This window comes from Pseudomonas beijingensis (assembly GCF_030687295.1).
GTDB classification, from domain to species: domain Bacteria; phylum Pseudomonadota; class Gammaproteobacteria; order Pseudomonadales; family Pseudomonadaceae; genus Aquipseudomonas; species Aquipseudomonas beijingensis.
This window is the reverse complement of the sequence record NZ_CP117425.1, coordinates 2100414-2331099: the sequence shown is the minus strand read 5'-3', so window position 1 is coordinate 2331099 and position 230686 is coordinate 2100414. Positions and strand designations below refer to the sequence as shown.

At 60.9% G+C, this 230686-nt stretch carries 211 protein-coding genes, 1 tRNA gene and 8 pseudogenes (2 of these 220 only partly in view); 61 read left to right on the top strand and 159 right to left on the bottom strand.

What is annotated here, in order from left to right:
• From PSH84_RS10520 to PSH84_RS10410, 23 genes are all read right to left on the bottom strand, one after another.
• Positions 1-68 carry the start of a phage tail protein gene (locus PSH84_RS10520; RefSeq protein ID WP_305482833.1) on the bottom strand. The gene continues 316 nt to the left of window position 1, outside the view, so 68 of the gene's 384 nt are visible here — the first part of the coding sequence; the start codon lies at positions 66-68; the stop codon falls past the left edge of the window.
• Complete coding sequence (locus PSH84_RS10515) at positions 68-493, bottom strand: glycine zipper domain-containing protein (RefSeq protein WP_305482832.1); 426 nt, start codon at positions 491-493, stop codon at positions 68-70. Before PSH84_RS10515 ends, PSH84_RS10520 begins: the two co-directional genes overlap by 1 nt.
• Positions 494-897: 404 nt before the next feature.
• Positions 898-2241: a phage tail tape measure protein gene (locus tag PSH84_RS10510; protein ID WP_305482831.1), complete on the bottom strand. Its 1344-nt coding sequence runs from the start codon at positions 2239-2241 to the stop codon at positions 898-900.
• A 128-nt stretch (positions 2242-2369) separates the two neighbouring features.
• On the bottom strand, positions 2370-2945 hold the full coding sequence (locus PSH84_RS10505; protein ID WP_305482830.1) for a phage tail assembly protein: 576 nt from the start codon (positions 2943-2945) through the stop codon (positions 2370-2372).
• A 137-nt stretch (positions 2946-3082) separates the two neighbouring features.
• The gene (locus PSH84_RS10500) at positions 3083-3589 is read right to left on the bottom strand and encodes a phage major tail tube protein (protein ID WP_305482828.1); all 507 of its coding nucleotides are present in this window, start codon (positions 3587-3589) and stop codon (positions 3083-3085) included.
• Positions 3589-4755, bottom strand: a complete 1167-nt coding sequence (locus tag PSH84_RS10495; RefSeq protein ID WP_305482826.1) for a phage tail sheath protein — start codon at positions 4753-4755, stop codon at positions 3589-3591. The genes PSH84_RS10500 and PSH84_RS10495 overlap by 1 nt, the downstream gene beginning before the upstream one ends.
• A gap of 2 nt (positions 4756-4757) precedes the next feature.
• The gene (locus tag PSH84_RS10490) at positions 4758-4985 is read right to left on the bottom strand and encodes a hypothetical protein (protein ID WP_122565427.1); all 228 of its coding nucleotides are present in this window, start codon (positions 4983-4985) and stop codon (positions 4758-4760) included.
• A gap of 86 nt (positions 4986-5071) precedes the next feature.
• The gene (locus PSH84_RS10485) at positions 5072-5329 is read right to left on the bottom strand and encodes a tail fiber assembly protein (RefSeq protein ID WP_122565428.1); all 258 of its coding nucleotides are present in this window, start codon (positions 5327-5329) and stop codon (positions 5072-5074) included.
• Between the two features lie 9 nt (positions 5330-5338).
• Entirely contained in the window at positions 5339-5959 is a 621-nt protein-coding gene (locus tag PSH84_RS10480) for a hypothetical protein (RefSeq protein WP_122565429.1), read from the bottom strand.
• A gap of 24 nt (positions 5960-5983) precedes the next feature.
• The gene (locus tag PSH84_RS10475) at positions 5984-6514 is read right to left on the bottom strand and encodes a hypothetical protein (RefSeq protein WP_122565430.1); all 531 of its coding nucleotides are present in this window, start codon (positions 6512-6514) and stop codon (positions 5984-5986) included.
• Entirely contained in the window at positions 6511-7155 is a 645-nt protein-coding gene (locus tag PSH84_RS10470) for a phage tail protein I (RefSeq protein WP_305469955.1), read from the bottom strand. The genes PSH84_RS10475 and PSH84_RS10470 overlap by 4 nt, the downstream gene beginning before the upstream one ends.
• Positions 7152-8147 (bottom strand): baseplate J/gp47 family protein, encoded by a 996-nt coding sequence (locus PSH84_RS10465; RefSeq protein WP_305482824.1) that lies wholly within the window; start codon positions 8145-8147, stop codon positions 7152-7154. Before PSH84_RS10465 ends, PSH84_RS10470 begins: the two co-directional genes overlap by 4 nt.
• Positions 8144-8476: a phage baseplate protein gene (locus PSH84_RS10460; protein ID WP_014336817.1), complete on the bottom strand. Its 333-nt coding sequence runs from the start codon at positions 8474-8476 to the stop codon at positions 8144-8146. The genes PSH84_RS10465 and PSH84_RS10460 overlap by 4 nt, the downstream gene beginning before the upstream one ends.
• An 11-nt stretch (positions 8477-8487) precedes the next feature.
• Positions 8488-9099: a phage baseplate assembly protein V gene (locus PSH84_RS10455; protein ID WP_122565434.1), complete on the bottom strand. Its 612-nt coding sequence runs from the start codon at positions 9097-9099 to the stop codon at positions 8488-8490.
• Positions 9100-9102: 3 nt separating this feature from the next.
• A complete protein-coding gene (locus tag PSH84_RS10450) occupies positions 9103-9615 on the bottom strand; it encodes a hypothetical protein (protein WP_305469952.1) in 513 nt (170 codons plus the stop codon).
• A gap of 36 nt (positions 9616-9651) precedes the next feature.
• Entirely contained in the window at positions 9652-10002 is a 351-nt protein-coding gene (locus tag PSH84_RS10445) for a phage holin family protein (RefSeq protein ID WP_305469950.1), read from the bottom strand.
• Between the two features lie 210 nt (positions 10003-10212).
• On the bottom strand, positions 10213-11043 hold the full coding sequence (locus tag PSH84_RS10440; RefSeq protein WP_122565438.1) for a putidacin L1 family lectin-like bacteriocin: 831 nt from the start codon (positions 11041-11043) through the stop codon (positions 10213-10215).
• Positions 11044-11047: 4 nt separating this feature from the next.
• Positions 11048-11236 carry a Com family DNA-binding transcriptional regulator gene (locus tag PSH84_RS10435; protein ID WP_122565439.1) on the bottom strand — a complete coding sequence of 63 codons (189 nt, stop codon included), beginning with the start codon at positions 11234-11236 and terminating at the stop codon, positions 11048-11050.
• 125 nt (positions 11237-11361) lie between these two features.
• Positions 11362-11790 (bottom strand): hypothetical protein, encoded by a 429-nt coding sequence (locus tag PSH84_RS10430; protein WP_305469949.1) that lies wholly within the window; start codon positions 11788-11790, stop codon positions 11362-11364.
• A 29-nt stretch (positions 11791-11819) separates the two neighbouring features.
• A complete protein-coding gene (locus PSH84_RS10425; protein ID WP_122565441.1) occupies positions 11820-12464 on the bottom strand; it encodes a hypothetical protein in 645 nt (214 codons plus the stop codon).
• Positions 12465-12484: 20 nt separating this feature from the next.
• On the bottom strand, positions 12485-12667 hold the full coding sequence (locus PSH84_RS10420; protein ID WP_305469948.1) for a Com family DNA-binding transcriptional regulator: 183 nt from the start codon (positions 12665-12667) through the stop codon (positions 12485-12487).
• Between the two features lie 171 nt (positions 12668-12838).
• Positions 12839-13258 (bottom strand): tail fiber assembly protein, encoded by a 420-nt coding sequence (locus tag PSH84_RS10415; protein WP_122565442.1) that lies wholly within the window; start codon positions 13256-13258, stop codon positions 12839-12841.
• Positions 13259-13770: 512 nt separating this feature from the next.
• The gene (locus tag PSH84_RS10410) at positions 13771-14505 is read right to left on the bottom strand and encodes a LexA family transcriptional regulator (RefSeq protein ID WP_305471158.1); all 735 of its coding nucleotides are present in this window, start codon (positions 14503-14505) and stop codon (positions 13771-13773) included.
• A gap of 617 nt (positions 14506-15122) precedes the next feature.
• Between PSH84_RS10410 and PSH84_RS10405 the strand changes: the two genes are divergently transcribed.
• The 4 genes from PSH84_RS10405 to fdxA all read left to right on the top strand — a co-directional run bounded on the left by PSH84_RS10405 (position 15123) and on the right by fdxA (position 20546).
• Positions 15123-15476 carry a DUF6124 family protein gene (locus PSH84_RS10405; protein WP_305482822.1) on the top strand — a complete coding sequence of 118 codons (354 nt, stop codon included), beginning with the start codon at positions 15123-15125 and terminating at the stop codon, positions 15474-15476.
• A gap of 529 nt (positions 15477-16005) precedes the next feature.
• On the top strand, positions 16006-17028 hold the full coding sequence (locus PSH84_RS10400) for an IS110 family RNA-guided transposase (protein WP_305470327.1): 1023 nt from the start codon (positions 16006-16008) through the stop codon (positions 17026-17028).
• A 483-nt stretch (positions 17029-17511) separates the two neighbouring features.
• Positions 17512-20079: a DNA mismatch repair protein MutS gene (mutS, locus tag PSH84_RS10395; protein ID WP_175459538.1), complete on the top strand. Its 2568-nt coding sequence runs from the start codon at positions 17512-17514 to the stop codon at positions 20077-20079.
• A gap of 143 nt (positions 20080-20222) precedes the next feature.
• Positions 20223-20546 carry a ferredoxin FdxA gene (gene fdxA, locus PSH84_RS10390; protein WP_122565445.1) on the top strand — a complete coding sequence of 108 codons (324 nt, stop codon included), beginning with the start codon at positions 20223-20225 and terminating at the stop codon, positions 20544-20546.
• A gap of 1645 nt (positions 20547-22191) precedes the next feature.
• Here the strand turns inward: fdxA and rpoS are convergent.
• The 8 genes from rpoS to PSH84_RS10350 all read right to left on the bottom strand — a co-directional run bounded on the left by rpoS (position 22192) and on the right by PSH84_RS10350 (position 29314).
• Positions 22192-23199, bottom strand: a complete 1008-nt coding sequence (gene rpoS / locus PSH84_RS10385) for an RNA polymerase sigma factor RpoS (RefSeq protein ID WP_003198289.1) — start codon at positions 23197-23199, stop codon at positions 22192-22194.
• A gap of 106 nt (positions 23200-23305) precedes the next feature.
• Positions 23306-24151, bottom strand: a complete 846-nt coding sequence (locus tag PSH84_RS10380; protein WP_122565448.1) for a peptidoglycan DD-metalloendopeptidase family protein — start codon at positions 24149-24151, stop codon at positions 23306-23308.
• Positions 24152-24362: 211 nt separating this feature from the next.
• Positions 24363-24998 carry a protein-L-isoaspartate(D-aspartate) O-methyltransferase gene (locus PSH84_RS10375; RefSeq protein ID WP_170862085.1) on the bottom strand — a complete coding sequence of 212 codons (636 nt, stop codon included), beginning with the start codon at positions 24996-24998 and terminating at the stop codon, positions 24363-24365.
• Between the two features lie 41 nt (positions 24999-25039).
• Entirely contained in the window at positions 25040-25789 is a 750-nt protein-coding gene (gene surE / locus PSH84_RS10370) for a 5'/3'-nucleotidase SurE (protein ID WP_122565449.1), read from the bottom strand.
• Positions 25777-26835, bottom strand: coding sequence for a tRNA pseudouridine(13) synthase TruD (gene truD / locus PSH84_RS10365; RefSeq protein WP_305482819.1), 1059 nt, complete (start codon positions 26833-26835; stop codon positions 25777-25779). Before truD ends, surE begins: the two co-directional genes overlap by 13 nt.
• Positions 26828-27304: a 2-C-methyl-D-erythritol 2,4-cyclodiphosphate synthase gene (gene ispF, locus PSH84_RS10360; RefSeq protein ID WP_305469942.1), complete on the bottom strand. Its 477-nt coding sequence runs from the start codon at positions 27302-27304 to the stop codon at positions 26828-26830. The genes truD and ispF overlap by 8 nt, the downstream gene beginning before the upstream one ends.
• Positions 27305-27347: 43 nt before the next feature.
• Entirely contained in the window at positions 27348-28193 is an 846-nt protein-coding gene (fghA, locus tag PSH84_RS10355; protein ID WP_122565453.1) for an S-formylglutathione hydrolase, read from the bottom strand.
• Between the two features lie 8 nt (positions 28194-28201).
• Entirely contained in the window at positions 28202-29314 is a 1113-nt protein-coding gene (locus tag PSH84_RS10350) for an S-(hydroxymethyl)glutathione dehydrogenase/class III alcohol dehydrogenase (protein WP_060738985.1), read from the bottom strand.
• Positions 29315-29422: 108 nt separating this feature from the next.
• On the opposite strand from PSH84_RS10350, the gene PSH84_RS10345 reads away from it, so the two are divergent.
• Positions 29423-30319 (top strand): LysR substrate-binding domain-containing protein, encoded by an 897-nt coding sequence (locus PSH84_RS10345; protein ID WP_122565454.1) that lies wholly within the window; start codon positions 29423-29425, stop codon positions 30317-30319.
• Between the two features lie 166 nt (positions 30320-30485).
• On the opposite strand, the gene ispD is transcribed toward PSH84_RS10345, so the two are convergent.
• The 23 genes and pseudogenes from ispD to rpsB form a co-directional block, all read right to left on the bottom strand.
• The gene (ispD, locus tag PSH84_RS10340; protein ID WP_305482817.1) at positions 30486-31193 is read right to left on the bottom strand and encodes a 2-C-methyl-D-erythritol 4-phosphate cytidylyltransferase; all 708 of its coding nucleotides are present in this window, start codon (positions 31191-31193) and stop codon (positions 30486-30488) included.
• Positions 31190-31468 (bottom strand): cell division protein FtsB, encoded by a 279-nt coding sequence (gene ftsB, locus PSH84_RS10335; RefSeq protein WP_003184873.1) that lies wholly within the window; start codon positions 31466-31468, stop codon positions 31190-31192. The genes ispD and ftsB overlap by 4 nt, the downstream gene beginning before the upstream one ends.
• Positions 31469-31639: 171 nt before the next feature.
• The gene (eno, locus tag PSH84_RS10330) at positions 31640-32929 is read right to left on the bottom strand and encodes a phosphopyruvate hydratase (RefSeq protein WP_013692387.1); all 1290 of its coding nucleotides are present in this window, start codon (positions 32927-32929) and stop codon (positions 31640-31642) included.
• A gap of 246 nt (positions 32930-33175) precedes the next feature.
• Positions 33176-34021: a 3-deoxy-8-phosphooctulonate synthase gene (gene kdsA / locus PSH84_RS10325; protein ID WP_122565457.1), complete on the bottom strand. Its 846-nt coding sequence runs from the start codon at positions 34019-34021 to the stop codon at positions 33176-33178.
• A gap of 4 nt (positions 34022-34025) precedes the next feature.
• A complete protein-coding gene (gene pyrG, locus PSH84_RS10320; RefSeq protein ID WP_122565459.1) occupies positions 34026-35657 on the bottom strand; it encodes a CTP synthase in 1632 nt (543 codons plus the stop codon).
• A 274-nt stretch (positions 35658-35931) separates the two neighbouring features.
• Positions 35932-37257: a tRNA lysidine(34) synthetase TilS gene (gene tilS / locus PSH84_RS10315; RefSeq protein WP_305482816.1), complete on the bottom strand. Its 1326-nt coding sequence runs from the start codon at positions 37255-37257 to the stop codon at positions 35932-35934.
• A 149-nt stretch (positions 37258-37406) separates the two neighbouring features.
• Complete coding sequence (locus PSH84_RS10310; RefSeq protein WP_092330636.1) at positions 37407-38354, bottom strand: acetyl-CoA carboxylase carboxyltransferase subunit alpha; 948 nt, start codon at positions 38352-38354, stop codon at positions 37407-37409.
• A gap of 149 nt (positions 38355-38503) precedes the next feature.
• Positions 38504-42026 (bottom strand): annotated as a pseudogene (dnaE, locus tag PSH84_RS10305) (DNA polymerase III subunit alpha).
• Between the two features lie 239 nt (positions 42027-42265).
• The gene (gene rnhB / locus PSH84_RS10300) at positions 42266-42925 is read right to left on the bottom strand and encodes a ribonuclease HII (protein WP_305469935.1); all 660 of its coding nucleotides are present in this window, start codon (positions 42923-42925) and stop codon (positions 42266-42268) included.
• Complete coding sequence (gene lpxB, locus PSH84_RS10295) at positions 42922-44052, bottom strand: lipid-A-disaccharide synthase (RefSeq protein WP_305482814.1); 1131 nt, start codon at positions 44050-44052, stop codon at positions 42922-42924. Before lpxB ends, rnhB begins: the two co-directional genes overlap by 4 nt.
• A gap of 2 nt (positions 44053-44054) precedes the next feature.
• Positions 44055-44831, bottom strand: coding sequence for an acyl-ACP--UDP-N-acetylglucosamine O-acyltransferase (lpxA, locus tag PSH84_RS10290; protein ID WP_122565466.1), 777 nt, complete (start codon positions 44829-44831; stop codon positions 44055-44057).
• The gene (gene fabZ, locus PSH84_RS10285) at positions 44828-45268 is read right to left on the bottom strand and encodes a 3-hydroxyacyl-ACP dehydratase FabZ (protein ID WP_003184897.1); all 441 of its coding nucleotides are present in this window, start codon (positions 45266-45268) and stop codon (positions 44828-44830) included. The genes lpxA and fabZ overlap by 4 nt, the downstream gene beginning before the upstream one ends.
• A 105-nt stretch (positions 45269-45373) precedes the next feature.
• On the bottom strand, positions 45374-46429 hold the full coding sequence (lpxD, locus tag PSH84_RS10280; RefSeq protein WP_305469933.1) for a UDP-3-O-(3-hydroxymyristoyl)glucosamine N-acyltransferase: 1056 nt from the start codon (positions 46427-46429) through the stop codon (positions 45374-45376).
• 3 nt (positions 46430-46432) lie between these two features.
• A complete protein-coding gene (locus PSH84_RS10275) occupies positions 46433-46936 on the bottom strand; it encodes an OmpH/Skp family outer membrane protein (RefSeq protein WP_003184901.1) in 504 nt (167 codons plus the stop codon).
• A gap of 45 nt (positions 46937-46981) precedes the next feature.
• Positions 46982-49369 carry an outer membrane protein assembly factor BamA gene (gene bamA / locus PSH84_RS10270; RefSeq protein ID WP_122565468.1) on the bottom strand — a complete coding sequence of 796 codons (2388 nt, stop codon included), beginning with the start codon at positions 49367-49369 and terminating at the stop codon, positions 46982-46984.
• Between the two features lie 74 nt (positions 49370-49443).
• Positions 49444-50796, bottom strand: coding sequence for an RIP metalloprotease RseP (gene rseP, locus PSH84_RS10265; RefSeq protein ID WP_122565469.1), 1353 nt, complete (start codon positions 50794-50796; stop codon positions 49444-49446).
• A gap of 52 nt (positions 50797-50848) precedes the next feature.
• Positions 50849-52039 carry a 1-deoxy-D-xylulose-5-phosphate reductoisomerase gene (ispC, locus tag PSH84_RS10260; protein WP_122565470.1) on the bottom strand — a complete coding sequence of 397 codons (1191 nt, stop codon included), beginning with the start codon at positions 52037-52039 and terminating at the stop codon, positions 50849-50851.
• Positions 52036-52842, bottom strand: a complete 807-nt coding sequence (locus tag PSH84_RS10255; RefSeq protein ID WP_305482810.1) for a phosphatidate cytidylyltransferase — start codon at positions 52840-52842, stop codon at positions 52036-52038. The genes ispC and PSH84_RS10255 overlap by 4 nt, the downstream gene beginning before the upstream one ends.
• Complete coding sequence (gene uppS / locus PSH84_RS10250; RefSeq protein WP_122565472.1) at positions 52842-53597, bottom strand: polyprenyl diphosphate synthase; 756 nt, start codon at positions 53595-53597, stop codon at positions 52842-52844. Before uppS ends, PSH84_RS10255 begins: the two co-directional genes overlap by 1 nt.
• A 13-nt stretch (positions 53598-53610) precedes the next feature.
• Positions 53611-54168 (bottom strand): ribosome recycling factor, encoded by a 558-nt coding sequence (gene frr / locus PSH84_RS10245; protein ID WP_003198238.1) that lies wholly within the window; start codon positions 54166-54168, stop codon positions 53611-53613.
• Positions 54165-54908, bottom strand: coding sequence for a UMP kinase (gene pyrH, locus PSH84_RS10240; RefSeq protein WP_003184915.1), 744 nt, complete (start codon positions 54906-54908; stop codon positions 54165-54167). The genes frr and pyrH overlap by 4 nt, the downstream gene beginning before the upstream one ends.
• A gap of 213 nt (positions 54909-55121) precedes the next feature.
• A complete protein-coding gene (tsf, locus tag PSH84_RS10235; protein WP_018603730.1) occupies positions 55122-55985 on the bottom strand; it encodes a translation elongation factor Ts in 864 nt (287 codons plus the stop codon).
• Between the two features lie 195 nt (positions 55986-56180).
• The gene (gene rpsB / locus PSH84_RS10230; RefSeq protein WP_003198231.1) at positions 56181-56918 is read right to left on the bottom strand and encodes a 30S ribosomal protein S2; all 738 of its coding nucleotides are present in this window, start codon (positions 56916-56918) and stop codon (positions 56181-56183) included.
• A 433-nt stretch (positions 56919-57351) separates the two neighbouring features.
• Between rpsB and map the strand changes: the two genes are divergently transcribed.
• The 5 genes from map to PSH84_RS10205 all read left to right on the top strand — a co-directional run bounded on the left by map (position 57352) and on the right by PSH84_RS10205 (position 63043).
• Positions 57352-58134, top strand: a complete 783-nt coding sequence (map, locus tag PSH84_RS10225) for a type I methionyl aminopeptidase (protein WP_053118843.1) — start codon at positions 57352-57354, stop codon at positions 58132-58134.
• A gap of 53 nt (positions 58135-58187) precedes the next feature.
• Positions 58188-60890 (top strand): [protein-PII] uridylyltransferase, encoded by a 2703-nt coding sequence (locus PSH84_RS10220; protein WP_305469926.1) that lies wholly within the window; start codon positions 58188-58190, stop codon positions 60888-60890.
• A gap of 131 nt (positions 60891-61021) precedes the next feature.
• Entirely contained in the window at positions 61022-62221 is a 1200-nt protein-coding gene (dapC, locus tag PSH84_RS10215) for a succinyldiaminopimelate transaminase (RefSeq protein ID WP_305469924.1), read from the top strand.
• Positions 62222-62388: 167 nt separating this feature from the next.
• Positions 62389-62730, top strand: a complete 342-nt coding sequence (locus PSH84_RS10210; protein ID WP_305469922.1) for a type II toxin-antitoxin system RelE/ParE family toxin — start codon at positions 62389-62391, stop codon at positions 62728-62730.
• A gap of 10 nt (positions 62731-62740) precedes the next feature.
• Positions 62741-63043, top strand: coding sequence for a Fis family transcriptional regulator (locus tag PSH84_RS10205; protein ID WP_305469920.1), 303 nt, complete (start codon positions 62741-62743; stop codon positions 63041-63043).
• A 179-nt stretch (positions 63044-63222) separates the two neighbouring features.
• Here PSH84_RS10205 and PSH84_RS10200 read toward each other — a convergent pair whose 3' ends face one another.
• From PSH84_RS10200 to PSH84_RS10190, 3 genes and pseudogenes are all read right to left on the bottom strand, one after another.
• Complete coding sequence (locus PSH84_RS10200; protein WP_092442270.1) at positions 63223-63585, bottom strand: DUF6124 family protein; 363 nt, start codon at positions 63583-63585, stop codon at positions 63223-63225.
• A gap of 822 nt (positions 63586-64407) precedes the next feature.
• Positions 64408-66057: pseudogene (locus PSH84_RS10195) on the bottom strand (Na+/H+ antiporter).
• 183 nt (positions 66058-66240) lie between these two features.
• Positions 66241-67596, bottom strand: coding sequence for a type III effector protein RopAA (locus PSH84_RS10190; RefSeq protein ID WP_305482808.1), 1356 nt, complete (start codon positions 67594-67596; stop codon positions 66241-66243).
• A 175-nt stretch (positions 67597-67771) separates the two neighbouring features.
• Here PSH84_RS10190 and PSH84_RS10185 point away from each other — a divergent pair, with 175 nt between their 5' ends.
• The 4 genes from PSH84_RS10185 to PSH84_RS10170 all read left to right on the top strand — a co-directional run bounded on the left by PSH84_RS10185 (position 67772) and on the right by PSH84_RS10170 (position 70985).
• The gene (locus PSH84_RS10185; RefSeq protein ID WP_122565478.1) at positions 67772-68134 is read left to right on the top strand and encodes an ArsC family reductase; all 363 of its coding nucleotides are present in this window, start codon (positions 67772-67774) and stop codon (positions 68132-68134) included.
• A gap of 32 nt (positions 68135-68166) precedes the next feature.
• A complete protein-coding gene (gene dapD, locus PSH84_RS10180) occupies positions 68167-69201 on the top strand; it encodes a 2,3,4,5-tetrahydropyridine-2,6-dicarboxylate N-succinyltransferase (RefSeq protein WP_305469914.1) in 1035 nt (344 codons plus the stop codon).
• 177 nt (positions 69202-69378) lie between these two features.
• Positions 69379-70584, top strand: a complete 1206-nt coding sequence (locus tag PSH84_RS10175; RefSeq protein ID WP_305482806.1) for an aminotransferase class V-fold PLP-dependent enzyme — start codon at positions 69379-69381, stop codon at positions 70582-70584.
• Positions 70581-70985 carry a SufE family protein gene (locus PSH84_RS10170; protein ID WP_305482804.1) on the top strand — a complete coding sequence of 135 codons (405 nt, stop codon included), beginning with the start codon at positions 70581-70583 and terminating at the stop codon, positions 70983-70985. Before PSH84_RS10175 ends, PSH84_RS10170 begins: the two co-directional genes overlap by 4 nt.
• Before the next feature lie 116 nt (positions 70986-71101).
• On the opposite strand, the gene tcdA is transcribed toward PSH84_RS10170, so the two are convergent.
• The gene (gene tcdA / locus PSH84_RS10165; protein ID WP_305482803.1) at positions 71102-71914 is read right to left on the bottom strand and encodes a tRNA cyclic N6-threonylcarbamoyladenosine(37) synthase TcdA; all 813 of its coding nucleotides are present in this window, start codon (positions 71912-71914) and stop codon (positions 71102-71104) included.
• 400 nt (positions 71915-72314) lie between these two features.
• Here tcdA and dapE point away from each other — a divergent pair.
• The 3 genes and pseudogenes from dapE to PSH84_RS10150 all read left to right on the top strand — a co-directional run bounded on the left by dapE (position 72315) and on the right by PSH84_RS10150 (position 74741).
• Positions 72315-73467 (top strand): annotated as a pseudogene (gene dapE, locus PSH84_RS10160) (succinyl-diaminopimelate desuccinylase).
• Positions 73467-74278 (top strand): annotated as a pseudogene (locus PSH84_RS10155) (putative RNA methyltransferase). Before dapE ends, PSH84_RS10155 begins: the two co-directional pseudogenes overlap by 1 nt.
• An 85-nt stretch (positions 74279-74363) precedes the next feature.
• The gene (locus PSH84_RS10150) at positions 74364-74741 is read left to right on the top strand and encodes a hypothetical protein (RefSeq protein WP_053182357.1); all 378 of its coding nucleotides are present in this window, start codon (positions 74364-74366) and stop codon (positions 74739-74741) included.
• A 161-nt stretch (positions 74742-74902) separates the two neighbouring features.
• Here PSH84_RS10150 and PSH84_RS10145 read toward each other — a convergent pair whose 3' ends face one another.
• Positions 74903-75112, bottom strand: coding sequence for a cold shock domain-containing protein (locus PSH84_RS10145; RefSeq protein WP_003198198.1), 210 nt, complete (start codon positions 75110-75112; stop codon positions 74903-74905).
• A 225-nt stretch (positions 75113-75337) separates the two neighbouring features.
• Between PSH84_RS10145 and plsB the strand changes: the two genes are divergently transcribed.
• From plsB to PSH84_RS10125, 4 genes are all read left to right on the top strand, one after another.
• Positions 75338-77836 carry a glycerol-3-phosphate 1-O-acyltransferase PlsB gene (plsB, locus tag PSH84_RS10140; protein WP_305469906.1) on the top strand — a complete coding sequence of 833 codons (2499 nt, stop codon included), beginning with the start codon at positions 75338-75340 and terminating at the stop codon, positions 77834-77836.
• Between the two features lie 187 nt (positions 77837-78023).
• Complete coding sequence (locus PSH84_RS10135; RefSeq protein ID WP_305482801.1) at positions 78024-78329, top strand: hypothetical protein; 306 nt, start codon at positions 78024-78026, stop codon at positions 78327-78329.
• Between the two features lie 161 nt (positions 78330-78490).
• Positions 78491-78886 (top strand): YbaY family lipoprotein, encoded by a 396-nt coding sequence (locus tag PSH84_RS10130; protein WP_122568725.1) that lies wholly within the window; start codon positions 78491-78493, stop codon positions 78884-78886.
• 32 nt (positions 78887-78918) lie between these two features.
• Positions 78919-79608: a DUF4197 domain-containing protein gene (locus tag PSH84_RS10125; protein WP_122568726.1), complete on the top strand. Its 690-nt coding sequence runs from the start codon at positions 78919-78921 to the stop codon at positions 79606-79608.
• Positions 79609-79774: 166 nt separating this feature from the next.
• On the opposite strand, the gene PSH84_RS10120 is transcribed toward PSH84_RS10125, so the two are convergent.
• Positions 79775-82840 carry an efflux RND transporter permease subunit gene (locus PSH84_RS10120; RefSeq protein ID WP_305482800.1) on the bottom strand — a complete coding sequence of 1022 codons (3066 nt, stop codon included), beginning with the start codon at positions 82838-82840 and terminating at the stop codon, positions 79775-79777.
• A 6-nt stretch (positions 82841-82846) separates the two neighbouring features.
• Positions 82847-83947, bottom strand: a complete 1101-nt coding sequence (locus PSH84_RS10115; protein WP_305482798.1) for an efflux RND transporter periplasmic adaptor subunit — start codon at positions 83945-83947, stop codon at positions 82847-82849.
• Between the two features lie 94 nt (positions 83948-84041).
• Here PSH84_RS10115 and PSH84_RS10110 point away from each other — a divergent pair, with 94 nt between their 5' ends.
• Positions 84042-84677, top strand: a complete 636-nt coding sequence (locus PSH84_RS10110; RefSeq protein WP_305482796.1) for a TetR/AcrR family transcriptional regulator — start codon at positions 84042-84044, stop codon at positions 84675-84677.
• A gap of 159 nt (positions 84678-84836) precedes the next feature.
• Here PSH84_RS10110 and PSH84_RS10105 read toward each other — a convergent pair whose 3' ends face one another.
• Positions 84837-85619, bottom strand: coding sequence for a class I SAM-dependent methyltransferase (locus PSH84_RS10105; protein WP_122568730.1), 783 nt, complete (start codon positions 85617-85619; stop codon positions 84837-84839).
• A 91-nt stretch (positions 85620-85710) separates the two neighbouring features.
• Here PSH84_RS10105 and PSH84_RS10100 point away from each other — a divergent pair, with 91 nt between their 5' ends.
• Positions 85711-86331, top strand: a complete 621-nt coding sequence (locus PSH84_RS10100) for an energy transducer TonB (protein ID WP_305469897.1) — start codon at positions 85711-85713, stop codon at positions 86329-86331.
• 7 nt (positions 86332-86338) lie between these two features.
• On the opposite strand, the gene PSH84_RS10095 is transcribed toward PSH84_RS10100, so the two are convergent.
• From PSH84_RS10095 to ppc, 7 genes are all read right to left on the bottom strand, one after another.
• Entirely contained in the window at positions 86339-87037 is a 699-nt protein-coding gene (locus PSH84_RS10095) for an extensin-like domain-containing protein (protein WP_122568732.1), read from the bottom strand.
• 16 nt (positions 87038-87053) lie between these two features.
• Positions 87054-87875 carry an isocitrate lyase/PEP mutase family protein gene (locus PSH84_RS10090; RefSeq protein WP_305469895.1) on the bottom strand — a complete coding sequence of 274 codons (822 nt, stop codon included), beginning with the start codon at positions 87873-87875 and terminating at the stop codon, positions 87054-87056.
• A 33-nt stretch (positions 87876-87908) separates the two neighbouring features.
• Positions 87909-88769, bottom strand: a complete 861-nt coding sequence (locus PSH84_RS10085) for a DUF72 domain-containing protein (protein WP_305469894.1) — start codon at positions 88767-88769, stop codon at positions 87909-87911.
• Positions 88769-89077: a hypothetical protein gene (locus PSH84_RS10080; protein ID WP_122568735.1), complete on the bottom strand. Its 309-nt coding sequence runs from the start codon at positions 89075-89077 to the stop codon at positions 88769-88771. The genes PSH84_RS10085 and PSH84_RS10080 overlap by 1 nt, the downstream gene beginning before the upstream one ends.
• Positions 89078-89441: 364 nt before the next feature.
• A complete protein-coding gene (gene tsaB / locus PSH84_RS10075; RefSeq protein ID WP_122568737.1) occupies positions 89442-90119 on the bottom strand; it encodes a tRNA (adenosine(37)-N6)-threonylcarbamoyltransferase complex dimerization subunit type 1 TsaB in 678 nt (225 codons plus the stop codon).
• A gap of 95 nt (positions 90120-90214) precedes the next feature.
• Positions 90215-90862 (bottom strand): adenylate kinase, encoded by a 648-nt coding sequence (adk, locus tag PSH84_RS10070; RefSeq protein ID WP_122568738.1) that lies wholly within the window; start codon positions 90860-90862, stop codon positions 90215-90217.
• A 291-nt stretch (positions 90863-91153) separates the two neighbouring features.
• The gene (gene ppc, locus PSH84_RS10065) at positions 91154-93784 is read right to left on the bottom strand and encodes a phosphoenolpyruvate carboxylase (protein WP_305482794.1); all 2631 of its coding nucleotides are present in this window, start codon (positions 93782-93784) and stop codon (positions 91154-91156) included.
• Between the two features lie 180 nt (positions 93785-93964).
• Between ppc and PSH84_RS10060 the strand changes: the two genes are divergently transcribed.
• Complete coding sequence (locus tag PSH84_RS10060) at positions 93965-94309, top strand: pilin assembly protein (protein WP_122568740.1); 345 nt, start codon at positions 93965-93967, stop codon at positions 94307-94309.
• A gap of 7 nt (positions 94310-94316) precedes the next feature.
• Here the strand turns inward: PSH84_RS10060 and PSH84_RS10055 are convergent, their stop codons facing one another.
• Positions 94317-94478, bottom strand: a complete 162-nt coding sequence (locus PSH84_RS10055; protein WP_305482792.1) for a hypothetical protein — start codon at positions 94476-94478, stop codon at positions 94317-94319.
• A 116-nt stretch (positions 94479-94594) separates the two neighbouring features.
• On the opposite strand from PSH84_RS10055, the gene PSH84_RS10050 reads away from it, so the two are divergent.
• Together PSH84_RS10050 and lptF are read left to right on the top strand one after the other, a co-directional pair.
• Positions 94595-95008: a DUF4398 domain-containing protein gene (locus PSH84_RS10050; protein WP_122568741.1), complete on the top strand. Its 414-nt coding sequence runs from the start codon at positions 94595-94597 to the stop codon at positions 95006-95008.
• Positions 95009-95059: 51 nt separating this feature from the next.
• Positions 95060-95848, top strand: a complete 789-nt coding sequence (gene lptF, locus PSH84_RS10045; protein ID WP_122568900.1) for a lipotoxin F family OmpA-related lipoprotein LptF — start codon at positions 95060-95062, stop codon at positions 95846-95848.
• A 203-nt stretch (positions 95849-96051) separates the two neighbouring features.
• On the opposite strand, the gene PSH84_RS10040 is transcribed toward lptF, so the two are convergent.
• The 15 genes and pseudogenes from PSH84_RS10040 to PSH84_RS09970 form a co-directional block, all read right to left on the bottom strand.
• Positions 96052-96381, bottom strand: a complete 330-nt coding sequence (locus PSH84_RS10040) for a PA3694 family proteiin (protein ID WP_122568742.1) — start codon at positions 96379-96381, stop codon at positions 96052-96054.
• A complete protein-coding gene (locus PSH84_RS10035) occupies positions 96378-97283 on the bottom strand; it encodes an alpha/beta hydrolase (RefSeq protein WP_122568743.1) in 906 nt (301 codons plus the stop codon). Before PSH84_RS10035 ends, PSH84_RS10040 begins: the two co-directional genes overlap by 4 nt.
• Positions 97284-97431: 148 nt before the next feature.
• A complete protein-coding gene (locus PSH84_RS10030; RefSeq protein ID WP_122568744.1) occupies positions 97432-98709 on the bottom strand; it encodes a flavohemoglobin expression-modulating QEGLA motif protein in 1278 nt (425 codons plus the stop codon).
• Positions 98710-98745: 36 nt separating this feature from the next.
• Entirely contained in the window at positions 98746-99300 is a 555-nt protein-coding gene (locus PSH84_RS10025; protein ID WP_305482790.1) for a hypothetical protein, read from the bottom strand.
• 162 nt (positions 99301-99462) lie between these two features.
• On the bottom strand, positions 99463-100179 hold the full coding sequence (locus tag PSH84_RS10020) for a TetR/AcrR family transcriptional regulator (protein WP_122568746.1): 717 nt from the start codon (positions 100177-100179) through the stop codon (positions 99463-99465).
• Positions 100180-100280: 101 nt separating this feature from the next.
• On the bottom strand, positions 100281-101783 hold the full coding sequence (gene lysS, locus PSH84_RS10015) for a lysine--tRNA ligase (RefSeq protein WP_122568747.1): 1503 nt from the start codon (positions 101781-101783) through the stop codon (positions 100281-100283).
• A gap of 108 nt (positions 101784-101891) precedes the next feature.
• Positions 101892-102987, bottom strand: a protein-coding gene (gene prfB, locus PSH84_RS10010) for a peptide chain release factor 2 (RefSeq protein ID WP_095963568.1) whose coding sequence is annotated in 2 segments (ribosomal slippage) — positions 101892-102914 and positions 102916-102987 — 1095 coding nt in all. Because the reading frame shifts where the segments join, the coding sequence is not laid out codon by codon here.
• Between the two features lie 289 nt (positions 102988-103276).
• The gene (locus tag PSH84_RS10005) at positions 103277-104278 is read right to left on the bottom strand and encodes a response regulator (RefSeq protein ID WP_122568748.1); all 1002 of its coding nucleotides are present in this window, start codon (positions 104276-104278) and stop codon (positions 103277-103279) included.
• A 45-nt stretch (positions 104279-104323) separates the two neighbouring features.
• Positions 104324-105334, bottom strand: a complete 1011-nt coding sequence (locus PSH84_RS10000; protein WP_122568749.1) for a chemotaxis response regulator protein-glutamate methylesterase — start codon at positions 105332-105334, stop codon at positions 104324-104326.
• Positions 105331-107595 (bottom strand): hybrid sensor histidine kinase/response regulator, encoded by a 2265-nt coding sequence (locus PSH84_RS09995; RefSeq protein ID WP_305482788.1) that lies wholly within the window; start codon positions 107593-107595, stop codon positions 105331-105333. Before PSH84_RS09995 ends, PSH84_RS10000 begins: the two co-directional genes overlap by 4 nt.
• On the bottom strand, positions 107592-108263 hold the full coding sequence (locus tag PSH84_RS09990) for a chemotaxis protein CheW (protein WP_122568751.1): 672 nt from the start codon (positions 108261-108263) through the stop codon (positions 107592-107594). Before PSH84_RS09990 ends, PSH84_RS09995 begins: the two co-directional genes overlap by 4 nt.
• Positions 108260-109522, bottom strand: coding sequence for a CheR family methyltransferase (locus tag PSH84_RS09985; RefSeq protein WP_305469882.1), 1263 nt, complete (start codon positions 109520-109522; stop codon positions 108260-108262). Before PSH84_RS09985 ends, PSH84_RS09990 begins: the two co-directional genes overlap by 4 nt.
• A complete protein-coding gene (locus PSH84_RS09980) occupies positions 109519-110055 on the bottom strand; it encodes a chemotaxis protein CheW (protein WP_122568753.1) in 537 nt (178 codons plus the stop codon). Before PSH84_RS09980 ends, PSH84_RS09985 begins: the two co-directional genes overlap by 4 nt.
• Positions 110055-111681 (bottom strand): annotated as a pseudogene (locus PSH84_RS09975) (methyl-accepting chemotaxis protein). The gene PSH84_RS09980 and the pseudogene PSH84_RS09975 overlap by 1 nt, the downstream one beginning before the upstream one ends.
• A gap of 370 nt (positions 111682-112051) precedes the next feature.
• On the bottom strand, positions 112052-112762 hold the full coding sequence (locus PSH84_RS09970; protein ID WP_305482786.1) for a tellurite resistance TerB family protein: 711 nt from the start codon (positions 112760-112762) through the stop codon (positions 112052-112054).
• 181 nt (positions 112763-112943) lie between these two features.
• On the opposite strand from PSH84_RS09970, the gene PSH84_RS09965 reads away from it, so the two are divergent.
• The 9 genes and pseudogenes from PSH84_RS09965 to PSH84_RS09925 all read left to right on the top strand — a co-directional run bounded on the left by PSH84_RS09965 (position 112944) and on the right by PSH84_RS09925 (position 122032).
• Positions 112944-113858 carry a LysR family transcriptional regulator gene (locus PSH84_RS09965; RefSeq protein ID WP_122568757.1) on the top strand — a complete coding sequence of 305 codons (915 nt, stop codon included), beginning with the start codon at positions 112944-112946 and terminating at the stop codon, positions 113856-113858.
• Positions 113859-114072: 214 nt separating this feature from the next.
• A complete protein-coding gene (locus PSH84_RS09960) occupies positions 114073-115530 on the top strand; it encodes a gamma-aminobutyraldehyde dehydrogenase (protein ID WP_305469879.1) in 1458 nt (485 codons plus the stop codon).
• A gap of 90 nt (positions 115531-115620) precedes the next feature.
• Complete coding sequence (gene ydcS, locus PSH84_RS09955) at positions 115621-116772, top strand: putative ABC transporter substrate-binding protein YdcS (RefSeq protein WP_305482784.1); 1152 nt, start codon at positions 115621-115623, stop codon at positions 116770-116772.
• Positions 116773-116980: 208 nt separating this feature from the next.
• Entirely contained in the window at positions 116981-118018 is a 1038-nt protein-coding gene (locus PSH84_RS09950; RefSeq protein WP_122568760.1) for an ABC transporter ATP-binding protein, read from the top strand.
• Between the two features lies 1 nt (position 118019).
• Positions 118020-118967 (top strand): ABC transporter permease, encoded by a 948-nt coding sequence (locus tag PSH84_RS09945; protein ID WP_305482782.1) that lies wholly within the window; start codon positions 118020-118022, stop codon positions 118965-118967.
• Positions 118957-119777 (top strand): annotated as a pseudogene (locus tag PSH84_RS09940) (ABC transporter permease). Before PSH84_RS09945 ends, PSH84_RS09940 begins: the two are co-directional and overlap by 11 nt.
• 158 nt (positions 119778-119935) lie before the next feature.
• Positions 119936-121360: a gamma-aminobutyraldehyde dehydrogenase gene (locus PSH84_RS09935; protein WP_305482780.1), complete on the top strand. Its 1425-nt coding sequence runs from the start codon at positions 119936-119938 to the stop codon at positions 121358-121360.
• Between the two features lie 146 nt (positions 121361-121506).
• Positions 121507-121770, top strand: a complete 264-nt coding sequence (locus PSH84_RS09930) for a CopG family ribbon-helix-helix protein (RefSeq protein WP_122568763.1) — start codon at positions 121507-121509, stop codon at positions 121768-121770.
• Positions 121733-122032 (top strand): type II toxin-antitoxin system RelE/ParE family toxin, encoded by a 300-nt coding sequence (locus tag PSH84_RS09925; protein WP_305469872.1) that lies wholly within the window; start codon positions 121733-121735, stop codon positions 122030-122032. The genes PSH84_RS09930 and PSH84_RS09925 overlap by 38 nt, the downstream gene beginning before the upstream one ends.
• Positions 122033-122076: 44 nt before the next feature.
• On the opposite strand, the gene PSH84_RS09920 is transcribed toward PSH84_RS09925, so the two are convergent.
• Positions 122077-122262 carry a hypothetical protein gene (locus PSH84_RS09920; protein ID WP_003198116.1) on the bottom strand — a complete coding sequence of 62 codons (186 nt, stop codon included), beginning with the start codon at positions 122260-122262 and terminating at the stop codon, positions 122077-122079.
• Positions 122263-122622: 360 nt separating this feature from the next.
• Here PSH84_RS09920 and PSH84_RS09915 point away from each other — a divergent pair, with 360 nt between their 5' ends.
• Positions 122623-124251 (top strand): glucan biosynthesis protein D, encoded by a 1629-nt coding sequence (locus PSH84_RS09915; RefSeq protein ID WP_305482778.1) that lies wholly within the window; start codon positions 122623-122625, stop codon positions 124249-124251.
• A 188-nt stretch (positions 124252-124439) separates the two neighbouring features.
• On the opposite strand, the gene PSH84_RS09910 is transcribed toward PSH84_RS09915, so the two are convergent.
• The 3 genes from PSH84_RS09910 to PSH84_RS09900 all read right to left on the bottom strand — a co-directional run bounded on the left by PSH84_RS09910 (position 124440) and on the right by PSH84_RS09900 (position 128367).
• Positions 124440-125546, bottom strand: coding sequence for an NADH:flavin oxidoreductase/NADH oxidase (locus PSH84_RS09910; RefSeq protein ID WP_305469869.1), 1107 nt, complete (start codon positions 125544-125546; stop codon positions 124440-124442).
• Positions 125547-125939: 393 nt separating this feature from the next.
• On the bottom strand, positions 125940-127652 hold the full coding sequence (recJ, locus tag PSH84_RS09905) for a single-stranded-DNA-specific exonuclease RecJ (protein WP_305482776.1): 1713 nt from the start codon (positions 127650-127652) through the stop codon (positions 125940-125942).
• 172 nt (positions 127653-127824) lie between these two features.
• A complete protein-coding gene (locus tag PSH84_RS09900; RefSeq protein ID WP_122568769.1) occupies positions 127825-128367 on the bottom strand; it encodes a YaeQ family protein in 543 nt (180 codons plus the stop codon).
• A gap of 147 nt (positions 128368-128514) precedes the next feature.
• Here PSH84_RS09900 and PSH84_RS09895 point away from each other — a divergent pair, with 147 nt between their 5' ends.
• Positions 128515-129714 carry a CaiB/BaiF CoA transferase family protein gene (locus tag PSH84_RS09895; protein WP_305482774.1) on the top strand — a complete coding sequence of 400 codons (1200 nt, stop codon included), beginning with the start codon at positions 128515-128517 and terminating at the stop codon, positions 129712-129714.
• A 518-nt stretch (positions 129715-130232) separates the two neighbouring features.
• Here the strand turns inward: PSH84_RS09895 and PSH84_RS09890 are convergent.
• From PSH84_RS09890 to ffh, 12 genes are all read right to left on the bottom strand, one after another.
• Positions 130233-130418, bottom strand: a complete 186-nt coding sequence (locus tag PSH84_RS09890; protein WP_305483210.1) for a nucleoid-structuring protein H-NS — start codon at positions 130416-130418, stop codon at positions 130233-130235.
• Between the two features lie 371 nt (positions 130419-130789).
• The gene (locus PSH84_RS09885) at positions 130790-131077 is read right to left on the bottom strand and encodes a DUF3509 domain-containing protein (protein WP_122568772.1); all 288 of its coding nucleotides are present in this window, start codon (positions 131075-131077) and stop codon (positions 130790-130792) included.
• 162 nt (positions 131078-131239) lie between these two features.
• Entirely contained in the window at positions 131240-132628 is a 1389-nt protein-coding gene (locus PSH84_RS09880) for a transporter substrate-binding domain-containing protein (RefSeq protein ID WP_122568773.1), read from the bottom strand.
• 120 nt (positions 132629-132748) lie between these two features.
• Positions 132749-134158 carry a threonine synthase gene (gene thrC / locus PSH84_RS09875; RefSeq protein WP_305469865.1) on the bottom strand — a complete coding sequence of 470 codons (1410 nt, stop codon included), beginning with the start codon at positions 134156-134158 and terminating at the stop codon, positions 132749-132751.
• Between the two features lie 104 nt (positions 134159-134262).
• Positions 134263-135567 carry a homoserine dehydrogenase gene (locus tag PSH84_RS09870; protein ID WP_122568774.1) on the bottom strand — a complete coding sequence of 435 codons (1305 nt, stop codon included), beginning with the start codon at positions 135565-135567 and terminating at the stop codon, positions 134263-134265.
• 133 nt (positions 135568-135700) lie between these two features.
• The gene (locus tag PSH84_RS09865; protein WP_305482772.1) at positions 135701-136432 is read right to left on the bottom strand and encodes a DsbC family protein; all 732 of its coding nucleotides are present in this window, start codon (positions 136430-136432) and stop codon (positions 135701-135703) included.
• Between the two features lie 262 nt (positions 136433-136694).
• Positions 136695-137591 carry a site-specific tyrosine recombinase XerD gene (gene xerD, locus PSH84_RS09860; protein WP_305482770.1) on the bottom strand — a complete coding sequence of 299 codons (897 nt, stop codon included), beginning with the start codon at positions 137589-137591 and terminating at the stop codon, positions 136695-136697.
• A 132-nt stretch (positions 137592-137723) separates the two neighbouring features.
• On the bottom strand, positions 137724-138074 hold the full coding sequence (gene rplS / locus PSH84_RS09855) for a 50S ribosomal protein L19 (RefSeq protein WP_003175895.1): 351 nt from the start codon (positions 138072-138074) through the stop codon (positions 137724-137726).
• 45 nt (positions 138075-138119) lie between these two features.
• Complete coding sequence (trmD, locus tag PSH84_RS09850; RefSeq protein ID WP_305482768.1) at positions 138120-138893, bottom strand: tRNA (guanosine(37)-N1)-methyltransferase TrmD; 774 nt, start codon at positions 138891-138893, stop codon at positions 138120-138122.
• Positions 138875-139411, bottom strand: a complete 537-nt coding sequence (gene rimM / locus PSH84_RS09845) for a ribosome maturation factor RimM (protein ID WP_058544503.1) — start codon at positions 139409-139411, stop codon at positions 138875-138877. Before rimM ends, trmD begins: the two co-directional genes overlap by 19 nt.
• Positions 139412-139416: 5 nt before the next feature.
• Positions 139417-139668 carry a 30S ribosomal protein S16 gene (rpsP, locus tag PSH84_RS09840; protein ID WP_003198088.1) on the bottom strand — a complete coding sequence of 84 codons (252 nt, stop codon included), beginning with the start codon at positions 139666-139668 and terminating at the stop codon, positions 139417-139419.
• 251 nt (positions 139669-139919) lie between these two features.
• Entirely contained in the window at positions 139920-141296 is a 1377-nt protein-coding gene (gene ffh, locus PSH84_RS09835) for a signal recognition particle protein (RefSeq protein ID WP_122568777.1), read from the bottom strand.
• A gap of 196 nt (positions 141297-141492) precedes the next feature.
• Between ffh and PSH84_RS09830 the strand changes: the two genes are divergently transcribed.
• The 8 genes from PSH84_RS09830 (at position 141493) to cmoB (ending at position 150993) form a co-directional block, all read left to right on the top strand.
• Positions 141493-142305 carry a cytochrome C assembly family protein gene (locus PSH84_RS09830; protein ID WP_060739059.1) on the top strand — a complete coding sequence of 271 codons (813 nt, stop codon included), beginning with the start codon at positions 141493-141495 and terminating at the stop codon, positions 142303-142305.
• A 12-nt stretch (positions 142306-142317) separates the two neighbouring features.
• Entirely contained in the window at positions 142318-143559 is a 1242-nt protein-coding gene (locus PSH84_RS09825) for an HlyC/CorC family transporter (protein ID WP_305469861.1), read from the top strand.
• 418 nt (positions 143560-143977) lie between these two features.
• Entirely contained in the window at positions 143978-145291 is a 1314-nt protein-coding gene (locus tag PSH84_RS09820) for an MFS transporter (protein WP_305482767.1), read from the top strand.
• 152 nt (positions 145292-145443) lie between these two features.
• Positions 145444-147858: an endopeptidase La gene (gene lon / locus PSH84_RS09815; protein WP_305482765.1), complete on the top strand. Its 2415-nt coding sequence runs from the start codon at positions 145444-145446 to the stop codon at positions 147856-147858.
• 207 nt (positions 147859-148065) lie between these two features.
• Positions 148066-148458 (top strand): protease inhibitor I42 family protein, encoded by a 393-nt coding sequence (locus PSH84_RS09810; protein WP_305482763.1) that lies wholly within the window; start codon positions 148066-148068, stop codon positions 148456-148458.
• A gap of 2 nt (positions 148459-148460) precedes the next feature.
• Positions 148461-149096, top strand: coding sequence for a lysoplasmalogenase (locus tag PSH84_RS09805; RefSeq protein WP_305482761.1), 636 nt, complete (start codon positions 148461-148463; stop codon positions 149094-149096).
• 200 nt (positions 149097-149296) lie between these two features.
• Positions 149297-150040, top strand: coding sequence for a carboxy-S-adenosyl-L-methionine synthase CmoA (gene cmoA / locus PSH84_RS09800; RefSeq protein WP_122568783.1), 744 nt, complete (start codon positions 149297-149299; stop codon positions 150038-150040).
• Entirely contained in the window at positions 150037-150993 is a 957-nt protein-coding gene (gene cmoB / locus PSH84_RS09795; RefSeq protein WP_305482759.1) for a tRNA 5-methoxyuridine(34)/uridine 5-oxyacetic acid(34) synthase CmoB, read from the top strand. The genes cmoA and cmoB overlap by 4 nt, the downstream gene beginning before the upstream one ends.
• Positions 150994-151390: 397 nt before the next feature.
• Here the strand turns inward: cmoB and tadA are convergent, their stop codons facing one another.
• From tadA to treP, 8 genes are all read right to left on the bottom strand, one after another.
• Positions 151391-151888 (bottom strand): tRNA adenosine(34) deaminase TadA, encoded by a 498-nt coding sequence (gene tadA / locus PSH84_RS09790; RefSeq protein ID WP_122568785.1) that lies wholly within the window; start codon positions 151886-151888, stop codon positions 151391-151393.
• Positions 151888-153264 (bottom strand): multicopper oxidase family protein, encoded by a 1377-nt coding sequence (locus PSH84_RS09785; RefSeq protein ID WP_072408147.1) that lies wholly within the window; start codon positions 153262-153264, stop codon positions 151888-151890. Before PSH84_RS09785 ends, tadA begins: the two co-directional genes overlap by 1 nt.
• Before the next feature lie 152 nt (positions 153265-153416).
• Positions 153417-153824 (bottom strand): DUF6632 domain-containing protein, encoded by a 408-nt coding sequence (locus PSH84_RS09780; protein WP_305482756.1) that lies wholly within the window; start codon positions 153822-153824, stop codon positions 153417-153419.
• 138 nt (positions 153825-153962) lie between these two features.
• Positions 153963-154250: a PTS sugar transporter subunit IIB gene (locus tag PSH84_RS09775; RefSeq protein WP_122568787.1), complete on the bottom strand. Its 288-nt coding sequence runs from the start codon at positions 154248-154250 to the stop codon at positions 153963-153965.
• 2 nt (positions 154251-154252) lie between these two features.
• Positions 154253-156787 (bottom strand): phosphoenolpyruvate--protein phosphotransferase, encoded by a 2535-nt coding sequence (ptsP, locus tag PSH84_RS09770; RefSeq protein WP_305482755.1) that lies wholly within the window; start codon positions 156785-156787, stop codon positions 154253-154255.
• A gap of 71 nt (positions 156788-156858) precedes the next feature.
• Positions 156859-158082 (bottom strand): maltoporin, encoded by a 1224-nt coding sequence (locus tag PSH84_RS09765; RefSeq protein ID WP_122568789.1) that lies wholly within the window; start codon positions 158080-158082, stop codon positions 156859-156861.
• A gap of 142 nt (positions 158083-158224) precedes the next feature.
• Positions 158225-159871 (bottom strand): alpha,alpha-phosphotrehalase, encoded by a 1647-nt coding sequence (gene treC, locus PSH84_RS09760; protein WP_305482753.1) that lies wholly within the window; start codon positions 159869-159871, stop codon positions 158225-158227.
• Between the two features lie 71 nt (positions 159872-159942).
• Complete coding sequence (gene treP, locus PSH84_RS09755) at positions 159943-161385, bottom strand: PTS system trehalose-specific EIIBC component (protein ID WP_122568791.1); 1443 nt, start codon at positions 161383-161385, stop codon at positions 159943-159945.
• A gap of 245 nt (positions 161386-161630) precedes the next feature.
• Here treP and treR point away from each other — a divergent pair.
• Positions 161631-162340, top strand: a pseudogene (treR, locus tag PSH84_RS09750) (trehalose operon repressor).
• 287 nt (positions 162341-162627) lie between these two features.
• Positions 162628-164700, top strand: a complete 2073-nt coding sequence (locus PSH84_RS09745) for a TerD family protein (protein WP_305469845.1) — start codon at positions 162628-162630, stop codon at positions 164698-164700.
• Between the two features lie 549 nt (positions 164701-165249).
• On the opposite strand, the pseudogene PSH84_RS09740 reads toward PSH84_RS09745, so the two are convergent.
• From PSH84_RS09740 to PSH84_RS09710, 6 genes and pseudogenes are all read right to left on the bottom strand, one after another.
• Positions 165250-165436, bottom strand: a pseudogene (locus PSH84_RS09740) (DNA-binding protein); the annotation flags it as partial.
• Between the two features lie 212 nt (positions 165437-165648).
• Positions 165649-166047, bottom strand: a complete 399-nt coding sequence (locus PSH84_RS09735) for a type II toxin-antitoxin system death-on-curing family toxin (protein WP_305469843.1) — start codon at positions 166045-166047, stop codon at positions 165649-165651.
• A 414-nt stretch (positions 166048-166461) separates the two neighbouring features.
• Positions 166462-168039 carry a glutamine-hydrolyzing GMP synthase gene (guaA, locus tag PSH84_RS09725; protein WP_210642979.1) on the bottom strand — a complete coding sequence of 526 codons (1578 nt, stop codon included), beginning with the start codon at positions 168037-168039 and terminating at the stop codon, positions 166462-166464.
• Positions 168040-168118: 79 nt separating this feature from the next.
• On the bottom strand, positions 168119-169588 hold the full coding sequence (gene guaB, locus PSH84_RS09720) for an IMP dehydrogenase (protein ID WP_122568796.1): 1470 nt from the start codon (positions 169586-169588) through the stop codon (positions 168119-168121).
• 244 nt (positions 169589-169832) lie between these two features.
• Positions 169833-170381, bottom strand: a complete 549-nt coding sequence (locus PSH84_RS09715) for a sugar ABC transporter ATPase (protein WP_122568902.1) — start codon at positions 170379-170381, stop codon at positions 169833-169835.
• A 70-nt stretch (positions 170382-170451) separates the two neighbouring features.
• Complete coding sequence (locus PSH84_RS09710) at positions 170452-171219, bottom strand: sulfite exporter TauE/SafE family protein (RefSeq protein ID WP_305469838.1); 768 nt, start codon at positions 171217-171219, stop codon at positions 170452-170454.
• Positions 171220-171440: 221 nt separating this feature from the next.
• On the opposite strand from PSH84_RS09710, the gene xseA reads away from it, so the two are divergent.
• From xseA to leuA, 3 genes are all read left to right on the top strand, one after another.
• Positions 171441-172820 (top strand): exodeoxyribonuclease VII large subunit, encoded by a 1380-nt coding sequence (gene xseA / locus PSH84_RS09705; protein WP_305482750.1) that lies wholly within the window; start codon positions 171441-171443, stop codon positions 172818-172820.
• Positions 172821-172823: 3 nt separating this feature from the next.
• Positions 172824-173645 (top strand): peptidoglycan DD-metalloendopeptidase family protein, encoded by an 822-nt coding sequence (locus PSH84_RS09700; protein WP_305482748.1) that lies wholly within the window; start codon positions 172824-172826, stop codon positions 173643-173645.
• 452 nt (positions 173646-174097) lie between these two features.
• Positions 174098-175777, top strand: a complete 1680-nt coding sequence (leuA, locus tag PSH84_RS09695) for a 2-isopropylmalate synthase (RefSeq protein WP_053118643.1) — start codon at positions 174098-174100, stop codon at positions 175775-175777.
• 207 nt (positions 175778-175984) lie between these two features.
• On the opposite strand, the gene PSH84_RS09690 is transcribed toward leuA, so the two are convergent.
• From PSH84_RS09690 to trmJ, 22 genes are all read right to left on the bottom strand, one after another.
• On the bottom strand, positions 175985-176404 hold the full coding sequence (locus tag PSH84_RS09690) for a hypothetical protein (protein WP_122568801.1): 420 nt from the start codon (positions 176402-176404) through the stop codon (positions 175985-175987).
• A 63-nt stretch (positions 176405-176467) separates the two neighbouring features.
• Positions 176468-177262, bottom strand: a complete 795-nt coding sequence (locus PSH84_RS09685; protein ID WP_122568802.1) for an amidohydrolase — start codon at positions 177260-177262, stop codon at positions 176468-176470.
• Positions 177250-178398, bottom strand: a complete 1149-nt coding sequence (locus PSH84_RS09680) for a pyridoxal phosphate-dependent aminotransferase (protein ID WP_305482746.1) — start codon at positions 178396-178398, stop codon at positions 177250-177252. The genes PSH84_RS09685 and PSH84_RS09680 overlap by 13 nt, the downstream gene beginning before the upstream one ends.
• Before the next feature lie 181 nt (positions 178399-178579).
• Entirely contained in the window at positions 178580-180052 is a 1473-nt protein-coding gene (gene der, locus PSH84_RS09675) for a ribosome biogenesis GTPase Der (RefSeq protein WP_058542534.1), read from the bottom strand.
• Positions 180053-180252: 200 nt separating this feature from the next.
• The gene (gene bamB / locus PSH84_RS09670; protein ID WP_305482743.1) at positions 180253-181404 is read right to left on the bottom strand and encodes an outer membrane protein assembly factor BamB; all 1152 of its coding nucleotides are present in this window, start codon (positions 181402-181404) and stop codon (positions 180253-180255) included.
• Positions 181397-182038, bottom strand: coding sequence for a YfgM family protein (locus PSH84_RS09665; protein WP_003198017.1), 642 nt, complete (start codon positions 182036-182038; stop codon positions 181397-181399). The genes bamB and PSH84_RS09665 overlap by 8 nt, the downstream gene beginning before the upstream one ends.
• A gap of 40 nt (positions 182039-182078) precedes the next feature.
• A complete protein-coding gene (gene hisS, locus PSH84_RS09660) occupies positions 182079-183368 on the bottom strand; it encodes a histidine--tRNA ligase (protein WP_122568806.1) in 1290 nt (429 codons plus the stop codon).
• Positions 183369-183390: 22 nt separating this feature from the next.
• Positions 183391-184500 (bottom strand): flavodoxin-dependent (E)-4-hydroxy-3-methylbut-2-enyl-diphosphate synthase, encoded by a 1110-nt coding sequence (gene ispG, locus PSH84_RS09655; RefSeq protein WP_003185136.1) that lies wholly within the window; start codon positions 184498-184500, stop codon positions 183391-183393.
• 3 nt (positions 184501-184503) lie between these two features.
• The gene (locus PSH84_RS09650; RefSeq protein ID WP_122568807.1) at positions 184504-185538 is read right to left on the bottom strand and encodes a RodZ domain-containing protein; all 1035 of its coding nucleotides are present in this window, start codon (positions 185536-185538) and stop codon (positions 184504-184506) included.
• Complete coding sequence (gene pilW, locus PSH84_RS09645; protein WP_053118628.1) at positions 185538-186296, bottom strand: type IV pilus biogenesis/stability protein PilW; 759 nt, start codon at positions 186294-186296, stop codon at positions 185538-185540. Before pilW ends, PSH84_RS09650 begins: the two co-directional genes overlap by 1 nt.
• 12 nt (positions 186297-186308) lie before the next feature.
• Positions 186309-187457, bottom strand: coding sequence for a dual-specificity RNA methyltransferase RlmN (gene rlmN / locus PSH84_RS09640; RefSeq protein WP_122568808.1), 1149 nt, complete (start codon positions 187455-187457; stop codon positions 186309-186311).
• 28 nt (positions 187458-187485) lie between these two features.
• Positions 187486-187911 carry a nucleoside-diphosphate kinase gene (gene ndk, locus PSH84_RS09635; protein WP_042727994.1) on the bottom strand — a complete coding sequence of 142 codons (426 nt, stop codon included), beginning with the start codon at positions 187909-187911 and terminating at the stop codon, positions 187486-187488.
• Between the two features lie 88 nt (positions 187912-187999).
• Complete coding sequence (iscX, locus tag PSH84_RS09630; RefSeq protein ID WP_109753617.1) at positions 188000-188200, bottom strand: Fe-S cluster assembly protein IscX; 201 nt, start codon at positions 188198-188200, stop codon at positions 188000-188002.
• Positions 188201-188213: 13 nt separating this feature from the next.
• Positions 188214-188555 carry an ISC system 2Fe-2S type ferredoxin gene (fdx, locus tag PSH84_RS09625; RefSeq protein WP_018611575.1) on the bottom strand — a complete coding sequence of 114 codons (342 nt, stop codon included), beginning with the start codon at positions 188553-188555 and terminating at the stop codon, positions 188214-188216.
• Between the two features lie 3 nt (positions 188556-188558).
• Positions 188559-190421 (bottom strand): Fe-S protein assembly chaperone HscA, encoded by a 1863-nt coding sequence (gene hscA / locus PSH84_RS09620; RefSeq protein WP_305469827.1) that lies wholly within the window; start codon positions 190419-190421, stop codon positions 188559-188561.
• A gap of 50 nt (positions 190422-190471) precedes the next feature.
• Positions 190472-190993: a co-chaperone HscB gene (gene hscB, locus PSH84_RS09615; protein WP_122568810.1), complete on the bottom strand. Its 522-nt coding sequence runs from the start codon at positions 190991-190993 to the stop codon at positions 190472-190474.
• An 8-nt stretch (positions 190994-191001) separates the two neighbouring features.
• A complete protein-coding gene (iscA, locus tag PSH84_RS09610) occupies positions 191002-191325 on the bottom strand; it encodes an iron-sulfur cluster assembly protein IscA (RefSeq protein WP_122568811.1) in 324 nt (107 codons plus the stop codon).
• A 25-nt stretch (positions 191326-191350) separates the two neighbouring features.
• Positions 191351-191737, bottom strand: coding sequence for a Fe-S cluster assembly scaffold IscU (gene iscU / locus PSH84_RS09605; protein WP_003185157.1), 387 nt, complete (start codon positions 191735-191737; stop codon positions 191351-191353).
• Positions 191738-191780: 43 nt separating this feature from the next.
• Positions 191781-192995: an IscS subfamily cysteine desulfurase gene (locus PSH84_RS09600; protein WP_305469825.1), complete on the bottom strand. Its 1215-nt coding sequence runs from the start codon at positions 192993-192995 to the stop codon at positions 191781-191783.
• A 50-nt stretch (positions 192996-193045) separates the two neighbouring features.
• On the bottom strand, positions 193046-193537 hold the full coding sequence (iscR, locus tag PSH84_RS09595) for a Fe-S cluster assembly transcriptional regulator IscR (protein ID WP_122568813.1): 492 nt from the start codon (positions 193535-193537) through the stop codon (positions 193046-193048).
• A gap of 268 nt (positions 193538-193805) precedes the next feature.
• Positions 193806-194582: a serine O-acetyltransferase gene (cysE, locus tag PSH84_RS09590; protein ID WP_122568814.1), complete on the bottom strand. Its 777-nt coding sequence runs from the start codon at positions 194580-194582 to the stop codon at positions 193806-193808.
• A gap of 1 nt (position 194583) precedes the next feature.
• Positions 194584-195354, bottom strand: a complete 771-nt coding sequence (trmJ, locus tag PSH84_RS09585) for a tRNA (cytosine(32)/uridine(32)-2'-O)-methyltransferase TrmJ (RefSeq protein WP_305482741.1) — start codon at positions 195352-195354, stop codon at positions 194584-194586.
• Between the two features lie 144 nt (positions 195355-195498).
• Between trmJ and suhB the strand changes: the two genes are divergently transcribed.
• Positions 195499-196317 carry a type III secretion system regulator SuhB gene (gene suhB / locus PSH84_RS09580; protein ID WP_003185165.1) on the top strand — a complete coding sequence of 273 codons (819 nt, stop codon included), beginning with the start codon at positions 195499-195501 and terminating at the stop codon, positions 196315-196317.
• Between the two features lie 497 nt (positions 196318-196814).
• Here the strand turns inward: suhB and PSH84_RS09575 are convergent, their stop codons facing one another.
• The 6 genes from PSH84_RS09575 to queA form a co-directional block, all read right to left on the bottom strand.
• Positions 196815-197363, bottom strand: coding sequence for a glycine zipper 2TM domain-containing protein (locus tag PSH84_RS09575; protein ID WP_014336691.1), 549 nt, complete (start codon positions 197361-197363; stop codon positions 196815-196817).
• Positions 197364-197480: 117 nt separating this feature from the next.
• The gene (secF, locus tag PSH84_RS09570; RefSeq protein WP_122568816.1) at positions 197481-198395 is read right to left on the bottom strand and encodes a protein translocase subunit SecF; all 915 of its coding nucleotides are present in this window, start codon (positions 198393-198395) and stop codon (positions 197481-197483) included.
• A gap of 9 nt (positions 198396-198404) precedes the next feature.
• Positions 198405-200273 (bottom strand): protein translocase subunit SecD, encoded by a 1869-nt coding sequence (gene secD / locus PSH84_RS09565; RefSeq protein ID WP_305469820.1) that lies wholly within the window; start codon positions 200271-200273, stop codon positions 198405-198407.
• A 63-nt stretch (positions 200274-200336) separates the two neighbouring features.
• A complete protein-coding gene (gene yajC / locus PSH84_RS09560) occupies positions 200337-200675 on the bottom strand; it encodes a preprotein translocase subunit YajC (protein ID WP_007916913.1) in 339 nt (112 codons plus the stop codon).
• A 43-nt stretch (positions 200676-200718) separates the two neighbouring features.
• The gene (gene tgt / locus PSH84_RS09555) at positions 200719-201834 is read right to left on the bottom strand and encodes a tRNA guanosine(34) transglycosylase Tgt (protein WP_161951757.1); all 1116 of its coding nucleotides are present in this window, start codon (positions 201832-201834) and stop codon (positions 200719-200721) included.
• A 14-nt stretch (positions 201835-201848) separates the two neighbouring features.
• Entirely contained in the window at positions 201849-202898 is a 1050-nt protein-coding gene (gene queA, locus PSH84_RS09550) for a tRNA preQ1(34) S-adenosylmethionine ribosyltransferase-isomerase QueA (RefSeq protein WP_305482739.1), read from the bottom strand.
• Between the two features lie 108 nt (positions 202899-203006).
• Here queA and PSH84_RS09545 point away from each other — a divergent pair.
• Both PSH84_RS09545 and PSH84_RS09540 read left to right on the top strand, forming a co-directional pair.
• A tRNA-Leu gene (locus tag PSH84_RS09545) sits at positions 203007-203091 on the top strand.
• A gap of 354 nt (positions 203092-203445) precedes the next feature.
• Positions 203446-203775 (top strand): hypothetical protein, encoded by a 330-nt coding sequence (locus tag PSH84_RS09540; RefSeq protein WP_305482737.1) that lies wholly within the window; start codon positions 203446-203448, stop codon positions 203773-203775.
• 168 nt (positions 203776-203943) lie between these two features.
• On the opposite strand, the gene PSH84_RS09535 is transcribed toward PSH84_RS09540, so the two are convergent.
• From PSH84_RS09535 to PSH84_RS09520, 4 genes are all read right to left on the bottom strand, one after another.
• Positions 203944-204705 carry a hypothetical protein gene (locus tag PSH84_RS09535; protein WP_305482735.1) on the bottom strand — a complete coding sequence of 254 codons (762 nt, stop codon included), beginning with the start codon at positions 204703-204705 and terminating at the stop codon, positions 203944-203946.
• A gap of 477 nt (positions 204706-205182) precedes the next feature.
• Positions 205183-206217: a UvrD-helicase domain-containing protein gene (locus tag PSH84_RS09530; protein WP_305482733.1), complete on the bottom strand. Its 1035-nt coding sequence runs from the start codon at positions 206215-206217 to the stop codon at positions 205183-205185.
• On the bottom strand, positions 206202-207761 hold the full coding sequence (locus tag PSH84_RS09525; RefSeq protein WP_305482732.1) for an ATP-dependent nuclease: 1560 nt from the start codon (positions 207759-207761) through the stop codon (positions 206202-206204). The genes PSH84_RS09530 and PSH84_RS09525 overlap by 16 nt, the downstream gene beginning before the upstream one ends.
• Before the next feature lie 243 nt (positions 207762-208004).
• Positions 208005-208364 carry a DUF6124 family protein gene (locus PSH84_RS09520; RefSeq protein ID WP_305482730.1) on the bottom strand — a complete coding sequence of 120 codons (360 nt, stop codon included), beginning with the start codon at positions 208362-208364 and terminating at the stop codon, positions 208005-208007.
• Between the two features lie 492 nt (positions 208365-208856).
• Between PSH84_RS09520 and PSH84_RS09515 the strand changes: the two genes are divergently transcribed.
• Together PSH84_RS09515 and PSH84_RS09510 are read left to right on the top strand one after the other, a co-directional pair.
• Positions 208857-210050 (top strand): colicin E3/pyocin S6 family cytotoxin, encoded by a 1194-nt coding sequence (locus PSH84_RS09515; protein ID WP_305482729.1) that lies wholly within the window; start codon positions 208857-208859, stop codon positions 210048-210050.
• Positions 210047-210277, top strand: a complete 231-nt coding sequence (locus PSH84_RS09510; RefSeq protein ID WP_116831504.1) for a DUF7683 domain-containing protein — start codon at positions 210047-210049, stop codon at positions 210275-210277. Before PSH84_RS09515 ends, PSH84_RS09510 begins: the two co-directional genes overlap by 4 nt.
• A 70-nt stretch (positions 210278-210347) precedes the next feature.
• On the opposite strand, the gene PSH84_RS09505 is transcribed toward PSH84_RS09510, so the two are convergent.
• The 4 genes from PSH84_RS09505 to PSH84_RS09490 all read right to left on the bottom strand — a co-directional run bounded on the left by PSH84_RS09505 (position 210348) and on the right by PSH84_RS09490 (position 213077).
• Entirely contained in the window at positions 210348-210701 is a 354-nt protein-coding gene (locus PSH84_RS09505; protein WP_305482728.1) for a DUF6124 family protein, read from the bottom strand.
• Positions 210702-211082: 381 nt separating this feature from the next.
• Positions 211083-211688, bottom strand: a complete 606-nt coding sequence (locus PSH84_RS09500; RefSeq protein ID WP_256454313.1) for a hypothetical protein — start codon at positions 211686-211688, stop codon at positions 211083-211085.
• 115 nt (positions 211689-211803) lie between these two features.
• A complete protein-coding gene (locus PSH84_RS09495; protein WP_305482724.1) occupies positions 211804-212289 on the bottom strand; it encodes a DUF3592 domain-containing protein in 486 nt (161 codons plus the stop codon).
• A gap of 221 nt (positions 212290-212510) precedes the next feature.
• Entirely contained in the window at positions 212511-213077 is a 567-nt protein-coding gene (locus tag PSH84_RS09490) for a helix-turn-helix domain-containing protein (RefSeq protein WP_305469805.1), read from the bottom strand.
• Positions 213078-213227: 150 nt separating this feature from the next.
• On the opposite strand from PSH84_RS09490, the gene PSH84_RS09485 reads away from it, so the two are divergent.
• The 4 genes from PSH84_RS09485 (at position 213228) to PSH84_RS09470 (ending at position 215539) form a co-directional block, all read left to right on the top strand.
• The gene (locus PSH84_RS09485; RefSeq protein WP_122568828.1) at positions 213228-214010 is read left to right on the top strand and encodes an aldolase; all 783 of its coding nucleotides are present in this window, start codon (positions 213228-213230) and stop codon (positions 214008-214010) included.
• Positions 214011-214029: 19 nt separating this feature from the next.
• The gene (locus tag PSH84_RS09480) at positions 214030-214917 is read left to right on the top strand and encodes a dihydrodipicolinate synthase family protein (RefSeq protein WP_122568829.1); all 888 of its coding nucleotides are present in this window, start codon (positions 214030-214032) and stop codon (positions 214915-214917) included.
• A gap of 78 nt (positions 214918-214995) precedes the next feature.
• A complete protein-coding gene (locus PSH84_RS09475) occupies positions 214996-215256 on the top strand; it encodes a DUF2024 family protein (protein WP_305469803.1) in 261 nt (86 codons plus the stop codon).
• Between the two features lies 1 nt (position 215257).
• On the top strand, positions 215258-215539 hold the full coding sequence (locus tag PSH84_RS09470; protein ID WP_305482723.1) for a Rho-binding antiterminator: 282 nt from the start codon (positions 215258-215260) through the stop codon (positions 215537-215539).
• A 235-nt stretch (positions 215540-215774) separates the two neighbouring features.
• Here the strand turns inward: PSH84_RS09470 and PSH84_RS09465 are convergent, their stop codons facing one another.
• Positions 215775-216455, bottom strand: a complete 681-nt coding sequence (locus PSH84_RS09465; RefSeq protein WP_305482721.1) for a hypothetical protein — start codon at positions 216453-216455, stop codon at positions 215775-215777.
• Between the two features lie 185 nt (positions 216456-216640).
• Between PSH84_RS09465 and PSH84_RS09460 the strand changes: the two genes are divergently transcribed.
• Both PSH84_RS09460 and PSH84_RS09455 read left to right on the top strand, forming a co-directional pair.
• Positions 216641-217138: a hypothetical protein gene (locus tag PSH84_RS09460; protein ID WP_305482719.1), complete on the top strand. Its 498-nt coding sequence runs from the start codon at positions 216641-216643 to the stop codon at positions 217136-217138.
• 329 nt (positions 217139-217467) lie between these two features.
• Positions 217468-218427: a sensor domain-containing diguanylate cyclase gene (locus PSH84_RS09455; protein WP_305482717.1), complete on the top strand. Its 960-nt coding sequence runs from the start codon at positions 217468-217470 to the stop codon at positions 218425-218427.
• On the opposite strand, the gene PSH84_RS09450 is transcribed toward PSH84_RS09455, so the two are convergent.
• The 7 genes from PSH84_RS09450 to PSH84_RS09420 all read right to left on the bottom strand — a co-directional run.
• On the bottom strand, positions 218411-219307 hold the full coding sequence (locus tag PSH84_RS09450) for a TonB-dependent receptor (protein ID WP_305482715.1): 897 nt from the start codon (positions 219305-219307) through the stop codon (positions 218411-218413). The two genes, PSH84_RS09455 and PSH84_RS09450, sit on opposite strands and share 17 nt — an antisense overlap.
• A complete protein-coding gene (locus tag PSH84_RS09445) occupies positions 219234-219659 on the bottom strand; it encodes a TonB-dependent receptor (protein WP_305482713.1) in 426 nt (141 codons plus the stop codon). The genes PSH84_RS09450 and PSH84_RS09445 overlap by 74 nt, the downstream gene beginning before the upstream one ends.
• Before the next feature lie 234 nt (positions 219660-219893).
• A complete protein-coding gene (locus PSH84_RS09440) occupies positions 219894-220766 on the bottom strand; it encodes a TonB-dependent receptor (protein ID WP_305482711.1) in 873 nt (290 codons plus the stop codon).
• Between the two features lies 1 nt (position 220767).
• A complete protein-coding gene (locus PSH84_RS09435; RefSeq protein ID WP_305482709.1) occupies positions 220768-223044 on the bottom strand; it encodes a hybrid sensor histidine kinase/response regulator in 2277 nt (758 codons plus the stop codon).
• A gap of 110 nt (positions 223045-223154) precedes the next feature.
• Positions 223155-223991 (bottom strand): response regulator transcription factor, encoded by an 837-nt coding sequence (locus PSH84_RS09430; RefSeq protein WP_305482707.1) that lies wholly within the window; start codon positions 223989-223991, stop codon positions 223155-223157.
• A 376-nt stretch (positions 223992-224367) separates the two neighbouring features.
• Positions 224368-226032: a ShlB/FhaC/HecB family hemolysin secretion/activation protein gene (locus tag PSH84_RS09425; protein ID WP_205929661.1), complete on the bottom strand. Its 1665-nt coding sequence runs from the start codon at positions 226030-226032 to the stop codon at positions 224368-224370.
• Positions 226033-226129: 97 nt separating this feature from the next.
• On the bottom strand, positions 226130-230686 hold the 3' portion of the coding sequence (locus PSH84_RS09420; protein ID WP_305482705.1) for a two-partner secretion domain-containing protein. It continues 3078 nt past the right edge of the window; 4557 of the gene's 7635 nt are visible here — the last part of the coding sequence; the start codon falls outside the window, past its right edge; its stop codon occupies positions 226130-226132.

The following is a 230686-nucleotide window of genomic DNA, read 5'->3' as shown; positions in this document are numbered from 1 at the left end:
AGTTGGTGGTACGCAAAATTTCTCGACAGGCCAAAGATGAAGCTGCCGAGGGCCATTTGTTGACGCATCACGTACCTCCGTCGGTCAGGGCCGCATCACTGCGCATGGCCAGTGAGTTGGGCATGGTCGTTAAGCCGAATTGGCCCGAGAGCTGCTGCACCACCAGGTTGGCCAACTGACTCGCGCTGGCCTGGTCCTGGCCGTTGATGTAGATGTTTGCGGTCATGGTGTTTTGCTGTGTGGTTGCCTGGGTGCTGGCCAGGTCTTTGCTGACCTGGTCTGGAGCGGCGAGTCTGTCAGCGGGGGCAACGAGTTTTTCACCCAGAGACGCGCCGGCATCGCTCCCCAACCAGCCGCCCAGCAGTCCGCCAATCACACCACCAATGGCAGTGCCGAGCACCGGAACGACACTCCCCAAAGCGGCACCGGCCGCAGACCCCGCAGCAGCACCTGCCCAGCCACCACCGGCGGCTCCCAGGCCTGCGCCCATCATTCGCTTGTCGCCGGTCAGCACACCCTCGGCCACATCAGCGACGGCGCCGACGACTTTTAATGGGCCCGGGCGCCCTGCGAGTCATCGAGCGTAACGAGGCGGTTGGCCCGAGCGACAAACGCCCTGCGCCCCCCTGTGAGCCTCGTGTACTGACGCGTATTTTCGGCCTGGATTCGGGACGCTGGTTGGCATTGCTTGTATCCAGCTTGTTCACACGAGAATTTCTGAAATCTTCGGTGATCACCTCACCCAATCGGCCGGGAAGGCGCGGAGCGGCCCTCCCCAACACCCGCTTGGCCACCTGACTGGATATCTCATCCCCTACCGCTTTGAGCAGCGCCCCCACCAGCGGTTTGATCGCTGCGCCAATCAATATGATGGCCGCGGCGGCTTTAGGTGAGGATTCAGCCAAACTCACTCATGCAATCGGCCAGCGAACCCAGCCACTGGAACGAGGTATCCGCCGAAGGCATCAAGGCATTGCCCGTGGCCACCGACAAACGCTCGCTGCGGGCGTTGAGGATGTTCAGCTGGCCTTGCTGGGTTTTCGACAGCGCCAACGCGTCCTGCCGCACCGAGCCGTCGTTGCCCAATTGTGAAGTGGCGTACTGGCCTGGGTCTTTCACCTGCAAGAAGGCGGCGTTCACATCGGGCAGTTTCTGCGCCATGCGCAACACCGCCTCATCGCCGTTGCCGAATAACGTGGCGGCAAGGGCCGAGCGCTTGTCGGCCGGTTGCGCATTCAAGGCCGCCAGCACCGTCATCACCGTGCCAGGCGCCGTGTCCTTGTCACGCAAGCCGCCCGCCACCGCCGTGGGCGCCAGGCCCAGCTGTTTCCAGGCCGTTTGTTCGGTGACGGAGGCCTGGTCCCCCTTACTAAGGGCCGTCGTGAAGCTATCCAGTGCCAAGCCGGCTTCAGCTTGCTTGGCCCCGGTATTGAGCAATGCCGCCGTCAACGCGGCGGCTTGCGCAGGGGCCAGGCCTGCCGTCGTCGCCGCCGCACCGTCACTCTGCAAGACCGCACCGATCTCAGCCGCTTTCGCACCATTGGGTAATTTGCCCAACTGGTTGGCGGCATCCGCCAAGTCAAAGGCTTGGGCGCCGCTGAGCTTCATGGAGATGCGCCATTCGGCCAGCATTTCGGCGGCCTTCATGGCCGGCATCTCGAACGCCGCCGCGGTGACGCCAGCATCCGAGGCGAAATTCGACAGGACTAGCTGTCGCTCCGAGGCATCGTGCACATCGCTACCGATGCCTTTCCTGGCCGCCAGGCTTTGCATCTTCACCACTTCAACCGCCGTGGTGCCCCCGGCCGCCACCAGCGGAGCGGCGGCGATCTGCTGGGTTGCCTCAGCCACCTGTTGAATCTGGCGCGGCCCAAATTGGGTGGCCTTTTTCAGATCGGCCATGGCCGAATCCATCGCTATCGCGGGTTTGAGCAGCGCCGGTGGTTCGATACCACCGCCCGACTTAGCCTTGGGCTTATTGGCCGACTCACCCTTGGCGTCGGCGCCCATCGTTTGGGAGAACAATCGTTGCGCCGACAGCTTCACGGTCAGCGACTCGATCGCCGTGGTCAGCAGTCCGAGCTTGAGCCCGAGTGTTTCCAGCGCCAGATCGAGGCTCGCCAGTTGATCCCTGGCGAACGCACCTTGCGCCGACACGCCACTGGTGAGGCTGGTATCACCGAACGCCAACCCACGCTCATCGAAGGCTGTGTATTTGAGCGAATATCTATCGTCTGCCATCCCGCTCTACTCCTGTTTCACGCCAAGGCGAGTGATCGCGATGTCGTAGCGGCGCAAGGCCTTGCCGGCGTCCCACTCCAGGATTTCCGCCTCACTTACCGAGTAAATGAGCGGCACCACATCGAGGATCACTTCGATGTCGCGCTCCGAAAGAAGTCCGCCGGTTTGTTTAAAAAATCGTCGATGCGTACCTGCAACTGGGTCCAGTCGGGCACGGTCAGCCGATCGAGATCGGGGATCATCAGGCCGGTGCAATGGGCGGTGATGAACTCGGCGCGTTCCTTGGCCGTCTTCAGTTTTTTCATCGCCTTGGTGGCGCGCAGCACCGGCATTTCCAGGGTCAGCGAAGTCATGCTGCGGCCCGCGACGTCGAGCGGTTGCAGCAGCGGCACCTGGTCGGGATCGGCCGCTGCGCCGTCCACCGATTCCAGAAAGTGCGACGCCGGGCGGGTGGACATTTCATGCACGTATTGCGCAATGCTCACGTAATCCGGGCGCTTGAGTTGGTCGAGTTCCTTGACCGACAGGCCGGTGGCCAGTTTGGCCAGTTCGAAGAACTGGTCGTCTTCGTCATCGCCAGCGCGGGCCAGGGCGTCTTTCTGCGCAGCGTAGTACAGCGGCTTGAGTGAGAGTTGCTCGATCTGCGAGCCGTCGTCACCGGTGATCGGCGACAACAGCTCATGGGTAGGAGGCATCCAGGACATGAATCAATTCCTTGGTAAATCGGGGGACAACCTGTGGGAGCGAGCTTGCTCGCGATAGCGGTCTGACATTCACTATTGATGTCGACTGATACTCCGCCATCGCGAGCAAGCTCGCTCCCACAGGGGCTGGCAGTGACTTAGGGCAACAACACCGCACGACGCGCATCACCGAGGATGTCGACGCCGTTGAGCACGAACTTCTGGGTGCGCACGTCGATGTCGATCACCGGAACGCCGTTTTCCAGGCGGTTGTAGGTGCGGCAGGACAGATCAAGAATGGTCTTGGGCTTCTCGCCCATTTTCAGCGTGGTCTCCTCGAGGAATTTCAACTTGCCGCCCACCGTGTGGTAGGTGAACCAGGTGTTGCCGTCCTGATCCTGGCCGGCTTCACGCACGTTCAGCAGAATGTCGTCGCCCACCGTCACGCCCAATGCCAGCATGACTTCCGGACCAAGACCTTGCAGCGTCAGCTTGGCTGTCAGCACTTTGCCGCCCTTGGCCATTTCCTCGCCAATGAAACGGCCGCCACGCATCTCTTCCATCTCGAATTCGATCTTCGGCGGGGTGAAATCTTCCACGGTCGCCGACAACGGCAGGCCTTGCAGAGTGGCCGCGATGGCCTGTCTTACGCGGTTGGTAAACATTAGAGAACGTCCTCCAGGAACTGCTCGATGATTTCATCGCGGGCATTGAGTTGATAAATCATGTGTTCGTTCGGCGCGTAGCGGCCGTAGTCGATGACCACGTACCAGGTGCCGTTCTTGTACTTCTCGACGCTGTTCAATTCCGGGTGCAGGTACACGCTGCCGCCGGGAATGGTTTCGTCGGCCACCAGGGTTTGCAGCCAGTCGTTGATGCGCTTGACCTCCTGGTCCATGAACGATTTGGTCAGGTTCTTGGCCATGGCTTTCTGGCCGGCCTTCACCAGCTTGCGGCTGATGGCATCTTCCAGGCCGACGTAGCTGATGAACTTGCCGGTGACGGAGCGGTTACCCAACAACGAGAAGCCGCCGAGGATGGTCCGGGCGTAGTAGCTGACGCCGTAGCGGTTGAGCAGATCGCCTTCGGTGGAGGTGTCGAGGATGTTGTATTCGACCGTGCGCGAGACGTCTTCGGCGAAGGTCACCTGGTTGCCCGGACTCTCCCATTGCTTGACCTTGGCCAGCGCGGCGATAGCCAGGCTCGACGGCGCGAGGAAGACGTTTTTCTTCGCCGCCTTGGAGTACACCGCCGGCATGTTGTGCACCACCAGGCAACGGTCGAAACCGAGGTCCGCACCGCCCAGTTCCTGGCTGTAAGTCACTTGATCGGCGACCGAGGCGTCCTTGCCATCGAGCACCACACGCGCCTTGATGCGCTTGCCGAACGAGGCGAACTCGCTGGCCACCGCCTTGGTGCCGGTGAAGCCCGGCGCGCCGATGATGGTCAGGTCCTCGGCCACCCCACTCAACGCCGCCAAGCCCAACTTACGACCGGTCTGCGCTTCGATACCGCCGATCACATTGTTCTGGGTGTCGGCCGGGGTCGCGCCCTCTTCGACGATGACGACGTAGACCGGCACCTTGACCACTTTGAGGATCTGGTAGACCGCCTGGAACAGCGTACCCGCCTCGGCACCGGTCGGGTCCAACTGGGCCTGGGTGGTGAAGCTGTTGATACGGAACGGGGTGTTTTTCGGGATCAGCGGGTTGGCATTCGGCGCGGTGCCGACCAGCCCGATGACGTTGTCACCCAGGCCACCCATGGCCTCGGGAGATTCAGTGGCATTGACGGTAATGCCGTTGTGCTCGAAGTTCAAAACCTCAGCCATGGTTATTCAGCCTTTTTGGTGGTGGCCTTTTTGGCCGGTTGGGTTGGGATGGCTTGCGTGTCGACAGCCTGTTTGTGCGCCTCCAGGACGCTGGTCAGCTCGAGGCGACCGGCGCTGCGCAAGGCATTAGCCTCGACATCCAGCAGTTCGAGCTTCTGGCCGATGCTCGACCAGTGGCCGCCGCCGGCAGGAAATGGCAGCAGCACGGTGTATTGCTTACGAATGGGCATCTACGGGTTCTCCAGACGCGAAAAACACAAAAGCCCCGTCACGGGGCTTATTGCGGGCGAAAAAAAACCGCTCTCGCGGTCGTGGTCTACTTGATGAAATCTGGCAGTACAGGCCAGAGCAGCCTGGACGGCTCCGCATCCGTTTCGGGGATATCTCGCAAGGCCTGGCGATAAGCCTTGATCTCGGCAAGCTGAGTTTCTGTTGCTGGGAAGTCCGGTAGTTGGGTGAAATCCGTGTCTCGCAGAAGTTGGTTGCGACGCGTGCGGATGGCGGCCCATTCGATTTCACGCGACGGTACGGCAAGTGGAATTTCGGGTGTGTCATTGTTGGACAGATCAGACATGTTCATTCCTTAGCTGAAAACAACGGTTTCGGCCAGCGACAACTTGGTGGTCAAATCCCCAAGATTGAATAGCCGACCATTGCCCACGCGCATGGTGTCGATACGCACGGTGGTGTAATAAACGTTGGGAATCAGAATTCGCATGACGACATTACCGTTTGTGTCGGCATAGACAGCAGGGGCCATATTCCCAAAGGTCGAAACGCTTTGCAGGACCCGAGTGGGCTGATAGGAATACCCCACCAGCGTTTCGTCGATTATTTTGGCTGTGCCGTAGCTGTAGCCCTTGATGTTGAACCAGAACATCTCCGAATTGACATTGATGTTAAGCGGCACTTTGAAATGCATGTACACATTTGAACTGGCACCCAGGTTGGTGGAAACAAAATCCCCCTGTGCTGTTGCGCCATAGACGCCGCCAGTTCCGTATACGTGTCCCTGCAGGATATTGCGACGAATCGTGCCAAGGGCGCTTGGATCCCCTTCCACATCCTTCTGGCTTCGCCACTCATTGAACTGTGTCAAAGCCGTGGCCATGGTTGTGTTGATACTGCCGATTTTTCCATTGACCACCGTGGTCAAATTATTGGCCGCCGATACCAGCGACGCGATAGTGGTTTCCAGACTCACATTCAGGTTCCTTGTGCTATTTGATTATTTGGCTTCGAGCGCTATCACTCGAAACATCAGGCCCACGTGCCGCGCCATGTTGTCGATATTGGCGGTAGCCAACGTGGCGATTTCTTCACTCAATAGAATGTTCAGGTTGTCGGACCCGACCACCACCGTGACGCTTTGCGCCGGCAACGGTGAAATATCCAGCGTGAACTTTTGCAAGACTCGTGCTGCAGCCGCTTTGTAGGTCAGCAGCTTTCCAGCCACCGAATACACCGCCAGCAGCGTGCCGGTGGAAAGATAGAAACCGAACTCGCCAATCTCATATTCATCCGGCCCCTCAAACAAAGCGGCCATTCTCAGCTGCCCTGGGTCCAGGTCTTCGTAATCCACGATTGGCACACGCTGTCGCTCATTGCGAAGCGCCGTTTCCGATCCATTGGGATCGTAGCGGGCGGTGCCGGCACCGATGTGAGTGATCTCACCTTTCAAGCCTTGGTTCTTTGCCTGCAACACTTCGGCCAGGCCGGCGGAAGTGAAGCGAACCAAGCGCGTAATGTCTTCTGTCATGACTGCGCCCTGAGGTCGTAATCGTTAATGGTGTAGCGTTGGGAAATCCCAATGCCGATAAGCCGCGCACCGAGATCGAGTAGCGGCAGTGCCCCGCACAAAAACAGCTCACCGTCAGTCAGCGGCCCGTGCAAAACTGCCGCCGCTGCCAGGCCACCGCGGGTTTGATGCACGAGGGTGATGGTGGCCTGGTCGCGCTCGCTCTTGGCTGCATTGATCCGCTGAATCAAGCGATTGTGATCGCCACTGGACCAGTCCTGGCCAATGATCGCCTGTACATCAAAGGTGTAAGGGTGGGCACGAGGTTGCTGCTCGTACCAAGCGGTGACGTGAGGCGTGAACCCCAGTGATTCAACGGCGTGGTTCAAGGCTTGACGGGTGCCCGCCTGGCGCTGGATCTGCCAGGACAATGAAACGGTCAGGCGTTTTTCCAGTTCACTGGCTCCCGCATTCCACTCACTGACGCCCCGATCCGCCGCCAGATAAGGCAAGAATGCGGACGGCGTCTCACTCGGGTTCATCAATTCGGGGAACGGCGGCTGAACGCGATCGAGCAGCTTGGTGAAACCCAGATCCAGTGCCCTTTCCAGGGGTGAACTGTTGGCCGGCAGCAGACTCGGCAACACAGCGAAATCACTCATAGCGTGAGCACCTCCACGTCTACCGTCGTGCAATAGGGCGCTTCGAAAGCGCTGGTCACGATGGGCTCCAGCGGCTCGAGAATCTCAAGTTGCACCGCTCCGGCCGAATGGAGGGTGTAATCGATCCAACTAGGATCCACCCGGCCTTCCAACCGATGACATGTATTGGCATAGCCTTGCAATTGCTGCTGTGCCGCTGCGCGGGTCAGTCCTGAATCAGGACCACTGTTGATCCTGGCGATGACCCGAATCTTGTAGGGTTTTATCTGCGCGCCCTGCACCGTCACCAGATCGGTTTCCGGCCGGACATCGGGACGGGCGAAATGTCGACGAACACCTTCGAGCAACTGTGCAGAGGGCCTGCCATCGCCTTCACGAGACAGCACCGTCACCATCACCTCGCCAGGCGCGGTACGGCGGGCATTGCCGTCCTTGATTTGAGCGGCAAAACCGTCAGGGTCAAAGGTGTAGGTCACTGTCACGACACCGGATGCGGTGCTATCCACCTTCACCACCGGCCGTTCCCCCAATGTAAAAATCTCCCGCCGATACTGCATGCGCGAGCCGGCCGCCGGAGCATGGGGCGCCAGGTAATAACGCAACCGGGCATCATCATCGCTCTCATAGACCGGGGGAATGGGCGGGAAGGCCGCCGGGTCGCCCGGGTCGAGCAACTGACGCTCAAGGCCCATGTCCGCGAGGCGAGCGTCGAGGTTGGTGCCCGTGGCCCACCACGCCAACATCTGCTTGATGCGGGCGTTGTATTTGCGTTCGTGGGTTTGCAGCCGGACACAGAATGCCTCGAGGGCCAGGGTCAGCAGTTCGCTTTCGTTTTCGAGGCTGTCCAGCAACTTGGTGGCGCTACCGGGAGAGCGTGCGGCGACGTATTCGACCACGAAGGTCTTGAACTCTGCGAGCAAGTCCTCGAAGGCTTCGACGGTGACGATGGTCGGTTCGGCCAGTTGGTTCTGGCCGGGTATCAACATGCTCATGTCACCACCTCGAAAGTCTGTTTGCGGTTCTTCCAGGTGCCAGCGAAACGCAGCAACAATCCGGCGCCGTGCCGACTGGCGACAATGACCTGCGGCTCGAAATCATCGATGCCGTTGTCCGGGTTGTAGAACGCTTGGGCCGCGTGGCTCTGGGCAAGGATCAGCAGGTCGTCGCCGAGGTTCTGCCCCAGCAACTGCGTGAGGGCGCAGCCATACAACGGGCGCTTCTGGCGAGTGCCCAACGGCGTGGTCAATGCACGGGTGGCGCGCTGCACGAACTGCAGCCAGTCGTCGACCGTGGCGCCGGTATTTCGATCGATTCCAATCATGAGGAAATCTCTTATGCGGTACTGATGACGCGTCCCTGGTGATCCACCACCGGGCCGCTCAGGTGCACACCGGAGGCGTCGAGCCGAATGCCGACGGCGCCGACTTTCAATTCGATGGCCTCGGGTGTCATCGCCAACTGCGACGGGCCGATGCTCAGTTGGAGGGCTTCACGGGAACCGCTGAACGCCGCCGGGCCGTTTTGCCAGTGCAGGACATGGCTGGCGTGGTCGTAGCCGTTTTCCGTACCGTCCTGATAGAGGCGACGCGTCAGCGAGGCCTGGGTCGAGACGGGCGGGAACTGGCCGCCGTTGAGGCCGAACAACGCCACCGCCTGCCCGCCGCTCTCGCCGCCGCCGTGGTTCAGCAACAGGCACTGCTCGCCCACGGACGGAATCCGCGACTCGCTCTGGGCGCCGGCGCTCGGGTTGAAAAAACGGATCGCTGGGGTCAGCAGTCCGCCATGGCTGACTTTGCAGGTGTTGCTGGCCGCGTCGACTTCCTGGCAAACGCCGATGCGGCAGAAACTCTCCGCCCGCCGATGCATGTCTTCCAGCTCGGTTTCCATCTGCGCCAGACGCTCGATGATCGGCCCCAGATGCATCCGTAACAGCGCATCAAACATGGCTCACCCCTCGAGTGCGGTGTATTGGTCCGGGTCGTCGATGTTCGACACTTCCCAGGTGCGGGCAAACTTCGGGATACCCAGTGGGTCCTCCAGCAGTGTCGGGCCGAGGTACAGGGTTTGGTTGAAGGAAAGGGTCCAGGCGGTGTATTGCCGTGCCGGGTTGATGAACGTGGACGGCAGGCCGTCGAGCTCCGTGGGCAGGTCGCATTGATCGCCCGACAGACCCCAGCGATTGTCCACAACCAGGTGTTTCAGCTCAGCGGCCAAGTCGCAGGCATCCCAGCCCGGAACAGCCATGACCACTTGCAGGGAAACCGTCAGGACATGGGCGATACGCCCGTCGTTGGCACGGTGGCCGGGCCCATCACGCTCAAGGGCAATCAGCACCCAGGGTTGATCGTCGGTGCCATCGAAGTCCTGGGGGCTGCCGATTTTCAAAGTGGGGTAAGTGGTGCGCAGCGTCTGGGCAATGGCGAAGAACAGCTGCGACGGTTTTTCGATAAGGACGGGCATTGATCGCCTCCTTGTGTAGGGATCAGCGATGTGGGTTCACGGCTGGTCGGGAGGAACGTCCGGCGGAGGGGCTTCGCAAACGCCGATCCGCTTGGCGACCCAGCGCTCGTAAAGACCGATCGCCACATCGGCACCGGCCATGGCAGTCAGGCAACCCAGGGCGCAAGCGCTCCAGATCGACATGCCGAGGGCGTACAAAAGCATGGTTGCCGATACGCCGCAGACCACGCAGGCACCGGAGCGCAAGGCCAGGCGCCGCAATAACGACCAGCCACGGGCGCCCTCCTTGTCGGCGCGCCACATCTCGCCGGACACCCCGCCCACCAGGGCGAGCACGATGACCAGCCAGATCGGCATGTCCAGCAACGCTTGTTGCTCGTTTGTCATGTCAGGCTTCCTGGGGGGATTGATAATTGTGTAGGAACCAAGATGTTTCCCTGGCATCTCTCCGTCAGAATTTTCCGACGGTTGCGCCAAGTCATTTGAGATATGAAAAAGCCCCGCATCATGGCGGGGCTCCGATTGGTATCGAGTAGGTATCCCGGGGAAGACCCCGTTCGTACCCGCTTGGGCATCACTCCAAACGCGCTTTAGCTATCAAATCTTCCACGTCCAGATATCGAACGTCCTGAAAGAATTTGGATCGAACAAGCGGATCGGGCGGTAGGTTGGTTGGAAGCCGAACCGCGCCCAAACAGGCGTATCCTTGATTACGGCCAGGCCGCCATTTGGTTGTAAACGAAGTACCGCGCCCGGATGTCCATCCGTGCCGGAGTTCCAGAGGGGTTTGTCGTTCGCGGCGTAGACCACGAAATTCCCATCAGCTTGGAATACAGCCTTCACGGCTCCCTTGTTTTGGGTGTAACTGGACCATCGCACACTCCAGTTCGGACCGTAGTTCACTACGTTACCGTCCCCTTGGAATATCAAGGCACCATCACCAGAAAAATACGGAATCCCGGGTGCCAACTCGACGGGGCTTGAGAAAATTACCGACGCATTAGCACCTGGCATCAGCGGAATAGACGGCGTGCCATTCCAGATTGCTACCGAGTCGATCAGGACGATATTCCCGTCATCCTGGAGCACCATATGAGTTCGGTTCCACTGATCGTCACTGGTGAAGGTGCTGTTATCGGTCAGCCAGGTGCGCTTACGGATAGGATCATCCAGGAATGCGCCATATTGAACGTAAAGCTGCGGCGGCACCTGGTAACGCAGTGGGACCGTTGAGCTGTAGGGCTGTTTCTCGTTGGCCACCCACACTACCGTGCCATTATCCTGCAATACTAAATTCCCATCGGCCTGAAGCAGCAGCTTAAAGCGGCCGTTCGGCGAGAGAAGGAACTGTCCTGCAGTCATTGTTTGGTAGGCGGGAAGAACGGAAGTGCCGCTACCTTGAAAGGGGATACGTGTACGTCCAGCCATATGATTACCTATAAGTCAAATGAGCTATCGCGGAGAATTCCGCATCCATGCCGCTCAAAGGCGATAACTCGAGGCTCGCGGCCTTCACATGATTCAACGTCCCGCATCGGGCACATTTGATCTGGAGTTCGGTGTTCTCGCCCATGCGGGCCAGAAGTCTCTTGCAGTGACCGCATCTGAAATCCTTCAGCATTGAAAGCCCTCCCATTGGCGGCGGTTTGAAGTGCCTTGCACAGGCATTCCAAAAAGCCCGGTTGCCCAGGCTTTTCAGTAATACGCCTGATCTTTCGACATGCCTTTAATGGAACAGGGTTGGCGTCACTTCGGAGCAGCGCAGGTCGCGCCTTTGTAAGTCATGGTGTAGGTGTAGTGCCTGTCCCACGACAGCGGCAGCGTACTGGGTGCTGCCCATTCCGCGTAGTTACCCGACATCGAGCCAGCAACCACCAATTTACCCATGGCAATGGTCGCGAGATTGTTGGCACTCCCTGCCCCTGGCATTGGCACACTCCCATTCCATTGGAGATCATCGCCGTCCTGGAACCATGCGCCCTTCCAGCCAGCCTGCGAGCTTGAGTACCAGGTATTGTCCGCTTTGAAGCAGATCGTTTGGTTGGCATAAAAACCACCGCCCGGAACGTGGTAGTAAGCGAATTGCCAGGAGCCGACAGGTGAGGTTTCGGCAATGGCTTGGATGGCCTGGGTAGCCAGAACGGCTGCGATCAACATGCTGAACAATTTTTTCATTGGTTTACTTCCTTTAGCTAAATAGGTTCTTAGCGAGTAATCAGCATGTCCACACTGGTCGCGTCGCAAGAGTTGTTAGCCTTTCTGTCGATGACCAGATAAAGCAAAGACGTCGGCGTGACTGCGACGCTGTTCAACATGAAGGTAGTGCTGCCGCCGTTTACCAGGCTCCCGGACTGGAGCACGGTGTCGCCCAGGTTCAGCGACCAGCCAACACCATCCCCGCAGGCGTTATGCAGGTCATTGACCCGCCCCAGCACGTTGATATTGCCGGTGACAGGACTGGCCCAGCGGAAGATGCTCTGGCTGTTGGTGCCCGGATGCGTGGCCACGTCACCCTGCTTGAACACGAAACTGGTGCCTGAGCCGGTGAAGGTGAAGCTTTCATTTGGAATAGAGATCCAAGCAGCCGTCGCATCGTCACGCCAGCAGGTGGTTGGCTTGCCATTACATACCCCAGCCTGAAACGACGGAAAGAGCGTGTAGTTGGCCGAGCCGTTCACCCCCGATTTGTTTTGCATGAACGACCAGGGCGAACCGGCCGGTGCGGCTTCGGTCATCAGGTACATGTCCCGGGCCAGGTTCCACGACATCGCCGTATCAGCCCAACCGTTCAGGGATACGAAGGACGACAGAAAGGCAGTCGCCAGCAGGATTTTTTTGAGCAATTTCATTTTTCTTACCTCGATGAATGTCATTGAGTACGGGGTGCAGGGTCTATTCCGCACGCTGTTCGCTCGCTGGCGTTCACTCGAGGCTCAACGGCCTTCACATGATTCAACGTTCCGCATCGGGAACACTTGATCTGGAGTTCGGTGTTCTCGCCCATGCGGGCCAGAAGTCTTTTGCAGTGACCGCATCTGAAATCCTTCAGCATCGAAAGCCCTCCCATTGGCGGCGCGCCCCCCACCAGAGCGAGCACCATGACCAGTCAGATCGGCATGTCCAGCAACGCTTGTTGCTCGTTTGTCACGTCCGCTTCCTGGGAGCTTTGGAAGGCCGTGAAAAAAGCCCAGCACTGCACCGGGCTTTTCAAAAAGACACTCCGCTAGGGCAACTCTGGCCAAACAATGCTCAGAGGAAAAGCGGGTTGTTTGTTGACCTGAGTGAAGGCGACGCAATACTCCTTGAAGGCAATCAAGTAAGCCTGCTCGGCAGCGGTAGCGACGCCCAGATCGACTTTGAATTGCAATCCCGAAGACGCCACGCGGGTCATGACGCTGTCGAGCCGCCTGGCTTTTTCATTACGCATCTGCTCTGCGAGTGCAGTCTGTGGCCACGGGAAACCGGAGTTAAACGACCAGATCCCATCAGTGTTGACTGCGTTGTAGTCATAATCGACTTCGGTGCTGGAACTGCCGGTAACGTCAATCCAAAGTTGGTCTGCCGGGAATTCCTCAGAGATCGGGTTGACGGTTTCGTAGATGTTGTCGACTTTACCGTCCACAACGCGTGCGTATTTTTTCATGCTTATATCCTTATTGATTGCCGGTACTCCGGCACTCTTCGATCTGCCTGCTTCAGGTAGGCATTCCAAAAAGCCCGGCAACGAACCGGGCTTTTCAGTAATGCGTTCCTTCGTTTTCCTTGACCAATGGCCAGAAGAAAGTTGATCTTTCGGCGCGACTGGCGCGGTACGGATCCATTCAAATTGTTCCTCCGGCCGCGGTCCCTGCCCGCCGGATAACTGCTTCTGGTGCTTTACGCTGCACACCCGGGTCAGTTGCCAACCCTCTGAACCGTTAAGGCCGGTTCATCGCTGCCTGTTGATGGAACTAAAGAGCTTTGTTGCCAGCCGCTTTGTCGAGCGGCTTGGACACAGAATATGCATGTATGCATATACAGTCAATGCGTTAATGCATTTATTTATGCGCAACGAATGCACGAATGCATGAACCCCTCGTAAACAAAGGGGCTATGGGTTTTCAGGAGGCGAAAAAAAACCCGCACGGCGGCGGGTTTTATCTGACAGCGCAGGGGTTAGCGGGCGTACATGCCCCACCAGAAGACGTGGCCGAGGATGACGATTTGCTCGTCCTGCATTTCCTGGAACGTGTAGTCCTCGTCCGGATGTTCATCGCGGTTGAAGCTGCGCAGGCGGATGCCGGTGGGCAGGCGATAAAGCTGCTTCACCCGCAGTTGGCCGTTGTGGTTGATGGCGTAGAGATCACCGTCGACGATGTCGCCGATACCGCACTTGCCTGCGTTGACCCCGACCGTGGCGCCGTCTCGCAGCACCGGCAACATGCTGTTGCCGCGAACGGTCACGCATTTGGCCTGGTCGAACTGCACGCCGTTATGGCGCAGGCTGCGCTTGCCAAAGCGCAGGCTGGAGCGCTCGCTTTCCTCGATGACGAATCTTCCTGATCCAGCAGCCAATTCAACCTCGCGCAGAAAAGGGACCGACACTTCGTCTTCTTCGACGGGTGTTTCGTCGTCCCACAGGCTTATGTCCTTGAGTTCGGAATGCGGCTCGTCGCGGCGGGCATTGCCAGCGGGCCCAACGTCCGCGCGCCCGCGCAACTGGTCGGTGCTCACGGCGAAGTATTCGGCGATCTTCGAGATGTGTTTATCCGAAGGATCGACAATCTTGCCGCTGAGGATCCGCGAGAGGGTGGACTGAGGCACGCCGGTACGCCGGTGAAGCTCCGTGGGGGAGATCCCGTGCTGATCGAGCAATGCTCTTAATACGGTAGAAACGTTGCGTTTTTGCATAACGCGCATGATGCTTGTTCTTTTTGCGGAAGACAAATGCTGTTTTGCATAAATATGCAATACGCCTCACTTAAGCCTCATTTGATTCACTGTGGTGAGGGGATTTATCCCCGCTGGGGCGCGAAGCGGTCCTAAATTCCACCCCAAGGTGCACTAGCCACTTAGGGGCTGCTACGCAGCCCAACGGGGATAAATCCCCTCGCCACAGGAGCTTGACTCCATATCTGATGCCCCTGCTGATCACATGGGGAATTCGCCCTACACGTCCCTAGGAAAAGGCTCCAAGTCCGTCCTTCAAATGTGCGACGCAAGGCTACGTTTTCTTGCGCCTCTGCCTACAACTACGCCAGAATCCGCCGGCTTGTCCGCCTTGGGGCCCATCGGTACTTTTGATCCTGTCACTGCCCATCAGTGATCGGGTTTAGTCGCTCGGTATTCCAAGGTGCTCATTGCTCCATTCAGTCAGGTACTTCTATTCCTGCACTTGATGGTAGTTGTGCGCAGGGCGCCCTCGGGCGCGCCGGTTTCTTGGATCCCCGGTCGACTAACCTGCGTACAGCTGCCACCCCTCGTTTAGTCGCGAGTGAGTGGTGGCTCAACTTCAAGGATCCAATAGAATGCCGAAGAACACGCAAAATCCCCCAGACGATCACGTCTCCCGCAGCCAATCGGCCAACGCAAAAAAACTCGACGACGCGGCCACCCGCGCCCTGGACTATTACCTCAAGCCGAAAACCGACAAGGAAACCTCTGACAAACCCGACACCCTTTTCATCATCGCCCCTAACATCGACGCCGAATGCCTGCTCGCCAACCTCAGCGAAACCCTGGCCTCGGCCAACGCCATGGTCAGCGACCTGGCATTCGACCTGAAGGGCTCGCGACGGAATATCGCGCTGGGGGTCCAGCAGATGATCGAGCTGAGCCAGTTGCTGGCGAATCGGGCGTTGGATGTGGTTGAGGTGAGGTAGGCACTCATGATGCAAGCCGAGACCTAAGAGAAGCCCGACTACCCCATGTGGGAACGAGCTTGCTCGCGATAGCGGTAGTCCAGTTACAACCAAGTTGTACTGGCTGCCGTCATCGCGAGCAAGCTCGCTCCCACAATTGGATCGGGGTACAACCCGAGAGACAGGCCGGCTGTCAGGGCCGCTTTCGCGAGCAAGCCCGCTCCCACAGGGGGAACGCGGTCCCACCAGGAACCAGGTCGGCTATCAGGCCGCCTCGGGGTGGACGTTGATCTCGGCGCCCCGTTAACCACGCTGGCTGAACGAAGGTATTGCGCAGTGGGCAACCCGGCATGGATGCCGGGTTAGCCGCGCTGGGCCATGGATGGCCCTTCGCGGCGGCCCACGGAGCAATGCCTTCGTTCAGGCATGCCGAGCCTAGGCGAGGCACCGAGTGGTGGGGCAAAAAGCGTTAATGAGATGGTCAGCCCGTGTGGGAGTCCCGGTAAATCTAAACTGACCGGGGCTCTCACTTACCTGAAGGAGACCTCTCATGGAACCCTTGAAGCTAATCGGCCTGGATATCGGGAAACACACCTTCCATCTCGTAGGGCACGACGCCAAAGGCAAGGAAGTCCTACGCAAAAAATTCAATCGTAAGCGGCTACTTGAGTTCGCTGCAAAGCTCGAACCCTGCACCATAGTGATGGAGTCATGCGGCGGTTCACACTGGCTCGCAAGGAAGCTCAGATCCTTCGGCCATCAAGTGAAATTGATTGCCCCGCAGCATGTGAAACCCTACGTCAGAGGCAATAAAAACGACTACATCGACGCTGAGGCCATCTGCGAAGCTGCCTCCCGTCCCAGGACACACTACGTTGCCATCAAGACTGTTGAGCAACAGCTTCTATCGACGCAACATCGTCTTCGCGAAGCCTTAATCGTCCAGAGGACTCAAACAATCAATCGCATTCACGGGTTCTTGCTTGAGTTCGGAATTGAGTTACCTGCGACAAAAGCTGCGATGAATCAGATTCATCAAATTTTGGACGACCCGGCCGCAGACTTGCCGCAACAGTTGAAGGACTTCATTGAGCATTTGGCAGAAGAGACCAAACGGCTCACCGACGAAATCAAGGCGGTTGATCGTACGATTAAAGAGCAGGTGGGTGCTGATGACGCGGGAACCCGGCTGATGAGCATCCCCGGCATCGGCCCAATCATCGCTAGTGCGCTGCTGGCCGACATCGGGGACGCTTCCAATTTTCGCTCAGCGCGAGACTTCGCCGCTTCATTGGGCCTGGTGCCGAGGCAGTATTCAACGGGTGATCAAACAGTCCTTTTGAACATCAGTAAGCGAGGTGATAAATACCTTCGAAAGCTGATGGTTCAAGGCTCTCGGGCGGTCCTGGTGCGCATCGACAAGCGCAATGATGCTCTGGGAAGTTGGTGCAGGGACTTGCTGACACGAAAACATCCAAACAAGGTCGCCTGCGCCCTAGCCAATAAGTTGGCAAGAATCGTGTGGGCCGTTTTAGTTCACGGAGGAAGCTACAACACCCAGTCCAGGGCTTGACCGAAACCCACACTACCGGCTTTTGCGACGACAGCGATGATGACGATAAACAGCTCAAATCCTGCCTGAGAACCTGGTAAGCAAAACAGCTTTCGAAGCTGAAGCGTTTTTCAAGGACAGGCAGGAGCGACTACTCATCAAGGGCCAGGCGGCAAATTGCCGACTAGGAGCCCGGATACATTAGTGCAAGCATGCTTTACCGCTCATCGCCCGTGGTTGCAGGAGATGGGCTGACCATACATTTGCTTACTTTTGCGCTTCTCAAAAGTGAGCCGCCGTAAGGGCGGAACCGCCAGCAGCCGTTACCGTAGCAACGGATATGCACTCAATCCCATATACACCAAAGTCCCAAAAACCACTCACATATGAGTAGCACCAGACCGCCCATGTTAACCTTGCGCCCATCGCGGAAAAGCCGGGCCAATGCCCCTCCTTTTGCCCCACACCTTTCAACGAGCTTCCCTGACACCCATGAATACAGCCGTGAACGACCTGTCCTCCCACACGCCGATGATGCAGCAATACTGGCGCCTGAAGAACCAGCACCCCGATCAGCTGATGTTCTACCGCATGGGCGACTTCTACGAGATCTTCTACGAGGACGCGAAGAAAGCCGCCAAGCTATTGGACATCACCCTGACGGCACGTGGGCAATCGGCAGGCATGGCGATTCCGATGTGTGGGATTCCTTACCACGCAGCGGAAGGTTACCTGGCGAAGCTGGTCAAGCTCGGCGAATCCGTGGTGATCTGCGAGCAAGTCGGCGACCCGGCCACCAGCAAAGGGCCGGTGGAACGCCAAGTCGTACGAATCATCACCCCGGGCACCGTCAGTGACGAGGCCTTGCTGGATGAACGCCGGGACAACCTGATCGCCGCCGTGCTGGGCGATGAACGCCTGTTCGGCCTGGCCGTGCTGGACATCACCAGCGGCAATTTCTCGGTGCTGGAAATCAAGGGCTGGGAAAACCTGCTGGCGGAGCTGGAGCGGGTCAATCCGGTGGAACTGCTGATCCCGGATGACTGGCCCAAAGACCTGCCGGCAGAAAAACGCCGTGGTGTGCGTCGCCGGGCGCCGTGGGATTTTGAGCGCGACTCGGCGCTGAAAAGTCTCTGTCAGCAGTTTTCCACCCAAGATCTCAAGGGTTTCGGCTGCGAGAACCTGACCCTGGCCATCGGCGCGGCCGGTTGCCTGCTGGCCTACGCCAAGGAAACCCAGCGCACCGCCCTGCCCCACTTGCGTAGCCTGCGTCACGAACGCCTGGATGACACGGTGGTGCTGGACGGCGCGAGCCGCCGCAACCTGGAGCTGGACACCAACCTGGCCGGCGGGCGCGACAACACTTTGCAATCGGTGGTCGATCGCTGCCAGACCGCCATGGGCAGCCGCCTGCTGACCCGCTGGTTGAATCGGCCGCTGCGGGACCTGACCGTGCTGCTGGCGCGCCAGTCCTCCATTACCTGCCTGCTGGATCGTTATCGCTTCGAGCAGTTACAACCACAGCTCAAGGAAATCGGTGACATCGAGCGGATCCTCGCCCGTATCGGCCTGCGCAACGCCCGTCCCCGTGATCTGGCCCGCCTGCGCGATGCCCTCGGTGCGTTGCCCGAACTGCAGGTGGCGATGACCGACCTGGAAGCGCCGCACCTGCAACAACTGGCGCGCACCACCAGCACCTACCCGGAGCTGGCCGCGCTGCTGGAGAAAGCCATTATCGATAACCCGCCAGCGGTAATCCGTGACGGTGGCGTGCTGAAAACCGGCTACGACGCCGAACTCGACGAGCTGCAAGCGCTGAGCGAGAACGCCGGCCAGTTCCTGATCGACCTCGAAGCCCGGGAAAAAGCCCGCACCGGCCTGGCCAACCTAAAGGTCGGCTACAACCGCATCCACGGCTACTTCATCGAACTGCCGAGCAAGCAGGCCGAGCAAGCCCCGGCCGATTATGTTCGCCGCCAGACCCTCAAGGGCGCCGAGCGCTTCATCACCCCGGAACTCAAGGCGTTCGAAGACAAGGCACTGTCGGCCAAGAGCCGCGCCCTGGCTCGGGAAAAGATGCTCTATGAAGCACTGCTCGAGGATCTGATCAGCCAACTGCCGCCCTTGCAGGACACCGCCGGCGCCCTGGCGGAACTGGACGTGCTGAGCAACCTCGCCGAACGCGCGCTGAACCTGGACCTGAACTGCCCGCGCTTCGTCAGCGAGCCGTGCATGCGCATCAGCCAGGGTCGTCACCCGGTGGTCGAGCAAGTGCTGACCACGCCGTTCGTGGCCAACGACCTGAGCCTGGACGACAACACCCGCATGCTGGTGATCACCGGTCCGAACATGGGCGGTAAATCCACCTACATGCGCCAGACCGCACTGATCGTGCTGCTGGCCCACATCGGCAGTTTCGTGCCGGCGGCCAGTTGCGAATTGTCCCTGGTGGACCGGATTTTCACCCGAATTGGCTCCAGCGATGACCTGGCCGGTGGGCGTTCGACGTTCATGGTGGAAATGAGCGAAACCGCGAACATCCTGCACAACGCCACCGAACGCAGCCTGGTGCTGATGGACGAAGTCGGACGCGGCACCAGTACGTTCGACGGCTTGTCCCTGGCCTGGGCTGCGGCCGAACGCCTCGCGCACTTGCGGGCCTACACGTTGTTCGCCACTCACTATTTCGAGCTGACGGTACTGCCGGAAAGCCAGCCACTGGTGGCCAACGTTCACCTCAATGCCACCGAGCACAATGAACGCATCGTATTCCTGCACCACGTGCTGCCCGGCCCGGCCAGCCAGAGCTACGGCCTGGCAGTGGCGCAACTGGCCGGCGTGCCGAGCGAAGTGATCAGCCGCGCCCGTGAGCACCTGAGCCGCTTGGAAACCACCAGCCTGCCTCACGAAGCTCCGCGCCCAACCAAAGGCAAACCGGCCGCGCCTCAGCAAAGCGACCTGTTCGCCAGCCTGCCCCATCCGGTGCTCGATGAACTGGCCAAGCTCGATCTGGACGACCTGACCCCACGCCGGGCGCTGGATTTACTCTATACATTGAAGACACGGATCTAACGCACAGGCTTTCAAGCTGTTAGAATCTCGCGCGGTTTGGGATGCTGCGGACTATTTAGCCTGGTTCGCAGACTACCGCTCCCGAACCTGGCGACCCCACCGTGAAAGGGCTTCGCTGCCGCCGCCTGAGGAGAGAATTAGAAATGACCTTCGTCGTCACCGACAACTGCATCAAGTGCAAGTACACCGACTGCGTAGAAGTGTGTCCGGTGGACTGCTTTTACGAAGGGCCGAATTTCCTGGTCATTCACCCGGACGAGTGCATCGACTGCGCCCTGTGTGAACCGGAATGCCCGGCGAATGCCATCTTTTCGGAAGACGAAGTGCCGGCCGGCATGGAGAACTTCATCGAGCTGAACGCTGAACTGGCGGAGATCTGGCCGAACATCACCGAGAAGAAAGACGCTCTGCCGGACGCCGAAGAGTGGGATGGCAAGACTGGCAAGATCGCAGACCTCGAACGCTGATCGTTGCCATGTTCGTCGAAAGGGCCCCTTGCGGGCCTTTTTGCTGCCTGGAACAAAATCGCAGGCAAAAAAAAGGGGCGGTTTGACCCGCCCACATTTTTTCCCTAATCCCTTTAATCCTATTCATCGTCCTGATGAATCGCGTCCTGCGATGTCCTTCCTTCCCATCGTCCTTGACGGGTGTGTCTGTCCGTCGACACAGGACTGATATTAGTATTTTCCCGGGCGAGTGCAACGCGGCTGATACAAGTGGCTTGCTCTGTCACACGATGTTCATCAAGAAATTTCCCTTATAAATCAGTTGAATACAAAAAGATCACGGTATTTATAGCTGTCTGTCCCGGCGGTGAGAAACCGATCGCTTACGTAAGACTAGGCAAAGGCTTACAAGCTGAAGCTACAAATAGATCGGGCTAGGGAAATGACCCTTCGGAAGCGCAAAGGCTTTAAACCAGTCGTGATGTTCTATCGTTTACGGGTGGGGATTTCAGGGGGGTGTGTATATCCGTTTCTTCGGTAACGGCGGCTATTGGTTCCGCCCTTACGGCGGGTCACTTTCGAAAAGCGCGAAAGTAACCAAAGCGCTTCTGCCCCACCACTCGGCACCTCGCCTAGGCTCGGTGTGCCCTCACTCCGGCATTGCTCCGTGGGCCCGCCGCGAAGGGCCATCCATGGCCCAGCGCGGCTATCCCGGCATCCATGCCGGGATGCCCACTCCACAATGCCTGCGTTCGGCCAGCGTGGTTAACGGGGCGCTGAGATCAACGTCCACCCCACTACGAGGCGGCCTGATAGCCGACCTGGCTCTTGATGGGGACCGCATTTCTCCTGTGGGAGCGAGCCTGCTCGCGATGAGGCCGGCAAGCCCAGCATCCATGTGACTGGACCACCACCATCGCGAGCAAGCTCGCTCCCACATTCAATCTCCAGTGGACACAAAATTTATATATATCCAACACACAACCACTGTGGGAGCGAGCTTGCTCGCGATGAGGTCGGCAAGCCCCAGCATCCATGTGACTGAACCACCGCCATCGCGAATAAGCCCGCTCCCAAATTCAATCTCCAGCGGACACAAGATTTATACCCAACACACAACCACTGTGGGAGCGAGCTTGCTCGCGATGAGGCCGGCACATCCAACATCACCGCAAACTGACCCACCGCCATCGCGAGCAAGCTCGCTCCCACACTCATTCCACAGGGAAAACGCGGCCCCATCAGGAACCAGGTCGGCTATCAGGCCGCCTCGCGGCGGACGTTGATCTCGGCGCCCCGTTAACCACGATGGCTGAACGGAGGTGTTGTGGAGTGGGTAACCCGGCATGGATGCCGGGTTAGCCGCGCTGGGCCATGGATGGCCCTTCGCGGCGGCCCACGGAGCAAGGCCTTCGTTCAGGCATGCCGAGCCTAAGCGAGGCACCGAGTGGTGGGGCAAAGCGCTTTTGGTTACTTTTGGCGCTCTTCCAAAAGTGACCCGCCGTAAGGGCGGAACCAATAGCCGCCGTTACCGAAGAAACGGATATACACCCAAACCCAAGCCAAAAAAAAAACGGCGCCTCCCTCTTTAGCAAGGGAAGCGCCGTTTTTCCAAGTAGACAGCATCACAGCCAGTCAGGGCGTTTTATGCTGCTCTTGCCTTGGGTTATTGAAACAACGACTCACTCGACAAGCCGTTCTTCTCCAGGATCTCTCGCAAACGCTTGAGACCTTCAACCTGGATCTGCCGGACCCGCTCACGAGTCAAACCAATCTCCAGCCCGACGTCTTCAAGCGTGCTGCTTTCGTGCCCCCGCAAGCCGAAGCGGCGAATCACCACTTCCCGTTGCTTATCGGTCAGCTCCGAGAGCCACTGGTCGATGCTCTGTGACAGGTCATCGTCCTGCAACAGCTCGCACGGATCGGTAGGTCGATCATCCGTAAGGGTGTCCAACAAGGTTTTATCCGAGTCCGGCCCCAGGGAAACGTCCACCGAGGACACCCGCTCATTGAGCCCAAGCATGCGCTTGACCTCACCCACCGGTTTTTCCAGCAGGTTGGCGATTTCTTCGGGTGAAGGTTCATGATCAAGTTTCTGGGTCAACTCACGGGCGGCCCGCAGGTAGACGTTCAGCTCCTTGACCACATGAATCGGCAACCGGATCGTCCGGGTCTGGTTCATGATCGCCCGTTCGATGGTCTGGCGGATCCACCAGGTGGCGTAGGTCGAGAAACGGAAGCCGCGCTCGGGGTCGAATTTCTCGACGGCGCGAATCAGGCCCAGGTTGCCCTCTTCGATCAGGTCCAGCAGCGAAAGCCCGCGATTGACGTAGCGTCGGGCGATTTTCACCACCAGGCGCAGGTTACTTTCAATCATGCGTTTTCGACCGGCCGGGTCACCACTTTGCGACAGCCGCGCAAAATGAACTTCTTCCTCGGGGGAGAGCAGTGGCGAGAAACCGATTTCGTTGAGGTACAGCTGAGTGGCGTCCAGCGCCCGGGTGTAATCAATGTACTTATGTTGTTTAAGCGAAGCGGAGTGTTTGGATTTGGCACGAACGGAAGGTGGAGTCGCCCCTTCATCATTCGACATCGAATCCATAGCGATGCCGGTCTCCATAAGGAGAACCTCATCGTCGATGTCAAACTCCGGCACTTCTTTACTGAGAGCCATTGTTATAGTCCTTTGGTGAGTTCGACCTCAAGCTCAAGCGACGCCTTTATCCTTGGCAACGCTGGAGCCTGTTCCCTCTACGTGACGGAACAGGCTGACAATCAAATCAACGACGTGGCAGGAATTGCAGCGGATCGACTGGTTTACCTTGTCGGCGAATCTCAAAATGCAGTTTCACCCGGTCTGTTCCCGTTGATCCCATTTCGGCAATTGTCTGTCCGACCTTGACCTGCTGCCCCTCCCGAACCAACAGCCTGCGGTTGTGACCGTAGGCACTGACGTAGGTATCGCTGTGTTTGATGATGACGAGTTCGCCGTAGCCCCTCAAACCACTCCCGGCGTACACAACCGTGCCATCAGACGCAGCTAAAACAGGCTGTCCCAAATCCCCGGCGATATCAATTCCTTTATTCAAACTACCGTTTGAAGAGAATTTTCCAATGAGAACGCCATTAGAAGGCCATCCCCAGCCTGTCGGGGCGGGGCCCGCAGGCGGCATCGGCGCAGGGGCTGGTTTGCTCGCGACGGACGGTATTACCGCCGTCCCAGCCCCCGCCGGCCGGCGAATGACCGTGGTTTTGCTCGACGAAGAAGGCGTCGAACCCGACTGTGTCACCACCGCAGTAGGCGTTGAACCGCTACGGCCATCGAAGCGAATCGTCTGACCGGGGTGAATCGTATAAGGCGCAGGAATGTTGTTGCGCGCCGCGAGGGCCTTGTAGTCCCAGCCGTAGCGAAAAGCGATGGAAAACAGCGTATCGCCGCGACGGACTACATATTGGCCGGTCGTTACTGTAGGACGTTGAGGTGCTGCACTGTTGCGATCGACCACCCGGACATTGCTAGACGGCGTACTGGAACAACCGACCAGCAAAATGCTCAAGACAAGGCCAGTCACCAGGCGCTGAAAGCTCGTGATACCCATACGCTGCGCAATGACTGTGAGACTCACCCGCCGCTCCCTTTGTGGTGGCTGAAAAATTGGAGGCTGCCTGTCCAGGCAGCGTTCATACAAATATAGCTGGCGACAACTGCGCCTCTATTAATGAAGCGCAACGCGTCGCCGCACACGTTTGCTCGACGCCATTGGGCTCTGTTCAGCGAATCGGTGCCGCTGTAAGACACAGACGTGGCCACGGAATTCAGCGTCCGTTTATAAATGCTCAGGCCAACGGTCCATTGAGCAACGGCACAAACCGCACCGCTCCCAGGACGTGTCGCGAAAACCCGTGCTCTTCGCGCACGATCAACATCAGTTGCTGGACCTCACCGGCGCCCACCGGGATGACCAGCCGTCCACCAGGGGCGAGCTGATCCAGCAGGGCTTGAGGTACATCGGTGGCCACCGCGGTGACGATAATGCCGTTGTACGGTGCCAAGGCCGGCCAACCTTCCCAGCCATCGCCCCAACGAAACACCACGTTGCGCAGGTTCAGTTCCACCAGGCGTTCCTTGGCGCGATCCTGCAGGACCTTGATCCGCTCGACGGAAAACACCCGCTCGACCAGCTGAGACAACACCGCCGTCTGGTAACCCGAACCGGTGCCGATCTCCATCACCTTGTCCAACGGCCCCGCCTCCAGCAGCAACTCGCTCATGCGAGCCACCATGTACGGCTGGGAAATGGTCTGGTTGTGGCCGATCGGCAACGCCGTGTCTTCATAGGCGCGATGGGCCAGGGCTTCATCGACGAACAAATGGCGCGGCGTGCGGCGAATCACCTCCAACACCTGGGCGTTGGACAGGCCTTCTTCGTAGAGACGCTGGATCAGTCGTTCACGGGTGCGTTGGGAAGTCATGCCGATTCCACGGCGCAGCATATCGTCTTGCTCACGAGCCATCAGCGCAGCCCCTCCAGCCAGCCATCGAGACTTCGAAAGGCGTCGTTGAAGGTACGGTCCAGCTGCAACGGCGTGATCGAGACATAGCCTTGCATCACCGCATGGAAATCAGTGCCTGGCCCGCCATCCTCGGCATCACCGGCGGCGGCGATCCAATAACCGGCCTTGCCGCGCGGGTCGACGACATGCATCGGTTTGGCGGCGCGGGCACGATGGCCCAGGCGTGTGAGCTGGATGCCACGGATGTGATCGAGCGGCAGGTTGGGGATATTCACGTTCAGCACCGTGCGGGGCGGCAGGTCCAGCGCGCCATGGGCTTCGACCAGTTTACGGGCGAAGTAGGCGGCGGTCGGCAAGTTATCGACCTGCCGTGAAACGAACGAAAAGGCAAACGACGGTTTTTCCAGGAAGCGACCTTCCAAGGCAGCGGCGACCGTGCCGGAATACAGCACGTCATCTCCCAGGTTGGCGCCCAGGTTGATGCCCGACACCACCATGTCCGGCTCACGTTCCAGCAAGCCGTTGAGGCCCAGATGCACGCAATCGGTCGGAGTGCCGTTGAGGCTGATGAAACCGTTATCCAGATAGCAGGGATGCAAAGGACGGTCGAGCGTCAGCGAGCTGCTGGCGCCGCTCTTGTCCTGGTCCGGAGCGATGACTACGCACTCGGCAAAATCCGCCAGCGCAGCATAAAGCGCGGCAAGACCGGGTGCAGTCACCCCGTCGTCGTTAGAAATCAGAATACGCATGGGCTGTCCGTCTGCCCCACCGGCACCAGATCGACGAGTTCGCGCACCAAGACAGTGGCGAAACATCCGGCCGGCAGGACGAATTCCAGTTGCAGAATGTCAGGCGAGGGATAATGCCACGACAGCCCGCCAATGGGCAGTCGCAGGATGCGACGTTCGTGACTCATTCCCGCGTTTATCAACCAGTCCCGCAAATCGGCCTCGCCCGCGGCAACGGCTTGTTCCAGTTCAAACGTCGCGCCGGCGGCAGGCGAAGGCCCCTCACCCCACTGCGGCCCGGTCGGGTGCAGGTCGAGAATGGTCAGGCGCGGATCGCTGCACTCAGCCTCACCGGCGGGGAAGAAACTGCGGCTGTCGGTGAAGGCGAGCAAGTCGCCCACCTGGGCGTGCTGCCAGGTCCCGTCGGCGACCCGCGCCGCCAGCACCCGGTTGAATAGAAAGCTGCGGGCGGTGGATAACAGCCGCGAGCGCACATTGCGCTGTTCCGGCAAAGCCTTGCGCCCCGCCCAGGCACGGGCATCGACGACATTGCCGCCGTCATGGCCGAAGCGCTGGGCGCCAAAATAGTTGGGGATACCCTGGCGGACAATCTGTTGCAGACGCGCATCGATCGCCGCCGTGTCGCCCTTGAATTGGGTCAGGCGCAAGGTGAAGCCGTTGGCCGAGTGCGCGCCGCGTTGCAGTTTGCGTTTATGTCGCCCGGTCTTGAGGATCTTCAGCGTGTCGTTCTCTGCCGCCGACAAGTCCGGATCGGCCTTGCCTGGCAATTGGACGCTAAACCATTGGCGGGTCAGGGCTTGACGGTCCTTGAGCCCGGCGTAGCTGACGGTGCGCAACGGCACGCCGGCGGCCTTGGCGATTCGTCGGGCAGCCTCTTCGGTGTTCAAGCCACGTTTTTCGACCCAGATCCACAAATGTTCGCCATCGCCGGTCAACGGGATGTCGAGCACTTCATCGACCTGGAAATCTTCAGCGGTGGCCTTGAGTACCGCACTGCCCAAGGGTTCACCGTAGGCGCGCGGCCCTAACAGTTCCAATTCAGTCATGGCGCAGCAACAAGGCAACGGAGTGGACGGCAATGCCTTCTTCGCGACCGACGAAACCCAGCTTTTCGGTGGTAGTGGCCTTCACGTTCACTTGGTCCAACTCAACTTGAAGATCCTCGGCGATCAGCTGGCGCATCGCTTCGATGTGCGGGGCCATTTTGGGGGCCTGGGCAACGATGGTGTTGTCGACGTTGCCGACTTTCCAGCCCTTGGCGTGGATCAGTGCGACCACATGGCGCAGCAGCACGCGGCTGTCGGCCCCCTTGAATTGCGGGTCGGTGTCGGGGAAGTGCTTGCCGATATCACCCAGGGCCGCCGCGCCGAGCAGTGCATCGCTCAAGGCGTGCAGCAGGACATCACCGTCAGAATGCGCGAGCAGCCCGAAGCCGTGTGCGATCCGCACGCCGCCCAGAGTAATGAAGTCGCCTTCAGCGAAACGGTGAACATCGTAGCCGTGGCCAATACGCATAAAAAAACGCCCCGATTTTTGTCAGGGCGTGATTCTACCTGCATTAGACGTTTAGAGCGCGTGCATGATGCTGCAAGTGGTCGTCAATGAAGCTGGCGATGAAGAAGTAGCTGTGGTCGTAACCCGGTTGCAGACGCAGCTCCAACGGATGGCCGGCGGACTTGGCCGCCTGTTGCAAGGCTTCGGGCTTGAGTTGGTTGGCCAGGAAATCATCGCGATCGCCTTGGTCCACCAGCAATGGCAGCTTCTCCTGCGCCTCGGCAATCAATGCACAGGCATCCCATTCCCGCCATTTCGAGCGGTCTTCCCCCAGGTAACGGGAGAACGCCTTCTGGCCCCATGGGCAATCCATTGGATTGTTGATCGGCGAAAAGGCCGACACTGAACGGTAACGCCCCGGGTTGCGCAAGGCGCAGACCAGCGCACCGTGGCCGCCCATGGAGTGACCACTGATACCGCGTTTGTCCGAAGCCGGGAAATGCGCTTCGACCAGCGCCGGCAATTCCTGCACCACGTAGTCATGCATCCGATAATGCCGCGCCCACGGATCCTGCGTGGCGTTCAGATAAAAGCCCGCCCCCAGGCCGAAGTCCCAGGCATTGTCCGGATCGCCCGGCACGTCGGCGCCACGGGGGCTGGTGTCCGGCGCAACGATGATCAGGCCCAGCTCGGCGGCCATGCGCTGGGCGCCGGCCTTTTGCATGAAGTTCTCGTCGGTGCAGGTCAGCCCGGACAACCAATACAGCACCGGCAACTTGCCGCCCTGCTCGGCTTGCGGTGGCAGGTACACGGCAAACACCATGTCACAACCCAGCACTTCGGAACGGTGCCGGTAACGCTTGTGCCAGCCGCCGAAGCTTTTCTGGCAGGAGATGTTTTCCAGACTCATGACCGACCTCAGAAATGGATAACGGTGCGGATGCTCTTGCCTTCATGCATCAGGTCGAACGCCTTGTTGATATCTTCCAGGCCCATGGTGTGGGTGATGAAGGTATCCAGCGGGATTTCGCCCTTCTCGGCCATTTCCACGTAGCTTGGCAATTCGCTGCGGCCGCGCACGCCACCAAAGGCCGAACCGCGCCAGACGCGCCCGGTCACCAACTGGAATGGACGGGTGGCGATTTCCTGACCGGCGCCAGCCACGCCGATGATCACCGACTCGCCCCAACCTTTGTGGCAGCACTCCAGGGCGGCACGCATCAACTGGACATTGCCGATGCACTCGAAGGAAAAGTCCACGCCGCCGTCAGTCATGTCCACGATGACTTCCTGGATCGGACGGTCGAAGTCTTTCGGGTTGACGCAATCGGTGGCGCCCAGTTGCTTGGCGATTTCGAACTTGGCCGGGTTGATATCGATGGCGATGATCCGCGCGGCCTTGGCCTTCACGGCGCCGATCACGGCCGACAGGCCGATACCGCCCAGGCCGAAGATCGCCACGGTGTCACCCGGCTTGACCTTGGCGGTGTTGAGCACCGCGCCGATGCCGGTGGTGACGCCACAACCCAGCAGGCAGACTTTTTCCAGCGGCGCTTCTTTTGGGATCTTGGCGACGGAGATTTCCGGCAGCACGGTGTACTCAGAGAACGTCGACGTCCCCATATAGTGGAAAATCGTCTCGCCCTTGTAGGAAAAGCGCGAAGTGCCGTCCGGCATCAGGCCTTTGCCCTGGGTGGCGCGAATCGCCTGGCAGAGGTTGGTCTTGCCCGACTTACAGAATTTGCACTGGCCGCACTCCGGCGTGTACAGCGGGATTACATGGTCACCCACCGCCACCGAAGTCACGCCTTCGCCGATGGCTTCGACAATGGCGCCGCCTTCATGGCCCAGGATCGACGGGAAGATCCCTTCCGGGTCGGCACCCGACAGGGTGTAGGCATCGGTGTGGCAGACACCGGAAGCCACCACGCGCAACAGCACTTCGCCCGCCTTGGGCATGGCGACGTCGACTTCAACGATTTCCAGGGGTTTCTTGGCCTCGAAGGCAACGGCAGCGCGCGACTTGATCATTCCGGGTTCTCCAGCAAATAAAGACAAGACCGGGAGTGTAATCCTCCGCCAGACAATGAATAATCCAGCCAAAAGCAAAACATTATTGCTGTATAGGGATAATCCTTCATGTCTGATAACCGCTGGGAAGGCATCGACGAATTTGTAGCCGTGGCCGAGTGCAGCCAATTCACCGCCGCTGCCGAACGGCTCGGGGTTTCGTCTTCCCATATCAGTCGACAAATCGTACGGCTCGAAGAGCGTCTACAGACACGCCTGCTTTACCGCAGTACTCGCCGGGTCACACTGACCGAAGCCGGACAAACCTTTTTGCAGCATTGCCAGCGTTTGCAGGACGGACGCGAGGAAGCACTGCGGGCCGTCGGCGACCTGACCAGCGAGCCCAAGGGCATGCTGCGCATGACCTGCGCCGTGGCCTATGGCGAGCGGTTTATCGTGCCGCTGGTGACGCGGTTCATGGGGCTTTACCCGCAGTTGCGGGTCGACATCGAGCTGAGCAATCGCCCGCTGGACCTGGTGCATGAGAGCCTGGACTTGGCGATTCGCCTGGGTCGCTTGCAGGACTCTCGCCTGGTCGCCACGCGCCTGGCACCGCGGCGCATGTACTTGTGCGCCTCGCCCTCTTACCTGGAACACTACGGCCGGCCCCACAGCGTGTCGGAACTGAGCCGCCACAATTGCCTGATCGGCAGCTCCGATATTTGGCAACTGGAGCAGAACGGGCGGGAATTTTCCCAGCGAGTACAGGGAAACTGGCGTTGCAACAGTGGGCAAGCGGTGCTCGATGCGGCGCTGCAAGGGGTGGGGTTGTGTCAGTTGCCGGATTATTACGTGCTGGAGCATTTGCACAGTGGGGCGTTGATCTCGCTGCTGGAAGCCCATCAGCCGCCAAATACGGCGGTGTGGGCGTTGTATCCACAGCAGCGGCATCTGTCGCCGAAAGTGCGCAAGTTGGTGGAGTACTTGAAGGAAGGGTTGGCTGAGCGGCCGGAATATCGGGGGTGACTGGGCTTCTTTGTTGCCTGGGCCGGCGTCATCGCGAGCAAGCTCGCTCCCACAGTGGAGCGGTGTGAACACAGGTCCATCATTCGACGAAAACCCTGTGGGAGCGAGCTTGCTCGCGATAGCGCCAGCCCAGACGACGGTGATCTAACGAGAAAACAGATCCAGCTTAATGCCGATTCACCCACCGCTGGCGCAACCACTCCAGATCTTCCGGCCGAGTGACCTTGATGTTATCCGAACGCCCTTCGATCAAGCGCGGTGCCTGCCCGGCCCATTCCATGGCGGACGCTTCGTCGGTAATCACCGCATCCGCCACCAGGCTGTCGGCCAGGGCCCGGTGCAGAGCACCGAGGCGGAACATCTGCGGTGTATAGGCTTGCCAAATCACGCTGCGATCGACGGTTTCCAGCACGCGACCCTGCTTGTCGGCGCGCTTGAGGGTGTCGCGCGCCGGGACGGCCAGCAGGCCGCCGATCGGGTCGTTCGCCAACTCGCTGAGCAGTGTGTCCAGGTCGGCCCGGGCCAGGTTGGGCCGGGCCGCATCGTGCACCAGCACCCAATCGTGATCGTCGGCGCCCTGCCCGTGCAGATGCAGCAAGGCATTGAGCACTGAATCAGAACGTTGCTCGCCACCGTCGACGCGCTGGATGCGCGTGTCGCTGGCGCAGGCCAGGGTCGGCCAGTAAGGATCATCGTGTGCAAGACTGACCACCACACCCTTGACGGTGGGATGGTCGAGGAAACAGCCGAGGCTGTGTTCAAGAATTGTGCGCCCGCCCAGTTGCAGGTATTGCTTGGGACGGTCGGCGGCCATCCGGGCGCCAACGCCCGCGGCAGGAATCACGGCCCAGAAGGCCGGCAAACGCATACTCATTGGGCCAACTGGTAGAGGGTTTCGCCCTCCTTGACCATGCCCAGTTCATGTCGAGCCCGCTCTTCAACGGTCTCCATGCCTTTTTTCAACTCGGTCACTTCGGCGTCCATCACCCGATTACGCTCCAGCAGCGCCTCGTTTTCGGCGTGTTGGTCGGCAATTTGCTGAGTCAGGTCGGCCACTTGTGCCAGGCTGCCATTACCCACCCACAGGCGGTACTGCAGGCCGGCCAGCAACAGGAGCAAGACAAGAAACAACCAATTGGGACTGCGCATCGAATATCAGGTATCCAGTGAAAAAAGACCGCCATGCCAAACTTTGAAGCGTCTGATAGCACGAAGCCTGGAGAACCCAGGCTTGTGCTTGATAAGGCATCAGATTAGAGGCAAAACCGCCACCATGGCGACTTTTGCGACCCAACCCGCTGTCTTTTTACCATTTACCGCTTAACCGCGAAACTCGGCGCGACCGTTGTACTTGGCCTTGCCATTCAACTGCTCTTCGATACGCAGCAGTTGGTTGTACTTGGAAACGCGGTCGGAACGGCACAGCGAACCGGTCTTGATCTGGCCTGCCGCAGTGCCCACGGCCAGGTCGGCAATGGTCGAGTCTTCGGTTTCACCGGAGCGGTGGGAGATCACGGCAGTATAGCCGGCAGCCTTGGCCATCTGGATGGCTTCCAGGGTTTCGGTCAGGGTGCCGATCTGGTTGAACTTGATCAGGATCGAGTTGGCGATCTTCTTGTCGATGCCTTCTTTCAGGATCTTGGTGTTGGTCACGAACAGGTCGTCACCCACCAGCTGGGTTTTCTCGCCGATCTTGTCGGTGAGGATTTTCCAGCCCGCCCAGTCGGACTCGTCCAGGCCGTCTTCGATGGAGATGATCGGATAGCGTTCGGTCAGGCCCTTGAGGTAGTCGGCGAAACCTTCGGCGGTGAACACCTGGCCTTCGCCGGACAGGTTGTACTTGCCGTCTTCGTAGAATTCACTGGCGGCGCAGTCCAGGGCCAGGGTCACGTCGGTGCCCAGCTTGTAGCCAGCGTTGGCCACGGCTTCGGAGATCACTTTCAGCGCGTCTTCGTTGGACGCCAGGTTCGGTGCGAAACCGCCTTCGTCGCCAACCGCGGTGCTCAGGCCACGGGCCTTCAGCACAGCCTTGAGGTGATGGAAAATCTCGGTGCCCATGCGCAGGCCTTCGGAGAAGGTCTTGGCGCCAACCGGCTGCACCATGAATTCCTGGATGTCGACGTTGTTATCGGCATGCTCGCCGCCGTTGATGATGTTCATCATCGGCACCGGCATCGAGTAGACACCCGGGGTACCGTTGAGGTTGGCGATGTGCGCGTACAGCGGCAGGTCCTGGTCCTGGGCAGCGGCCTTGGCAGCGGCCAGGGACACGGCGAGGATTGCGTTGGCACCCAGGGTGGCTTTGTTTTCGGTACCGTCGAGCTTGATCATCGCGTGATCGAGGGCTTTCTGGTCGGCAGGATCCTTGCCCAGCAACAGTTCGCGGATCGGACCGTTGATGTTGGCGACGGCTTTGAGCACGCCCTTGCCCAGGTAACGGCTCTTGTCGCCATCACGCAGCTCCAGCGCTTCGCGCGAGCCAGTGGAAGCACCGGACGGCGCGCAGGCGCTGCCGATGATACCGTTGTCGAGAAGCACGTCCGCTTCAACAGTGGGGTTGCCACGGGAGTCGAGAACTTCACGACCTTTGATGTCGACGATTTTTGCCATTGTTGTAAACACTCCAAAGTTGACTAGAACGTTGCAGAAAACTTGCTCGCGCTCAGCTGCAATGCAGCCAAGCGCCTGGATGGGAGCGCTTCGCACTCCAGCGGGAGCAAGCTCCCTCGCCACAAAGAGCAAGGCTTGCCGACGATGAGCCCTGAAGGGCGTCATCGCAGGCCATGCTCCCACAAGAGCAGTGCGGCCAGCGGGCCAGAGCGATAATCGAGCGGTACTTTACCGGAGAAAACCGCGTTACGCGGTTTCTATCGTCGGAAAACCCTTGACCAGCTCATCCAGCGACTTGAGCTGAGACAGGAAAGGTTCCAGCTTGTTCAAGCGCAAGGCGCAAGGACCGTCGCACTTGGCGTTGTCCGGATCGGGGTGGGCCTCGAGGAACAGGCCGGCCAAGGACTGGCTCATGCCCGCCTTGGCCAGATCTGTGACCTGGGCGCGGCGACCGCCGGCGGAGTCGGAGCGACCACCGGGCATCTGCAAAGCGTGGGTCACGTCGAAGAACACCGGGTATTCGAACTGCTTCATGATGCCGAAGCCGAGCATGTCCACCACCAGGTTGTTGTAGCCGAAGCTCGAACCGCGCTCGCAGAGGATCAACTGGTCGTTGCCGGCCTCTTCGCACTTGCTCAGGATGTGTTTCATTTCCTGGGGCGCGAGGAACTGGGCCTTCTTGATGTTGATCACCGCGCCGGTCTTGGCCATCGCGACCACCAGGTCGGTCTGGCGCGACAGGAAGGCCGGCAACTGGATGATGTCGCAGACCTCGGCGACGACCGCGGCCTGGGCAGGCTCGTGGACGTCGGTGATGATCGGCACGCCAAAGGCTTGCTTGATGTCCTGGAAGATCCGCATGCCTTCTTCCAGGCCCGGGCCACGGTAGGAAGTCACAGAGGAACGGTTGGCCTTGTCGAAGCTGGCCTTGAACACGTAAGGGATACCCAGTTTCTGGGTGACCTTCACATACTCCTCGCAAACCTGCATCGCCATGTCGCGGCTTTCCAGCACGTTCATGCCGCCAAACAGCACCATGGGTTTGTCGTTGGCAATCTCGATGTCGCCGACGCGGATGATCTTCTGGGCCATCGTCTTATGCCTTTTTCTGGTGTTGAGCCAAAGCGGCCTTCACAAAACCGCTGAACAACGGATGACCGTCCCGTGGCGTCGAGGTGAACTCGGGGTGGAACTGGCAGGCGACGAACCATGGATGATCCGGGGACTCGACCACTTCCACCAGCGCGCCGTCACCGGAACGACCGGAGATTTTCAGGCCGGCCTCGATCAGTTGCGGCAGCAGGTTGTTGTTCACTTCGTAGCGATGACGGTGACGCTCGACGATCACATCCTTGGCGTAGCAATCGTGTACCTTGGAGCCGGCTTCGAGCAGGCATTCCTGGGCGCCGAGACGCATGGTTCCGCCCAGGTCAGAGCTTTCGGTGCGCACTTCCACGGCGCCGGTGGCATCTTCCCACTCGGTGATCAAGCCCACGACCGGGTGACCGCTGGCGCGATCGAATTCGGTGGAGTTGGCGTCTTTCCAGCCCAGCACGTTACGGGCGAACTCGATGACCGCCACTTGCATGCCCAGGCAGATCCCCAGGTAAGGCACCTTGTTTTCGCGAGCGTATTGCACAGCGGTGATCTTGCCTTCCACGCCCCGCAGGCCGAAGCCGCCCGGCACGAGGATCGCATCGGCGCCTTCGAGCAGGCCGGTGCCCTGGTTCTCGATGTCTTCGGAATCGATGTAGCGCAGGTTGACCTTGGTGCGGTTGCTGATACCGGCGTGACTCATCGCCTCGATCAGCGACTTGTAGGCGTCCAGCAGTTCCATGTACTTACCGACCATGGCGATGGTGACTTCGTGTTCCGGATTGAGCTTGGCATCGACCACCGCTTCCCATTCGGACAGGTCGGCGCCGGCGCACTGCAGGCCGAAGCGCTCGACGACGAAATCGTCCAGGCCCTGGGAGTGCAGGATGCCCGGGATCTTGTAGATGGTGTCGGCGTCTTCCAGGCCGATGACCGCACGCTCTTCAACGTTGGTGAACTGGGCGATCTTGCGACGCGACGAGATGTCGATCGGATGATCGGAGCGGCAGATCAGCACGTCCGGCTGCAGGCCGATGGAACGCAGTTCCTTGACCGAGTGCTGGGTTGGCTTGGTCTTGGTTTCGCCGGCGGTGGCGATATACGGCACCAGCGTCAGGTGCATCAGCATCGCGCGCTTGGCGCCGATTTCGAAACGCAACTGGCGGATGGCTTCCAGGAACGGCTGGGACTCGATATCGCCCACGGTACCGCCGATTTCGACCATCGCCACGTCGGCATCGCCGGCACCCTTGATGATGCGGCGCTTGATTTCGTCGGTGATGTGCGGGATGACCTGTATGGTCGCGCCCAGGTAGTCACCACGACGCTCCTTGCGCAGCACGTGCTCGTAGACACGGCCGGTGGTGAAGTTGTTGTTCTGGGTCATGGTCGTGCGGATGAACCGCTCGTAGTGGCCCAGGTCCAGGTCGGTCTCGGCGCCGTCGTGGGTGACGAACACTTCACCGTGCTGGAACGGGCTCATGGTGCCCGGGTCGACGTTGATGTACGGGTCCAGCTTGAGCATGGTGACCTTAAGTCCCCGCGCCTCCAGGATGGCCGCCAATGAAGCCGAGGCAATGCCTTTCCCCAATGAAGAAACAACACCGCCCGTGACGAATATGTAGCGCGTCATGAAAAACCCTAGAAGTCTGCGTTAAAGCGGTCCGAGCCGCCGGGGAAAGCGAAGGAAGGCCGAAGCCCCCGATCACCTGCATTAATCACAGTGCACCTTTCAAAAAAACCGCCGCGTTGGGACAGACCGGAAGTGAAATCACCGGTACGTTGCTCGCTACACATTTTTTGGAATCGCCCAGCAAAGACTGCTTGGTAATCGGCAACTCCTGCAATTCAGGCGAATCCACAGAAGTTGTATCAAGAAGGGAGCGTAGTCTACCGGAAAGCCCCTTTCAGCTCAAACCCAGATCTTGGCTTCCTGGCGTCCAGATCAATTGCCAACTGCCATCAGCCTGTGCATCGAGCCCGGCCAGGTTAGCCACCGCCAGCAATTGCTCGCCTTGATAGAGCAGCGGCAATCGGCCGCGAACGAACGCCGGCACGGCCTTTTCATTGAGCAAGCGTTTGAGATCACGATGACCACGACCCGCTAACGCCAGCACCTCGCCGCCTTGACGATAGCGCACGCTGAGCGGCCCCGCAGGCGGCGTGCCGTTGAGCACCACCCGACCATTGTCCGGCAAGCGCAGCGCCAGCGCCGGATCCGCCCAGTCGACGGCGCCTGACGGCGAACATAGCCAGTGGTCGGATAACCACCAGACCCGCCCGGCGGCCCGGTGCAGCTCACCGCCGGCCAGGCGCCAGATTGGCCGGGCATCGTCGGCGGCATCGCGCAACGAGTCCCAGCCCGCCCAGTGATCGCTGTCGGGCAGCAGGGTCATCGGTGCCAGCCAGTAGCTCAACGCGTTGCGCTGACGGGCCGGCGACAACGCCCGCAACGGCGCCAGCGCCAGGGATTGCAGCCCAAGCCAGTCGAATGCACCTGGGGACGCGGCCTGGGCCAAGTCGATCCGCGCCAAATCGTCCAGCAAACCTTGGGCTTCGCCCATGTGTCCAGCGCTGCGAGCCAGTGTCGCCGAGGCTTGCGGCCAGTGTTCGGTCAGCGCCGGAAAAATCCGCTGGCGCAGGTAGTTGCGTGCGTATCGGTGATCGTCGTTGGACGGGTCGTCGATCCAGCTCAATCCCTGTTGTGTCGCATAGGCCTCCAGCTCGGCACGGGACACATCGAGCAAGGGCCGCAGCAGATGCCCCCGGCCCAAAGGCCGTTGCCGTGGCATCGCTGCCAGCCCCCTTACCCCTGCCCCCCGCAGCAGGCGAAACAGCAAGGTTTCGGCCTGGTCATCACGATGTTGGGCGGTGAGCAGCACTTCGTTGTCATGGATGGCCGCCACGAAGGCGCCATAACGCGCCTCCCGGGCGGCACGCTCGACGCTGGCGCCGGGCTGGACTTGCACGCTCACCACTTCAAGCGGCACCCCAAGGGCCTTGCAGAACGAGCGGCAATGGTCCGGCCATGCCTCGGCCACAGCCTGCAGGCCATGATGGACGTGGATAGCGCTTAACGGTGGCAGGGTTTGGGTTTTTGCGAGGGACACGAGCAGGTGCAACAGGACGGTGGAATCGAGGCCGCCGGAGAAGGCGATGCGCCAGGTGGCGGCGTTGCGCCAAGGGGATAACTGTGTGAGGAGCCGGGTTGGCAGATCGATGCTTGTGTTCATGGGTATCAGCCTTGGCACAAATCAAATGTGGGAGCGGGCTTGCTCGCGAAGGCGGTGAATCAGTCAACACATGGGTTGAATGTTAAACCGCTTTCGCGAGCAAGCCCGCTCCCACACTGGCCCCCACAACTGCTGGAAGCTTGGTCAGATCAGAGACCGTAGCTCATCAACCGCTCATAGCGACGAGCCAGCAGCGCGTCGTTGTCGAACTTCTTGAGCATCGACAGCTGGGAACTCAGCTCGGCACGGATCAGTGCCGCCGCGGCAGCCGGGTCGCGGTGGGCGCCGCCCACGGGCTCGTTGATCACTTTGTCGACAATGCCCAGGCCTTTGAGACGCTCGGCGGTAATGCCCATGGCCTCGGCGGCATCCGGGGCCTTCTCGGCGGTTTTCCACAGGATCGAGGCGCAGCCTTCCGGCGAGATCACCGCATAGGTGGAATATTGCAGCATGTTCAACTGGTCGCAGACACCAATGGCCAACGCACCGCCGGAACCGCCTTCGCCAATCACGGTGGCGATGATCGGGGTTTTCAGGCGTGCCATGACGCGCAGGTTCCAGGCAATCGCTTCGCTCTGGTTACGCTCTTCGGCGTCGATGCCCGGGTAGGCGCCCGGGGTGTCGATGAAGGTCAGGATCGGCATCTTGAAGCGCTCGGCCATTTCCATCAGGCGGCACGCCTTGCGGTAGCCTTCCGGACGCGGCATGCCAAAGTTGCGGCGCACCTTCTCGCGCACTTCGCGGCCTTTCTGGTGACCGATCACCATCACCGGCTGCTCGTCCAGGCGGGCAACCCCGCCAACGATCGCGGCGTCGTCGGAGAAGTGACGGTCGCCGTGCAGCTCATCGAATTCGGTAAAGATGTGCTCGATATAGTCCAGGGTGTAGGGACGACGCGGGTGCCGCGCCAGGCGGGCGATCTGCCAGCTGGTCAGCTTGCCGAAGATGTCTTCGGTCAGCGTGCGACTTTTGTCCTGCAGACGAGAGATTTCATCGCCGATATTCAGCGAATTGTCATTACCGACCAAGCGCAACTCTTCGATCTTGGCTTGCAGGTCGGCGATCGGCTGTTCGAAATCTAGAAAATTCGGGTTCATAGGCGTCCGTCTTGGGTCGACGTCCAAGAGAGCTTGGGCCGGCCGGTTGTCTATTCGCGCCTACCTTAAGGGAGAGGCGCGTTCAGGTCGAGATTAAAAATTCGGGTCGAGATCAGGGGTATTCCGGTTTCAACAGTGGCCCCTGGCCGTCAACGGTATTGGAGGAAGACGTTGTCTTTGCCGAACTGGTCACGCAAGGCTTGAATCAACGCATCCGCCGGATCGATCCGCCAGCCTTCGCCGAACTGCAGCACGGCCTTGGCATCGGGGCGTACGTACTCCATGGTGATCGGGCAGGCACCGCGATGGCGCTTGAACAATTCGCCCAACCAGCGTAGCTGATCGCCCTTGAGGTCCTGGGTCTGCAACTTCAGGCGCAGGCTCTCGGCCAGGTTGGTACGGGCATCTTCCATGCTCATCACCCGCTTGACCCGCAGCCGCAGGCCACCGGAGAAGTCGTCGTTGCTGACCTCGCCTTCCACCACCACCATCGCATCGGTCTGCAACAGCGATTGCGCCGAGTGGAACGCATCGGCGAACAATGACGCCTCGATACGCCCGGAGCGGTCGTCGAGGGTGATGAAGCCCATCTTGTCGCCCTTTTTGTTCTTCATCACCCGCAGGGCGATGATCATGCCGGCGACGGTCTGGGTGTCGCGCGCCGGCTTGAGGTCAATGATGCGCTGGCGGGCGAAGCGGCGGATCTCGCCTTCGTATTCGTCGATCGGGTGACCGGTGAGGTACAGGCCCAGGGTGTCTTTCTCACCCTTGAGGCGCTCCTTGAGGGTCAGCTCCTTGGCCTTGCGATGGTTGCCGTAGACATCGGCGTCTTCTTCGACGAACAACCCGCCAAACAGGTCGGCGTGACCACTGTCATGGGTACGGGCGGTCTGTTCGGCGGCCTTGATCGCTTCTTCCATCGCCGCCAGCAACACCGCGCGATTGCGGTCGATATTGGCCTGGTAGGCCTTGGGCTCATCCTGGAAGTAAGGCCCGAGCCGATCCAGGGCGCCACTGCGGATCAAACCATCGAGGGTGCGCTTGTTGATGCGCTTGAGGTCGACCCGGGCGCAGAAATCGAACAGGTCCTTGAACGGCCCGTCCTGGCGCGCTTCGGTGATGGCTTCCACCGGCCCCTCGCCCACGCCCTTGATCGCGCCCAGGCCATAGATGATGCGGCCCTCGTCGTTCACCGTGAACTTGAACTCCGAAGCGTTCACGTCCGGTGCGTCGAGGCGCAGCTTCATGGTCCGCACTTCTTCGATCAAGGTCACGACCTTGTCGGTGTTGTGCATATCCGCCGACAGTACCGCGGCCATGAATGGCGCCGGGTAATGCGCCTTCAGCCACGCGGTCTGGTACGACACCAGGCCATAGGCAGCGGAGTGGGATTTGTTGAAGCCGTAGCCGGCGAACTTTTCCACCAGGTCGAAAATGTTACCGGCCAGGTCAGGGTCGATGCCGTTGGTCGCGCAACCCTCAATGAAACCGCCGCGCTGCTTGGCCATTTCCTCGGGTTTTTTCTTACCCATGGCCCGACGCAGCATGTCCGCGCCGCCAAGGGTATAACCGGCCATGACCTGGGCAATCTGCATCACCTGTTCCTGGTACAGGATGATGCCGTAGGTCGGTGCCAGCACCGGCTTCAAGCCTTCGTACTGATAATCCGAATGCGGGTATGCCAGCTCGGCGCGGCCGTGCTTACGGTTGATGAAGTCATCCACCATGCCCGATTGCAACGGCCCCGGACGGAACAGGGGCCACCAGTGCGATGAGGTCTTCCAGGCAGTCGGGCTTGAGCTTCTTGATCAGCTCCTTCATGCCCCGGGATTCAAGCTGGAACACCGCCGTGGTTTCGGCTTTTTGCAGCAGGCTGTAGGTCGGCTTGTCATCCAGCGGGATGAAGGCAATGTCCAGCGGTTCTTCGCCGACCTTGGCCCGGTCGCGGTTGATGGTTTTCAGCGCCCAGTCGATGATCGTCAGGGTCCGCAGGCCGAGGAAGTCGAACTTCACCAGGCCCGCCGCCTCGACGTCATCCTTGTCGAACTGGGTGACCAGGCCGTCGCCTTCTTCATCGCAATAGATCGGCGAGAAGTCGGTCAACTTGGTCGGCGCGATCACCACGCCCCCGGCGTGCTTGCCGACGTTACGCACCACGCCTTCGAGCTTGCGAGCCATCTCCCAGATTTCCGCAGCTTCCTCGTCGACCTTGATGAAGTCCCGCAGGATTTCTTCCTGCTCGTAGGCCTTCTCCAGGGTCATGCCGACTTCGAACGGAATCATCTTCGACAGGCGATCCGCCAGACCGTAGGACTTGCCCTGCACCCGCGCCACGTCGCGCACCACAGCCTTGGCGGCCATGGAACCGAAGGTGATGATCTGGCTCACCGCGTTGCGGCCGTATTTCTCGGCCACGTAGTCGATGACCCGGTCGCGGCCATCCATGCAGAAGTCGACGTCGAAGTCGGGCATGGAAACCCGTTCCGGGTTGAGGAAACGTTCGAACAGCAGGTCATATTCCAACGGGTCGAGGTCGGTGATCTTCTGCACGTAGGCCACCAGCGACCCGGCACCCGATCCACGGCCTGGGCCCACCGGCACGCCGTTGTTCTTGGCCCACTGGATGAAGTCCATCACGATCAGGAAGTAACCGGGGAATCCCATCTGGATGATGATATCCAGTTCGAAATTCAACCGGTCGACATAGACCTGGCGCTTGGCTTCGTAATCTTCGGTGGTGTCCTTGGGCAGCAAAACGCGGAGGCGTTCCTCAAGGCCGTCGAAGGAAACCTTGCGGAAGTACTCGTCGATGGTCATGCCATCGGGAATCGGGAAGTTGGGCAGGAAGTGCTTGCCCAGCTTCACTTCGATGTTGCAGCGCTTGGCGATCTCGACGGTGTTTTCCAGCGCCTCAGGCAGGTCGCTGAACAACTCGGCCATTTCCTCGGCGCTCTTGAGGTATTGCTGGTTGCTGTAGTTTTTCGACCGCCGCGGATCGTCGAGGGCCCGGCCCTCACCGATGCAAACCCGTGTTTCGTGGGCTTCAAAGTCTTCCTGCTTGATAAAGCGCACGTCGTTGGTCGCCACCAGCGGCGCGCCAATCTTGTCGGCCAGGGCCACGGCGGCGTGCAAGTGTTCTTCGTCGTTGGGACGGTTGGTGCGCTGCACTTCGATGTAGAAGCGCTCCGGGAACACCGCCATCCAGTCACGGGCCAGGGTCTCGGCTTCATCGGGGTTGCCGCTGAGCAGGGCCAGGCCGATCTCACCTTCCTTGGCCGCCGACAGCATGATCAGCCCTTCGCTGGCCTCGGCCACCCACTCGCGCTCGATGATGATCGAGCCGTTGCGCTGGCCATCGATGAAGCCGCGGGAGATCAGCTCGGTGAGGTTGCGATAACCCTGGGCGTTCATCACCAGCAGGCTGATACGGCTCAGCGGTGCGTCGGGGTCCTTGTTCGACAGCCACAGGTCGGCGCCGCAGATCGGCTTGATCCCGGCGCCCATGGCGGCCTTGTAGAACTTGACCAGCGAACACATGTTGTTCTGGTCGGTGACCGCCACGGCAGGCATGTTCATGCCCACCAGGGTCTTGACCAGGGGCTTGATCCGCACCAGACCGTCGACCAGGGAGTATTCAGTGTGCAGGCGTAGATGAACGAATGAAGCCGGCATAGTGATCCTGCGTTAAGTCATGAAAACAACAAGGCCCGGATTGTACCGGGCCTTGGGTAAAACATCAGCCATGAGCATCTTGCCAGGCAAACATACGCACTACTTTTGTGGCGAGGGGATTTATCCCCGCTGGGCTGCGAAGCGGCCCTTGGATCTTAAGAGCTCGTTGTGTCAGGCAGACTTTTCGGGCCGCTTCGCGCCCCAGCGGGGATAAATCCCCTCGCCACAAACAGCCTGCATCAAGAAACCGTAATCTGACTACTCACCATCAAGCCATCACGCGCTTCATAAGCCAGCCGCACCGGGGCGAACGAACGCCTGTGGATCGGCGTTGGCCCAAGGCGCGCCAGGGCTTCGAGGTGCACGGGGGTCGGGTAGCCCTTGTGGCTGCCGATGCCGTAGCCCGGGTAGATCAACTCGAAGGCGCTCATTTCCCGGTCACGGCTGACCTTCGCCAGGATCGAGGCCGCCGCGATGGCCGGCACCTTGCCGTCGCCCTGGATGACCGCTTCGGCGCGCATCGACAGTTTCGGGCAGCGATTGCCATCGATCATCGCCAGCTTCGGCGTGATGTGCAGGCCCTGCACCGCACGCTGCATGGCGAGCATGGTGGCGTGCAGGATATTGAGTTCATCGATCTCTTCGACTTCGGCCCGAGCGATGCACCAGCTCAGGGCTTTCTCGCAGATTTCGTCGTAGAGCTTTTCGCGACGGGCTTCAGTGAGCTTCTTCGAATCATTGAGGCCCAGGATCGGCCGGTTCGGGTCGAGAATCACCGCCGCCGTCACCACCGCGCCGCACAACGGGCCGCGCCCCACTTCATCGACACCGGCCACCAGGTCTTCCACTTCAGCGACCAGGTTGAAGTCCAGGCCCATCTGTAGCTTTACGTTGCTCATGGTTTTGCGCCAATCAGGGTCAGCACCGCGTCAGCCGCCTGGTTGGAGGCATCGCGACGCAGCGTACGGTGGATTTCGTCAAAGCCCCGGGTCTGCTCCTCGCCGCCGTCGATCAAGGGCGACAGCGTGTTGGCCAGCGCCTCGGCGGTGGCGTCGTCCTGCAGCAACTCTGGGACCAACAGGCGCTGGGCCAGCAGGTTCGGCAAGGACACGTAGGGGCTCTTGACCATGCGCTTGAGAATCCAGAACGTCAGCGGCGCCAGGCGATAGGCGACCACCATCGGGCGTTTGTACAACAACGCCTCAAGGGTAGCAGTGCCGGAAGCAATCAACACGGCATCACAGGCCGCCAACGCGTCATGGGAACGGCCATCGAGCAACGTCACCGGCAAATCGCGACCAACCAGCAGGGCTTCCAACTGGATACGGCGCTGCGGGCTGGCACAGGGCAGGACAAAACGTACACCGGGGCGTAGCGCTCGCAGGCGCTGCGCGGCGTCAAAAAACAGACCGCCCAGGCGACTCACTTCGCCGCCCCGGCTACCGGGCATCAAGGCCACCAGCGGCCCATCGGGCAAGCCCAGCGCCTGGCGAGCCGCCTCGCGGTCGGCTTCCAGGGGAATGGTATCGGCCAGGGTGTGCCCGACAAACCGCACCGGCACGCCCTTCTCTTCGTAGAACCTGGCCTCGAACGGCAGCAGCGTCAACATCAGGTCGCAGCCTTCGCGGATCTTCAGCACCCGCTTCTGCCGCCAGGCCCAGACCGACGGGCTGACGTAGTGCACGGTCTTGATCCCGGCCTGACGCAACTTGAGTTCGATATTGAGGGTGAAATCCGGCGCATCGATGCCGATGAACACATCCGGTTTTTCTTCGATCAGGGTCTGGATCAGCTTCTTGCGCCGGGCCAGCAGCTCGCGCAGGCGACCGAGCACCTCCACCAGGCCCATCACCGACAGGCGCTCCATCGGAAAGTAGGAGGTCAGGCCTTCGGCCTGCATCAACGGCCCACCGACCCCGATGAATTCCACCGCGGGGTGCTGCGCCTTGAGCGCTCGCATCAGGCCCGCGCCCAGAATGTCACCGGAAGCCTCTCCCGCCACCAGTGCAACGCGCACGTTAGCCATGGTCAGCGAGTGATGCCGCGGGTCGAAGACTGGATGGAATCGCGGAAGATCGCGACTTCCGGGTGTTGCGCCGACGCTTCGGCCAATTCGGCGAGCGCCTGCTCGACCGTCAGGCCCTGGCGGTATACCACCTTGTAGGCGCGACGCAGGGCCGTAATCGCCTCTTCGCTGAAACCACGACGGCGCATGCCTTCGAAGTTCATGCTGCGGGCTTCGGCCGGGTTGCCGAACACCGTGACATAGGCCGGGACGTCCTTGCCGATGGCGGTGCCCATGCCGGAGAAGCTATGGGCGCCGATATGGCAATACTGGTGCACCAGGGTGAACCCGGACAGGATCGCCCAATCGTCCACGTGCACATGGCCGGCCAACGCGGTGTTGTTGACCAGGATGCAATGGTTGCCAATCACACTGTCATGGCCGATGTGTGCGTAAGCCATGATCAGGTTGTGGTCGCCCAGGGTCGTTTCGGAACGATCCTGGACGGTGCCACGGTGAATCGTCACGCCTTCGCGGATCACGTTGTGATCGCCAATGACCAGACGGGTTTCTTCACCTTTGTACTTGAGATCGGGCGTGTCCTCGCCTACCGAAGAAAACTGGTAGATGCGATTGTGCCGCCCAATCCGGGTCGGCCCCTTGAGAATTACGTGGGGACCGATCACCGTACCCTCGCCGATTTCCACACCTGCGCCGACAATCGACCACGGGCCGACCTCGACATCGGCGGCCAGGACGGCCGCCGGATCGATGATTGCGCGAGGGTCAATCAAACTCATAGTTTGCGTTCCGCACAGATGATTTCAGCGGAGCAGACTGGCTTGCCGTCGACCGAAGCCTGGCATTCGAACTTCCAGATCTGGCGCTTGCAACTGATGAACTTGGCTTCGAGGATCAACTGGTCGCCCGGGGTGACCGGCTGGCGGAAGCGCAGTTTGTCGGAACCGACGAAGTAATAGAGCGTGCCGTCGGCAGGCTTTACGTCGAGCATTTTGAAACCAAGGATCCCGGCAGCCTGGGCCATCGCCTCAATGATCAATACGCCCGGCATGATTGGATGCGCGGGGAAGTGACCATTGAAGAACGGCTCATTGATGCTGACATTCTTATAGGCACGAATGCGCTTGCCTTCAACGTCCAGGTCCACCACCCGATCCACCAGCAGGAACGGGTAACGGTGAGGCAGGTATTCGCGAATCTCGTTGATGTCCATCATTTCGGGGGGAAGCCTATGTAAAGATTGGGAGCGCACGAGTGACGCGCACTCCGCTAGCAAATCAAGATGCCCTAACGGCTGTGCACACTTGATATGGAAATGGTATCAGCCATCTGATGAAGCATTACCGCCAGGGGTCACGTCCCCTACACGCTTTTCCACTTGCTTGAGGCGCCGCGCGATGTCGTCGAGCTGGCGGATACGCGCCGCGCTCTTGCGCCATTCGGCTGCCGGCTGCATGGCTGTGCCGGAAGAATAGGCACCCGGCTCGGTAATCGAGTGGGTCACCATGGTCATCCCGGTCAGGAATACGTTGTCACAGATATCGATATGCCCCACCAGCCCCACACCACCGGCGAGCATGCAGTGCTTGCCGATCTTGGTGCTGCCGGAGATGCCCACGCAGGCGGCCATCGCAGTGTGGTCACCGACCTGGACGTTGTGGGCGATCTGGATCTGGTTGTCGAGCTTGACGCCATTGCCGATGACCGTATCGGCCAGGGCACCACGGTCGATCGCGGTGTTGACGCCAATCTCCACGTCATCGCCAATGGTGACACCGCCAATCTGGGCGATTTTCTGCCAGATGCCTTTTTCGTTGGCAAAACCGAACCCTTCGCCGCCCAGCACCGCGCCGGACTGGATCACCACCCGCTTGCCGATGCGTACATCGTGATACAGGGTGACGCGAGGCGCCAACCAGCCGCCTTCACCGATCTCGCTGCGCGCGCCAATGACGCAATGGGCGCCCAACGTGACGCCGGCACCGATTCGGGCCGCGCCTTCGATGACCACGAACGGGCCAATGCTGGCGGTAGGGTCAACCACGGCATCCGCCGCGATCACTGCGCTGGGATGAATACCAGCGACCGATTTCGGCTTGGGATCGAACAGATGGGAAATGCGGGCATACGCCAGGTACGGATCGGGCACGATCAGGGCATCGCCGGCAAACCCATCGGCATCAGCGGCCTTGAGCAACAGCGCGGCGGCCCGGCTGTCGGCCAGGTACTTGCGGTATTGAGGGTTTGCCAGAAAGCTCAACTGAGCTGGGCCAGCCTCTTGCAAAGTGGCTAGCCCAGTAATTGCCTTCTCCGGGTCGCCACGCAGGGTGGCGCCAAGGAACTCGGCCAACTGGCCGAGCTTGATAGTCGCTGTCATGGATTACTTCAGCTGATTCATGCGCTCGATCACTTGGCGCGTGATGTCGTACTGAGGCTTGACATCGATCACTGCGCCACGCTCGAACACCAGGTCAAAACCACCTTTCTTGATGACTTCTTCCACGGCGCTGTCGAGCTTCGGCTTGAGTTGCTTGAGCATTTCACGGTCGGCAACGGCTTTTGCTTCGTTCAACTCCTTGGACTGGAACTGGAAGTCACGGGCCTTTTGCTTGAATTCAAGCTCCAGACGCTCGCGCTCGCCCTGGGCCATCTTGTCGCCACCGGCGACCAGTCGATCCTGGATGCCCTTGGCGCTGCTTTCCAGGCCCTTGAGCTTGGTCAGTTGCGGGCCGAATTTCTTCTCCGCATCCACGGCGTATTTCTTCGCCGCGTCGGATTCCAGCAGGGCCATCTGATAATTCAGCACGGCAATCTTCATGTCGGCAAAAGCCGGACCTGCGACCAGTACGGTCGCCAGGAGAACCAATTGAGTCAACTTACGCACGATGTACTCCTACAAAATCCATTGTCGTTATCTTGGGTCAGACGCTTAGAACGTCTGGCCGAGGGAGAATTGGAACACTTGGGTTTCAGCGTCATCCGGTTTCTTGATCGGCATCGCCAACGCGAAGCTCAAAGGACCCAGCGCGGTGACCCAGGTCACGCCCACACCCACGGAACTGGCCAGGTTGCTCAGACTGATGTCGTTACATTCGGCTTTGGACGAAGAGCCGTTGGTATTCTTGGCGTTATCGCAACTGGAGTCGAATACGTTACCCACGTCCCAGAATACCGAAGTACGCAGGGAGCGTTGATCCTTGACGAACGGCATTGGAAACAACACCTCGACACCACCTTGTATCAGGACATTACCACCGAATGGCAGTGGATCCTGGTCCGGGTCCGCCAATGTGCCTTTGTTACCCGTGACAGATTCACCACGGCTTGGCGTACTGCGCGGGCCCAAGGTACTGTCCTTGAAACCACGCACCGAGTTGAAACCACCGGCGTAGTAGTTCTCGTAGAACGGCAGGCCATCGGTCGAGCCGTAGCCATCACCAAAGCCCAGTTCGGTATGCAGGCGCATGGTGTAGTTGTCAGTCAGCGGCTGGAACAGCTGGCCGCGGTAGTCGAGCTTGAAGAACGAGAGGTCACTGCCAGGGGTAGTCGTTTCCAATACCAGGCTCTGGGAATGGCCACGAGTTGCCAACACACCCTTGTTCAAGGTCGACTCGGACCAACCGGCAGAGGCCTTGAAGTTCAGGTACTTATCGCCTTCCTTCTCGACGAAATCGAAGATCTCATCAACGGTATAGCGGCCAGTGCTGATTTCGTCCTGCTGGGCGGTGAGACCGAATGTGAGTCGCGAAGTCTCGCTGATTGGATAACCCACGTTGACGCCAGCACCCAAGCTGTCTACTGCATAGCTGGAGACATCGGAATCGAGCTCGTCATAGTCGGTGGTGCGGTAGAAGGCGTTGTAGCCCAGGCTCACACCGTCCGCGGTCCAGTAGGGGTCCACGAAGCCGAAGTTGTAGCGTGTCTGGTATTCGCTGCGGGTCAAGCCGATGCTGACCTTGTTACCGGTACCCAGGAAGTTGTTCTGGGTGATCGAACCACCGAGGATCAGGCCGGCGCTCTGGGCGAAACCGACGCTGGCGGTGATCGAGCCGGAAGCCTGCTCTTCGACGCTGTAGTTCACATCGACCTGGTCATCGACGCCCGGCACGGCCGGTGTCTCGACGTTGACTTCCTTGAAGAAGCCCAGGCGCTCCAGGCGGGTCTTGGACTGGTCGATCAGGTAGGTCGACGCCCAGCCACCTTCCATCTGACGCATTTCACGGCGCAGCACTTCGTCCTCGGACTTGGTGTTGCCACGGAAGTTGATGCGGTTGACGTAGGCACGCTTGCCCGGGTCCACGGCGAAAGTGATGTCGACGGTGTGGTCTTCATCATGCGGCTGCGGCACGCCGTTGACGTTGGCGAAGGTGTAACCCTCGTTACCCAGGCGACGGGTGATCAGCTCGGACGTGGTGGTCATCAGCTTGCGCGAGAACACCTGGCCCTTCTGTACCAGCAGCAGCGACTTGACCTGGTCCTCAGGGACCTTCAGGTCACCGCTGAGCTTGACGTCACGAACGGTGTACTTCTCGCCTTCGTTGACGTTCACAGTAATGTAGACGTGCTTCTTGTCCGGGGTGATGGACACCTGGGTCGAAGCGATGTCCATGTTGATGTAGCCACGGTCCAGGTAGTAGGAACGCAGGCGCTCCAAGTCACCGGAAAGTTTTTCACGGGCGTACTTGTCGTCGTTCTTGAAGAACGACAGCCAGTTGGTGGTCTTGAGTTCGAACAGGTCGATCAGGTCTTCGTCAGGGAAAACCGTGTTGCCCACCACGTTGATGTGCTGGATGGCCGCCACGGTACCTTCGTTGATGTTGACCTTCAGGCCGACGCGGTTGCGCGGCTGCGGCACCACTTCGGTGTCGACGGTGGCCGAGTAGCGGCCCTGGGCAACGTACTGGCGCTGCAGCTCGTTACGCACACCTTCGAGAGTGGCGCGCTGGAAGATCTCGCCTTCGGCCAGGCCGGATTGCTTGAGGCCCTTCATCAGGTCTTCAGTGGAGATCGCCTTGTTGCCTTCGATCTCGATACTGGCGACCGACGGGCGCTCGACTACCGTGATGACCAGGACATTGCCGTCACGGCCCAGCTGGATATCTTGAAAGAAGCCGGTCTTGAACAGCGCACGCGTGGATTCCACCAGGCGCCGATCATCCGCCTGCTCGCCGACGTTCAACGGCAAGGCACCAAAGACGCTACCCGCGGAGACCCGCTGGAGGCCATTGACGCGAATATCAGAGATAGTGAAGGACTCGGCGTGAACTTCGGCGATCATCAATACGGTGAGAACCGCAGTTAGCAGCAGACGTTTCATGAAGTCCTTTCTTATTCCAACTGGCAATAAACAAACTGCCGCAGAATGCGGCAGATTCGCAATTCAGCGAAGCGTTACAGACGACCCAGATCGTTGACGAGGGCAAGCAACATGACCCCGACCACCAAGCTGATACCGATCTGTATCCCCCAACCTTGCACCCGATCCGACAAGGGACGACCACGCGCCCACTCGATCAGATAAAACAGCAGATGCCCCCCATCCAGTACCGGAATGGGCAGCAAATTCAGAACCCCCAGGCTAATGCTCAGATAAGCAAGGAAATTCAGGAAATCAGCGACGCCCGACTGGGCAGAAGCGCCCGCCACTTTAGCAATGGTTATCGGTCCACTCAAGTTTTTTACCGAGAGCTCACCGAACAACATTTTCTTGAGCGAGTCCAGCGTCAGGATGCTCATGGTCCAGGTACGACGCGCACCCTCGCCAATCGCCGCCACAGGGCCGAAACTGACCTCGCGGATCATTTCCGGTGGCCAGTCGATCGCCTTGACGCCCGCCCCCAGGTAACCGGTCGGCGCCTTGCTCTCGCCACGAGCGGCCAGGGTCACCGGGACGTCGATTGGAGCACCGTCGCGCTCGACGCGCAGCACAATTTTGGTATCAGGACGCACACGAACCGAATCGACCACCTGCTGCCAGTCGCTGACCGGCTGGCCGTCGAGTGCCAGCAACCGATCGCCGGTCTTCAGGCCGGCAGCCTGGGCCGGGCCTTTCGGGTCGAGTTCGGCGAGTATCGGCGGCAAGGCCGGACGCCATGGCTTGATCCCCAGGGAACGGATCGGATCCGGCTCGTCGGCGCCCTTGAGCCAGTTGTCCAGGATCAGTTCGCGAGGCGAATCCACCGTGGAACCCTGCTCGCGCACCATCAATTGCAACGAACCGCTCTCACCCAGGCGACGCACCAGTTGCAGGTTGACCGCCGCCCAGCCCGATGTCGGCTCCCCATCGATGGCAACGATTTCCTGCCCGGCACCCAGCCCGGCACGGGCGGCGACGCTACCGGCCTCTACCCCACCGATGACCGGACGCACCTGCTCGCTACCCAGCATGGCCAGGCCCCAGAAAAACACCATGGCCAGCAGGAAGTTGGCAATCGGCCCCGCCGCGACGATGGCGATACGCTGACGGACGGTCTTGCGATTGAAGGATTGATCGAGCTGATCGGCCGGCACTTCGCCTTCGCGCTCGTCGAGCATCTTGACGTAGCCGCCCAATGGGATGGCCGCCACGACGAACTCCGTGCCTTTCTTGTCGTGCCAACGCAGCAGAGGCATGCCAAAGCCCACGGAAAAACGCAGGACCTTGACGCCACAGCGACGCGCAACCCAGAAATGACCGAATTCGTGAAAAGTGACCAACACCCCCAAGGCAACCAGGGTGCCGACAATCATATAGAGCGCGCTCATCTGTTTTCTCCGCAATCCTGTCCAGGGCAACCCTGGCTAACGTATCGCAGCTTCAACGCCCGTGGCGCTGCAGCCATTGGCCCGCCAACTCACGGGCCCTGGCATCCGCCGTAAATACTGTATCGAGGTCATCGACCGAAACCACGGCCTCGAGATTCAAGACTTCCTCGATGATACTCGCGATCTCGAGGTAACGGACACGTCCATCGAGAAACGCAGCAACTGCCACTTCATTGGCAGCATTAAGCATGGCCGGTGCGCTGTTGCCCGCCTCGGCCGCCTGGCGCGCCAGGCGCAGGCAGGGGAAGCGCTGTTCATCGGGCGCCTGGAAATCCAAACGAGCGATGGCGAACAGGTCCAGTGGTGCAACGCCCGAGTCGATACGCTCCGGCCAGGCCAGGGCATTGGCGATCGGGGTGCGCATGTCCGGGTTGCCCAACTGAGCCAGCACCGAACCGTCGACGTAGTCCACCAGGGAGTGAATCACGCTCTGGGGGTGAATCACCACCTCGACCTGCGACGGCTTGGCATCGAACAGCCAGCAGGCCTCGATCAGTTCCAGGCCCTTGTTCATCATGCTGGCCGAATCCACGGAAATCTTGCGCCCCATGGACCAGTTCGGATGTGCACAGGCCTGTTCGGGTGAAACATGCACCAATTCTTCCAACGGCGTCTGCCGGAACGGGCCACCGGAGGCTGTCAGCAAAATCCGTCGAACGCCTACCGCGCCGAGACCACGGGAAAAATCCTGCGGCATGCATTGAAAAATCGCATTGTGCTCGCTGTCGATGGGCAGCAACACCGAGCCGCTCTTGCGTACCGCCTGCATAAATAACGCGCCGGACATCACCAGCGCCTCTTTATTGGCCAGCAGGATCTTCTTGCCGGCCTCCACCGCCGCGAGGGTCGGACGCAGGCCCGCTGCACCGACAATCGCCGCCATCACGGCGTCGACTTCAGGGTCGGCAGCCACTTGGCAGAGCCCCTCCTCCCCCACCAGCACACGGGTTTGCAGGCCGGCAGCGCGCAGATCATCCTGCAACGCCCGCGCCACGCCTGCCTCGGGCACCACGGCAAACCGCGGCGTGTGGCGTTTGCACAACGCCAGCAACTCACTCAAGCGCGTGAAGCCACTGAGGGCGAACACCTGGTAGCGCTCCGGATGCCGGCCAATGACGTCAAGCGTACTCAGGCCAATCGAACCGGTCGCGCCAAGGACAGTGATCTGCTGGGGGCGACTCACGGTGCCGCCATCCACAACAGCACGGCAAAGATCGGGATCGCGGCAGTCAGGCTGTCGATGCGATCCAGCACGCCACCGTGACCGGGCAACAGGTTACTGCTGTCCTTGATCCCGGATTGACGCTTGAACATGCTTTCGGTCAGGTCGCCGACGACGGACACGAATACGATCAAGGCGGCGCCCAAAAGCCCCATGAACAGCTGCGCGACCGTCCAGTCGCGCACGAAACCGACCACGGTGGTGATCACCAGGCTCAGGGCCAAACCGCCATAGACCCCTTCCCAACTCTTGCCAGGGCTGACTTTCGGCGCGAGCTTGCGCTTGCCGAAGGCCTTACCGGAAAAATAGGCGCCGACGTCGGCCCCCCAGACCAGCACCATCACAGCCATGATCTGCCAGTTACCCAGTGGGCCTTGCTTGATCCAGATCAGCCCCTGCCAGGCCGGCAGCAGGATCAACAGGCCGATGACCAGCTTGGTCGCCGTGTTGGCCCAGTGATGCGTAGTCTGCGGATAGGTCAGGACCAGGAAGGTCGCCGTCGCCCACCACAGCACCGCGGCACCGAGCACCCAAGGCGCGAGGCCAGGCACCACGTACATGATGAACAGCATGGCCGCCACGGCCGCTGCGTAGGCCACGCGCGCCGACTGCGCAGGAAAACCCGCCAACCGCGCCCACTCCCACGCCCCCAGAGTCACGACCAGTCCGATGAACAGCGCGAAACTGGCGCCTTTGAGCAGGAAGAAACCACCCAGGGCGATGGGCAACAGGATCAAAGCAGTGATGATTCGTTGTTTAAGCATTAAACCCGGGCTCCAGCTTCGATCTGCTCGCTCGTTTTACCGAAGCGACGCTGACGGGAAGCGAAATCGGCCAGTGCGGTGCGCATGGCTTCGTGTTTGAAGTCCGGCCAGAACAGGTCGGAGAAGTACAGCTCGGCATACGCCAACTGCCAGAGCAGGAAGTTGCTGATGCGATGCTCGCCACCGGTACGGATGCACAGGTCCGGCACCGGCAGGTCGCCGGTCGCCAGGCAGGTCTGCAACAGCTCAGGAGTGATGTCTTCCGGGCGCAAGTGCCCGGCCTGGACTTCCCGCGCCAGGCGCTGGGCGGCCTGGGCAATGTCCCACTGGCCACCGTAGTTGGCGGCGATTTGCAGGACGAACCGATTGGCACCCGCCGTCGCGGCCTCGGCTTCGCGCATCGCAGCCTGCAATTCAGGATGGAAGCGCGAGCGATCGCCGATGATGCGCAAGCTGATCTTGTTGTCATTGAGGCGCTTGGCCTCACGACGCAGAGCCTTGAGGAACAGGTCCATCAAGGCGCTGACTTCATCGGCCGGGCGCTGCCAGTTCTCGCTAGAGAAGGCGAACAGAGTCAGCACCTCGACCCCCGCCTCGGCGCACACCTCAATGACCGCACGAACCGCATCGACCCCCGCCTTGTGCCCGGCGACGCCAGGCATAAAGCGCTTCTTGGCCCAACGGTTGTTGCCATCCATGATGATCGCCACATGGCGCGGCACCGCAAACGGCACGGCCTGCTTGGTCTTTTCCATGAAAACGAGACCCTTATACGGCCATCAGGTCTTTTTCTTTCTGCGCCAAATCCGCATCGATCTTAGCCACATACTTCTTGGTCAGGTCGTCGATCTCGCCAGTGGCGCGACGCTCTTCGTCTTCGCTGATTTCCTTTTCCTTGACCAGGTCCTTGAGCTGGCTGTTGGCATCACGGCGGATGTTGCGCACGGCAACACGAGCGTCTTCAGCCACATCACGCGCCTGCTTGGTGAAGCCCTTACGGGTTTCCTCAGTCAGGGCCGGCATGGAGATCAGCAGCAGCTCACCCAGGTTGGTCGGGTTCAGGTTCAGGCCGGCACTGCCGATAGCCTTGTCGACCGCGCCCAACATGTTGCGCTCGAAGGCCACGACCTGCAGGGTACGCGCGTCCTTGACGGTGATGTTGGCCACTTGCTTGATCGGGGTATCGGAACCGTAGTACGGCACCATCACGCCCTCGAGGATGCTCGGGTGCGCCTGGCCGGTGCGGATGCGACCGAAGTTGTGTGCCAGGGACTCCAGGGATTTCTGCATGCGCTGTTCAGCGTCTTTCTTGATTTCGTTGATCATTGTTGAGCTTCCTCGATCAGTGTTCCTTCGGCGCCGCCATGGACGATATTCAGCAGGGCGCCAGGCTTGTTCATGTTAAAGACGCGCAGCGGCATCTTGTGGTCGCGGCACAGGCAGATAGCCGTCAGGTCCATGACACCCAGCTTGCGATCCAGCACTTCATCGTAGGTCAGATGATCGAACTTCTCGGCATGCGGGTCCTTGAACGGGTCAGCGGTATAGACGCCATCGACCTTGGTTGCCTTGAGCACGACATCGGCATCGATCTCGATCGCTCGCAGGCAGGCAGCCGAATCCGTGGTGAAGAACGGATTACCGGTACCGGCGGCAAAAATCACCACTTCCTTGGCGTTGAGGTGGCGCATGGCTTTGCGGCGGTCGTAGTGATCGGTCACGCCAACCATGGAAATGGCCGACATCACGATGGCCGAGATATTGGCACGCTCCAGCGCGTCGCGCATAGCCAGGGCGTTCATCACAGTGGCCAGCATGCCCATGTGGTCGCCTGTGACCCGATCCATGCCGGCCGCGCTCAGCGCCGCACCGCGGAACAGGTTGCCGCCGCCGATGACCAGGCCGACCTGAACGCCGATCCCGACCAGTTGGCCAACTTCCAGGGCCATGCGATCCAGCACTTTCGGATCGATCCCGAACTCTTCCGAGCCCATCAGGGCCTCGCCGCTAAGCTTGAGTAGAATGCGTTTATAGCGAGCCTGATAACCACTGCCCTGCTGAGCCATTGCGAATCTCTCCTGCGGCGTATTTTCAAAAATTCTTTGCGGACTGTTTGCAGCCTGCGTTCACTCTAGCTTGACGCTGACACAGCGTCATCGGAACACGGGCTTTGTAAGCCAGTTCCGACAGGAAACCAATAAAAATCGGCATCCCCATCTGAAAAGAGGCTGCGCGCATAAGCGGGCAGCCTCTTCAGGGCGACAGTTATGAAAACTGTCTTATTGCTTGCTGGCAGCCAGCTGAGCAGCCACTTCTTCAGCGAAGTTGTCTACTGGCTTCTCGATGCCTTCGCCCACTTTGAAGTAAGTGAAGGAAACGATTTCAGCGCCGCCCTTCTTGGCCAGTTCGCCGACCTTGATTTCAGGGTTCTTGACGAACGCCTGCTCAACCAGGCTGGCTTCAGCCAGGAACTTGGTGATACGACCGGCAACCATTTTTTCAACGATTTCGGCAGGCTTGCCTTTGATCTTGTCTTCGTTGAGCTGCATGAACACGGCTTTTTCGCGCTCGATGGCATCAGCGGAAACTTCCGACGGCAGCAGGAACTCAGGGTTGCTGGCTGCGACGTGCATCGCGATGTCCTTGGCCAGCTCGACGCTGCCGCCTTTGAGAGCTACAACGACGCCGATCTTGTTGCCGTGCAGGTAAGAACCGACAACATCGCCTTCGACGCGAACCAGACGACGGATGTTGACGTTTTCGCCTACTTTGGCAACCAGGGCTTCACGAGCCGATTCCTGAGCGGCGATCAGCGGAGCTGCGTCGGTCAGTTTGTCGGCGAATGCTTTTTCGACGCTGGCGGCAACGAATGCCTTGAAGTCGTCTTGCAGGGCCAGGAAGTCGGTCTGCGAGTTGACTTCGATGATAACGGCAGCTTTACCGTCATCCTTGATGCCGATCGCGCCTTCAGCGGCAATGTTGCCGGCTTTCTTGGCAGCCTTGATGGCGCCCGAAGCACGCATGTCATCAATGGCTTTCTCGATGTCGCCGCCAGCCTTGGTCAAGGCTTTCTTGCAGTCCATCATGCCTTCGCCGGTACGCTCGCGCAGTTCTTTGACCAACGCTGCAGTAATCTCTGCCATTTCAAAATCCTCTTGGATAGGTTTTCAACCATTCCACCCGATCGAACGGGCGATCAATTCTTCCTGGAAAACCACTGCTTATAGGCCGCGGCAGGTTACAAACAGGTCACTGCGCCGGCGGCAAATGGTTTTCGAGGTGGCAAAAAGGGGGCCAAGCCCCCTTTTTGCTTACTGAGTCAACGCCAGGGGCGTCGATTACTCAGCGGCTGCTGCCGGAGCTTCTTCAGCGAAGACTTCGGTGCCGCCGTTAACATTGTTGCGACCACGGATCACAGCGTCAGCCATCGAACCCATGTACAGCTGGATGGCGCGGATGGCGTCATCGTTACCTGGGATGATGTAGTCAACGCCTTCCGGGCTGCTGTTGGTATCGACAACGCCGATGACCGGGATACCCAGCTTGTTGGCTTCGGTGATCGCGATGCGCTCGTGGTCAACGTCGATCACGAACAGTGCGTCAGGCAGACCGCCCATGTCCTTGATACCGCCCAGGGAGCGGTCCAGCTTCTCAAGATCGCGAGTGCGCATCAGCGCTTCTTTCTTGGTCAGCTTGGCGAAAGTACCGTCTTCGGACTGAACTTCAAGGTCACGCAGACGCTTGATGGAAGCGCGAATGGTCTTGAAGTTGGTCAGCATGCCGCCCAACCAGCGGTGATCGACGTACGGCGAACCGCAACGTGCTGCTTCTTCAGCAACGATCTTGCCAGCGGAACGCTTGGTGCCGACGAACAGAATCTTGTTTTTGCCCTGGGCCAGGCGCTCTACGAAGGTCAGTGCCTCGTTGAACATTGGCAGGGTTTTTTCAAGGTTGATGATGTGGATCTTGTTACGCGCGCCGAAAATGTACTTGCCCATTTTCGGGTTCCAGTAACGGGTCTGGTGACCGAAGTGCACACCGGCCTTCAGCATATCGCGCATGTTGACTTGGGACATGATAGTTCCTTGATAAGTCGGGTTTGGCCTCCACGTATCCCAATGACCAACCAGCGGCTTATATAAGCCGAGGCACCCAGGTCATCGTGTCGACACGTGTGTGGATTTAAGCTTACGGGGTCATCCCCGGAAAGCGGCGCATTTTATACCACAGCAAGGGCGAAAACGGAACACGGATTCTGAAATCCCCTGTAGTGGGTGGATGGTGGGAGCAAGGCTTGCCCGCGACGAAGGCGATGCGGCCCTTCAGAAATCGAGTCGCCTGGGTCGCGAGCAAGCCTTGCTCCCACTCGCGCCCCACGCCACAGAGTTCCAGGCTGGAGGGTTCTTTGTACTGATCGTCTGTTAGAATCGCCTCTTTCAGGGCCGTTCGGAGCATCCTCCGCCGCCTATTTCGCTTTGAACAGCGCCGTCGAGCGCAGAGAGAGCCTGTATGACCGTTACCCTCAAGACCCCCGAGGACATCGCTAAAATGCGTGTCGCCGGCAAACTCGCCGCCGAAGTGCTCGAGATGATCGCCGACTACGTCAAGCCCGGCGTGACCACCGAAGAGCTGGATCGCATCTGCCACGACTACATCGTCAATGAGCAGAAGGCCATCCCGGCCCCACTCAACTACAAAGGCTTCCCGAAGTCGATCTGCACCTCGATCAACCACGTGGTCTGCCACGGCATCCCCAACGAAAAACCGTTGAAGGATGGCGACACCCTGAACATCGACGTCACCGTCATCAAGGACGGCTATCACGGCGACACCAGCCGCATGTTCCACGTCGGCAACGTGCCGGAGTGGGCCCAGCGCCTGTCCAAGGTCACCCAGGAATGCATGTACATGGCCATCGAGCTGGTGAAACCGGGCTGCCGCCTGGGGGACATCGGCGAAGTGATCCAGAAGCACGCGCAGAAGAACGGCTTCTCGGTGGTGCGCGAGTTCTGTGGCCACGGCATCGGCAAGGTGTTCCACGAAGAACCGCAGATCCTGCACTACGGCCGTGCCGGCACCGGCATGGAACTGCAAGCGGGCATGACCTTCACCATCGAGCCGATGATCAACCAGGGCCGCGCCGACACCAAGGTGCTGGGCGACGGCTGGACCGCCATCACCAAGGACCGCAAGCTGTCGGCCCAGTGGGAACACACCCTGCTGGTCACTGAGACCGGCTACGAAATCTTCACCCTGCGCAGCGATGACACCATCGCGCGTGTTTCCGCCTGATCCGAACCCAGCCTATAGATCCGATAGATATAGATAGAAAGGAAAGCCATTCAATGCCGCAGGTGGATCCCGAACTCTTCGACCGCGGCCAGTTCCAGGCTGAACTGGCCCTGAAGGCAAGCCCCATCTCGGCGTTCAAGAAGGCGATCCGCCAGGCCCACGAAGTGCTCGACCAGCGCTTTCGCAGCGGCCGGGATATCCGTCGGTTGATCGAGGACCGCGCCTGGTTCGTCGATAACATCCTGCAAAAGGCCTGGGAGCAGTTCGATTGGAGTGAAGACGCCGACATCGCCCTCGTGGCGGTGGGCGGCTATGGGCGCGGTGAGCTGCACCCCTACTCCGACATCGACCTGCTGATCTTGCTGGACAGCGCCGATCACGAGGTTTTCCGCGACTCCATCGAGCGCTTCCTGACGCTGCTGTGGGACATCGGCCTGGAAGTCGGTCAGAGCGTGCGCTCGGTGCAGGAATGCGCCGACGAGGCCCGCGCCGACCTGACGGTGATCACCAACCTGATGGAAAGCCGCACCATTGCCGGCCCCGAGCACCTGCGCCAGCGCATGCTCGATGTCACCAGCACGGCGCACATGTGGCCGAGCAAGGACTTTTTCCTGGCCAAGCACGCCGAGCAGAAGGCCCGTCACCACAAGTACAACGACACCGAGTACAACCTGGAGCCCAACGTCAAGGGTTCGCCCGGCGGGCTGCGGGACATCCAGACGATCCTGTGGGTCGCCCGCCGCCAGTACGGCACGCTGAACCTGCGTGCCCTGGCCGGTGAAGGTTTCCTGGTGGAAAGCGAAAACGCCTTGCTGGCCTCGTCCCAGGAATTCCTGTGGAAGGTCCGCTACGCCCTGCACATGCTGGCCGGGCGCTCCGAGGACCGCCTGTTGTTCGATCACCAGCGCTCCATCGCCGGCCTGTTGGGTTTCGAGGGGCAGGATGCCAAGCAGTCCATCGAAAACTTCATGCAACAGTACTACCGCGTGGTGATGAGCATCGCCCAGCTCAGCGAACTGATCATCCAGCACTTCGAGGAAGTCATCCTCGCCCCCGAAGACGAAGAACCACCGCTGCCGATCAACTCGCGCTTCCAACTGCACGACGGCTACATCGAAGCGCGCAACGCCAACGTTTTCCGCCGCACGCCCTTCGCCATGTTGGAAATTTTCGTGCTCATGGCCCAACAACCGGAAATCAAGGGCGTACGCGCCGATACCATCCGCCTGCTGCGGGAAAACCGTCACCTGATCGATGAAGATTTCCGTCACGATATCCGCAACACCAGCCTCTTCATCGAGTTGTTCAAGTGCAAGATCGGCGTGCACCGCAACCTGCGCCGGATGAACCGCTACGGGATCCTCGGACGCTACTTGCCGGAGTTCGGCTTCATCGTCGGACAGATGCAGCACGACCTGTTCCACATCTATACGGTCGATGCCCACACCCTGAACCTGATCAAGCACCTGCGTAAGCTGCAGTACACTCAGGTGTCGGAAAAATTCCCGCTGGCCAGCAAGCTCATGGGCAAGCTGCCCAAGCCTGAGCTGATCTACATGGCCGGGCTGTACCACGACATCGGCAAGGGCCGCCAGGGCGATCACTCCGAGATCGGCGCAGTGGATGCCGAGGCGTTCTGCCAGCGCCATCAACTGCCCGTGTGGGACAGCCGGCTGATCGTCTGGCTGGTGCAGAACCACTTGGTGATGTCCACCACCGCACAGCGCAAGGACTTGTCCGATCCGCAGGTGATCCACGACTTCGCCCAGATCGTCGGCGATGAAACGCGCCTGGATTACCTCTACGTGCTAACCGTGGCCGACATCAACGCGACTAACCCGAGCCTGTGGAACTCCTGGCGCGCCAGCCTGTTGCGCCAGCTCTACACCGAGACCAAGCGCGCCTTGCGCCGTGGCCTGGAAAACCCGGTGGACCGCGAAGAGCAGATCCGCCGCACCCAAAGCGCCGCCCTGGACATCCTGGTGCGCGGCGGCACCGATCCGGACGATGTCGAGCAGCTCTGGTCGCAATTGGGCGATGACTATTTCCTGCGCCACACCGCCGGCGACGTGGCCTGGCACAGCGACGCGATCCTGCAGCAACCGGCCGATGGCGGGCCGCTGGTGCTGATCAAGGAAACCACCCAGCGCGAGTTCGAGGGCGGCACGCAGATCTTCATCTACGCCCCGGACCAGCACGACTTCTTCGCCGTGACCGTGGCGGCGATGGACCAGCTCAACCTCAACATCCATGACGCCCGGGTCATTACCTCCAGCAGCCAGTTCACCCTCGACACCTACATCGTGCTCGACACCGACGGCGACTCGATTGGCGACAACCCGGCGCGGGTCAAGCAGATTCGCGATGGTTTGACCGAAGCCCTGCGCAACCCGGCGGACTACCCGACCATCATCCAGCGCCGGGTGCCGCGCCAGCTCAAGCACTTCGCCTTCGCGCCCCAGGTGACGATCCACAACGACGCCCAGCGCCAGGTCACCGTGCTGGAACTCAGCGCCCCGGACCGCCCGGGCCTGCTGGCGCGGGTCGGGCATATCTTCCTGGAGTTCGACCTGTCGCTGCAAAACGCCAAGATCGCCACCCTCGGCGAGCGGGTAGAAGACGTATTTTTCATCACCGACGCTCACAACCAGCCGCTGTCCGATCCGCAACTGTGCAGCCGCCTGCAGGAAGCCATCGTCCGGCACCTGAGCGTTAACCAGGAAGCTGATGCCAACCTGACGCGTATCAATATCTGAATCAACGCCCCCTGTGGGAGCGAGCTTGCTCGCGATAGCGACGGAACATCCGGCATCGATTCTGCTGACCCACCGCTATCGCGAGCAAGCTCGCTCCCACAAGGACCGCGCCCACATTGACGAGGCCCCCGATGAACAACGCCCTGAACCAGTTGCAGCCCTACCCGTTCGAAAAGCTCCGCGCCTTGCTCGGCAGCGTCACGCCCAACCCCGACAAACGCCCGATCGCGCTGTCCATCGGCGAACCCAAGCATCGCTCACCCAGCTTCGTGGCTGAGGCCCTGGCCAGCAATCTGGAAAAAATGGCCGTGTACCCGACCACCCTCGGTATCCCGGAATTGCGTGAAGCCATCGCCGGCTGGTGCGAACGCCGCTTCAGCGTGCCGAACGGGTGGCTGGACCCGGCGCGCCATGTGTTGCCGGTCAACGGCACCCGTGAAGCCTTGTTCGCCTTCACCCAGACCGTGGTCAACCGGGGCGACGACGCCCTGGTGGTCAGCCCGAACCCGTTCTATCAGATCTACGAAGGCGCGGCGTTCCTGGCCGGGGCCAAGCCGCACTACCTGCCGTGCCTGGACGAAAACGGCTTCAACCCGGATTTCGATGCGGTATCGCCAGACATCTGGAAACGCTGCCAGATCTTGTTCCTGTGCTCTCCGGGCAACCCGACCGGTGCGCTGATCCCGGTGGATGTGCTGAAGAAACTCATCGCCCTGGCTGACGAATATGACTTTGTCATCGCCGCGGATGAGTGCTACAGCGAACTCTACTTCGACGAACAAACCCCGCCGCCGGGGCTGCTCAGCGCCTGCGTCGAACTCGGTCGCAAGGACTTCAAGCGTTGCGTGGTGTTCCACAGCCTGTCCAAACGCTCCAACCTGCCAGGCCTGCGCTCCGGTTTCGTGGCCGGCGACGCGGACATCCTCAAGGGTTTCCTGCTGTACCGCACCTACCACGGCTGCGCGATGCCCGTGCAGACCCAACTGGCGAGCATCGCCGCGTGGAACGACGAAGTACACGTACGGGCCAACCGCGCGCTGTATCGGGAGAAGTTCGACGCGGTACTGGAAATCCTCAGCCCGGTACTGGACGTGCAACGCCCCGACGGCAGCTTCTACCTGTGGCCGAACGTAGCGGGCGACGATGCGGCGTTCTGCCGTGACCTGTTCGAACAGGAACACGTGACCGTCGTGCCGGGCTCGTACCTGTCCCGCGATGTGGATGGCGTCAACCCAGGCGCCGGCCGCGTGCGCATGGCCTTGGTCGCGCCATTGGCTGAATGTGTGGAAGCGGCGGAGCGGATCCGCGCGTTCATCCAACGTCGGGGTTAATCCCGCATCAGGACTTGAGTAGACCGCTGTTGTGGCGAGGGAGCATGCTCCCGCTGGGCTGCGCAGCGGGCCCCAACAGCAGCCCCCATACCGACCAACTGAGCCCCTGTACGAATTCCCAGTAACGCCCGGGTTGCACAATGCACCTATTTCGGTACACTCCATTCATGGTTGATATCACCCCCATACTGAACGTACGTTTCTTCCGCACAGACGCCGGGAATGAACCCGTTCGCGAATGGCTGACTGACCTGCCTCGCGAGCATAGACGGATGATCGGAACTGACATCAAGACCGTTCAGATTGGGTGGCCGATAGGTATGCCGGTGGTTCGCAAACTGGACACTGGACTATGGGAGGTCAGGATTGACCTTGGAGATACCATCGCCCGCGTTCTCTTCACCGTAGTGGGCTCTGACATGGTTCTACTCCACGCTTTCATAAAGAAAAGTCAAAAAACGCCAACCACCGACATGGCAACCGCCAAGCAGCGCAAAGCAAGACTATGAGGCACAGCAAATGAACAAGCACATCGGATCTGATTTTGACGACTTCCTCGCCGAGCAAGGTATCGCCGAAGAAGTTTCCGCAGCTGCGCTCAAACGCGTTATTGCCTGGCAGATTGCCGAAGCAATGAAGCTTCAGAAAGTGACCAAAAAAGCCTTGGCACAGCGGATGCACACCAGTCGCACTGCAGTTGATCGTGCGCTGGATCAGGACGATGCGGGAATGACGCTGGCAACGCTTGCCAGCGCAGCTCGTGCGTTGGGCCAGAGGGTGGAAGTACGGTTGGTGCCTGAGCAGGAAGAGGCTCACGCCTAAGCGCTGTTGTGGCGAGGGAGCTTGCTCCCGCTGGGCTGCTTAGCAGCCCCAAGCAGTCAACTCAATCTGCCTGATGTATTCCGTTGGATCGTTCCCACGCTCTGCGTGGGAACGATCCATATCGATACCGGATCCTGTGGGAGCAAAGCTTGCTCGCGATGAGGCCGGCATTTATTGCATCAAGTCCGAAGCTCTACCCGATCCAGGCACTTGTTCGCCAACAACATCCCCAACTCAATCATCTGGGCCACTCCCAATGCGACATGCCGTCGCGAGCCATCCTGATCGAAGGCAAGGTCGTTGAGCATTGCATTGGCAGACGCCAGGGTTTCGCTGAGGTTGGCCAGCAATACTTCCGTGTCGATACCGTCAGCCACAGTGAATAGCTGTACTGAGGGTTTGGGTTCTGACTTGCTGTCGTCATCAGGCTTGAGATATTGATCCAACACACGGTCGGCTGCCTCTTGCAGCTTTTCGGGTGCATAGTCGCCGTAGGGAAAAGTGGAGGCTGGTTTTGGTGGGTTTGGAGTTTCTTTGATCATTTGGATGCTCCTTGGGTGTTGGAGCCGCCACAAAGCCTTCTCACGGACTAGAGAGTGGCAGCCGTACGCGGGGTGAGAATCCGGGTCAAACACCCACTAAATACCCGGCCATGTCGAAACATGCCCGCGCACAGCCGCCATAACATGATGTATGGACGAAACGCGCCTGCACTTTATATGGCGGGCGCTTATGCGCATAGTGGGTATTCGGATTCTCACGTCCGGTCGCTGAATTGGCAGCGACACCCAGAGGCTAGAGCCCTCGCTTCCGACGGACAACCTTAAAAACCTGTCGGAAACTTCGGTGCGTCTGACAGACCACAATCGCTTGCTCAGACAAGACAAAGAAATAAAACGCGCCCCCTAAAGCAAGCCATTGATTTTACGGGTTTAACACTTCAACAAATCTCATGCAGCCCTGTTTCAAGAACCAAGCTGGCTTGAATTTGCTAATACCAGTAGCCATGATCGCCCCCGTCACCAGCGAAAGCTGGCAGGAGTCTGGGTCCCTCTCAGGATTGACCCAGCCACGCAGACGGGGCGGAGCAAGCTCAACTGCGTGTCGATTGAAGCCGCCTTCGGGTGGCTTTACTTGCTATGAGAACAAGGCACACCGGGCTTTGTTGCGTCTGAAATGCCGAAGATCCGCAAAGTGGTGGTGATCTATCCTGTGGCGAGGGGATTTATCCCCGCGGGGCTGCGAAGCAGCCCTCAAAGCTAACAACGCGCTGTGTCAGACAGCTTGAATTGACTGCGTTGGGACTGCTGCGCAGTCCAACGGGGATAAATCCCCTCGCCACAATTGGCTTTGCGCCATGAGTGCTATTTACCCAACCCCAAATTCGCCTCCGCCAGATCCAACTCCCCCAGCACCTCTCGCAGCACATCATCCCCAATCTGGTGATGACGGCTAAGGCGATACAACTCCAGCCGCTGCGCCCGATAGGCCTTCAAGCGCAGCCGGCGTTCCAGCAGGTCCATTTCGAACGCCAGCGCCTGGGCTTCGGCGGAGTCGTTGAACACCTCCAACTGATGGCGATATTCAGACATCAAGCGCGCCTTGACCTCGGTCGCCAGCGCGGCCTGAGCCGCATCGGGTGTACTGGGCAGCTCGGCCGGTTCCTCCACTTCCAACGCATGGATCGCCGCTTCAGCGGTTTTGCGCCAGGCCTCGCGCACTTCGTTGCGACGTTTGTCGTCAGGGCTCCTCTCGATACCCCGCAGCAGCAATGGTAAAGCGATGCAAGCCGCGATCAGCGACAACAGAATCACCCCGGCGGCAATGAAGATCAGCAAATCGCGCTCGGGAAACGCCTCGCCCGCCCCCAGCAGCAACGGCACCGACAGCACGCGCCCGCCAGCGTCACCGCCCCGCGCACGCCGCCGAAGGTCAGCAACCAGCAGGAGCGCGCAGTCGGCACGAACGTCAGTTCGTTCTCGCCACGCCAGCGACGTAACAGCCCGGACAGCCGCCAGATGCTTTGTACCCAGACAAACCGCAGCACCAGCAACACCAGGAAAATCGCCACCACCTCCAGGCAACGGTAGAACAGTGTCGGCCACAGGGTGGTTTCGTGACTGGTCGCCGCCTTGATGATGTCCGGCAATTGCAGCCCCAGCAGCAGGAAGATCAAGCCGTTGAAAGCGAACTCCAGCAGCGACCCAGACGCTGCGATTGAGCAGCCGCGTACCGGTCTGGCGCGGCAACAGGTCGAGCCAGCTCTGCATCATCCCCGCCGCCACCGCCGAGAGAATGCCCGAGGCGCCTAATCGTTCAGCCAGCACATAGGCGGCAAACGGTAGCAGCAACATGAACACCACGTGGGTGGCCGGATCGTCCCAGCCTCGGGCAATCATCCAGGCCCGCAAGCGGCCCACCAGCCAACTCAGGGCCACGCCCACCAGCAGGCCGCCGACCGCCACCAGGACGAAGGCCAGGCTCGCGCCCGCCAGGGAAAACACCCCGGTGATCGCCGCCACCAGGGCGAACTTGAACGTCACCAGGCCCGACGCGTCGTTCATCAACGCCTCGCCCTGGAGCATGTGCATCAAAGGTGCGGGCAGACGGTCACGGGCAATCGCCGACACCGCCACCGCGTCGGTCGGCGACAGCACCGCGGCCAGGGCAAAGGCCACCGGCAACGGGATACTCGGCAGCAGCCAATGAATGAAATAACCGGCGCCCACCACCGTGAATAACACCAGCCCCACCGCCAGCGTCAGGATCGGCCCACGCAGACGCCATAACTCGCGCTTGGGCATGCGCCAGCCGTCGGAGAACAGCAGCGGTGGCAAGAAGAGAAACAGGAACAGCTCAGGATCGAGGGCCACGTGCAGGCCCAGGGACGGCCAGGCCAGCAAGGCACCGGCGCCGATCTGCACCAGGGGCAACGGCAGCGGGATCAACCGTCCGATCAGGCGCGACACGCCCACCAACATCAACAGGATCAGGACGGTATAGGCGCTTTGCATAACGGACTTCCAATGACAGCCATACACATCTGCGGCAACAGCTGGCCGGTGAAGTACCATATTAACTGCCAAGGTGAACCACCGCCTTTGCACATTGGTCGCACCTCAGCAGCGTCAATGCGCAGTCGCCCCTTGGCCCCTCCCAACCTCCACGCGGCAGGAGCGACCGGCGACTATCCGAAGCTAAACAGCTCGCTCAGCAGCATTGAGGGTCGAACGACCCGAGACAACATCGACGCCGTCTCCCTCATTGTCGCTATCTTCCCCGATCTGTTCGGCCGTCGACACTTCGACCAAGGGCAACATTCCCTGCAGCTCATCCGGATGAGCGGGACCGGCGGATAGCCTGTCCAACGCGGCGGAGGCCTTGTCCGCCAACGGCTGGGTCATCACTCCCGTTGTCACCCAGGCGGCGAGCACCGGGGCCATCGTGGCCGTAACCGTCGCCTTGCCAGCCGCCGCAACACCCGCAGGCGAAATCCCGGCGCTCCTGGCTGCGTTGACAGCGGCGGTCTGGGCCATGCCGATCGCAGTAATACCGCCGGCCAACGCTCCGAGACTACTGACCAAGCCTGTCGGCGTAACCAAGGCTTGCAGCGATTTGCTGCCATCGCGCATCACGTCCAGCGGCAGGCTGCCGACCCGCTTCGCAATGCCCAACGCAGCACTCCCTACGCCATAATTCTTGAGGTCCTTGTAACGCTGATGCCAGTCTTGACGCCCCAACAGGTATTCCGGGCCAATCCGGTGTTTCGATTTATCGATGGAATGTTGCAGGTCATAGGCGGCCATGCCTGAAAGCGGAGAACCGACGGCAGCTATCACCGAATCCACCTTGCTGCCCGTTTGCGCATCGACGGTCTTCGTCACGACGGGTTGGATGACCGTGCGCAACACGTTTCGCGCGGAGAAGGTCTGGAAAGTCAGGCTGCCTTCGATAGCCTGGGTCGTCAGGCTCGGCTTCACCGCCTGGGCGGCTTCCTGCATGACCGGCTCCAGATCGGCATTTTCGGCCGCCAGCCACTGGGTGTCGCTGGTGGCGCGCTTGATCAGGCCATTGCCAACCGTGTCGGCGGCGCTGCTGACTAGGCCGGCAATCGCCGACAGCGCCAACGGCGCGGTAATCGAGCCATTGCCGGTCACCGCCGGGGCGAAGTCCAGCGCAATGGACGCCGCGCCGAAGGGAACCGAACGAACGAATCCAACAGTGTCATGGGACGCGCGATCCAGCCGCGAGCCTTTGGTCAGCACGGCGTCGACGCTTTCCGCGGTTTCCCCGTCATTGGCCAAGGTACGCGAACGATCGTCGATCAGTGCTTCGAAGGCCTGGCGATTGGCACCGTTTATATGCGGCTCGAATACCCGGGTGAGCTGGGCCTTGATTGCACCAGTCCGATTTGCCAGGTCCTGTTCAGCCGTGACAGGGCCGATCGGGACGGATGCAGCGGTCCCGGTGGTCGATGTTGTTGAATGGGCCGGAAGTGTTTCTTCAGCTTGATGCGTCAGTGGATGGGGCGGTGTCAGAGAGATGGAATCCATGGGCGGGTCTCCTGTGCGTAAAATCTTGGGTTTACTTGCGCTGTGTGGTCACTTCTTTCCTGTCGGTTCCGCCTCGTCCGATCCGTCGCGACAGTCAAGGCACTGAAAGGAACGACGTGGCATAATCGTCCGCTGATTTTCAGGACGATACCGGGAACGTTTTGGGGGAGCATTCATGCCCAAGGAAAACAAGCACTTACAGCTTTTCGGCATCAAAGCCTGTGACACGATGAAAAAGGCGCGCACCTGGCTCGATGATCACGCGGTGCGCTATGACTTTCACGATTACAAAACTGCCGGCATCGACCGTGAGCACCTGACCCAATGGTGCAACGAGCATGGCTGGCAGGTGGTGTTGAACCGTGCCGGTACGACCTTTCGCAAACTCGACGACGAACGCAAAGCCGATCTCGACCAGACGAAAGCCATCGAACTGATGCTCGCCCAACCCTCGATGATCAAGCGCCCGGTGCTTGACCTCGGTGACCGAACCCTGATTGGCTTCAAGCCAGATATTTATGCGGCAGAGATCAAGTAAGCCTGCCCAGTCCATTTTGTAGAGGTAATTTCATGTCCACTACCCTGTTCAGCCTGGCCTTCGGCGTCGGCACCCAAAACCGTGAAGGCGCCTGGCTGGAGGTGTTCTACGCACAGCCGCTGCTCAAGCCGTCGGCTGAGATCGTTGCCGCTATCGCGCCGATCCTTGGCTACAGCGAAGGCAACCAGGCCATCACCTTCACCACCGCCCAGGCCTCGCAACTGGCCGAAGCCCTCAAGGGCGTCGATGCCGCGCAAGCCGCTCTACTGACCCGCCTGGCTGAAAGTCACAAGCCGCTGGTCGCCACCCTGCTGGCCGAAGACGCCCAACTGAGCTCCACCCCTGAGGCCTACCTCAAGCTGCACCTGCTGTCCCATCGCCTGGTCAAGCCCCACGGCCTGAACCTGGCCGGCATTTTCCCACTGCTGCCGAACGTGGCCTGGACCAGCCAGGGCGCGATCGACCTGAGCGAACTGGCCGAGCACCAGCTCGAAGCCCGCCTGCGTGGCGAGTTGCTGGAAGTGTTCTCCGTGGACAAGTTCCCGAAAATGACCGACTACGTGGTTCCGGCCGGTGTGCGTATCGCCGATGCCGCGCGGGTCCGCCTGGGCGCCTACGTGGGCGAAGGCACCACCGTGATGCACGAAGGTTTCGTCAACTTCAACGCCGGCACCGAAGGCCCGGGCATGATCGAAGGCCGAGTCTCGGCGGGCGTATTCGTCGGCAAGGGTTCGGACCTGGGCGGCGGTTGCTCGACCATGGGCACCCTGTCGGGCGGCGGCAACATCGTGATCAAGGTTGGCGAAGGCTGCCTGATCGGCGCCAACGCCGGCATCGGTATCCCGCTGGGCGACCGCAACACCGTGGAGTCGGGCCTGTATGTGACCGCCGGCACCAAAGTGAAGCTGCTGGACGAAAACAACCAACTGGTCAAAGTGGTCAAGGCCCGCGACCTGGCCGGCCAGCCTGACCTGTTGTTCCGCCGCAACTCCGAGACCGGCGCGGTGGAATGCAAGACGCACAAGTCGGCCATCGAGCTGAACGAAGCGCTGCACGCTCACAACTAAGCTTCACACCACCACCTGTGGGAGCGGGCTTTTTTGTGGGAGCCGAGCTTGCTCGCGATGGCAGCGACACGGTTTTACTGCAAGACCGCGTCATCGTTCATCGCGAGCAAGCTCGGCTCCCACAAAAAAAAGCCCGCCCTCACGGGGGCCGGCGTCATTCCAGCAGGGCCCGAAAGCATGTTGATCCAATCCCCCTGGCGTGCCGATTTCCCGGCCATCGCCGCCCTGCAACGGCAAGGCCAGACCTATCTGGACAGCGCCGCCACCACGCAAAAGCCCCAAGCCCTGCTGGACGCCCTGACGCACTACTACGCCAACGGCGCGGCCAACGTGCACCGTGCGCAACATTTGCCGGGCGCCCATGCCACCCAGGCGTTCGAGGACAGCCGTCTCAAGGTCTCGCAATGGCTCAATGCCGGAAACTGCGGGCAAATCGTCTTCACCCACGGCGCCACTTCGGCGCTGAACCTGCTGGCCTATGGGCTGGAACATCTATTCAACCCGGGCGATGAGATCGTCATCAGCGCCCTGGAACACCACGCCAACCTGCTGCCGTGGCAGCAACTGGCCGAGCGCCGTTCGTTGACCCTGGTGGTGTTGCCACTGGATGCCGACGGCGTGATCGATGCAGGCGCCGCCGCCGAGCTGATCGGCCCGCGTACGCGCTTGCTGGCAGTGAGCCAGTTATCCAATGTGCTGGGGGCCTGGCAGCCCGTGCCGGCGCTGCTGGCCCTGGCCAAGGCCCAAAGCGCGCTAACGGTAATCGACGGTGCCCAAGGCGTGGTCCACGGCCGCCACGACGTGGAGGCGCTGGGCTGCGACTTTTACGTGTTTTCCAGCCACAAACTCTACGGCCCCGACGGGCTGGGTGTGCTGTTTGGCCGTACCGAAGCCCTCGGCCACCTGCGCCATTGGCAGTTCGGCGGCGAAATGGTGCAACAGGCCGATTACCACAGCGCCACCTTCCGGCCAGCGCCGTTGGGCTTCGAAGCCGGCACGCCGCCGATTGCCAGCGTGATCGGGTTGGGCGCAACTCTGGATTACCTGTCCGACCTCGACCCGCAGGCGGTCATCGACCATGAGGCGGCGTTGCATGACTACCTGTTCCATGGCCTGTTGGCCCGCAACGGCGTGCGCCTGGTGGGCAACCCGCGCCTGGCCCTGGTCAGCTTCGTGGTCGAAGGCATCCACAACGCCGACCTGGCGCACCTGCTGACCGAGCAAGGCATCGCCGTGCGCGCCGGGCATCACTGCGCGATGCCGTTGTTCAAGCACTTGAAGCTGTCCGGGGCGATTCGGGTGTCGCTGGCGCTGTACAACGACTCTGCCGACCTCGAACGGTTCTTCGAGGCCTTGGACCAGGCCTTGGAGATGCTCCGATGAACCTGCCTGCCGATGCCGTCGCCGCGCTGCAGATTTTCCAGGACGCCTCCGGCTGGGAACAACGCGCCCGATTGCTGATGCAATGGGGCGAACGCCTGCCGCCCCTGAGCGACGAGGACAAGTGCGAAGCCAACCTCGTCCACGGCTGTGAAAGCCAGGTGTGGTTGGTGGGTCGCTTGCATGACGGGCACTGGAAGTTTTCCGCCAGCAGCGATGCGCGGTTGATCCGTGGGTTGGTGGCGTTGCTGCTGGCGCGGGTCAACGGATTGTCCGCTGACGAGTTGCAGCAGGTGGATTTGCCGGATTGGTTCAATCAGTTGGGATTGTCGCGGCAGCTGTCACCGTCGCGTAGCAATGGCTTGAATGCGGTGTTGCAGCGGATGTTTGAGTTGACTGAATAATCGCCATCGCGAGCAAGCTCGCTCCCACAGAGGATTTGTGTCGTACACAAAATTTGTGTTCCATGAGATCCAATGTGGGAGCGAGCTTGCTCGCGATGAGGCCATCTGCCCCACCCTCAAACCTGAGGCTTGGCCCTATCCGCCGGCCGCCGCACACCCGCCACGATCTTATCCACAGCCTTGGTCGCCGCGACCATGCCGAACGTCGCCGTGACCATCATCACCGCGCCGAACCCACCGGCGCAGTCGAGCTTGACGCCGTCGCCGACAAAACTCTTCTGCAGGCAAATGCTGCCGTCCGGCTTCGGATAGCGCAGCTGTTCGCTGGAGAACACGCAAGGCACGCTGTAGTGACGGGTCACGGTGCGGGAGAAGCCGTAGTCCCGGCGCAGAGTGGAGCGCACCTTAGAGGCCAGCGGATCGTTGAACGTACGGTTGAGGTCGCAGACCTGGATCAGCGTCGGGTCGATCTGCCCGCCCGCACCGCCGGTGGTGATGATCTGGATCTTGCGGCGCTTGCACCAGGCGATCAGCGCAGCCTTGGCGTTGACGCTGTCGATGCAGTCGATCACGCAGTCGATGTTCGGCGTGATGTACTCGGCCATGGTGTCGCGGGTGACGAAGTCGGCCACCGCGTGCACGGTGCAGTCGGGGTTGATCCCCCGCAGCCGCTCGGCCATCACCTCGACCTTGGGCTTGCCGACGGTGCTGTCCAGGGCGTGCAACTGACGGTTGGCGTTGCTGACGCAGACATCATCCAGGTCGAACAGCGAAATCTCGCCCACGCCGCAACGGGCAATGGCTTCCGCCGCCCAGGAACCGACACCGCCGACGCCGACAATCGCCACATGGGCCGCCCGCAGGCGCTCCAGGCCTTCGATGCCATACAAACGGGCGATGCCGGCAAACCGTGGATCTTCTGTACTCATGACCATTACCCCAAAAACCGGCGCGCATTATAGGGCTTTGCCGCGGCAATTCGAGCCGATCGCGAAATGAATCCGACCAATTTCCCCTTGTGGGAGCGAGCTTGCTCGCGATGGCGTCAGCCCAGTCAATAGAGTATCGACTGATCCACCGCCATCGCGAGCAAGCGCGCTCCCACAGGATTTGTGTTCCAACTGACCAGCACCAGGGCCCATGGTGGTCGTTTTGCTATAAGATAACCGCCATTTTGTAAGCCTCGACCGAATACAATTCAACGGTCGCACTCAGGACCTGTGGGAGCGGGCTTGCTCGCGAAGGCGTCATCACTGACGCTAAAAGCTTCGCGAGCAAGCCCGCGCCCACATGGACTGTGATCTCCTTTCCAGCTTTCCGGAGTTTTCCATGACGGCCCACGCCGACCTCTCGCCGACCCTGCAACTCGCCTGCGACCTGATCCGCCGTCCGTCGGTGACGCCGGTGGATGCCGATTGCCAGAAATTGATGATGCAGCGCCTGGGCAACGCGGGCTTTACGCTCGAGCCGATGCGCATCGAGGATGTGGATAACTTCTGGGCCAGCCATGGCAAGCAGGACGGCCCGGTGCTGTGCTTCGCCGGGCACACCGACGTGGTGCCGACCGGCCCGGTGCAGGCCTGGCAGCTCGACCCGTTCGATGCGGTCATTGATGAGCAAGGCATGCTCTGTGGCCGTGGCGCAGCAGACATGAAAGGCAGCCTGGCGGCAATGGTGGTGGCGGCCGAACGGTTCGTCGCCGATTACCCGGACCACAAAGGTTCGCTGACCTTCCTGATCACCAGCGATGAAGAAGGCCCGGCCCACCACGGCACCAAAGCCGTGGTCGAACGCCTCAAGGCCCGCCAGGAGCGACTGGACTGGTGCATCGTCGGCGAACCGTCGAGCACCACCTTGGTGGGCGATGTGGTCAAGAACGGCCGTCGTGGTTCCCTCGGCGCCAAACTGACCGTGCGCGGCAAGCAAGGCCACGTGGCTTATCCACACCTGGCGAAGAACCCGATCCACCTTGCCGCGCCCGCCTTGGCTGAATTGGCCGCCGAGCATTGGGACCACGGCAACGACTTCTTCCCGCCGACCAGCTTCCAGATCTCCAACCTCAATTCCGGCACCGGCGCCACCAACGTGATCCCGGGGTGACTTGGAGGCGGTGTTCAATTTCCGCTTCTCCACCGAGTCCACTGTCGAAGGCCTGCAACAGCGCGTCGCCGACATCCTCGACAAGCATCAACTGGACTGGCACATCGACTGGGCCTTGTCCGGCCTGCCGTTCCTCACCGAGCCGGGTGCACTGCTCGATGCGGTGTCGTCGAGCATCCGGGACGTCACCGGGCGCGAGACCCAGGCGTCCACCAGCGGCGGCACCTCCGATGGTCGCTTCATCGCCACCATGGGCACGCAAGTCGTGGAACTGGGGCCGGTCAACGCGACCATCCACCAGGTCAACGAGCGCGTGCTGGCGGCCGATCTCGACGTGCTGACCGAGATCTACTACAAGACGCTGATCAAGTTGCTCGCCTGATGCTTGCCTGCCCGATCTGCAGTGAACCGCTGAACGCGGTGGACAACGGCGTGGTGTGTGCCCGGCCGGCCATCGCTTCGACCGCGCGCGCCAGGGTTACCTGAACCTGCTGCCGGTGCAGCACAAGAACAGCCGCGACCCCGGCGACAACCAGGCCATGGTCGAGGCCCGCCGCGATTTTCTCAACGCCGGGCACTACGCCCCGGTCGCCCGGCGCCTGGCGGAACTGGCCGCCGAACGCGCGCCTGGGCGCTGGCTGGACATCGGCTGTGGCGAGGGCTACTACACCGCGCAGATCGCTGAGGCGTTGCCCCATGCCGATGGCTACGCCTTGGACATTTCCCGCGAGGCGGTCAAGCGCGCCTGCAAACGCAACCCGCAGTTGACCTGGTTGATCGCCAGCATGGCGCGGGTGCCGTTGGCGGACGGTTGCTGCCAGTTCCTGGCCAGCGTGTTCAGCCCGCTGGACTGGCAGGAGGCCAAGCGCCTGCTCAGCCCCGGCGGCGGCCTGATGAAAGTCGGCCCCACCGCCGGCCACCTGATGGAGTTGCGCGAGCGCCTGTATGACGAAGTGCGCGAATACACCGACGACAAGCACCTGGCCCTGGTGCCGTCGGGCATGGTGCTGGATCACAGCGAAACCCTCGAATTCAAGCTGACCCTCGACAACGGCCAGGACCGCGCCAACCTGCTGGCCATGACGCCCCACGGCTGGCGCGCCAGCGCCGAACGCCGCGCCAGCGTGATCGAGCAGGCCGAGCCGTTCGAGGTCACGGTGTCGATGCGCTACGATTATTTCGTTCTTCAATAACCTTTTTTGATTCCGGGCCCCGGGCAACCGTTCGGGGCCAGTTAAATCCGCGAATGGATTTTTCAAGACCGCAGCGAGGACATCCATGCGCCAACCCGATATCGAGATTTACCTCAAAGACGCCGACGTCGACCACAAGGCCATCGCCGCCTGGCTCGGCCAAGCCCTGGGCCCGTGCAGCGACTGGGTACAGAAAGGCCAGACCTACAAGTGCAAGGCCGGCAGCATCCCGGTGACCTGGCTGCCAAAAGCCGTGGGCAAATGGAACAGCCTGTACCTGGAAAGCGACCAGACCCCGTGGGAAGACGACATCGCCTGCGCCCGCGCCGCCTTCGCCGCACTGAACGTCGAAGTGCGCTGCGCGCCTGGGTCGTGGGTGGAGGAAGAAGGGGAAGAATCGGCGGATCGCTGGATTCGCATCAGCGCCGATGGGGAAGAGGAGATTACCTGGAAGACAGCGTGACACCCGTCTCAGGTCCAGACTAGATCCAAATGTGGGGGCACTGTGGGAGCAAAGCTTGCTCGCGATGGCTGAAGTACATTCAACATTGATGCAAGCTGACCTATCACTATCGCGAGCAAGCTTTGCTCCCACAGGGATCTATCTGGGCTTCAGGCGTGGGGTTACAACCCCACCACATCCTCAGCCTGCAAGCCCTTCTGCCCTTCCACCACCGCGTACTCGACCTGCTGGCCTTCGGTCAGTGAACGGTGGCCTTCGCCACGGATGGCGCGGTAATGCACGAACACATCCGCCCCACCTTCACGCTGGATGAAGCCGTAGCCTTTGGCGTCGTTGAACCACTTCACACTGCCGGTTTCCCGTGCTGCCATGATGCTCACTCCCATTTTTATTTTTAAGTCGGCTTTTCGAGGGAAAGCCGTACGAACGTTAGCTGCCGTCCAGCCGTCCATAAGGGAGGCCGTGGCAGTCACTGGCCGAGTATATGACAGACACAAAAACTCTCAACTGACTTTACTTCGCCGCTTTTTTGCCGATTTTCGACGAATCCGGCACACTAGCGGCCGCTTGATCTTATCCACTCATGCAGAAGCCGTATGACCCGCTCCCCGTTCCGCCGTCTTGTGTTTGGCACCCTGCGCCGACTGTTGTACCTCTGGGTTCGCTCCGAGACCATCAACCAGTCGTCCTTTACCCTCAACCTCGACCGCAGTCGTCCGGTGTTCTACGTCCTGCAAGATCCTTCGCTCACCGACCTGGCGGTGCTCGATACCGAATGCACCAAGGCCGGCCTGCCCCGTCCGGTATTGCCGGTGTCCGTGGGCAACCTGCTGGAGCCGGCGGCGTTTTTCTACCTGACGCCGGCGCCGGACTGGATCGGGCGACAGGACAAGCGCGGCGCGCCGCCCACCCTGACGCGACTGGTCGACGCCCTGACCCACAATGCCGCCGAAGACGCCCAGATCATCCCGGTCAGCGTGTTCTGGGGGCAGTCGCCCGACAGCGAATCCAGCCCCTGGAAGCTGTTGTTCGCCGACAGCTGGGCCGTCACCGGGCGCTTGCGTCGCCTGTTGAGCATCATGATTCTGGGGCGCAAGACTCGCGTGCAATTCTCCGCACCAATCCACCTGCGCGAACTGATCGAACACGACAAGGGCCACGAACGCACCGTGCGCATGGCCCAGCGAATCCTGCGGGTGCACTTCCGCAATCTGAAAGCGGCGGTCATCGGCCCGGACATTTCCCACCGACGCAACCTGGTCAAGGGCTTGTTGAACCAGCCGCTGGTCAAGCAAGCGATTGCCGAGGAAGCCGAGCGGGAAAAGATCTCCCCGGAAAAAGCCAAGGCCCAGGCCCTGCGCTACGGCAACGAGATCGCCTCGGACTACACCTACACCGCGATCCGTTTCCTGGAAGTGGTGCTGAGCTGGTTCTGGAACAAAATCTACGACGGCATCAAGGTCAACCACATCGAAGGCGTGCAGAACGTCGCCCAGGGCCACGAAGTCATCTACGTGCCGTGCCACCGCAGCCACATCGACTACCTGCTGCTGTCGTACCTGCTGTTTCGCAACGGCCTGACGCCACCGCACATCGCCGCCGGCATCAACCTCAACATGCCGGTGATTGGCGGCCTGTTGCGCCGCGGTGGGGCGTTTTTCATGCGCCGCACCTTCAAGGGCAACCCGCTCTACACCGCCGTGTTCAATGAATACCTGCACACACTGTTCACCAAAGGCTTTCCGGTGGAGTACTTCGTCGAGGGCGGTCGCTCGCGCACCGGACGCATGCTGCAACCCAAGACCGGCATGCTCGCCATCACCTTGCGCAGTTTCCTGCGTTCCTCGCGCATGCCCATCGTCTTCGTGCCGGTGTACATCGGTTATGAGCGGGTGCTGGAAGGCCGCACCTACCTGGGCGAGCTGCGCGGGGCCAGCAAGAAGAAAGAATCGATCTTCGACATTTTCAAGGTCATCGGCGCCCTCAAGCAGCGCTTCGGCCAGGTGGCGGTGAACTTCGGCGAGCCGATCAAACTGGCGGAATTCCTCGACAGCGAACAGCCCGGTTGGCGCCAACAGGAATTGGGCCCGCAATTCAAACCGGCCTGGCTCAACGCGACCACCCATCGCCTCGGCGAGCGCGTGGCCCGGCACCTGAACGAAGCCGCGGCCATCAACCCGGTCAACCTCGTCGCCCTGGCGCTGCTGTCCACCAGCCGCCTGGCCCTGGACGACCGCGCCATGGCGCGGGTGCTGGACCTGTACCTGGCGTTGCTGCGCAAAGTCCCGTACTCGCCCCACACCACCCTGCCCGAAGGCGATGGCCAAGCGCTGATCGAACACGTGAAGGGCATGGACCTGCTGTCGGAACAGAGCGATGCCTTGGGCAAGATTCTGTACCTGGACGAGCAGAACGCGGTGCTGATGACCTACTACCGCAACAACGTACTGCACATCTTCGCCCTGCCGGCGTTGCTGGCGAGCTTCTTCCAGAGCAGCTCGCGCATGAGCCGCGAACAGATCCTGCGCTACACCCACGCGTTGTACCCGTACCTGCAATCGGAGTTGTTCATTCGCTGGTCGCTGGAAGAACTGGACGGCGTGGTCGACCAGTGGCTCGAAGCATTCGTCGAACAAGGCCTGCTGCGTTTCGAAAACGACCTGTACCTGCGGCCGGCGCCGAGTTCGCGGCACTTCGTGCTGCTGACCCTGCTGTCGAAGAGCATTGCCCAGACCTTGCAGCGCTTCTACATGACCGTCTCGCTGCTGCTCAACAGCGGTCAGAACACCATCAGCGCCGAAGAACTGGAAGACCTCTGCACCGTCATGGCCCAGCGCCTGTCGATCCTGCATGGCCTGAATGCGCCGGAATTCTTCGATAAGAGCCTGTTCCGCCACTTCATCCAGACGATGCTGGACCTGGATGTGCTGCGCCGCGACGAGGCCGGAAAACTCAGCTACCACGAGCTCCTGGGCGAACTGGCCGAAGGCGCGGCCAAGCGGGTGCTGCCGGCGGAAATTCGCCTGTCGATTCGCCAGGTGGCGTTGCATCGCAGTGAAGATGCGGCGGAGGTCGCCGTCAGCCCGGACATTTGACCTTGGCCGATCACTCACCGTGAACAGGGAACGGTTCCGGTGGGTGGATGGGTGAATCGCCAGGCGTACTCCGACGCTGCGCAGAGGCTAAGGCGACGTCAAACGAAGAAAAGACCTACAGAGAACTTTGGAGCAGGCCTCTAGGATGGGCCCACGTCAATGTCGACGTATTGAAAAGGAATTCAACATGAACATCATCACCCTCACCCTGCAACTGCCCGAAGGCTATGAACTTCCGGAAGCCGGCCGTGCCGAAATCAGTGTTCGAAATGCCGACGGTATGCAGATCAGCAGCAGCGGCGGCCAGGGCTCCAACATGGCGCCAAGGGGGCCACTCCAGCAGCCTTGGCAGTATCGCTTCCAGATCAGTGCCGAGACGGCGTCCGTAGGCGAGAAACTCTCGGTAAAGGCGCAAATGTACCGAGGCGATACCGCTCTTTTCCTTGATACCGAAACAGACTTTCACCTGGGATGGCGGCGATCAACACGTTGACATCCCCCTGAGCCTGGCGCCAGCATCGCTGGCTGAAACTGTTCAAGCCCCCGCGTTCGATTCCTGAGCCGCGACGTTACGCCGCGATGCTTGAACACAAACCCGCTAAATGCTCATTGACGCCCGCGTGTGGCTGGCGTCAATGAGCCAGGTACTTTCCCATGAAAAAACTCGCTCTGCTTGCATCCATGGCCTTACTGGCCGCTTGCCAATCGGCAACCCCACCCTCCGCGTCCCTCGACGGCGAAGTCTTCTACCTGCAACGCATCGCCCTGCCGCCCAACGCCACCTTGAGCGTGAGCCTGCAGGACGTTTCCATGGCCGACGCCCCTGCGGTAGTGCTCGATGAGCAGAGCGGCCCGGTCAAAGGCCAGGTCCCGCTGCCGTTCCACCTCAGTTATGATCCCGCCCAGGTCAAGCCCGGCCATCGTTATGCCGTGAGCGCCCGCATCGAAGTGGACGGCCAGTTGATGTTCATCACCACTGAACAGCACGCCGTGCAACTCGATGGCAAGGATCCGCAGCCGTTGAAGATCCGCGTCAACGCCGCACGCTGATTCTGTTTTCCACTTTTTTCAAGGACGCCATCATGCTCCGCTCTACCCTCCGTTTCACCGGCCTGTGCGCGGGCCTGTTGATCTGCGCCAATGCCATGGCCCTGTCCCTGGGCGACCTGTCGCAACAAGATGCCACCGGTGGCCTCAAGGACGCCTTGACCCAAGGTGCGCAGGTGGCGGTCAAGCAACTGGGTACACCCGGCGGCTTCAGCAACAACCCGGAGGTGAAGATCGAGCTGCCAGGCAAGCTGGGCAAAGTCGCCAGCAAGATGAAGGCCTTCGGCATGGGTGAGCAGGTCGATCAGCTGGAAACCAGCATGAACCAGGCTGCTGAAGCCGCCGTGGTCCAGGCCCAGCCGATTCTGGTCAATGCCGTGAAGAACATGAGCGTGAGCGATGCCAAGGGCATCCTCAGCGGCGGCAACGACTCGGCCACTCAATACCTGAACAAGAGCAGCCGCGAGCAGATCCGCGCCAAGTTTCTGCCCATCGTCAAGCAAGCCACCGACAAGGTCGGCCTGGCCCAGAAATACAATGCCTTCGCCGGCCAGGCCGCGACGTTCGGCGTGCTGGACGCCAAGAGCGCCAACATCGAAAACTACGTGACCGAGCAGGCGCTGGACGGGTTGTTCGAGATGATCGGCAAGCAGGAAGCCACCATTCGCCAGAACCCGGCGGCTGCGGCGACCAGTTTGGCGAAGAAGGTTTTCGGCACCCTCTGAGTTAAGGATCGTTCCCACGCTCCGCGTGGGAACGATCCTCATAAAAACTGTGGGAGCGAGCTTGCTCGCGATGGCTGTATCAGCTTCAACATCTTTGTTGACTGTTACACCGCTATCGCGAGCAAGCTCGCTCCCACATTGGATCGGTGATGGTCGCTGGATCGACTCAGGTTTTCTTGACCCTGAACCACGCCGCATACAACGCCGGCAGGAACAACAGCGTCAACGCCGTGGCCACGATCAAGCCGCCCATGATCGCCACAGCCATAGGGCCAAAGAACAAGCTGCGCGACAGCGGGATCATCGCCAGCACCGCGGCCAATGCGGTGAGCACAATCGGGCGGAAGCGCCGAACCGTGGCTTCGATGATCGCCTGCCAAGGCGCCAGCCCGGCCTTGATGTCCTGTTCGATCTGGTCCACCAGGATCACCGAGTTGCGCATGATCATCCCCGACAGCGCGATGGTACCGAGCATGGCGACAAAACCGAACGGCTGACGGAACACGAGCAGGAACAGCGTGACGCCGATCAACCCCAGGGGCGCGGTGAGGAACACCATGGCCGTGCGGGAGAAACTGCGCAGTTGCAGCATCAGCAACGTCAGCACCACCACGATGAACAACGGCACGCCGGCATTCACCGATTTCTGGCCGCGGGCCGAATCCTCCACCGTACCGCCCACTTCCAGCAGGTAACCGTCCGGCAGTTCGGCACGAATCGGCTCCAGGGTCGGGAAAATCTGCTGCACCAGGGTCGCCGGCTGTTCCTTGCCGTAGATATCGGCCCGTACGGTCACGCTCGGCAGACGGTTGCGGTGCCAGATCACGCCCTCTTCGAAGCCGTACTCCAAGGTCGCGATCTGCGACAGGGCCACGCTCTTGCCGTTGTCGGTCGGCACCGCCAGGCTCGGCAGCAACGACAGCTCGGTGCGCTCATGCACCGTACCGCGCAGCAGGATTTCGATCAGTTCGTTGTCCTCCCGGTACTGGCTGACGCTGGAGCCGGTGAGAGAGCTGCGCAGGAAACTCGCCAGGTGGGTGGTGCTGACGCCCAGGGCCCGGGCGCGGTCCTGGTCGACGTTCAGGTACACCACCTTGCTCGGCTCTTCCCAGTCCAGGTGAACATTGACCACGTAGGGGTTTTCGCGAACTTTCGTCGCCACTTTCCGCGCCAGGGCCCGGACTTCTTCGATGTGCTCACCCGTGACGCGGAACTGCACCGGGTAGCCGACCGGCGGGCCGTTTTCCAGGCGAGTGACCCTCGAGCGCAAGGTCGGGAATTGTTCGTTCAGGGTCGCGATCAACCAACTGCGCAAAGGCTCACGGTCTTCGATGGTCTTGGCCAGCACCACGAACTGGGCGAAGCTGGAGGCCGGCAGTTGTTGGTCCAGCGGCAGGTAGAAGCGCGGTGAACCGGTGCCGACGTAGGCCACATAGTTGTCGATGCCGGCATGGTCCTTGAGCAGCGCTTCCAGGCGCTTGACCTGCTCGGCGGTGTTGCTCAGGGATGCGCCTTCCTGCAGTTTCAGGTCGACCATCAGCTCCAGCCGCCCCGATGCCGGGAAGAACTGCTGCGGCACGAACCGGAACAACACCACAGAGCCGACGAACAACAGCACGGTCAGCAGGATGACGGTTTTGCGCCGACGCACGCACCACTCCACCATCCGCCGGACACGCTGGTAAAACGGCGTGCCGTAAGGGTCGGTCTGGCCGTCAGTCGTGCCATGTTTGGCCGCGTGAATTTTCGCCAGGTCCGGCAGGAGCTTTTCCCCCAGATACGGCACGAACACCACGGCGGCCACCCAGGAGGCGACCAGCGCCAGGGTCACGACCTGGAAAATCGAGCGGGTGTATTCGCCGGTGCCCGATTGCGCGGTGGCGATTGGCAGGAAGCCCGCCGCCGTAATCAACGTACCGGTGAGCATCGGGAATGCGGTGCTGGTCCAGGCGAAACTGGCGGCCTTGATCCGGTCATAGCCCTGCTCCATCTTGATCGCCATCATCTCCACCGCGATGATCGCGTCGTCCACCAGCAGCCCCAGGGCCAATACCAGCGCGCCGAGGGAAATCTTGTGCAGGCCGATCCCCAGGTAATACATGGCGGCGAACGTCATCGCCAGCACCAACGGGATCGCCAGGGCCACCACCATCCCGGTGCGTAGCCCCAGGGAGAAGAAGCTCACCAGCAATACGATCGTCAGCGCTTCCACCAGCACCTGGACAAACTCACCGACCCCGGTCTTCACCGCCGCCGGCTGGTCCGACACCTTGTGCAATTGCATGCCGGCCGGCAGGGTGTTCTGGATACGAGCAAAGTCGACCTCAAGGGCCTTGCCCAGAACCAGGATATCCCCGCCTTGCTTCATCGCCACGGCCAGACCGATGGCATCCTCGCCCATGAAGCGCATACGTGGCGCCGGCGGGTCGTTGAAACCACGGCGCACGTCCGCCAGGTCGCTGATACGGAACGTACGATCACCGACCCGGATCGGGAAACTGCGGATCTCTTCCACGGTCTGGAAATTCCCCGAAACCCGTAGCTGCAATCGCTCGCTGCCGGTTTCGAAGAAGCCTGCGGTGGAGACCGTGTTTTGCTCTTCAAGGGCCTGCTGGACAGCCGCCAAGGGCAGGCCAAGGGTCGCCAGCTTCACGTTTGACAGTTCGATCCAGATTTTCTCGTCCTGCAAACCGATCAGTTCGACCTTGCCCACGTCCTTGACCCGCTGCAGCTGGATCTGGATGCGATCGGCGTAGTCCTTGAGCACGGCGTAGTCGAACCCTTCGCCGGTCAGCGCGTAGATATTGCCGAAGGTGGTCCCGAATTCATCGTTGAAGAACGGGCCCTGTACATCCGGCGGCAAGGTGTGGCGGATATCGCCGATCTTCTTGCGCAGTTGGTACCACAGCTCGGGAATCTGTGCCGAATGCATGGAGTCGCGCGCCGCGAAAGTCACTTGGGATTCCCCCGGGCGGGAGAACGAAACGATCTTTTCGTAATCGCCGGTTTCCATCAGCTTCTTTTCGATACGCTCGGTGACTTGGCGCGACACTTCCTCGGCCGTCGCCCCCGGCCACACTGTTCGAATGACCATGGCCTTGAAGGTGAATGGCGGGTCTTCGCTCTGGCCAAGCTTGGTGTAGGAAAGCGCACCGACGATGGCCAGCAATAGCATCAGGAACAGTACGATCTGGCGGTTACGCAGCGCCCATTCGGAAAGATTGAAACCCATCGCGGATTACTCCTTGGCCGTCAGATTGACCACACGGTTGGAGCGATCCACCGGCCGTACCTGCTGGCCGTCGAGGAGGACATGCACGCCGGCCGCCACCACCCAGTCATCGGGGTTGAGGCCTTCGAGCACCGGCACGGTTTTTTCGCCGAAGGCGCCGACTCGCACCGGGACTTTTTTCACGGTGTTGTTGGCGTTGACCACCCAGACATAGGTGGCGCCATTTTCAGCCGTCAGGGCCGACAAGGGCACCGACAGCGGTACCGTGTCGGCAGTCTGGATAAACACCCGCGCGCTTTGGCCCAGCTCCGCCGGAACGCTGCCGGCCGTGAAGGCCACGCGAGCAGCAAAGGTACGGGACTTGGGGTCGGCAGCGGGCGACAGTTCGCGGATACGCCCGCTGAAACGCTGGTCGGGCTGGCTCCACAGTTCGACCGAGACCGGCTGGCCGATCTTGAACCGGCCAAAACCTTGCTCCGGCAGGCTGATCAGTACTTCACGCTCGCCGTCGGTGGCCAGGGTGAAGACGGTTTGCCCAGCCGAGACTACCTGCCCGACTTCCACCGAACGCCGGGCCACCACGCCATCCTGGGGCGCACGCAGCACCGAATAGCTGGCCTGGTTGTTGGCGACATCGAACTCGGCCTTGATCTGCTTGAGCCGTGCGGTGCCGGAGCGATAAAGGTTTTCGGCGTTGTCGTACTGGGAGCGGCTGACCATCTGCCGCTCCATCAAGGTTTTGTAGCGGTCACGTTCGGCACGAACCAGGTTCAGGTTGGCCTCGGCGGCGGCGACCTGGGCACGGGTCGCTTCCAGTTGCAGGCGCACATCTTCGGGATCGAGCTCGGCCAGCGGCTGATTGGCCTTGACCCGCTGGCCCTCTTCCACCAACCGTCGGCTCACTTTGCCGCCAATGCGAAAGGCCAGGTCGGGCTCGAAACGGGCCCGCACTTCGCCAGGATAACTGTCCATCGCCTGGGCCGAAGGCTCGGGCTTGACCACCATGGCGGGGCGCACGGCGACGGCCGCCGGCTCGTCATGACCGCACGCAGACAATAAAAAAGCCAGGGCGACTGGCATGGCGAGGGGCAGGGCATAGCGGAACATGGCGAGTGACCTTTCGCTAATGGTGCTTGGAATAATTATACTGGCGAGTATGTTATTAATAGCAAACTCACCAGTCCAGTATTAAAGCGAAGAAATGTCGAACAATCCTTCATCCACCAGCGGCCCTGGTCGCCCTAAGGACCTGGCCAAGCGCCAGGCCATTCTGGACGCGGCGAAACGTCTGTTCCTGAGCATGGGGTATGCCAATACCAGCATGGACGCCGTCGCCACCGAGGCGGGGGTTTCGAAGCTGACGGTCTACAGCCATTTCAACGACAAGGAGACGCTGTTTTCCGCTGCCGTGATGGCCAAATGTGAAGAACAGGTACCGTCGCTATTTTACGAATGGCCCGACGGCGCTCCGATCGAGCAGGTGCTGCTGAACATTGCCCGTGGGTTCAACCAACTGATCAACAGCGATGAATCGTTGAACCTGCATCGGCTGATCATGGCCTTGGGCAGCCAAGACCCGAAGCTGTCGACGATTTTCTACGAAGCTGGTCCGCTGCGGATGCTCTCAGGTATGGAGCGGCTGCTGACCAAGGTCAACCAGAACGGCGCCCTGAGCATCGACAAACCGCGCAATGCCGCCGAGCACTTTTTCTGCCTGATCAAGGGCGCGGCGAATTTCCGGTTGTTGACTGGCTGCGGCGCGGCCCCGGAACCCGAAGCCGCCGAGGCTCATGTGCAGGAAGTGGTGGGGTTGTTCATGCGGGCTTATCGGCCTTAGGCCAGCCACAGTTTTTTCTGACTGAGGTGGGCCTGTGGGAGCAAAGCTTGCTCGCGATGGCGGCGCTGCGATCTCTCAGAACACCGCGTCATCGTTCGTCGCGAGCAAGCTTTGCTCCCACAGATCATTCTTCTCCGACAAAACACCTTTTCCCACAGATCAGGGCTTGAGCGCTTTCTTCGGGTAGATGTCGTAGCGACTGGATTTGCCATCGAGCCCATGGCTCGGCTTCGGCCCTTCGATGCACGGTGCCTTGCGCGGACGCTTGACCACCACCCGATGCGTCGCCAGGGCCAGGGCTGCGGCGAGCAGTGCCGGAGCGTCCGGGTCATCGCCCACCAGGGGCCGGAACAGACGCATCTCCTTCTTCACCAGGGCGGTTTTCTCACGATGAGGGAACATCGGGTCGAGGTAGATCACCTGGGGCGGTTCGCCTTCCCAGTTGCGCATCACCTCGATGGAGTTGCCCTTGAGCAAACGCATGCGCGCCACGATCGGCGCCACCTCGAAGTCCTCTGCCCCACGGGCCAGGCCATCTTCCAGCAAGGCGCCAATCAGCGGCTGGCGCTCGATCAGGCTCATGTCGCAGCCCAGGCTGGCCAGCACAAAGGCATCCTTGCCCAACCCGGCCGTGGCATCCAGCACCCGCGGACGCACGCCTTGGGCAACGCCGACTGCCTTGGCGATCATCTGGCCACTGCCGCCGCCGTACAAGCGCCGATGAGCCGCGCCACCTTCGACGAAGTCCACGCGCACCGGCCCTGGCGCATCCGGGCCCAACTGCTGCAATTGCAACCCCTGCTCGCCGACCTGCAAGGCAAACTCGCCCTCGTCCACTTGCAAAGGCAGGCCAAGCCGCTCGGCCCAGTGCTCGGCCTGCGGTTGGAAGGCCGGGGCCAGGGCCTCGACATGGATACGGCAGGCCGCAGGTTGCTCACTCATGGAAACATGCTCAAAAAATTAAGGATCGGCAAAAACGGCCGATAACAACGGTGAACGGCATTTTGCCAGAGCTGAGCGTCGACCGAGAAAAATGTCAGACATTCAATCCACATCGATAGGCGTTATCTCCCCTTACGGCGATTACAGCCTGCGTAACACCCAAGCGCTGAGCGGCGTCAGTCACCTGTGGCAGGATTTTTTTGCCCGGGCCCTGGCCGATCAACTGGGTGATAACGCACCGGCGCCTGGCAGCTACCAGCCAGTGCCGCTCGATGAGGCCGTTGAACCGACCCTCGGCGCCGAGCTGCTGGCGCACATCGTCAGCCAGCGCACCTGCGAAGTAACCGAAACACCGGTCAAGCCGCCTGAGCCGCTGTTCCTGCCCATCGCCGAATTCGAACTCGACCTGCTGGACAAGCCCTTCCCGCCGTTCCCAGCGGAAGAGATTGCCGCCCAGCAAAAGCAGCAGACCTTCGAGAGCAACTGGGTTCGCCCACTCGTCCTCACCGCCGGCCAACCGCTGCCGGAACCCGGCCCAGCACCGCAACCGCGCCCATTGCACCTGCCAATCGCCGAGTTCGAACTCGACCTGCTGGACAAACCGTTTCCACCGTTCCCGGAAGAGGAATTGGTGGCACAGCAGAAACAACTGGACTTCGATACCCGCTGGGCACGTCCAATCGTGCTGCAGAACCTGCGCATCGCCGCCTGATACCAAATCAACGACAGATCCACCATGGCCCCACATCCAGATGAAAATGGTTGCGGTGTGCCTCGTTGTAATCCGGACTCAAGACCACACTGAACATATCGCAGGCGCCATCCCGGGCCTGGCGCAGAAAGCGCGCATTGGCATTGTCCTTGGGCCAGTCCCTCAGGACGCTGATCGTGCGCCCATCGGCCAGGCGGAACCCGGCGATGTCCAGCGCGCTGGCGGTGGCGTGCTGACTGCGCGCACCGCTCTCACGCCCGTACATGTTGCGGCAGGCGAAACTGCCAAGGTGATCGACCCGCGTCACTTTCTGCCCGTAGACCGCCATTGCCGCCGGCTGCAAACCATGGCGCTCGAACAGCGCGAACGCCACTGCCAGGGGGCAACTGGCGAGGAAACTGCTACTCAACGCCACCTCACCGCCCTGCACCCTCAACACGTTGGTCAACGGGCACGTCGTATTGGCGCCGCTGTCGGCCTGGCGAGCGGTACGCAGCCCCGAAGTGGCGAGGGCCTGATCGCACAGCTGCGGGTCGTTGCGCAGGGCCATGAGCTTGAAGCGGGTCAGCAGGTTGGGCGCAAGATTGACGTCCAACGGCGCCCATGGATTCCATTGGGGCGGCAGCGCCACCCAGCCGCGCCACACGCCCAGTACGGCAACGCCAATGAGCACTGCCACGACCGCAAGAACTTTCAAAAACCGCACGATGTTGCCTCGGGCATCAACCCTTGAATAATTGGTTGGCCTGCTTGAACGGCATCGAGCGGCGCGTGAAGGTGAACGTGCCCTGCTCCTGGATTTCCTCGGCGGCGCGGAAGAACTCGCCATACGCGGCCAGGGCCAGCGCCGATCCGACGCTGATGCGCTTGACGCCCAACTCGCTCAACTGCGCGACGGTCAGGTCCAGCGCCCCGGACATCAGCACGTTCACCGGTTTCGGCGCCACGGCCTGCACCACGGCGAGCACTTGCTCGGCGCTGCTCAGCCCCGGGGCGTACAACACGTCGGCGCCGGCATCCGCGAAGGCCTTCAGGCGGCGAAGGGTGTCGTCCAAGTCCGGATTGCCGTGCAGGAAGTTTTCCGCCCGGGCCGTCAGCAGGAAAGGATACGGCAAGCTGCGCACGGCCTCGGCGGCAGCCTTGACCCGCGCCACGGCGTGGTCGAAGCAATAGATCGGGCTGTCTTCGCGCCCCGTGGCATCCTCGATCGAGCCTCCCACCGCACCGGCCTCCGCTGCACGGAGCAAATTGCGCGCGCAGTCCTCGGGGGCATCGGCAAAACCGTTCTCCAGATCGACCGCCACTGGCAAGTCAGTGGCCGCCACAATCGCCCGTACGTTAGCCAGGGTGTCATCCAGGCCCAGGGCGCCATCGGGTCGGCCTAAGGAAAAGGCGTGCCCGGCGCTGGTGGTCGCCAAGGCTTCAAAACCAAGGCTGGCGAGCATCTTGGCCGAACCGGCATCCCACGGGTTGGGAATGACAAAAGCCCCTTCGCGTTCGTGCAAGGCTTTGAACGCCTGGGCTCGACGGATTTGCGCTTCCATGTTGTTCGCTCCTGAGCAGAGAGGGAGTGGGCCTCAGAGCAAACCCAGTTGCTCGGCGGCGGGCTCTCTATATAGCGCAGGCAGGGCCGGCAAGCCAGGCAATCGACTCATCAAACGCTCGTGAAAGCGTTGCGCGAGCCTGGCCGCCAGCCGGTTGTCGGCGGTGTGCAGGAAGATATACGGCGTGCGCCCTTCTTCGATCCACGCGGCGACTTTCTCCACCCACGGTGTCAGGAACGGCTCGTTGGCTTCCAGCACCGGATGGCCGATGAAGCGCACTTGCGGACATTGGGTGAATGCCGCAGGCCGAGGCGGCACACGGGGCTTTTTCGATTGGGCGTGAAGCACGGCAGGATCAGGGGAGGTACAACTGAACAAGGCCCGGGGGTCGAGGCAGATGCGTTCGACGCCGCGATCGAGCAACAGCCGATTGAGGCGTCGCTCGGCGTCGCCCTTGGCAAAGAACTCATCGTGACGCACCTCCACGGCCAGGGGGCGCTGCAAGGCGTCGATGAACCCTGCCAGTTCCGCTAACCGATTCGGGGTGAAGGCCTTGGACAGTTGCAGCCAGTACGGCGCGACGCGCTCGCCCAAGGGGCTGAGCAGTTGCAGGAAGGTTTCGGTGGCCGTCAAGCGTTCACGCAAGTCGCCATTGTGGCTGATGTCACCGGGGAACTTGGCGGTGAAGCGAAAGTGTTCGGGCATGATTTCGGCCCAGCGCTGGACCGTGGCCGCAGACGGGCTGGCATAGAACGTCGTATTGCCTTCCACGGCATTGAACACTTGGGAATAGAGGTTGAGAAAGTCGGTGCTTTTGGCGTCTTGAGGATAGAGGTAATCGCGCCAGGCGTTTTCGCTCCAGGACGGACAGCCCAGGTAGTAAGGCAAGACCATCAGATGTAGAGATCGAGTCCCAGCACTTCCATATCCCAATCGACGAAACCGGCGGTGCTCAGGTAGCTCGCCAGGGCCGTGGCGACACTGCGACTCATCGCGCGGTGATAAAGCATGTCTTGCTGACGGGCGGGGAGATTGCTCAGGCGTTGCGCGGAGGCTTTGGCGGCGCGGGCAGCCAGTTGCTCTTCAGACGGAAATTCCAGTTCGCCATCGATGTCATCGAAGTTTTCCGGCTCGGTGGCTTTACCCGCACGAGGCCGACGCTTGATGGGGTAGGACTGGGATGAAACGCCGTCTATACGCATAACAGAATGCTCGGTATCAATGATGGCAATTTAGCGGCACTTTTGCAGCCGCGCAAATGCGCAAGTGATAACTAGAGCACATAAAGTCGAAAAGGTTTAAAAACGGGCTGAAAAAGTGACGACTGGCAATATTGGGTGTGACTTTTTGAGATGCGAATGACTTTTGCGAGGGAGGCAAACTATGCTGAGCGACAGACTTGGAAGCTTGGGGAAATGCCTTTGTGGCGAGGGGATTTATCCCCGCTGGGCGCGCAGCGCCCCCCGACATTGTTGTGTCAGCCACTGATCTGGCGAGTGCTGCGCACTCGAGCGGGGATAAATCCCCTCGCCACAATTGTGCTCACTTGAGAATGGGGTGAGGTTTTTACCGCTCGGATTTCGGCGTTGCGACCTTGTCCCGCAGGTACACCGGCTGCGCATCGTCCGCCGGGATGGCTTCGCCGCGTTCCCAGGCGAAGCGGGCCAGGGCCAGCAGGTCTTCGGCATGAGGCAGCATTGAGGCGTCCTGGCCGATGAGGCTGACACCGATGCGCTCGCCGTAACCCCAACCGGTACCAGCGCCGAACCAGTCACCGTCGGCCCCGCTTGGCAACGCCGCGGCCTCGGGTGGCAATACCGCCTCGGCACCCACCAGGCGCATCTCGCCGTCAGTTTCGCGATAGCAGCCCCAGTACACCTCGTCCATGCGCGCATCGATGGCTGCGGCGACCTGGCGGGCGCCCTGTTCGCGCAAGGCGCGCTGGGCCAGCACCGCCAGGTTCGACACCGGCAACACCGGCCGCTCCAAGGCAAATGCCAACCCCTGCACCACGCCGATGGCGATGCGCACCCCCGTAAACGCCCCCGGCCCGCGCCCGAAGGCAATCGCGTCCACCGCCTGCAAGGTCGTCCCGGCGTCGCTGAGCAGTTGCTGGATCATCGGCAACAGTTTCTGCGCATGCAGGCGTGGGATCACCTCGTAATGGCTCGTGACCTTGCCGTCGTGCAGCAAGGCGACGGAGCAAGCTTCAGTCGCGGTGTCCAGGGCCAGCAAGGTGCTCATCGATGTGTCCGTAAATCAGGTGGGGAAAAAAGTGCGCCAGTATAAACAACTACGGCCCGCAAGCGGGCCGTAGTTGATGCATCTGATCAGACTTTTCAGCTCAGCGCTTCAAGCACCTTGCCGGTGATCGCATCGACCGAGCCGACGCCCGGGATGTGGCTGTACGTCGGCTTGCCGTGGGCAGCGGACAGATTCTGGTAGAACGCCACCAGCGGCTTGGTCTGGGAATGGTAGACCGACAGGCGATGACGCACGGTTTCTTCGGTGTCGTCCTTGCGCTGCACCAGGTCTTCACCGGTGACATCGTCCTTGCCGGCAATTTTTGGCGGATTGTAGACGGTGTGGTAAACCCGACCGGACGGTTCGTGGACGCGACGACCAGCAATGCGCTGGACGATCTCTTCGTCGTCGACCGCGATTTCAACCACATGATCGAGCTCCACACCAGCCGTCACCAGGGCTTCAGCCTGGGGAATGGTGCGCGGGAAGCCATCGAACAGGAAGCCATTGGCGCAATCGGGTTGAGCGATGCGATCCTTGACCAGGGCGATGATCAGGTCATCCGACACCAGGCCACCGGCATCCATGATGCTCTTGGCTTGAACGCCCAGTGGCGTGCCCGCCTTGACCGCGGCACGCAGCATGTCGCCAGTGGAGATTTGCGGGATACCGAATTTTTCGGTGATGAACTTTGCCTGAGTACCTTTACCGGCCCCGGGAGCTCCCAGCAGAATGACGCGCATCGATGTGCTCCTCAATTTTTTTATGTAAAACGCTCGGATTCGCCTCGTGGGGCCAATCTTCGAAAAACTGGATCGTGACCGCCCAAACGGCCAAAGGCTGATCAAGATACACAGCAGGCCCGACCCACACAAGCCGCCGAAAGTCGGAGGAACCCGCGCCCGATGCGACCTTCGGAGGGGGTGGCGAGCGTCGCAACCGAACAACAAACTGTCGCCTGCTCGACCTGCCCCCTCCCCCAGCGGACAACGCCCGGGAACGCCGGGCGAGCCGTTTCGCTGCGTCGCCTGATGTTAGCCGGTATTGCGCAAACCGGCGGCAATCCCCGCCACAGACACCAGCAACGCCTGTTCCACGGGGCTGCCCTGGGCCACATCCTGCTGCCGCGAGCGCGCCAACAGTTCGGCCTGCAACAGGTGCAACGGGTCGAGGTAGGTGTTGCGCAGGCGAATGAATTCCAGCGTGGCTGGGCTATGTGCCAGTAGCTGCGACTGGCCGGTCAAGCCAAGGACCACCGAGCACGCCTGCGACAATAGGTCGCGTAAATGCGCACCCAAAGGCAACAGCTCAGGTTCCACCAAACGCTCGTCGTAAGAGCGCGCGATATCGGCGTCAGCCTTGGCCAGCACCATCTCCAGCATATCGATGCGGGTCCGGAAGAACGGCCATTGCTCGCGCATCTGCCCCAGCAACTCCCCTTCGCCGCGCTCCAGGGCCTTGCTCAGTGCGGTTTCCCAGCCGAGCCAGGCCGGCAGCATCAGGCGGGTCTGGGTCCAGCCGAAGATCCACGGGATGGCCCGCAGGCTTTCGATGCCCCCGGCGCGACGCTTGGCCGGACGGCTGCCCAGGGGTAGGCGCCCGAGTTCCTGCTCAGGGGTGGACTGGCGGAAGTACTCGACGAATTGCGGGTTTTCCCGCACCACGGCACGGTAGGCACTGACGCCGTCGGCCGCCAGTTCGTCCATCAAGTCCCGCCACTGCGGCGTGGGTGGCGGCGGTGGCAGCAACGTCGCTTCAAGCACCGCGGCGAGGTACAGATTTAGGTTCTGTTCGGCGATGTCCGGCAGGCCGAATTTGAAACGAATCATTTCACCTTGCTCGGTGGTGCGGAAACGCCCGGCCACCGAACCCGGTGGCTGGGACAGGATCGCCGCGTGCGCCGGACCGCCACCACGGCCCACGGTGCCACCACGACCGTGGAACAGCAGCAGTTCGACTTGCTGCTCGCGGCAAATGTCCACTAACCGCTCCTGGGCCCGATACTGCGCCCAGGCCGCCGCCGTGGTGCCGGCATCCTTGGCCGAATCGGAATAGCCGATCATCACTTCCTGCGGGCCTTGCAGCCGCGAACGATAGCCCGGCAGCAGCAACAACCGCTCGATCACCGGCCCGGCGTTGTCCAGGTCGGCCAGGGTCTCGAACAGCGGCACTACCCGCATCGGCCGCAACACGCCAGCGTCCTTCAACAACAGCTGCACGGCGAGGACATCGGAAGCCGCGCCGGCCATGGAGATCACGTAGGAACCCAAGGACGCCGCCGGCGCCGCCGCCACTTCCCGGCATGTCGCCAACACTTCCGCCGTGTCGGCCGAGGGCTTGAAATGGGCCGGCAGCAGCGGACGTCGGTTGTTCAGTTCCTCGAGCAGGAAGCTGATGCGCTGCTCCTCGTTCCAATCCTCATAGCGCCCCAGGCCCAGGTAATCGGTTATTTCCGTCATGGCGGCGCTATGGCGCGTCGAGTCCTGGCGCACATCGAGGCGCACCAGGAACAAGCCAAAGGTCACCGCCCGACGTAGGCAATCGATTAACGGCCCGTCGGCAATCACGCCCATGCCGCACTCGTGCAACGAGTGATAGCACAGCTCCAGGGGGTCCAGCAGTTCGCGGTTGTGCTGCAACACCTCGGCGCTGGGTGGCGTGGCAGCACTCAAGGAGGCGTGCGCCCAGTTGCGGGTGGCGCGCAGGCGTTCACGCAGTTGCTTGAGCACGGCGCGATACGGTTCGGCGCTGTCGCCGGCCTGGGCACGCAAGGCCTCGCTGGCGTTTTGCATGGACAGCTCGGCCGCCAGTTGGTCGACGTCACGCAGGTACAGGTCCGCCGCCATCCACCGCGCCAGCAACAGCACCTCGCGGGTCACGGCGGCGGTGACATTCGGGTTGCCGTCACGGTCGCCGCCCATCCACGAGGCAAAGCGGATCGGCGCAGCTTCCAGGGGCAGGCGCAAGCCGGTGGCGGCATGCAGGGCCTGGTCGGCCTTGCGGAGGTAATTGGGAATGGCCTGCCACAGCGAATGCTCGATCACCGCGAAACCCCATTTGGCCTCGTCCACCGGGGTCGGCCGGGTGCGGCGGATTTCTTCGGTGTGCCAGGCTTCGGCGATCAAGCGCTGCAGGCGTTCGTGAATCTGCGCGCGCTCGGCGCTGGTCAGGTCGCGGTGATCCTGGGCCGCCAGTTGCGCGGCGATGGCGTCGTATTTCTGGATCAGCGTACGGCGGGCCACTTCCGTGGGGTGGGCGGTGAGGACCAGCTCGATCTCCAGCCGTCCCAACTGCCGGGCCAGGGCCTCGGCGCCATGGCCCTCGGCCCGCAACCGGGCGAGCAGTTCGGGCAGCACCCGTGCCTCGAAGGGCGCCGGTTGCGACTCTTCCCGGCGGTGGATCAGTTGGTACTGCTCGGCGATATTGGCGAGGTTGAGAAACTGGTTGAACGCACGCGCCACCGGCAGCAATTCGTCCTCGCTCAGTTGGTTGAGGCTGGCGCTGAGTTCGGCATCCACGGAACCGCGTCGGTCAGCCTTGGCCCCCTTGCGGATCTGCTCGATCTTGTCGAGAAACGTGTCCCCGTACTGTTCGCGGATGGTATTGCCCAGCAGTTCGCCGAGCAGGTGGACATCCTCGCGCAAGCGGGCATCGATATCGGTCATCAGCATTTCTCCAGCAAAAAAGTCCGGACAGCTCTTGGCTTAGAGAGTGCCGATGCCCGCCGCTTATGACAAGCGACGAAGGGACTTTAAACCTTGTCCAACAAAGCTAGTCTCATGAGTAAGCCACACAACGGCTTGTCACTCACCGCGCCTGCCACGAGCAGGCTGATTGAGGTCATCATGAAAATTCGTGAGCTTGCCCAGCATTGGGAAGAAAACGCCAAGGGCCGCCTGACCCAGACCGGCTACACGGTCCATCTGGACGTGGAAGCCGCAGCCCGCCTGGCAGCGATCTGCGACATGTACCCCAAGCGCCAGCCCGAGGAGCTGCTGGGCGAGCTGATCGGGGCGGCGCTGGAGGAGCTGGAAGCCAGCTTTCCCTACATCAAGGGTTCGCAAGTCGTCGCCACCGATGAAGAAGGTGACCCGCTGTACGAAGACGTGGGCCCGACCCCGAGATTTCTCGCGTTGTCCCGTCGGCATCTGCATGAACTTTCCTCGCAGAACGACAAATCCAAACACTGATTTCCTTTCATTCCAGCTTGCGGTTTTCCGGCGCGGGGTCTTTTACACCCGCGCCGAGATACCGCTGCGCGCCTTGAAAGTTCAGCTTTTCTGTCATTGACCGATCAGTCAGTAATTCTTTTGGCGAATGGCCATCTTCGCTGAACTTTTGAAAAACGGCTCGGGTCACACCGAGTAACCATACTGGAACGGTTGTTTAAATAAACGCGCCTTGGCGCCAACGCCAAACCAGACGTCACGGTTTCGGTCCCAGCATGGATTTGTCGTTTTTTCAGGAGTTTTCCAATGGAGTTGAAGCCTATGAATACCTGCACTGCCAAACCCTCATCCACTGGCCTGCGCGGCTTGAAGTTGGCTGCCCTGGCGCTCGGTAGCAGCTTCATTCTCGCCGGTTGCGCCGGTAATCCACCGTCGGAGCAGTACGCGGTGACCCAATCGGCGGTCAACAGCGCCGTCAGCGCCGGCGGTACCGAATTCGCTGCTGTGGAAATGAAGTCGGCCCAGGACAAGCTCAAGCAAGCCGAAATCGCCATGCATGACAAGAAGTACGACGAAGCCAAGCGACTGGCCGAACAGGCCGAGTGGGACGCCCGCGTCGCCGAGCGCAAGGCCCAGGCCGCCAAGGCTGAACAAGCACTCAAGGATTCTCAGAAAGGGGTTCAGGAACTGCGTCAGGAAGGCATGAACAAGGTTCAGTAAAGCGTTCACGCCACGACGTACTTCTCATTGATAAAAGGACGACAGACTATGATGCACAAACACTTGATGATGCCCGCCCTGCTCGCTGCCTGCGTAGCCCTGGCCGCTTGCTCCCATGACCCGAACGCGAACCTGGAACAGGCTCGCACCAACTACAACGGCCTGCAGGCCGACCCGGCGGCGACTAAAGTGGCGGCCCTGGAAACCAAAGACGCGGCGGACTTCCTGGCCAAGGCCGACAAGGCCTACATGGACAAGGAAGACGAAGCCAAGGTCGACCAGTTGGCCTACCTGACCAACCAGCGCGTAGAAGTGGCCAAGCAGACCATCGCCCTGCGCAACGCCGAAGCCGAACTGAAAAACGCTGGCGACGAACGCGCCCGTGCGCTGCTCGACGCACGCAACGCGCAGATCAAGCAACTGCAGGACAGCCTGAATGCCAAGCAGACCGAACGCGGTACGCTGGTGACCTTCGGCGACGTGCTGTTTGCCACCAACAAGTCCGAGCTGCGCGCCAGCGGCATGACCAATGTGAGCAAACTGGCGCAGTTCCTCCAGGAAAACCCCGACCGCAAAGTGATCGTCGAAGGCTACACCGACAGCACCGGTTCGGATTCCTACAACCAGTCGCTGTCCGAGCGTCGCGCCGGCTCCGTGCAACTCGCGCTGGTGAAGATGGGCGTCGACCCGGCTCGTATCGTGACCCAGGGTTACGGCAAGGAATTCCCGGTGGCCGACAACACCAGCGTCTCGGGCCGTGCCATGAACCGTCGCGTGGAAGTGACCATCTCCAACGACAACCAGCCAGTAGCGCCGCGCTCGACCATGAGCGCCAACTGATCGGCTGAATGAAACAAAAAAGCCCCGCCTGATTTCGTCAGGCGGGGCTTTTTCATGGACGAATAGACTTGGCTGTACACATTCCCTGTGGGAGCGAGCTTGCTCGCGATGGCGGCAGGTCAGTCGACATAGGCGTTGACTGATCCACCGCTATCGCGAGCAAGCTCGCTCCCACAGGGAATGGTGGTGTCCTTGGGATTGGATTATGGCTGAAGCGTCTGCGGCGTCTCCTGGCCCATGCAGCGCACCGCGCGTTTCTTCTCGTTGATCAGCACACCGGTCAGGCCTTTCTGCTCGGTGTCGAACAACACCAGCACACCGTCGATGCATTGGGCGACCTGGGGGGCCGGTTCCAGGGATACCTTGTAGTCCTCCCCCGGCACGGTCTTGAGCATGGTGAATTGGTTGAGCAGCAACGCGTCCTCGGGCTTGGCGAAGTGCAGGTAGCCGTAGTACCACAGCACCCCGACGGTGCCGAGGATGCTGCAGATACCGGTGATAATCAGGGGGATAGCGTTACGTTCTTCGCTCATTGCGGGTTCTCTGGTGATTCAACGGGTGATTTCGGGTAGTTCGGGACTTCGCCCAGGCGGCGCAGGCCATCAAAATGCTGGGGGTCGTCGAGGTAGCGCAGCATCACGGTGCGCCAGGTCGGGTCGGCGAATGTCTGCACATGACCGCCGCGCGTCAATTGCAGAACCCGCGGTGGCGGCGCAGCTTGATACAGGCGGATGCCATTGGAAAGAGGCACGATGGGGTCGTCCAGGCTGTGGTAGATCAATTTCGGCACACCATTCAATTGCGCCACGGAACTGATCGCGCTGTCACCGTCTGGCACCAGCCAGGACAATGGCACCTGGAACGGCCAAGTCAGCCACGAGGTACTCAGGGCAAAACGCCCGACGTCGCGGTAGCTGGCGGGCACGCCATCGAGCACCAGGGCCTTGAGCTGCCGTTGGCGCTGGGGATGTTCGACCAGGTAATGCACCGCCAGCGCACCGCCCAGGCTCTGGCCGAGCAGCACCAGCGGTTTGCCCTGGACCTCGGGCGACTGGTCGAGCCATTGGAACGCGGCGTCGATGTCCTGATAAATCGCCGGCAGGCTCGGCTCGCCTTCGGACAGGCCATAACCCCGGTAGTCGACCATCAACACCTGGTAACCCTGCTCCGGCAACCACCAGCTTCCGCCCAGATGCCAAGCGAGGTTGCCGCCGTTGCCGTGCAAGTGCAGCACCGTGCCCTTGACCTCCACGCCGGGTTTGACCGGCAGCCACCAGCCCCGCAGCTTCAGGCCGTCAGCGGTGGTCAGGGTGACGTCGCGGTACTCCAGCTTGGCCCGCTCCGGGGTAAACGGCAGGCCGCGTTCGGGGTAGAACAGCAGTGAGCTGCAACCGCTCAGGGCCAGCAGCAGGCAGATGATGCCGAGGGTTCGCATCCGGTGAAGCCTCGCAAAAATCAGAAGTTATACACAGCCCCCTGTGGGAGCGAGCTTGCTCGCGATAGCGGCGGATCAGTCACAGCGGTATTGACTGTACTGACGCTATCGCGAGCAAGCTCGCTCCCACAAGGGGTGGGTGTTGTGATTAAAGGATATTGGAATAATCCGCTTCGATCCGATCCAGGCTCAGGTGGTTCAGGAAGTTGGAGAAACACATCCAGGCCGACAGGGCGTTCATGTCGCGGAATTGCTCGGGCAGGTACTTGGGCGGTACCACCAGGCCTTCGTCCACCAACTGGCGCAACGTGCGCATGTCCTCAAGGGTGGTCTTGCCACAGAACAGCAGCGGCACCTGCTCCAGCTTGCCTTTGCGCACGGCCAGCTGAATGTAGTTGTAAACCATGATGAAGCCCTTGAGGTAGGACAAGTCTTTGGTGAATGGCAGCCCGGTCGGCACAGAGCCACGGAACACCCGGCTAGCGTTGCCGTAGCTTTCGGCCATTTCAAACCCCTGCTCGCGGAAGAACTCGAAGATCTGCAGGAAATCGGCGCCCTCCTCCACCATGTGAATGGCCCGGGTGCGGTTGGTCAGTTTGCGCAGGCGGCTCGGGTAGGAGGCGAAGGTGATGATTTCCATCAGGATCGCCAGGCCTTCCTGGGTCACCGTGGACGAGGGCGGCCCCTTGGACAGGAAGGTGCAGATCGGCTGGTTCAGGCCGTTGAGGGTGGTGCCGACGTGCACCAGCCCTTCGTGGACCTCCAGCGCCCGCACATCGCGGTCGTTGAACATCGCATCGGTGCGGATCTTGATGTAGTCCGCGCCCGCCGCCGCATCGGCCACGATGCCATCGGACTCGAACACCCGGATGGTTTCCTCGGCTTCGCCGAACACCCGGTTGAGGCGATGTTGCAACAGGCTGACGGCGTCCTTGGCGGTGAGAATCTTCGGCTCATCCTTCAGGTCGCCGCGACCATCGATGTTGTTCAGGTAGTCGGACAGCATCAGGCCCAAGTCCGCCAGGGTCGGGTCGCCAGCATGAAAGGCGTCGGAAGCAGCGCCGTACAACTCCTGGGAAATCAGCCCGAAATCCTCGGTGCCGCGTGCTTCGAGCATGCGCACCACCATGCGGTACTCCTTGCACATGCGGCGCATGATCTGGCCAACCGGGTTGAACTGCCCCAGTTGGCGGGTGATGTCACGCTCGATGTTCTGGAACTCCAGCTTCACCTTGCTGGAATCGAAGGACAGTGGCCGGTTGAGGTAATAGTCGCGATCCACCGCAGGCATTTCCTTGCCCTTGGCCTTGAGAAAACCCTTGCGGATGTTCTCGTCCCACTTCACCGCGTCGAGGATGCGGATCGGCGTTTGCGCCAGCACTATGCGATCGGACAAGGTGCGTATCGTCTGCTGGTAATCGTCCACCCGGAACTCCTGTGAAAAAACGTCCGCTTGTAGCAATTATTGGGATTTGGCCAGTCGCTGGTAACGCACGGCTTCCGAGAACACATCGGAATTGGCCGGGTCGTCGAGGTAGCTGAAAACCTTGTTCATGTCGCTGTCCACCAACACGCCGTCGCCCTCCTCGCTCTGGTTCGGCTGGCCGCTGAGGATCTTCTGGCCGATGGCCTGGTTGATCTGCTCCAGGTCGAGGTTGTAGACCACCAGTTCCTGTTTATCGGTCAATTCGAAACCGGCGATCAGGAAATGTCCACCATAGCGGGCCGGCACCTTGGCCGACAGGTACCAGCGGCTGCCGTGGCGGGAGACGGTCAGGGGAATGGCTTCGCGCTCATGGGGCTTGGCCCTGAAGTAGCTGATGGCCTGGTAGCGGTGCTTGCCAACCTGCGTCAGCTCCAGGTTCAACGGTTCGCCCCAGGCATTGGTGCTGGTCCAGTGGCCGAGCAGGCCCGCGGGTGCGGCCTCGCTGTCAGGCAACGGCGCCTTGAACGACACCAGGCAGCCACTGAGCAGCAGCAACGACACGGCCAATACAACGGCACGCCAGGCTTTCATTTGAACTCCCTATGGCACAGCGCCTCATCCTTACATATGGGAGCAGCTGTATGTGTGGGAGCACAGCTTGCTCGCGATGAAGACACCTCGGTCTATCAAGGGACCGCGTTATCGTTCATCGCGAGCAAGCTTTGCTCCCACATAGCCTACTCCCACAAGGGACTACACCGACGCCAGTACCAAGTGCATGTAGCGGGTCAGGATGCCGAGCATATCTTCATCGGCTACCGGCTCGGCGCCATTGAGCAAGCCCTGATATTCCATCCGTCCGATAATCGCCGTCAACACTTTGGCATCCTGTTGCGGCTCGCGGGAGCCTAATACCTGGAAAAACTGACACGTGCCATGCAGCAAAATTTGCTGGTGGGAACGCACCAACTCCGCCAGGCGCGGGTTGAGCAGGGCTTCCTGGCGAAAGGCCTGCTCGGCCATCAGGTATTCGCGACGGCTGTCCAGTTGATGCCGCACATAGTCGGCGGTCATCCGGGCAATGTCGTCCGCCAGTTGCGAGCGCGATTGGGGGCTGCCGTCACCGTAGGCGACCATTTCCCGCAGCAGGCCTTCGTTGTTGGTCCACAGCTTGGCCATGAATGCCGCGCTGCGCTCCACGTACTGGGCGAAGGTGTCGGTGAGCAGGTCATCGATGTCCTTGAAATAGTACGTGGTGGCCGACAGCGGCACGCCCGCTTCAGCGGCCACCGCGCGGTGACGCACCGCACGCACGCCATCGCGCACGACAATGCGCATGGCCGCATCGAGAATCTCCTGGCGACGCTGCTCACTGCCCTGTCGGCTGGCCTTGCGGCCCTGGTACTGAACACTTTCAGCGACAGCCGTGGCGACGCCCGCTGCACCTTCTGAAGCCATTGCACGATTCACGACAGGTCTTCCTCGCTCTTTGAAAAAGTAACCATTTGATACGTTTGTACCAGACAGGCAATAAAAAGCCGCCCTTCCAGGCGGCTTTTTATTTGAAGCACTTACGCTTGAGGCCGCATATGCGGGAAGAGGATCACATCCCGGATCGACGGTGAGTTGGTCAACAACATCACCAGGCGATCGATGCCGATGCCCTCGCCGGCGGTCGGCGGCATGCCGTACTCCAGGGCGCGCACGAAGTCGGCATCGTAGTGCATGGCTTCGTCGTCGCCGGCGTCCTTGTCGGCCACCTGGGCCATGAAGCGCTCGGCCTGGTCTTCGGCATCGTTGAGCTCGGAATAGGCGTTGGCGATTTCACGACCACCGATGAACAGCTCGAAACGGTCGGTCACGCTTGGGTTCTCGTCGTTGCGACGGGCCAACGGCGACACTTCGAACGGGTACTGGGTGATGAAGTGCGGCTGTTCCAGCTTGTGCTCGACCAGTTCTTCGAAAATCATCACTTGCAGCTTGCCCAGGCCTTCGAAGCCGAGCACCTTGGCGCCGGCCTTCTTGGCGATGGCGCGGGCCTTGTCGATGTCGTTCAGGTCATCGGCCGTCAGTTCAGGGTTGTACTTGAGGATCGAGTCGAACACCGACAGGCGCACGAACGGCTCTCCGAAGTGGAACACCTTGTCGCCGTACGGCACGTCGGTGCTGCCCAGGACCAACTGCGCCAGCTCGCGGAACAGTTCCTCGGTCAGGTCCATGTTGTCTTCGTAGTCGGCGTAGGCCTGGTAGAACTCGAGCATGGTGAACTCGGGGTTGTGCCGGGTCGAAACGCCTTCGTTACGGAAGTTGCGGTTGATCTCGAAGACTTTCTCGAACCCGCCGACTACCAGCCGCTTGAGGTACAGCTCCGGCGCGATGCGCAGGAACATTTCCATGTCCAGGGCATTGTGGTGGGTTTCGAACGGCTTGGCCGCCGCACCGCCTGGGATGGTCTGCAGCATCGGCGTCTCGACTTCCAGGAAGTCACGCTTCATCAGGAAGCTGCGGATGTGGGCGATGACTTGCGAGCGCACGCGGAACGTCTGGCGCACGTCTTCGTTGACGATCAGGTCGACGTAGCGCTGGCGATAGCGCTGCTCGGTGTCGGTCAGGCCGTGGTGCTTGTCCGGCAGCGGGCGCAGGGACTTGGTCAGCAGGCGCACGCTGGTCATCTCGACGTACAGGTCGCCCTTGCCGGAACGGGCCAGGGTGCCTTCGGCGGCAATGATGTCGCCCAGGTCCCAGGTCTTGACGGCGGCCAGGGTTTCTTCCGGCAGGGTCTTGCGGTTGACGTAGACCTGGATGCGCCCGGTCATGTCCTGGATCACCATGAACGAACCACGATTGAGCATGATACGACCGGCCACCTTGACTGGAATCGCGGCCTCGGCCAGCTCTTCCTTGGTCTTGTCCGCATACTGCTTCTGCAAGACGTCGCAGTAGGCGTCGCGGCGGAAGTCGTTGGGGAAGGCCTGGCCCTTGGCGCGCTCGGCAGCAAGCTTTTCCTTGCGCAGGGCGATCAGGGAGTTTTCTTCCTGTTGCAGGGCTTGCGGGTCGAGTTCTAGGTCGCTCATGTCTTTAAGGATTCCATCACAGGTTCGTTGCCCCCGGCCCGGGCCGGAGTTTGCGGGCGAGACGCGCTTGTTGGTGAAAGCGTGCCCGCCCGCCGCATGGGTGTCGCGTTACAGCCCTTGTTTGAGGCTGGCGATCAGGTATTCATCGATATCGCCGTCGAGCACCTTGTCGCAATCGCTGCGTTCGATGCTGGTACGCAGGTCCTTGATCCGCGAAGCGTCGAGCACGTACGAACGGATCTGATGACCCCAGCCGATATCCGACTTGGTGTCTTCCAGCGCCTGGGACGCCGCGTTGCGCTTCTGCACTTCCTGCTCGTACAGGCGAGCCCGGAGCATCTTCATCGCGGTGTCTTTGTTGGCGTGTTGGGAGCGCTCGTTCTGGCAACTGACCACGGTGTTGGTCGGTACGTGGGTAATCCGTACGGCCGAGTCGGTGGTGTTGACGTGCTGGCCACCGGCCCCGGAGGAACGGTAGGTGTCGATGCGCAGGTCCGCCGGGTTGATCTCGATCTCGATGTTGTCGTCGATTTCCGGCGAAACGAATACAGCCGAGAACGAGGTGTGGCGGCGGTTGCCGGAGTCGAACGGGCTCTTGCGCACCAGACGGTGCACGCCGATCTCGGTCCGCAGCCAACCAAAGGCATATTCGCCCTTGATGTGCACGGTGGCGCCCTTGATCCCGGCGACTTCACCGGCCGACAGCTCCATGATGGTGGCGTCGAAACCGCGCTTGTCAGCCCAGCGCAGGTACATGCGCAGCAGGATGTTGGCCCAGTCCTGGGCCTCGGTGCCGCCGGAGCCGGCCTGGATGTCCAGGTAGGCGTTGTTCATGTCCATCTCGCCGCTGAACATGCGACGGAATTCCAGCTTGGCAAGGTTCTCGTCGAGGCGTGTCAGCTCGGCGACGACATCGCCGACCGCGCCTTCATCGTTCTCTTCGACAGCCATGTCCAGCAGGTCGCGGCAATCGGCCAGGCCACTGGACAACTCGTCCAGGGTCTCGACGATCTGCGCCAGCGCAGAACGCTCGCGGCCCAGTTCCTGGGCGTACGAAGGGTTGTTCCAGACATTCGGATCTTCAAGCTCGCGATTGACTTCGGTCAGGCGCTCATGCTTTTGATCGTAGTCAAAGATACCCCCGAATAGTTTCGGAGCGCTCGGACAGGTCCTTGATGGTGTTAAGGATCGGGTTGATTTCCATGGCGGGCAGCACTCGTTGGCGAACTTTTGAAAGCCGGCGAGTATAACGTAATCAAGCGCCAGCGGCAGCCCGCCTGGCGGCTTTAGGGGCAATGAGTACACCGCCCCCTGTGGCGAGGGGATTTATCCCCGCTGGGCTGCGAAGCAGCCCTAAAATCCGACAACTCAGTGTGACAGGCAAATTGAGTTGACTGTATTTGGGGCTGCTGCGCAGCCCAGCGGGGATAAATCCCCTCGCCACAATAAACCCCTCAGCCACAAAGGCGTCCCAGTCAACATTCAGGGTGGATCTATTCAACCCCCACCCGATTACGCCCATTGTGCTTGGCCAGGTACAGCCCCTTGTCCGCCGCCGAAATCAGCTGCCGACAATCGCCACCTTGCTGCGGCGTGACGGTCGAGACGCCGATGCTGACGGTCAGGTTCTCGCCGCCGTCAGGGGTGGTGTGGGGGATTTTCAGGGCGACGACGCTCTGGCGCAACTTCTCGGCCATCAAGCGGGCGCCGCCAGGCGAGGTGCCGGGCAGCACCAGGGCGAACTCCTCGCCACCGTAGCGGGCCGGCAAGTCGGACGGACGGCTGCATGCCTCGCGGATTGCCGTGGCGACCTTACGCAGGGCTTCGTCACCCTCCAGGTGACCGAAGTTGTCGTTGTAGGCCTTGAAGTAGTCCACGTCGATCATCAGCAGCGACAGTTGGCTCTGGTCACGCATCGCCCTGCGCCATTCCAGTTCCAGGTACTCATCGAAATGCCGACGATTGGACAGTCCGGTCAGGCCATCGGAGTTCATCAACCGCTGCAGCACCAGGTTGGTATCGAGCAGTTGCTGCTGGCTGACCCGCAATGCGCGATAGGCCGCGTCGCGCTGCAACAGCATCATGTAGGAACGCGAGTGATAGCGGATGCGCGCCACCAGTTCGATGTTGTCCGGCAACTTGACCAGGTAGTCGTTGGCCCCGGCGGCGAACGCCGCGCTCTTGACCAGCGGGTCCTCCTTGGTGGACAGGACAATGATCGGGATATCGCGGGTGGCCGGATGATTACGGTACTCGCGCACCAGGCTCAGGCCGTCGAGACCGGGCATCACCAGGTCCTGGAGAATGACTGTCGGCTTGATGCGAACGGCCTGGGCGATGGCCTGGTGGGGATCGGAGCAGAAATGGAAGTCGATGTTTTCTTCATTCGACAGCCCGCGCCGCACCGCTTCGCCGATCATCGCCTGATCGTCGACGAGCAAGACCATGGCGGCGTTCTCATCGCGCTTGAAATCGTCGAGCTGCAGATCACTCATGGTGGCTTACCTGGGTACGGCCTGGGGCAAGGTTCGCGGGGTTGTTCATGGGGTCACAATCTCCAACAGCCGTGGCGCGATGGCGTCCAGGGCAAGAATATGGACGGCGGCGTCGATGGCGGCCGCCGCTTTGGGCATCCCGTACACCGCGCTGCTGCGCTGGTCCTGGGCGATGGTCACATAGCCCTGCTGGCGCATGAGTTTAAGCCCTTGCGCACCGTCGCGGCCCATGCCAGTGAGCAATACGCCCACCGCGTCACCGCTCCAGTACTGGGCGACACTTTCAAAAAACACGTCGATGGAAGGCCGGTAGATCTCGTTCACCGGCTCGGCGGTGTAGGCCAGGGTGCCGTTCTTCAACAAACGCAGGTGATGGTTGGTCCCGGCCAGCAAGACCGTGCCACTTTGCGGCGTCTCACCGTGCCGGGCCAGGCGCACCGTGTGGCCCGACACACTGCCCAGCCACTCGGCCATGCCCGCGGCAAACACCTCGTCCACATGCTGGACCAGCACGATGGCCGGGGCAAAGTCCCGTGGCAAGGCCTTGAGCAGCACCTCCAGCGCCGCTGGCCCGCCCGCCGATGACCCGATGGCCACCAGGCTCTTGCGCGACACCGTCGCACGCTGCGCCGCTGGCGCGGGGCGCTCATGCTTGTTGCGCTCGCCGATCAACCAGCCGATGTTGGTGATCTTGCGCAGCAGCGGTGCCGCCGCGTCCGCCGGATTTCCAACCCCAAGGGTCGGGGTATCGACCACATCCAGCGCGCCATGGCCCATGGCCTCGAACACACGGTGGACGTTCTGCTGGCTGTCCCCGGTGACAATCACGATCGCGCAGGGGCTGTCGGCCATGATCCGCCGAGTGGCCTCCACGCCATCCATGATCGGCATGAGCAGGTCCATCAGGATCAGGTCCGGGGTGTATTCGGCGCAACGCTGCACTGCCTCGGCCCCGTTGGCGGCCACCCAGACCAGTTGATGCGCCGGCTCGAACGCCAGGGCGCGGCGCAGGGCCTCGACCGCCAGGGGCATGTCGTTGACGATGGCGATCTTCAAGCGCGTGCCCCTCCGATCAATTCAACCACGGCGTCGAGCAAGGCGTCGTCATGGAAACTCGCCTTGGCCAAATAATAGTCGGCGCCGGCGTCGAGGCCACGGCGGCGATCTTCCTCGCGGTCCTTGTAGGACACCACCATCACCGGCAGCGACTGCAAGCGGTTGTCGCGCCGCAACAGCGACACCAGCTCGATACCGTCCATGCGCGGCATGTCGATATCGGTGATCAGCAAGTCGAAATCCTCTGAGCGCAATGCATTCCAGCCATCCATGCCATCCACCGCCACTGCCACGTCATAGCCGCGACCCCGCAGCAACTTGCGTTGCAGCTCGCGCACGGTCAGGGAATCGTCCACCACCAGGATCCGCTTGCGCGGGGCCTGGGCCTGGTTCTGCCGGGCGATGCGCTCCAGGCGCCCGGTATCGAGCAGCTTGTCCACCGAACGCAGCAGGTCTTCGACATCGACAATCAACACCACCGAGCCATCGTCGAGCAGCGCCCCGGCGGAAATGTCCTGGACCTTGCCCAGGCGCTCGTCGAGGGGCAGGACCACCAGGGTTCGCTCGCCGATGAACCGCTCCACCGCCACGCCGTAGATCGTCTCGCGCTCGCGGATCACTACGACCTTGAGGGTCTGGCTGCCGTTCTGCGCCGACGGGCGATTGAGCAACTGGCTGGCGGCGACCAAGCCGATATGCCGGCCTTCGTGCCAGAAATGCTGACGCCCCTCGACCTGGACGATGTCTTCCGGCGCCAGGTCGCACATGCGTTCGATGTGGGCCAGGGGAAAGGCGTACGCCTCACCGCCGACTTCCACCACCAGGCTGCGCACCACCGACAGCGTCAGCGGCACCTCGAGATGGAAACGACTGCCCTCCCCCGCCGTCTGCTCCAGCACCACCGCACCGCGCAACTGCCGGACCATGTGCTGGACGGCGTCCAGGCCGACACCGCGTCCGGACACTTCGGTGACTTTGTCGCGCAGGCTGAAACCGGGCAGGAACAGGAACGTCAGCAGCTCTTCTTCGCTGAGGCTGGCAGCGGTTGGCTCAGGGGAAAGGCCGCGCTCGACGATGCTGCGACGCACCCGTTCCAGGTCCACCCCGGCGCCGTCGTCCGCCAACTCCAAGACCAGCAGGCCGGCCTGATGGGAGGCGCGCAGGCGGATCAGGCCTTCGGCAGGCTTGCCGGCCAGTATTCGTTGTTCCGGGGTTTCGATGCCGTGGTCCACGGCGTTGCGCAGCAAATGGGTCAGTGGCGCTTCGAGCTTTTCCAGCACATCGCGGTCGACCTGGGTTTTTTCGCCTTCAATCTCCAGGCGCACCTGTTTGCCCAGGCTGCGGCCCAGGTCACGGACCATACGCACCTGGCCCGAAAGCACATCGGCGAACGGCCGCATGCGACAGGCCAGCGCCGTGTCGTACAGCACCTGCGCCCGTTGACTGGCCTGCCAGGCGAACTCATCCAGCTCGGCGGTTTTCTGGGCCAGCAACTGCTGGGTCTCGGCGAGCAAGCGGCGGGCATCACCAAGGGCTTCCTGGGCCTGCAGGCTCAGGGCGTGATCCTTGAGGAGCACGTTCAGTTCTTCCAGGGCGCGCAAGCCAGTGCCTTGCTGGCGCTTGAGCCGTTGCATCGTCGCCAGCCAGGGCTTGAGGCGCTGGGTCTCCACCAAGGACTTGCTCGACAGGTCGAGCAAGCTGTTGAGGCGTTCGGCCGTGACCCGCAAGACCCGCTCGCCGCCTTCGGTGGCCCGTTTACGTTTAGGGGCCGGCTCCGGCGTCGCGAACGGTTGCGCTTCCGGCAGCTCGACGCGTACCGGCTCGACTGGCGTCTCGATAGACGGTGACGCCACTGCCGGAGCCTGTGGCGCGTTGGGATCCAGCAATCGCCCCATCAACGCCACGTAAGCGTCGATGTCCGGGGCGCCGACGCTGTTGCCCGGCGTGGCGATGCGCGTCAGCAGGTCAGTGCCCTGCAGCAAGGCGTCGATGTGTTCGGCGCCGAGCACCAGGCGCCGCTCCTGGGCGCTGACCAGGCAATCCTCCATGACATGGGCCACACTGACGCCGGCACCCACCCCGACGATGCGCGCCGCGCCCTTGAGGGAATGTGCCGCGCGCATGCACGACTCGAGGTAATCGGCCTGGGTCGGATCGCGCTCCAGGGCCAACAAGCCGGTGCTCAGCACCTGGACCTGGGCTTCGGCTTCCAGGCTGAACAGTTCCAGCAGCGAGGCGTCGCGCATCTGATCAGGAGTCATGACAGGCTCCGGGCCACGGCGGACAGCAGCTGTTCTTCATCCAGCCAGCGCAGGCTGCGGCCTTTGTAGGGCAACACGCCACGGGTGTACTTGCCCGCCGATGGCGAAGCGCTCGCCAGGATGCGCTCATCGATGGCGTGGATGCCATCCACCTCATCCACCGGCACCACCACCGGCCCGCCCTTGGCCGCGACAATCAACAGGCGCGGCATGACCCGCGTACCGGCAACCGCCGCCGCGCCGGGTTCCAGGTCCAACAGTTCCACCAGCGACAGGCAGGCCACCAGTGCCCCGCGCACATTCGCCACGCCCAGCAAGGCCCGCGAGCGTTGGTGGGGCAATGAGTGGATCGGCTGCAACGGTGCCACTTCCACCAGGCTGCGCGTGGTCAAGCCCAGCCATTCCTCGCCGAGGCGGAACATCAGCAGCGAGCGCGTGACCACATCGTCGTCCACCGGGGCCAGGGACAAGTCCCGTTGCTCCTGCGGCAAGGTGTAACGATCGAGCAGCCGGGTAGCGGCCGCCGAATACACCGAACAATTGCGGCAGTGGATATGCTCGGCCAACAGTGGACAGGATTTATCGCCATGCACGCCGATGCGGTTCCAGCAATCATCGATTGCCTGGGCATCGTCATGGGTGAGGTTGTAAGAAGCCGAACCGCTCATCGTTTTTGCTCACTGTCTGCCGTGCGCCCGCTGCGGGCGGCGCGTTCCTGCAATCGACGGGCTCCGGCCGCGTCTCCCTGGGAAGCCAGCAGCGCCGCCAGATGCACCAGGGCCTCGGCGTGTTGCGGTTCAAGATAAAGCGCCTTGCGATAAAAACCCTGGGCTTCAAGCGCGCTGCCGGCCATGTCGCTGAGCAGGCCCAGCCAATAGAACACCTGGGCGTTCGGCGCGTGGCTGCGCACATACTCTTCGCACGCTCCCCGGGCCTCGGCGCTTTTGCCAGCGTTGGCCAGGGCGGCGATATTGGCCAGCAAGGTCGCGGCATCGCTGCTCTTGGGTGGGGCAATCGGCGTGACGTTCGCGGCAAACGGTCGCGGCCGAATCACCGGCGGGACGACCCGGGGCGGCTGGCGAACCGGCAGCGGTGGCGGGATCAAGGCCGGCAACGGTTGAGGCTCTGGAGCCCCCTGACGACTGAAGGCGAACGATTGGGCAATCCCGATCGAGCGCATGCCCAGTCGCCCCAGCAAGCTGCCCTCGGCGGGGCCGATAAACAGCACGCCGTCCTGATGGGTCAGGCGCTTGAGCACCTCGAACACCTGCTGCTGGGTCGGCTGGTCGAAATAGATCAGCAGGTTGCGACAAAACACAAAGTCATAGGGTGCCTCGTTCACCAGCAAGGTCGGATCCAGCAGGTTGCCCACTTGCAAGCGCACCTGTTCGCGCACCCGTTCGCTGAGGCGGAAACCCTCGTCTGCGAGGTCGAAATGCCGTTCGCGAAAACCCAGGTCGGCGCCACGGAAGGAGTTTTTGCCGTAACGGGCGTCCTTGGCCCGTGCCACCGACAACGGGCTGACGTCCAGGCCGTCCACCTTGAACTGATGGGGGGCCAAGCCCGCATCGAGCAAGGCCATGGCAATGGAATAGGGTTCTTCGCCGGTGGAGCACGGCAAGCTGAGGATACGCAGCGCACGCAGGTGCTTGATCTCGGCCAGGCGCTTGACGGCCAGCCTGGCGAGGGTCGCAAAGGATTCGGGATAGCGGTAGAACCAGGTCTCCGGAACGATCACCGCTTCAATCAGCGCCTGCTGCTCCGGGGCCGAATGCTGCAGGGCCTGCCAATACTCATCGGCGGTTCGCCCGGGCACGGCACTGATGCGCTGGCGCACGGCCCGCTCAATAATCGCGGTGCCAACGGAGGTCACATCGAGGCCGATGCGTTCCTTGAGAAAATCGAAAAACCGCTGGTCGTTGTTCATCGCGTTGCCTCGAGGTCGTCGAGGTCCAGCGGCGAGGCAGGAAACAGCAGCGCCCGAACGGATTCGTCGAGCAGGTCATTGACCCGCACCCATTGCAGCAACCCCTGGGCATCTTCGCGTACGGGACCGAGGTATGGCGCCTGTCGATTGTCCAGGCCATAGGGTTTGAAATCGGCCGGATCACAGCGCACGGTGTCGGTCGCCTGTTCCAGGATCAATCCCAGCACTTGCCCGGCTTGTTGTCCGTCGCTTTGATAACGCACCAGCACCAATCGTGTACTGGTCCGGGCCTCGGCGCTCTGGCCGAACGTCAGGGCGCACAGGTCGATCACCGGCACCACCGTGCCACGCCAGGCAAACACTCCCGCCACCCAGGACGGCGCCCGGGCGATCGGTTTAAGGGGCAGGCGCGGCAGCACTTCCACCACATCGATGGCTTGGAGGGCGTACCGTTCGTTGCCGATGCAGAACACCAGGAACAACGACTGGCGGGCCGTCGGTGCGGCGCCACGCCGGGTTTCGAGTTCACCCATCAGACTTTGAAACGCGAGACGCCGCTGCGCAGCCCCACGGCGACCTGGCTCAGTTCGTCGATGGCGGAACTGGCCTGGCGCAGGGACTCCACGGTCTGGCTGCTGGCATCGCCCAATTGCACCAAGGCGTGGTTGATCTGCTCCGCGCCGGTGGCCTGGGCCTGCATGCCTTCGTTGACCATCAACACCCGCGGCGCCAGGGCCTGGACCTGATGGATGATCTGCGACAGTTGCTCGCCGACCTGCTGCACTTCGGCCATGCCCCGGCGCACTTCTTCGGAGAACTTGTCCATGCCCATCACACCGGCCGACACCGCGGACTGGATCTCGCGCACCATCTGCTCGATGTCATAGGTCGCCACGGCGGTCTGGTCGGCCAGGCGCCGCACTTCCGTGGCCACCACGGCGAAACCGCGCCCGTACTCACCGGCCTTCTCGGCCTCGATGGCCGCGTTGAGGGACAACAGGTTGGTCTGGTCGGCCACTTTGACGATGGTCACCACCACCTGGTTGATGTTGCCGGCCTTCTCGTTGAGGATCGCCAGCTTGGCGTTCACCAGGTCGGCGGCGCCCATCACCGAGTGCATGGTTTCCTCCATGCGCGCCAAGCCTTGCTGGCCAGAGCCGGCGGCCACCGAGGCCTGGTCGGCGGCGGTGGAGACTTCGGTCATGGTGCGCACCAGGTCCCGGGAGGTGGCGGCGATTTCCCGGGACGTCGCACCAATCTCGGTGGTGGTGGCGGCGGTTTCGGTGGCCGTGGCCTGTTGCTGGCGCGAGGTGGCGGCGATCTCGGTGACCGAGGTGGTGACCTGCACGGATGAGCGCTGGGCCTGGGACACCAGCGAGGTCAGTTCGGCCATCATGTCGTTGAAGCCGGTTTCCACGGCACCGAATTCGTCCTTGCGCGCCAGGTTCAGGCGCCCGCTCAGGTCACCGCTGCGCATGATCTCGAGAATCTCAACGATACGGTTCATCGGCCCCATGATCGCCCGCATCAACAACAGGCCACAGAGCACGGCGACGATCAGCGCGATCAGGAACGACAGGCCCATGGCGACCTTGGCCGCGGTCACCGCATCGCCAATGGTCAGGGTGGCGTTTTCCGCCAGCTCGCGATTGCGCTCGATGATCTGGTTCAAGTGCCCACGGCCTTCGAGCCAAGCCGTCGTCAGCTCTGTGTTCAGTGCCAGTCGCGCCCCTTCGTAATCCTTGCGTTGATACAGGTCCAGGACCTTCGCCAGGGCTTTGTTGAAGTCCTGGTGGTTGACCTCGAACTCGTCGAAAGAGACCTGGTCGGCCGGCCGGGTCCTGGATCAGTTTCTGATAGCTCTGTATTTCTTCGCGCAGGTGCTGCTCGAAGCCTTGGTAGCGGGCCTTGTCCTCGGCGGTGATTTCCCGGTTTCCAGAGAGACCGACGATTTGCTGGGTCAGGACATAGCTGTCGACCCAGCCACCGCGGATCATCGAACTGAAATACACCCCTGGCACCGCATCGGTCCGGACCTTTTCTCCACTGTCCTGGATCTTCAACAACCGTGAATACGAGACAATCACCATCAGCAGCATAATGGCGATGATCACCGCAAAACTCGCCAGGATGCGTTGGCGCAATGTCCAATTCTTCACAGTAAAACCTCGGGCACTTGAAAATGCTGGGAAGTATAGCCGAGGGTGGCGTGGCGCCTGTATGGCGGCGAGGGAGGATTTTGACCAATCCAAGGCCCGCCACTACTGAAGAATGGAATGCGTCCCTGTGGGAGAGCGAGCTTGCTCGCGATTGCGGTGTATCAGTCAAACATGCTGTGCCTGACCGGCCCCATCGCGAGCAAGCTCGCTCCCACAAGGAAATGCGTTGGATACAGAATGATCAAACACCACAAAACCACTGTGGGAGCGGGCTTGCTCGCGAAAGCGGTGCATCAGTCGACATTTCCATTGACTGACACACCGCCTTCGCGAGCAAGCCCGCTCCCACAGGGGATAGCGATGGGGACTTCTATACAGTCGCCTGACGCACCTGTTTTTCCAGTTCCACCTTCAACCCTGGCTCCAGCTTGAGTTGGCGCGCCAGTTCGTCGAGGTAGGACTTCTCCATGAAGTTTTCCTCGTCCACCAGCATCACGCTGGCGATGTACATTTCCGCGGCGATTTCCGGGGTGCTGGCGGCGCGGGCGACGTCGGTGGGGTCCAGGGGTTTGTTCAGTTCGGCGTGCAGCCAGTGTTGCAGCTCCTGGTCGTTGTCGAGCTTGGTGAACTCACCTTCGATCAACTGTCGTTCGCGCTCGTCCACGTGGCCGTCGGCCTTGGCCGCCGCCACCAGCGCCTTGAGGATCGCCTGGCTATGCTGTTCGACCTGCGCCGGGGGCACGCGATCGAGGGTCTGCGGTTCGGTTTTCGGCGCATTGCCCTGCTGGGCCTGCCAGTTTCCATAGGCTTTGTAAGCGATCACGCCCAAGGCAGCCAGGCCACCATAGGCCAGGGCCTTGCCGCCGAAGTTGCGGGCTTTCTTGTTGCCCAGCAACAGGCCCATGGCCCCGGCGGCCAGTGCCCCACCACCCGCGCCGGAAAGCATCCCGCCCAGGTTGCCGGAGACGCCGAGCAACCCACCCAGGCCGCCGGACGACTTGCCCTGTGAACCGCCAGCCTTGTTCTGCAACATTTCCTGGCCGGACTTGAGAAGCTGATCGAGCAATCCACGGGTGTTCATTTGTTGCCTCCACATTGTCGGGTCAACGTAAGGCCCCCAGCCTAGATCGAAAGTGCCCGACGCCGTTGGCGAGATTGCTTCCAGATGTTGCCTGTCCCATTCAAAGAAGCACTCACCTGCCCTTCTAAAAAAACGATATACACTCCAACACATCGATAAAAACAGCCCACCGGTATGCCCCATGATGACCCTGCGTCAGATCCGTCATTTCATCGCCGTGGCCGAAACCGGCTCCATCTCCGCCGCCGCGCAAACGGCGTTCATTTCCCAATCCACGCTGACCCTGGCCATCCAGCAACTGGAACAGGACATCGGCGTCAGCCTGTTCAACCGCCACGCCAAGGGCATGACCCTGACCCATCAGGGGCATCAGTTCCTGCGCCAGGCCCACCTGATCCTGGCCACCGTCGACAATGCCAAGCGCAGCCTGCAACAAAGTACCGACCAGGTCGCCGGCCAAGTCACCATCGGCGTCACCAGCCTGGTGGCCGGCTATTACCTGGCAGACCTGCTGACCCGTTTCCAGCGCGCCTATCCCAACGTGGAGATCCGCGTGATGGAGGACGAGCGGCCGTACATCGAGCATTTGCTGGTCAGCGGCGAAATCGATGTCGGGGTGCTGATCCTGTCCAACCTGGAAGACCGCCACGCCTTGCAGACCGAAGTCCTGACGCACTCGCCACACCGGTTGTGGTTGCCGGCACAGCATCCCTTGCTGGAGCACGACAGCATCCACCTGGCCGATGTGGCCCGCGAGCCGCTGATCCAGCTGAACGTCGATGAAATGGACCGCAACGCCCAGCGCCTATGGCGCAGCGCAGGCCTGCAACCGAAGGTCACCCTGCGCACTGCCTCGACCGAAGCGGTGCGCAGCCTGGTGGCGGCGGGATTGGGCGTGTCGATCCAGCCGGACATGACGTACCGCCCCTGGTCGCTGGAAGGCGACATCATCGAAGCCCGACCGATTGCCGACCTCAACCAGACCCTCGACGTCGGCCTGGCCTGGCGCCGGGGCACGGCGCGGCCGGCGTCGGTCGACCCGTTCCTGGCCGTCGCCCGGGAACAGCCCCATGGCGGGCGCAAGCCATCTATTTAATCGAACGCAGCCTTGAGTATTTCGAATTTGTCGGCCTAGAGGCTGAGCACTAATCTGACTACGCCCCCCCTCTCCTGTGGGAGCCGAGCTTGCTCGCGATAGCGGCGGGTCAGACAACATTGATTCAACTGACAGACCGCTATCGCGAGCAAGCTCGGCTCCCACAGGTTCTGTTCTGTGGTTCAACAGGCATCTATAAAAAGAGAAATCGGACATGGCTGGCACGCAAACCCCGTTATGCACCGCGTTGCTGATCGACGGGGAACTCATCCCCGGTGAAGGCCTTGTCGAGCCGATCCTCAATCCGGCCACCGGTGAAGTGGTGGCTCACATCGCCGAGGCCAGCACCGAACAGGTGGAAGCCGCGATCCTCGCCGCCCATCGCGCCTTTGACAGTTGGTCGCACACCACGCCGCAGCAGCGCTCGAACCTGTTGCTGGACATCGCCAACGCCATCGAAAAAAACGCCGATGAACTGGCCCGCCTCGAATCCCTGAACTGCGGCAAGCCGCTGCACCTGGCGCGCCAGGATGACCTGAGCGCCACGGTGGATGTCTTTCGTTTCTTCGCCGGCGCGGTGCGCTGCCAGACCGGCCAGCTCAGTGGCGAATACCTGCCCGGCTACACCAGTATGGTGCGCCGCGACCCGATCGGCGTGGTGGCGTCCATCGCGCCGTGGAACTACCCGATCATGATGGCCGCCTGGAAAATCGCCCCCGCCCTGGCCGCCGGCAATACGCTGGTGTTCAAGCCCTCGGAACACACGCCGCTGTCGATCCTGGCCCTGGCGCCGATCCTGGCCCAGTTGCTGCCACGGGGCGTGATCAACATCCTTTGCGGGGGCGGCGAAGGAGTGGGCAGCCACCTGGTCAGCCACCCGAAAGTGCGCATGGTCTCGCTGACCGGCGATATCGTCACCGGGCAGAAGATCCTCCAGGCGGCGGCGAAAACCCTCAAGCGCACGCACCTGGAGCTGGGTGGCAAGGCGCCGGTGATCGTCTGCAACGACGCCGACATCCAGGCCGTGGTCGAAGGCGTGCGCACCTACGGTTACTACAACGCCGGGCAGGATTGCACCGCAGCGTGCCGGATCTACGCCCAGGAGGGGATTCACGACCGTCTGGTGGCCGAGCTCGGCGCGGCGGTCAGCAGCCTGCGCTTTGCCGGCAAGCGCGATGCCGACAATGAGATCGGCCCGCTGATCAGCACCCGCCAGCGCGACCGCGTGGCCAGTTTTGTCGAGCGCGCCCTCGGCCAGCCGCATATCGAACGCATCACCGGCGCGGCGGTGCATTCCGGCGCCGGTTTCTACTACCAACCCACGCTGCTGGCCGGCTGCAAGCAAAGCGACGAAATCGTCCAGCGCGAGGTGTTCGGCCCGGTCGTCACCGTGACCCGTTTCGACGAACTCAGCCAGGCGGTGGACTGGGCCAACGATTCCGAATACGGCCTGGCCTCCTCGGTGTGGACCCAGAACCTGGACAAGGCCATGCAGGTGGCAGCGCGGCTGCAATACGGCTGCACCTGGATCAACAGCCATTTCATGCTGGTCAGCGAAATGCCCCACGGCGGCCTGAAACGTTCGGGTTATGGGAAAGACCTGTCCAGCGATTCGCTCCAGGACTACAGCGTGGTGCGCCACATCATGGCCCGCCACGGCCAGCATCTGTAGCTAACAGCACTACTCTAATAACAGGCCAGCCATGGCGCTTCACCCGGTTCGAACACTGCCCCGACCATAATTAAAGCAAGAGGGATTTCCATGTACGCGCACAAGACCGTATTGCTCAGTGCACTCACCACGGCGCTTTTGACCAGCGCCAGCCTCCAGGCCGCCGAACCGCTCAAGGCCGTCGGCGCTGGCGAGGGCCAACTGGATATCGTCGCCTGGCCGGGTTATATCGAACGCGGCGAAAGCGACAAGGCCTACGACTGGGTCACGGGTTTCGAAAAGGAAACCGGCTGCAAGGTCAATGTGAAAACCGCCGCCACGTCCGACGAAATGGTCAGCCTGATGACCAAGGGGGGCTACGACCTGGTCACCGCCTCCGGCGACGCCTCGTTGCGGCTGATTGCCGGCAAGCGTGTACAGCCGATCAACACCGCGCTGATCGCCAACTGGAAGAACCTCGACCCGCGTCTCAAGGATGCGCCATGGTACGTGGTCAACCAGCAAACCTACGGCACCCCGTATCAATGGGGCCCGAACGTCCTGATGTACAACACCGAGGTGTTCAAGCAGGCGCCTACCAGTTGGAGCGTGCTGTTCAACGCCCAGGACCTGCCCGACGGCAAGCCGAACAAGGGGCGCGTGCAAGCCTACGATGGCCCGATCTACATCGCCGACGCGGCGTTGTACCTCAAGACCGCCAAGCCTGAGCTGGGCATCAAGGACCCGTACCAACTCGACGAAGCCCAGTACAAGGCCGTGCTGGAATTGCTGCGGGCCCAGCAGCCGTTGATCCACCGCTACTGGCACGACACCACTGTGCAGATGAGCGACTTCAAGAACGAAGGCGTGGTGGCGTCCGGCGCCTGGCCGTATCAGGTCAACGGCTTGATGAACGGGAAACAACCGATCGCCTCGACCATTCCGAAAGAAGGCGCCACCGGTTGGGCCGACACCACGATGCTGCACGCCGAGGCCAAGCATCCCAACTGTGCGTACAAATGGATGGACTGGTCGCTGCAACCCAAAGTCCAGGGTGACGTGGCCGCCTGGTTCGGCTCCCTGCCTGCGGTGCCGGCAGCGTGCAAAGGCAGCGAGCTGCTGGGCGCCGAAGGCTGCAAGACCAACGGTTTCGATCAGTTCGACAAGATCGCCTTCTGGAAAACCCCACAGGCCGAGGGCGGCAAGTTCGTGCCGTACAGCCGCTGGACCCAGGATTACATTGCGATCATGGGCGGGCGGTAAGTCCAATCAGTCGGTGTAGTTCACTGTGTGGGAGCAAGGCTTGCCCGCGATGAAGATGATGCGGTCTGCCGGTGAACCGAGGCGCCTGTATCGCGAGCAAGCTTTGCTCCCACAGCTTTGCTCCCACCAGCACTGCTCCCACAGCTTTGGTACACGGCAACCCAGCAACGATCCAACAGCAGTCGCGCTTTTTTTGGAGCCCCGCACCATGACGCTTGCAGTCCAGTTCACCCAGGTATCCCGTCAGTTCGGCGATGTGAAGGCCGTTGACCGGGTCTCCATTGATATCCAGGACGGCGAGTTCTTTTCCATGCTGGGCCCGTCCGGCTCGGGCAAGACCACCTGCCTGCGGCTGATCGCCGGGTTCGAGCAACCCAGTGCCGGCTCGATCCGTATCCACGGCGAAGAAGCCACCGGACTCGCTCCGTACCAGCGGGACGTCAATACGGTTTTCCAGGATTACGCCCTCTTCCCCCACATGAACGTGCGCGACAACGTGGCCTACGGCTTGAAAGTCAAAGGCGTCGCCAAGGCCGAGCGCATCCAGCGCGCCAACGAAGCCCTGGAGATGGTCGCCCTGGACGGCTATGGCGAACGCAAGCCGGTGCAGCTCTCCGGCGGCCAGCGCCAACGCGTGGCCCTGGCCCGTGCGTTGGTCAATCGTCCGCGGGTGTTGTTGCTCGATGAACCCTTGGGCGCCTTGGACCTGAAGCTGCGCGAACAAATGCAGGGCGAGTTGAAGAAGCTGCAACGCCAACTGGGCATCACCTTCATTTTCGTCACCCACGACCAGACCGAAGCGCTGTCGATGTCCGACCGCGTGGCGGTGTTCAACAAGGGGCGCATCGAACAAGTCGATACCCCACGCAACCTGTACATGAAACCGGCGACCACCTTCGTCGCCGAATTCGTCGGCACCTCCAACGTGATTCGTGGCGAGCTGGCCCGGGAACTGAGCGGTTATCCACAGCCGTTTTCGATTCGCCCGGAACACGTGCGTTTCGCCGAAGGCCCGTTGGCCAGCCATGAAATCGAAGTCCACGGCCTGCTGCACGACATCCAGTACCAGGGCAGCGCCACACGCTACGAGTTGAAACTTGCCAACGGCCAGACCCTGAACCTCAGCCAGGCCAACACCCAATGGCTCGACAACACAGCCCAGCACCAGACCGGCCAGCACCTCAGCGTCCGCTGGGCCCGTGAGGCGATGGTCACGCTGCACGACACCGCCAGTGGCGAGGTGTGAGATGAACACCCTGGCCATCACCCAAGCGCCTGCGCCCGGTTCGCCGCTGCGGCGGTTTGCCAACCTGCTGTACCGACGGCCCAACCTGTACCTGTCGCTGTTGCTGGTGCCGCCGCTGCTCTGGTTCGGCGCGATCTACCTCGGCTCGCTGCTGACCCTGCTGTGGCAAGGTTTCTACACCTTCGACGACTTCACCATGGCGGTCACGCCGGACCTGACCCTGGCGAACTTCACCGCGCTGTTCCAGCCCTCGAACTTCGACATCATTTTGCGCACCCTGAGCATGGCCATTGCGGTGTCCATCGCCAGCGCCATCGTCGCGTTCCCGATCGCCTATTACATGGCGCGCTACACCCGTGGCAAGACCAAGGCGTTCTTCTACATCGCAGTGATGCTGCCGATGTGGGCCAGCTATATCGTCAAGGCCTATGCCTGGACGCTGCTGCTGGCCAAGGGCGGCGTGGCTCAGTGGTTCGTCCAGCACCTGGGCCTGGGGCCGGTGTTGCAATTCGTGCTAGGGATCCCGGGGGTGGGTGGCAGCACCTTGTCCACTTCGCACCTGGGACGCTTCCTGGTGTTTGTCTACATCTGGCTGCCGTTCATGATCCTGCCGATCCAGGCCTCCCTGGAGCGTCTGCCGCCGTCGCTGCTGCAAGCCTCTGCGGACCTGGGCGCCAGGCCACGCCAGACGTTCATGCAGGTGATCCTGCCGCTATCGATCCCGGGCATCGCCGCCGGCTCGATCTTTACCTTCTCGCTGACCCTGGGAGACTTCATCGTGCCGCAACTGGTGGGCCCGCCGGGCTACTTCGTTGGCAGCATGGTCTACGCCCAGCAAGGCGCCATCGGCAACATGCCCATGGCCGCGGCGTTCACGCTGGTGCCCATCGTGCTGATCGCGATCTATCTATCCATCGTCAAGCGACTGGGGGCCTTCGATGCACTCTGACTCTCAAGACCGGGCCTCGTGGGGCCTGCGCATCGCGGCGTGGGGGCGGATTGGTGTTCCTGCATTTTCCGATCCTGATCATCTTCCTCTATGCTTTCAACACCGAGGACGCCGCGTTCAGCTTCCCGCCCAAGGGCCTGACCCTGAAGTGGTTCAGCGTCGCCTTCTCGCGCCCGGATGTGCTGGAGGCGATCAAGCTGTCGTTGCAGATCGCGGCCATCGCCACGCTGATCGCCATGGTGCTCGGCACCCTGGCCTCGGCGGCGCTGTACCGGCGCGACTTCTTCGGCAAACAGGGCATTTCGCTGATGTTGATCCTGCCGATTGCCTTGCCAGGGATCATCACCGGCATTGCGCTGCTGGCGACCTTCAAGACCCTGGGCATCGAACCGGGGATGTTCACCATCGTCGTAGGCCACGCCACCTTCTGCGTGGTGATCGTCTACAACAACGTCATCGCCCGCCTGCGCCGTACCTCCCACAGCCTGATCGAAGCCTCGATGGACCTGGGGCGCCGACGGCTGGCAGACCTTTCGCTACATCATCCTGCCCAATCTGGGGTCGGCACTGCTGGCCGGTGGGATGCTCGCGTTTGCGCTGTCGTTCGACGAGATCATCGTCACCACCTTCACCGCCGGCCACGAACGCACGCTGCCGCTGTGGCTGCTCAACCAGCTCAGCCGCCCGCGCGACGTGCCGGTGACCAACGTGGTGGCGATGCTGGTGATGATGGTCACGATGTTGCCGATATTGGGCGCGTATTACCTGACCCGGGGCGGTGAAAGCGTGGCGGGGAGCGGCGGGAAATAATCAACGGTGATCGCTCACTGCGGGAGCCGCAATCCTGTGGGAGCGAGCTTGCTCGCGAAGGCGTCGTGTCAGTCGCTGCAAAGACTGAATGATCCACCGCTATCGCGAGCAAGCTCGCTCCCACAGGGGACTTGGGAAACCTTCAAGAGGACTTGGACATGCAAACCAAACTGCTGATCAACGGCCACCTGGTAAACGGCGAAGGCCCTGGCCAGGCTGTGTTCAACCCATCGCTGGGCCGGGTACTGGTGGAAATCAACGAAGCCAGCGAAGCCCAGGTCGATGCCGCCGTGCGCGCCGCCGACGCAGCCTTCGAGGCCTGGTCGCAAGTGCCACCCAAGGACCGCTCCCTGCTGCTGCTCAAACTGGCCGATGCCATCGAAGCACACGGCGAGGAACTGGCGAAGCTGGAGTCGGACAACTGCGGCAAACCCTTGAGCGCTGCGCTGAACGACGAGATCCCGGCGATTGCCGACGTGTTCCGCTTCTTTGCCGGTGCCAGCCGTTGCATGAGCGGTTCGGCGGGCGGCGAATACCTGCCGGGCCACACCTCGATGATCCGTCGCGACCCGGTGGGCGTCATCGCCTCCATCGCGCCGTGGAACTACCCGCTGATGATGGTCGCCTGGAAAATCGCCCCGGCCCTCGCCGCCGGCAATACCGTGGTGCTCAAGCCTTCGGAGCAAACCCCGCTGACGGCGCTGCGCCTGGCGGAACTGGCGGCGGAGATTTTCCCGGCCGGCGTGCTCAACGTGATCTTCGGCCGAGGGCCAACCGTCGGCAACCCGCTGGTCACTCACCCGAAAGTGCGCATGGTGTCGCTGACGGGCTCCATCGCCACCGGCTCGAACATCATTTCCAGCACCTCCGACAGCGTCAAGCGTATGCACATGGAGCTGGGCGGCAAGGCCCCGGTGATCATTTTCGACGACGCCGACATTGACGCGGCCGTGGAAGGCATCCGCACCTTCGGGTTCTACAACGCCGGCCAGGACTGCACCGCTGCCTGCCGCATCTATGCCCAGCAAGGCATCTATGACCAGTTCGTCGAGAAGCTCGGTGCCGCGGTGGGCAGCATCAAGTACGGCCTGCAGGGTGCATCCGACACCGAGATGGGCCCGCTGATCACCGCCCAGCACCGCGACCGCGTGGCCGCTTTCGTCGAGCGGGCCATCGCCCAGCCGCATATCCGCCTGGTCACCGGTGGCAAGGCCGTGGACGGCAACGGGTTCTTCTTCGAACCCACGGTGCTGGCCGACGCCCAGCAGGATGACGAAATCGTCCGCCGGGAAGTCTTCGGGCCGGTGGTGTCCGTCACCCCGTTCCTCGACGAAGCGCAAGTGCTGGCCTGGGCCAACGATTCGGACTACGGCCTGGCCTCATCGGTATGGACCGCCGACATCGGCCGCGCCCATCGCCTGTCGGCACGCCTGCAATACGGTTGCACCTGGGTGAACACCCACTTCATGCTCGTCAGCGAAATGCCCCATGGCGGTCAGAAACGTTCCGGCTATGGCAAGGACATGTCCATGTACGGGCTGGAGGATTACACGGTGGTGCGGCATGTGATGTTCAAGCATTGACGACAAGACAACGTTGGCAACACATGCTCGCGCCTGCCCTGCGTTCGCCCTGCTAAGGTTTTCGTCGATCGGTGCACGCCTGCCGGTTGACGGAAATCCTGGCAGCACCTAGGGTGTCTACAACGTATACACCTTGGAGATCAGCCATGGCCTCGCCCGTTTTGTCCTTTCGTGTGGAAGAAGGTCTGGCTCAACAGCTGGACTCGCTGGCTGCCGCCACCGACCGCGACCGCCAGTATCACCTCAAGCGTGCACTGGTCCGATATGTGGAAGCCGAATCCTGGCATCTGCAAGCCATCAGCGAAGGCATAGCCGATGCCGACGCTGGAAATCTGACCGATCTGGACGCCGTGAAGGCTAAGTGGGCAAAGCGTGCCGAGCATCGTACTGACCGACAAAGCACAGAGTGACCTCGACTCGATTCACGAACATTACCAAAGCGCTATCGGCGCGGAAGGCGCCGATGATGCCATCCGCGCTATCCTGGAGACACTGCGCCAACTGCAACGCTTTCCCGGTTCGGGACGTCCCTCGCTCGTTCCCGATATTCGAGAGCTGGTGCTGACACGCTACCCATTCGTTGCCCCCTACCGGCTCAAGCATGGGCAACTGCAGGTGCTGCGGATACTGCACCAGCGCACCGAACGTCCCCAGGACTGGTCGGCAGAGTGATGTTGGCCGGTGCTCCCGCCCCGGCCGCTCACCTGCGCCACGCTTCAAAACCGCGAAACACTGCGCATCGCATCCACCAGGTAGCGCATGGCGATGCGGTCGTTTTCCGACAACTCCCGATAGCGCTCGACCAGTCTCAATTCTTCCAGGCTGAGCCGGCGTGTCCTGCGCGGGTTGGTCAGGCCTGGAAAGATCCCCAGCATTTCGGTAATGCCCTGTATTTTTGTCATGAGTTGTCCTTCTTTACGTCGAGGTTGACCTGATAGCGCCGTCTGAACCCGGGTTGGCTCGTCTATCACGCTAAAGAATAGGGAGGATTCAAAGCGTGAAAAGGGAGTTTTAGAGTAATTAGTCAAAAAAAGTTGGAATCGACATAAAAAAAGAAATAACTGTAAGAAAATTTGACTTGGCCACGCTTTCCTTTCTCTCGAAGCCTGTATTTCCCCTATGATTTTGCGCCTCGGTGAACCGATCCAGCTCTCAGGCATCTGTTCTAACGTTCGTCGCGTTTGGCCAAAGGCATGTCCGAACTCCTTTACCAGTCTCTGTTGCCAGGATCGGCTCGGGATTGTTTCGAGAAAGGTTTATTTATGCACCGCAGGAATCTGCTCAAGGCCTCCATGGCCTTCGCCGCCTACACCGGGTTGTCGGCCTCCGGGCTCATGGCCGCACGCGCCTGGGCCGCCGATCAGACTGCCGACGGCGAAGCCCGTCCCTTCGATTTCAACGGTTTGAAGGATCAGGCCAAGCGGCTGGCCGAGAGCCGCTACGCCGACACCAAGCAAGTCCTGCCACCGACCCTGGCGCAAATGTCGCCGTTGCAGTTCAACGCCATCCAATACGACGTCAATCACTCGTTATGGAATGACCTGGAAGGGCGGCAACTGGATGCGCAGTTCTTCCACGTTGGCATGGGCTTCAAGCAGCCGGTGCGCATGTACAGCGTCGACCCGAAGACGCGCATGGCCCGTGAGGTGCACTTCCGTCCGGAACTGTTCAACTACGAGAAAACCACGGTCAACACCTCGCAACTGACGGGTGACCTGGGCTTCGCCGGCTTTCGTGTCTTCAAGGCGCCGGAGCTGGCTCGGCACGACATCGTTTCGTTCCTGGGGGCCAGCTACTTCCGCGCCGTGGATGCCAGCGGCCAGTACGGGCTGTCGGCCCGCGGCTTGGCCATCGACACCTACGCCAAGAAGCAAGAGGAGTTCCCGGATTTCACCAAGTTCTGGTTCGAAACCCCGGACAAGAACAGTACCCGCTTCGTGGTCTACGCCCTGCTCGACTCCCCCAGCGCCACCGGAGCCTATCGGTTCGACATCGATTGCCAGCCGACCCGGGTGGTGATGGAGATCGACGCGCACATCAACGCCCGTACCGCGATCCAGCAATTGGGCATCGCCCCCATGACCAGCATGTTCAGCTGCGGCACCGTCGAACGGCGCATGTGCGACACCATCCACCCGCAAATCCATGACTCCGACCGGCTGGCCATGTGGCGCGGCAACGGCGAGTGGGTCTGCCGGCCGTTGAACAACCCCGCGACCCTGCAATTCAATGCCTTCGCCGACAACAATCCGAAAGGTTTCGGCCTGGTACAGACCGACCACGACTTTGCCAGTTACCAGGACACCGTGGACTGGTACAGCAAGCGTCCAAGCCTGTGGGTCGAACCGACGACGGCCTGGGGCGAAGGCTCGGTGGATCTGCTGGAGATCCCGACCACCGGCGAAACCCTGGACAACATTGTCGCGTTCTGGACGCCGAAAAAACCGGTGGCCGCCGGCGACTCGCTGAACTACGGCTACAAGCTCTACTGGAGCGCGCTGCCGCCGGTCAGCACCGACCTGGCCCACGTCGACGCCACCCGTTCAGGCATGGGCGGCTTCATCGAAGGCTGGGCACCGGGCGAGCATTACCCGAGCGTCTGGGCACGTCGTTTCGCCGTGGACTTCAGCGGCGGCGGCCTCGACCAACTGCCACCGGGCACCGGCATCGAACCGGTGGTGACCTGCTCCCACGGCGAGGTGAAGGACTTCAACGTGTTGGTACTGGATGCAATCAAGGGCTATCGCATCACGTTCGACTGGTACCCGACCGACGATCGGGTGGACCCAGTGCAGATGCGCCTGTTCATTCGCACCAAGGACCGCACCTTGAGCGAGACCTGGTTGTATCAGTACTTCCCGCCGGCGCCGGATAAGCGTAAGTACCCCTGATATTGATCCGGTACTTGGGCTGGCCCCATCGCGAGCAAGCTCGCTCCCACAGTGGATTTGTGTCGTTCACACATACCCTGTGGGAGCGAGCTTGCTCGCGATGAGGCCGCTACAGCCACCGAATAATCCAGCCCGATAAACAAAAGCCCCGGCCAATAACGACCGGGGCTTTTTGTTTTATCGGGCCCTCAGTCCCGCAAATCCGACTCATGAATCGGCTGGTCCCGATGGGTGGCTCGCTGGTACTGCGCCGGCCATGTGGCCTTGCGGCCGCCCAGGTCATCATCGGCATGCAGGGCCCAGTACGGATCGCGCAACAATTCGCGGGCCAGGAAAATGATGTCGGCCTGGCAGGTGCGCAGGATGTGTTCGGCCTGGGCCGGTTCGGTGATCATGCCGACGGTACCGGTGGCGATTTCCGACTCCTTGCGCACCCGTTCGGCAAAGCGGGTCTGGTAACCCGGGCCGGTGGGAATTTCCGCATTGGCGGCCGTACCCCCCGATGACACATCGATCAGGTCCACCCCCAGCGCCCTGAAGCGCCGCGCCAACTCCACGGTTTCATCCGGGTTCCAACCATCCTCGACCCAATCGGTGGCCGAGACGCGAACGAACACCGGCAGCTCTTCAGGCCATACGGCCCGGATTGCTTCGGTGACTTGCAGTACCAGGCGGATGCGGTTCTCGAACGAGCCGCCGTATTGATCGCGCCGCTGATTGCTCAAGGGCGACAGGAACTGATGCAGCAGATAACCATGGGCCGCGTGGACCTCGACCACCTTGAAGCCGGCCGTGAGGGCGCGCTTGGCCGCATCCACGAAGGCCTGGATCAAATCGGCGATCTGCCCCTCGTCCAACTGCACCGGCTGGGTGTGTTGCGGGTCGAAGGCAATCGGCGACGGGCCGACCGGCACCCAGCCGCCGTCGGCCGGTTTGACGCTGCCATGCTTGCCCAGCCAGGGCCGCCAGGTGCTGGCCTTGCGCCCGGCATGGGCCAGTTGGATGCCCGGCACGGCCCCTTGGGCGGTGATGAAGCGGGTGATGCGTTGCAAGGGTTCGATCTGTTCGTCGTTCCACAGCCCCAGGTCCTGGGCGGTGATGCGGCCGTCGGCGGTCACGGCGGTGGCTTCGGTGAACACCAGGCCGGCACCGCCCACGGCGCGGCTGCCCAAGTGCACCAGGTGCCAATCGTTGGCCAGGCCATCGGTGCTCGAATACTGGCACATCGGCGATACCGCGATGCGATTGGGCAGGGTCAATTGGCGAAGGGTATAGGGTTCCAGCAGCAGACTCATGGGGCACCTCTCGAATCAGTGGGCAGGCTCCAGGGTTCTGTTTGAACAGTCGACGAGTGACAAAAGGTGCAACACCCGCCCCCGCGGGCAAAAAATTCGACAAGACGTCACAAGGGCTATCAAGCAGTGCTTAGAGCCTAGTCGACAACCCGGAAGGATGGAGGGTTCAGAACTTAAAAACCGACGGTGTGACGAGAGGGCTTGCTCCTGCTTGGGTCGGTCACTGTGTGGCGAGGGGATTTATCCCCGCTGGGCTGCGCAGCAGCCCCTAAATATTCCTGCACCGCATTTCCTCAGCCAAACGGCGCTGGCCGGTTCCACGACTGCTTCGCAGCCGAGCGGGGATAAATCCCCTCGCCACAAGTGCTATCACCTGATAGATAACACTTGTGTCTACCGCGGCTCGATATGGGCAATCATCAACTGCACCGTTTCCTGGCCGCGGAACTCGTTGAGGTCGAGCTTGTAGGCCAGCTCCACCCAGCGCACGGTAGGGTTGGGCCAGATCTCGCGGTCGATGCCAAAGGCGATACCATCGAGCTTCACCGAGCCGCACTCGCTCTTGAGGATGACCTTCAGGTGCCGTTCGCCCACCACGCGTTGTTCGACCAACTGGAACACGCCATGGAACATCGGCTCCGGGAAATGCTGGCCCCAGGGACCGGCATGGCGCAGCGCCCGGGCCAGCTCCAGGTGGAATTCCTCCACCGCCAAGGTGCCGTCCGACAACAGTCGGCCGGTCAGGTCTTCTTCGCGCAATTGCCGACGCACTTCCGCGTCGAACGCTTCGGCGAACAACGGAAAATTCGCCTCCGGCAGCGTCAGCCCCGCCGCCATGGCGTGACCGCCGTACTTGCTGATCAGGGTCGGATGCTGCGCCGCCACCACGCTCAGCGCATCGCGAATGTGAAAGCCCGGTACCGAACGACCCGAACCCTTGAGCAAGCCGTCCCCGGCATCGGCAAAGGCAATGGTCGGGCGGAAATAACGCTCTTTCATCCGCGAGGCGAGGATGCCGATCACCCCTTGGTGCCACTGAGGATCGAACAGGCACAAACCGAATGGCATCGACTCCACCGGCAGGTCCTTGAGCTGGGCCAGGGCTTCACGCTGCATGCCCTGCTCGATGGACTTGCGGTCCTGGTTCATGCCGTCCAGTTGCGCCGCCATCTCCCGCGCCAGGGCCGGGTCGTCGGTGAGCAGGCATTCGATGCCCAGGCTCATGTCGTCCAGGCGCCCGGCCGCATTCAGACGCGGCCCGAGGATAAATCCGAGGTCGGTGGAGGTAATCCGTGCAGCGTCGCGCTTGGCCACTTCCAGGATCGCCTTGATGCCGGGCCGGGCGCGTCCGGCGCGAATCCGTTCCAGGCCCTGGTGCACCAGGATCCGGTTATTCGCGTCCAGGGGCACCACGTCGGCCACGCTGCCCAGGGCCACCAGGTCGAGCAATTCACCGATGTTCGGCTGGGGTGTGCTCGCGTACCAGCCCAGGCTGCGCAGACGCGCCCGCAGGGCCATCAGCACATAGAAAATCACCCCGACACCGGCCAGGGCCTTGCTCGGGAATTCGCAGCCCGGCTGGTTCGGATTGACGATGGCATCGGCCGCCGGCAATTCGAGGCCAGGCAAGTGGTGGTCGGTGACCAGCACCTGGAGCCCCGCCGCTTTCGCCGCCGCCACGCCTTCCACGCTGGAGATGCCGTTATCCACGGTGATCAGCAACTGCGGTTCGCGGGTCAAGGCAACTTCGACGATTTCCGGGGTCAGTCCGTAGCCATATTCGAAGCGATTAGGCACCAGGTAATCGACATGGGCCGCACCGAGCAGGCGCAAGCCCAGCATGCCCACGGTGCTGGCGGTCGCGCCATCGGCATCGAAGTCCCCCACGATCAGGATGCGCTGGCGCTGCTCCAACGCCGTCACCAGCAGATCCACCGCGGCGTCGATCCCCTTGAGCTGCTGAAAGGGAATCAAGCGCGCCAGGCTCTTGTCCAGCTCAGCCTCGGACTGCACGCCGCGTGCTGCGTACAGGCGGGTCAACAGGGGCGGCAGGTCACCGAGGAATGGCAGGGTGGTGTCGGGCAGTTGGCGGGGTTCTATGCGCATGGGGTGACGAAATTTTCTCTGGAAATCATGAAGGTTGTGGCAAGGAACGCTTGGGTGGGAGCGAGCTTGCTCGCGAATGCGGCGGCACATTCAACATCAATGCAGACTGATCTGCCGTCTTCGCGAGCAAGCTCGCTCCCACAATGAGTTCACTCAATACCGGGTCAATGGCTCAACCACGCTCGCCCAGCAACCATTGCAGCTGGACTTCATGCTGGCCACGGTCGTCGGTCACGAAAATCGTGCCCTCGCTGATCATCACATCCCACTTGATCACCCGGGGCATGTCCTTGGCCAGGGTTTCGAGTACTTCCTGGGGCACGGCGGCGATGTTGACGTTCTTCAGGTTCTTGACCGCCGGGATCACCTTGCCTTCCCACACCCGCAGGCTGCCATAGGCCAGCAGGCTGGTGCGCTCGGTCCGGCGCGAGCACCAGGTCAGGCGATCGGCATCCGGCTGGCCGACTTCGATCCAGTGCAGCACACGGTCATCCAGGCTCTTTTCCCACAGCGCAGGCTCATCGACGTCTGACAGACCACGACCAAACGCCAGCAGCTCGTTGTACCAGAACGCGTACGCCAGCAGGCGCACGGTCATGCGCTCTTCGGTTTCCGAAGGGTGGCGGGCGATGGTCTGCTTCACATTCTCGTACACATTGCGGTCGAGGTCGGTGAGGTTCAGTTCAAACTTGTAGGTCGTGGACGGCTGGGCCATGAACGGGCTTCTTGATACGAGGAAAGGCGGCAAGTCTAACCGATGACGCGGGCAATCCACGAATTGCCGACCATCAACCTGCGGCGACCGGCCTTGGCCTATGATAAAACGCTCTATTCGTTCTGCCTTTGTGCTACAGGATCCGTCATGTCGCTTACTGCCAAACCCCTTGCCGGCGTCAAAGTCATCGAACTTGGCACCTTGATCGCCGGGCCCTTCGCCTCGCGCATCTGCGGCGAATTCGGTGCCGAAGTCATCAAGGTCGAATCGCCCGATGGCGGTGATCCGCTGCGCAAGTGGCGCAAGCTGTACGAAGGCACCTCGCTGTGGTGGTTCGTCCAGGCACGCAACAAGAAGTCCCTGACCTTGAATCTCAAGCACCCTGAAGGCCTGGCGATCCTGAAAAAACTGCTCGGCGAAGCCGACATCCTGATCGAGAACTTTCGCCCCGGCGTATTGGAAAAGCTCGGCCTGGGCTGGGATGTGCTGCATGCACTGAACCCGAAACTGGTGATGGTGCGACTTTCGGGCTTCGGCCAGACCGGGCCGATGAAAGACCAACCGGGGTTTGGCGCGGTGGGCGAATCCATGGGCGGCCTGCGCTACATCACCGGCTTCGACGACCGCCCGCCAGTGCGCACCGGGATCTCCATCGGCGACTCCATCGCCGCCCTCTGGGGGGTGATTGGCGGATTGATGGCCCTGCGTCACCGCGAGATCAACGGCGGCACTGGACAAGTGGTGGACGTGGCCTTGTACGAGGCGATTTTCGCCATGATGGAAAGCATGGTGCCGGAGTTCGATGTGTTCGGGTTCATCCGCGAGCGCACCGGCAATATCATGCCCGGCATCACCCCCTCGTCCATCCACACCAGCGCCGATGGCAAGCATGTGCAGATTGGCGCCAACGGCGATGCGATTTTCAAGCGCTTCATGCAGATCATCGGCCGTGACGACCTGGCCAATGACCCGCAACTGGCCAGCAATGATGGCCGTGACAGCCGGCGCGATGAGCTCTACGGCGTGATCGATCGCTGGGTCAACGCGCTGCCGCTCGATAGCGTTATCGACCAACTGAACCAGGCCGGCGTGCCGGCCAGTCGGATCTTCAGCGCCGAAGATATGTTCAGCGACCCGCAGTTCCTCGCCCGAGAGATGTTCCTGCAGGCCAAGCTGCCGGACGGCAAGTCGTTCAAGATGCCGGGGATCGTACCGAAACTTTCCGACACCCCAGGCACCTGCGAATGGGTCGGCCCGGCGCTGGGTGAACACAACGCCCAAGTGCTCGGCGAGCTGGGCTACGATGCACAGCAGATCGCCAGACTGCGCAGCGACGGCGCCATTTGACGCACCGCAGGGGGCAGTCACTGAAAATCAAACTGTGGGAGCGAGCTTGCTCGCGATAGCGTCGGTTCAGCCGGCTTGATGTTGACTGGCACACCGCAATCGCGAGCAAGCTCGCTCCCACAATTGGATCGGGGTACATCCGCAAGAGATAGGCCGGCTACTAGGCCGCCTTCGCGAGCAAGCCCGCTCCCACCGTTGGGTCGGGGTACATCCGAAAGAGACAGGTCGGCTGTCAGGCCGCCTTCGCGAGCAGGCTCGCTCCCACCGTTGAGTCGGGGTACATCCGAAAGAGACAGGTCGGCTGTCAGGCCGCCTTCGCGAGCAGGCTCGCTCCCACCGTTGGGTCGGGGTACATCCGCAAGAGATAGGCCGGCTACTAGGCCGCCTTCGCGAGCAAGCCCGCTCCCACAGTTGGGTCGGGGTACATCCGCAAGAGATAGGCCGGCTACTAGGCCGCCTTCGCGAGCGAGCTCGCTCCCACAGGGGAACGCGGTCCCCATCAAGAACCAGGTCGGCTATCAGGCCGCCTCGGGGTGGACGTTGATCTCGGGCGCCCCGTTAACCACGATGGCCGAACGCAGGCATTGTGGAGTGGGCATCCCGGCATGGATGCCGGGATAGCCGCGCTGGGCCATGGATGGCCCTTCGCGGCGGGCCCACGGAGCAATGCCTTCGTTCGGGCATGCCGAGCCTAAGCGAGGCACCGAGTGGTGGGGCAGAAGCGTTTTGGTTACTTTTGCGCTTTTCAAAAGTGACCCGCCGTCAGGGCGGAACCCTAAGTGGCCGTTACCGCAGCAATGGATATGTACCCAACCAAAAAATCCCGGTCAACTGTCAGTCCGCCATCGCGAGCAAGCTCGCTCCCACAAAAGCTCCATCAGCGCCTGACAGAACGCGCGCTAAAAACGTAAAAGCCGGGCAAAAAGAAACCCCGAGAAGTGGGGAGACGACTCGGGGTTAAACGTAACCAATCAAGGTTAGTACAACAAGCGACAAGCACCGGAGCACAATGCTCGCTCTTGCTGGTAAAGGCTCTGACTCATCAGGACGTAGGAAGGTTCCCACAAAAGCCCAGTCAATTCGCCGCGACCATGACCTTGTCGCGCGCCAGATTGCGCAACGCCGCAATCACACAGGGCTCCAGGCGCCCCTCGGCAATCAGCACATCGCGATGCAGGCCATCGACAACGTCGGTCAACTGACGCTTGTCAGTCAATTGGGCCTGGTTGAACACTCGCTCGACCATGATGACCCCGCTGGCATTCTTCAACGTCACCCGGCATTCGCCCTTGGCGCCGGTGGGAGTCAGCGAGACCTGATACGGGCTCAAGGCTTCATTCAGCAATAGGCTGATACTTTCCATTCGCTCACCCTTCAATAGTCCGAAACAACTGCATGTTCACAGTAAATGACCGTGGGCCGCAGCAGAAAGTTCGTCAGCGCACCGAACCGGCATGCCCCAACCTGTTCAACCGAGCATGCGCGTCCAATATGACAGGCAAACAACAGCGTTCCCCGTGAGCTGTTAAGGGATGACGGCCGGCTCAGCCAGGCCCCTGTCGCAACGACGCCACCGCCGTCCGACATCGGTCCAGCCCCCCAGAATGCCACGCAGCTGTCCATCAGCCCCATAGAACGGCACCGTCCAATGATAGATTTCCCGCAACCCGCCGCTGAACATCAATTGCCGGTCGACGAATCGAGACTGGCCGGTGCGCAACTGCTCCATCACTTCCCCATGCAGCAGCTCGGCGGTGGCCGGCGGGAATGACGCCGAGTCGGTAAGCCGCGTGCCCCGCAGTTTTTCGAAGCGGGTTGCGAACTGGTCTTCATAACTTTTGTTGCACATGATCAGGCGCCCTTCCAGGTCACAGATGAAAATCGGGTCGGGAATGGCATCCACCAAGGCCCGCTGGAGCATCAACTGGTCCTTGAGGACCGCTTCGGCCTTGAGGCGTTGGTCGATCTGTGTCTGCAGACGGCGGTTCCACAACAGGGACAAGAGGCCAAAGACCACGACCACGGTCACACACCAGTAGCCCCAGCCGGACATCCGCTCCCAGATCGATGGCGTCTGGACGGGGGTCGTACCGGCCATCCATTTCGACCGCAGCGCACGCATGTCCTCGGCCGGGAAGGCTTCCAGGGCTTTATTCAAGATACTCAGCAACGCGGTCAAGTCCTGGCGCACCGCCAGGTAGTCCGGTTCCCACTTGCCCTCAAGACCGCTGCCTACCTGCAACTGCCCGGCTGGATAGAGGTGCACCCCGGTTTCATTTTCGATGGTGGCGTAGGCCTCCCGGCTTTCTACCAGCGCCCGCGCCTCACCATAGGTCTTGGTCGTGCGCAATTTGATCGCCGGGTACTCGCGCCTGATTTCCGCTTCCAAGGCATGCCGTGCTGGCAATGCCAAAACCTTCCCTTCGAGCTGCTCCAGCGAATGGAGGGGCGATTCCCCGTCACGGCCGACGAACACCCAGCCGAAACCACCGAATGCATGGCTGAAACTGAGGAAATCCCGACGTTCTTCATTCATCGCCAGCAGGGTCGTCATGTCTGCCTCACCATTCTCCAGCATCGTCAGCAACTCGCCGGGGGAGAACGACTCCCGATGCACGAACTCAAGGCCAGTCATGTGCGCGATGCGCTGGAGAACGTCGTGGTTCAACCCGCTCCACTGCCCCAGCTCATTCTTGAACAGGTACAGCGGAAACTGGATCGTGGCCACGATGACCCGGGGGTTCTCCTTGATCCACTTCAATTCCTGCGCGTCCAACACCAACCGTTCGCCAGGGTTGGGCGGTGGCGTTTCGAAAGTCGTCAACGGCGCCGCGTTGCCTCCCTGCGTCCAGTACATCAGGGCCAGGCCCATTACCCAGCCCAGGGCTGGTTTGCCTTTGATAAAAAACGACATCTGCATTTCCTTCGAGATGACTCGCCCATCCCTCCAAGGGCGAAAACCCGGCCAGTTTGGCATGCAGAAACAAGAAAGCCCGTCAGGAGACGGGCTTCAAAATGTGACAGGTTTACCCGGTCAGAGTGGCTTGCCGCGATTGCCATGCTGGCTGACAAAGGCCTGCACGGCTTTCAAGTCGTTGGGCAATACGGTGCAACGCTCATCTCGCTCAAACAAATCAGAAAGATGCGCAGGCAATTCGAGCGCTTTTCCTACACCTGCTTTCTCCACCGCTTCCGGGAACTTGACCGGGTGCGCCGTGCCCAGGATCACCATCGGAATGTCCAGGCTGCGACGGCATTCACGGGCCGCCCTGACGCCGATAGCCGTGTGCGGATCGAGCAGTTCGCCGCTCTGCGCGAACACCTCGGCGATGGTTTCGCAGGTCTGCTCATCGTCCACGGCCAGGGAGTCGAACAGCTTGCGCGCTTCGGTCCAGCGCTCAGGCTCGACGCTGAAACCGCCACCCTGGCGAAAGCTGTCCATCAGCCCGGCAATCGCCGCACCGTTGCGACCGTGCAGGTCGAACAGCAGGCGCTCGAAGTTCGACGACACCATGATGTCCATTGAAGGCGATAGCGTGGCGTGCAAGGTTTCCTTGACGTACTGGTTGCCGCTCATGAAGCGGTGCAGGATGTCGTTGCGGTTGGTGGCGACGATCAATTGGTTGATCGGCAGCCCCATGTTGCGCGCCAGGTAACCGGCAAAGATATCGCCGAAGTTGCCGGTCGGCACCGAGAACGACACGGAACGGGCCGGACCGCCCAATTGCAGGGCCGCGTGGAAGTAATAGACGATCTGGGCCATGATCCGCGCCCAGTTGATCGAGTTCACCGCCACCAGCCGCGTGCCCTTGAGGAAGCTCTGGTCGGCGAAGCTGGCCTTGACCATTTCCTGGCAGTCATCGAAGTTGCCTTCGATGGCGATGTTGTGGATGTTGTCGCCGAAAATCGTCGTCATCTGCCGACGTTGCACTTCCGAGACCCGGTTGTGCGGGTGCAGGATGAAAATGTCGACGTTCTCGCAGTGCTTGCAGCCTTCGATAGCCGCCGAACCGGTGTCGCCAGAAGTGGCACCGACGATCACCACGCGCTCGCCACGCTTTTGCAGCACGTAGTCCAGCAGGCGACCGAGCAGTTGCAGGGCGAAGTCCTTGAACGCCAGGGTCGGGCCGTGGAACAGCTCCATGACCCATTCGTTACCGTTGAGCTGACGCAACGGTGCGATGGCATTGTGGGAAAAGACGCCATAGGTCTCTTCGAGGATCTTTTTGAAATCGGCGTCCGGGATGCTGCCGGTGACGAACGGGCGCATGACCCGGAACGCCAGCTCGTGATACGGCAGGCCGGCCCAGGAAGCGATTTCTTCCTGGGTGAAGCGCGGCAGGCTTTCCGGCACATAGAGACCGCCATCCGTGGCCAGGCCGGCCAGGAGGACATCTTCGAAATTCAGGGCCGGTGCCTGGCCGCGGGTGCTGATATAGCGCATTTTTTGGCAAACCTTCGGTTTGAGCTTCAAGGTCAAGCGGCAAGCGACAAGTCAAAGCGGCTCGGCTTCTATTTGCGGCTTGCAGCTTATAACTTGCCGCTAAATTAATTCAAATGTTCGACGCGGATACGGACCACCGGCCCAACGACACCCTGGAGCGCTTCCAGCGCCGCAATCGCATCGTTGATGTTCTGCTCGACCACACGGTGGGTCAGCAGGATCATCGGCACCAGGCCGTCGTGTTCCTCGACTTCCTTCTGCATGATCGACTCGATGTTTATACCGCGCTCCGAGAGGATGCTCGCCACTTGAGCCAGCACGCCCGGATGGTCCTTGGCCTGGATGCGCAGGTAGTAGGAGCTTTCGCATGCCTCGATCGGAAGAATCGGGTGCGCCGACAGCGAGTCCGGCTGGAAGGCCAGGTGCGGCACGCGGTTTTCCGGGTCCGAGGTCATGGCGCGAACCACGTCCACCAGGTCGGCCACCACCGAGGAAGCGGTCGGTTCCATGCCGGCGCCCGCGCCGTAGAACAACGTCGAGCCGGAGGCGTCGCCGTTGACCATCACTGCGTTCATCACGCCGTTGACGTTGGCGATCAGGCGGTCGGCCGGGATCAGCGTCGGATGCACACGCAGCTCGATGCCGCTAGCGGTGCTGCGCGCCACGCCCAGGTGCTTGATGCGGTAGCCCAAGGCTTCGGCGTAGTTCACGTCAGCGGTGGTCAGCTTGGTGATGCCTTCGGTGTAGGCCTTGTCGAACTGCAACGGAATGCCGAACGCAATGGATGCCAGGATCGTCAGCTTGTGCGCTGCGTCGATGCCTTCCACGTCGAACGTCGGATCAGCCTCGGCGTAACCCAGGGCCTGGGCTTCGGCGAGCACGTCTTCGAAGGTGCGACCCTTCTCGCGCATCTCGGTGAGGATGAAGTTGCCGGTGCCGTTGATGATCCCCGCGACCCAGTTGATGCGGTTGGCCGACAGGCCTTCGCGGATCGCCTTGATCACCGGGATACCACCAGCCACGGCGGCTTCGAACGCCACGATCACGCCCTTCTCGCGGGCCTTGGCGAAAATCTCATTACCGTGAACAGCGATAAGCGCCTTGTTCGCGGTGACCACATGCTTGCCATTCTCGATGGCCTTGAGTACCAACTCGCGGGCAACGGTGTAGCCGCCCACCAGCTCTATGACGATGTCGATCTCAGGGTTCGTGGCCACTTCGAACACATCGTTGGTAATCGCAATACCGGTCGTCTGGAACTGAGGCTTTGGCGTGCGCATGGCAATTTGTGCCACTTCGATCCCACGCCCGGCACGACGAGAAATTTCCTCGGCGTTGCGCTGAAGTACGTTGAAGGTGCCGCCACCGACGGTACCTAACCCACAGATGCCTACTTTGACCGGATTCACTCTTGACTCCCCATGAAACGGCCGACGCAAGGTCGGCCGTGAAATACAGCCGCGTAGCAACGCGACTCTGTTTTTAACGGCCCGACGAAAGTTTTCGCCGAGCCGTGATCTTCAAAAGCGGACCGCCCATGATCTATTTCGCGCTCAGGGCCAGTTTGGCCACTTGTGGTGCCGGCTGGTAGCCCGGAATCACTTGGCCGTCGGCCAAAACGATGGCCGGCGTGCCGTTCACGCCAATGGATTGGCCAAGGGCGAATTGCTTGGAAACCGGATTCTCGCACTGGGCGGCCTTGATTTCCTTGCCGTCGACCATCTTGTCCATGGCCGCTTTCTTGTCCTTGGAGCACCAGACCGCCTGCAACTGCTCATCGCCCGGCGAGCCCAAGCCCTGTCGCGGGAACGCTACATAGCGCACTTCGATGCCGCGCTTGTTCAGCTCGGGCACTTCGGCGTGCAGCTTGTGGCAATACGGGCAGGTGGTGTCGGTGAATACGGTGATGTGGGACTTGGTTTCGCCGATCGCCGGATAAACCACGGTTTCAGCGACCGGAATGCCGTTGATCAACTTGGAAATGCCCTGGCGCTCGGTCATCTCGGTGAGGTTGACCGGCTTGCCATCCTTGAGCGCGAACAGGTTGCCCTGGACGATGTACTGGCCGTCGGCACTGGCGTAAAGCACGCGGCTGCCCTTGAGCTTGACTTCATACAGGCCAGCCATGGGGCTGGCCGAAATGGTGTCGATCGGCACTTCGAGCTGAAGGTTTTCCAGGCTCTTGCGGATAGCCTTGTCGGCCGCGTCGTCGGCAATGGCAAAGGTATTGGCCAACGCAATGGCGGCGGCGGTGAACATCTGGCTCAAACGCATGGGGACTCCTGAGGCGAACAAATGAGACGGGAAACGCCGACCCGCAGATTCGGGTTCCAACCGCCCACTGTGCAAACCGACAAAGCCTACCACATAAGGCTGGCGTGGCCGAATGCCGGTGATACAAGGCATTGGTGAACGCTTTTCTGTGGGAGCCGGCTTGTGGGAGCAAGGCTTGCCCGCGATGGCCGCGCCGCGGTGTATCAACGGAACCGCGTTATCGTTCATCGCGGGCAAGCCTTGCTCCCACAGGAAATTTCATTCAGCCGCGAGGATGATGCTTGGCATGCAAATCCTGCAACCGCGCCCGGGCCACATGGGTGTAGATCTGGGTGGTGGACAGGTCGCTATGGCCGAGCAGCATCTGCACCACCCGCAAGTCGGCGCCGTGGTTGAGCAGGTGTGTAGCAAAGGCATGCCGCAAGGTGTGGGGCGAGAGGAATTTGTTGATGCCGGCCACCTTGGCCTGGTGCTTGATGCGATGCCAGAAGGTCTGGCGGGTCATCTGCTCGCCGCGCAGGCTGGGAAACAGCACATCGCTGGGACGCCCGCCCAGCAATTCATGACGGGCATCGCGCATATAACGCTCGACCCAGACAATCGCTTCCTCGCCCATCGGCACCAGGCGCTCCTTGCTGCCCTTGCCCATCACCCGCAGCACGCCCTGGCGCAGGTTGACTTGCTCCAGCGTCAAGCTGATCAACTCGGTGACGCGCAAGCCACAGGCATACAGGACTTCCAACATGGCCCGGTCGCGCTGACCGATGGCCTCGCTGAGATCGGGTGCCGCCAGCAGCGCTTCCACATCGGCTTCCGACAGGGACTTGGGCAGCGGACGCCCCAGTTGCGGCATTTCCACGCGCAAGGTCGGGTCCACCGCGATCAGCTTTTCCCGCAGCAAATAGCGATAAAACCCACGCAGACCGGAGAGAAAACGCGCGGTCGAGCGCGGTTTGTAGTTCTGCTCCAGGCGCCACGCCAAATGATCGAGGATCAACTCCCGTCCGGCATTGACCAGCTCCAGGTGGTTTTCCTGCAGCCAGCCATTGAACAGCGCCAGGTCGCTGCGGTAGGCATCGCGGGTGTTATCGGACAGGCCCTTCTCCAACCACAGGGCGTCGAGAAACTGGTCTATCAGCGGATGATCGATGGCTGGCATAAAGACTCTTGGAGGATGCGGGCACACACGGCATCAAAAGGGGAAATGAAGCCATGCAGGGTGCTCAAAGCGCAAATCGCAGGCAACAAAAAAGCAGCCCGCAGGCTGCTTTTTTTGCATCGGAAGCTGGACTTAAGCCAGTTTTTCCTTGATGCGAGCTGCTTTACCCGACAGGTCACGCAGGTAGTACAGCTTGGCTTTACGTACGTCACCGCGACGCTTGACAGCCATGCTGTCGATTTGCGGGCTGTAGGTCTGGAAAGTACGCTCTACGCCGACACCGTTGGAGATTTTACGAACGGTGAATGCACTGTTCACGCCACGGTTACGCTTGGCGATAACGACGCCTTCGAACGCTTGCAGACGGGAACGGTCGCCTTCCTTCACTTTCACCTGAACGACAATGGTGTCGCCTGGGGCAAAGGTAGGGATTTCTTTGGTCATCTGCTCTGCTTCGAGTGCAAGGATGATTTTGTTAGTCATGCTGTGCTCCTAAGGCGAGTCGTCGGACTCACCATCGATACGTTGTTAACTATCGTCCCGCTCGCGGATGTATTCCTCGAGCAGCTTCTTCTCTTCTCCAGAAAGCGAGCGGCTTTCCAGAAGATCGGCGCGTCGTTCGTAGGTCCGACCAAGGGACTGCTGCAAACGCCAACGCCGGATGTGCGCGTGGTTGCCACTTAGCAACACGTCGGGAACACGCTGATCCGCATACACCTCCGGTCGGGTGTAGTGCGGGCAATCCAGCAGACCATCCGTAAAGGAATCTTCCTCAGCGGAATCTGCATGCCCTAAAGCTCCAGGCAGCAGTCGTGTAACCGCATCGATCAGGACCATCGCCGGCAGCTCGCCGCCAGACAGTACATAGTCGCCAATCGACCACTCTTCATCGACATGAGCTTCAATGAAACGCTCGTCAATGCCTTCATAACGGCCGGCAATCAGGATCAATGCATCCAAATTCGCCAGCTCGCGTACCGCCGACTGAGTCCGTTGGCGGCCTTGGGGCGACAGGTAGATCACCTTCGCACCCTCCCCGGCTGCCGTCCTGGCCTGAACCAGCGCATCTTCCAGGGGCTTGATCTTCATCACCATGCCCGGACCACCGCCAAACGGGCGATCGTCCACAGTGTGATGCCGATCCGTGGTGTAGTCCCGCGGATTCCAACAGGTGAGCTGTAACAGCTCCTGCTTCACCGCGCGGCTGGTTATGCCGTACTCGCTGATGGCGGAAAACATCTCGGGAAACAATGTGATGACTTCAACGCGCAAATTAGCCACGTTTAGAAATCCGCATCCCATTCCACCTTCATCTCGCCTGCGGCAAGGTCGACGGCCAACACGCATTGCTCGGTATAGGGCAACAGGCGTTCGCGATCATCCAGGCTGCCGACGCAAGGCTTGACCACCATGACATCGTTCGAACCGGTCTCGAGCAGGTGATCGATTTTCCCGAGCAATTGCCCGAGGTGGTCGATGACCTTCAGACCCACAAGCTGGTACCAGTAGTACTCGCCGTCGGTCAGTTCAGGGAACAGGTTGCGCGGCACGCAGATCTCATAACCGGCCAGAAGACGAGCTTCTTCACGATCATCGAGACCCTTGAGCTTTGCGACCAGGAACTTGTCGTTCCCGCGTCCGCTGACCAGCTCCACCTGTTTCACGCTACCTTCGCGCTTGAGCGTCCAGGTTTTGTAGTCCAACAGGTTCTTGATCGGATCAGTAAAGGAATACACCTTCACTTCGCCGCGAACGCCATGTACAGAATAGATCTTGCCGACAACGATCAAATCATCAGCATCTTTTGGCGTCGCGTTCATATTGCTCAGGCCGCAGCCTTAGCCGATTCCTTCAACAACTGAGCAACACGCTCAGAAGGTTGTGCACCAACGCTCAGCCAGTAGGCTACGCGCTCTTGGTTCACGGACAGACGAACTTCCTGACCACGGGCAACAGGGTTGAAGAAACCAACCTGCTCCTTGTGGGAACCGTCACGCGGGTTGCGGCTGTCGGTTACGGTCAGGTGGTAAAACGGGCGCTTTTTGGAGCCGCCAAGGGCAAGACGGATTGTTAGCATGTGAACATCGTTCCTGTAGTCGGTGCTGCAAATCTAAATGCACAGCGGGCATAGGTGCCCGAAAGGCCGCATATTCTAAGGAATATCCGGACTTTTGCAAATGTCTTTTTCCGGCGCCTGGCGCCATGCGATCAAGATTTGCCATAGAGCCGTCATGAAAAACGGCAAGTCAGCTCCCGCGTAGCGCGGGTTTGCTGGAGATCCCCGCCTCCGTGCGGGGCAACGCCGGCATGACAGCCGGCGCAGATTCTTTACATTTTCGGCATGCCGCCGCCGGGCAACATACCGCCCATGCCGCGCATCATCTTGGCCATCCCGCCCTTGGCGGAGAATTTCTTCATCATCTTCTGCATCTGCTTGTGTTGCTTGATCAATCGACCGATGTCCTGCACCTGGGTGCCGGAACCCATGGCGATGCGGCGCTTGCGCGAACCGCTGATCAGCTCAGGGTCGCGGCGCTCGGCCGGGGTCATGGAGTTGATGATGGCTTCCATCTGCTTGAACTGCTTTTCAGCCGCGCCCTGGGCATTGCCCATCTGCGCCAGGTTCACGCCACCGATGTTCGGCAGTTTGTCCATGAGGCCGCCAAGGCCGCCCATGTTCTTCATTTGTTGCAGCTGGTCGCGGAAGTCTTCGAGGTCGAAGCCCTTGCCCTTCTTCAGCTTCTTGGCCAGTTTGTCGGCCTTGTCCTTGTCGAGGGTCTGCTCGGCCTGCTCGATCAGGCTGAGCACGTCGCCCATGCCGAGGATACGCGAAGCGATACGCTCAGGGTGGAACGGCTCGAGCGCTTCGCTCTTCTCGCCCATACCGATGAACTTGATCGGCTTGCCGGTGATGGCGCGTACCGACAGCGCGGCACCGCCACGGGCGTCACCGTCGACCTTGGTCAGGACCACGCCGGTCAGCGGCAGTGCATCACCGAACGCCTTCGCGGTATTGGCCGCGTCCTGGCCGGTCATGGCATCGACCACAAACAGGGTTTCCACCGGGTTGATCGCGGCATGCAGCGCCTTGATCTCGCCCATCATCTCTTCATCGATGTGCAAGCGACCGGCGGTATCGACGATGACCACGTCGATGAACTTGAGCTTCGCTTCCTTAATAGCCGCCTGGGCGATGTCCACCGGCTTCTGGCTCAGGTCGGACGGGAAGAACGTCACGCCGATGTCGTTGGCCAGGGTTTCCAGCTGCTTGATCGCCGCCGGACGGTAGATGTCCGCCGACACCACCATCACCGACTTCTTCTTGCGCTCTTTAAGGAAGCGCGCCAGCTTGCCGACTGTCGTGGTCTTGCCCGCGCCCTGCAGGCCGGCCATCAGCACCACCGCTGGAGGTACGGCGGCGAGGTTCAGGTCTTCGTTGGCGGCGCCCATCAGGCTTTCGAGTTCGGCCTGGACGATCTTCACGAACGCCTGGCCCGGCGTCAGGCTGCGCGACACTTCGGTGCCGACGGCGCGTTCCTTGACCGAATTGACGAAGTCCTTGACCACCGGCAGGGCGACGTCGGCTTCGAGCAACGCCATGCGCACTTCGCGCAGGGTGTCTTTGATGTTGTCCTCGGTCAGTTTCGCCTTGCCGGTGACATGGCGCAGCGTCTGCGAGAGACGGTCGGTTAGGTTTTCAAACATGCGCGATCCTTTCAGGCCCAGATGAGACCGGGATAATGGCGGCCCAGACCGTGAAAAATGTGCTCGGCGAGCCTGCGGCGTGGGCAGGTCGCGGATTATAGCGAAGAAGCGTGCGGCGTACACCTTGCAGTGGTCTTTCGTGTGGAGGGGGTTCTATGCCAAACTCAGCGCCTTTCGGGCTTGCCTAACAGGATTTATGCTCCCCTTGTCACCCAGCTTGCTTGCCACCCTCGCCGCCGCTTGCCTTTATGCCGCTGCGACCCTCTATCAAGGCACCCGCCTGGCCACCGGCGCCAAGGCGAACAAACGCCTGCTGGTCACGCTTGGCGTGCTGGCGGTGCTCGGCCACGCGGCCAGCCTTTATACCCACCTGATGACGCCGATCGGCCTGGGCCTGGATTTTTTCAACGCCGCCAGCCTGATCGCCGTCGCCGTGATCGCCCTCACGCTGCTGGCCTGCTCGCGCATCCCGGTGGAAAACCTGCTGGTGCTGCTGTTCCCGCTGGGGCTGGCCACGGTGCTGCTGGCGCAGTTCGCGCCGTCGGGCACCGTGCAGATCATCGACGAAGAGCCGGGCATCCTCGCCCACATCCTGTTGTCGATCCTCGCCTACGGCCTGTTCACCATCGCGGTGTTCCAGGCCCTGTTGCTGCTGGTGCAGGATCACCAGCTCAAGAACAAGCACCCGTCCGGACTGATCCGCAACTTTCCGCCGCTGCAAACCATGGAAAGCCTGTTGTTCGGTTTCCTCTGGGCCGGCTGGAGCCTGCTGTCGCTGTCGCTGATCTCCGGCTGGTTGTTCGTCGAGAACCTGTTCGCCCAGCACCTGGTGCACAAGACCCTGCTGGCCTGCCTGGCGTGGGTGGTCTTCAGCGTATTGCTGTGGGGCCGCAACCGCCTCGGCTGGCGTGGGCACAAAGCGATTCGCTGGACCCTGGCCGGTTTCTGCCTGCTGATGCTGGCGTACTTCGGCAGCAAGCTGGTCCGTGAATACATCCTGCATATCTGACGGACGGCCCTGATGGATACGTTGCCCGTAGCGCCGTTGTTCGCCGTGCTGGTGGTGCTGATCCTCTGGTCGGCCCTGTTCACGGCCATCGAAGCCGCCCAGCAACACCTGCTGGCCCAGCGTACGGCCTCGCGCGCCAGTGACAAACCGCTGGCGACACTGACATTTCCACTGGCCAGCCTGGTCCTGTGCAATACCCTCTGTCGTGTCCTGGCCGTGGTCATCGGCACCTTGCTGGCGATTTTCACCTGGCTGGAGAACGGCCCCTGGGTCGCCTGGCTCGGCACCAGCGCCGCCCTGCTGATATTCGCCGACTACCTGCCGCGCACCCTGGCCACCCGCCAGCCCGACGCGGTGCTGGCACTGGGCAACACCTTGCTGGGCATCCCGTTGAAGATCCTCTATCCGTTTGCCTGGCTGTTGAATGGCGCCAGCCAACTGTTGCTGCGTCCATTTGCGCGCAAGCCCGGCATGGTGCAACAGAGCGACGACGAAATGCCCGCGCCGCCGCGCAGCGAGCAGGAATCAGAACACGGCAGCGGCCGGCTGCATCCGATTTCCGGCATCCACGCCCTGGACAACATCACCGTCAACGATATCCTCGTGCCCCGCAGCGAGGTCGATGGGATCAACCTTGACGACCCCATTGGCGAGATCATCGAACAGTTGCGTATGAACCGGCGTACCCGCCTGCCGGTGTTCCACAGCGATATCAATCAGGTCGAAGCGGTGCTCAACACCCGCCAGATCCGTCATTTGCTGGCGGACGCGAGCCTGACCCAGGAAGCGTTGCTGGCCGCCTCCCACGAGCCCTACTTCGTGCCCGAAAGCACGCCACTGCAACTGCAACTGCTGAATTTCCACAAGCAGCAGCGGCGCCTGGGCATGGTGGTGGACGAATACGGCGAAGTGCTGGGCATCGTCACCCTGGAAGACATCCTCGAAGAAATCGTCGGCGAATTCGAGAGCGAGCATAGCCTCGACAACCCCCACGTCCATCCCCAGCCCGATGGCCGCCTGATGATCGATGGCGCGGCGTCGATCCGCGAATTGAACCGGACCCTGGGCTGGCACCTGCCCTGCGACGGCCCCAAGACCCTCAACGGGCTGGTGACCGAAGCCCTGGAAACCATCCCCGAAAGCCCGGTCTGCCTGAAGATCGGGCGCTATCGACTGGAAATCATCGAGACCGTGGACAACCGCGTCAGCCAGGTGCTGGCGTGGCATAACAGTTCGGTGCCGGCCGTTTCCTGACCCCCAACAGGCTCAAGGTAAAACACCGTTGTGGCGAGGGGATTTATCCCCGTTGGGCTGTGAAGCAGCTCCAAATACGGTCAACTCAATTTGTCTGGAACACCGAGTTGTCGGGCTTTAGGGCTGCTGCGCAGCCCAGCGGGGATAAATCCCCTCGCCACAAAAAGCTCATCGCAAGCGCCGATATTGTGCGCGGGCGCTCTTGTTGATTCGTTAGCCCCCTTCCTATACTCAAGCCGCTTACCGAACCCTGTGTCTATCCTGTACTCAGCCGGTTCCGGCCAGACCATCGGCAAAATCCGCATCAGCCCTGGGACTGTTCCTACCCGAAACAGCGACGGGATACCCGCCCACATCCCTGGGTGTTCGACCATAATAATTCGCTCCAACGGAGCACATGACTGTCAGGGATAACCGCATGACGACCGCTACCTGCAACGAGGCTGTGCCTGCCCAGCCGACCAACTCGGCTACTCGCGTGGCGACCGCGAGTTTCATCGGCACCGCCATCGAGTTCTACGACTTCTACGTCTATGCCACGGCGGCGGCCCTGGTGATCGGGCCGGTGTTCTTTCCGCAAACCTCAGGCACGGCACAGATGCTGTCGTCCTTCCTGACGTTCGGCATCGCCTTCCTCGCCCGTCCGCTGGGTTCGGCGCTGTTCGGCCATTTCGGCGACCGGATCGGGCGCAAGTCGACGCTGGTGGCGTCCCTGCTGCTGATGGGCGTATGCACCACGCTCATTGGCGTGCTGCCCGGTTATGCCAGCATTGGTGCCTGGGCACCGATCCTGCTGTGCCTGCTGCGTTTCGGCCAGGGCCTGGGGTTGGGCGGCGAATGGGGCGGAGCGGCGCTGTTGGCCACCGAGAACGCACCCAAGGGCAAACGTGCCTGGTTCGGCATGTTTCCCCAACTGGGGCCCTCCATCGGCTTCCTGGCGGCCAACGGGTTGTTCCTGACCCTGGCCATGAGCCTGGACGACGGGCAATTCCGTTCCTGGGGCTGGCGGATTCCGTTCCTGCTCAGTGCCGTGCTGGTGATTGTCGGCCTCTATGTACGGCTCAAACTCCATGAAACCCCGGTATTCGCCAATGCCATGGCCCGCCAGGAACGGGTCAAAGTGCCGTTGGTCGAGCTGTTCAGCCAATACTGGGCGCCGACCTTACTGGGCGCGGCGGCGATGGTGGTGTGTTACGCGCTGTTCTACATCTCGACGGTGTTTTCCCTGAGCTACGGGGTGTCGACCCTCGGCTACAGCCGCGAGACATTCCTGGGCCTGCTGTGCTTTGCCGTACTGTTCATGGCCGCTGCAACGCCTCTGTCGGCCTGGGCCAGCGACCGCTACGGCCGCAAACCGATATTGATCATCGGTGGCCTGCTGGCAATTGCCTCGGGTTTCCTCATGGAACCGTTGCTGACCCACGGTTCCACTGGCGGCGTAGCGCTGTTCCTGTGCATCGAGCTGTTCCTGATGGGGGTGACCTTCGCCCCCATGGGCGCCTTGCTGCCGGAACTGTTCCCGACCCATGTGCGCTATACCGGTGCCTCGGCGGCCTACAACCTGGGCGGTATCGTCGGCGCCTCGGCCGCGCCGTTCTTCGCCCAGAAACTGGTGGCGATGGGCGGCTTGAGCTATGTCGGCGGCTATGTTTCAGCGGCCGCGCTGCTCAGCGTCATCGCCGTGCTGTGCCTGAAGGAAACGCGCCACAACGACTTGAACCGGGTGGCCTAGGCTGGGCCCGTGGCGAGGCTTTGCGCCTCGCCACGCAAACCTGTCGCCAGCCTGAACGGCCACCAATGAAATAACCGTTAACAATCGCCCACCATTGAAACCACCCCCCACCTGCCCCATCTAAGACCCATACCCCATTGCGCAGGTGCCCCATGAGCGACCAGCACTCTACTGAAGCCACTAACGACTACGCTGACTCCGAACACATCGAACACACCTCCTCCGGCACCGGCCTGGCGCTGCCCGGCCAGAACCTGCCGGACAAGGTCTACATCATCCCCATCCACAATCGCCCCTTCTTCCCGGCCCAGGTACTGCCGGTCATCGTCAACGAAGAACCGTGGGCCGAGACCCTGGAACTGGTGGCCAAGTCCGATCACCACTCCCTGGCGCTGTTCTTCATGGACTCGCCCCAGGAAGACCCGCGCCATTTCGACACCTCGAAACTGCCCCTGTACGGCACGCTGGTGAAGGTGCACCACGCCAGCCGGGAAGGCGGCAAACTGCAATTCGTCGCCCAGGGCCTGACTCGCGTGCGCATCCGCACCTGGCTCAAGCACCATCGCCCACCGTACCTGGTGGAAGTCGAATACCCGCACCAGCCGAGCGAGCCGACCGACGAGGTCAAGGCCTATGGCATGGCGCTGATCAACGCGATCAAGGAACTGCTGCCGCTCAATCCGCTGTACAGCGAAGAGCTGAAGAACTACCTCAACCGCTTCAGCCCCAACGACCCTTCGCCGCTGACTGACTTTGCCGCCGCGCTCACCTCCGCCACCGGCAATGAGCTGCAGGAAGTGCTCGACTGCGTGCCCATGCTCAAGCGCATGGAAAAAGTGCTGCCGATGTTGCGCAAGGAAGTCGAAGTGGCGCGGTTGCAGAAAGGGATTTCCGCCGAGGTGAACAACAAGATTGGCGAACACCAGCGCCAATTCTTCCTCAAGGAACAGCTCAAGGTCATCCAGCAGGAACTGGGGCTGACCAAGGACGACCGCAGCGCCGACATCGAACAATTCGAGCAGCGGCTGGAAGGCAAAACGTTGTCGGCCCAGGCGCAGAAGCGTATCGAAGAAGAGATGAACAAACTCTCGATCCTGGAAACCGGCTCGCCGGAATACGCCGTCACCCGCAATTACCTGGATTGGGCGACCTCGGTACCGTGGGGCGTGTATGGCCAGGACAAGCTCGACCTCAAGCATGCGCGCAAGGTGCTCGACCAGCACCACGCCGGCCTGGACGACATCAAGGACCGCATCCTCGAATTCCTCGCCGTTGGCGCCTACAAAGGCGAGATCAGCGGTTCCATCGTGCTGCTGGTGGGCCCGCCGGGCGTGGGCAAGACCAGTGTCGGCAAGTCCATCGCCGAATCCCTGGGCCGGCCGTTCTACCGCTTCAGCGTTGGCGGCATGCGCGATGAAGCCGAGATCAAGGGCCATCGGCGCACTTACATCGGTGCCCAACCGGGCAAGCTGGTGCAGGCGCTGAAAGATGTCGAAGTGATGAACCCGGTGATCATGCTCGACGAAATCGACAAGATGGGCCAGAGCTACCAAGGTGACCCGGCGTCGGCCTTGCTCGAAACCCTTGATCCGGAACAGAACGTCGAATTCCTCGATCACTACCTGGACCTGCGCCTGGACCTGTCGAAAGTGCTCTTCGTGTGCACCGCCAACACCCTGGACTCGATCCCCGGCCCGCTGCTGGACCGGATGGAAGTGATTCGCCTGTCGGGCTACATCACCGAAGAAAAAGTCGCCATCGCCAAGCGCCACTTGTGGCCCAAGCAACTGGCCAAGGCCGGTGTGTCCAAGGGCAGCCTGAGCATCAACGACAGCGCCCTCAAGGCCCTGATCGACGGTTACGCCCGTGAGGCCGGGGTGCGGCAGTTGGAGAAACAGCTGGGCAAACTGGTGCGCAAGGCGGTGATGAAGCTGATCGACGACCCGAAAGCGGTGATCAAGCTTGGGCCGAAGGACTTAGAGGCGTCCCTGGGCAAACCGGTGTTCCGCAATGAGCAGGTGTTGTCCGGCATCGGGGTGATTACCGGCCTGGCCTGGACCAGCATGGGCGGCGCGACCTTGCCGATCGAGGCGACGCGCATCCACACCCTCAATCGCGGCTTCAAGCTGACCGGGCAACTGGGAGAGGTGATGAAGGAGTCGGCGGAGATCGCCCACAGCTACGTCAGTTCGCACTTGAAGCAATTTGGCGGCGATCCGAAGTTCTTCGACGAAGCCTTTGTTCACCTGCACGTACCGGAAGGCGCCACACCCAAGGACGGCCCGAGTGCCGGTGTGACCATGGCCAGCGCCTTGCTGTCCCTGGCCCGCAACCAGCCGCCGAAAAAAGGCGTGGCCATGACCGGCGAGCTGACCCTCACCGGGCACGTCCCGCCGATTGGTGGCGTGCGCGAGAAAGTCATCGCCGCGCGCCGGCAGAAAATCAATGAACTGATCCTGCCGGAAGCCAACCGGGGCAACTTTGAAGAATTGCCGGACTACCTCAAGGAAGGTGTGACGGTGCACTTTGCCAAGCGGTTTGCGGATGTGGCCAAGGTGCTGTTCTGATAATTATGTAGCGACTGTTCCGGCCCCATCGCGAGCAAGCTCGCTCCCACAGGGTTCGTGTGGATTACAAATTTTGTGAACGACACAAATCCACTGTGGGAGCGAGCTTGCTCGCGATGGGGCCCTGACAGACAACACCTTCCCACCTGACACACCCAGTAGCATCTTCGGTTATGCTCGCCGTTCGTCGTGAATGCCGGAGCCCTTATGTCCCTCACCCGCCTCTTCGTCCCCCTCAGCCTCGCCCTGCTGAGCGCCTGCGCCACGCAAAGCGGACGCAACGTGACCGTGGAAAAACTGAGCCAGTGCCCGGTGCGGCTCAATAACGGGCAGAACCTGATTTTGAGCTTGCCGAGCAACCCCACCACCGGTTATCGCTGGGCGATCCAGGATTCGGCCGGCGGTGTGTTGAAAGGCTTGGGGCCGGAGGTCTATCGCAACCCGGAAGACGCCGGCATCGTGGGCGCCGCCGGCGTGTCGACCTGGCGCTTCCAGGCGTTCAGCGCCGGCACCGGGCGCTTGCGCCTGACTTATCAACAGCCTTGGGCACCAGAAGTACCGCCCGTGGAAACCTTTGACTGCGCCATTGCGGTGAACTGACCGTGGGTTGGCTGATCCTCGCACTGATGGGTGCGGCCACCTACCTGTACGGCCTGGCCATGCATGCCACGCTGCTGTGCCTGCTGGTCAAGCCCATGCCCGTGCTGGCCCTGCTCGGCTGGCTGCACGATGCACCGCCCAGCGACTATCGGCGCTGGATCAGCCTCGGGCTGATTTTTTCACTGGTGGGCGATGTGCTGCTGGCCTGGCCGGGGGACCTGTTCGTGTTCGGTCTCGGCGCGTTTCTGCTGGCGCACCTGGCCTACCTGAAAGCCTACCTCAGCGACTGTCGTCGTCCGGCGCTGCTGCCATTGGCCCTGGCCTTGGGCATCGGCGCGGTGCTGTTGGGGATTCTGGTGTCGAGCGGTCTCGGGCCGTTGCTGGTGCCGGTGGTGGTCTACGGCCTGGTCATCAGCGCCATGCTCTGGCGGGCGTTGGCCCGGCGGGGCACCGACGTGCCCAAGCGTTCGGCGTGGCTGGCCGCCGCCGGGGCCCTGGCGTTTGTGTTTTCCGACAGCCTGATCGGCATCAACCGGTTCGTGCAGCCCTTCCATGCCGCGCCTTACCTGATCATCATCAGTTACTGGCTGGGCCAATGGGGCATTACAGCGTCGGCGTTCCCGCAAAAGCGGCACTGAACAAAGATCAATGTGGGAGCGAGGCTCTGTGGGAGCAGGGCTTGCCCGCGATGAACGATAATGCGGTCTTGCTATAGACCGCAGTGCCTTTATCGCGGGCAAGCCTTGCTCCCACAGGGCCTTGCTCCCACAAAGCTCGCTCCCGCAGGTTTTTTGGTTAAAATGCCGGCCTTTTCACCACCCATGCCGCTGGAACCGCCGTGAGCAAAGATCCCGATCGCCTATTCGCCCAACCCCTGGCCCAAGTGCCGGACTTCGCCTTCAACGAGGACGTGGTGCGGGTGTTTCCGGACATGATCAAGCGTTCGGTGCCGGGTTACCCGACCATCGTCGAAAACCTCGGCGTGCTCGCCGCGCAATTCGCCCAGCCAAGCAGCGTGCTCTATGACCTGGGTTCGTCCCTCGGTGCGGTGACCCAGGCCCTGCGTCGCCATGTGCGCACCGACGGTTGCCGTGTCATCGCTGTGGATAACTCGGCGGCCATGGTCGAGCGTTGTCGCGAATACCTCAACGGCCAGGACTCGATGTTCCAGGAGCTGCTGCCGGTTGAAGTGATCGAAGGTGACATCCTCGCCCTGACGTTCCAGCCGGCCTCGGTGGTGGCCCTGAATTTCACCCTGCAATTCATCGCGCCGGACCAGCGCACCGCACTGTTGAGCCGCATTCGCCAGTCCCTGTTGCCGGGTGGTGCCCTGATCCTGTCGGAAAAATTGCGTTTCAACGATGCCGAGGAACACGCCCTGCTCACCGACCTGCACGTGGCGTTCAAGCGCGCCAACGGTTACAGCGAGCTGGAGATTGCCCAGAAACGCAGCGCCATCGAAAACGTCATGAAGCCCGACAGCCTCGAGGAGCACCGCGAGCGCCTCTTGGCGGCCGGGTTCTCGAAAGTCGTGCCGTGGTTCCAGTGTCTTAACTTCGCCTCGTTGATTGCCCTGCCATGATTGATCTGTCCCCCCTCGCCCGCCATCTGGCCGGCACGCCCCTGGCCGATTGGGCCGCGACGCTGCAGACGCAACTCGACAGCAAGATGGAAAAGGGCCACGGCGACCTGGAGCGTTGGCAAAGCGCGCTCGATGCGCTGCCGGTGTTGCAACCCACCACCGTCGACCTGCTGAACGGGCTGACGCTAGACGCCGATTGTTCCGACGAAACCCGTGGGCAAATGCGTACCGCGTTGATGGGCCTGTCACCCTGGCGCAAAGGGCCTTTCGACCTGTTTGGCGTGCACGTGGACACCGAATGGCGCTCGGATTGGAAGTGGTCACGGGTAGCCCCGCACCTGGATCTCAAAGGCAAGCGCATCCTCGATGTAGGCTGCGGCAACGGTTATTACATGTGGCGCATGCTCGGCGCCGGGGCGGACACGGTGATCGGTGTCGACCCCAACTGGCTGTTCTTCTGCCAGTTCCAGGCGGTGCAGCGCTACCTGTCGCAGCCCAACGCCTGGCATTTGCCATTCCCCTTCGAGGCGCTGCCAGCTGAACTGGAGGGCTTCGACACGGTGTTTTCCATGGGCGTGTTCTACCACCGTCGCTCGCCGATCGAACACTTGCTCGCCTTGAAGGACTGCCTGGTCAAGGGCGGCGAACTGGTGCTGGAAACCCTGGTGATCGAAGGCGACGAACACCAGGTGCTGGTGCCCGAGGACCGCTACGCACAGATGCGCAACGTGTGGTTCCTGCCGTCGGTCCCGGCCCTGGAACGCTGGCTGCGCCGCGCCGGGTTCAGTGACGTGCGTTGCGTGGACGTGAGCCTGACGACCGTGGAAGAACAGCGCAGCACCGAGTGGATGAAGTATCAGTCGCTAAGCGACTTCCTCGATCCCGCCGACCACAACAAAACCATCGAAGGGCTGCCGGCGCCGAGGCGGGCGGTGATTGTGGCGCGGAAATAAATCGCCCAGGCACCACAAATCCCACTGTGGGAGCGGGCTTGCTCGCGAAGGCGGCAGCACATTCAACACGAATGCAAGCTGACCCACCGCTATCGCGAGCAAGCTCAGCTCCCACAGGGAATTCGCGGCGTACGAAAATCTGGTGGCCACTGAAGATCGATGTGGGAGCGGGCTTGCTCGCGATGGCGGCAACACATTCAACATGAATGCAAGCAGACCCACCGCTATCGCGAGCAAGCTCAGCTCCCACAGGGATTGTGGTGAACGCAGGGTCTGTGGACACCCGGGACCCCATGTGGGAGCTGAGCTTGCTCGCGATGGCGTCGGACCATTCAACATCTATGTGACTGACACGCCGCCTTCGCGAGCAAGCCCGCTCCCACAGTGGGGGACAGCGTCAGTCTGAGGATTTGGCTCTTCGGGCCTTGAAGAACTCACTCAGCACCGTACTGCACTCCTCAGCCAACACCCCGCCCTCGAACATCACCCGATGGTTCAGGAAACCCTGGCTGAAAAACTGCCCCTGGCTCTGGACGATACCGGCCTTGGGTTCCAAAGCCCCGTAGACGACCCGGGCGATGCGCGAGTGGACGATGAGGCCGGCGCACATGCTGCACGGTTCCAGCGTCACGTAGAGGGTGCTGCCGGGCAGGCGATAGTTGCTCACCGCCTGGGCGGCGGCGCGGATGGCGACCATTTCCGCGTGGGCGCTGGGGTCGTGGCCGCTGATCGGGCAGTTGAAGCCGCGCCCGATGATCTCGCCGTCCTGCACCAGCACCGCGCCCACCGGCACTTCGCCCAGGGCGGCGCCTTGGGCGGCGAGGGCCAGGGCTTCGCGCATGAAGTCCTGGTCACGGCTGCGGTCGATGATTTTGGCGGGGCGAATCTGACGCATCACGCCACCTCGATGGCGGCCATCAGGCCGGTTTCCATGTGATCGATCACATGGCAGTGGAACATCCACACGCCTGGATTATCCGCCACCAGCGCCACCTGCGCCCGCTCGTTCTTGCCCAGCAAGTACGTGTCAGTGAAATACGGCACGACCTTGTGCCGGTTCGACGCGATCACCTTGAAGCTCATGCCGTGCAAATGGATCGGGTGCTGGTACTGGGTCATGTTCTTCAATTCAAAAATGTAGCTCTGGCCTTTCTTCAGCGTGGCGATCGGCCGGTCGGCGCAGGTCTTGTCGGTGATGTCCCAGGCCTTGCCGTTGATCTGCCAGAGGCTTGGCGGCTTGCCGTTGTCGACATTGACCGACACCGAGCCGACCCATTCGAAATTGAAGTTGAGTTTCTCGGCATTGGCCAGGTCCGGCTCGGACACCGGATTGGCGGGCAGTGCCGGTGGCCACTGGGTCGGTGCGTCACTGTTGGGCACCGAACGCAAAGTCCCCAGGCGCACCGGGCCATTGCGCAACGACAACTCTTCACCGGCCGGCGGCGCTTTGATCGCCAGGCAAATGCGCATGCCTGGGCCAAGCCAGTATTCCTTGCCCAGCGGGCGCGGTTCGATGGGGTTGCCGTCCAACGCATAGATCTGCGCTTCAACGCCGGGGATGTTGATGCGGTAAGTCAGGGTGTTGTCGAGGTTGAGCAAACGCACCCGGGTGATCTGCCCGGCCGGCAGGTCAATCACCGCCTGGGGCACGCCGTTGATGGTCGCCAGCCGCCCGGCCGTACCGCCACGCGCCGCCTCGCGGGGAATGCTGAACGCGACAAACTCGCCCTGCTCATCCACATGCCAGCTCTTGAGGCTCAGGGTCTGTTCATATTTGAAGCCGGTGGGCTCGCGCTCTTCGATGATCAACGGCCCCACCAGTCCACGCCCGAGTTCTTCGCTGCTGTTGACGTGGGGGTGATACCAGTAGCTGCCGGCGTCCGGCACGCGGAACTTGTAATCGAAATACTCGCCCGGCAGCACCGGCAGTTGCGAAACATACGGCACGCCGTCCATCTCCAGCGGCAAACGGATTCCGTGCCAATGGATGGTGGTGGCGACCGGCAGATGGTTGATGAAGCGTACCCGCAACCATTCGCCCTGGCGCACCCGCAACTCGGTGCCCGGCGCCGAAGGACCAAACGCCCAGGCCTGGGTCTTGTGCCCGGCCACCAGTTCGACGTCCAGAGGCGCGGCGATCAATTCATAATCATGACCAGCTTCGGCGTCGGCCCTCTTGCCCAGCCAGTACCGCGACGCGCCGCCTGCACCCACACCAACGACAACAAGACCGGCCAGGCCACCGAGTATTTGGCGACGGGTAAAGGACATGAAGCGACCACCTCTTGAATCTGCGACGGACCATGGGGCCCGCAAAAGGCGAATACGATACACCCGCAGATGAGAAACAGTAAGGCCAGCTAAAATGAAAAAAGCCTCATGGAAGTTATCCACAAGGCTTTTGATTACCGCCCCACCCGGGGTCAATCAGGCAGCAAACACGCTTTCTCGCCCCGCGGTGTAAAAAATGCCAGCGCCACCGCGACGATGAATAACGCGGGCACATCGCCCAATAGATGGCCGTATTGGCTCGCCCCGTCCATCCCGACGCCAAACGACTGCACCGCCATGATCGCGCCGTGCACGACGCTCGACCACACGGTGAACCAGATCAGGCTCAGGTGTTTCATCGGTTCGCGAGACGCCATCAGCAGGAACACGCCGAGCGTCGCGTAAATTCCGACGATCATCAGCGGATAGTCGGAATGGCCGCTGTGCCACGCCCAGCCGGACGGCCACAGCATCATCAACGGCCAGATCGCGAAGACGGCAATCAGACCGACCACGACCAAAACGATGCGCAAGGCGGCGAGTTTTTGAGTGTCATTCATGGCAGGCTCCTTATTGCGGCATATCGTTTGCCGCAATGGGTGCCAGGAGTATAGAACGCGTGAGGAACTCCCATCGATCTCCCTCGTGGCAAACCGCTTTTGTGGCACTCACTGGGCTGCGCAGCAGCCCCCAAAAAGTCAGCCCTGCAAGCCGGTAATCAGATGCACCACGCCGTTGTCCAGCATCATCACCCCCATCACACCGGCGACGCTCAACCCGGCCCGATCGATCCGCGTTACGTCCCGCAGTTCTACCCGCAGCCGCGTCAAGGCCACGGGTTGATGGGACTTGAGGTTTTCCGCGCCGCCCAACGCGGCGATGATGGCTGGCGCCAGCCCTTCAACCGCTGGCGACTGCTTGGGCTCTTCGGGTACCAGGTCCGGGGTCAGGGCTTTCCAGAAAGCCTGTTGTAGTTTGTCGAACATGTTCAATGCTCCGTGGCCAAGGTGGCCGGGTTGGCGGTGGATGAGTGAGTACGCAGGAGGTCACGCACCTGCTCCGCGCTTTCCTGGGCCAAGGCCTGTTGAGCCAGCGTGCGGCACTCGCTCAGGCTCCATTCACGCACGCAGGCCTTGATCGACGGAATCAGCGGCACGCTGACCGACAATTCATCCACGCCCAACCCTAACAACACCGGCACCGCCAGGGGTTCCGAGGCTAGCGCGCCACACATCCCAACCCACTTGCCGTGGGCGCGAGCGGCTTCGACCGTACGGGCGACCAGGCGCAACACCGAGGGATGCAGGCCATCGGCCTGGCTGGCCAGACGCGGGTGGTCACGGTCCATGGCCAGGGTGTATTGGGTCAGATCGTTGGTGCCGATGGAGAAGAAATCCACTTCAGGGGCAAACAGGTCGGCCATCAGCGCCGCCGCCGGCACTTCGATCATGATGCCCAGCTTCGGCGCCTGCTTGAGTCCCAGGTGGCGGACCTCTTCGTCCAGCATCTGCCGCGCCAGGCGCAGCTCCGCCAATTGCGTGACCATGGGCAACATGATGTGCAGCCGTGCCAACCCCGAACAGGCAAGAATTGCCCGGAACTGTTCGCGCAGCAACTGCGGCCGTTCCAGGCACAGGCGAATACCACGCATGCCCAGGAATGGGTTGGCCTCATGAGCCATCGGTACATAGGCCAGCGGCTTGTCGCCGCCCACGTCCAGGGTGCGAACCACCAGGTTGCGCTCAGGCCCAAGCGCCCGGGCGACGGCGCTGTAGAGGGTCGCTTGCTCGTCATGGCCAGGTGGGTGCACGCGATCCAGATAGAGCAGTTCGGAGCGCAACAGTCCCACGCCTTCGCCTCCCAGGGCCATGGCCTGCTCCACGTCCCGCAGCGACCCAACATTGGCACTGACTTCGACGCGATGGCCGTCAAGGGTCCGAGCCGCCAGGGCCGACTGTTCCAGGTCACGCTGATGTCGCTGGCGCTGCCGGTCACCCGCGGCCTGACGTTGCTCGATCAGGACCTGCTCCGGATTGACGTGCAATTCGCCGCCGTCGGCGTCCAGCAACACCCGGGTGCCGTTATCCAGGGCCAGCACGGATTGCGCCACGCCACACAACGAGGGCAGGCCCAGCGCACGGGCCAGGATCGCGACATGGCTGGTAGCGCCGCCGCCCACGGTGACGAAACCGGCGATGCGTGAGGTGTCGAGGCTGGCGGTCTGGGACGGCGTCAGTTGCTCGGCCACCAGGATCGCCTGTTCAGGCAGGTTCCAGGCGTTGTCCTGCACCCCCAGGATCAGCTTGAGCACCCGTTGCCCGACATCGGCCAGGTCCGTTGCGCGCTCGGCCAGCAAAGCGCTGCCCGATTGCTGGAACAGCGCGGCGCTCGCCTCGGTGGCGGTTTTCCAGGCGAATGCCGCGCTCTTGCCCTCGGCGATCAAGGCTTGGGCCTGCTCCAGCAAGGTGGGGTCTTCCAACAACTCTTGATGGGCCCGAAAAATCTGCGCCTGGACGCTGCCCGCCGCCTCGTCCTGCAAAGCCTTCAAGGCTTGCGTCGCCTGCTCCAATGCTTGATCCAGGGCCGCCTGCTCAGCCTCGATGCCGCCGCCCGCCTCGTCGATGTCCCACACCTGGGAGGCGATCTGGACCACTTCGCCAAACGCCGAACCGGACGACGCGCAGACGCCCCGCAGCCGGCTGGGCAGCGACGGTTCGACGGTCATGGTCGGCTCCAACGCCAGCGGCGCTTGCACCGTTTCGCCGCATCCCGACAGCAGCAACTGTTCCAACGCCTCGATGGCCTGCCCGGCCTGGGGGCCGACGGCACTGATCTGCACGCGGTCACCCTTGGCCGTCTGCAACGCCATGATCGCCACCAGGGACTTGGCGTTGGCGCTGGCTTGCTGTTTATGCAGTTGAATAGTGGCCTCGAACCCCTTGGCCGCTTGGGCGAGCACCGCGGCAGGACGGGCATGCAGGCCGCTTTCATTGGGCACGATCAGCGGCCGGGAAAACAGCACCGAGCCCTGCTGCGCCTCATCAACCGCCCCTTGCTCACCTGAGCGTACCTGCAACAACGGCGTGCCGCTTTCGACGCAAGTCGCCTCGTCCACAAGTAGGCGGAAGGGTTCGCCGCTGACCACCAGCATCAGCGTCAACAGACTGCGCGCATGCAAGGCGATGTAGTCGGCATCGAAATCGATCAGCGGCTGGCCGGCCTCGACCCGTTGCCCCATTGCCACCCGCGAGGTGAAGCCCTTACCCGCCAGGTTGACCGTGTCCAGGCCGATGTGCATCAGTACCTGGACACCGTTGTCAGCGGTGATACTCACCGCATGGGCGCTGTCCTGAAGTGTGCCGATGACGCCGGACAGCGGCGCGCAAAGGGTCTGCGAGGTCGGATCGATGCAGATGCCATCCCCCACCACACGGCTGGAGAAGACTGGATCCGGCACACTGTCCAAAGGCATCAGGACCCCGGACAGCGGTGCGAGCAATTGCAAAGGTTGCGTTGTGTTCATGACTTCACCTGCTGCTGTCTATTCTTTTCGCATCGCGGGCACGCAGCGATCAGCGACCCGCGCTACACGGGTCATTTCCACCAATATTCGACCTGCAGGCCCACGTTGGAACCATGTCGCGCACCGCCAAACGCACCGGTGTCCGACAGCGCCGAGCCAGCAGCCAGTTCATTGGCTGCTCGCTGGGCCGCCGCGTTCCAACTGGCGTAGGTGTAATAGAGCCGTATTTCCGGGCGAGCCCAGAATTCCGGGCCCTTGGGCGACCAGGTGGGCGCGAAGGTGAATTTGCTCAGCTTGCGTGTTCCATCGCTGGCCTGCACCTGGTCGTGGCCCAGTTCGGCCACCAGCTTGAACTGGTCGGTGATGGCGTACGCCGGGCGAACGCCCAACGACACCCAGTCCTGGTCGGCGCCGTCGGGGCGGATGTCCTTCTGGTACACCGCCTGCACCTGCCCGCCAAAACGCGGCGTGACCTGCCAATCGAAAAACTCCACCAGACGATAGCTCTTGTTGCTGTCGTCCAGCCCGGTATCGCCGGTATACCCCAGCCCGGTGCCTGGGCCCTCGCCGTACTGCAAGGCCAGTTTATTCTTGCCGCCCAGGAAGTCCTGCTGCACATGCTGGGCAGTCAGTGCCCAACCGCGATGGGCGTCACGACGGTCCGCCCGGTCGATGAAGCTCAGGCCAAATTCCAGCTCGCCGCCGGGGTTGGTATTGAAACCGGCGACGTTGAAGTCATGCCGGTTGACCGGGTCTTTCTGGTACAGGTTGTCCTTGCGCGAGAAGGCGTAGCTGTATTTCAGCCCACCGATCAGCACGTCCTCGATCCCACCACCGGTGGCGCTCTGGTTCCAGTAGTAGAAATCCGAGATATGGATGTCGTTACGTTTGTAGTAACGCCGACCGGCCCACAACGACCCGCCGTTCAGGCTGGGCATGTTCGACCATTGGGCATACATCTGCGGCATGCGGGCCGAGCCGTTTTCACCCTGGAAAGTCGGCGTGCGGTCATAGCGGTTGTACAGCGATGCCATGCCGTCCACGCTCAACACCGAGCCATCGTCGAGGGTGAACAGGTCCTGGCGCAGCTCCAGTTCCCCGTACTGCTCGCACTCGTTACCCAACCGATATTTAGTCTGCGCCCCGGGTAGCTGGAAGCAGGACTGGGAACGGCCATTGGTCGCGCTGCCGACGCCGCTACGCAGATAACCGGAAAATTCCAGCGCCTGAACCGAGGACGGCAGCGCCAGGCAGATACAGGACGCGGCCAGGCCACGGTTTATTATTGTTTTCATACGCCTCTCCATTGTTTCTTATTGTTTTTTTGCTCCATGACTTCCCCCTATTTGCCGTTTGGTTGACGACAAAGGGCCCACGATGCGTCTGGCGCAACGTGTTCGCTGTCAGGCAGAGCCTGGGTCAGGGGAAGTTTTTTATTCAGTCGCTCAAGTGCAGCACGAACGACTCGTAGGGCCGCAGACGCAGCCGTCGGTATCGGTGTTCGCCGGCCTCGTAGTTGCCGATCACCCAGCGTTGTTTCGTGTCATGGGTGAGAATCCCTTCGGGCAGTTCCACCTCGCAGTCGCCCCCATAAAAATGGCTGACGACCAGCAGACGCTCCCCCTGCCCTTCGCGCAGGTACGCCCACACGTGCGGATGCTCAGGCAGCAGCAGGCGGTAGACGCCGTCCTGGATCAAGGCTTCGCTGCGACGCAGGGCGATCAGCTCACGGTAGTAATGCAACACCGAGGTCGCGTCTTCTTGTTGTTGCTCGACATTGATGAAAGCGGCGTTGGCCGGCACGCCAATCCAGGGCTCGACCCTGCTGAAACCCGCGTTCGGCCCAGCATTCCATTGCATCGGCGTGCGCCCGTTGTCACGGGACTTCTGCATGATCGGTGCCATGGCCTCGGCTTCGGATACGCCGGCGTTGCGCTTGAGGCGATAGATGTTCAGGGTTTCCACATCGCGGTATTGCTCGATGTGCTCGAAGCCCGGATTGGTCATGCCCAATTCCTCGCCCTGGTACACGAACGGCGTGCCTTGGAGAAAGTGCAACGCCGTGGCGAGCATCTTCGCCGAAGGCACGCGGTATTCACCGTCATCACCAAACCGCGACACCACCCGCGGCTGGTCATGGTTACACCAGAACAGCGCATTCCAACCGTCACCGGCCTGCATGCCGACCTGCCAGTCGGACAGGATGCGTTTGAGCTCGAGAAAATCGAAGTCGGCCCGCACCCACTTTTGCAGGTTCGGGTAATCCACCTTCAAGTGATGGAAATTGAAGGTCATCGACAGTTCGCGCGAAGCCAGACAGGAGTAACGAACACAGTGCTCAAGGCTGGTGGACGACATCTCACCGACGTTGATCAGGTCGAAACCCTCGAAGACTTCCCGATGCATTTCCTGCAGGTAGCGGTGCACGTTGGGGCCGTCGGTGTAGAAGCGCCGGCCATCGGTGTGGTCGTCAGGGAAGTCGGCTGGCTTGGAGATCAGGTTGATCACATCGAGACGAAAGCCCCCTACCCCCTTGTCCCGCCAGAAACGCATCATCTTGAACACTTCGGCGCGCACCTGGGGGTTGTCCCAGTTCAGGTCGGCCTGGGTATGGTCGAACAGGTGCAGGTAATACTGGCCGGTCTGCGCTTCGTACTCCCAGGCCGAGCCGCCGAACTTGGACTCCCAGGTGTTCGGCTGGTCCCGCCAGATATAGAAATCGCGGTACGGGTTGTCGAGGCTGCTGCGGGCGGCCTGGAACCAGGGATGCTCGATGGAGGTGTGATTGACCACGATGTCGAGCATCAGCTTGATACCGCGCTTGCGCGCCTCGGCGATCAACAATTCGCAGTCGGCCATGGTGCCGTAGCTGGGATCGATGGCGTAGTAGTCGCTGATGTCGTAGCCATTGTCCCGCTGCGGCGAACGCAGGAACGGCGTCAGCCACAGGTAGTCCACACCCAGCCAGTGCAAGTAGTCGAGCTTGTCCACCACCCCCAGCAAATCACCGGTGGCCTGGCCGCCATGGCTGTAGAAACTCTTGGGATAGATCTGGTAGATCACCGAGCGTTGCCAGTCTTGCATGTGCGTTTCCTTCAGTCTGTTTGTACCGGCCTTACAGGCCTCATCGCGGGCAAGCCCGGCTCCCACAGGGCTCAGGCCACCCGATACCCCGGCCGAACGATCTTCATGCTCAATGCACAGGTCAGGGCAAAGGGCACGCTCATGGCGATGACCATGCCGACCACGAACATCGGTATGTAGTCAGGCACGATCGAAATGAAACCCGGCAGCCCCCCGACGCCAATCGCCGAGGCCTTGATCTTGTTCAACGACAGGAAAATACAACCCAGGGCCGAGCCGGCCAGGGCGCAATAGAAGGGGAACTTGTAGCGCAGGTTGACGCCGAACATCGCCGGCTCCGTGATCCCGAAATAGGCGGAAATCGCCGAGGTGGACGCCATGCTCTTGTCCCGCGCATTGCGGGTCATGTAGAACACCGCCAGCGCCGCACTGCCCTGGGCCAGGTTGGACATGACGATCATCGGCCAGATGAACGTGCCGCCCTGGGTCGAGATCAACTGCAGGTCCACCGCCAGGAACATGTGGTGCATGCCGGTCACCACCAGCGGTGCATAGAGCAGGCCGAAAATCGCCCCGCCAATCACCGGCGCCAGGTCGAACAGCGCCACCATGCCTTCAGTGATCAGAATGCCCAGGTGCCGGGTGACCGGACCGATGATGGCGAGGGCCAGTACCCCGGTGATCACGATGGTGGTGATGGGGATCACCAGCAGTTGGATCGCGTTGGGCACCCTGGCCCGCAACCATCGCTCGATCACACTCATGACATAGGCCGCCAGCAGGATCGGCAGGATCTGCCCCTGGTAGCCGACTTTCTCGATCCGGAACCAGCCGAAGATGTCGAAGTACGGCAGGCTCTGGCCTTCCAACCCCGCCACGGCCTTGCCGTAGTTCCAGGCGTTGAGCAGGTCCGGGTGGACGAGCATCAGGCCCAGCACGATGCCGAGGATCTCACTGCCGCCGAAACGCTTGGCCGCCGACCAGCCCACCAGGGCCGGGAGGAAGACGAAGGAGGTATTGGCCATCAGGTTGATCAGGCTCCAGACGCCGTCCAGGTTCGGATAGGCATCGAGCAACGTCTGCCCGGCAATGAACATGCCCTTGGCGCCCAGCAGGTTGTTGACGCCCATCAGCAGGCCGGCGATCACCAGGGCGGGCAGGATGGGCATGAACACATCGGACAGCACCCGCACCAGGCGCTGCATGCCGTTGCCCTTCTGTGCGCCCTGGCGCTTGACGTCGGCAATGGTCGCGGCGGCCAGGCCGGTCAGTTCGCGCAGGGCGGCGTAGACCTTTTCCACCTCGCCCGGGCCAATGACCACCTGGAACAGGCCACCGGTAAAAAACGAGCCCTTGACCAGGTCGACCTGGTTCAGCGTGGCACTGTCCACCCGGGCCGCGTCCTTGAGGGACAAGCGCAGGCGCGTCACGCAATGGGCCGCCTGCTCGATATTCTCGACGCCACCCAAGCTTTGCAGCAGCTCACTGGCGATTTTGGGGTAATCGTGGCTCATGCTTTTTTCTTCCGCGTCATTCTTGTTATTGAGAGTCGACAGCACGTGGAAGAGAAAGTACTCGTCTGTACGAGTTAAATCAACAACTCGTACAGACGAGTTGTGTTTTTGTTTATGATGAGCCCCCGAAAATCGCGGAAACGTCCTACGCTCCTGTCGGCGAATAATGACAGCCGAATGGACAAATCCCCCATTTGGCCCGTAAGGTTCCGCCCCGGTGAACAGCGCGGTACAGAGCCCTCTCCATGAGTAAATACAACCAGATCTACAACGATCTGCTGACCAGCATTACCACCGAACGCCTCGAGCGAGGCGCCCGCCTGCCCTCCGAAAACCGAACTGATGGACAGCTATCAGGCCAGCCGTGGCACGGTGCGCAAGGCCATCGAACAACTTCAGGAGCGCGGCTTCGCCCAGAAGATCCACGGCAAGGGCACCTTCGTACTGTCCACCCAACCCATCGAATTCCAGCTCGGCGGCATCGTCAGCTTCCAGGAGACCTACCCGCGCCTGGGCAACGATGTCAGTACCGAAGTGGTCGAGTTCAGCCAGTTGCCGTTGGAAGGTGCCTTGCTTGAACACATCAAGGCACCCGCCGGCAGGCAGCCAGGTCACCCGCATCAAACGAGTCCGGCGAATCGATGGCAAACGCGTGATCCTGGACATCAACCACTTCGTCAGCGACGTGATCCCCGGCCTGACCCGCGACATCGCTGTGCAGTCGATCTACGCCTTTATCGAGCAGACCCTGCAGTTGCAGATCGCCTACGCCCAGCGCACCATCGAAGCGGTCCGCTGCGCCAAGGACGACCAGCAACACCTGGACCTTGAAGGCCAGAGCCATGTGATCGTGGTGAGTAACCAGACCTTTCTTCAGGACGGCCGACAGTTCGAGTACACCGAATCGCGGCATACCCTGGATAAGTTTTATTTTTCGGATGTGGCGCGGCGGTGAAGACAAAACGCCGTGTGGATACGGGGTCACGCATTGTGTAATTGGCACGTCACGACAAAAATTGCCAGCCGAGAATCGAGCAGGTTTCAAGATATGTGTTTACATGACAAGCAGAACCCACCATCCGTACAATGCCTGCGTGGCTATGGAACACCTTCCTTCTAACCTCTGATGATCTAGGGGTTCCGCTCTCCACACCGCGCCTGCTTCTTGCAGGCGTTTTTACATCGACTGCAGACGTGACGCTGCAGCTCACTCACCACGGCGGCCAAGGGAGAACATCAAGCATGAATCAGGAGCTGTTCCTGCGTCGCCGTACCAAGGTTCACGTCCCTATGGGCACCGGCGGTGCTACGCGCGCTCAGGTCGCGTCGGCTGTCCAGGAGGTCGCGGCGTTCCGATGCGTGCTATCGGAGCCACTGATCGAGCGACTCGGCATGCTCTCGGCAGCAGAACTCACGCACTGGCTGCGCGACGTTGTCGGAGTGCTTCGGCGGCAGACCGGCGCTCATGTGCACCACCGGCCGCTTTATCCTGCCTTCCCGGAACAAGTTCTGAAGGCCTCAGAGGCGGAGTTATACATTACCGCCGTCATGCACTACCTCACGCTTTGGCGTTTGCCACCAAGCGAACACGCTCGACCCGCAATGCTTGAAGGAAATTTCATATCCCGAGTTATCGAACCGGGCAGCGTCACCGAGTTCGAGTCACTGCTCGAGCCGCTGGTTTCATCGCGTACCTCGCTCGCCGAAGAGGAAACTGCCGATGTCGTCTGGTTTATCCGAACGTACAAAAGCGATGTGTTTCGCCTGTTGCCTGAAGCCGTACCGTTCCGGGAGACTCGTGCATTGGTTGGCGGCGCACTGCTCCTGCATGTAGCCAGCGATGCGCGGCTGGACGCATTCCTGGAGCGAAACGTCGAAACGGCGACAGACGTGCTGCGACTGGCGGTCGCGCTGAATGGAGGCGACGTGTCACTGACGACAGCTTCGACACGTTTCACAGCGATGAAGCGCGCGACGCGCCGTCTGCTGTTGCGCCTACTTGATCGCGCACCCAACGCAGCGGAGGATGTGATGCGTCATACCGAACGCTGGAAACGCCTGGCCGAAGTACTGCATCCGGGGGAGTACGCCGACAAGTATCCACGAGCACTCGTCGCCATCACGGCAGCGCGCCGCAAAGACCCGCAGGCCTCGTTTGGATCACGTGTCGAAACAATGCTTGCCCAACGTCAGATCGCCGCGCTCACGCCCTTATTGCAGGAGCGTCCCGGTGAATTCGCACGACGGCTGGATGTGACCTTGCGCCGCGCGAGCGAAGCAGACGCTGTACTCGACGCGTTTGAAGCCGTCGCGATACAAGTGTCCACCCCCATCCTGCTGCAAGTGCTGGCCCAAGTACGAGCCCCGCGCCCCCTGCCCCTGCGGGCCTTCACGCCGAAAGGGGCATTGGCCAAAGTCTACGGCATTGAGGATCGACGTGAACCTCTCACACCCGAGGTGTTGGCGCGCACAGCCCGAATATGCCAGGACGCTCTCATAACGCGTTTTGCGTCACTACCGCCGCTAGGCCGCTGTTTCATCGACCCTGCCCTGCGCGAATATAGGGTGCCGATGGCACAACGTGCCGCATCGAAGTCGCTGCGTACGCTGGTGCGAGGCAGCCGGTTGCCTATGCCTGACACGCGTTTCATTCGCCTGTTCCTGTGGTGGAAGAACGGCAGTGAACGCACGGACATCGACTTGTCTGCCGCATTTTTCGACGCCAATTTCGTGTTCACGCAAACTGTCGCGTACTACAACCTGAAGGGGTTCGGGGGCTACCACAGCGGCGATATCGTCGACGCGCCCCACGGGGCTTCGGAGTTCATCGACCTCGACCTTGATGCCCTCGTCGAGAAGGGTATCCGCTACGTCGTCACGTCGATCAACTCATACACCGAGCAACCGTACTGCGATCTTCCCGAGTGCTTCGCTGGCTGGATGGCCCGTGCCGACGTGGCATCGGGTGAAGTATTCGAACCGCGATCCGTGATCGACCGTCTCGATATCGCATCCGACACCGAGATCTGTCTGCCATTCGTGATGGACTTGCAGGAGCGACGCGTGATTTGGGCCGATCTGGGGCTCACGTCATCGCCGCGGTGGAACAACGTTCAAAACAACCTGAGTGGGGTATCGTTGATGCTGCGGGCCTTGGTGCACACACCCCGTCCGAATTTGGAGACGCTGTTCGATTTACATGCACGCGCACGAGGAGAACGGGTGGCTTCGCCGCAACAGGCACAGACGGTATTTGCGCCTGATCAAGGGATAACGCCGTTCGATACGGATTTGATTCGGTCGCAGTTTCTCTAATGCCTAAACCAGTCTTTTGACGTTGGCTAAAACCCTTTCCTATGGTCGTCCGAACCTAGTGCGGCATGCTAGCGGGCGCAGGTCAGTGCTGGGGTCTATTCGCTCCCATGTCATGGAAATCCCACTTCAGCGACTCCCCAACACTGTCACCCAACCAAAGCTTCCAACTCTTCGGAAGCCATACCAGGTAACAACGTCGGTCAGCCCGACCAAATCAGTCGCGCTGAGGCGGCAATCGTAGCGGAAGGTGACGGGGAAGCTGCATGAAGGAACTTCAGCGGTCGATAGGCTTTCCCGGGCGATATCGATCAATCACAGCAGCACCCGCTCCACCGTCCTCCTCAAACGCCCGCGAGACGGCATCAACGATTTCAGCCCACACCCCTACCTGCTGCAGCACGGGCAATCCAGAAATGATGTCGTGCACCTGATCTTGTCAGCAAACGGTTAAGGTTGTAAAAAACGATTAGATAATAGGAGCCGCGCACAAAAACGATTACTCCTGACAACCGGCTCGTCAAACTGATGAAGAGGCTGAACATGCTGTTTCCCAACCAAAGCGCCCAACTCTTTGGAAGCCATGCCAGGTAACCGCAGGCCTTCTTTCGCAACGTTGACCTGCAACGCCACCTGGGCCACATCCAACACGTCCTTTGATAAGCGAATAGTTGCCCTTGGTCTGCAGCCAGGCCAGCACGCCGGCCAAATGCCAGATAGATGCACTCGCCTTGTGCACCGACGTCAGCAAGCTGATATTTCCCTCTCAGATGAAGCCTGGAATTGACCCTCAAAAATGAAAAAAGCCCCATGGAAGTTATCCACAAGGCTTTGTTCAGAGCTGGCGCCGGAGCCAATAGCGCGGCCGTCAGCGCCACCGATATTTACGCTTGACTCATTCCCGCCCAGTTATCAATAGACGACGAAAGACCATATAAGGCCTTCCTAAGGCTAAGCCTGATTTTTAGAAGCGATGAAGCAGGAGTAAAGAATATCAGCGAAATCATGCTCGTTGATATCGCCGGTAACCAAATCCCTAACGGCATCCGCTATCAGATCATTATCTAGAGTAATTTCATAATCATTGAGCGAAAGGTACTCCAAGCCGACTGCAAGCCCGGTGCGCTTGTTAGCATCAGGCAGTGCATGGCCTTGCGCGATACTGGCAGTGTACTTGGCGGCAATTTCAAATACATCATCGAGGCCATTATAGGCGATCGCATTGTCGATTCGGGCCAGCGCGCCTTGCAAGATAGGAATATTTACTGGCCCCTTCATGCCGGGCTCGGTAGTCAAGATCTGAGTGTTTATCTCAATGACACGTTCAAATGGAAAGAAGATCAATTCCATTACATGTCAGCCAACTTCTGAAAAGTCTTCTTGTGAGTTCTGAGAACGAGCTTGGTTTCTGAATAAACGATCTGCTTACCCAAGTCGCCACCCAAGTCCAGCTTCTTGATGGCTTTAACTTTAGGCCTCTCTACTATGGATACGCCATAGGTGTTCAGCTTGTGGTTCATGGCTTGAGTACCCCAAACGGCTTGATCATTTTCTGCTCACACGATATCACACTGAGAGGCAAGATACACCGAGCCTTCGACAGCGCCGTACGCCGCCTGCCGATTGGCATCAGTCATTGCTGACAGAAAAAGCATCTCCAGCGGTTAGCGGTTATGCGTCGATCCATTCAACGACAAATGCAAAAAGCCCGCAACTTAGCGGGCTTTTTTGTTAGTCAGCATAGGCCCCTTAGCAGGCGCAGGCTCACTCCCACTCAATCGTCGCCGGCGGCTTGCTCGACACGTCATACGTCACGCGAGAAATACCTTCGATTTCATTGATGATCCGCCCGGAAACGGTCTCCAGCAGCTCGTACGGCAGGTGCGCCCAGCGAGCGGTCATGAAGTCGATGGTTTCCACGGCGCGCAGGGCCACGACCCAGGCGTAGCGACGGCCATCACCAACCACGCCCACCGATTTCACCGGCTGGAACACCACGAAGGCCTGGCTGACCTTGTGGTACCAGTCGGCCTTGCGCAGTTCTTCGATGAAGATATGGTCGGCGCGACGCAGCAGGTCGGCGTATTCCTTCTTCACTTCACCGAGGATCCGCACGCCCAGGCCCGGGCCCGGGAATGGGTGGCGGTAGACCATGTCGTACGGCAGGCCCAGTTCCAGGCCGAGACGACGCACTTCGTCCTTGAACAGTTCGCGCAGCGGTTCGACCAGCTTGAGGTTCATCTCTTCCGGCAGGCCACCGACGTTGTGGTGGGACTTGATCACGTGGGCCTTGCCGCTCTTGGCGCCGGCCGACTCGATCACGTCGGGGTAGATGGTGCCCTGGGCCAGGTACTTGATGTTGTCCAGCTTGCAGGATTCGGCATCGAACACGTCGATGAAGGTGCGGCCGATGATCTTGCGTTTCTTCTCCGGGTCGGACTCGCCGGCCAGGTTGTTCAGGAACTGCTCTTCGGCGTTGGCGCGGATCACCTTGACGCCCATGTTCTCGGCGAACATGGCCATCACTTGCTCGCCTTCGTGCAGACGCAACAGGCCGTTGTCGACGAAGACGCAGGTCAGTTGGTCGCCGATGGCTTTGTGCAGCAATGCGGCAACCACCGAAGAGTCCACGCCGCCGGACAGGCCCAGCAGCACGTTATCGGTGCCGACCTGGGCGCGGACCTGGGCGATGGCGTCTTCCGCGATCTTCGACGGGGTCCATAGGGCTTCACACTCGCAGATGTCGAGGATGAAGCGCGACAGGATGCGGCCGCCCTGCTTGGTGTGGGTCACTTCCGGGTGGAACTGCACGCCGTAGTAACGGCGGTCATCGTTGAACATGCCGGCGATCGGGCAGCTCGGGGTGCTGGCCAGGATGTGGAAGTCTTCCGGCATCTTGGTGACCTTGTCACCGTGGCTCATCCACACGTCCAGGCCGAACAGGCCGTCGGCGTCGATATGATCTTCGATGCCGTCCAGCAGGCGGCTCTTGCCAACCACGTCAACGCGGGCGTAACCGAACTCACGCAGGTCCGAACCTTCGACCTTGCCGCCCAGTTGTTCAGCCATGGTCTGCATGCCGTAGCAGATACCGAAGACCGGCACGCCCAGGTCGAACACCGCTTGCGGGCAGCGCGGGCTGTTGGCTTCGTGCACGGACTCGGGGCCGCCGGCGAGGATGACGCCTTTAGGCGCGAATTCGCGAATCGCTTCGTCATCCATGTCGAACGGATGCAGTTCGCAGTACACGCCGATCTCACGCACGCGGCGGGCGATCAGTTGGGTGTACTGGGAACCGAAGTCGAGGATCAGGATGCGGTGAGCGTGAATGTCGAGGGCCATGACTCATTCTCATGTAGTGAATCAGAAACAACTCGGGGCTGAATGAACAGCCCCGGTGATTAACGTTTTGCTGGAGGCCTTAACCTACGCGGTAGTTCGGCGCTTCCTTGGTGATCTGTACGTCGTGGACATGGGACTCGGCCATACCGGCACCGGTGATGCGCACGAATTCCGGCTTGGTGCGCATCTCTTCGATGTCGGCGCTGCCGGTGTAGCCCATGGAAGAACGCAGGCCGCCCATCAGTTGATGGATGATGGCGCTCAGGGTGCCTTTGTACGGCACGCGACCTTCGATGCCTTCCGGCACCAGCTTCTCGGCACCCGCGGAGGAGTCCTGGAAGTAACGGTCGGAAGAACCCTGGGCCTGGGACATGGCGCCCAGCGAACCCATGCCGCGATAGGCCTTGTAGCTACGGCCCTGGAACAGTTCGATCTCGCCCGGTGCTTCTTCGGTACCGGCGAACATCGAGCCCATCATCACGCAGTAGGCACCGGCGACGATGGCCTTGGACAGGTCACCGGAGAAGCGGATACCGCCGTCGGCGATCAACGGCACGCCAGTGCCTTCAAGGGCGGCGGCGACGTTGGCGATGGCGCTGATCTGCGGCACGCCGACACCAGCGACGATACGGGTGGTGCAGATCGAGCCAGGGCCGATACCGACCTTGACCGCGTCGGCGCCGGCTTCGGCCAGGGCCTTGGCGGCTTCGCCGGTGGCGATGTTGCCACCGATCACCTGCACGTCAGGGAAGTTCTGCTTGACCCAGCGAACGCGGTCGATCACGCCTTTGGAATGGCCGTGAGCGGTGTCGACCACCACCACGTCAACGCCGGCATTGACCAGGGCGGCGACGCGATCGCCGGTGTCCTTGCCGGTGCCGACCGCAGCGCCGACGCGCAGACGACCTTGGTCGTCCTTGCTGGCCAGCGGGTAGGCCTTGGCTTTTTCGATGTCGTTGACGGTCATCATGCCCTTGAGGGCGAATTTGTCGTCGACGATCAGCACGCGCTCGATGCGGTGTTTGTGCAGCAACTCGCGCACGTCGTCCTTGCTGGTGCCTTCCTTGACCGTGACCAGGCGCTCTTTAGGCGTCATCACTTGGCGGACGGTGGCGTCCAGGCGGTTCTCGAAACGCACGTCGCGGGAGGTGACGATGCCGACCAGGTCACCATCGTGCAGCACCGGAACGCCGGAGATGTTGTGCATGCGGGTCAGTTCGAACAGATCCCGGACCGTGGCGTCAGCCTCGATGGTGATCGGATCCTTGACCACGCCAGCCTCGAACCGCTTGACCTTGCGCACTTCGGCGGCCTGCTGTTCGATGGTCATGTTCTTGTGGATGATACCGATACCGCCTTCCTGGGCCATGGCAATGGCCAGACGGGCTTCGGTCACGGTGTCCATGGCGGCGGAAACCAGGGGGATATTCAGTTCGATGCCACGGGTGAGACGGGTTTTGAGACTGACTTCGTTAGGCAGTACTTCGGAATAACCGGGCACTAGGAGAATGTCGTCGAAGGTCAGAGCTTCTTGGCTGATACGCAGCATCGCGGGGGCTCCCGAGCGGGAAAATGGAAGCGCGCCATTATACTCATGGACCCCGTCTGGCTCAATGTAAAACTCTGTCTATTATTGGCGGGGTGATTGACGGGCTAAAACCCTGCCCCACAGCCAACACATTCCCCTGTGGGAGCGAGCTTGCTCGCGATAGCGGTGGATCAGCCAGCAACAATATTGAATGTGTCGCCGCCATCGCGAGCAAGCTCGCTCCCACATTGGCTCATCAGTGCCTTTACAACTCCACCTTCACCCAACTCACCGGCTGATCCAGCCAATCGGCGAATTCATCGAGGAAGTCCTGCTTGAACCCCGCCTCCAGCCAGTTATTGAAGATGAACCCCAGGTTCGAGAACCCACACGGCTGCAGGAACAGAAAACCATTGATGTCATCTTCATGACCGCATTCGGGACAGGTGAAGTTGTCGGTGCGCGCAGGCATCCAGTCTTCCAGGCTTTCGAACAACGCCTCGCCCACCTCCCGGCGACACTCGGCGCAACCGGCTTCTTCGAGAAAGCCCTTGGCCGGTGTATAGATGCAACGCTTGGTGATGATCTCCAGGCCATTGATCGATTCGCCGAACGGCAAGGCTTCGGGGTGCATGACCACGTCGCGGGCTCCCGGGGCGATGGCGTGGGCCATGCGATTGCCGGTACGTCCACAGGTGGTCAGTTGTTCTTCGACGATATTCTTGCGTACCAGCCAGCGCACGATCGCCCGGGCCCGAGGCTCGTGGACCGGCAGGGTGGAAATTTTCGGGACGATGATGCTTTGCGAATTCATGGCGAGGCCTGGCTGTTTCCCTGGCAGGGTCTGATCAAAGGCCGGCAGCTTAATCCCTGGCGGGGCCAGGTCAAGCACTCAGGTAACGTCCGATCAAGGCAATGCCGCTGGCGAGCACTAGCCAGGTCACCAATCGCACGAACGCCTCTCGCGACATCTTCATGGTCAAGCGACGCCCTGCCCACAACCCCAGCGCCATGGCCGGCAACAAACATAGCGCCAATACCAGCAAGGGTAGCTCGGCATACACGCCGGCGACGATAAACAGGCTTAAGCGCACCACGGTGCTGCAACTGATCAAGGCACTTTGCGTGGCCCGGGCCGGGTCCTTGGGCAGGCGGCTGTTCAGGTAGATGGCATATAAAAAGCCGCCACTGCCAAACAACGCCCCGAACATCCCGCCCACCGTGCCCATCGGAAATGCCCACCGCGAAGACAACTGCGTCGGCCGGGTCTTTATCAACAGGCTATAGATGGCATAGCTGCTGATGAACAGCCCCATCAACAGCAACAACAGGTCGGACTTGAGGTTGAGCAGGAAAATCACCCCGAGGGTGCAGCCCAGTGCCATGCACGGCAACAGCCGCAGCAGCTCCGGCCGGGACACGTCCCGACGCGATGGCAGCAGGTTGCCGAGGGCCGCGACAAAATCGAGCAGGACCAGCAGCGGAATGATCTTCGACAGTGGCATGAACAGCAGCAGGATGGGCGCGGCCACCAGCGCCGTGCCGAACCCGGCGATGCCGAACACGATGTAGGCAACGGAGATGGCCAGGCCGATCACCAGCCATTGCGTTGGCGCGAATGCCCATTGGCCTAGCCATGACAGAAGATTCATCCGGCACTTCCTTGATGAGGAGAGCGGGACTTTAGCCAGATGTGTCGGGGCATATCCAGCATTTGTGGTGATTGGCCTATCGCTATCGCGAGCAAGCTCGCTCCCACACACTGGATCTATGTCGCACCGAAGATCAACTGAGGGAGCGAGCTTGCTCGCGATGCAGACAACCCGGTCTAATTGTCTGCACACCATTGGCGAATCCCCTTATCATGCCGCCCATGATTAAAGATCCCTTTGCCCGACTGGGCCTGGACCGCGAAGTCCTGACTGTCAGCCAGCTCAACGGCCGTGCGCGGGTGTTGCTCGAAGACGTGTTCAGCAACATCTGGGTCGAGGGTGAGATCTCCAACCTCGCCCGTCCGGCCTCCGGCCATGTGTATTTCACCCTCAAGGACAGCGGCGCCCAGGTGCGTTGCGCGCTGTTCCGGCAGAACGCCGCGAGGGTGCGCCAAGCCTTGAAGGACGGGCTGGCGGTGAAGGTGCGCGGCAAGGTCTCGCTGTTCGAAGGTCGTGGCGATTATCAACTCATCCTCGACACCGTCGAGCCGGCCGGCGATGGCGCCCTGCGCCTGGCCTTCGATGCCCTGAAGGAGAAACTCAGCGCCGAAGGCCTGTTCAGTGCCGAGCGCAAGGTGCCGTTGCCGGCCCATCCGCAACGCATCGGCATCATCAGCTCGCCCACGGGGGCGGTGATCCGCGACATCATCAGCGTGTTTCGCCGCCGGGCGCCGCAAATTTCCCTGACGTTGATTCCCACCGCCGTGCAAGGCCGCGAAGCCACCGCGCAAATCGTCCGCGCCCTGAAACTGGCCGATGCCCGGGGTTTCGATGCGCTGATCCTGGCCCGGGGCGGCGGTTCGCTGGAAGACTTGTGGTGCTTCAACGAAGAAGCCGTGGCCCGGGCGGTGGACGCCTGTGTCACGCCGATCGTCAGCGCCGTGGGCCATGAAACCGACGTGTCCATCAGCGATTTCGTCGCCGACGTCCGCGCCCCGACTCCCTCCGCCGCAGCCGAACTGCTGGCGCCGGATGCCGGCGACCTGGTGCGTCGGGTCGAAAGCCTGCATCGCCGACTGGTGATGCGCATGCGTGACCGGTTGATGCGCGATCAATTGCGCCTCGAAGGCCTCACCCGACGCCTGCGTCATCCCGGCGAACGCCTGCGCCAGCAAGCCCAACGCCTCGACGACCTGGACATGCGCATGCGCCGGGCCTTCGAGCGCAGCCTCAACACCCGCCGCGAACGACTGATCCGCCTGGAAACCCGCCTGGCCGGGCAACACCCGGGCCGACAGCTGGCCATGTTGCGCCAGCGCCTGAACAGCCTGGCCGAACGCCTCCCCCGGGCCATGCGCGAAGGGCTCAAGGCACGACGCGTGCAATTGCACAACCAGATGCAGACGCTGCACATCGTCAGCCCCCTGGCGACCCTCGGCCGCGGCTACAGCATTTTGCTCGACGAACGCGGCCAGGCGATCCGCAGCGCCGGGCAAACCCAGACCGGCCAGCGCCTGACCGCCAAGCTTGGCGAAGGCGAACTGCTGGTGCGGGTCGAAGACAATCACCTGACGCCGGTCACCCTTTCTTTACTGGATTGATTCATGCCGCGATATCTCGCCCCCTTGTTCTTGCTGTGCCTGACCTTCAATGCCCACGCCGACAGCTACATCACCCGCCTGTTGAACAAACCGGTGCCCGGCGGCGTGGCGGTGGTGGACTTGGGCAGCGCGGCCCAGGCACCGAAAGCCACTTACCAGGGCAAGCCGGTGCTGGTGGTCAAGGAACAGCAAAACTGGCTGGCGATTGTCGGCATCCCGCTGACGGTCCAGCCCGGCACCCAGCAGATCAGCAGCGGCGGCAGCACCCAGCCGTTCGTGGTCGGCTACAAGAAGTACCCCGAGCAACACATTACCCTGAAGAACAAACGCCAGGTCAATCCGAACCCGGCGGACCTCAAGCGCATCGACGCCGAGCTGGCGGTGCAACTGAAGGCCTACCGCAGCTTCAGCCCGAACATCCCCAGCAACCTGTTGCTGGACAAACCGGTCAACGGCCCGCTGTCGAGCAAGTTCGGCGTGCGCCGTTTCTTCAACGGCGAAGAGCGCAACCCCCACGCCGGCCTGGACTTCGCCGTGCCCGCCGGCACGCCGATCAAGACCCCGGCCGCCGGCAAGGTGATCCTCACCGGCAATTACTTCTTCAACGGCAATACGGTGTTCGTCGACCATGGCCAGGGGTTCATCAGCATGTTCTGCCACATGTCGAAGATCGACGTGAAGATCGGCCAGCAGTTGGCCCGAGGCACGGTGGTGGGCAAGGTCGGCGCCACGGGCCGCGCGACCGGGCCGCACATGCACTGGAACATCAGCCTGAACGATGCGCGGGTGGATCCGGCGATTTTTATCGGGGCGTTTCAGCCCTAAGCCTTGTGGTGAAGCCAACGGCCTCTTCGCGAGCAAGCTCGCTCCCACATGGGTATTTCGGCGTTCTCAAAAACGCCGCTGTACCTGTGGGAGCGAGCTTGCTCGCGATGACGGCAGCCACAGCACCGCAACTCCATGAATTGCCAAGCTCCAAACATCGACGCAATAAAACTACAAATCCCCCAAGAACACGCGATTAAATCTCGCAAACCCTTCCAAAAACAGAACTTCTCTCAATTTTTTCCGACTGCTTGCGATCCGTCCCTCACGCGGTTAGGGTTGAAGCATGAAAACCTCTCACACCCTCATCCAGCTTCGCCAGCACCGCAGCCTGTGCCTTGTCAGCGCACGACTGCCGGGCTGAATCGCGGCACCTCGTCCCGGCTCTGAAGCCACCCCATTAGAACCACCGGCAGGCCGCCTTTTTCCGGCCACGACAATAAGGATTTCCCATGAGCATGCTCAAAGACCCGTCTTCCAAATACCGCGCCTTCCCGACCATCAACCTGCCGGATCGCACCTGGCCGTCGAAGACCATCACCGCCGCGCCGATCTGGTGCAGCTCCGACCTGCGCGACGGCAACCAGTCGCTGATCGAGCCGATGGACGCGGTCAAGAAGCTGCGTTTCTGGAAAACCCTGGTCGCGGTGGGCGTGAAGGAAATCGAAGCCTCGTTCCCGGCCGCGTCCCAGACCGACTTCGACTTCGTGCGCACCCTCATCGAAGAAGGCCACATCCCGGACGACACCACCATCCAGGTGCTGACCCAGGCCCGTGAAGACCTGATCGCCCGTACGTTCGAATCCCTGCGGGGTGCGAAGAAAGCCATCGTCCACCTGTACAACGCCACCTGCCCGTCGTTCCGTCGCATCGTGTTCAACCAGGACAAGGAAGGCGTGAAGGAAATCGCGGTGAACGCGGCCAAGCTGTTCGTCAAATACGCCGCGCAGCAGCCGGAAACCCAATGGCAGTTCGAGTACTCGCCAGAAACCTTCAGCGCCACTGAGCTGGAGTTTGCCAAGGAAGTCTGCGACGCGGTGATCGAAGTGTGGAACCCGACCCCGGAGCGCAAGGTGATCCTCAACCTGCCCGCCACCGTGGAAGTCGCCACCCCGAACATCTACGCCGACCAGATCGAGTGGTTCCACCGCAACATCACCCGTCGTGACAGCGTGCTCATCAGCCTGCACACCCACAACGACCGTGGCACCGGCGTGGCCGCCACCGAGCTGGGCCTGATGGCCGGCGCCGACCGTGTCGAAGGCTGCCTGTTCGGCAACGGCGAACGCACCGGTAACGTCGACCTGGTGACCGTGGCGCTGAACCTCTACACCCAGGGCATCAACCCTGAGCTGGACTTCTCCGATATCGACGGCGTGCGCAAAGTGGTCGAGGAATGCAACCAGATCCCGGTGCACCCGCGTCACCCATACGTCGGCGACCTGGTTCACACCGCGTTCTCCGGTTCGCACCAGGATGCCATCCGCAAGGGCTTCGCCCAGCAGAAATCGGACACCCTGTGGGAAGTGCCGTACCTGCCGATCGACCCGGCCGACATCGGTCGCAGCTACGAGGCGGTGATTCGCGTCAACAGCCAGTCGGGCAAGGGCGGTATCGCCTACCTGCTGGAACAGGAATACGGCATCAGCCTGCCGCGTCGCATGCAGATCGAGTTCAGCCAGGTGGTACAGCGCGAAACCGATCGCCTGGGCCTGGAAATGACCGCCCAGCAGATCCACGCCCTGCTGCAGCGTGAATACCTGCAAGCCAACACCCCGTACGCGCTGGTCAGCCATCGCCTGCAAGAGGAAAACGGCAACAGCGCCGTGGAAGTGGAAGTGGCGAGCAAGGGCCAGGGCGAGACCAACCTGCACTGGCGTGGCAGAGGCAACGGCGCCCTGGAAGCGCTGGTGGCCGGCCTGCCGATTCCGGTGGAGATCATGGACTACAACGAACACGCCATCGGCGCCGGCACCAATGCCAAGGCGGCGGCGTACATCGAATTGCGAGTCAACGGCGAGCGTGCGGTGCATGGCGTGGGCATCGATGAGAACATCACCACGGCCAGCTTCAAGGCACTGTTCAGTGCGCTGAACCGGTCGCTGAGCCAGCCGGAGGCCAAGGCGGCCTGATCCACCAATGAAATGCGAAAGGCCCCGGGGTGTGAACCCTGGGGCCTTTTTGTTTGGCGGGTGGTTTTGTGGTGACTGTCAGGGCCTTATCGCGAGCAAGCTCGCTCCCCCACGGGATCTTCAGTGGGGCCGAAAACCTGTGCCCGCCTCAGCCCCCCTGTGGGAGCGAGCTTGCTCGCGATGGCGGCCTGTCAGACACCCCAAATGTCAGGCATGGGTATCGATCGAAACGGTCATCGCCTGCAACAGCGCGGCCTGCAAGGTCTGCAAAGTCGCTTGGGTCGCCATGATCTGGGTCTGAATCGCCATGGTTTCCTGGGCTTTCTGCTCCTCATCAGCCCGGCTTTTTTGCACCCGAGCCAGCTGGGCTTGCTGTTCGGCCAGCAACTTCTCGGTCTGTTCGATCTGCTTCTTCAGTTGTTCGATGACATCGCCGCTGCCGCTGCTGCCGCCCGCACCTGCGATATTCGCGCCGCTGGTGTCGACTTTCAATTTCTTGTCTTTGTCTTCGCTGCTATCAGTCGATGCCACTGGACTGACCGCTTTCTCTTCTTCAGCCCCGCGGATGGAGACTTTAGGAGCCGACAATGGATAAGGGTTTACGGTGGTTGCGCTGATGCTGGTCATAGGGACTCCTCCTTGGCTGACCAGTTATCGGCACGTAACACCATTCCTTGAGGCTGAATCGTTTCAATTCGTGAATTCGAAGCGATCGGCATCCAGGTTCGCCGGAAACCGCGTGCGATAGGCCGCCAGGTCCATCGCGCTCAAACTTACCGTGAACACGCCATCGGCCTCGCCAGCGCTGAGCAAGGTTTCGCCCTGGAAGTCCAGCACCTGACTGTCACCGGTGTAGGCAAAACCCTTGCCGTCGGTGCCGACGCGGTTGACCGCCGCCACGTAGCACAGGTTCTCGATGGCCCGGGCCGGCAGCAGCCGGTTCCAGTGCATACGCCGCGCTCCGGGCCAGTTGGCGGTGTACAGCAGCAGGTCGGTGTCCTCGGCGTCGCGACTCCAGACTGGAAAGCGCAGGTCGTAGCAAATCAGCGGGCGAATCCGCCAGCCCTTGAGTTCGAACAGCACCTGTCGCTCGCCCGGCGTGTAGTGGTTGTGCTCCCCCGCCATGCGGAACAGATGACGCTTGTCGTAATGCAGCACTTCACCGTCCGGCCGCGCCCACAGCAGGCGATTGCGGTGGCTGCCGTCAGCGGCCTGGACGATCACACTGCCGGTGATGACCGCGTCCAACTTCGCCGCCTGCTCCGTGAGCCAACGACGGGTGGGCCCGTGTTCCGGCTCCGCCAGGGTCTCGGACTCCATGGAAAAACCCGTGGTGAACATTTCCGGAAGGATGATCAGGTCAGCCCCGCGCGCCTGCTCCAGCAGCGCTTCGAAATGCTCCAGGTTGGCCTCGCGGTCGTGCCAGGCCAGGGTGGTCTGGACCAGGGCAATGTCGAGGTCCGGCAACGCGCTCAAATCACGCATAGTTTTTCCGCCGCTTCGCGCAGCGTCTCCTCGCGTTTGGCAAAGCATAGGCGCACCAGGCGCTGGCCTTGGGGTGGGTCCTGGTAGAACACCGAGATCGGAATCGTCGCCACGCCATGCTCGCGGGTCACCCACACCGCCATGTCGACGTCATTCAGGTCCGGGCGAATCTGCGAATAATCCACCAACTGGAAATAAGTGCCGGTCACCCGCTTGAAGCTGAACCGTGACGGGGCCAGCAGATCGCAGAACAGGTCGCGCTTGGCCTGGTAGAAGTCCGGCAGTTCATCGACGTGTTCCGGATGCTCAGCCATGTAGTCGGCCAAGGCGTACTGCAACGGCGTTACGCCACAGAAGCTGACGTACTGGTGCACCTTGCGCAGTTCCGCCGTCAGGGCCGCTGGCGCCACCACGTAGCCGGTTTTCCAGCCGGTGACGTGGTAGGTCTTGCCGAACGAACTGACCACGAAAGCACGGCGGTACAGCTCTTCATGGGCCAGGACACTGGCATGGGCGACGCCGTCGAACACCAGGTGTTCGTAGACCTCATCGCTGACCAGGTAGATGTCCCGGTCGCGAATCAGCGCCGCCAATTGATCCAGTTCGGCGCGGCTGATCAGAGCGCCGCTGGGGTTGTGCGGCGAGTTGAGGATGATCATGCGTGTGCGCGGGCTCAGGGCTTCGCCGAGCTTCTCGAAATCGATGGCGAAGTCATCCAGGCCCAATGGCACGTGCACGCAACGCCCACCAGCCAATAGCACGGAAGGCTCGTAGCTGTCGTAGCTTGGGTCGAAGACGATCACTTCATCGCCGCTGTGGACCACCGCCGCGATGGCACAGAAAATCCCCTGGGTTGCGCCTGGGGTCACGGTGACTTCCTGATCGGCATCGACGTTGACGCCATAACTGCGGGCGATCTTCACCGCGATCTGCTGGCGCAGCGCCGGCAGGCCGGTCATCGGTGAGTACTGGTTATGACCTTGGGCAATGTGCCGGCCGACCGCATCGCGCAGGGCTTGCGGGCCATCGAAATCGGGAAAGCCCTGGGACAGGTTCAACGCGCCCGTCTGCGCGGCGAGCTGGGACATCTGGGTGAAAATCGTGATGCCGACGTTCGGCAACTTGCTGGTGATCATCGGGGTTCCCTGGGTCTGCACCCGGCTCAGGCGCGGCGCGGGAGAGCTCGAGGATAGCCCAATCGCCGGGCATGAAAAAGGGTGCCACACAGGGCACCCTTTTTCATGCTGAATACTCATGCCTGTGGGAGCAAGGCTTGCTCCCACAGATCAACATCCCAACTTTCAGATCCAGACTAGATCAGCGCTTGTCGCGGCGCTTCTTGTCAGCCTTCTTGTGGTGCGACATCAAGCGGCGCTTCTTGTTGACCTGGCGGTCGGTGAGCGTGTTCTTGTTGCCTTCGTACGGGTTCTCGCCGCCCTTGAACTCGATGCGGATCGGCGTGCCGACCAGCTTCAGGACGCGACGGTAGGTGTTCTCCAGGTAGCGAACATACGACTTGGGCACTTTCTCGATCTGGTTACCGTGGATCACGATAATCGGCGGGTTGGCACCGCCCAAGTGGGCGTAACGCAGCTTGATCCGACGGTTGTTGACCATCGGTGGCGCGTGCTCGCCTACCGCATCTTCGAGGATCTGGGTCAGGCGGTTGGTCGGCCAGCGGGTGACAGCCGACTTGAACGAGTTCTGCACCGAAGCGTAGAGGTTGCCCACGCCCGTGCCGTGCAGGGCCGAGATGAAGTGGATGTCGGCGAAGTCGACGAAGAACAGCCGGCGCTGCAATTCGACCTTGACGAAATCCCGCTCGCTCGGCGTCATGCCGTCCCACTTGTTGATCGCGATGACCAACGCACGACCGGCTTCCAGGGCAAAGCCCAGCAGGTTCAGGTCGTGATCGACCACGCCTTCGCGGGCGTCCATCACGAAGATCACCACGTTGGCGTCTTTGATCGCCTGCAGGGTCTTGACCACGGAGAACTTTTCAACTTCTTCGTGGATCTTGCCGCGCTTGCGCACACCGGCGGTGTCGATCAGCGTGTACTTCTCTTCGTTACGTTCGAAGGGAATGTAGATGCTGTCACGGGTGGTGCCGGGCTGGTCGTAGACGATGACCCGGTCTTCACCGAGCATGCGGTTGACCAGCGTCGACTTGCCCACGTTGGGGCGGCCGATGATCGCGATCTTGATCCCGTCTTTTTCGCTCGGGCCCGGAATGCGCTTGGCTTCCTCGCCTTCGGCAACGATCTCTTCCTCGCCCTCTTCCGGTTCTTCTTCGTCGTCCTTGGGGAAACTCTCCAGGGCGATTTCCAGCATCTGGGTGATGCCACGCCCGTGGGCGCCGGCGATCGGGATCGCCTGGCCCATGCCCAACGGTGCGAACTCGGCGCGGGCCATGTCCGGGTCGATGTTGTCGACCTTGTTGGCGACCACGTAGGAACGCTTGTTACGTTTGCGCAAATGCTCGGCGATCATCTGGTCGGCGGCGGTGAAACCGGCCTTGGCGTCTACCAGGAACAGCACCACATCGGCTTCTTCAATGGCGAGCAGCGACTGCTCGGCCATTTTTTCGTCCATGCCGTGTTCATCACCGGAGATGCCGCCGGTGTCGACCAGAATATAGGTACGCCCTTGCCACTTGGCCTCACCGTATTGGCGATCACGGGTCAGACCGGACAAGTCGCCGACAATGGCGTCGCGAGTCCTGGTCAGGCGGTTGAACAAGGTGGACTTGCCGACGTTCGGTCGGCCCACCAGGGCGATTACGGGAACCATGCGGCTCTCCACTTCGTTATTTCAGAAAATACAAAAGCCGCTGCGAGGCAGCGGCTGGTGCTCGGGGGCCATTCTGTAGGAGCGAGCTTGCTCGCGATAGCGGTAGTCCACTGACATGAATGTCGACTGATCCACCGCTTTCGCGAGCAAGCCCGCTCCCACATGAATGAAGCCGCTTGGGAATTAACCCAAGCATAGTCTTACTTGATGGTCAGGGCTTCCAGTTTGCCGCTGTTGCCATACACATAAATCATGTTGCCCGCCACCAGCGGACGGGCACGCAGGCCGTCGCTGTCGATGCGCTCACGGCCGACGAAACGACCGTCCACCTGGCTGAGCAGGTGCAGGTAACCTTCCAGGTCACCCACTGCGATGTAGCTGGAGAACACTTCCGGAGCCGACAGTTGACGGCGGGCCAGGGAGTCGTTGCTCCACAAAGCGGTGGTGGAACGCTCGTCAACGCCTTCGACGGTGCCCGAGGACAGGCTCACGTAGACGCTGCCAAAGCCCTGGGCGACACCGGCGTAGCTGGACGCATCGCGCTGCCACAGCGGACGACCGCTTTCCAGGTCCAGTGCCGCCACGCGGCCCTGGTAGCTGGCGACGTACAGCGTACCGCCGGACAGCAGCAAGCCGCCGTCGATGTCGACCACACGCTCCAGTTCCGAACGACCTTGCGGGATCGCTACGCGCTGTTCCCACACCGGCACGCCGTTGGAAATATCCAGGGCCACCACTTTACCGGTCGACAAGCCAGCCACCGCCAGGCGGTTGGTGACGATCGGTGCGCTGGTACCGCGCAAAGTCAGTACCGCCGGGGTGCTGTCGTACAACCAGCGCTGGTTGCCGGTAGCAGCATCCAGGCCGATCAGGCGGTCGTCCTGGGTCTGGACGACCACCACGTCACCGTTGGTGGCTGGCGGTGCGAGCACTTCGCTGGTCACGCGGGCGCGCCATTTTTCTTCACCGCTGCTCGCGTCCAGGGCGACGATCTCGCCCTTGAGCGTGCCGATCATGACCAGGCCGTAACCCACGCCAACGGCGCCGGAAACAGGCAGTTCAAGATCCTTTTCCCATTTGACGTCGCCGTTGGTGCGGTCCATCGCCATCACCACACCGGTGACGTCGCCAGCATAGATGGTGTCGCCATCGATGGCCGGCACCAGCATGTTGTAGGTTTCACCCTGGCCATCGCCGATGGAACGGCTCCACTGCTTCTGCAACACGACTTCTTCTTTGAAGTCGGTCAGTTCGGCTGGCGGCAGTTCTTTCTTGCTGTTGCTGCTGCAACCCGCGGCCAGAATGGCCAGGGCCAGCAATGCTGCATGTTTCCAACGGATCACGTCACGCATCCCCTTTGGCCAGGTCGTCCAGCTTGATTTGCAGGCCACCGACTGCGGCTTCATCCGACAGCGCAGCCTTGGCTTTTTGGTAGGCCGCATGGGCCTCATCGGCACGGCCCAGCTGTACCAGCAGGTCGCCCTTGAGTTCTTCGCGGGTCGCCAGGAATGCCTTGTCGGCATCACCGTCGAGCAGCTTCAACGCGTCTTCGGCCTTGTTCTGTGCCGCCAGCACCTGTGCCAGGCGCTGACGCGCCACTTCGCCCAGGGTCGGGTTGGCCGGTTTGTCTACGATACCCTTGAGCTCGGTGGCCGCGTCGTCCAGCTTGCCGCTGTCCACCGCGACCTTGGCCACGAACAGGCGACCGTACTGAGCGTAGGCGGTACCGCCGAATTCCTTGTCCAGCTTGCCGGCCAGGTCCGCCACGCGGGCCGCGTCAGGCTTGCCGTCCGGGGTCAGGGTGGTTTCCAGCAGTTGCTGGTAGAGCACCGAGGCGCCTTGCGACTGGTTGCTCTGGTATTTCTGGTAGGCCTGCCAGCCGAACACGATGACCAGCGCCAACAGGCCGCCAGTGACCAGCGGCTTGCCGTTGCGCGTCCACCAGTCCTTCAAATCCGCCAGCTGTTCATCTTCGGTACTCGACACCCCAATACTCCTTAATCGCTAAATCGGCTGTTTGACAGCTTCAACCCTGCACGACGCAGGTGGCCAGGTGTGCAGCAAGCGCATCCCAGGCAATGCTTTGTTGTTCGCCCTGGCCACGCAGGGGTTTGAAACCTACCACTTGTTGGGCCAGTTCGTCGTCACCGAGGATCAATGCGTACAGCGCACCGCTCTTGTCGGCTTTCTTGAATTGGCTCTTGAAGCTGCCGGCGCCGGCGTTGATCTGCAGGCGCAGGTTGGGCAACTGGTCGCGGATCCGCTCGCTCAACGACAAGGCGGCCAGTTCGGCGGCCTCGCCAAAGGCGCACAGGTAGACGTCGACCTGACGGGACAACTCTTCCGGCACCTTGTCCAAGGCTTCGAGCATCAGCACCAGGCGCTCGATGCCCATGGCAAAGCCCACGCCCGGGGTCGGCTTGCCGCCCATCTGCTCCACCAGCCCGTCGTAGCGGCCACCGGCACAGACGGTGCCCTGGGCGCCGAGCTTGTCGGTGACCCACTCGAAGACGGTCTTGCTGTAGTAATCCAGGCCGCGAACCAACTTGGGGTTGATCACGTAAGGGATGCCAACAGCGTCCAGGCGGGCTTTCAGCCCTTCGAAATGCGCACGGGATTCGTCGTCGAGGTAGTCGGCCATTTTCGGCGCGTCGACCAGGACCGCTTGGGTCTCGGCATTCTTGGTATCGAGCACGCGCAGTGGGTTGGTCTTCAGACGGCGCTGGCTGTCTTCGTCGAGCTTGTCCAGGTGGGCGGAAAGAAACTCCACCAACGCTTCACGGTAGCGGCCACGGGACTCGCTGGTGCCCAGGCTGTTGAGCTCGAGCTTGACCGCATCACGCAGCCCCAGCTCGCCCCACAGGCGCCAGGTCATGACGATCAGCTCGGCGTCGATGTCCGGGCCGTCGAGGTTGAACACTTCCAGGCCAATCTGGTGAAACTGGCGATAACGGCCTTTCTGCGGGCGCTCGTGACGGAACATCGGGCCGATGTACCAGAGTTTCTGCACCTGGCCGCCGCCGGTGATGCCGTGTTCGAGCACCGCACGCACGCAGGCCGCCGTGCCTTCGGGGCGCAGGGTCAGGGAGTCGCCGTTGCGGTCGTCGAAGGTGTACATCTCTTTTTCGACGATGTCGGTCACTTCACCGATGGAGCGCTTGAACAGCTCGGTGAACTCGACGATCGGCATGCGGATCTGCCGGTAACCGTAGTTATCCAGCAGGCGCGCCACGGTGCCCTCGAAATAGCGCCACAGGGGCGTCTGCTCGGGCAGGATGTCGTTCATGCCACGAATGGCTTGCAGAGACTTGCTCACGTGTATTCCTTAATCTTTCGACTTAACCGCGCGCGATGACCGCTGCGTCGGCTTCGACCTTTTCGGCCGCTTTCTGGCGAATCAGCCGTTCCAGCTCATCCACCAGATTGTCATTCGTCAGTTTCTGCGACGGCTTGCCGTCGATGTAAATCAGGTTCGGTGTACCGCCAGTCAGGCCGATATGGGCCTCCTTGGCTTCGCCCGGCCCGTTGACCACGCAACCGATCACCGCGACATCCAGCGGCACCAGCAGGTCTTCGAGGCGCCCTTCCAGTTCGTTCATGGTCTTGACCACATCGAAGTTCTGCCGCGAGCAGCTCGGGCAGGCGATGAAGTTGATGCCACGGGAACGCAGGTGCAGGGACTTGAGAATGTCATAGCCGACTTTCACTTCCTCGACCGGGTCAGCCGCCAACGAGATGCGGATGGTATCGCCAATCCCTTCGGCGAGCAGCATACCGAGGCCGACGGCGGATTTCACCGTGCCCGAACGCAACCCACCGGCTTCGGTGATGCCCAGGTGCAACGGCTGGACGATTTCCTTGGCCAGCAGGCGGTAGGCTTCGACGGCCATGAACACGTCGGAGGCCTTCACGCTGACCTTGAAGTCCTGGAAATTCAGGCGTTCCAGGTGCTCGACGTGGCGCAGGGCCGACTCCACCAGCGCCGCGGGGGTCGGTTCGCCGTATTTCTTTTGCAGGTCTTTTTCCAGGGAACCGGCGTTCACGCCGATGCGGATCGGAATGCCCCGGTCGCGGGCGGCATCCACCACGGCGCGCACACGGTCTTCGCGACCGATGTTGCCCGGGTTGATGCGCAGGCAATCCACACCCAACTCGGCCACGCGCAGGGCGATGCGGTAGTCGAAGTGGATATCGGCGACCAAGGGCACCTTGACCAGTTGCTTGATCTTGCCGAACGCCTCGGCGGCGTCCATGTCCGGCACCGATACCCGCACGATGTCGACACCGGCGGCTTCCAGGCGGTTGATCTGCGCGACCGTGGCGGCCACGTCATTGGTGTCGCTGTTGGTCATGCTCTGCACAGCGATAGGCGCATCGCCGCCCACGGGCACGTTACCGACCCAGATCTTTCGGGATTCGCGACGCTTGATTGGAGATTCGCCGTGCATGACTTATTGACCCAACTTCAGGCGAGCGGTCTCGCCACTGGTGAACGGAGCGATGTCGACCGGCTGGCCGTTGTAGCTGACCTGCGCGCCACGGGCATAACCCAGGCGTACGGCAAATGGCGGCTTGCCGTTGACGGCCGTGCTGTCGCCCTTGCGCTTGAGGCCGCTGAACAGCACCTTGCCGTTGCCGTCGGTGATCTGCGTCCAGCAGTCGGCGACAAACTGGATCTGCACCTGGCCTTCACCCGCGACGGGCGCCGGGGTCGGGGCTGCTGGAGCTGCCGGGGCGACTGGAGTGGTAGGTGCGGCGTGGGTCGCAGGCGCAGTCACGGTCGGTGCTGGCGTGCTCGGCGTGGCTGGTGCGGTAGCAATCGGTGCGCTGCCGGTGTTCGGGGCAGCCGGTGCCGTCGGCGTGGCCGGTGCTGGAACAGCCGGCTCGGCACCCGCCTGGGCATCGGCGGCGTCCGGGCTTTGTGGCAACGCCAGAGCGGTTTCGCCTTCAGCCTGGCCTTCGACGACGGCCTGGTCTTCCGGCTCGTCCAGCGGATGGATCTGGGTGGTGCCGTCGGCGCCCTCGACCTCAACGTGTTCAGGGCTCATGGCGACTGGTTCCTTGTTGCGCAAGGACGTCTGGTCCTGCCACCAGACAAAACCGCCACCAATCACCGCGATCAGCAGCAACAGGCTGACGATTCGCAAAATGGTGTGGGAAACGCGAACCGGCTCCTCGATGCGCCCCAGGCTGTGCACGCTGCTGCCCTGGGCATCGGAACCGGTGTATTGATCGAATTGCTGGACCAGCAGGGTCTGGTCCTTGCCAAGCAACTTGGCATAGGCGCGGATATAGCCCCGGGCGAAGGTGTGCCCAGGCAGCTTGTCGAACGCGCCCGCTTCCAGATTGCCCAGGGAAGCCACGGTAAGATTGAGCTTGAGGGCCACTTCGGCCAGCGACCAACCATTGCTTTCGCGGGCTTGACGCAGGGTCTCACCGGGATTTACGCGAGTCGCTGCTACAACTTCGGGATGCGCCGCTTTCATCATTGCTCCGACAGGTATTGCTGATATTCCGGCGTACCGGGATAGAGTCTTTTGAGTTGCAGGCCGTAGCTTGCAGCCTTGTCGCGATCTTCAAACACATGTGCCAGCCGAACGCCGAGCAATAGACTACGTGCATTTTGCTCGCTCAGCAGGCTAAAACGCTCGTAGTAGTCACGCGCGGGCACATAATGCCTGTCTTCGTAGGACAACTCAGCCATTTCCAGCAACGCCCGCGGTTGCTGGCGGTTGAGCCGCAGCGCCTTTTCCAGCTGCTGGCGGGCCAGGTCACGTTGGCCCAACTGCGCGGCCGTCATGCCGAGGTTCTCGAAAACCCGCGAACGCTCAGGGTAAAGGGTATCGGCGGCAGCCTGCTCGAAGCGCTCGTAGGCTTCCTTGTAGCGTTTCTGCTCGAAAAGAAAGCTGCCGTAGTTGTTCAGGATCCGTGCGTCCTGGGGCCGGCCAGACAGCGCCTTGCGAAAATGCTGGTCGGCCAGCTCCGGCTCCATCTCGGCCTGGAACACCAGGGCCAGGGCCGCGTTGGCATCCGGGTCGGAGTCGTCCAGTTCCAGGGCTTTCTTGAGCGGCACCTTGGCCCGTTCGGTCATGCCCTGCTGCAGGTAGCCGATGCCCAGTTGCACATAGGCCACACGTGCCTCGTCGCGCCCTTTGCTGGTCTTCATCGGGTTGTAGTCACCCGACAGGACACAACCGGAACAAAGGCCGGCCAACAGCAAAACGAGCGCGAAGCGCAGGGACATAGAGTTCCTCTCTTAGTGACTGTTCGCAGCGTTCTGCACCGCATCGTCCGCGGCGTTCAACTCACGCACGGCAATGTAGCGTTCGCTGCGACGGGTGCGATCCAGCACCTGTCCTACCAATTGGCCACAGGCGGCGTCGATGTCTTCGCCGCGGGTGGTGCGCACGGTGACGTTGAAGCCAGCGTGGTGAAGCTGATCCTGGAAACGACGAATCGCATTGTTGCTCGGACGCTCGTAACCGGAATGCGGGAACGGGTTGAACGGGATCAGGTTGATCTTGCACGGGATGTTCTTGAGCAGCTCGATCATCTCGACCGCGTGCTCGACCTTGTCGTTCACATCCTTGAGCAGCGTGTACTCGATGGTCAGCACGCGTTTTTCGCCCAGGGACGACATGTAGCGCTGGCACGACTCGAGCAGCATCTTAAGCGGATATTTCTTGTTGATCGGCACCAATTGGTTACGCAATGCGTCATTGGGTGCGTGCAGCGACAACGCCAGGGAGACGTCGATGTGCTTGGCCAGCTCATCGATCATCGGCACCACGCCGGAGGTGGACAGGGTCACGCGGCGCTTGGAGATGCCGTAGCCCAGGTCATCCATCATCAGGTGCATGGCGGAAACGACGTTGTCAAAGTTCAGCAGCGGCTCACCCATGCCCATCATCACCACGTTGGTGATGGCACGGTCGACGGTCGCCGGGACGCTACCAAAGGATTTGTTGGCAATCCACACCTGGCCGATCACTTCGGCGGCGGTGAGGTTGCTATTGAAGCCTTGCTTGCCGGTGGAGCAGAAACTGCAATCCAGGGCACAGCCTGCCTGGGACGAAACGCACAAGGTGCCGCGCTTGCCCTGGGGAATGTAGACGGTCTCGACGCAGCTGCCGGACGCCACGCGCACCACCCACTTGCGGGTGCCGTCGCTGGAGATGTCCTCGCTGACCACTTCCGGACCGCGAATTTCAGCAACTGCCTTGAGCTTTTCGCGCAAGGCCTTGCTGACATTCGTCATGGCGTCAAAGTCGTCGACGCCAAAGTGGTGAATCCATTTCATCACCTGGCCGGCACGGAAACGCTTCTCCCCGATCGAGTCGAAGAATTTCTCCATTTCCGGCTGGGTCAGGCCCAACAGGTTGGTTTTGCCGTTCGATGTAGTCATGGATTCACCTTCACTCAAAAGCCTGGGCTTAGCGAGTGGTTACTTCAGTAGCGGAGAAAAAGTAAGCGATTTCGCGAGCGGCAGCGGCTTCGGAGTCCGAACCGTGAACGGCGTTGGCGTCGATCGACTCGGCGAAGTCAGCACGGATGGTGCCAGCGGCGGCTTCTTTAGGGTTGGTAGCGCCCATCAGCTCACGGTTGCGAGCGATGGCGTTTTCGCCTTCCAGCACCTGAACGACAACCGGACCGGAAGTCATGAAGGCAACCAGCTCACCGAAGAAACCGCGCTCGCTGTGCTCAGCGTAGAAGCCTTCGGCTTCGGCTTTGGACAGTTGCTTCATTTTCGAAGCTACAACGCGCAGGCCAGCGTCTTCGAAGCGGGTAACGATCTTGCCGATCACGTTTTTAGCAACGGCGTCAGGCTTGATGATGGAGAAAGTACGTTGAACAGCCATGGTGTAACTCCAGAAACGGTAATTTGCGAAAAATTAAACCCGCGAATTATACGCGGGTTCAGGGGTATTGCCTAACCTGCCAGGTCGATCAGTCGATTTCTTCGATCCAGAGCGTCTGGACCGCTTCCAAGACCTTCTCGCCACAACGGCCAGAGGTATTGTCGAAATCGGGTAGCTCCATGATCCAGCGCTGCAAATCGACAAAATTCACAGTCAACGGATTCACGTCCGGCTTGGCTTCGGCCAGTTCTTCTGCGATGCGTTGTACATCATTCCAACCATAGCTCATGACAGTGTCACCATCAGTGCGGCGCTTCGGCCGCATGGTTAAGCGAATATTTCGGAATTTCGACGGTCAGGTCTTCGGTGCCGACGATGGCTTGGCAGCCCAGGCGCGATTGCGCTTCCAGACCCCAGGCCCGATCGAGGAAATCTTCCTCCAGATCGTCCGCTTCTTCCAGCGAATCGAAACCCTCACGAATGATGCAATGGCACGTCGTGCAGGCGCAGACGCCGCCACAGGCACTTTCCATCTCGATATGGTGCTCATGGGCCAGCTCGAGAATGGAAATCCCGGGCTCAGCCTCCACGACCATGCCCTCCGGACAGAACTTCTCGTGGGGCAGAAAAATCACCTGCGGCATCAGTTATTCCTCGATTTCATTCAGGTTGCGCCCCGCCAGGGCGGCTTTCACCGTCGAGTCCAGGCGGCGGGCAGCAAAGGCGTCGGTGACCTGCGACAGACGTTTGGTCTGCTGCTCGATGGCATAGCCATCGGTGCCTTTGATCAATTCGGACAATTCCTGCATCTGCAGCTCGATGACCATGCGCTCTTCAGCGTCGAGCAACCGGTCGCCGTCGGCTTCAAGGGCACCTTGCACGGCTTCGATCAGGCGCTGAGCGTCGACCTGCTGCTCGCGCAACACCCGCGCGACCTTGTCGTCGCTGGCGTGCTGGAAGGAATCCTTGAGCATCTTGGCGATTTCACCGTCGGTCAGGCCGTAGGACGGCTTGACCTGGATGCTCGCCTCCACGCCCGAAGCCAGTTCGCGGGCGGAGACGTTGAGCAAGCCATCGGCATCAACCTGAAAGGTCACGCGGATCTTCGCCGCACCGGCGACCATGGCCGGGATGCCGCGCAATTCGAAGCGGGCCAGGGAACGGCAGTCGCTGATCAGTTCACGCTCGCCTTGCAGCACGTGGACCATCATGGCCGACTGGCCGTCTTTATAAGTGGTGAAGTCCTGGGCGCGGGCAACCGGGATGGTGGTATTACGTGGAATCACCTTCTCCATCAGGCCGCCCATGGTTTCCAACCCCAGGGACAACGGAATCACGTCGAGCAGCAGCAATTCGCCGCCGTCGCGCTTATTGCCGGCCAAGGTATCGGCCTGGATCGCGGCGCCAATGGCGACCACTTGGTCCGGGTCGATTTCAGTCAGCGGCTGGCGTCCAAAGGCCTCGGCAACGGCTTCGCGAACCCGAGGCACGCGGGTCGAACCGCCGACCATGACCACGGCCTTGACGTCTTCCAGCTCTACGCCGGAATCGCGCACCGCGCGGCGGCAAGCCTTGAGGCTGCGGGCGACCATGGGTTCGATCAAGGCATCGAAGGCTTCGCGGGTCAGGGAGGCTTTCCAGTCGCCATAAGCAACTTCAACCGTAGCAGCGTCAGTCAAGGCTTCCTTGGCAGCGCAGGCGGTTTGCAGCAGATGGCGTTGCGCACCCGGGTCGAGGTCGGCGGAAAGACCCGCTTGCTCGATGATCCAGCCAGCGATGGCGTGGTCGAAGTCGTCACCGCCCAGGGCGCTGTCGCCACCGGTGGCCAGGACTTCGAAGACACCGCCGGTCAGGCGCAGGATTGAAATATCGAACGTGCCGCCGCCCAGGTCGTAGATCGCGACCAGGCCTTCGGCATGTTGGTCCAGGCCATACGCCACGGCAGCGGCCGTTGGCTCGTTGAGCAGGCGCAGCACGTTCAGGCCAGCCAGCTTGGCAGCGTCCTTGGTGGCTTGGCGCTGGGCGTCGTCGAAATAGGCCGGCACGGTAATGACCGCACCCACCAGTTCACCGCCCAACGCCGCTTCGGCGCGCTGGCGCAGGACCTTGAGGATGTCGGCGGAAACCTCGACCGGGCTTTTCGGGCCCTGCACGGTTTCGATGAACGGCATATGGGATTCGCCACCGACGAAGCGGTACGGCAGCTGGTCGCCCAATTGCTTGACGTCGGACAGACCACGACCCATCAAGCGCTTGACCGAGACAATGGTGTTGAAAGGGTCGGTGGCGGCGGCCAGCTTGGCCGACTCGCCCACTTCAACGCGGTCGGCGTGATAACGCACGGCGGACGGCAGGATCACCTGCCCCTGCTCGTCGGCCAGCGGTTCGGAAAGACCGCTGCGCAAGGCAGCGACCAGGGAATTGGTGGTACCCAAGTCGATCCCCACAGCCAGGCGACGCTGGTGTGGTTGTGGACTTTGGCCGGGTTCGGCGATCTGCAGTAGGGCCATCGTAATCAGGACTTATCTGTAATCAGGCGTGCGACCGGAGCGGCACTGGGTTAATCGTCGAGGCGCTCTTCTAACTGGCGCACTTCGTAGGTGAGCTTGTCGAGGAACTGCATGCGCCGCATCAGGCGCTCGGCCTGTTCGCGTTGCGCGGCATCGTTCCAGCAGGCTGCGAAGCTGTCGTTCAGTGTTTGCTGGGCGTCTTTCAAGCGCCGCTTGAATGCCGCGACACCGGCCAGGTCGGCGCTGTCCTGCAGGTCCTCGAGCTCTTCGCGCCACTGCATCTGCTGCAAAAGGAACTCGGGATCGTGGACCGTGACCTCCAGCGGCAACTCATGGCCGCTGATGGCGAGCAGGTAACGTGCGCGCTTGGCCGGGTGCTTGAGCGTCTGGTAAGCCTCGTTGAGGTTCGCCGACTGCTCGAGCGCCCGCCGCTGCTCCGCCTCGGAGGCATCGGCAAAGCGGTCGGGGTGGACGCCACGGGCCAGTTCCAGATAACGCGCGGACAACTGATCGAGGTCCAGCTGGAAAGCAGGCTGCAACTGGAACAACGCAAAATGACAAGGAGTACCCACAAGCTGCCTCAGATGTTGAAGCTTTCGCCGCAGCCACATTCACCGCGCACGTTGGGATTGTTGAACTTGAAGCCTTCGTTCAACCCTTCCTTGACGAAATCCAGTTCGGTGCCGTCCAGGTACGTCAGGCTTTTCGGGTCGATGATCACTTTCTGACCATGACTTTCGAATACCTGATCGTCTTCGCCCACTTCGTCGACGAATTCCAGCACATAGGCAAGACCAGAGCAGCCCGTGGTGCGAACACCCAGGCGGATACCCTCGCCCTTGCCGCGCCCCGCGAGGGAGCGCTGAATATGCTTAGCTGCCGCTTCTGTCATCTGGATAGCCATGGAAAACTCCTTACCGTAACGCGGATCAGATCAAGCCTTTCTTCTGCTTGTAATCGCGAACGGCGGCCTTGATGGCGTCTTCGGCGAGTACCGAGCAGTGGATCTTCACTGGCGGCAGGGCCAGCTCTTCGGCCAGCTGGGTGTTCTTGATGGTTTCGGCTTCATCAAGGGTCTTGCCCTTCATCCACTCGGTGGCCAGGGAGCTGGACGCAATGGCCGAACCGCAGCCGTAGGTCTTGAACTTGGCATCTTCGATGATGCCCTGCTCGTTGACCTTGATCTGCAGGCGCATGACGTCGCCGCACGCCGGAGCGCCGACCATGCCAGTGCCGACATCAGGATCCTGCGCGTCCATCTTGCCGACGTTGCGCGGGTTCTCGTAGTGGTCGATGACCTTTTCGCTATATGCCATTTGCTTCAATCCTCATCAGTGAGTCGCTCTGGTGGCGACTTCTTCAGTGCGCCGCCCACTCGATTTTCGAAATGTCGACGCCGTCTTTGTACATGTCCCACAGCGGCGACAGAGCGCGCAGCTTGGTAACGGCCTCGCAGACTTTCTGCGCGGCGTAATCGATTTCTTCTTCGGTGGTGAAACGGCCGAAGGTAAAGCGAATGGAACTGTGGGCCAGTTCGTCGTTGCGGCCCAGGGCGCGCAGTACGTACGAAGGCTCCAGGGACGCCGAGGTGCACGCCGAACCGGACGACACGGCCAGATCCTTGAGCGCCATGATCAGCGACTCGCCTTCAACGTAGTTGAAGCTCAGGTTCAGGTTGTGCGGTACGCGGGCGGTCATGCTGCCGTTGACGTAGAGTTCTTCGAGGTGCTCGACCTGCTTGAAGAAGCGGTCGCTCAGGGCCTTGATGCGGACGTTCTCGGCCGCCATGTCTTCTTTGGCAACACGGAAGGCTTCGCCCATGCCGACGATCTGGTGGGTCGCCAGGGTACCGGAACGCATGCCACGCTCGTGACCGCCGCCGTGCATGGTCGCTTCGAGGCGAACACGCGGCTTGCGGCTGACGTACAGGGCGCCGATGCCTTTAGGGCCGTAGGTCTTGTGAGCGGAGAACGACATCAGGTCGACTTTCAGCTTGGACAGGTCGATGTCGACCTTGCCAGTGGACTGCGCGCCGTCGACGTGGAACAGGACGCCCTTGGAACGGGTCAGCTCGCCGATGGCCGCGATGTCGTTGACGGTGCCGATTTCGTTGTTCACGTGCATGATCGAAACCAGAATGGTGTCGTCGCGCAATGCGGCTTCGACCATGGCTGGGGTGATGATGCCGTCTTCACCTGGCTCGATGTAGGTGACTTCGAAGCCTTCACGCTCCAGTTGGCGCATGGTGTCCAGGACAGCCTTGTGCTCGATCTTGGAGGTGATCAGGTGCTTGCCCTTGGTGTGGTAGAAATGCGCGACACCCTTGATTGCCAGGTTGTCGGATTCGGTGGCACCGGAGGTCCAGACGATTTCACGCGGGTCGGCGTTGACCAGGTCGGCGACCTGGCGACGGGCGTTTTCGACCGACTCTTCGGCCTTCCAGCCGAACACGTGGGAACGGGACGCCGGGTTACCGAAGTTTCCGTCGACCAGCAGGCATTCACTCATTTTTTGCGCAACACGCGGATCAACCGGGGTGGTCGCAGAGTAATCAAGGTAAATCGGCAATTTCATGGACTTTCTCCTAAATCAGGCTGGCTGGCGTTCCGCGTGCTCTGCGGCAGTCATTCGACGGCGGACGCTTCAATCTTGTCCAGGTGCAGCGTCTTGCCATTGCAACGGCGCTGGTCCTGACGCTGGGCTACTTCTTGCACCTCACGGCGAGTTACAAGGTCAGCCAAGCTGATACCGCTTAGAAATTCGTGAATCTGCAGGCTGAGGTCGCACCACAAGTGGTGGGTCAGGCAAGTATCGCCGCCATGGCAGTCGCCAAGGCCCTGGCATTTGGTCGCATCGACCGATTCGTTCACCGCATCGATCACCTGGGCGACCTGGATGCCCTGCATGTCGCGCGACAGCTGGTAGCCGCCACCGGGGCCGCGAACGCTGGAAACCAGGTTGCTGCGGCGCAGCTTGGCGAACAGCTGTTCAAGGTAAGACAGGGAAATGCCCTGGCGCTCGGAGATATCGGCCAGGGACACCGGCCCGTGCTGCGCATGCAATGCCAGATCCAGCATTGCGGTCACGGCGTATCGGCCTTTTGTAGTCAGTCGCATGGACAATTACCACGGAGTTCGGAATGGGGGCGAGTATGCAATTCCCGAGTATTTAAGTCAAGTATAAGACCTAGTGCTTTACTCAGGTTTACCCGCGAAAGAGCGCGCGCATGATAGCAAAGGCTGGCCAGTGGCGACCAGTGATACCGCGTTATCGTTCATCGCGAGCAAGCTCGCTCCCACATTGGATCTGCGGCGGCCTTCGAATTTGTGACCACTGCAAATCCCCTGTGGGAGCGAGCTTGCTCGCGATGGGGCCAGCAGGGTTTCAGCTGGCCTGAGTCTCATCCTTATCCTTCACACACGCGAAATCTTCCTCGCGCAGCTCAGGCAGGTCCTTGGCACAGTAATTACTGCCCAGGTCCTTCAGGGCGCCGCACATCCCCTCCAGGCGCCCATCGACGGCCTGCAGGTGATCGAGCAACTGGTTGATGGCGCGGGCGACCGGGTCGGGCATGTCCTCGCCAACACCGTAGGCGTCGAAGCCGATCTTCTCGGCCATGGCCTTGCGACGGGCATCCTGCTCCTCGTCGGATTTGACGATGATCCGGCCTGGAATACCCACCACGGTCGCGCCCGGCGGCACGGCCTTGGTCACCACGGCGTTGGAGCCGACTTTCGCCCCCGCCCCCACCGTGAACGGCCCGAGCACCTTGGCGCCGGCACCGACCACCACGCCGTCTTCCAGGGTTGGGTGGCGCTTGCCTTTGTTCCAGCTGGTGCCGCCGAGGGTCACGCCCTGGTACAGGGTCACGTCGTCGCCGATCTCGGCGGTTTCGCCGATGACGATGCCCATACCGTGGTCGATGAAGAACCGACGGCCGACCTTGGCACCCGGGTGGATCTCGATCCCGGTCAGCCAGCGGCCGAAGTTCGAGACCAGCCGCGCCAGCCACTTCCAGCCCATGTTCCACAAGGCGCCGGACAGGCGATGGATCCAGATGGCGTGCATCCCCGGGTAGCAGGTCAGCACTTCAAAGGCATTGCGCGCCGCCGGGTCACGATGGAAAACACTTTGGATATCTTCACGCAAACGTTCGAACATTTTATTTCTTCCGCTTAATCAGCTCGCCACGGGCCGCCTTCTGGGTTTCCGTGAGGATGCCGCGCAATATATTCATCTCCGCCCGGCTGACCGAGCTTCGTCCGTACAACCGACGCAGGCGCGCCATCAAGTGTCGCGGCTTTTCCGGGTCGAGGAATTCGATGTCCACCAGGGTCTGCTCCAGGTGTTCAAAGAATCGTTCCAGCTCGTCCATGGTCGCCAGTGTCTCACTGCGCGGCGACGTGACCTCGGTTTTTTCGACTTTGCTGGGCTTGCCTTCGGCCGCCAGCCAAGCCATGCGCACTTCATAACTCAACACCTGCACCGCCGCCCCCAGGTTCAAGGAACTGAACTCGGGGTCGGAAGGGATATGCACGTGAAAGTGACATCGCTGCAGCTCGTCGTTGGTCAGACCGGAGTCTTCACGGCCGAACACCAGGGCGATTTCAAAGCCTTGCGCGGCCTCCTCGACCACTTTGGTCCCGCATTCGCGGGGGTCGAGCAGCGGCCAGGGGATACGGCGGTCGCGGGCGCTGGTGCCGAGCACCAGGTTGCAACCCACCAAGGCATCTTCGAGGCTGGCGACGACCTGGGCGTTGGCGAGGATGTCACCGGCGCCGGAGGCCCGGGCGTCGGCTTCGTGATGGGGAAACAAGCGCGGCTCGACCAGCACCAGGCGCGACAGGCCCATGTTCTTCATGGCCCGCGCAGCTCCGCCGATGTTACCCGGATGGCTGGTATTGACCAGGACGACACGAATGTTCTGCAACAAGGGAGGCGCTCTCGAACACGATAAAGGGAGCAAATCTTACATAAGCACCTACCGTTAAGCTATGAAAGCGAACACCAACCTTCTCCTCGGAAAACTTTCTGATAGAATGCGCGGCTTTCTTTAACAACCTTAGGTGACACATCCATGCAGCCCATGCTGAATATCGCGCTGCGCGCCGCCCGCAGCGCCAGTGAACTGATCTTCCGCTCCATCGAGCGCCTGGATACCATCAAGGTCGATGAAAAAGACGCCAAGGACTACGTGTCCGAGGTCGATCGCGCCGCCGAGCAAAAGATCGTCGACGCCCTGCGCAAGGCTTACCCGAACCACTCCATCCTCGGTGAAGAGACTGGCATGCACGCCGGTACCGGCATCGAAGGCGAAGAGTACCTGTGGATCATCGATCCGCTGGACGGCACCACCAACTTCTTGCGCGGCATTCCTCACTTCGCTGTCAGCATCGCCTGCAAGTACCGTGGCCGCCTGGAACACGCCGTTGTGCTGGACCCGGTTCGCCAGGAAGAATTCACCGCCAGCCGTGGCCGTGGCGCCCAACTGAACGGTCGTCGCCTGCGCGTCAGCGGCCGCACCAGCCTGGATGGCGCCCTGCTGGGTACCGGCTTCCCGTTCCGTGATGACCAGATGGACAACCTGGACAACTACCTGGGCATGTTCCGCGCCCTGGTCGGCCAGACCGCCGGCATCCGCCGCGCCGGTGCTGCGAGCCTGGATTTGGCTTATGTGGCTGCTGGCCGTTTCGATGCGTTCTGGGAGTCAGGCCTGTCCGAGTGGGACATGGCTGCGGGCGCCCTGCTGATCCAGGAAGCCGGCGGTTTGGTGAGTGACTTCACTGGCGGCCACGATTTCCTTGAGAAAGGTCACATCGTTGCTGGCAACACCAAATGCTTCAAGGCTGTGCTCACCGCCATCCAGCCGCATTTGCCGGCTTCGCTGAAGCGCTAAGCAGCTCGGCTACAGAAAAAGCACCCTTCGGGGTGCTTTTTTTATGCCTGCCCCACACCACTCAGCTCAGATGAACACCCCGTGGCGAGGGAGCTTGCTCCCGCTGGGCTGCGCAGCAGACCCAAGATCTTGCGGTCGCTGCGCAACCGAGCGGGAGCAAGCTCCCTCGCCACAATGGATGACACCTGAGCATGGATGCAGGCTGAACCACCGCTATCGCGAGCAAGCTCGCTCCCACAGAGGGATTTGGGCCGGGCACAGGTTTCGTATCCGCTGGAGATCCAGTGTGGGAGCGAGCTTGCTCGCGATGGCGGTGGCACATTCGACATGGATGCAAGCTGATCCACCGCTATCGCGAGCAAGCTCGCTCCCACAGGGAATTTGGGCCGGACACAAGATTTGTGTCCACTGCAGCTCCCACAGGGGATTGGTGACGGGCCATGAAATGCGGGCATAAAAAAAGCACCCCAAAGGGTGCTTTTTTCATAGCGGTTGGATTACTGAGCTGGTTCGTTCTGGCCCAGGATCAGTTGACCCTCCTTGCTCACCGGGATCTGGTTGCCCGGGTCGCGGTCCATGCGGACTTTGCCTTCTTTGCCGTCGAGCATGTAGCGAACGTCGTAGCCTACCACCTTGTCGCTGATGTCATTGACCGTGTTGCAGCGAGTCTGGGTGGTGGTGTAGGTGTCGCGTTCCTGCATGCCTTCCTGAATCTTGTTACCGGCATAACCACCACCGGCCGCACCCGCCACGGTAGCGATTTTCTTGCCGGTGCCGCCGCCGATCTGGTTACCCAGCAGGCCACCGGCTACGGCGCCCAACACGGTACCAGCGATCTGGTGCTGGTCCTGGACTGGCTTCTGCCGAGTCACGGTGACGTCCTTGCACACTTCACGCGGGGTCTTGATTTGGGTCTTGACCGGCTCCACGGCCAATACTTGCGCATACTCAGGGCCACTTTTTACCAAGCTGTAGGTGGCGACCGCACCACCGGCTGTTACACCGACAGCACCCAATACCGCACCAACCAGCATCGATTTGTTCACTTGAACCTCCTGACCATCACAAGCGGATTAATCCGCGCTTCTCCCAGCCTTGGAGCACAAAAAAAGGCGCGAGTTCAACTCGCGCCTTTTCTGCTGTGACGGACGGGAAACCGAGCCTTATGGGCGGTCGTCCACTTCCGTGTCAGTGGCCGCAGGAGGAATCAGATCCTCGGAGCTCAGCTTCAGCCAGATCAACACCACGTTGGCGATGTAGATCGACGAGTAAGTACCCGCCATCACACCAATGAACAGTGCGATGGAGAAACCGAACAGGTTGTCGCCGCCGAAGAACAGCAGCGCGGCAATCGCCAGCAAGGTGGAGATCGACGTCGCCATGGTCCGCAGCAGGGTCTGGGTGGTCGAGATGTTGATGTTCTCGACCAAGGAGGCCTTGCGCAGCACACGGAAGTTTTCACGCACCCGGTCGAACACCACGATGGTGTCGTTGAGCGAGTAACCGATGATCGCCAGCACTGCCGCCAGCACCGTCAAGTCGAAGGTGATCTGGAAGAACGACAGGATGCCCACGGTCACGATCACGTCGTGGATCAGCGAGACAATCGCGCCCACCGCGAACTTCCACTGGAAGCGGAACGCCAGGTAGAGCATCACGCCGCCCAGCGCCAGCAGCATGCCGAGGCCGCCCTGGTCGCGCAGCTCTTCACCCACCTGCGGGCCAACGAACTCGACGCGCTTGACCTGGGCCGGGTTGTCGCCACCGGCCTTCTGCAAGGCTTCGGCTACCTGGTGACCCAATTGCGGGTCTTCACCTGGCATACGCACCAACAGATCAGTCGTTGCGCCAAAGCTCTGCACGATGGCATCGCTGTAGCCGGAGGACGCCAGTTGCTCACGCACCTTGGTGACGTCAGCCGGACGCTCGTAGGTCAGCTCGATGAGCGTACCGCCGGTGAAGTCCAGGCCATAGTTCAGGCCCTTGGTGGCCCAGCTGAACAACGCCAGGACTGTAAGGAACAAGGTGAGGCCGAACGCAATATTGCGAACGCCCATGAAGTTGATTGTACGTAACATGGCAGCCCCTTAAATCCACAACTTCTTGAAGTCACGACCGCCAAAGATCAGGTTGACCATTGCGCGGGTCACCATGATGGCTGTGAACATCGAGGTAAAGATCCCGAGGGACATGGTCACTGCGAAGCCCTTCACCGGGCCGGTGCCCATGGCAAAGAGAATCCCGCCCACCAGCAACGTGGTCAGGTTGGAGTCGATAATCGCAGTAAATGCCCGGCCGAAGCCTTCGTTGATTGCCCGCTGGATCGACATGCCCGCTGCGATCTCTTCACGTATCCGCGAGAAGATCAGCACGTTGGCGTCCACCGCCATACCCATGGTCAACACGATACCGGCGATACCCGGCAGGGTCAGCGTGGCGCCCAGCAAGGACATCAGGGCCAGCAGCAGCACCATGTTCACCGCCAGCGCAACCGTGGCGATCAGGCCGAAGAAGCGGTAGATGGCGATGATGAACAGCGACACGAACAGCATGCCCCACAGCGAAGCATCGATACCCTTGGTGATGTTGTCGGCACCCAGGCTCGGGCCAATGGTGCGCTCTTCAGCGAAGTACATTGGCGCGGCCAGGCCACCGGCACGCAGCAGCAGGGCCAGTTCCGAGGACTCACCCTGGCCGTTGAGGCCGGTGATGCGGAACTGGCTGCCCAGCGGCGACTGGATGGTCGCCAGGCTGATGATCTTCTTCTCTTCCTTGAAGGTCTGTACCGGTACGTCTTTCTCGACGCCATTGACCACTTGCTTGGTGTAAGTGGTGGTCGGCTTCTGCTCGATGAAGATCACCGCCATGCTGCGACCAACGTTGCTGCGCGTGGCGCGGCTCATCAGTTCGCCGCCATGGCCGTCCAGGCGAATGTTCACCTGCGGACGACCCTGCTCGTCGAAGCCCGCCTGGGCGTCGGTCACCTGGTCACCGGTGATGATCAGGCCACGCTCGATCTGCGCCGCCGGACGACCGCCCTCACGGAACTCGAAGCTCTCGGAAGTGGCCCTGGAAGCCCCCGGCTCAGCGGCCAGGCGGAACTCCAGGTTGGCGGTCTTGCCGAGGATACGCTTGGCTTCGGCAGTGTCCTGCACGCCTGGCAACTCAACCACGATGCGGTTGGCGCCCTGGCGCTGCACGATCGGCTCGGCCACACCCAGCTCGTTGACGCGGTTACGCACCGTGGTCAAGTTCTGCTTGATGGAGTATTCGCGGATTTCCGCCAGCTTGGCCGGGGTCATCGCCAGACGCAGCACCGCCTGACCATTGAGGTCGGCCGGCACAATGTCGAAATCATTGAAGTTCTTGCGGATCAGCGCACGGGCCTGCTCGCGGGCATCTTCATCGCTGAAGCCCAGCTGAATGGCACCGTCGAGTGGCGGCAGGCTGCGATAACGCAGACGCTCTTTACGCAGCAGGCTCTTGACGTCGCCTTCGTAGACTTTCATCCGCGCGTCGAGGGCTTTTTCCATGTCCACTTCCAGCAGGAAGTGCACACCGCCGGACAAGTCCAGGCCCAGCTTCATCGGGTGCGCGCCAAGCTTGCGCAGCCATTGCGGAGTGGTCTGGGCCAGGTTCAGGGCTACGACGTAATCGTCGCCCAACGCCTTGCGCACCACGTCCTTGGCTGGCAGTTGGTCTTCCGCCTTGACCAGGCGCAACAGACCGCCCTTGCCACCTTCGGCAACGGTCGCAGCCTTGACTTCGATGTTGGACGCCTTGAGCGCAGCGCTCGCACGGTCCAGATCGGCCTGGGTGACCTGCAGCGCAGTGCTTGCGCCACTGACCTGAATGGCCGGGTCATCCGGGTATAGATTGGGAGCGGAATAAATCAGACCGACCGCCAGCACCGCCAGGATCAGTACATATTTCCACAGAGGGTATTTGTTCAGCATCACGCCGCCCGCTTATGACGCGGGGCGCCTTGCGCGCCCCGTCGATTGAATAGAAGTTGTTACTTAGATCGCTTTCAGCGTGCCTTTTGGCAGCGTGGCCGCGATAGCGCCCTTCTGGAACTTCATTTCAACAGTGTCGGACACTTCCAGTACCACGAAGTCATCAGCCACTTTGGTGATCTTGCCAGCGATGCCGCCGGTGGTGACCACTTCATCGCCCTTCTGCAAGCTGCTCAGCAGGTTCTTCTGCTCTTTGGCGCGCTTGGCCTGTGGACGCCAGATCATCAGGTAGAAGATGACCAGGAAGCCGACCAGGAAAATCCACTCGAAACCACCGCCCATAGGGCCGGCAGCAGCAGGTGCAGCCGCGTCAGCCATGGCATTAGAGATAAAAAAGCTCATTTAGCACTCCAGTTGCAAGTATTGAATCTAGGGATCGGAAAACTCAGTCCAAGGGCGGAACAGGCAACCCGCGCTTGGCATAGAAGGCCTCGACAAAGGCGGCCAATGTACCCTGTTGGATAGCCTCGCGCAAACCAGCCATAAGCACCTGATAATGGCGCAAATTGTGGATGGTATTGAGCATACTGCCGAGCATTTCGCCGCACTTGTCCAAATGATGCAGATAAGCGCGGGAGAAGTTCTGGCAGGTGTAGCAATCGCACGTCGGATCCAGCGGCGAATCATCATGGCGATGGAACGCGTTACGGATCTTCAGCACACCAGTGTCGATGAACAGATGCCCATTGCGGGCATTACGGGTTGGCATCACGCAATCGAACATGTCCACACCGCGGCGCACACCCTCAACCAGATCTTCCGGTTTGCCAACGCCCATAAGGTAACGAGGTTTGTCAGCGGGCATCTCGCCCGGCAGGTAATCGAGCACCTTGATCATCTCGTGCTTCGGCTCGCCCACCGACAGGCCGCCAATCGCCAGGCCGTCGAAGCCGATCTTGTCCAGGCCTTCGAGGGAGCGCATGCGCAGGTCGCGGTGCATGCCGCCCTGCACAATCCCGAACAGCGCCGCGGTGTTTTCGCCATGGGCGTTCTTCGAACGCTGGGCCCAGCGCAACGACAGCTCCATGGACACCCGCGCCACGTCTTCATCGGCCGGGTACGGCGTGCATTCGTCGAAGATCATCACGATGTCCGAGCCCAGGTCGCGCTGCACCTGCATCGACTCTTCCGGGCCCATGAACACCTTGGAGCCGTCCACCGGAGAAGCGAAGGTCACGCCCTCCTCCTTGATCTTGCGCATGGCACCGAGGCTGAACACCTGGAAACCGCCGGAGTCGGTCAGGATCGGGCCCTTCCACTGCATGAAATCGTGCAAGTCACCATGGGCCTTGATCACCTCCATACCCGGGCGCAGCCACAGGTGGAAGGTGTTACCCAGGATGATCTCCGCGCCAATCGCCTCGATGTCACGCGGCAGCATGCCCTTGACCGTGCCATAGGTGCCCACCGGCATGAACGCCGGGGTTTCCACGGTACCGCGGGGGAAGGTCAGACGACCGCGACGAGCCTTGCCATCGGTGGCAAGCAACTCGAAGGACATGCGACAGGTGCGACTCATACTGTTTCCTCGGGTCCGCGTGGCGCGGGGTTACGGGTGATGAACATCGCATCACCGTAGCTGAAAAAGCGGTATCCATGCTCGACGGCGGCCTTGTAGGCGGCCATGGCTTCGGGATAACCGGCGAACGCCGAAACCAGCATCAACAGCGTGGATTCAGGCAAATGAAAGTTGGTGACCAAGGCATCGACCACATGAAACGGCCGGCCCGGGTAGATAAAGATATCGGTGTCGCCACTGAACGGCTTGAGCACGCCATCGCGGGCGGCACTTTCCAGGGACCGCACGCTGGTGGTCCCCACCGCCACCACCCGCCCACCGCGAGCACGGCAGGCCGCCACGGCATCGACGACTTCCTGGCTCACTTCCAGCCATTCGTTGTGCATGTGATGGTCTTCAATGCGCTCCACACGCACCGGCTGAAACGTACCGGCGCCAACATGCAGCGTCACGAACGCCGTCTCGACACCCTTGGCGGCAATCGCCTCCACCAACGGCTGATCAAAATGCAGCCCCGCCGTCGGCGCCGCCACCGCCCCCAGGCGCTCGGCGTACACAGTCTGATAACGCTCGCGGTCCGAACCTTCGTCCGGGCGGTCTATATAAGGAGGCAACGGCATGTGCCCAACACGGTCGAGCAGCGGCAACACCTCTTCGGCAAATTCCAGCTCGAACAACGCATCATGCCGCGCCACCATCACCGCCTCACCACCGCCGTCGATCAAAATCGACGAACCCGGCTTGGGCGACTTGCTCGACCGCACATGGGCCAGCACCCGATGACTGTCCAGCACCCGCTCCACCAGAATCTCCAGCTTGCCGCCGGAGGCTTTCTGGCCAAACAACCGCGCCGGAATCACCCGGGTATTGTTGAACACCATCAAATCGCCCGGGCGCAAATGCTCAAGCAAATCAGTGAATTGACGGTGAGCCATGGCACCGCTGACCCCGTCCAGGGTCAACAGTCGACTGGCGCGACGCTCGGCCAGAGGGTGGCGAGCGATCAGCGAATCCGGGAGTTCGAAGGTAAAGTCAGCAACACGCATGATGGGGTTCGTCTAGCAGGGCCGGAAAGTCTAGCGGAAATATCAAAAATTCACCATGAAACGTGATTGACCAACGGTAGGCACCTCTCTATACTTCGCCGCCATTGAGCCCTGATGGCGGAATTGGTAGACGCGGCGGATTCAAAATCCGTTTTCGAAAGGAGTGGGAGTTCGAGTCTCCCTCGGGGCACCATCTTAAAGAAAGACCTTGAAATTCAAGGTCTTTTTTTTCGTCTGTAGGAAAGTGGTTTTCTGCGGCTAACGCAGATTCCAACCAATCCCCGATCCCCTTTTGTGGTGAGGGGTCCCCTTTGTGGCGAGGGGATTTATCCCCGCTGGGCCGTGAAGCGGCCCCAAATACCAAACCTGTGGCAAGGAAGAATCTGTGGCCAGTAAGAACCCGTGGCGAGGGAGCTTGCTCCCGCTTGAGCGCAAAGCGCTCACAAAAAAGCCATCACCCCCGCCCATACTCCGAGTTGCCACGGCCAAGGCATAAACCATCAACCCAACTCCACCCTCCTCACCTAGTCACTAAGGATTTCACCCCATGGAATTGCTGCTGGAATCGGTTGCTCTCTACTCGCTCAAGCTGGCTTATGAGACGGAAGGTCACAGCCCGATTCTGCGGGATGACCCGTTGATGGGGGGTTGTGATCGGGAGGTTTTTGGGTTGTTGGTGCGGCGGGGGGATGTGGCTGGGATTCAGGGGGAGATTGGTCGGTGTTTGGATTTGGCGTTGGGGGCGGTTGGCGGGGTGGACACGGTGTTGGGGCGGGAGCTATATCGTCTGGCTTTGGCCTTTAGCGCGGCGCAAATGATGACCCAGCTTGATAAGCCACTCACTGTACTCAGAGACTACTTGAGGGATATTCGATGAGTGGGCGAGCAGTGAATCCAGCGGTTAGAGTCTATGGAGGCTGGTCATCCATTCTCTAATAGAAAGGTAATAACTGTTTAAAAAAGAAAAAAAGGGAACAGTTTTATTGTCAGCAAAAAAATAGCCCCGCCCCTTTTCAGTCGATAAAACTCTTTAGCGTAGACCTACTCAGCGGGATGCCTTACGCCGAGCCATAAAATCGATCAGTTCCTTTACGACTGAATCCGCCTGAGCATCCGAGCCTAGCTCTGCTGCCCTAATTCGCCTTACTTCCACGCCCTCATATGTCAACGGAACTAAACGCTTATCCGCCTCTGCAGGTAGCTCAGTGTGGTAAGTGTCTCCATCAACCTCAACAACAAAGGTTAGCCCTTTATAAACCACTACAAAATCAGGTTCAAGTCGATTGTAAGTATTTCCAATCCTAACAAATACTGGAAGAGGTGCTACCGGAAGCCGAGCTTTAGTTAGGGCCTTGAAAAGCGTGACTTCTGCTTGTGACCGAAAAAGTAGCCCCTGGTGTTGCTGCGAGGCAATATTATCGCTACGCACCCTACCTTGGTTTGTTACCCCATCCCCCTTCACGTAACGCATAGCCTCTTCACGCCACCCATGTACCGCCTCCCCTACTCTTGGGGCAATAATTACTCCATCAGAAGAGTCACTCGGTGTTGTGGAGTAGAAAGGAGTAATCACCTCAGCTATAGAAGCTTCTGTTGCCTTACGCTCGTCGTCTGACATTGCATAGAAAAGTTGTACGGGTAGAGAAATAAAAAACTGCCAATAGTTAATCCCAAAATCCGAGCCTGACAAATCAACTTTGCAATCACCCGCCACAACTACGGCAATCGCACGTGCGTCTCCCCGCACTTTCAGGGCATCTACCGCGGCAGCTGCCAGGTCTTCTGCATTGAACGGGCTAAATATCATAACCTTCCACCTTATAGGACCACGGCTAGCTCTGCCGAGCTTAAGCCATTTTGAGCTGTGTATGATTGCTTAGGTCAGTCAAAAAACACAAGTGCTCGATCGCGGATCCAGCTCAGAACCAGCTCTGGGGCGGCTCCAACCCGTGATAATCGTATCAACCAACAAAGCAACTTGATCGCAAATAATTGAATTTGCAAATGTTATAATAAATAGCAGTACGACAACCGCCGCACACCATACACCGCGGCGTTCAATATCTGAGCCATTCATAATCAGATGAGACAAGACAACAAGTTAGCAACTATGCAGCTTTATCCTCAATCACTACTCAGAAATTCAACTCCACACTCAAATACAACCTCAACAACAAAGCTAATAGCCCGTTAACAACTAGAATGAAAACAGACTGGTTTTCCGCCAAAGAGATAAACCCTGCGCCTTCAGTTTTTTTTTGCACCTGAGGGCTCACGACCCAACTTAAACAGCCTTGAACGTTTTGAACAACTTTTCAGGCACTAGATACAGCCTCCCACGCGCCCGTGAAAATGCTACATATAGTTTGTTTTTTGTCTGTGGGGGGAGTGCATCAAGCGAGGAATTTTCATAGATCTTCCAATGACTATTACCCAGTACAACGCACACATCGTTATAGTTATCTAGCCCCTTACAGGCGCCCCAGTTGTTAGACACACACCCGTACTTGTAATGCTCTTTATAGAACAACTTTACAACGCTAGCGTCCGCATGCACGGTGTTAGCATCCGCTTGATTGGTCAGAGGTATGATTTCGGTTTCATAGGTATGTTGTGACTGTATATCAATCTGCAAATGTGCGCGAATAAAATCGCACACAGTCACACCACATCTCCAGCTCCGACTCAATGTCTCCTTGTCGACGGTGATACCCGCCTTTTGAAAATGTTTTTCGTACTTGCCGATGTCAACGTGTAGAGAGCTATTCACGTTCCCATCACGGCTAGTGTCGAAGGTGTGCTGGTAGAAGTCGCCTACAAACATAATTTCAATCTTAGCTTTCGCTAATGCCATCATCAGATTGAAGTCATGGCCCGCTAGGTCTTGGACTTCGTCGACATAAAACTCATCATAAAAGCGCTCTATTCGCGCTATCACGTCAGGAATTGCCCCTTCGATCTCAACAAGTTTTGCTAAGCGGTTGTGATATAGATTTCCACTTTTATTAGTGTAGTAAGCCATATCATCGCGTTTGATTTTCAATGTTCGAGGGTGCGGCATTCGGAAGCTAATCCCTCTAGTTTCCAAGCGCATCTGCAGCAAGGGCCGATAGCAAAAGCTATGGAGGAATGTGAAATAGCTAAGGACGTTTATATTTTTGGGGACATGACCGAACCGTTTAATGATGCTATCACGCAAGTGGCGGTAGTTGTTTTCCGTATAGGTGACAATCAGCGCGCGCTTTTCCAGGCTCAGGCGGTTCACCAGCAGGGTTGTCTTGCCTGATCCTGCTACAGCGAAGATCACTCGTTTATCCATTTGATTGCCTCCACGATGTAGGCTGGAACGGTGAGTTCACCGGGTTTTCCCTTAAGCAACTCAAACGCAGCTTCTGCTTTGTTGGCTAGCATGTACTCCAAAGGTGAAAGGGTTTTTCGGCCTGGCCCGAAGACGGTCTTGCAGGTTTCCAGGTTGTCGTTATGCAAGCCTATTTCGAAGGTTGAACGGTCATCGTCTCTATCGGCAAAGACTTTGGCATTATCCGAAGTGAAGTCAATGTAGTTTTCTACGCAGTTTTTCTGATAATTCTTGTCATTGTCCCGTATGGCTGCTACCCGAATTCCAAGTAGGTTGGCTAGCTCCATGTACCTTTTGAAGCTGGTGCCGCCGATTGAGATTATATGGACGTCATCTGCCTGCGGTAGACGCCCGTTTGTACATTGCTTATAGAAATCCTCCACAAGGATGAATTCGGCATCACCTTCAACCAAGATCACCTTCTTCGAAAGCGCAAACTCCAAAACATTATTGTCCGGGGCCTTCATGAAGAATTCTGCGGTCTCGGCTGATAGAGCCTTAAGTGAGCCAGCAGCATTCGGGCCGATCAAAAGGGCATGCCGAAGATCAAGCCTTGAACAAATATGACTGCTGTGCGTTGCGATGAAAAGCTGTGTGCTCTTGTTCTCCTCCAGCTTTGCGACGAGTGCTTTCATAGAGGAATGGCTGAGATGGTTTTCAGGCTCCTCCAAGAGCATTACATCTAAGCCACCTTGCTTGTGCTTGCTCAACGCAAATTCGGTTTTAATGAAGCACTGTCTTCCTTTCCCGTGGTGCTCAAGCGGAATATTGTCTTCTGTGATGATTAGGTCGGTTTCCAGATTCGACCGGACACTAGTACGCACGTCAAACTGATACGCGGGAAGGTCTGCGTTGAGGCCTGCTAGATGCTGCCCCGTAAACGCATGCTTGCCTTGGCGATACAGGTTTTCAAGTTTATAGCGGTCTTCGACGGGGGCGTTGAAAGCGTACACAGCTCGGGTGTATTCACGAGATGCGTAATCGCCATCGATACGGGAACCGTCCAGCATCATGTGCTTAAAGGGGCGGTTGAATGCTGCGTAGGGTCTGCCGGCGAACGTTTCAAATCGCACTGCGTAATATTCGAATGGGAAGTTCGGTTTATCGTCAGCCAAGATTGCTTGCACCGCCTCGCCATACTCGGCCATAACCGCAAGGATCATGCGCAGACCGTCAGTCTTTTGCTGGTGAACATTGTTGGTTCCATAGAGGTTTTCGTCATCCCCCTCCTCTAGAAAAACGTCGACTATCAGCTCAGGTAGTTTCGCGAAGCTCTTCTCCCCCGCAAGAAAGATGCTCACAGAATCCTTGTTGAGCAGTGTTTCTGCACCCAGAGTTTCAATGCGGTTGCGACTCCCTCCGAGCGCGAGGTCTAGAGCGAGCAAAATGCTACTTTTTCCTACCTCATTATTGCCAATCAGCACATTCTTCTCAGAATCAAAATCGAGCGTGAGAGTTTTGAATTTCTTGAAGTTCTGAATTACCACTTTCCTTATGGTGTGCATTGCACTGGACTCCTGTTATCACCGCACCGATATGATCGACCAAGGTATAGCAGCAAAACGCCACCCTTGCTCTGCGAAAACTTGCCGCACTTCCGCTAACAGAAAAAAGGCTCGCATGCGTAAAAACAGCGAACTCTCCGCGTAAAGCTCGGGTTCGCTGGAGCGAAAAGTCTCCTTCGGACACAAAAAAGGTCTTGCTGAGCAAGACCTTTCTCAGTTCGGACGGCACGTATCGCTGCTTCCCTACCTCACCTCAACAATATCCAAAGCCCGATTCGCCAACAGCTCACTCACCTCAATCACCTGTAAAATCCCCATCGCAACACGCCGTCGCGACCCATCCAGATCAAACGCCAAATCACTGATCATGGCATTGGCCGAAGCCAGATTCTCACTGAGATTCGCCAGCAAACACTCAGAATCCACAGCCGGATCAATCCGTAAAATGGAGTCGGACTTGTCAGACGTTTCGCTCTTAGGCTTGGGTTTCAGGTAGTAATCCAACGCGCGGGTGGCCGCGTCGTCGAGCTTTTTATTGCGAACCGATTTGGCACGGGATGTGGGTTCATCTGTAACTGGAGGATTCGGTGTAATTTTGACCATAGCCTTAGCTCTCTTTGGTTGAGGCTACTTCCCGCTCGCGACTAAACGATTGGGAGGCAGCTGTACGCAGGTTAGTCGACCGACGAGCTAAGAAATCGGCGCACCCGGAGGCGCCCTGCGCACAGCCACCATCGAGTGCAGGGATGGGGATACCTGACTGATGGACGCTTGAGCGACTTAGCAACGACGGGCGACTAAACCCGATCACTGATGAGCAGTGACAGGTCCCAAACTACCGACGCAGCCCAAGGCGAACAAGCCGGCGGATTCTGGCGTAGTTGTAGGCAAAGGCGCAAGGCGACGTCGGCTCGCGAGTTGCGGTTGCCCAGTGACTGACAGCCCCATCTGACGCTTCAGATTGCTCCGGTCCTCAATAGCCAGCCCTACCTGTATTGAGGAAACCGGAACGATCACTTCAAGAAACCTCCTACATCGCGCCCCGCTCTTCCCGCGTTAGCGTCTGCGCTGCATTTAGCGGACGAGATTCACTACGTGGCGACACGCAAAAAAGACATTCCCCAGGTCCGAAATCCGCCCGGCGGCGACGGGCATCACCTCACTTATCGGGACATGAGCGCCAGCGAACTGGCCGAGCGCGACGCGCTACAGCAGGCTTATGAAGCCATGCTGGCCCGGCAAGCAGCCTACGAACAAGCGCGTTGGGCCACGGTGGCTAACAAGCCGTTATCCACCGTAACCGGAAGCGTGTTTGCCAAGAGCTGCAAACTTCCCAACGGCATCATCGATTACAGCAACCCCAACGGTTACGTCCCGGCGGACCTGGTCAAGCAGTACGGCGATCTCATGTGGCTGGGCGGTCGGAGCGCTGACCCGTCCGGCGCCATCCCCCTCAAGCGGATTGGTGCGGGCACGGTTCCGGTTAACTTGGGCCGGCTGGCGCTGGGCGGTTCGGCAACTTCCGCGGCTGCCGCTGCCGGCGGCACCGTCGGCGCTGCCCTGCTAACCGGCATCGTCGCCCTGCTCTGGCCGTCCAATTTGGGCGACAGCGCGCTTTACAGTGAAGACCAGTTACGCGACCTCAAGCAAGCCCGCAGCCGCATGCGCTTGAGCGTCGAGCAGCAGGCCAACGGCAGTCTCAAGGGGTATGGCTTCTATACCGGTCAGCATCCCGATTGGGAGATGGTTGATGTTGTTCAGTTCACGTCGCGAGCCGATCAGTTCATTGCCGACCTGGGGGATGGCATCGAACTGATCTGGACGCCGGCTACCAATCCGGCTGACACCCTCGGCATTCCTGCGCTGGAATCGGCGCCCCAGGCGCCGCCTATTTGGATCTATCCGCCGACGCCGGTGGCCGACAGCATCATCGTCGACCCAATCTATCCGCCGGAGTACAAGGATTTCATTCTGGTGTTCCCGGCGGACTCGGGGATTCGGCCGGTTTATGTGATTTTGAGTGTTCCCGGGGATCATAAGTACTACAAGCCCCCGTCGCTGCTTCCAGCATTTCCAGAAGCTAAGATTGCTCCATCCAAAACGTTTGTACGTGGCGGCGGTGTTAAACGGCGGAGATGGAAGGATCGTAAAGGCAAGATTTATGAATGGGACTCACAGCATGGCGCTGTAGAGCTATACACAAAACAAGGTCAACACCTTGGCGAGTTCGATCCAATAACTGGGGAACAAACCAAACCCGCCGATCCGACAAGGAAAGTAGAAAAATGAAGCCCGTCGTTGAAATTTTTGACCAGACTACCGAAGAGCTAATACAGACCGTGGAAGTCCCAAGCGTATACATGGACCCATTGGCCGCACTTATGGGTTGGACAAAGCCTGAAGATTTTTGCTTTGTCTACGACCTGTCACCACAGCAGATAAAAACCATAGAAGAGTGGACTCACACAACCATTCATGGTGATAACCGCATCATTCAAATCGTCTGCCTCGAATGACGAACGCGGGCATTTTTGAAAAAGGCCTTGTTAGACAAGACCTTTTTCTTACACCGCTGTAACTGAGTCGCTACCTCACCTCAACAATATCCAAAGCCCGATTCGCCAACAGCTCACTCACCTCAATCACCTGCAAAATCCCCATCGCAACCCGCCGCCTCGACCCATCCAGATCAAACGCCAAATCACTGATCATGGCATTCGCCGAAGCCAAATTCTCACTGAGATTCGCAAGCAAACACTCAGAATCCACACCCGGATCAATCCGAAAAATGGAGTCCGACTTATCAGACGTTTCGCTCTTAGGCTTCAGGTAGTAATCCAACGCTCGCGTAGCAGCGTCATCGATTTTCTTGTTGCGGGCAGACTGAGCACGGGAGACGTGTTCATTCGTTTCAGGAGGATTCGGCGTATCTTTTGCCATCGTCTTGCTTCCTGTAGTTGGAGCCATCACCCGCTCGCGACTAAACGATGGGAGGCAGCTGTACGCAGGTTAGTCGACCGGGGAAACAAGAAACCGGCGCGTCCGAGGACGCCCTGCGCACAGCCACCATCAAGTGCAGGATGGGAATCCTGACTGGATGACGCCTTGCACAACCTGTTTCACCCTGGGCGACTAAACCCGATCACTGATGAGCAGTGACAGGACTCAAACTACCGACGCAACCCCAGGCGAACAAGCCGGCGGATTCTGGCGTAGTTGTAGGCAAAGGCGCAAGGCGCTGTGGCTTACGGGCAGAGGTCGCTCGATGCCTGACAGACCCGGCTTACGTTATCCATTTCAGCCGGATACCCGGGCCTCGAATCAAGGTTCCTTGGACGGCTCAGCTATCTGACGATGGGTCGTCACGATGAAGGGCCTGCCCTGCAAGTCCATTTGCTCCAAGACAATCTTGTTCTTCGCAATCTCTCTGATGCGCGCCTGTCCCGATCCACCTTCGGGGTAGATATCACTGAGGTTGGGCATGCTGGGCCGGATGAACTGCGCCACCGTCAAAGGCGAAATGTCTTTGCCGTCTACCGTGTAATTCTTGGGCAACGTCTTCATCTGCTGCAGCGTGAACGACAGGTTTTCGCTATCTGCGCTCCAGGTCCCGGCGCCATTGACGCTGTATTCGAGCCTGTAAGGTTTCGAAGGCTCTGTTCCAACCAGCGCGACCACGCCGCTGACGTTGTAATGGTTGTTGGCGAAGTATTCGATCATGCCCTTGAACTCGAACTGAACACCTTCGGCATTGGGATAGCTGAACTCCTCGGTCCAGCGGCCAATGAAATGGCTTTTGTAGTAGTCGGCCCTCATTTCGGCCAGCCAGGATGAAATGCTGGGAAACCCAGCCAGTAAGCCAACAATCGCCACGATCGCGGCCCAGCTTTTTAGTGAGTACTGCTTGAGTGTTGAGACATCGGTCATCAATAGCTCCTAATCCCTAAGGAGAAAAAAGAAAGGGAAACTGGGGAAGTTTGCCCCCGTTCCCTACGAAGTGAGGTGGGCAGTAGGCTAGCTGAGAACCTAGCCTGCCAGCCTTTTAGTAGAAACGGTCTTCTTCCTTCATGCGGTAAATGCGACCGAACGTCATGAAGGAGATCCACAGGAACACCAACGTCAGCAACACCCCGCCAGCCATGATGAAAAAGCCGGAGCGATACGTATGCAGTTCGGTGGCGATGCTGCTGACTTCGGGAAACCAGCGTGAGTACAGCAGCGGAACTTCGCCACCTGCCTCGTACTGGGTGTGTTCGATATAGCGTTGGTCTGGGTATTCGTCTTCGTGGACTCGCTGATCACCGTCGGTGTATCGGTAGTGAATGATCATGCCGTTTTCGTTCATTGGAATGCTTTCAAGTTGCGTCACGGTGCCTTTCACCTCGACGGCACTCCATTGAATCGCTCCGTAGATCATCCCTGAATGTTTTGCCAGGGACGCGAGGAACAGGAGCACACAGCACGCTACGGTAAGCAGGATGATTCGGGTATACAGGTGATCTTTTTCGGCTTCGCGTGGGTAGTACATGTTCCGGTCCTTCGTATGAGATTGCTGCGCAACCTATCGACGGTCGACCGAGCAACTTGAGTTTTATCCAGCGTCGTAACCCCTCCCTCCTAAATTTAGCCGGAGGGGAGAAGCCGGGGTTTGTTTGGGTGGGGACTTTCGAATAAGGGCTGCTGCGCAGCCCAGCGGGAGCAAGCTCCCTCGCCACGGGGGGTTGATTTTACCCAGTGAGCAAGGTGGTGCTAAGCGCCCTCGCCCTTCTCCGACGCTTCATCGCTGTGCACCACCACCAACAACTGCGCCTGGACCTCGCCCACCGACCGCAGGCGATGGGGCTTCTGCGCATTGAAGTGCAAGGCATCGCCACGGTTCAGCAGCACGCGTTCATTCATGAAGTCCACTTCCACCTGGCCTTCGTGCACGAACAGGAACTCCTCCCCGGTGTGTTCCTTGAACGCGTGGTGAGCGGTGAATTCGCTCGCCGGATAGAGGATGAAGGGCAGCAGGCTGCGCTCGGACACCTGGTGGGCGAGGACCGCGTATTCGGAGCTACCACTGCTCGCCGCCAGCGATTGACGGTCTTCGCTGCGCACCAGGCTGTAGCTGTCGAGGGCGACGTTTTCTTCGGAAAACAATTCCTCGACTTTCACGTTCAGCGCCTTGGCGAGCTTGAGCGCCGTGGCGATGGAGGGCGAGCTCAAGCCCCGCTCCACCTTGGACAGGTAGCTCTTGGTCATCCCGGTTTTCTCGGCCAGGACATCCAGTGTCACCCCGAGTTTTTTCCTGAGCAATTTCAAGCGAATGGACATAGGTAACCAACATTTCCAGGGAAACGGACAATCTGCGATTGCAAATGACACTTTGTGTCATATAGTCTATTTAGTGTCATTAGCACCTCCATCCCACAGCTTCCATGACGCGGATCAAGAACGGTCAAAGAACGAATCAGGAGAACTGACATGAGCAAGACCCTGGCGACACCCAAGGACCAGCTGGTCCAACACGCTGTTAACCAGATGCAGAAAACCCTGCCGGATAATACGTGGACTGTACGACAAAAGCTGGCCCTGACCTGCCGAATCCTGTTCGAAAACGGCCACGACTCCGGCCTGGCCGGGCAGATTACCGCGCGCGGACCGCAACCCGGCACTTACTACACCCAGCAACTGGGCTTGGGCTTCGACGAGATCACCGCCGGCAATCTGCTGTTGATCAACGAGGACCTGGAGGTGCTGGAGGGCCACGGCATCCCCAACCCGGCCAACCGCTTTCACACCTGGGTCTACCGCGCCCGGCCGGATGTGAATTGCATCATCCACACCCACCCTACCCACATCGCCGCGCTGTCGATGCTGGAAGTGCCGCTGCAGATTTCCCACATGGACCTCTGCCCGCTCTACGAGGACTGCGCGTTCCTGGAGGGCTGGCCGGGCGTGCCCGTGGGCAATGAGGAAGGCGAATTGATCGCCGGCGCCCTGGGTGACAAGCGCGCCATCCTGCTTTCGCACCATGGCCAGTTGTCGACCGGCGAGACCGTGGAAGAAGCCTGCAACATCGCCCAACTGATCGAACGCGCCGCGAAGCTGCAACTGCTGGCCATGGCCGCCGGCGAGGTGAAACCGATCCTGCCGCACCTGGGTCGCGAAGCCCACGACTGGATCGCCCGCCCCAAGCGTCACGCCGCCGCCTTCAACTACTACGCCCGGCAGAACCTGCGCCAACACGCCGATTGCCTGAACTGAATCCATTAGGAGCGAAGCCATGTCTACCCCCAACATCCACGGCATCATCGGATACACCATCACGCCCTTCTCCGCCGACGGCCAGAACTTGGACCTGGACGCACTGGGCCAATCCATCGACCGCCTGATCGACAGCGGCGTCCATGCCATCGCGCCCTTGGGCAGCACCGGCGAAGGCGCCTACCTGAGCGATGCGGAGTGGGACCAGGTCAGCGAGTTCAGCATTGCCCGCGTCGCCGGCCGGGTGCCGACCGTGGTCAGCGTGTCTGACCTGACCACCGCCAAAGCGGTCCGCCGCGCACGTTTTGCCCAGGCCCATGGCGCCGATGTGGTGATGGTGTTGCCGGCCTCTTACTGGAAACTGAGCGAGGCGGAAATCCTCAGGCATTACCAGACCATCGGCGCCAGCATCGACCTGCCCATCATGCTTTACAACAACCCGGCCACCAGCGGCATCGACATGTCCGTGGAGCTGATCCTGCGGATTTTCAACGCAGTGGATAACGTCACCATGGTCAAAGAAAGTACCGGCGACATCCAGCGCATGCACAAGCTGCAACTGTTGGGCGAAGGCCAGGTGCCGTTCTACAACGGCTGCAACCCGCTGGCGCTGGAAGCCTTCGCCGCTGGGGCTAAGGGCTGGTGCACGGCAGCGCCGAACCTCATCCCGCAGCTTAACCTCGACCTGTACGCAGCGGTATTGGCCAACGACCTGAGCCAGGCGCGGGCGTTGTTCTATCGTCAATTGCCGCTGCTGGATTTCATCCTCAAGGGAGGCTTGCCCGCCACCATCAAGGCCGGTTTGCGCACCCTCGGCCTGGAAGTCGGCGACCCACGCTTGCCGGTCTTCCCGCTCGACGATGCGGGCAATAGCCGATTGCACGCCATGTTGAACGAACTGCTCTGATCCTTCCGGCCCTGGCGACTCGGCAGGTGGCGTCTGAAAACACACACCTGTTCGGTCGCCTTTGAACGAGAGACTTCAATGACCATCAAAGTCTATGACACGCACGTACGCACCCAAGACGGACGATACTTGCACTTCGACGTGCTGATCGACCGCAACGACCAGGAATTCGCCCAAGCCTGCGCGCGACGTTTCCTGGCCGAACAGGGCATCGAAGACCAGGACATCACCTTGAACGACTGCCGTTTCTGCCACGTCGAGCCAAGCAACCCCAAGGTAGTCGAGGCCATCGCCCGGCAAGGTTTTTTCATCCTGAAACTGCAAGGCTGCGAGGTTTGAAATGGATACCTATAAACCGTTGCACTGCGACCTGCATGACTATCTGGAAATCGCTTGCCTGTGCGGCTACACGCTGGACATCGAACTGACTGACGGCCAACGACTGACAGCCCAGGCGATCACCACGCGGACCGCTTCCACGCGGGAAGAGTTTCTCGAAGTCGAAACTACAGATGGCCGCCAGGAGATTCGCCTCGATCAGCTATTAGCAATTACGCCGCTAAATGAGAACGCCAGGTTTGGCCGGGTTGTGTTGACGGTGGGTGACCCGATTAGCCATTGAAATGGATCTAAGTTGTGCGGGGCGGGTTTTGTCCTAAGAAGCCGGCGCCGTTTTCACGCTCGCTGACTGACGCACCGCTATCGCGAGCAAGCTCGCTCCTACAAGGGGATGTTGCGCCTGGAACTCGATGGACATCCAGCTACCCTATGGCGAGGGAGCTTGCTCCCGCTGGGCTTCAGCAAAGGAGACGGATGATTTCAACAGATGAAATAGATCTGTCCCCTTTCGTCGGTAACTAGGCTGGATAGGCTTCGTTAAACGCCAATGCAAAGTCTTCCGCCTTTGAAAAGAGCAGCATCTCCACGTCACCTATCTCGACATTGAGTTTTCGGGAGACATTCACCAACAACCCGATGTAGGTTGGGTAGACATCGGTCGTCGCAATTCGAAGCCAGCTCTGTTGCCGCGCCAGGGTCTTCAAGCGCGGCCAACATGCGTTGAGCTGCGTGTTTCGACCTGCCAAGTGCGGAAACCACATGCGTTGCTCATCACCGTGAATCAGTTGCAGGACGTTCAGGGAAAATGAAACCCGCGCATCGAAGATGGCATGCTCGTTTGGATTCGAGAATGCCGCCACCTTCGACCATGAGGCGATTCCTTTGTGATTTGACGGCACTTGCCCCTGTGACACGGTCTGAACATAGCCTTGCATCGTTGCAGGTGCATTTCTTTTGACACCTCCCCAGACGCGCACCGCGTAGTCCGCAAGTGCCATCCGTTGTTCGGGCGACGAACCCCATTTCCGCGAGGCATGTCGCTTCAGCGCGTGTGTCTTTTCATACCAGTTCGAGCCACCAATCTCCCATTCAAACGAGTGGTGGACGAGCGCGGTATCAAACTTCCAAGTGTAGATTTGGGGAAGTGACGGCAGGTGCTGTGTGGCGTAAGAAAGCAGCGTTTTTTCGAGAGACTGCATGAGCGGAGACCACGCATTGAATTAGGCCGCCATGTTAATTGATCCCTTTCGTGCAGCGAACTCTCCGATGCCGGCCTGATTCGCAACCGAAGCCAAAACCAATACCTTGGCCCGATAATGTCATTAAGACATCAATCTCGGTATCCTGCCTTCACTTCAATTTGATCGATCAAGGACGAGCCACAATGAAAGCTCCCGAGCTGTTTGATCTTGAGGCGCATGGCGCTGGCTGGTACCCCTGGGCAGAAATCAGCAATTGCTTCTGGCCCGGGGTCGGCAAAAAATCCGCCAATGTGGACCCCGTTCTCGCGCAGATGGCTGCTGCGAAGGGTGTCTACTGCATTGCTTGGAGAGCGACCGGGAAGGCCTCTCCTGACAATCCAACCGTCCAGTACATCGGGCAAACGAGCTGCTTCAAGTTTCGTATGGGGCAATTTGCCTGGTCCGCAGGTCTTTGGGGGGCCCGGGCTCGTGGCCATTCGGCTGGCTGGCGCTGGCATGAAAAAAAGGAAGAACAGCTGTCCGTCGCGTTCTTTCCGCTGCGCAGCCCAAACATCCCAAAACACATGTTGAATGGCTATCTGCATTGGTACGAGGCGCTGGCCCTTGAAGCCCATCATCAACAATGCAGTGCGTTGCCGTTCGTGAACGTTCCCAAAAATGGCATTGTTGAATTGGACTAACGAAACGTCCCGCGCAGCGAACCCCTAATCTTGATCGCTGCGCGCGCCTTGGAACAAAACCCTCACAGAAATCTTTCGACTCAATCCCTTCCCGCAAAGCCCCCATCCGCTCCAGCAAACGCCCCCACCCATCCCTCCCCTCGATAATGCCCCCTTCACTCACCCCCTACCGCTACAACCGAGCACCGTGTACCCCCCATGAACCTACGCACCGTCATCCGGAGCTATTGCCTCAACTCCAAGCTCGCCACACATACCCTGACCCGCCTGCACAAGGCGCTGTCCTCCCTGGCCGGCTACTTGGCCCAACAAGGCTTCGATTCCAATACATGGCATGGCCGACCACCCGTGACGAAGCCACACTGGACCGTCGCCTCAATACCGTCTGCCCAGAACTGGCCGCCACCGTATTCAGCCACGCCCGCGAAGGCATCATCCTGGTCGACCCCTTCGGCCGGGTCATCGCCGTGAACGAGGCCTTCACCCGGCTCACCGGTTACGGGCAGGAAGAGATAGAGGGCCGCGAGCTGAACGCCCATCGCATGGTCCGTCGGCTCACAGCGTTTTATGCGCCGATGAAGAATGCGCTGGATTTTCACGGGCATTGGTCCGGCGAAATCCAAAGCAGCCACAAGGATGGTCGGGAGATGACGTCGCGGATCAGCGTCAGTGCGGTGCATGACCGGCACGGCAATGTTCAGCACTATGTGGCGCTGCTCGGCGACATGACGCAGATGAAGCAGCGGCTGCAGTTGCTGGAGCGTGATGCCCGGTATGACGCGCTTACGCAGTTGCCCAATCGGTTGTTGTTGGCCGAGCGGATGCGTCAGGCGTTGGGCAAGGCGCGTATTCATCAGCAGAAGGTGGCGATCGCGTTTATTGACCTGGATGGGTTCAAGGCGCTGAACGACAGTTATGGCCATGACTGGGGGGATCGGGTGTTGCAGATTGTCGCGGCGCGGATCAATGCGACGTTGCGTGAGGGCGATACGTTGGCGCGGCTGGGGGGTGATGAGTTTGTCGCGGGGCTGGTGGGGTTGCAGGCGGTGGAGGACAGCGAGCCGTTGCTCAAGCGGATGCTGGCGGCGGCGAATGCGCCGATTTTGATTGGTGCGCAGACGGTGGAGATTGCCGCGAGTATCGGGGTGGCGTTTTATCCTGAGCATGGGCATGAGGTCGATGGGCTGATCAGCAAGGCGGATCAGGCCATGTATCTGTCGAAAAAGGCCGGCGGTAACCGTTTGGCGTTTTGTCCGACGCGGTTTATTTCCCTCAATAGCGAAGCCTGACGGTGGTGCCGACGGTTCGTTCGCTGCCGGTCATGACGCCGTAGTCGCCGGAGCCGAGCAGTGAATACACGGCGGTGATGTACTGACGGTCGAAGACGTTGCGCACCCAGCCTTCCACTTCCCAGGCGCGGTCCTGGCTGCGCAGGCCCAGGCGCAGGTTGGTGAGGCCGTAGCTGGGTTGGTAGCTGCCTTCACCGCCTTCGAGGGTGCCGGAGTAGCCGGTGCGGAAGCTGTAGTCGATGCCGCTGTAGGCTTCCAATCCGTAGGGCAGCGGGTGGGTATGGTCGAGGCCGCTGCTGAGGTTCCATTCCGGCGCGTTGTAGAGGCGCTCGCCGCTGAGGTCGCAGGTCCACTGGCCCGAGGCCGGTGGGCACGGGGCGTTGGGGAAGCTGCGGTAGCGCGCATCGCTCCAGGCCAGGCCCAGGCGTCCGGTGAGTCGGGGGGTGAGTTGCCAGGCGGAATCGAGTTCGATGCCCCGTAGGCGGACTTTGCCGACGTTGATCAGGTTGTCCCGCAGCGGTGGTGCGAACAGCGATGTCGGCGGGCTGTAGGTGAGCGCTTGGTAGTTGTCGACGTCGGTCTGGTAGACGGCGAGGTCGAGCAATGCGCGCTCGTCCCAGAAGCGCGTTTTCATGCCCAGTTCCAGGGACGTGGCGCGCTCCGGCTCGAAGGTGGGTGCGGTGAACGGGCCGACCACATCGAAGTTGATGCCGCCGGCCTTGTAACCCCGCGACCAGCTGACGTAACCCATCACCGCATCGCTGAAGCGGTAGCTGGCGCTGAGGAGGCTGGAGACGTTGTTTTCTTTAATCGAATCCTCGCGGTAGTAACCGCCACCGAGGGCGATGTCGCGCAGCAATTGCCCACCGGCCTGGAACACCGGGGGGCAAGCCGGTCAGCGGGGCGAGGTTGCTGGCGTCACGGGAGATCCAGGCGTCCTTGCGCTCCTGGCTGTAGCGCAGGCCGCCGGTGAGTTCCAGCGGGTCAATCGGGCGCCAGGAAAGCTGGCCGAAAATGGCTCGGCTGTCGCCCTTCTGTTCGCCGTCATAGCGTTGCCGGGCGCCGTCCAGCAGCACGGCCGGCACCTGCCTCGGATCGGTGAAGGTGATGCCATAGAGTTTTTTCAATTGCTCCAGTTGATCGCCAACGAACCAGGGCGCGGCGTCCTTGCCAAATTCGGTGTCGATCCCGCGGTCGAGCTGTTGGCGCAGGTAGTAAAAGCCCGCCGACATAGTCGATGGACGAACCGGCCGTGCCGGACAGGCGCCATTCCTGGCTGAACTGGCGGTGGCCCAGTTCGGTTTCGGATTGGATCACCGACAGCGCGGTGCTGTCGGTGTCGCGAGTGGCGCGGTAGTCCCAGTCGCGGTAGGCGGTGATGCTGGTGAAGCGCATGGCCTCGTCCAGGTCCCAATTCAATTCCAGTGAGACACCGTTCTGCAGGGTTTGCGGATGTCCCGGCGCGTCTATGCGGGACTCGCGTTTGTAGGGGTCGGGCTCGGCCAGCGGATAGCCGAAAAATTTGGCGCGCTTGCGGGTTTGTTCGCTGTAGTGATTGACCAGCAGCACGTTGCCGGCTTCGTTTTGCTCGCGGCATAGTCAGCGATGAGGCGGGCGCTGAAATCGGTGTTCGGCGTCCACAATAATTGGCCGCGCAGGCCTTGGCTGTCGGCGTCGCCGAGGCGGGCGCCGTCGTGCAGGTTTTCCACTGCGCCATCGGTGGCGCTGTCGAAGACATTGAGTCGCCCGGCGAGCACGTCATCTTGCAGCGGGCCGGAAATCGTCCCGCGATATTCCCGCAAACCGCGCTCGCCGTAGCTGGCTTCGAGGTTGGCTTCGGGCTGGAACGTGGGCTGGCGGGTGATGATGTTCAGCGCGCCGGCGGTGGTGTTCTTGCCGAACAAGGTGCCTTGCGGCCCGCGCAGCACTTCGATGCGCTCGATGTCCATCAACTCGGTGAAAGCCATGCCCTGGCGCGCCTGGTAGACGCCATCGACGTAGGTGCCGACGCTGCCTTCCAGGCCATCGTTGTAGGCGGTGGCGCCGAAGCCGCGCAGGCCGAAGCCGGCGTAGCGGGCGTCGTGGCCGGAAACGATCAAGCCGGGCACGCGTTGTTGGATGTCTTGCAGCCGATGCAGGCCGGCCTCATCCAGTTGATCGCCGTAGAGGACGTTGATCGGGATCGGCACGTTTTGCGGGTCTTCCTCGCGACGCCGAGCGGTGACGGTGGTTGCGTCGAGCGTGAGGGCGCTGGGCGCCGCTTGTTCGGCCTGGACCGACGCCCAAGGCAGTGCCGAAAGGCTGCCGAGCAAGAGCAGTCGGTAACCTAAAACCTGCATGCTAGAACTCCCGAGCCAATGCGCGACGCGTGGTGTCCGGGCAAGCCAGAGCCTTGACGCACGCCAGCAATTCGCGGCTGTCGGCGGGCTTGAGCAGCACTGCGTCGAAGGTGAGATCCTTCGGATAACCCTCCGGCCTGCGTGGCGGGACCGCTGAGTAAAGCATCACGGGCAGATGCTCCCAACGCTCGCGCACGTGGCGCAGCAGTTCCCAGCCATCCATGCCGGGCATCATCTGGTCGCTGATCAGCAGGTCGACCGATTGTTCAGCCAGGCAGGCCAAGGCGTCTTCACCATTCGCCGCCATGCTCACGTCGAAACCGTAGCCGGCCAGCAGGTCATAGAGCCATTCACTGTTTTGCTCGATGTCGTCCACCAACAGAACGTGTTTGCCCTGGCCGTTGAGCGGCGTGACGTTGTTGTCGACGATGCCGATTTCGAGGTCGTGCTCCTCGGCGTATTTCAGTTGCAGGCGAAAACTGAAGTGGCTGCCCTGCTCCGTGGCTTGGGGTTCGAGTCGGCTGTCCATGCGCTCCAGCAGTTGCGTGACGATGGACAAACCCAGCCCGCTGCCTTCATAGCGTTGGGCATTGCGGCCGCGGCGGAACGGTTGCAGCAGTTGTTCGAACTCTTGCGGGTCGATGCCGATGCCGGTGTCGATCACGCTGAAACGCAGTTCCACGCTGTCAGCCGTCGCCCCGGGACAGGCGCTCACTTCGAAACTGATCTGGCCGTGGCGGGTGAATTTCGCCGCGTTCGCCAAAAGGTTCATGAGGACCTGCCGAAGGCGTTTGAAATCGGCCTCGACCAGTGGCGGCAGGTCATCGGCAAGAACCGCCTCGAACGTATTGCCCTGGCGCGCGGCGAGAAAGCCCGCCTCGTCTGCGATCTCTTTGAGAAAACCGTACAGGTAGCCCGGCGCGAGGGTCAGTTGCATCTGCTCCAGCTCGCCACGGGAGAACTCGAGCATTTCGTCGATCAGCTCCAGTTGCTGGCGGGCGTTGCGCTCGATGGTCGCTTGATAATCGCGGTTGGGCCCGGCGTGCAACAGGCGCGCGTAGTCGATGATGCGCACCAGCGGCGAGCGCAGGTCGTGACTGATCCGTGCCATCAACGCACTGCGGGCCGCCAGGGATTCGCGCAATTGCACCGTGCGCAGCGCCACGGTGCTTTCCAGGCGCTCGTGCTCGGCCTGGCGTTGTTGTTCGAGGGTGGACAGGGCGTTTTTTTCACGGTTGCGGCTGCGGGCGACTTCCATGATCAATGTGCACACCAGCAACACCACGCCCGGCAAGGTCGACGATAGGTTGTTTCTGCTTTGCGGCGACTGCCAGGGCAGTTGTTCTTGCGGGAAGAAAATCCGCATCAGCAATTGCCCAACCAATAGCGCCGGCACCAGCCACGCCATCCAGTGGTAAGTGAGCCTTCTGCGCCAAGCCATGAATAGCGTGGCGAACAGCGCGCCATAAAAACTGAACAGGGACAGTTGGACGATCTGCGCGCCCTGGACCGGATCGACCTTGAGCCACCAGAGTCGGCCGAAGACACAGCCCAACAGCGGCACCCAATAGCTCCAGCCGATGACTTGGGGCAGCCGGGAAACCTGCAACAGCACGCGGAAGTAGGCCAGGAACAGCACGAACGAGATCGCGCTGGAACAGACCAGCAGCTCGCGCGTCCAGCCCAGCGCGCTGGGCCAGTAGATCAAGTAGCCGTTGATGATGCAGGTCAGCAGGATGTAGCTGAGGACCGCGCCCGCGTTCACCGTGAGCAGTCGGGAGCGCAGGATCCGGCCGACGATGAAGCCGAACGGGACGACCAGCAGGACAATGCCGAGGGTCAGTCCGTCGCTCAGGTAAGTCTGTTGCTGACTGCGCAGCAGCACCGGCTCGGACCACAGTTCCGGTTCCAGCAACATCTGGAAATTGCTCGCCACGCGGACGAACACCGTAACGCTCTCCCCTGCCGCCAGCGAGACCGGGAAGGCCGGCTGACGTGCCGCCGGTTGGGGCCATTCGGCCAAGGGATAGGCGGCTCCGGCGTGGGCGTCATGCCCCGGTTGGTAGACGCGGATGTCTTCCAGGCGCGGCGCCCCGATCACCAGCAGGCGTGAACACGCCACAGCACTTGAGTTGGTGAGCGGCACTTTCAACCAGAAGGCGGATCGGCTGTAGCCCTGGGTCGGCCAGCTTGAGGTGGCGGGGTTGAAATGCGTGTCGGGCAGTTGGGCGACGTCTTCCAGGCTCAGGCTGGCCTGGGTGTCTTCGAAAACTTGCATCGCGGGCATCAAGTCCTGGTGGTCAGCCCGGCAGATATCCACAGCCGCGGCGTGCAGCGAGCCTGTGGATAACAACGCTATCGTCAGCAATAAAAACGGTAGGAGCCGCATCAGGCGCGCCCGGCCGACTCGGTTTCAGCGATGCCCAGGGTCTGCTGGCGAAACTGACTGGGTGTCATGCCGATGCGCTGTCGAAAGGCCGTGGTGAAATTGCAGGCGTTGCGAAAGCCCACCAGTTCGGCGACGTCCTGCACGCTCATGGCGCTTTCACAGAGCAAATCCTGGCCACGCCGCAAACGGGCGTCGCGAATGTAGGCGAACACGGTCATTCCCAGGTGTTCGCGAAAAATGGCGGTGAGGCGTTTTTCATGGGTGCCGACTTTTTGCGCGAGCATGCCCAGGGACGGTATGTCGTCCAGCTGGTTTTCGATCAGTCGCATCGCCGCACGCAGCACGATCTCATCGCCTTGGGGCTCCGGATCGGCCGGGCTTTCATGGACGGCCGGTGGCGCGCGCCAGGTCAATTGCAGGTGGATCTTGATACGCGCCAGCACTTCTTCGGGGGCGCAGGATTTGGGAATGTAGTCCACCGCGCCCACGGTCAGCCCTTCCAGGCGCTCCAAGGAAGTATTGGCCGACGACAGGAACAGGATCGGGACATGCCGGGTGGCCGGTGCCTCGCGCAATAGCCGGCAGAGGCTGAAACCGTCCATTTGCGGCATGTGCACATCCAGGACGATGAGGTCCGGACGCAGGGCCAGTGCGCGTTGATAGCCTTGATAGGCGTCGCTGGCCAGGGAAATGCGCCAGGGCTGTGATTTCAACAGAACGAGCGTGGCGCGGATGTCTTCAGGGACATCGTCGATCAGCAGAATATGCGGCAACAGCTCGGACGCCGCCACGCCCCCCGCCGTCGCTGCTTGCCTTTCGTATCGTCCGTTGTCCATTCGCCAGGTCTCTTGTTGTGTTTAGCCAGGTCACTGTCGCGAAATTGCCAGGCAAGGAATCACATATCGGGCCGGCAACAAGTCGATATAGCGGCAGGTAGAGCGAGAACTGAAGCTATCAAATTTTTAATGGGCGATAAACGGTCGTTCCGCCTGTGGCGTCCACAGCGGCGGGATGTTATCGGCGGGGCGCAGCGGCGTATGGCGAGGGATATTGGACAAGAGGTGGCCGTGCCCGGAAAAGCCCAGGCGAGCCCATTTGATAGCGGATGGCCAAAGTGGTTAAAGCCGTTCACTTAAACCGTGGCGAGGGAGCTTGCTCCCTCGCCACGGGGTTTGTGTACAGCATTACAACCGTCAGCTGGCCTTGAAGCAGTTAGAACTGGTAACCGATCTGAGCCAGCAATTGAGGGTTTTCCTGGCGGGTATCGCTCTGCGCTTCACCGCCAGAGTGGCGCCACGCGACCGTTGCATCGAACGAAATCTGGCCGTATTGAGCACGTAACCCCACACCGCCGCCGGAGATGCTGCGGGTATTTTCCTCATCGGCCCACTCGTTGTGGTTGATGCGCACTTTACCGGCATCCCAGAACAGGTAAGGCGTGAGTTTGTCGATCGGGTAGCGAAGTTCGATCTGGGTCAGCATGCCTTCGTCGCCCGAGGCTTCGCTTTGGGGATAAGCCCGCACGCCATCAATGCCGCCGAGGCTGAAATCTTCGGAAGAGTCCAGGTTGTCATTGCTCCATTGGCCGAGGACGCGGGCGAAAAGCGTGAAGTTGGCGGGCAGCGCTTGCAGACGGGCAAGGTCGACGTTCACTTTGCTGAACTGGCCCTCGGTCTGGGCAGTCTGGCGATCGCCCTCGCGCAGGGCCGAATCCAGCTTCAGGTCACCGTAGGTCAGCGTCGCGCCGCCGTAGGTGATGCCGCCGCCGAACAAGGTGTCCCTCACATCGAATTGCAAACTGATGGGCAGCGTGTTGCTGCTTTTTTCAAAGCTGAGGCCAAGCACTTCGTACTTATCCTCAAGGTCCTTGTGTTGGTATTGCCCGGCCAACATGACGTTCGCCTGGTTGCTGCGCAGGAGCGGATAACTCAGGCCGATGCTGCTGACCTCGGCGGTGCCGGTCGCCCCCAGGTCGGCGAATTCGGCGCCCAGGTCATAAGCGCTTTGGGCGTAACCCACGTTGCCGCGCAGGCCAGACGTGCCCAATGGCATCGAGTAGCCGAGGCTACCGAAATACAGTTCCTCATCGGTCGCCATCACCGCGGCGCTGAGCCTGTCGCCCAGCATTAACGGGCTGTTCCAGTCACCTTGTACCGTCAGGCGGTTGCGCCCCGAATAGCGGTTGCCATGGTTGTCCAGCGTGGCCTTGCCCTCAAAGGCCTCGGTTTTGCTCACTTTGGCATCAAGATCGCCCGTACCGAGCGCCTCACCCGGCCGGATAACCGGGCGAACAGCCACGCCCGGCAAGTCAGACAGTACCAATATGCTGCGCTCCAGCCGGTCACGCTCGATCACCTCGCCCGGCTTCAAGTCGTCCAGGAAGGGCTGCGCCTGCGCAGCCAGTTTCGCATCGTCGGTGGCAGCGGTGACTTTCCCATAACGGCCTTCAATGACCGCAATGGTCAGCTCGCCGTTGGCCATGCGCTGGGCCGGCAAGTAGGCACGGGCAAACGGGTAGCCTTGCTCGCGGTAGTAAAGCGTGACCTGCCGGGCCACTTCCCGCAGCTCATCCAGGTCAAGGGCCTGACCGATGGCCGGGGCGACGACGCGTTGCAGGCTGGCCTCGTCGATGCGGGTGTTGTCGGTGAACCGGACGGCGTTGAGCTGGACTTTGGCGCCGCCGACTTTTTCCTGGGCCGGTTGCGGTGCCTCTACATCCAGGCGAATGCTTTGCGGCAGCTCCTGCTGAGGAATCGGCAGTTCCTGCAAGATACGGCCGGCGTCGGGGATCGGGCGTGTCGGCAGGGTCGCCGCCCAGGCCTGGGAGGTGGACAACAACGCCAGACCAGCGGCGCAGGACATCAGTTTGTTATGCATTGGATAAGTCTCGAATAATGCGGGTTGCCTGAGCCCATGACCGCGTCCGGGGACGCGGCCAAGGGGCTCCTTCAAATGAAAAGGTGGATGTCAGGGATCAGGGACGCATGGCCAGACTCGGCAAGCGCACACCACCGCGCACCACGAATACGGTCTGCGGCGGGTAGGCCGCACAGGCGCTTCCACCCGATACACCGCCATCGGCGCAGACGTTCCCGGCCAGTTCCCGCTCGCTGTCGGCGCTCTCGGCCTGGGCAGCCGAATCGCCGTCGCCATTGCCAGCGCCGTTCGCACGATTACCGCCCTGGTCCACCAGCAACAAACCACCGTCGTCGACCCCGTAGTCAGACCAGTCAGCCGGTTTCGGCTGGGCCGGGTTGAGCTCCGGCGCATGCGGCGAAGTCACCTGCGCGCCGACGCGGGTTGCATCGGCGACGCTCTGCCGGACGGCGTCGTAATCAACGGACGGCGTCACGGTCAGGTTGGCGTTGGCCGGGTTGCTCACGATCAGGTAACCCAGGTCAGCCAGCCCGCCGATGTTGATCAGGTGCGAGCCCGGGCCTTGCGTCCCAACCGAGTACAGTGGGTTGCCGAGCATCTGCTTGGTGTCGCCGTTCCACAGACCATTGGCGTCATAACCGGCTATACCGCCACCGTTGAACGTGGTTTGGCCATCGAATGGCTTGGTCTGGGTGGTCGAACCGTTCGTGGACACCACCAGGACAGGTTGCTCGCGGTACACGGCATGAACGCCGGTGCTGCCCAATGCCCTGCCGAAATTGCTCTGCTGCTCGTCACTGTTGTAGCGGAAATTGCCGCTGCCACTGCCGACCACATCCACCACGCGGGTGCTGCCAGCGAGGCTACCGGTGTAGATCACCGCCCGGCCGCCGGCGCCGGTGGACACCGTCACGCCCGCGCCAGCCTTCACGTCGCCGCCCGCAGCCACGCCCGCCGAAGCGGATTGACCGGCGTTGAGCACGATCGCATCGGAGGCGTTGCTGGTGGTGCTGACGTTCTCGGCCAGGGTGATGTTACCGGTGGTCGTCACCACTTGGACTTTGCCGGTGTTGCCAATGCCGACGATCTGATCCAGCTGGGTGCCGTCCAGTGCCCTCTCGGTCAGCCTGCCGACGGTGACGTCACTGCGGTTGACGAAGCTGACATCCTTCGCGCGGCTGGCGATATCGCCGACCCAGTTGCTGGCGTTGCGCAGGTCGAAATTACCGCCCTTGAGCGCCAGGCCATCGGCGGTGATGTTGCCTTTGGCGTTTTGGGTAGTCTTGCCATCGATGTTGAGGAACACGTTGCCACTGGTGGCCAGCGCTTCGTTGATCGCCAGGTTGCCTTGGGTGCCGATGCTCACATCGCCAGTGTTGTTCACACCGGTGGTCTTGATCAGGTTGCCGTTGCCATCGGTTTCAGTCAGCGTGCCGACCTTGAGGTTGCCGGTGTTGTTGAACGCGACCTTGCCCGCCTTGCTGGCGATATCACCCACGATGTTGCCGTTGTTGCGCAACTCGAAGTCGCCACCGTTGAGGGCCAGACCGTCGGCGGTGATGTTGCCCTTCGCGTTCTGGGTGGTCTTGCCATCGACGTTAAGGAACACGTTGCCGCTGGTGCCCAGGGCTTCGTTGATCGCCAGGTTGCCTTGGGTTCCGATGCTGACGTCGCCGGTGTTGTTCACGCCGGTGGTGGTCTTGACCAGGTTGCCGTTGCCATCGATTTCAGTCAGCGTGCCGACCTTCAGGTTGCCAGTGTTGTTGAACGCAACCTTGCCCGCCTTGCTGGCGATATCACCCACCACGTTGCCGTTGTTGCGCAACTCGAAGTCGCCACCGTTGAGGGCCAAACCGTCAGCGGTGATGTTGCCTTTGGCGTTTTGGCTGGTCTTGCCATCAACGTTGAGGAACACGTTGCCGCTGGTGGCCAGCCCTTCGTTGATCGCCAGATCCCCGGCGGTGCCAATGCTCACGTCGCCGGTGTTGTTCACGCCGGTGGTGATCTTGACCAGGTTGCCGTTGCCATCGGTTTCAGTCAGCGTGCCGACCTTCAGATTACCGGTGTTGTTGAACGCAACCTTGCCTGCCTCGCTGGCGATGTCGCCCACCACGTTGCCTTTGTTGCGCAACTCGAAGTCGCCGCCGTTGAGGGCCAAACCGTCAGCCGTGATGTTGCCCTTGGCATTTTGGGTGGTCTTGCCGTCGACGTTGAGGAACACGTTGCCGCTGGTGGCCAGCCCTTCGTTGATCGCCAGATCCCCGACGGTGCCAATGCTCACGTCGCCGGTGTTGTTCACGCCGGTGGTGGTCTTGACCACGTTACCGTTGCCATCGGTTTCGGTCAGCGTGCCGACCTTGAGGTTGCCGGTGTTGTTGAACGCAACCTTGCCCGCCTCACTGGCAATATCGCCGACCACGTTGCCGTTGTTGCGCAACTCGAAGTCGCCGCCGTTGAGGGCCAAGCCATCGGCGGTGATGTTGCCGTTGCTGTCCTGGGTGGTCTTGCCATCGACATTGAGGAAGACGTTGCCGCTGGTTGCCAGCCCTTCGTTGATCGCCAGGTTGCCCTCGGTGCCGATGCTGACGTCGCCGGTGTTGTTCACGCCGGTGGTGGTCTTGATCAGGTTGCCGTCGCCATCGGTTTCAGTCAGCGTGCCGACCTTCAGATTACCGGTGTTGTTGAACGCAACCTTGCCTGCCTCGCTGGCGATGTCGCCCACCACGTTGCCTTTGTTGCGCAACTCGAAGTCGCCGCCGTTGAGGGCCAAACCGTCAGCCGTGATGTTGCCCTTGGCATTTTGGGTGGTCTTGCCGTCGACGTTGAGGAACACGTTGCCGCTGGTGGCCAGCCCTTCGTTGATCGCCAGATCCCCGACGGTGCCAATGCTCACGTCGCCAGTGTTGTTCACGCCGGTGGTGGTCTTGACCACGTTGCCGTTGCCATCGGTTTCGGTCAGCGTGCCGACCTTCAGGTTGCCGGTGTTGTTGAACGCGACCTTGCCCGCCTCGCTGGCGATGTCACCCACCACGTTGCCGTTGTTGCGCAACTCGAAGTCGCCGCCGTTGAGGGCCACGCCGTCGGCGGTAATGTTTCCGTTGCCGTCCTGAGTGGTCTTGCCATCAACGTTGAGGAACACGTTGCCGCTGGTGGCCAGCCCTTCGTTGATCGCCAGATCCCCGACGGTGCCAATGCTCACGTCGCCGGTATTGTTCACGCCGGTGGTGGTCTTGACCACGTTGCCGTCGCCATCGGTTTCAGTCAGTGTGCCGACCTTCAGGTTGCCGGTGTTGTTAAAGGCGACCTTGCCCGCCTCGCTGGCAATGTCGCCAACCACGTTGCCGTTGTTGCGCAACTCGAAATCGCCGCCATTGAGGGCCAAACCGTCAGCAATGATGTTGCCCTTGGCATTTTGGGTGGTCTTGCCATCGACGTTGAGGAACACGTTGCCGCTGGTCGCCAGCCCTTCGTTGATCGCCAGATTGCCTTGGGTGCCGATGCTCACATCGCCGGTGTTGTTCACGCCGGTGATGGTTGTCTGGGTGCCGTCGGCATGGGTCGCGGTCAGCGAGCCCACCTTGAGGTCCCCACTGTTGTTGAACTGGACTTTGCCCGCCTCGCTGGCGATATCGCCAATCACGTTGCCGGTGTTGCCCAGCGCGTAATTGCCGCCCAGCAGCACCAGGCCGCTGGCATCGAGCTTGGCGCCGGCGTCGCCGGACTGAGTGGTTTTGCCCGCCACCTCCAGAGTGATGATGTCGTCGGCACGGGTTTGCCCCTGACTGACGTCATCGCGTGGGCCATTTTCGATGGTGATGCCTTTTGCCAACGTCAGGTCGTGATCGGTTTTCAGGGTGACCGCCTCATCGGACGTAATCCCCACGGTGCCGTCCACGACGCCCACCGTCAGGTTGCCGTTGCCGGTGAATTTCAGGCTGCCGACATCAGCAGCGATGACGCCTACGTCATGCCCACCGTTGCCCAGATTGAAATCACCTTCACCGCGCAGGGCCAGTTCGTCTGCGGTGATGGTCGCGCCCGTTGCCTGGGTCGCACCTTTGCCCGCGTCGACGCTCAGGGTCAGGCCCTTGCCGGTGGTGCCGTCTTCGTCGGTGCCCTCAGGATCCTTGAGCGCAAGATCGCCCAGCAGGTCCAGGACGCCGTTGGCGATCAAGGCCAGATCGTCCTTGAACGTCGCGCCTTCATCGTCGACGGTGATGTTGCGCGTCTTGTCGTTGCCGATGGTGACCTTGTCGAAGCCATCCTGGATATTGGCCAGGTCAGCGTCGGACAGCACCAACGGATCGTTAGGCCCAGTCACTTCCGGGTCATCGCTGCCGCCCAGGTGAATATCCAGGCCATCGGTCTTCTGTTTCAGGGTGAGACTGCCGCCACCGGCAACGCTCGCGGCGAGATCGATTTCGTCGGCGCTCAGGCTGGTATCGCCTTGGGTGAGCAAGGCCTGGCCGACCGTGAGTTTATCCGCGACCAGGTTCAGGTCGCCGGTCTGGGTCATGCCGGCGACCGGCACGCCTTGGGGGTTTGCCGGGGTCTGGCTATCGGGAATGGTCACCACGCCGACGGTCAGGTCATCGACATCGGCAAAGCTGACCGTGCCGGTGTCGCTGGCGATCGTGTTGACGTCGTTGGCCGC

What these genes read in the sequence shown, in the direction of transcription:
- truD (WP_305482819.1), bottom strand. Translation starts at nt 26,835, where the DNA reads ATGACTGAATTGGAACTGTTAGGGCCGCGCGCCTACGGTGAACCCTTG.
- PSH84_RS09700 (WP_305482748.1), top strand. Translation starts at nt 172,824, where the DNA reads ATGCCGCGATATCTCGCCCCCTTGTTCTTGCTGTGCCTGACCTTCAAT.
- PSH84_RS10025 (WP_305482790.1), bottom strand. Translation starts at nt 99,300, where the DNA reads ATGAAAGCCTGGCGTGCCGTTGTATTGGCCGTGTCGTTGCTGCTGCTC.
- dapD (WP_305469914.1), top strand. Translation starts at nt 68,167, where the DNA reads ATGTCCACTACCCTGTTCAGCCTGGCCTTCGGCGTCGGCACCCAAAAC.
- PSH84_RS09915 (WP_305482778.1), top strand. Translation starts at nt 122,623, where the DNA reads ATGCACCGCAGGAATCTGCTCAAGGCCTCCATGGCCTTCGCCGCCTAC.
- PSH84_RS09500 (WP_256454313.1), bottom strand. Translation starts at nt 211,688, where the DNA reads ATGACCGATGTCTCAACACTCAAGCAGTACTCACTAAAAAGCTGGGCC.
- lpxD (WP_305469933.1), bottom strand. Translation starts at nt 46,429, where the DNA reads ATGACAGCGACTATCAAGCTCGGCCAGTTGGCCGAGTTCCTTGGCGCC.
- PSH84_RS09535 (WP_305482735.1), bottom strand. Translation starts at nt 204,705, where the DNA reads ATGATATTTAGCCCGTTCAATGCAGAAGACCTGGCAGCTGCCGCGGTA.
- fdx (WP_018611575.1), bottom strand. Translation starts at nt 188,555, where the DNA reads ATGCCGCAGGTGATTTTTCTGCCCCACGAGAAGTTCTGTCCGGAGGGC.
- PSH84_RS10495 (WP_305482826.1), bottom strand. Translation starts at nt 4,755, where the DNA reads ATGGCTGAGGTTTTGAACTTCGAGCACAACGGCATTACCGTCAATGCC.
- PSH84_RS10125 (WP_122568726.1), top strand. Translation starts at nt 78,919, where the DNA reads ATGCTCCGCTCTACCCTCCGTTTCACCGGCCTGTGCGCGGGCCTGTTG.
- eno (WP_013692387.1), bottom strand. Translation starts at nt 32,929, where the DNA reads ATGGCAAAAATCGTCGACATCAAAGGTCGTGAAGTTCTCGACTCCCGT.
- PSH84_RS09895 (WP_305482774.1), top strand. Translation starts at nt 128,515, where the DNA reads ATGTCGCTTACTGCCAAACCCCTTGCCGGCGTCAAAGTCATCGAACTT.
- PSH84_RS10255 (WP_305482810.1), bottom strand. Translation starts at nt 52,842, where the DNA reads ATGCTTAAACAACGAATCATCACTGCTTTGATCCTGTTGCCCATCGCC.
- PSH84_RS10510 (WP_305482831.1), bottom strand. Translation starts at nt 2,241, where the DNA reads ATGGCAGACGATAGATATTCGCTCAAATACACAGCCTTCGATGAGCGT.
- PSH84_RS10455 (WP_122565434.1), bottom strand. Translation starts at nt 9,099, where the DNA reads ATGTTTGATGCGCTGTTACGGATGCATCTGGGGCCGATCATCGAGCGT.
- PSH84_RS09445 (WP_305482713.1), bottom strand. Translation starts at nt 219,659, where the DNA reads ATGTCGGCGGGCTTTTACTACCTGCGCCAACAGCTCGACCGCGGGATC.
- PSH84_RS10425 (WP_122565441.1), bottom strand. Translation starts at nt 12,464, where the DNA reads ATGAAATTGCTCAAAAAAATCCTGCTGGCGACTGCCTTTCTGTCGTCC.
- ppc (WP_305482794.1), bottom strand. Translation starts at nt 93,784, where the DNA reads ATGACCGATATCGATGCCCGCTTGCGCGAGGATGTCCACCTGCTCGGC.
- PSH84_RS09540 (WP_305482737.1), top strand. Translation starts at nt 203,446, where the DNA reads ATGGAATTGCTGCTGGAATCGGTTGCTCTCTACTCGCTCAAGCTGGCT.
- uppS (WP_122565472.1), bottom strand. Translation starts at nt 53,597, where the DNA reads ATGGAAAAGACCAAGCAGGCCGTGCCGTTTGCGGTGCCGCGCCATGTG.
- pilW (WP_053118628.1), bottom strand. Translation starts at nt 186,296, where the DNA reads ATGTCCCTGCGCTTCGCGCTCGTTTTGCTGTTGGCCGGCCTTTGTTCC.
- PSH84_RS10435 (WP_122565439.1), bottom strand. Translation starts at nt 11,236, where the DNA reads ATGCTGAAGGATTTCAGATGCGGTCACTGCAAGAGACTTCTGGCCCGC.
- treC (WP_305482753.1), bottom strand. Translation starts at nt 159,871, where the DNA reads ATGCAAGACTGGCAACGCTCGGTGATCTACCAGATCTATCCCAAGAGT.
- PSH84_RS10310 (WP_092330636.1), bottom strand. Translation starts at nt 38,354, where the DNA reads ATGAACCCGAATTTTCTAGATTTCGAACAGCCGATCGCCGACCTGCAA.
- PSH84_RS10400 (WP_305470327.1), top strand. Translation starts at nt 16,006, where the DNA reads ATGGAACCCTTGAAGCTAATCGGCCTGGATATCGGGAAACACACCTTC.
- PSH84_RS10060 (WP_122568740.1), top strand. Translation starts at nt 93,965, where the DNA reads ATGAAAATTCGTGAGCTTGCCCAGCATTGGGAAGAAAACGCCAAGGGC.
- PSH84_RS09960 (WP_305469879.1), top strand. Translation starts at nt 114,073, where the DNA reads ATGGCTGGCACGCAAACCCCGTTATGCACCGCGTTGCTGATCGACGGG.
- cysE (WP_122568814.1), bottom strand. Translation starts at nt 194,582, where the DNA reads ATGTTCGAACGTTTGCGTGAAGATATCCAAAGTGTTTTCCATCGTGAC.
- tsf (WP_018603730.1), bottom strand. Translation starts at nt 55,985, where the DNA reads ATGGCAGAGATTACTGCAGCGTTGGTCAAAGAACTGCGCGAGCGTACC.
- PSH84_RS10465 (WP_305482824.1), bottom strand. Translation starts at nt 8,147, where the DNA reads ATGAGCATGTTGATACCCGGCCAGAACCAACTGGCCGAACCGACCATC.
- PSH84_RS09810 (WP_305482763.1), top strand. Translation starts at nt 148,066, where the DNA reads ATGTCCCTCACCCGCCTCTTCGTCCCCCTCAGCCTCGCCCTGCTGAGC.
- thrC (WP_305469865.1), bottom strand. Translation starts at nt 134,158, where the DNA reads ATGCGCTATATCAGCACCCGCGGCCAGGCACCGGCCCTGAATTTCGAA.
- tcdA (WP_305482803.1), bottom strand. Translation starts at nt 71,914, where the DNA reads ATGAGTACAGAAGATCCACGGTTTGCCGGCATCGCCCGTTTGTATGGC.
- PSH84_RS09650 (WP_122568807.1), bottom strand. Translation starts at nt 185,538, where the DNA reads ATGAAAGCGGCGCATCCCGAAGTTGTAGCAGCGACTCGCGTAAATCCC.
- treP (WP_122568791.1), bottom strand. Translation starts at nt 161,385, where the DNA reads ATGAGCCACGATTACCCCAAAATCGCCAGTGAGCTGCTGCAAAGCTTG.
- PSH84_RS09990 (WP_122568751.1), bottom strand. Translation starts at nt 108,263, where the DNA reads ATGAGCGGTTCGGCTTCTTACAACCTCACCCATGACGATGCCCAGGCA.
- dapC (WP_305469924.1), top strand. Translation starts at nt 61,022, where the DNA reads ATGAACAACGCCCTGAACCAGTTGCAGCCCTACCCGTTCGAAAAGCTC.
- PSH84_RS09430 (WP_305482707.1), bottom strand. Translation starts at nt 223,991, where the DNA reads ATGGACAACGGACGATACGAAAGGCAAGCAGCGACGGCGGGGGGCGTG.
- fdxA (WP_122565445.1), top strand. Translation starts at nt 20,223, where the DNA reads ATGACCTTCGTCGTCACCGACAACTGCATCAAGTGCAAGTACACCGAC.
- PSH84_RS09910 (WP_305469869.1), bottom strand. Translation starts at nt 125,546, where the DNA reads ATGAGTCTGCTGCTGGAACCCTATACCCTTCGCCAATTGACCCTGCCC.
- PSH84_RS10190 (WP_305482808.1), bottom strand. Translation starts at nt 67,596, where the DNA reads ATGGATTCCATCTCTCTGACACCGCCCCATCCACTGACGCATCAAGCT.
- iscA (WP_122568811.1), bottom strand. Translation starts at nt 191,325, where the DNA reads ATGGCTATCCAGATGACAGAAGCGGCAGCTAAGCATATTCAGCGCTCC.
- PSH84_RS09680 (WP_305482746.1), bottom strand. Translation starts at nt 178,398, where the DNA reads ATGATCACCAGCAAGTTGCCGAACGTCGGCATCACGATTTTCACCCAG.
- surE (WP_122565449.1), bottom strand. Translation starts at nt 25,789, where the DNA reads ATGCGTATTCTGATTTCTAACGACGACGGGGTGACTGCACCCGGTCTT.
- PSH84_RS10460 (WP_014336817.1), bottom strand. Translation starts at nt 8,476, where the DNA reads ATGATTGGAATCGATCGAAATACCGGCGCCACGGTCGACGACTGGCTG.
- PSH84_RS10085 (WP_305469894.1), bottom strand. Translation starts at nt 88,769, where the DNA reads ATGGTCTTGCCTTACTACCTGGGCTGTCCGTCCTGGAGCGAAAACGCC.
- PSH84_RS09995 (WP_305482788.1), bottom strand. Translation starts at nt 107,595, where the DNA reads ATGACTCCTGATCAGATGCGCGACGCCTCGCTGCTGGAACTGTTCAGC.
- PSH84_RS10040 (WP_122568742.1), bottom strand. Translation starts at nt 96,381, where the DNA reads ATGAGCGAAGAACGTAACGCTATCCCCCTGATTATCACCGGTATCTGC.
- iscU (WP_003185157.1), bottom strand. Translation starts at nt 191,737, where the DNA reads ATGGCATATAGCGAAAAGGTCATCGACCACTACGAGAACCCGCGCAAC.
- bamA (WP_122565468.1), bottom strand. Translation starts at nt 49,369, where the DNA reads ATGAAACGTCTGCTGCTAACTGCGGTTCTCACCGTATTGATGATCGCC.
- xseA (WP_305482750.1), top strand. Translation starts at nt 171,441, where the DNA reads ATGATTAAAGATCCCTTTGCCCGACTGGGCCTGGACCGCGAAGTCCTG.
- rplS (WP_003175895.1), bottom strand. Translation starts at nt 138,074, where the DNA reads ATGACTAACAAAATCATCCTTGCACTCGAAGCAGAGCAGATGACCAAA.
- PSH84_RS10410 (WP_305471158.1), bottom strand. Translation starts at nt 14,505, where the DNA reads ATGCAAAAACGCAACGTTTCTACCGTATTAAGAGCATTGCTCGATCAG.
- PSH84_RS10490 (WP_122565427.1), bottom strand. Translation starts at nt 4,985, where the DNA reads ATGCCCATTCGTAAGCAATACACCGTGCTGCTGCCATTTCCTGCCGGC.
- rlmN (WP_122568808.1), bottom strand. Translation starts at nt 187,457, where the DNA reads ATGACTACATCGAACGGCAAAACCAACCTGTTGGGCCTGACCCAGCCG.
- PSH84_RS10470 (WP_305469955.1), bottom strand. Translation starts at nt 7,155, where the DNA reads ATGAGTGATTTCGCTGTGTTGCCGAGTCTGCTGCCGGCCAACAGTTCA.
- PSH84_RS09520 (WP_305482730.1), bottom strand. Translation starts at nt 208,364, where the DNA reads ATGGTCAAAATTACACCGAATCCTCCAGTTACAGATGAACCCACATCC.
- PSH84_RS09510 (WP_116831504.1), top strand. Translation starts at nt 210,047, where the DNA reads ATGAAGCCCGTCGTTGAAATTTTTGACCAGACTACCGAAGAGCTAATA.
- PSH84_RS10505 (WP_305482830.1), bottom strand. Translation starts at nt 2,945, where the DNA reads ATGTCCTGGATGCCTCCTACCCATGAGCTGTTGTCGCCGATCACCGGT.
- ispD (WP_305482817.1), bottom strand. Translation starts at nt 31,193, where the DNA reads ATGAGTATGCGTTTGCCGGCCTTCTGGGCCGTGATTCCTGCCGCGGGC.
- plsB (WP_305469906.1), top strand. Translation starts at nt 75,338, where the DNA reads ATGACCCGCTCCCCGTTCCGCCGTCTTGTGTTTGGCACCCTGCGCCGA.
- rnhB (WP_305469935.1), bottom strand. Translation starts at nt 42,925, where the DNA reads ATGAGCAACGTAAAGCTACAGATGGGCCTGGACTTCAACCTGGTCGCT.
- cmoB (WP_305482759.1), top strand. Translation starts at nt 150,037, where the DNA reads ATGATTGATCTGTCCCCCCTCGCCCGCCATCTGGCCGGCACGCCCCTG.
- iscX (WP_109753617.1), bottom strand. Translation starts at nt 188,200, where the DNA reads ATGAGCTATGGTTGGAATGATGTACAACGCATCGCAGAAGAACTGGCC.
- PSH84_RS09900 (WP_122568769.1), bottom strand. Translation starts at nt 128,367, where the DNA reads ATGGCCCAGCCGTCCACGACCTACAAGTTTGAACTGAACCTCACCGAC.
- PSH84_RS09710 (WP_305469838.1), bottom strand. Translation starts at nt 171,219, where the DNA reads ATGAATCTTCTGTCATGGCTAGGCCAATGGGCATTCGCGCCAACGCAA.
- rpsB (WP_003198231.1), bottom strand. Translation starts at nt 56,918, where the DNA reads ATGTCCCAAGTCAACATGCGCGATATGCTGAAGGCCGGTGTGCACTTC.
- PSH84_RS09885 (WP_122568772.1), bottom strand. Translation starts at nt 131,077, where the DNA reads ATGGAAAGTATCAGCCTATTGCTGAATGAAGCCTTGAGCCCGTATCAG.
- PSH84_RS09820 (WP_305482767.1), top strand. Translation starts at nt 143,978, where the DNA reads ATGACGACCGCTACCTGCAACGAGGCTGTGCCTGCCCAGCCGACCAAC.
- PSH84_RS10415 (WP_122565442.1), bottom strand. Translation starts at nt 13,258, where the DNA reads ATGAAAAAATACGCACGCGTTGTGGACGGTAAAGTCGACAACATCTAC.
- PSH84_RS09830 (WP_060739059.1), top strand. Translation starts at nt 141,493, where the DNA reads ATGCTCCCCTTGTCACCCAGCTTGCTTGCCACCCTCGCCGCCGCTTGC.
- PSH84_RS09465 (WP_305482721.1), bottom strand. Translation starts at nt 216,455, where the DNA reads ATGCAGTCTCTCGAAAAAACGCTGCTTTCTTACGCCACACAGCACCTG.
- PSH84_RS10175 (WP_305482806.1), top strand. Translation starts at nt 69,379, where the DNA reads ATGTTGATCCAATCCCCCTGGCGTGCCGATTTCCCGGCCATCGCCGCC.
- guaB (WP_122568796.1), bottom strand. Translation starts at nt 169,588, where the DNA reads ATGCTGCGTATCAGCCAAGAAGCTCTGACCTTCGACGACATTCTCCTA.
- map (WP_053118843.1), top strand. Translation starts at nt 57,352, where the DNA reads ATGACCGTTACCCTCAAGACCCCCGAGGACATCGCTAAAATGCGTGTC.
- xerD (WP_305482770.1), bottom strand. Translation starts at nt 137,591, where the DNA reads ATGCCAGCCATCGATCATCCGCTGATAGACCAGTTTCTCGACGCCCTG.
- rseP (WP_122565469.1), bottom strand. Translation starts at nt 50,796, where the DNA reads ATGAGCGCGCTCTATATGATTGTCGGCACCCTGGTTGCCTTGGGGGTG.
- PSH84_RS09785 (WP_072408147.1), bottom strand. Translation starts at nt 153,264, where the DNA reads ATGTCCTTTACCCGTCGCCAAATACTCGGTGGCCTGGCCGGTCTTGTT.
- PSH84_RS09980 (WP_122568753.1), bottom strand. Translation starts at nt 110,055, where the DNA reads ATGGGTGAACTCGAAACCCGGCGTGGCGCCGCACCGACGGCCCGCCAG.
- PSH84_RS10345 (WP_122565454.1), top strand. Translation starts at nt 29,423, where the DNA reads ATGTCTGATAACCGCTGGGAAGGCATCGACGAATTTGTAGCCGTGGCC.
- PSH84_RS09745 (WP_305469845.1), top strand. Translation starts at nt 162,628, where the DNA reads ATGAATCAGGAGCTGTTCCTGCGTCGCCGTACCAAGGTTCACGTCCCT.
- PSH84_RS09470 (WP_305482723.1), top strand. Translation starts at nt 215,258, where the DNA reads ATGGATACCTATAAACCGTTGCACTGCGACCTGCATGACTATCTGGAA.
- PSH84_RS09715 (WP_122568902.1), bottom strand. Translation starts at nt 170,381, where the DNA reads ATGAATTCGCAAAGCATCATCGTCCCGAAAATTTCCACCCTGCCGGTC.
- tsaB (WP_122568737.1), bottom strand. Translation starts at nt 90,119, where the DNA reads ATGAGCACCTTGCTGGCCCTGGACACCGCGACTGAAGCTTGCTCCGTC.
- fghA (WP_122565453.1), bottom strand. Translation starts at nt 28,193, where the DNA reads ATGAGTCTGGAAAACATCTCCTGCCAGAAAAGCTTCGGCGGCTGGCAC.
- suhB (WP_003185165.1), top strand. Translation starts at nt 195,499, where the DNA reads ATGCAGCCCATGCTGAATATCGCGCTGCGCGCCGCCCGCAGCGCCAGT.
- pyrG (WP_122565459.1), bottom strand. Translation starts at nt 35,657, where the DNA reads ATGACGCGCTACATATTCGTCACGGGCGGTGTTGTTTCTTCATTGGGG.
- PSH84_RS10150 (WP_053182357.1), top strand. Translation starts at nt 74,364, where the DNA reads ATGCGCCAACCCGATATCGAGATTTACCTCAAAGACGCCGACGTCGAC.
- bamB (WP_305482743.1), bottom strand. Translation starts at nt 181,404, where the DNA reads ATGCGTGACGTGATCCGTTGGAAACATGCAGCATTGCTGGCCCTGGCC.
- lon (WP_305482765.1), top strand. Translation starts at nt 145,444, where the DNA reads ATGAGCGACCAGCACTCTACTGAAGCCACTAACGACTACGCTGACTCC.
- PSH84_RS09930 (WP_122568763.1), top strand. Translation starts at nt 121,507, where the DNA reads ATGGCCTCGCCCGTTTTGTCCTTTCGTGTGGAAGAAGGTCTGGCTCAA.
- PSH84_RS10005 (WP_122568748.1), bottom strand. Translation starts at nt 104,278, where the DNA reads ATGAGTGATCTGCAGCTCGACGATTTCAAGCGCGATGAGAACGCCGCC.
- PSH84_RS10035 (WP_122568743.1), bottom strand. Translation starts at nt 97,283, where the DNA reads ATGCGAACCCTCGGCATCATCTGCCTGCTGCTGGCCCTGAGCGGTTGC.
- PSH84_RS10350 (WP_060738985.1), bottom strand. Translation starts at nt 29,314, where the DNA reads ATGATCAAGTCGCGCGCTGCCGTTGCCTTCGAGGCCAAGAAACCCCTG.
- PSH84_RS09490 (WP_305469805.1), bottom strand. Translation starts at nt 213,077, where the DNA reads ATGTCCATTCGCTTGAAATTGCTCAGGAAAAAACTCGGGGTGACACTG.
- PSH84_RS09825 (WP_305469861.1), top strand. Translation starts at nt 142,318, where the DNA reads ATGGATACGTTGCCCGTAGCGCCGTTGTTCGCCGTGCTGGTGGTGCTG.
- PSH84_RS09780 (WP_305482756.1), bottom strand. Translation starts at nt 153,824, where the DNA reads ATGAATGACACTCAAAAACTCGCCGCCTTGCGCATCGTTTTGGTCGTG.
- PSH84_RS10445 (WP_305469950.1), bottom strand. Translation starts at nt 10,002, where the DNA reads ATGACAAACGAGCAACAAGCGTTGCTGGACATGCCGATCTGGCTGGTC.
- PSH84_RS10135 (WP_305482801.1), top strand. Translation starts at nt 78,024, where the DNA reads ATGAACATCATCACCCTCACCCTGCAACTGCCCGAAGGCTATGAACTT.
- PSH84_RS10500 (WP_305482828.1), bottom strand. Translation starts at nt 3,589, where the DNA reads ATGTTTACCAACCGCGTAAGACAGGCCATCGCGGCCACTCTGCAAGGC.
- tgt (WP_161951757.1), bottom strand. Translation starts at nt 201,834, where the DNA reads ATGTCCTTCGAGTTGCTTGCCACCGATGGCAAGGCTCGTCGCGGTCGT.
- PSH84_RS09480 (WP_122568829.1), top strand. Translation starts at nt 214,030, where the DNA reads ATGTCTACCCCCAACATCCACGGCATCATCGGATACACCATCACGCCC.
- PSH84_RS09460 (WP_305482719.1), top strand. Translation starts at nt 216,641, where the DNA reads ATGAAAGCTCCCGAGCTGTTTGATCTTGAGGCGCATGGCGCTGGCTGG.
- rimM (WP_058544503.1), bottom strand. Translation starts at nt 139,411, where the DNA reads ATGAACGCGACGCCAAAAGATGCTGATGATTTGATCGTTGTCGGCAAG.
- PSH84_RS09440 (WP_305482711.1), bottom strand. Translation starts at nt 220,766, where the DNA reads ATGCAGGTTTTAGGTTACCGACTGCTCTTGCTCGGCAGCCTTTCGGCA.
- PSH84_RS10210 (WP_305469922.1), top strand. Translation starts at nt 62,389, where the DNA reads ATGGTTGATATCACCCCCATACTGAACGTACGTTTCTTCCGCACAGAC.
- tilS (WP_305482816.1), bottom strand. Translation starts at nt 37,257, where the DNA reads ATGAACACAAGCATCGATCTGCCAACCCGGCTCCTCACACAGTTATCC.
- PSH84_RS09455 (WP_305482717.1), top strand. Translation starts at nt 217,468, where the DNA reads ATGGCATGGCCGACCACCCGTGACGAAGCCACACTGGACCGTCGCCTC.
- PSH84_RS09880 (WP_122568773.1), bottom strand. Translation starts at nt 132,628, where the DNA reads ATGTCGTTTTTTATCAAAGGCAAACCAGCCCTGGGCTGGGTAATGGGC.
- PSH84_RS09965 (WP_122568757.1), top strand. Translation starts at nt 112,944, where the DNA reads ATGATGACCCTGCGTCAGATCCGTCATTTCATCGCCGTGGCCGAAACC.
- PSH84_RS09690 (WP_122568801.1), bottom strand. Translation starts at nt 176,404, where the DNA reads ATGACCAGCATCAGCGCAACCACCGTAAACCCTTATCCATTGTCGGCT.
- PSH84_RS09600 (WP_305469825.1), bottom strand. Translation starts at nt 192,995, where the DNA reads ATGAAATTGCCGATTTACCTTGATTACTCTGCGACCACCCCGGTTGAT.
- secF (WP_122568816.1), bottom strand. Translation starts at nt 198,395, where the DNA reads ATGTTACGTACAATCAACTTCATGGGCGTTCGCAATATTGCGTTCGGC.
- PSH84_RS09525 (WP_305482732.1), bottom strand. Translation starts at nt 207,761, where the DNA reads ATGCACACCATAAGGAAAGTGGTAATTCAGAACTTCAAGAAATTCAAA.
- PSH84_RS09425 (WP_205929661.1), bottom strand. Translation starts at nt 226,032, where the DNA reads ATGCATAACAAACTGATGTCCTGCGCCGCTGGTCTGGCGTTGTTGTCC.
- PSH84_RS10375 (WP_170862085.1), bottom strand. Translation starts at nt 24,998, where the DNA reads ATGACTTCCCAACGCACCCGTGAACGACTGATCCAGCGTCTCTACGAA.
- PSH84_RS10440 (WP_122565438.1), bottom strand. Translation starts at nt 11,043, where the DNA reads ATGGCTGGACGTACACGTATCCCCTTTCAAGGTAGCGGCACTTCCGTT.
- der (WP_058542534.1), bottom strand. Translation starts at nt 180,052, where the DNA reads ATGGTTCCCGTAATCGCCCTGGTGGGCCGACCGAACGTCGGCAAGTCC.
- PSH84_RS10475 (WP_122565430.1), bottom strand. Translation starts at nt 6,514, where the DNA reads ATGACAGAAGACATTACGCGCTTGGTTCGCTTCACTTCCGCCGGCCTG.
- ftsB (WP_003184873.1), bottom strand. Translation starts at nt 31,468, where the DNA reads ATGCGCAGTCCCAATTGGTTGTTTCTTGTCTTGCTCCTGTTGCTGGCC.
- PSH84_RS09935 (WP_305482780.1), top strand. Translation starts at nt 119,936, where the DNA reads ATGCAAACCAAACTGCTGATCAACGGCCACCTGGTAAACGGCGAAGGC.
- PSH84_RS10485 (WP_122565428.1), bottom strand. Translation starts at nt 5,329, where the DNA reads ATGTCTGATCTGTCCAACAATGACACACCCGAAATTCCACTTGCCGTA.
- PSH84_RS09475 (WP_305469803.1), top strand. Translation starts at nt 214,996, where the DNA reads ATGACCATCAAAGTCTATGACACGCACGTACGCACCCAAGACGGACGA.
- PSH84_RS09765 (WP_122568789.1), bottom strand. Translation starts at nt 158,082, where the DNA reads ATGAAAACAATAATAAACCGTGGCCTGGCCGCGTCCTGTATCTGCCTG.
- PSH84_RS09945 (WP_305482782.1), top strand. Translation starts at nt 118,020, where the DNA reads ATGAACACCCTGGCCATCACCCAAGCGCCTGCGCCCGGTTCGCCGCTG.
- pyrH (WP_003184915.1), bottom strand. Translation starts at nt 54,908, where the DNA reads ATGGCTCAGCAGGGCAGTGGTTATCAGGCTCGCTATAAACGCATTCTA.
- lptF (WP_122568900.1), top strand. Translation starts at nt 95,060, where the DNA reads ATGCACAAACACTTGATGATGCCCGCCCTGCTCGCTGCCTGCGTAGCC.
- iscR (WP_122568813.1), bottom strand. Translation starts at nt 193,537, where the DNA reads ATGCGACTGACTACAAAAGGCCGATACGCCGTGACCGCAATGCTGGAT.
- tadA (WP_122568785.1), bottom strand. Translation starts at nt 151,888, where the DNA reads ATGCGTCAGATTCGCCCCGCCAAAATCATCGACCGCAGCCGTGACCAG.
- PSH84_RS09865 (WP_305482772.1), bottom strand. Translation starts at nt 136,432, where the DNA reads ATGCGTTTGAGCCAGATGTTCACCGCCGCCGCCATTGCGTTGGCCAAT.
- PSH84_RS10130 (WP_122568725.1), top strand. Translation starts at nt 78,491, where the DNA reads ATGAAAAAACTCGCTCTGCTTGCATCCATGGCCTTACTGGCCGCTTGC.
- PSH84_RS10170 (WP_305482804.1), top strand. Translation starts at nt 70,581, where the DNA reads ATGAACCTGCCTGCCGATGCCGTCGCCGCGCTGCAGATTTTCCAGGAC.
- yajC (WP_007916913.1), bottom strand. Translation starts at nt 200,675, where the DNA reads ATGAGCTTTTTTATCTCTAATGCCATGGCTGACGCGGCTGCACCTGCT.
- lysS (WP_122568747.1), bottom strand. Translation starts at nt 101,783, where the DNA reads ATGAGCGACCTAGAACTCGACCCGCAAGCCCTGCAACAGGAAGAAAAC.
- ndk (WP_042727994.1), bottom strand. Translation starts at nt 187,911, where the DNA reads ATGGCTGTTCAACGTACTTTCTCCATCATCAAGCCTGACGCCGTTGCT.
- PSH84_RS10105 (WP_122568730.1), bottom strand. Translation starts at nt 85,619, where the DNA reads ATGAGTGAGCAACCTGCGGCCTGCCGTATCCATGTCGAGGCCCTGGCC.
- PSH84_RS09685 (WP_122568802.1), bottom strand. Translation starts at nt 177,262, where the DNA reads ATGCGTGATTTGAGCGCGTTGCCGGACCTCGACATTGCCCTGGTCCAG.
- ptsP (WP_305482755.1), bottom strand. Translation starts at nt 156,787, where the DNA reads ATGAACACAACGCAACCTTTGCAATTGCTCGCACCGCTGTCCGGGGTC.
- PSH84_RS10220 (WP_305469926.1), top strand. Translation starts at nt 58,188, where the DNA reads ATGCCGCAGGTGGATCCCGAACTCTTCGACCGCGGCCAGTTCCAGGCT.
- PSH84_RS10115 (WP_305482798.1), bottom strand. Translation starts at nt 83,947, where the DNA reads ATGTTCCGCTATGCCCTGCCCCTCGCCATGCCAGTCGCCCTGGCTTTT.
- ydcS (WP_305482784.1), top strand. Translation starts at nt 115,621, where the DNA reads ATGTACGCGCACAAGACCGTATTGCTCAGTGCACTCACCACGGCGCTT.
- ffh (WP_122568777.1), bottom strand. Translation starts at nt 141,296, where the DNA reads ATGTTTGAAAACCTAACCGACCGTCTCTCGCAGACGCTGCGCCATGTC.
- queA (WP_305482739.1), bottom strand. Translation starts at nt 202,898, where the DNA reads ATGCGTGTTGCTGACTTTACCTTCGAACTCCCGGATTCGCTGATCGCT.
- hscA (WP_305469827.1), bottom strand. Translation starts at nt 190,421, where the DNA reads ATGGCCCTACTGCAGATCGCCGAACCCGGCCAAAGTCCACAACCACAC.
- recJ (WP_305482776.1), bottom strand. Translation starts at nt 127,652, where the DNA reads ATGCGCATAGAACCCCGCCAACTGCCCGACACCACCCTGCCATTCCTC.
- PSH84_RS10515 (WP_305482832.1), bottom strand. Translation starts at nt 493, where the DNA reads ATGATGGGCGCAGGCCTGGGAGCCGCCGGTGGTGGCTGGGCAGGTGCT.
- PSH84_RS09970 (WP_305482786.1), bottom strand. Translation starts at nt 112,762, where the DNA reads ATGAACACCCGTGGATTGCTCGATCAGCTTCTCAAGTCCGGCCAGGAA.
- PSH84_RS09950 (WP_122568760.1), top strand. Translation starts at nt 116,981, where the DNA reads ATGACGCTTGCAGTCCAGTTCACCCAGGTATCCCGTCAGTTCGGCGAT.
- PSH84_RS10100 (WP_305469897.1), top strand. Translation starts at nt 85,711, where the DNA reads ATGTCAGACATTCAATCCACATCGATAGGCGTTATCTCCCCTTACGGC.
- PSH84_RS09775 (WP_122568787.1), bottom strand. Translation starts at nt 154,250, where the DNA reads ATGTTCGACAAACTACAACAGGCTTTCTGGAAAGCCCTGACCCCGGAC.
- PSH84_RS10145 (WP_003198198.1), bottom strand. Translation starts at nt 75,112, where the DNA reads ATGGCAGCACGGGAAACCGGCAGTGTGAAGTGGTTCAACGACGCCAAA.
- ispG (WP_003185136.1), bottom strand. Translation starts at nt 184,500, where the DNA reads ATGCACGGCGAATCTCCAATCAAGCGTCGCGAATCCCGAAAGATCTGG.
- PSH84_RS09505 (WP_305482728.1), bottom strand. Translation starts at nt 210,701, where the DNA reads ATGGCAAAAGATACGCCGAATCCTCCTGAAACGAATGAACACGTCTCC.
- PSH84_RS10405 (WP_305482822.1), top strand. Translation starts at nt 15,123, where the DNA reads ATGCCGAAGAACACGCAAAATCCCCCAGACGATCACGTCTCCCGCAGC.
- PSH84_RS09735 (WP_305469843.1), bottom strand. Translation starts at nt 166,047, where the DNA reads ATGGAATTGATCTTCTTTCCATTTGAACGTGTCATTGAGATAAACACT.
- kdsA (WP_122565457.1), bottom strand. Translation starts at nt 34,021, where the DNA reads ATGGCCCAGAAGATCATCCGCGTCGGCGACATCGAGATTGCCAACGAC.
- PSH84_RS09920 (WP_003198116.1), bottom strand. Translation starts at nt 122,262, where the DNA reads ATGACAAAAATACAGGGCATTACCGAAATGCTGGGGATCTTTCCAGGC.
- PSH84_RS10430 (WP_305469949.1), bottom strand. Translation starts at nt 11,790, where the DNA reads ATGAAAAAATTGTTCAGCATGTTGATCGCAGCCGTTCTGGCTACCCAG.
- PSH84_RS09485 (WP_122568828.1), top strand. Translation starts at nt 213,228, where the DNA reads ATGAGCAAGACCCTGGCGACACCCAAGGACCAGCTGGTCCAACACGCT.
- PSH84_RS10200 (WP_092442270.1), bottom strand. Translation starts at nt 63,585, where the DNA reads ATGATCAAAGAAACTCCAAACCCACCAAAACCAGCCTCCACTTTTCCC.
- PSH84_RS10205 (WP_305469920.1), top strand. Translation starts at nt 62,741, where the DNA reads ATGAACAAGCACATCGGATCTGATTTTGACGACTTCCTCGCCGAGCAA.
- trmD (WP_305482768.1), bottom strand. Translation starts at nt 138,893, where the DNA reads ATGGGATGCGGATTTCTAAACGTGGCTAATTTGCGCGTTGAAGTCATC.
- lpxB (WP_305482814.1), bottom strand. Translation starts at nt 44,052, where the DNA reads ATGGCTAACGTGCGCGTTGCACTGGTGGCGGGAGAGGCTTCCGGTGAC.
- guaA (WP_210642979.1), bottom strand. Translation starts at nt 168,039, where the DNA reads ATGGCCCTCGACATTCACGCTCACCGCATCCTGATCCTCGACTTCGGT.
- PSH84_RS09985 (WP_305469882.1), bottom strand. Translation starts at nt 109,522, where the DNA reads ATGAACAACGACCAGCGGTTTTTCGATTTTCTCAAGGAACGCATCGGC.
- rpsP (WP_003198088.1), bottom strand. Translation starts at nt 139,668, where the DNA reads ATGCTAACAATCCGTCTTGCCCTTGGCGGCTCCAAAAAGCGCCCGTTT.
- PSH84_RS09435 (WP_305482709.1), bottom strand. Translation starts at nt 223,044, where the DNA reads ATGCAAGTTTTCGAAGACACCCAGGCCAGCCTGAGCCTGGAAGACGTC.
- frr (WP_003198238.1), bottom strand. Translation starts at nt 54,168, where the DNA reads ATGATCAACGAAATCAAGAAAGACGCTGAACAGCGCATGCAGAAATCC.
- PSH84_RS10420 (WP_305469948.1), bottom strand. Translation starts at nt 12,667, where the DNA reads ATGCTGAAGGATTTCAGATGCGGTCACTGCAAAAGACTTCTGGCCCGC.
- PSH84_RS10090 (WP_305469895.1), bottom strand. Translation starts at nt 87,875, where the DNA reads ATGGAAGCGCAAATCCGTCGAGCCCAGGCGTTCAAAGCCTTGCACGAA.
- PSH84_RS10120 (WP_305482800.1), bottom strand. Translation starts at nt 82,840, where the DNA reads ATGGGTTTCAATCTTTCCGAATGGGCGCTGCGTAACCGCCAGATCGTA.
- leuA (WP_053118643.1), top strand. Translation starts at nt 174,098, where the DNA reads ATGAGCATGCTCAAAGACCCGTCTTCCAAATACCGCGCCTTCCCGACC.
- PSH84_RS10080 (WP_122568735.1), bottom strand. Translation starts at nt 89,077, where the DNA reads ATGCGTATAGACGGCGTTTCATCCCAGTCCTACCCCATCAAGCGTCGG.
- ispF (WP_305469942.1), bottom strand. Translation starts at nt 27,304, where the DNA reads ATGCGTATTGGCCACGGCTACGATGTTCACCGTTTCGCTGAAGGCGAC.
- secD (WP_305469820.1), bottom strand. Translation starts at nt 200,273, where the DNA reads ATGCTGAACAAATACCCTCTGTGGAAATATGTACTGATCCTGGCGGTG.
- PSH84_RS10110 (WP_305482796.1), top strand. Translation starts at nt 84,042, where the DNA reads ATGTCGAACAATCCTTCATCCACCAGCGGCCCTGGTCGCCCTAAGGAC.
- adk (WP_122568738.1), bottom strand. Translation starts at nt 90,862, where the DNA reads ATGCGCGTCATTCTGCTGGGAGCTCCCGGGGCCGGTAAAGGTACTCAG.
- lpxA (WP_122565466.1), bottom strand. Translation starts at nt 44,831, where the DNA reads ATGAGTTTGATTGACCCTCGCGCAATCATCGATCCGGCGGCCGTCCTG.
- rpoS (WP_003198289.1), bottom strand. Translation starts at nt 23,199, where the DNA reads ATGGCTCTCAGTAAAGAAGTGCCGGAGTTTGACATCGACGATGAGGTT.
- PSH84_RS09495 (WP_305482724.1), bottom strand. Translation starts at nt 212,289, where the DNA reads ATGTACTACCCACGCGAAGCCGAAAAAGATCACCTGTATACCCGAATC.
- PSH84_RS10450 (WP_305469952.1), bottom strand. Translation starts at nt 9,615, where the DNA reads ATGCCCGTCCTTATCGAAAAACCGTCGCAGCTGTTCTTCGCCATTGCC.
- PSH84_RS09530 (WP_305482733.1), bottom strand. Translation starts at nt 206,217, where the DNA reads ATGGATAAACGAGTGATCTTCGCTGTAGCAGGATCAGGCAAGACAACC.
- PSH84_RS10185 (WP_122565478.1), top strand. Translation starts at nt 67,772, where the DNA reads ATGCCCAAGGAAAACAAGCACTTACAGCTTTTCGGCATCAAAGCCTGT.
- fabZ (WP_003184897.1), bottom strand. Translation starts at nt 45,268, where the DNA reads ATGATGGACATCAACGAGATTCGCGAATACCTGCCTCACCGTTACCCG.
- PSH84_RS10050 (WP_122568741.1), top strand. Translation starts at nt 94,595, where the DNA reads ATGGAGTTGAAGCCTATGAATACCTGCACTGCCAAACCCTCATCCACT.